This is a genomic window from Pseudonocardia parietis (assembly GCF_017876315.1).
Taxonomy (GTDB): Bacteria; Actinomycetota; Actinomycetes; order Mycobacteriales; family Pseudonocardiaceae; genus Pseudonocardia; species Pseudonocardia parietis.
Map to the genome: position 1 here is coordinate 4,211,564 of NZ_JAGINU010000001.1, position 225,833 is coordinate 4,437,396.

Annotated in this window: 226 protein-coding genes and 7 pseudogenes (1 of these 233 cut by a window edge); 109 read left to right on the forward strand and 124 right to left on the reverse strand. The window is 72.2% G+C overall.

Translation table 11 applies throughout. The features are described 5' to 3' along the window. Positions 1–152 precede the first annotated feature (152 nt). From JOF36_RS19885 to JOF36_RS19895, 3 genes are all read left to right on the forward strand, one after another. Positions 153–704: a hypothetical protein gene (locus JOF36_RS19885; protein ID WP_210029124.1), complete on the forward strand. Its 552-nt coding sequence runs from the start codon at positions 153–155 to the stop codon at positions 702–704. A 107-nt stretch (positions 705–811) separates the two neighbouring features. Next, complete coding sequence (locus tag JOF36_RS19890; protein WP_210029125.1) at positions 812–1,843, forward strand: sigma-70 family RNA polymerase sigma factor; 1,032 nt, start codon at positions 812–814, stop codon at positions 1,841–1,843. A 171-nt stretch (positions 1,844–2,014) separates the two neighbouring features. Then, positions 2,015–3,442: an MFS transporter gene (locus JOF36_RS19895; RefSeq protein WP_245350908.1), complete on the forward strand. Its 1,428-nt coding sequence runs from the start codon at positions 2,015–2,017 to the stop codon at positions 3,440–3,442. A gap of 37 nt (positions 3,443–3,479) precedes the next feature. On the opposite strand, the gene JOF36_RS19900 is transcribed toward JOF36_RS19895, so the two are convergent. Together JOF36_RS19900 and JOF36_RS19905 are read right to left on the reverse strand one after the other, a co-directional pair. Beyond that, positions 3,480–4,214: a TSUP family transporter gene (locus tag JOF36_RS19900; RefSeq protein WP_210029141.1), complete on the reverse strand. Its 735-nt coding sequence runs from the start codon at positions 4,212–4,214 to the stop codon at positions 3,480–3,482. Then, positions 4,211–5,119: an SDR family oxidoreductase gene (locus JOF36_RS19905; protein ID WP_210029143.1), complete on the reverse strand. Its 909-nt coding sequence runs from the start codon at positions 5,117–5,119 to the stop codon at positions 4,211–4,213. The genes JOF36_RS19900 and JOF36_RS19905 overlap by 4 nt, the downstream gene beginning before the upstream one ends. Positions 5,120–5,167: 48 nt before the next feature. Here JOF36_RS19905 and JOF36_RS19910 point away from each other — a divergent pair, with 48 nt between their 5' ends. Then, the gene (locus JOF36_RS19910) at positions 5,168–5,764 is read left to right on the forward strand and encodes a TetR/AcrR family transcriptional regulator (protein ID WP_210029145.1); all 597 of its coding nucleotides are present in this window, start codon (positions 5,168–5,170) and stop codon (positions 5,762–5,764) included. On the opposite strand, the gene JOF36_RS19915 is transcribed toward JOF36_RS19910, so the two are convergent. From JOF36_RS19915 to mobA, 4 genes are all read right to left on the reverse strand, one after another. Then, a complete protein-coding gene (locus tag JOF36_RS19915) occupies positions 5,715–6,926 on the reverse strand; it encodes a 2Fe-2S iron-sulfur cluster-binding protein (RefSeq protein WP_245350910.1) in 1,212 nt (403 codons plus the stop codon). The two genes, JOF36_RS19910 and JOF36_RS19915, sit on opposite strands and share 50 nt — an antisense overlap. Positions 6,927–6,975: 49 nt before the next feature. Continuing rightward, a complete protein-coding gene (locus JOF36_RS19920) occupies positions 6,976–8,955 on the reverse strand; it encodes an NAD(P)H-dependent oxidoreductase subunit E (RefSeq protein WP_210029158.1) in 1,980 nt (659 codons plus the stop codon). A gap of 3 nt (positions 8,956–8,958) precedes the next feature. Next, on the reverse strand, positions 8,959–10,902 hold the full coding sequence (locus tag JOF36_RS19925; RefSeq protein WP_210029168.1) for a molybdopterin oxidoreductase family protein: 1,944 nt from the start codon (positions 10,900–10,902) through the stop codon (positions 8,959–8,961). Positions 10,903–10,973: 71 nt separating this feature from the next. Then, entirely contained in the window at positions 10,974–11,777 is an 804-nt protein-coding gene (gene mobA / locus JOF36_RS19930; protein WP_210029170.1) for a molybdenum cofactor guanylyltransferase, read from the reverse strand. Positions 11,778–11,866: 89 nt separating this feature from the next. Between mobA and fdhD the strand changes: the two genes are divergently transcribed. Continuing rightward, positions 11,867–12,694, forward strand: a complete 828-nt coding sequence (gene fdhD, locus JOF36_RS19935) for a formate dehydrogenase accessory sulfurtransferase FdhD (RefSeq protein ID WP_210029172.1) — start codon at positions 11,867–11,869, stop codon at positions 12,692–12,694. 132 nt (positions 12,695–12,826) lie between these two features. Here fdhD and JOF36_RS41405 read toward each other — a convergent pair. After that, positions 12,827–13,645 (reverse strand): annotated as a pseudogene (locus JOF36_RS41405) (DMT family transporter); the annotation flags it as partial. Between the two features lie 64 nt (positions 13,646–13,709). Here JOF36_RS41405 and JOF36_RS19945 point away from each other — a divergent pair. Continuing rightward, a complete protein-coding gene (locus JOF36_RS19945; RefSeq protein WP_210029174.1) occupies positions 13,710–14,636 on the forward strand; it encodes a LysR family transcriptional regulator in 927 nt (308 codons plus the stop codon). 30 nt (positions 14,637–14,666) lie between these two features. On the opposite strand, the gene JOF36_RS19950 is transcribed toward JOF36_RS19945, so the two are convergent. Both JOF36_RS19950 and JOF36_RS19955 read right to left on the reverse strand, forming a co-directional pair. Next, a complete protein-coding gene (locus tag JOF36_RS19950; RefSeq protein WP_210029176.1) occupies positions 14,667–15,692 on the reverse strand; it encodes an LLM class flavin-dependent oxidoreductase in 1,026 nt (341 codons plus the stop codon). A 60-nt stretch (positions 15,693–15,752) separates the two neighbouring features. Next, positions 15,753–16,190: a MarR family winged helix-turn-helix transcriptional regulator gene (locus JOF36_RS19955; RefSeq protein ID WP_210029192.1), complete on the reverse strand. Its 438-nt coding sequence runs from the start codon at positions 16,188–16,190 to the stop codon at positions 15,753–15,755. A gap of 85 nt (positions 16,191–16,275) precedes the next feature. On the opposite strand from JOF36_RS19955, the gene JOF36_RS19960 reads away from it, so the two are divergent. Further along, entirely contained in the window at positions 16,276–16,914 is a 639-nt protein-coding gene (locus JOF36_RS19960) for an SgcJ/EcaC family oxidoreductase (RefSeq protein ID WP_210029201.1), read from the forward strand. 23 nt (positions 16,915–16,937) lie between these two features. Here JOF36_RS19960 and JOF36_RS19965 read toward each other — a convergent pair whose 3' ends face one another. The 5 genes from JOF36_RS19965 to dop form a co-directional block, all read right to left on the reverse strand. Then, positions 16,938–17,372 carry an SRPBCC family protein gene (locus JOF36_RS19965; RefSeq protein WP_210029204.1) on the reverse strand — a complete coding sequence of 145 codons (435 nt, stop codon included), beginning with the start codon at positions 17,370–17,372 and terminating at the stop codon, positions 16,938–16,940. Between the two features lie 65 nt (positions 17,373–17,437). After that, entirely contained in the window at positions 17,438–18,250 is an 813-nt protein-coding gene (gene prcA, locus JOF36_RS19970; RefSeq protein WP_210029214.1) for a proteasome subunit alpha, read from the reverse strand. A 55-nt stretch (positions 18,251–18,305) separates the two neighbouring features. Further along, positions 18,306–19,202: a proteasome subunit beta gene (prcB, locus tag JOF36_RS19975; protein ID WP_210029223.1), complete on the reverse strand. Its 897-nt coding sequence runs from the start codon at positions 19,200–19,202 to the stop codon at positions 18,306–18,308. A gap of 153 nt (positions 19,203–19,355) precedes the next feature. Next, positions 19,356–19,553, reverse strand: a complete 198-nt coding sequence (locus tag JOF36_RS19980) for a ubiquitin-like protein Pup (protein ID WP_010228454.1) — start codon at positions 19,551–19,553, stop codon at positions 19,356–19,358. A 147-nt stretch (positions 19,554–19,700) separates the two neighbouring features. Then, positions 19,701–21,227, reverse strand: a complete 1,527-nt coding sequence (gene dop / locus JOF36_RS19985; RefSeq protein WP_210029231.1) for a depupylase/deamidase Dop — start codon at positions 21,225–21,227, stop codon at positions 19,701–19,703. 282 nt (positions 21,228–21,509) lie between these two features. Here dop and JOF36_RS19990 point away from each other — a divergent pair, with 282 nt between their 5' ends. Then, positions 21,510–21,704, forward strand: coding sequence for a hypothetical protein (locus JOF36_RS19990; protein WP_210029234.1), 195 nt, complete (start codon positions 21,510–21,512; stop codon positions 21,702–21,704). 88 nt (positions 21,705–21,792) lie between these two features. Here JOF36_RS19990 and lpdA read toward each other — a convergent pair whose 3' ends face one another. Both lpdA and JOF36_RS20000 read right to left on the reverse strand, forming a co-directional pair. Next, positions 21,793–23,196 carry a dihydrolipoyl dehydrogenase gene (gene lpdA, locus JOF36_RS19995; RefSeq protein WP_210029236.1) on the reverse strand — a complete coding sequence of 468 codons (1,404 nt, stop codon included), beginning with the start codon at positions 23,194–23,196 and terminating at the stop codon, positions 21,793–21,795. 9 nt (positions 23,197–23,205) lie between these two features. Then, on the reverse strand, positions 23,206–23,724 hold the full coding sequence (locus JOF36_RS20000) for a MarR family winged helix-turn-helix transcriptional regulator (protein ID WP_210029252.1): 519 nt from the start codon (positions 23,722–23,724) through the stop codon (positions 23,206–23,208). A 96-nt stretch (positions 23,725–23,820) separates the two neighbouring features. Here JOF36_RS20000 and JOF36_RS20005 point away from each other — a divergent pair, with 96 nt between their 5' ends. Then, positions 23,821–24,369, forward strand: a complete 549-nt coding sequence (locus JOF36_RS20005) for a YceI family protein (protein WP_210029253.1) — start codon at positions 23,821–23,823, stop codon at positions 24,367–24,369. Positions 24,370–24,466: 97 nt separating this feature from the next. Continuing rightward, positions 24,467–25,360 carry a helix-turn-helix domain-containing protein gene (locus JOF36_RS20010; protein WP_210029255.1) on the forward strand — a complete coding sequence of 298 codons (894 nt, stop codon included), beginning with the start codon at positions 24,467–24,469 and terminating at the stop codon, positions 25,358–25,360. 68 nt (positions 25,361–25,428) lie between these two features. Here JOF36_RS20010 and JOF36_RS20015 read toward each other — a convergent pair whose 3' ends face one another. The 3 genes from JOF36_RS20015 to JOF36_RS20025 form a co-directional block, all read right to left on the reverse strand. After that, positions 25,429–25,830, reverse strand: coding sequence for a VOC family protein (locus JOF36_RS20015; protein WP_210029263.1), 402 nt, complete (start codon positions 25,828–25,830; stop codon positions 25,429–25,431). Positions 25,831–25,895: 65 nt separating this feature from the next. After that, positions 25,896–26,762: a class I SAM-dependent methyltransferase gene (locus JOF36_RS20020; protein ID WP_210029265.1), complete on the reverse strand. Its 867-nt coding sequence runs from the start codon at positions 26,760–26,762 to the stop codon at positions 25,896–25,898. A gap of 222 nt (positions 26,763–26,984) precedes the next feature. Beyond that, a complete protein-coding gene (locus JOF36_RS20025; protein WP_245350913.1) occupies positions 26,985–28,682 on the reverse strand; it encodes a helix-turn-helix transcriptional regulator in 1,698 nt (565 codons plus the stop codon). A 152-nt stretch (positions 28,683–28,834) separates the two neighbouring features. Here JOF36_RS20025 and JOF36_RS20030 point away from each other — a divergent pair, with 152 nt between their 5' ends. Together JOF36_RS20030 and JOF36_RS20035 are read left to right on the forward strand one after the other, a co-directional pair. Continuing rightward, positions 28,835–30,499: an SLC13 family permease gene (locus JOF36_RS20030; RefSeq protein ID WP_210029275.1), complete on the forward strand. Its 1,665-nt coding sequence runs from the start codon at positions 28,835–28,837 to the stop codon at positions 30,497–30,499. A gap of 198 nt (positions 30,500–30,697) precedes the next feature. Next, the gene (locus JOF36_RS20035; protein ID WP_210029286.1) at positions 30,698–31,189 is read left to right on the forward strand and encodes a DUF1059 domain-containing protein; all 492 of its coding nucleotides are present in this window, start codon (positions 30,698–30,700) and stop codon (positions 31,187–31,189) included. A gap of 76 nt (positions 31,190–31,265) precedes the next feature. On the opposite strand, the gene arc is transcribed toward JOF36_RS20035, so the two are convergent. Both arc and JOF36_RS20045 read right to left on the reverse strand, forming a co-directional pair. Next, positions 31,266–33,083 (reverse strand): proteasome ATPase, encoded by a 1,818-nt coding sequence (gene arc, locus JOF36_RS20040; RefSeq protein WP_210029296.1) that lies wholly within the window; start codon positions 33,081–33,083, stop codon positions 31,266–31,268. 205 nt (positions 33,084–33,288) lie between these two features. After that, positions 33,289–34,071 (reverse strand): tRNA (adenine-N1)-methyltransferase, encoded by a 783-nt coding sequence (locus JOF36_RS20045; protein ID WP_210035966.1) that lies wholly within the window; start codon positions 34,069–34,071, stop codon positions 33,289–33,291. A 209-nt stretch (positions 34,072–34,280) separates the two neighbouring features. On the opposite strand from JOF36_RS20045, the gene JOF36_RS20050 reads away from it, so the two are divergent. After that, complete coding sequence (locus tag JOF36_RS20050; RefSeq protein ID WP_210029298.1) at positions 34,281–35,177, forward strand: RecB family exonuclease; 897 nt, start codon at positions 34,281–34,283, stop codon at positions 35,175–35,177. Further along, a complete protein-coding gene (locus tag JOF36_RS20055; RefSeq protein WP_210029300.1) occupies positions 35,174–36,022 on the forward strand; it encodes a thioesterase family protein in 849 nt (282 codons plus the stop codon). The genes JOF36_RS20050 and JOF36_RS20055 overlap by 4 nt, the downstream gene beginning before the upstream one ends. 147 nt (positions 36,023–36,169) lie before the next feature. On the opposite strand, the gene hisG is transcribed toward JOF36_RS20055, so the two are convergent. The 4 genes from hisG to metH all read right to left on the reverse strand — a co-directional run bounded on the left by hisG (position 36,170) and on the right by metH (position 42,013). Continuing rightward, entirely contained in the window at positions 36,170–37,063 is an 894-nt protein-coding gene (gene hisG / locus JOF36_RS20060; RefSeq protein ID WP_210029308.1) for an ATP phosphoribosyltransferase, read from the reverse strand. A 58-nt stretch (positions 37,064–37,121) separates the two neighbouring features. Then, the gene (locus JOF36_RS20065) at positions 37,122–37,385 is read right to left on the reverse strand and encodes a phosphoribosyl-ATP diphosphatase (RefSeq protein ID WP_210035968.1); all 264 of its coding nucleotides are present in this window, start codon (positions 37,383–37,385) and stop codon (positions 37,122–37,124) included. A gap of 274 nt (positions 37,386–37,659) precedes the next feature. Next, positions 37,660–38,349 carry an HAD family hydrolase gene (locus JOF36_RS20070; protein ID WP_210029310.1) on the reverse strand — a complete coding sequence of 230 codons (690 nt, stop codon included), beginning with the start codon at positions 38,347–38,349 and terminating at the stop codon, positions 37,660–37,662. Beyond that, positions 38,342–42,013, reverse strand: coding sequence for a methionine synthase (gene metH / locus JOF36_RS20075; RefSeq protein ID WP_307862758.1), 3,672 nt, complete (start codon positions 42,011–42,013; stop codon positions 38,342–38,344). Before metH ends, JOF36_RS20070 begins: the two co-directional genes overlap by 8 nt. Positions 42,014–42,152: 139 nt before the next feature. Between metH and JOF36_RS20080 the strand changes: the two genes are divergently transcribed. Continuing rightward, a complete protein-coding gene (locus JOF36_RS20080) occupies positions 42,153–43,049 on the forward strand; it encodes a PAC2 family protein (protein WP_210029321.1) in 897 nt (298 codons plus the stop codon). 9 nt (positions 43,050–43,058) lie between these two features. Next, positions 43,059–44,195: an MFS transporter gene (locus JOF36_RS20085; RefSeq protein WP_210029323.1), complete on the forward strand. Its 1,137-nt coding sequence runs from the start codon at positions 43,059–43,061 to the stop codon at positions 44,193–44,195. Between the two features lie 71 nt (positions 44,196–44,266). On the opposite strand, the gene mshC is transcribed toward JOF36_RS20085, so the two are convergent. The 6 genes from mshC to JOF36_RS20115 are packed head-to-tail and all read right to left on the reverse strand — an operon-like array spanning position 44,267 to position 50,858. Then, complete coding sequence (gene mshC, locus JOF36_RS20090) at positions 44,267–45,505, reverse strand: cysteine--1-D-myo-inosityl 2-amino-2-deoxy-alpha-D-glucopyranoside ligase (protein ID WP_210029332.1); 1,239 nt, start codon at positions 45,503–45,505, stop codon at positions 44,267–44,269. Positions 45,506–45,536: 31 nt separating this feature from the next. Then, complete coding sequence (locus JOF36_RS20095) at positions 45,537–47,027, reverse strand: sodium:solute symporter (protein WP_210029334.1); 1,491 nt, start codon at positions 47,025–47,027, stop codon at positions 45,537–45,539. Positions 47,028–47,081: 54 nt separating this feature from the next. After that, on the reverse strand, positions 47,082–48,269 hold the full coding sequence (locus tag JOF36_RS20100; protein WP_210029349.1) for an anhydro-N-acetylmuramic acid kinase: 1,188 nt from the start codon (positions 48,267–48,269) through the stop codon (positions 47,082–47,084). Beyond that, entirely contained in the window at positions 48,266–49,186 is a 921-nt protein-coding gene (locus tag JOF36_RS20105; protein WP_210029358.1) for an N-acetylmuramic acid 6-phosphate etherase, read from the reverse strand. The genes JOF36_RS20100 and JOF36_RS20105 overlap by 4 nt, the downstream gene beginning before the upstream one ends. Further along, positions 49,183–50,148 (reverse strand): N-acetylglucosamine kinase, encoded by a 966-nt coding sequence (locus JOF36_RS20110; RefSeq protein WP_210029360.1) that lies wholly within the window; start codon positions 50,146–50,148, stop codon positions 49,183–49,185. The genes JOF36_RS20105 and JOF36_RS20110 overlap by 4 nt, the downstream gene beginning before the upstream one ends. Continuing rightward, entirely contained in the window at positions 50,145–50,858 is a 714-nt protein-coding gene (locus tag JOF36_RS20115) for a GntR family transcriptional regulator (RefSeq protein WP_210029369.1), read from the reverse strand. The genes JOF36_RS20110 and JOF36_RS20115 overlap by 4 nt, the downstream gene beginning before the upstream one ends. Positions 50,859–50,980: 122 nt before the next feature. Here JOF36_RS20115 and JOF36_RS20120 point away from each other — a divergent pair, with 122 nt between their 5' ends. Beyond that, positions 50,981–52,012, forward strand: a complete 1,032-nt coding sequence (locus JOF36_RS20120; protein WP_210035969.1) for an SIS domain-containing protein — start codon at positions 50,981–50,983, stop codon at positions 52,010–52,012. Continuing rightward, on the forward strand, positions 52,009–53,133 hold the full coding sequence (locus JOF36_RS20125; RefSeq protein WP_210029377.1) for an N-acetylglucosamine-6-phosphate deacetylase: 1,125 nt from the start codon (positions 52,009–52,011) through the stop codon (positions 53,131–53,133). The genes JOF36_RS20120 and JOF36_RS20125 overlap by 4 nt, the downstream gene beginning before the upstream one ends. A 46-nt stretch (positions 53,134–53,179) precedes the next feature. Here JOF36_RS20125 and JOF36_RS20130 read toward each other — a convergent pair whose 3' ends face one another. From JOF36_RS20130 to JOF36_RS20170, 9 genes and pseudogenes are all read right to left on the reverse strand, one after another. Further along, positions 53,180–55,576 (reverse strand): HNH endonuclease signature motif containing protein, encoded by a 2,397-nt coding sequence (locus JOF36_RS20130; RefSeq protein WP_210029387.1) that lies wholly within the window; start codon positions 55,574–55,576, stop codon positions 53,180–53,182. Between the two features lie 108 nt (positions 55,577–55,684). After that, a pseudogene (locus tag JOF36_RS20135) lies at positions 55,685–56,978 on the reverse strand (integrase core domain-containing protein). A 241-nt stretch (positions 56,979–57,219) separates the two neighbouring features. Next, positions 57,220–57,405 (reverse strand): hypothetical protein, encoded by a 186-nt coding sequence (locus JOF36_RS20145; RefSeq protein ID WP_210029391.1) that lies wholly within the window; start codon positions 57,403–57,405, stop codon positions 57,220–57,222. Continuing rightward, positions 57,402–57,736 (reverse strand): annotated as a pseudogene (locus JOF36_RS41410) (bile acid:sodium symporter). The gene JOF36_RS20145 and the pseudogene JOF36_RS41410 overlap by 4 nt, the downstream one beginning before the upstream one ends. 62 nt (positions 57,737–57,798) lie before the next feature. Next, on the reverse strand, positions 57,799–58,182 hold the full coding sequence (locus tag JOF36_RS41415) for a bile acid:sodium symporter (RefSeq protein ID WP_372447394.1): 384 nt from the start codon (positions 58,180–58,182) through the stop codon (positions 57,799–57,801). A 201-nt stretch (positions 58,183–58,383) separates the two neighbouring features. Further along, positions 58,384–58,590, reverse strand: coding sequence for a helix-turn-helix domain-containing protein (locus tag JOF36_RS20155; protein WP_210029393.1), 207 nt, complete (start codon positions 58,588–58,590; stop codon positions 58,384–58,386). Between the two features lie 12 nt (positions 58,591–58,602). After that, positions 58,603–59,223 carry a DUF2975 domain-containing protein gene (locus JOF36_RS20160; protein ID WP_210029395.1) on the reverse strand — a complete coding sequence of 207 codons (621 nt, stop codon included), beginning with the start codon at positions 59,221–59,223 and terminating at the stop codon, positions 58,603–58,605. 66 nt (positions 59,224–59,289) lie between these two features. Next, positions 59,290–59,793 carry an SWIM zinc finger family protein gene (locus tag JOF36_RS20165; RefSeq protein ID WP_210029404.1) on the reverse strand — a complete coding sequence of 168 codons (504 nt, stop codon included), beginning with the start codon at positions 59,791–59,793 and terminating at the stop codon, positions 59,290–59,292. After that, entirely contained in the window at positions 59,790–61,559 is a 1,770-nt protein-coding gene (locus tag JOF36_RS20170) for a DEAD/DEAH box helicase (protein ID WP_210029406.1), read from the reverse strand. The genes JOF36_RS20165 and JOF36_RS20170 overlap by 4 nt, the downstream gene beginning before the upstream one ends. Positions 61,560–61,638: 79 nt before the next feature. Here JOF36_RS20170 and JOF36_RS20175 point away from each other — a divergent pair, with 79 nt between their 5' ends. Then, on the forward strand, positions 61,639–62,148 hold the full coding sequence (locus JOF36_RS20175) for a transporter substrate-binding domain-containing protein (RefSeq protein WP_307862482.1): 510 nt from the start codon (positions 61,639–61,641) through the stop codon (positions 62,146–62,148). Between the two features lie 65 nt (positions 62,149–62,213). Further along, a complete protein-coding gene (locus JOF36_RS20180) occupies positions 62,214–63,080 on the forward strand; it encodes an NAD(P)H-binding protein (protein ID WP_210029418.1) in 867 nt (288 codons plus the stop codon). A 19-nt stretch (positions 63,081–63,099) separates the two neighbouring features. Here JOF36_RS20180 and JOF36_RS20185 read toward each other — a convergent pair whose 3' ends face one another. Together JOF36_RS20185 and JOF36_RS20190 are read right to left on the reverse strand one after the other, a co-directional pair. Beyond that, a complete protein-coding gene (locus tag JOF36_RS20185; RefSeq protein ID WP_210029421.1) occupies positions 63,100–65,058 on the reverse strand; it encodes a vWA domain-containing protein in 1,959 nt (652 codons plus the stop codon). Beyond that, a complete protein-coding gene (locus JOF36_RS20190) occupies positions 65,051–66,445 on the reverse strand; it encodes an ATP-binding protein (protein ID WP_210029427.1) in 1,395 nt (464 codons plus the stop codon). The genes JOF36_RS20185 and JOF36_RS20190 overlap by 8 nt, the downstream gene beginning before the upstream one ends. A 119-nt stretch (positions 66,446–66,564) precedes the next feature. On the opposite strand from JOF36_RS20190, the gene JOF36_RS20195 reads away from it, so the two are divergent. Both JOF36_RS20195 and JOF36_RS20200 read left to right on the forward strand, forming a co-directional pair. Further along, a complete protein-coding gene (locus JOF36_RS20195; protein ID WP_307862483.1) occupies positions 66,565–67,179 on the forward strand; it encodes a TetR/AcrR family transcriptional regulator in 615 nt (204 codons plus the stop codon). Next, positions 67,176–68,345 (forward strand): oxygenase MpaB family protein, encoded by a 1,170-nt coding sequence (locus JOF36_RS20200; RefSeq protein ID WP_210029429.1) that lies wholly within the window; start codon positions 67,176–67,178, stop codon positions 68,343–68,345. Before JOF36_RS20195 ends, JOF36_RS20200 begins: the two co-directional genes overlap by 4 nt. On the opposite strand, the gene JOF36_RS20205 is transcribed toward JOF36_RS20200, so the two are convergent. From JOF36_RS20205 to JOF36_RS20240, 8 genes are all read right to left on the reverse strand, one after another. After that, positions 68,335–69,240 (reverse strand): M56 family metallopeptidase, encoded by a 906-nt coding sequence (locus tag JOF36_RS20205; RefSeq protein ID WP_210029431.1) that lies wholly within the window; start codon positions 69,238–69,240, stop codon positions 68,335–68,337. The genes JOF36_RS20200 and JOF36_RS20205 overlap by 11 nt on opposite strands. Positions 69,241–69,324: 84 nt before the next feature. Then, positions 69,325–69,666, reverse strand: a complete 342-nt coding sequence (locus tag JOF36_RS20210) for a BlaI/MecI/CopY family transcriptional regulator (RefSeq protein WP_210029433.1) — start codon at positions 69,664–69,666, stop codon at positions 69,325–69,327. A 55-nt stretch (positions 69,667–69,721) separates the two neighbouring features. Further along, positions 69,722–70,216: a L,D-transpeptidase gene (locus JOF36_RS20215; protein WP_210029435.1), complete on the reverse strand. Its 495-nt coding sequence runs from the start codon at positions 70,214–70,216 to the stop codon at positions 69,722–69,724. Positions 70,217–70,363: 147 nt separating this feature from the next. Beyond that, positions 70,364–71,104: an enoyl-CoA hydratase gene (locus JOF36_RS20220; protein WP_210029437.1), complete on the reverse strand. Its 741-nt coding sequence runs from the start codon at positions 71,102–71,104 to the stop codon at positions 70,364–70,366. After that, on the reverse strand, positions 71,101–73,593 hold the full coding sequence (locus JOF36_RS40970) for an FUSC family protein (RefSeq protein ID WP_210029442.1): 2,493 nt from the start codon (positions 73,591–73,593) through the stop codon (positions 71,101–71,103). The genes JOF36_RS20220 and JOF36_RS40970 overlap by 4 nt, the downstream gene beginning before the upstream one ends. A 49-nt stretch (positions 73,594–73,642) precedes the next feature. Next, the gene (locus tag JOF36_RS20230; protein ID WP_210029444.1) at positions 73,643–74,635 is read right to left on the reverse strand and encodes an SGNH/GDSL hydrolase family protein; all 993 of its coding nucleotides are present in this window, start codon (positions 74,633–74,635) and stop codon (positions 73,643–73,645) included. 102 nt (positions 74,636–74,737) lie between these two features. Next, entirely contained in the window at positions 74,738–76,057 is a 1,320-nt protein-coding gene (speD, locus tag JOF36_RS20235) for an adenosylmethionine decarboxylase (RefSeq protein ID WP_307862484.1), read from the reverse strand. An 88-nt stretch (positions 76,058–76,145) separates the two neighbouring features. Beyond that, complete coding sequence (locus JOF36_RS20240; protein WP_210029449.1) at positions 76,146–77,285, reverse strand: type III PLP-dependent enzyme; 1,140 nt, start codon at positions 77,283–77,285, stop codon at positions 76,146–76,148. Positions 77,286–77,322: 37 nt separating this feature from the next. Here JOF36_RS20240 and JOF36_RS20245 point away from each other — a divergent pair, with 37 nt between their 5' ends. Then, positions 77,323–77,790, forward strand: coding sequence for a pyridoxamine 5'-phosphate oxidase family protein (locus JOF36_RS20245; RefSeq protein WP_307862485.1), 468 nt, complete (start codon positions 77,323–77,325; stop codon positions 77,788–77,790). 146 nt (positions 77,791–77,936) lie between these two features. Here JOF36_RS20245 and JOF36_RS20250 read toward each other — a convergent pair whose 3' ends face one another. Together JOF36_RS20250 and JOF36_RS20255 are read right to left on the reverse strand one after the other, a co-directional pair. Beyond that, positions 77,937–79,046 (reverse strand): acyl-CoA dehydrogenase family protein, encoded by a 1,110-nt coding sequence (locus JOF36_RS20250; protein WP_210029455.1) that lies wholly within the window; start codon positions 79,044–79,046, stop codon positions 77,937–77,939. Continuing rightward, positions 79,046–80,245, reverse strand: coding sequence for an acyl-CoA dehydrogenase family protein (locus JOF36_RS20255; RefSeq protein WP_245352264.1), 1,200 nt, complete (start codon positions 80,243–80,245; stop codon positions 79,046–79,048). The genes JOF36_RS20250 and JOF36_RS20255 overlap by 1 nt, the downstream gene beginning before the upstream one ends. Before the next feature lie 64 nt (positions 80,246–80,309). On the opposite strand from JOF36_RS20255, the gene JOF36_RS20260 reads away from it, so the two are divergent. Continuing rightward, positions 80,310–81,782 (forward strand): NAD-dependent succinate-semialdehyde dehydrogenase, encoded by a 1,473-nt coding sequence (locus JOF36_RS20260; protein ID WP_210029462.1) that lies wholly within the window; start codon positions 80,310–80,312, stop codon positions 81,780–81,782. Between the two features lie 125 nt (positions 81,783–81,907). On the opposite strand, the gene JOF36_RS20265 is transcribed toward JOF36_RS20260, so the two are convergent. The 5 genes from JOF36_RS20265 to JOF36_RS20285 all read right to left on the reverse strand — a co-directional run bounded on the left by JOF36_RS20265 (position 81,908) and on the right by JOF36_RS20285 (position 87,483). Next, positions 81,908–82,240, reverse strand: coding sequence for a hypothetical protein (locus JOF36_RS20265; RefSeq protein WP_210029464.1), 333 nt, complete (start codon positions 82,238–82,240; stop codon positions 81,908–81,910). Continuing rightward, complete coding sequence (locus JOF36_RS20270; protein WP_210029466.1) at positions 82,237–84,312, reverse strand: hypothetical protein; 2,076 nt, start codon at positions 84,310–84,312, stop codon at positions 82,237–82,239. The genes JOF36_RS20265 and JOF36_RS20270 overlap by 4 nt, the downstream gene beginning before the upstream one ends. Further along, positions 84,309–85,904 carry a lipopolysaccharide biosynthesis protein gene (locus tag JOF36_RS20275; RefSeq protein ID WP_210029468.1) on the reverse strand — a complete coding sequence of 532 codons (1,596 nt, stop codon included), beginning with the start codon at positions 85,902–85,904 and terminating at the stop codon, positions 84,309–84,311. The genes JOF36_RS20270 and JOF36_RS20275 overlap by 4 nt, the downstream gene beginning before the upstream one ends. Beyond that, positions 85,901–86,278 carry a hypothetical protein gene (locus JOF36_RS20280; RefSeq protein WP_210029470.1) on the reverse strand — a complete coding sequence of 126 codons (378 nt, stop codon included), beginning with the start codon at positions 86,276–86,278 and terminating at the stop codon, positions 85,901–85,903. The genes JOF36_RS20275 and JOF36_RS20280 overlap by 4 nt, the downstream gene beginning before the upstream one ends. 122 nt (positions 86,279–86,400) lie before the next feature. Then, positions 86,401–87,483 (reverse strand): glycosyltransferase family 2 protein, encoded by a 1,083-nt coding sequence (locus tag JOF36_RS20285; protein ID WP_307862486.1) that lies wholly within the window; start codon positions 87,481–87,483, stop codon positions 86,401–86,403. A gap of 478 nt (positions 87,484–87,961) precedes the next feature. On the opposite strand from JOF36_RS20285, the gene JOF36_RS20290 reads away from it, so the two are divergent. After that, complete coding sequence (locus JOF36_RS20290; protein WP_210029472.1) at positions 87,962–88,855, forward strand: glycosyltransferase family 2 protein; 894 nt, start codon at positions 87,962–87,964, stop codon at positions 88,853–88,855. A 115-nt stretch (positions 88,856–88,970) separates the two neighbouring features. On the opposite strand, the gene JOF36_RS20295 is transcribed toward JOF36_RS20290, so the two are convergent. From JOF36_RS20295 to JOF36_RS20305, 3 genes are all read right to left on the reverse strand, one after another. Next, the gene (locus JOF36_RS20295; protein WP_210029474.1) at positions 88,971–90,152 is read right to left on the reverse strand and encodes an SPFH domain-containing protein; all 1,182 of its coding nucleotides are present in this window, start codon (positions 90,150–90,152) and stop codon (positions 88,971–88,973) included. Between the two features lie 81 nt (positions 90,153–90,233). Next, positions 90,234–90,683: an NfeD family protein gene (locus tag JOF36_RS20300; protein ID WP_210029486.1), complete on the reverse strand. Its 450-nt coding sequence runs from the start codon at positions 90,681–90,683 to the stop codon at positions 90,234–90,236. A gap of 73 nt (positions 90,684–90,756) precedes the next feature. Then, complete coding sequence (locus JOF36_RS20305) at positions 90,757–91,629, reverse strand: DUF3097 domain-containing protein (protein WP_245350915.1); 873 nt, start codon at positions 91,627–91,629, stop codon at positions 90,757–90,759. A 143-nt stretch (positions 91,630–91,772) separates the two neighbouring features. On the opposite strand from JOF36_RS20305, the gene JOF36_RS20310 reads away from it, so the two are divergent. The 5 genes and pseudogenes from JOF36_RS20310 to JOF36_RS39260 all read left to right on the forward strand — a co-directional run. Continuing rightward, on the forward strand, positions 91,773–92,570 hold the full coding sequence (locus JOF36_RS20310) for an Rv1486c family protein (RefSeq protein ID WP_210029487.1): 798 nt from the start codon (positions 91,773–91,775) through the stop codon (positions 92,568–92,570). Positions 92,571–92,812: 242 nt separating this feature from the next. Next, positions 92,813–93,592 carry a CPBP family intramembrane glutamic endopeptidase gene (locus JOF36_RS20315; protein ID WP_307862487.1) on the forward strand — a complete coding sequence of 260 codons (780 nt, stop codon included), beginning with the start codon at positions 92,813–92,815 and terminating at the stop codon, positions 93,590–93,592. Positions 93,593–93,674: 82 nt separating this feature from the next. Then, on the forward strand, positions 93,675–94,184 hold the full coding sequence (locus JOF36_RS39250) for a DUF7134 domain-containing protein (protein ID WP_245350916.1): 510 nt from the start codon (positions 93,675–93,677) through the stop codon (positions 94,182–94,184). A 23-nt stretch (positions 94,185–94,207) separates the two neighbouring features. Continuing rightward, complete coding sequence (locus JOF36_RS39255) at positions 94,208–94,639, forward strand: sensor histidine kinase (protein WP_245350917.1); 432 nt, start codon at positions 94,208–94,210, stop codon at positions 94,637–94,639. Continuing rightward, a pseudogene (locus tag JOF36_RS39260) lies at positions 94,636–95,304 on the forward strand (response regulator); the annotation flags it as partial. The gene JOF36_RS39255 and the pseudogene JOF36_RS39260, both read left to right, overlap by 4 nt. Positions 95,305–95,326: 22 nt before the next feature. On the opposite strand, the gene JOF36_RS20325 reads toward JOF36_RS39260, so the two are convergent. Then, a complete protein-coding gene (locus JOF36_RS20325; RefSeq protein WP_210029496.1) occupies positions 95,327–96,226 on the reverse strand; it encodes a LysR family transcriptional regulator in 900 nt (299 codons plus the stop codon). Positions 96,227–96,297: 71 nt separating this feature from the next. Here JOF36_RS20325 and JOF36_RS20330 point away from each other — a divergent pair, with 71 nt between their 5' ends. Then, positions 96,298–97,545: an FAD-binding oxidoreductase gene (locus JOF36_RS20330; RefSeq protein ID WP_210029498.1), complete on the forward strand. Its 1,248-nt coding sequence runs from the start codon at positions 96,298–96,300 to the stop codon at positions 97,543–97,545. Between the two features lie 20 nt (positions 97,546–97,565). Here JOF36_RS20330 and JOF36_RS20335 read toward each other — a convergent pair whose 3' ends face one another. The 3 genes from JOF36_RS20335 to JOF36_RS20345 all read right to left on the reverse strand — a co-directional run bounded on the left by JOF36_RS20335 (position 97,566) and on the right by JOF36_RS20345 (position 99,612). Next, on the reverse strand, positions 97,566–98,165 hold the full coding sequence (locus JOF36_RS20335; protein ID WP_210029501.1) for a TetR/AcrR family transcriptional regulator: 600 nt from the start codon (positions 98,163–98,165) through the stop codon (positions 97,566–97,568). Positions 98,166–98,231: 66 nt separating this feature from the next. Beyond that, on the reverse strand, positions 98,232–99,086 hold the full coding sequence (locus JOF36_RS20340) for an EamA family transporter (RefSeq protein ID WP_210029503.1): 855 nt from the start codon (positions 99,084–99,086) through the stop codon (positions 98,232–98,234). A gap of 4 nt (positions 99,087–99,090) precedes the next feature. Beyond that, positions 99,091–99,612 carry a MarR family transcriptional regulator gene (locus JOF36_RS20345; RefSeq protein WP_210029505.1) on the reverse strand — a complete coding sequence of 174 codons (522 nt, stop codon included), beginning with the start codon at positions 99,610–99,612 and terminating at the stop codon, positions 99,091–99,093. A gap of 103 nt (positions 99,613–99,715) precedes the next feature. Between JOF36_RS20345 and JOF36_RS20350 the strand changes: the two genes are divergently transcribed. From JOF36_RS20350 to JOF36_RS20365, 4 genes are all read left to right on the forward strand, one after another. Continuing rightward, complete coding sequence (locus JOF36_RS20350; protein WP_210029507.1) at positions 99,716–100,123, forward strand: thiol-disulfide oxidoreductase DCC family protein; 408 nt, start codon at positions 99,716–99,718, stop codon at positions 100,121–100,123. Positions 100,124–100,285: 162 nt separating this feature from the next. Continuing rightward, a complete protein-coding gene (locus JOF36_RS20355; RefSeq protein WP_210029509.1) occupies positions 100,286–100,570 on the forward strand; it encodes a hypothetical protein in 285 nt (94 codons plus the stop codon). Continuing rightward, a complete protein-coding gene (locus tag JOF36_RS20360; protein WP_210029515.1) occupies positions 100,567–100,881 on the forward strand; it encodes a DUF6290 family protein in 315 nt (104 codons plus the stop codon). Before JOF36_RS20355 ends, JOF36_RS20360 begins: the two co-directional genes overlap by 4 nt. A gap of 68 nt (positions 100,882–100,949) precedes the next feature. Further along, complete coding sequence (locus tag JOF36_RS20365) at positions 100,950–101,252, forward strand: hypothetical protein (protein WP_210029517.1); 303 nt, start codon at positions 100,950–100,952, stop codon at positions 101,250–101,252. A gap of 41 nt (positions 101,253–101,293) precedes the next feature. Here the strand turns inward: JOF36_RS20365 and JOF36_RS20370 are convergent, their stop codons facing one another. Together JOF36_RS20370 and JOF36_RS20375 are read right to left on the reverse strand one after the other, a co-directional pair. Next, complete coding sequence (locus tag JOF36_RS20370; protein WP_210029519.1) at positions 101,294–102,043, reverse strand: ABC transporter ATP-binding protein; 750 nt, start codon at positions 102,041–102,043, stop codon at positions 101,294–101,296. 9 nt (positions 102,044–102,052) lie between these two features. Further along, complete coding sequence (locus JOF36_RS20375) at positions 102,053–104,413, reverse strand: FtsX-like permease family protein (RefSeq protein ID WP_210029521.1); 2,361 nt, start codon at positions 104,411–104,413, stop codon at positions 102,053–102,055. A gap of 314 nt (positions 104,414–104,727) precedes the next feature. Between JOF36_RS20375 and JOF36_RS40975 the strand changes: the two genes are divergently transcribed. Continuing rightward, positions 104,728–105,462 carry a dihydrofolate reductase family protein gene (locus JOF36_RS40975; protein WP_210029523.1) on the forward strand — a complete coding sequence of 245 codons (735 nt, stop codon included), beginning with the start codon at positions 104,728–104,730 and terminating at the stop codon, positions 105,460–105,462. Between the two features lie 13 nt (positions 105,463–105,475). On the opposite strand, the gene JOF36_RS20385 is transcribed toward JOF36_RS40975, so the two are convergent. Both JOF36_RS20385 and JOF36_RS40265 read right to left on the reverse strand, forming a co-directional pair. Further along, positions 105,476–106,243 (reverse strand): SDR family NAD(P)-dependent oxidoreductase, encoded by a 768-nt coding sequence (locus tag JOF36_RS20385; protein ID WP_210029525.1) that lies wholly within the window; start codon positions 106,241–106,243, stop codon positions 105,476–105,478. A 165-nt stretch (positions 106,244–106,408) separates the two neighbouring features. Next, positions 106,409–107,590 (reverse strand): coiled-coil domain-containing protein, encoded by a 1,182-nt coding sequence (locus tag JOF36_RS40265; RefSeq protein ID WP_307862488.1) that lies wholly within the window; start codon positions 107,588–107,590, stop codon positions 106,409–106,411. Positions 107,591–108,293: 703 nt separating this feature from the next. On the opposite strand from JOF36_RS40265, the gene JOF36_RS20395 reads away from it, so the two are divergent. Continuing rightward, entirely contained in the window at positions 108,294–108,914 is a 621-nt protein-coding gene (locus JOF36_RS20395; RefSeq protein ID WP_210029527.1) for a winged helix-turn-helix domain-containing protein, read from the forward strand. Further along, positions 108,911–109,126: a hypothetical protein gene (locus tag JOF36_RS20400; protein WP_210029529.1), complete on the forward strand. Its 216-nt coding sequence runs from the start codon at positions 108,911–108,913 to the stop codon at positions 109,124–109,126. Before JOF36_RS20395 ends, JOF36_RS20400 begins: the two co-directional genes overlap by 4 nt. A 2-nt stretch (positions 109,127–109,128) precedes the next feature. Here the strand turns inward: JOF36_RS20400 and JOF36_RS20405 are convergent, their stop codons facing one another. Together JOF36_RS20405 and JOF36_RS20410 are read right to left on the reverse strand one after the other, a co-directional pair. Beyond that, positions 109,129–109,536, reverse strand: coding sequence for a nuclear transport factor 2 family protein (locus tag JOF36_RS20405; RefSeq protein WP_210029531.1), 408 nt, complete (start codon positions 109,534–109,536; stop codon positions 109,129–109,131). Positions 109,537–109,679: 143 nt separating this feature from the next. Continuing rightward, positions 109,680–112,604: an AfsR/SARP family transcriptional regulator gene (locus JOF36_RS20410; RefSeq protein WP_210029533.1), complete on the reverse strand. Its 2,925-nt coding sequence runs from the start codon at positions 112,602–112,604 to the stop codon at positions 109,680–109,682. A 132-nt stretch (positions 112,605–112,736) separates the two neighbouring features. Between JOF36_RS20410 and JOF36_RS20415 the strand changes: the two genes are divergently transcribed. The 5 genes from JOF36_RS20415 (at position 112,737) to JOF36_RS20435 (ending at position 119,588) form a co-directional block, all read left to right on the forward strand. Beyond that, positions 112,737–113,810: a class I SAM-dependent methyltransferase gene (locus tag JOF36_RS20415; RefSeq protein WP_210029539.1), complete on the forward strand. Its 1,074-nt coding sequence runs from the start codon at positions 112,737–112,739 to the stop codon at positions 113,808–113,810. An 82-nt stretch (positions 113,811–113,892) separates the two neighbouring features. Beyond that, a complete protein-coding gene (locus JOF36_RS20420) occupies positions 113,893–115,998 on the forward strand; it encodes an ATP-binding protein (protein ID WP_210029541.1) in 2,106 nt (701 codons plus the stop codon). A 50-nt stretch (positions 115,999–116,048) separates the two neighbouring features. Beyond that, the gene (locus JOF36_RS20425; protein ID WP_210029543.1) at positions 116,049–117,449 is read left to right on the forward strand and encodes an FAD-dependent oxidoreductase; all 1,401 of its coding nucleotides are present in this window, start codon (positions 116,049–116,051) and stop codon (positions 117,447–117,449) included. A 487-nt stretch (positions 117,450–117,936) separates the two neighbouring features. Then, positions 117,937–118,776: a vWA domain-containing protein gene (locus JOF36_RS20430; RefSeq protein ID WP_210029545.1), complete on the forward strand. Its 840-nt coding sequence runs from the start codon at positions 117,937–117,939 to the stop codon at positions 118,774–118,776. After that, positions 118,776–119,588 carry a hypothetical protein gene (locus tag JOF36_RS20435; RefSeq protein ID WP_210029547.1) on the forward strand — a complete coding sequence of 271 codons (813 nt, stop codon included), beginning with the start codon at positions 118,776–118,778 and terminating at the stop codon, positions 119,586–119,588. Before JOF36_RS20430 ends, JOF36_RS20435 begins: the two co-directional genes overlap by 1 nt. A 179-nt stretch (positions 119,589–119,767) precedes the next feature. On the opposite strand, the gene JOF36_RS20440 is transcribed toward JOF36_RS20435, so the two are convergent. Further along, positions 119,768–120,025, reverse strand: a complete 258-nt coding sequence (locus JOF36_RS20440; protein ID WP_210029549.1) for a hypothetical protein — start codon at positions 120,023–120,025, stop codon at positions 119,768–119,770. On the opposite strand from JOF36_RS20440, the gene JOF36_RS20445 reads away from it, so the two are divergent. After that, positions 120,008–121,717, forward strand: coding sequence for a hypothetical protein (locus tag JOF36_RS20445; protein ID WP_210029551.1), 1,710 nt, complete (start codon positions 120,008–120,010; stop codon positions 121,715–121,717). The two genes, JOF36_RS20440 and JOF36_RS20445, sit on opposite strands and share 18 nt — an antisense overlap. 121 nt (positions 121,718–121,838) lie before the next feature. Next, positions 121,839–122,138, forward strand: a complete 300-nt coding sequence (locus tag JOF36_RS20450) for a multicopper oxidase domain-containing protein (protein WP_210029553.1) — start codon at positions 121,839–121,841, stop codon at positions 122,136–122,138. 257 nt (positions 122,139–122,395) lie between these two features. On the opposite strand, the gene JOF36_RS20455 is transcribed toward JOF36_RS20450, so the two are convergent. Continuing rightward, on the reverse strand, positions 122,396–122,809 hold the full coding sequence (locus JOF36_RS20455; protein ID WP_210029555.1) for a RidA family protein: 414 nt from the start codon (positions 122,807–122,809) through the stop codon (positions 122,396–122,398). Between the two features lie 18 nt (positions 122,810–122,827). On the opposite strand from JOF36_RS20455, the gene JOF36_RS40980 reads away from it, so the two are divergent. Further along, positions 122,828–123,850, forward strand: a complete 1,023-nt coding sequence (locus tag JOF36_RS40980; protein WP_210029557.1) for a PIG-L family deacetylase — start codon at positions 122,828–122,830, stop codon at positions 123,848–123,850. A 69-nt stretch (positions 123,851–123,919) separates the two neighbouring features. Further along, complete coding sequence (locus JOF36_RS20465; protein WP_210029559.1) at positions 123,920–124,210, forward strand: hypothetical protein; 291 nt, start codon at positions 123,920–123,922, stop codon at positions 124,208–124,210. Positions 124,211–124,379: 169 nt separating this feature from the next. Here JOF36_RS20465 and JOF36_RS20470 read toward each other — a convergent pair whose 3' ends face one another. The 5 genes from JOF36_RS20470 to JOF36_RS20490 all read right to left on the reverse strand — a co-directional run bounded on the left by JOF36_RS20470 (position 124,380) and on the right by JOF36_RS20490 (position 127,490). After that, a complete protein-coding gene (locus JOF36_RS20470; protein WP_245350918.1) occupies positions 124,380–124,790 on the reverse strand; it encodes an RNA polymerase-binding protein RbpA in 411 nt (136 codons plus the stop codon). 253 nt (positions 124,791–125,043) lie between these two features. After that, positions 125,044–125,223 (reverse strand): hypothetical protein, encoded by a 180-nt coding sequence (locus tag JOF36_RS20475; RefSeq protein ID WP_210029561.1) that lies wholly within the window; start codon positions 125,221–125,223, stop codon positions 125,044–125,046. Further along, positions 125,220–125,756, reverse strand: coding sequence for a hypothetical protein (locus JOF36_RS20480; RefSeq protein ID WP_210029563.1), 537 nt, complete (start codon positions 125,754–125,756; stop codon positions 125,220–125,222). Before JOF36_RS20480 ends, JOF36_RS20475 begins: the two co-directional genes overlap by 4 nt. Before the next feature lie 231 nt (positions 125,757–125,987). After that, positions 125,988–126,629, reverse strand: a complete 642-nt coding sequence (locus JOF36_RS40985; RefSeq protein WP_210029568.1) for a GAF and ANTAR domain-containing protein — start codon at positions 126,627–126,629, stop codon at positions 125,988–125,990. 117 nt (positions 126,630–126,746) lie between these two features. After that, entirely contained in the window at positions 126,747–127,490 is a 744-nt protein-coding gene (locus JOF36_RS20490; RefSeq protein ID WP_210029570.1) for an ANTAR domain-containing response regulator, read from the reverse strand. Between the two features lie 98 nt (positions 127,491–127,588). On the opposite strand from JOF36_RS20490, the gene JOF36_RS41625 reads away from it, so the two are divergent. The 5 genes from JOF36_RS41625 (at position 127,589) to JOF36_RS20515 (ending at position 131,215) form a co-directional block, all read left to right on the forward strand. Further along, the gene (locus JOF36_RS41625) at positions 127,589–127,993 is read left to right on the forward strand and encodes a hypothetical protein (RefSeq protein WP_210026963.1); all 405 of its coding nucleotides are present in this window, start codon (positions 127,589–127,591) and stop codon (positions 127,991–127,993) included. After that, positions 127,990–129,108, forward strand: coding sequence for an IS3 family transposase (locus JOF36_RS20500; RefSeq protein ID WP_307862489.1), 1,119 nt, complete (start codon positions 127,990–127,992; stop codon positions 129,106–129,108). Before JOF36_RS41625 ends, JOF36_RS20500 begins: the two co-directional genes overlap by 4 nt. A gap of 423 nt (positions 129,109–129,531) precedes the next feature. Continuing rightward, positions 129,532–129,819: a protein kinase family protein gene (locus tag JOF36_RS20505; RefSeq protein WP_210029572.1), complete on the forward strand. Its 288-nt coding sequence runs from the start codon at positions 129,532–129,534 to the stop codon at positions 129,817–129,819. Between the two features lie 142 nt (positions 129,820–129,961). Then, entirely contained in the window at positions 129,962–130,351 is a 390-nt protein-coding gene (locus JOF36_RS20510) for a nuclear transport factor 2 family protein (RefSeq protein ID WP_210029577.1), read from the forward strand. Between the two features lie 102 nt (positions 130,352–130,453). Beyond that, positions 130,454–131,215: an alpha/beta fold hydrolase gene (locus JOF36_RS20515; RefSeq protein WP_210029579.1), complete on the forward strand. Its 762-nt coding sequence runs from the start codon at positions 130,454–130,456 to the stop codon at positions 131,213–131,215. 58 nt (positions 131,216–131,273) lie between these two features. On the opposite strand, the gene JOF36_RS20520 is transcribed toward JOF36_RS20515, so the two are convergent. From JOF36_RS20520 to JOF36_RS20565, 10 genes are all read right to left on the reverse strand, one after another. Beyond that, complete coding sequence (locus tag JOF36_RS20520) at positions 131,274–132,260, reverse strand: RNA polymerase subunit sigma-70 (protein WP_210029585.1); 987 nt, start codon at positions 132,258–132,260, stop codon at positions 131,274–131,276. A 65-nt stretch (positions 132,261–132,325) separates the two neighbouring features. Then, positions 132,326–132,601 carry a non-oxidative hydroxyarylic acid decarboxylases subunit D gene (locus tag JOF36_RS20525; protein WP_210029587.1) on the reverse strand — a complete coding sequence of 92 codons (276 nt, stop codon included), beginning with the start codon at positions 132,599–132,601 and terminating at the stop codon, positions 132,326–132,328. After that, positions 132,598–134,022 (reverse strand): non-oxidative hydroxyarylic acid decarboxylases subunit C, encoded by a 1,425-nt coding sequence (locus JOF36_RS20530; protein ID WP_210029589.1) that lies wholly within the window; start codon positions 134,020–134,022, stop codon positions 132,598–132,600. The genes JOF36_RS20525 and JOF36_RS20530 overlap by 4 nt, the downstream gene beginning before the upstream one ends. Then, entirely contained in the window at positions 134,019–134,513 is a 495-nt protein-coding gene (locus tag JOF36_RS20535; RefSeq protein ID WP_210029590.1) for a pyridoxamine 5'-phosphate oxidase family protein, read from the reverse strand. Before JOF36_RS20535 ends, JOF36_RS20530 begins: the two co-directional genes overlap by 4 nt. Continuing rightward, the gene (locus tag JOF36_RS20540) at positions 134,510–135,130 is read right to left on the reverse strand and encodes a UbiX family flavin prenyltransferase (RefSeq protein WP_504739889.1); all 621 of its coding nucleotides are present in this window, start codon (positions 135,128–135,130) and stop codon (positions 134,510–134,512) included. The genes JOF36_RS20535 and JOF36_RS20540 overlap by 4 nt, the downstream gene beginning before the upstream one ends. Continuing rightward, a complete protein-coding gene (locus JOF36_RS20545) occupies positions 135,127–136,581 on the reverse strand; it encodes a class II fumarate hydratase (protein WP_307862490.1) in 1,455 nt (484 codons plus the stop codon). The genes JOF36_RS20540 and JOF36_RS20545 overlap by 4 nt, the downstream gene beginning before the upstream one ends. A gap of 3 nt (positions 136,582–136,584) precedes the next feature. Next, on the reverse strand, positions 136,585–138,228 hold the full coding sequence (locus JOF36_RS20550) for an NAD-dependent malic enzyme (protein WP_210029594.1): 1,644 nt from the start codon (positions 138,226–138,228) through the stop codon (positions 136,585–136,587). 119 nt (positions 138,229–138,347) lie between these two features. Then, positions 138,348–138,890, reverse strand: coding sequence for a GNAT family N-acetyltransferase (locus JOF36_RS20555; RefSeq protein ID WP_210029599.1), 543 nt, complete (start codon positions 138,888–138,890; stop codon positions 138,348–138,350). Next, positions 138,793–140,151, reverse strand: a complete 1,359-nt coding sequence (locus tag JOF36_RS20560) for an MFS transporter (protein ID WP_210029602.1) — start codon at positions 140,149–140,151, stop codon at positions 138,793–138,795. Before JOF36_RS20560 ends, JOF36_RS20555 begins: the two co-directional genes overlap by 98 nt. Continuing rightward, positions 140,148–141,242: a class I SAM-dependent methyltransferase gene (locus tag JOF36_RS20565; RefSeq protein ID WP_210029604.1), complete on the reverse strand. Its 1,095-nt coding sequence runs from the start codon at positions 141,240–141,242 to the stop codon at positions 140,148–140,150. Before JOF36_RS20565 ends, JOF36_RS20560 begins: the two co-directional genes overlap by 4 nt. Before the next feature lie 235 nt (positions 141,243–141,477). Here JOF36_RS20565 and JOF36_RS20570 point away from each other — a divergent pair, with 235 nt between their 5' ends. The 4 genes from JOF36_RS20570 (at position 141,478) to JOF36_RS20585 (ending at position 147,255) form a co-directional block, all read left to right on the forward strand. Next, complete coding sequence (locus tag JOF36_RS20570; RefSeq protein WP_210029606.1) at positions 141,478–142,113, forward strand: GNAT family N-acetyltransferase; 636 nt, start codon at positions 141,478–141,480, stop codon at positions 142,111–142,113. 65 nt (positions 142,114–142,178) lie between these two features. Further along, the gene (locus JOF36_RS20575; protein ID WP_210029608.1) at positions 142,179–145,052 is read left to right on the forward strand and encodes an AfsR/SARP family transcriptional regulator; all 2,874 of its coding nucleotides are present in this window, start codon (positions 142,179–142,181) and stop codon (positions 145,050–145,052) included. 78 nt (positions 145,053–145,130) lie between these two features. After that, positions 145,131–146,279 carry an N-methyl-L-tryptophan oxidase gene (gene solA, locus JOF36_RS20580; RefSeq protein WP_210029610.1) on the forward strand — a complete coding sequence of 383 codons (1,149 nt, stop codon included), beginning with the start codon at positions 145,131–145,133 and terminating at the stop codon, positions 146,277–146,279. Between the two features lie 124 nt (positions 146,280–146,403). Further along, positions 146,404–147,255 (forward strand): class I SAM-dependent methyltransferase, encoded by an 852-nt coding sequence (locus JOF36_RS20585; RefSeq protein ID WP_210029613.1) that lies wholly within the window; start codon positions 146,404–146,406, stop codon positions 147,253–147,255. On the opposite strand, the gene JOF36_RS20590 is transcribed toward JOF36_RS20585, so the two are convergent. Further along, complete coding sequence (locus tag JOF36_RS20590) at positions 147,247–148,140, reverse strand: helix-turn-helix transcriptional regulator (protein ID WP_210029615.1); 894 nt, start codon at positions 148,138–148,140, stop codon at positions 147,247–147,249. The genes JOF36_RS20585 and JOF36_RS20590 overlap by 9 nt on opposite strands. A 202-nt stretch (positions 148,141–148,342) precedes the next feature. Between JOF36_RS20590 and JOF36_RS20595 the strand changes: the two genes are divergently transcribed. Beyond that, the gene (locus tag JOF36_RS20595) at positions 148,343–149,725 is read left to right on the forward strand and encodes an MFS transporter (protein WP_245350919.1); all 1,383 of its coding nucleotides are present in this window, start codon (positions 148,343–148,345) and stop codon (positions 149,723–149,725) included. A 23-nt stretch (positions 149,726–149,748) separates the two neighbouring features. Here the strand turns inward: JOF36_RS20595 and JOF36_RS20600 are convergent, their stop codons facing one another. Continuing rightward, on the reverse strand, positions 149,749–150,351 hold the full coding sequence (locus JOF36_RS20600; RefSeq protein WP_210029623.1) for a TetR/AcrR family transcriptional regulator: 603 nt from the start codon (positions 150,349–150,351) through the stop codon (positions 149,749–149,751). Between the two features lie 99 nt (positions 150,352–150,450). Here JOF36_RS20600 and JOF36_RS20605 point away from each other — a divergent pair, with 99 nt between their 5' ends. The 5 genes from JOF36_RS20605 (at position 150,451) to JOF36_RS20625 (ending at position 153,341) form a co-directional block, all read left to right on the forward strand. Continuing rightward, positions 150,451–150,720 (forward strand): hypothetical protein, encoded by a 270-nt coding sequence (locus JOF36_RS20605; protein WP_210029625.1) that lies wholly within the window; start codon positions 150,451–150,453, stop codon positions 150,718–150,720. Positions 150,721–150,845: 125 nt separating this feature from the next. Continuing rightward, the gene (locus JOF36_RS20610) at positions 150,846–151,520 is read left to right on the forward strand and encodes a DedA family protein (RefSeq protein ID WP_210029630.1); all 675 of its coding nucleotides are present in this window, start codon (positions 150,846–150,848) and stop codon (positions 151,518–151,520) included. A gap of 28 nt (positions 151,521–151,548) precedes the next feature. After that, complete coding sequence (locus tag JOF36_RS20615; protein WP_307862491.1) at positions 151,549–152,151, forward strand: dihydrofolate reductase family protein; 603 nt, start codon at positions 151,549–151,551, stop codon at positions 152,149–152,151. Between the two features lie 2 nt (positions 152,152–152,153). Next, positions 152,154–152,744 (forward strand): dihydrofolate reductase family protein, encoded by a 591-nt coding sequence (locus JOF36_RS20620; protein WP_210029631.1) that lies wholly within the window; start codon positions 152,154–152,156, stop codon positions 152,742–152,744. Between the two features lie 18 nt (positions 152,745–152,762). Continuing rightward, a complete protein-coding gene (locus JOF36_RS20625; protein WP_210029633.1) occupies positions 152,763–153,341 on the forward strand; it encodes a dihydrofolate reductase family protein in 579 nt (192 codons plus the stop codon). 13 nt (positions 153,342–153,354) lie between these two features. Here JOF36_RS20625 and JOF36_RS20630 read toward each other — a convergent pair whose 3' ends face one another. Continuing rightward, positions 153,355–154,341, reverse strand: coding sequence for an aldo/keto reductase (locus tag JOF36_RS20630; protein ID WP_210029635.1), 987 nt, complete (start codon positions 154,339–154,341; stop codon positions 153,355–153,357). Between the two features lie 101 nt (positions 154,342–154,442). On the opposite strand from JOF36_RS20630, the gene JOF36_RS20635 reads away from it, so the two are divergent. Then, positions 154,443–155,285 carry a helix-turn-helix transcriptional regulator gene (locus JOF36_RS20635; protein WP_210029636.1) on the forward strand — a complete coding sequence of 281 codons (843 nt, stop codon included), beginning with the start codon at positions 154,443–154,445 and terminating at the stop codon, positions 155,283–155,285. A gap of 41 nt (positions 155,286–155,326) precedes the next feature. On the opposite strand, the gene JOF36_RS20640 is transcribed toward JOF36_RS20635, so the two are convergent. After that, a complete protein-coding gene (locus JOF36_RS20640) occupies positions 155,327–156,853 on the reverse strand; it encodes an MFS transporter (protein WP_307862492.1) in 1,527 nt (508 codons plus the stop codon). A gap of 5 nt (positions 156,854–156,858) precedes the next feature. Further along, positions 156,859–158,109: an amidohydrolase family protein gene (locus tag JOF36_RS20645; protein WP_210029651.1), complete on the reverse strand. Its 1,251-nt coding sequence runs from the start codon at positions 158,107–158,109 to the stop codon at positions 156,859–156,861. A gap of 285 nt (positions 158,110–158,394) precedes the next feature. On the opposite strand from JOF36_RS20645, the gene JOF36_RS20650 reads away from it, so the two are divergent. From JOF36_RS20650 to JOF36_RS20665, 4 genes are all read left to right on the forward strand, one after another. Continuing rightward, positions 158,395–159,294 carry a GntR family transcriptional regulator gene (locus tag JOF36_RS20650; RefSeq protein WP_210029658.1) on the forward strand — a complete coding sequence of 300 codons (900 nt, stop codon included), beginning with the start codon at positions 158,395–158,397 and terminating at the stop codon, positions 159,292–159,294. Between the two features lie 147 nt (positions 159,295–159,441). Next, positions 159,442–159,588 (forward strand): hypothetical protein, encoded by a 147-nt coding sequence (locus JOF36_RS20655; RefSeq protein ID WP_210029660.1) that lies wholly within the window; start codon positions 159,442–159,444, stop codon positions 159,586–159,588. A 1-nt stretch (position 159,589) separates the two neighbouring features. After that, positions 159,590–160,540: a DUF5996 family protein gene (locus JOF36_RS20660; protein ID WP_210029662.1), complete on the forward strand. Its 951-nt coding sequence runs from the start codon at positions 159,590–159,592 to the stop codon at positions 160,538–160,540. Between the two features lie 61 nt (positions 160,541–160,601). Then, the gene (locus tag JOF36_RS20665; RefSeq protein ID WP_210029663.1) at positions 160,602–162,362 is read left to right on the forward strand and encodes a pyruvate dehydrogenase; all 1,761 of its coding nucleotides are present in this window, start codon (positions 160,602–160,604) and stop codon (positions 162,360–162,362) included. 32 nt (positions 162,363–162,394) lie between these two features. Here the strand turns inward: JOF36_RS20665 and JOF36_RS20670 are convergent, their stop codons facing one another. Further along, the gene (locus tag JOF36_RS20670; protein WP_210029671.1) at positions 162,395–162,607 is read right to left on the reverse strand and encodes a hypothetical protein; all 213 of its coding nucleotides are present in this window, start codon (positions 162,605–162,607) and stop codon (positions 162,395–162,397) included. A 174-nt stretch (positions 162,608–162,781) separates the two neighbouring features. Between JOF36_RS20670 and JOF36_RS20675 the strand changes: the two genes are divergently transcribed. From JOF36_RS20675 to JOF36_RS20700, 6 genes are all read left to right on the forward strand, one after another. Next, positions 162,782–163,123, forward strand: a complete 342-nt coding sequence (locus JOF36_RS20675) for an ArsR/SmtB family transcription factor (protein ID WP_245350921.1) — start codon at positions 162,782–162,784, stop codon at positions 163,121–163,123. Continuing rightward, positions 163,116–163,583 (forward strand): SRPBCC family protein, encoded by a 468-nt coding sequence (locus JOF36_RS20680; protein WP_210029674.1) that lies wholly within the window; start codon positions 163,116–163,118, stop codon positions 163,581–163,583. Before JOF36_RS20675 ends, JOF36_RS20680 begins: the two co-directional genes overlap by 8 nt. After that, entirely contained in the window at positions 163,580–163,948 is a 369-nt protein-coding gene (locus JOF36_RS40280) for a nuclear transport factor 2 family protein (RefSeq protein WP_210029675.1), read from the forward strand. The genes JOF36_RS20680 and JOF36_RS40280 overlap by 4 nt, the downstream gene beginning before the upstream one ends. 14 nt (positions 163,949–163,962) lie before the next feature. After that, positions 163,963–164,304, forward strand: a complete 342-nt coding sequence (locus tag JOF36_RS20690) for a TfoX/Sxy family protein (protein WP_210029683.1) — start codon at positions 163,963–163,965, stop codon at positions 164,302–164,304. A gap of 38 nt (positions 164,305–164,342) precedes the next feature. Further along, on the forward strand, positions 164,343–165,257 hold the full coding sequence (locus JOF36_RS20695) for an alpha/beta hydrolase (RefSeq protein WP_210029685.1): 915 nt from the start codon (positions 164,343–164,345) through the stop codon (positions 165,255–165,257). Positions 165,258–165,399: 142 nt separating this feature from the next. Beyond that, positions 165,400–165,720: a hypothetical protein gene (locus JOF36_RS20700; RefSeq protein ID WP_210029687.1), complete on the forward strand. Its 321-nt coding sequence runs from the start codon at positions 165,400–165,402 to the stop codon at positions 165,718–165,720. An 87-nt stretch (positions 165,721–165,807) separates the two neighbouring features. On the opposite strand, the gene JOF36_RS20705 is transcribed toward JOF36_RS20700, so the two are convergent. Both JOF36_RS20705 and JOF36_RS20710 read right to left on the reverse strand, forming a co-directional pair. Further along, on the reverse strand, positions 165,808–166,194 hold the full coding sequence (locus JOF36_RS20705) for a hypothetical protein (protein ID WP_210029689.1): 387 nt from the start codon (positions 166,192–166,194) through the stop codon (positions 165,808–165,810). Positions 166,195–166,462: 268 nt separating this feature from the next. Next, positions 166,463–166,840 (reverse strand): VOC family protein, encoded by a 378-nt coding sequence (locus JOF36_RS20710; protein WP_210029691.1) that lies wholly within the window; start codon positions 166,838–166,840, stop codon positions 166,463–166,465. Positions 166,841–166,986: 146 nt separating this feature from the next. On the opposite strand from JOF36_RS20710, the gene JOF36_RS20715 reads away from it, so the two are divergent. Then, entirely contained in the window at positions 166,987–167,286 is a 300-nt protein-coding gene (locus JOF36_RS20715; protein WP_210029692.1) for an Rv3488 family transcriptional regulator, read from the forward strand. A gap of 178 nt (positions 167,287–167,464) precedes the next feature. On the opposite strand, the gene JOF36_RS20720 is transcribed toward JOF36_RS20715, so the two are convergent. The 4 genes from JOF36_RS20720 to JOF36_RS20735 form a co-directional block, all read right to left on the reverse strand. Next, positions 167,465–167,620 carry a hypothetical protein gene (locus tag JOF36_RS20720; RefSeq protein ID WP_210029694.1) on the reverse strand — a complete coding sequence of 52 codons (156 nt, stop codon included), beginning with the start codon at positions 167,618–167,620 and terminating at the stop codon, positions 167,465–167,467. A gap of 41 nt (positions 167,621–167,661) precedes the next feature. Beyond that, positions 167,662–168,135 (reverse strand): universal stress protein, encoded by a 474-nt coding sequence (locus tag JOF36_RS20725; protein WP_210029696.1) that lies wholly within the window; start codon positions 168,133–168,135, stop codon positions 167,662–167,664. A 61-nt stretch (positions 168,136–168,196) separates the two neighbouring features. Next, positions 168,197–168,400: a DUF1918 domain-containing protein gene (locus JOF36_RS20730; protein ID WP_210029698.1), complete on the reverse strand. Its 204-nt coding sequence runs from the start codon at positions 168,398–168,400 to the stop codon at positions 168,197–168,199. A gap of 224 nt (positions 168,401–168,624) precedes the next feature. Further along, positions 168,625–168,900, reverse strand: coding sequence for a DUF4242 domain-containing protein (locus tag JOF36_RS20735; protein WP_210029701.1), 276 nt, complete (start codon positions 168,898–168,900; stop codon positions 168,625–168,627). A gap of 170 nt (positions 168,901–169,070) precedes the next feature. On the opposite strand from JOF36_RS20735, the gene JOF36_RS20740 reads away from it, so the two are divergent. The 5 genes and pseudogenes from JOF36_RS20740 to JOF36_RS20760 form a co-directional block, all read left to right on the forward strand. Beyond that, positions 169,071–169,550 (forward strand): MarR family winged helix-turn-helix transcriptional regulator, encoded by a 480-nt coding sequence (locus JOF36_RS20740; RefSeq protein WP_210029715.1) that lies wholly within the window; start codon positions 169,071–169,073, stop codon positions 169,548–169,550. Positions 169,551–169,598: 48 nt separating this feature from the next. After that, entirely contained in the window at positions 169,599–170,138 is a 540-nt protein-coding gene (locus JOF36_RS20745) for a bifunctional nuclease family protein (protein WP_210029716.1), read from the forward strand. 44 nt (positions 170,139–170,182) lie between these two features. Next, positions 170,183–170,935 (forward strand): IclR family transcriptional regulator, encoded by a 753-nt coding sequence (locus JOF36_RS20750; protein WP_210029718.1) that lies wholly within the window; start codon positions 170,183–170,185, stop codon positions 170,933–170,935. Positions 170,936–171,103: 168 nt separating this feature from the next. Then, a complete protein-coding gene (locus tag JOF36_RS20755) occupies positions 171,104–171,607 on the forward strand; it encodes a GNAT family N-acetyltransferase (RefSeq protein WP_210029726.1) in 504 nt (167 codons plus the stop codon). 166 nt (positions 171,608–171,773) lie between these two features. Beyond that, positions 171,774–173,057 (forward strand): annotated as a pseudogene (locus tag JOF36_RS20760) (BCCT family transporter); the annotation flags it as partial. 32 nt (positions 173,058–173,089) lie between these two features. On the opposite strand, the gene JOF36_RS20765 reads toward JOF36_RS20760, so the two are convergent. Further along, positions 173,090–173,986 (reverse strand): IS3 family transposase, encoded by an 897-nt coding sequence (locus JOF36_RS20765; RefSeq protein ID WP_210029735.1) that lies wholly within the window; start codon positions 173,984–173,986, stop codon positions 173,090–173,092. Further along, positions 173,983–174,294 (reverse strand): transposase, encoded by a 312-nt coding sequence (locus JOF36_RS20770; protein ID WP_210029743.1) that lies wholly within the window; start codon positions 174,292–174,294, stop codon positions 173,983–173,985. Before JOF36_RS20770 ends, JOF36_RS20765 begins: the two co-directional genes overlap by 4 nt. 84 nt (positions 174,295–174,378) lie before the next feature. Here JOF36_RS20770 and JOF36_RS20775 point away from each other — a divergent pair, with 84 nt between their 5' ends. After that, positions 174,379–175,023: a BCCT family transporter gene (locus JOF36_RS20775; RefSeq protein WP_372447396.1), complete on the forward strand. Its 645-nt coding sequence runs from the start codon at positions 174,379–174,381 to the stop codon at positions 175,021–175,023. Positions 175,024–175,196: 173 nt separating this feature from the next. Here the strand turns inward: JOF36_RS20775 and JOF36_RS41420 are convergent. Beyond that, a pseudogene (locus JOF36_RS41420) lies at positions 175,197–175,376 on the reverse strand (DUF3040 domain-containing protein); the annotation flags it as partial. A gap of 1,160 nt (positions 175,377–176,536) precedes the next feature. Here JOF36_RS41420 and JOF36_RS20780 point away from each other — a divergent pair. From JOF36_RS20780 to JOF36_RS20790, 4 genes are all read left to right on the forward strand, one after another. Further along, positions 176,537–176,827: a glutaredoxin domain-containing protein gene (locus JOF36_RS20780; protein ID WP_210029747.1), complete on the forward strand. Its 291-nt coding sequence runs from the start codon at positions 176,537–176,539 to the stop codon at positions 176,825–176,827. Positions 176,828–176,955: 128 nt separating this feature from the next. Beyond that, a complete protein-coding gene (locus JOF36_RS40285; protein WP_210029749.1) occupies positions 176,956–177,210 on the forward strand; it encodes an acyl-CoA dehydrogenase family protein in 255 nt (84 codons plus the stop codon). 78 nt (positions 177,211–177,288) lie between these two features. Beyond that, on the forward strand, positions 177,289–177,411 hold the full coding sequence (locus tag JOF36_RS40290; protein WP_281071615.1) for a hypothetical protein: 123 nt from the start codon (positions 177,289–177,291) through the stop codon (positions 177,409–177,411). 113 nt (positions 177,412–177,524) lie between these two features. Then, a complete protein-coding gene (locus tag JOF36_RS20790) occupies positions 177,525–177,833 on the forward strand; it encodes a hypothetical protein (protein WP_210029758.1) in 309 nt (102 codons plus the stop codon). Between the two features lie 198 nt (positions 177,834–178,031). Here the strand turns inward: JOF36_RS20790 and JOF36_RS20795 are convergent, their stop codons facing one another. Continuing rightward, the gene (locus JOF36_RS20795) at positions 178,032–178,208 is read right to left on the reverse strand and encodes a hypothetical protein (RefSeq protein WP_210029759.1); all 177 of its coding nucleotides are present in this window, start codon (positions 178,206–178,208) and stop codon (positions 178,032–178,034) included. A gap of 274 nt (positions 178,209–178,482) precedes the next feature. On the opposite strand from JOF36_RS20795, the gene JOF36_RS20800 reads away from it, so the two are divergent. Next, positions 178,483–178,722, forward strand: a complete 240-nt coding sequence (locus JOF36_RS20800; protein ID WP_210029761.1) for a hypothetical protein — start codon at positions 178,483–178,485, stop codon at positions 178,720–178,722. Positions 178,723–178,960: 238 nt separating this feature from the next. Here JOF36_RS20800 and JOF36_RS20805 read toward each other — a convergent pair whose 3' ends face one another. Continuing rightward, on the reverse strand, positions 178,961–179,572 hold the full coding sequence (locus JOF36_RS20805; RefSeq protein WP_210029763.1) for a DUF7711 family protein: 612 nt from the start codon (positions 179,570–179,572) through the stop codon (positions 178,961–178,963). 263 nt (positions 179,573–179,835) lie between these two features. On the opposite strand from JOF36_RS20805, the gene JOF36_RS20810 reads away from it, so the two are divergent. The 4 genes from JOF36_RS20810 to JOF36_RS20825 all read left to right on the forward strand — a co-directional run bounded on the left by JOF36_RS20810 (position 179,836) and on the right by JOF36_RS20825 (position 183,878). Continuing rightward, positions 179,836–181,215: a Mu transposase domain-containing protein gene (locus JOF36_RS20810; protein ID WP_210027526.1), complete on the forward strand. Its 1,380-nt coding sequence runs from the start codon at positions 179,836–179,838 to the stop codon at positions 181,213–181,215. Then, positions 181,212–182,075 (forward strand): IS21-like element helper ATPase IstB, encoded by an 864-nt coding sequence (istB, locus tag JOF36_RS20815; protein WP_210027527.1) that lies wholly within the window; start codon positions 181,212–181,214, stop codon positions 182,073–182,075. Before JOF36_RS20810 ends, istB begins: the two co-directional genes overlap by 4 nt. Continuing rightward, entirely contained in the window at positions 182,072–182,455 is a 384-nt protein-coding gene (gene yacG, locus JOF36_RS20820; RefSeq protein WP_210027528.1) for a DNA gyrase inhibitor YacG, read from the forward strand. The genes istB and yacG overlap by 4 nt, the downstream gene beginning before the upstream one ends. 196 nt (positions 182,456–182,651) lie before the next feature. Beyond that, positions 182,652–183,878: an AI-2E family transporter gene (locus tag JOF36_RS20825; protein WP_210029770.1), complete on the forward strand. Its 1,227-nt coding sequence runs from the start codon at positions 182,652–182,654 to the stop codon at positions 183,876–183,878. Positions 183,879–183,917: 39 nt separating this feature from the next. Here JOF36_RS20825 and JOF36_RS20830 read toward each other — a convergent pair whose 3' ends face one another. Then, a complete protein-coding gene (locus JOF36_RS20830; protein ID WP_210029772.1) occupies positions 183,918–184,409 on the reverse strand; it encodes a hypothetical protein in 492 nt (163 codons plus the stop codon). A gap of 161 nt (positions 184,410–184,570) precedes the next feature. Between JOF36_RS20830 and JOF36_RS20835 the strand changes: the two genes are divergently transcribed. Further along, positions 184,571–184,699 (forward strand): CsbD family protein, encoded by a 129-nt coding sequence (locus JOF36_RS20835; RefSeq protein WP_210029774.1) that lies wholly within the window; start codon positions 184,571–184,573, stop codon positions 184,697–184,699. Between the two features lie 46 nt (positions 184,700–184,745). Here the strand turns inward: JOF36_RS20835 and JOF36_RS20840 are convergent, their stop codons facing one another. The 4 genes from JOF36_RS20840 to JOF36_RS20855 all read right to left on the reverse strand — a co-directional run bounded on the left by JOF36_RS20840 (position 184,746) and on the right by JOF36_RS20855 (position 188,057). After that, positions 184,746–185,246, reverse strand: coding sequence for an STAS domain-containing protein (locus tag JOF36_RS20840; RefSeq protein ID WP_210029776.1), 501 nt, complete (start codon positions 185,244–185,246; stop codon positions 184,746–184,748). Positions 185,247–185,467: 221 nt separating this feature from the next. Further along, complete coding sequence (locus tag JOF36_RS20845; RefSeq protein WP_210029779.1) at positions 185,468–186,223, reverse strand: GAF and ANTAR domain-containing protein; 756 nt, start codon at positions 186,221–186,223, stop codon at positions 185,468–185,470. A 164-nt stretch (positions 186,224–186,387) separates the two neighbouring features. Next, positions 186,388–187,029 (reverse strand): ANTAR domain-containing protein, encoded by a 642-nt coding sequence (locus JOF36_RS20850; RefSeq protein WP_210029781.1) that lies wholly within the window; start codon positions 187,027–187,029, stop codon positions 186,388–186,390. 275 nt (positions 187,030–187,304) lie between these two features. Continuing rightward, positions 187,305–188,057 (reverse strand): GAF and ANTAR domain-containing protein, encoded by a 753-nt coding sequence (locus tag JOF36_RS20855; protein ID WP_210029783.1) that lies wholly within the window; start codon positions 188,055–188,057, stop codon positions 187,305–187,307. Positions 188,058–188,359: 302 nt separating this feature from the next. On the opposite strand from JOF36_RS20855, the gene JOF36_RS20860 reads away from it, so the two are divergent. Further along, positions 188,360–189,091: a LuxR C-terminal-related transcriptional regulator gene (locus tag JOF36_RS20860; RefSeq protein ID WP_307862496.1), complete on the forward strand. Its 732-nt coding sequence runs from the start codon at positions 188,360–188,362 to the stop codon at positions 189,089–189,091. A 41-nt stretch (positions 189,092–189,132) separates the two neighbouring features. Here JOF36_RS20860 and JOF36_RS20865 read toward each other — a convergent pair whose 3' ends face one another. After that, positions 189,133–189,963, reverse strand: a complete 831-nt coding sequence (locus JOF36_RS20865; protein WP_210029787.1) for a PIG-L family deacetylase — start codon at positions 189,961–189,963, stop codon at positions 189,133–189,135. Positions 189,964–190,059: 96 nt separating this feature from the next. After that, positions 190,060–193,014 (reverse strand): AfsR/SARP family transcriptional regulator, encoded by a 2,955-nt coding sequence (locus JOF36_RS20870; protein ID WP_210029795.1) that lies wholly within the window; start codon positions 193,012–193,014, stop codon positions 190,060–190,062. Positions 193,015–193,199: 185 nt separating this feature from the next. Here JOF36_RS20870 and JOF36_RS20875 point away from each other — a divergent pair, with 185 nt between their 5' ends. From JOF36_RS20875 to JOF36_RS20895, 5 genes and pseudogenes are all read left to right on the forward strand, one after another. Next, positions 193,200–194,603 carry an FAD-binding oxidoreductase gene (locus tag JOF36_RS20875; RefSeq protein WP_245350922.1) on the forward strand — a complete coding sequence of 468 codons (1,404 nt, stop codon included), beginning with the start codon at positions 193,200–193,202 and terminating at the stop codon, positions 194,601–194,603. A 122-nt stretch (positions 194,604–194,725) separates the two neighbouring features. Continuing rightward, positions 194,726–195,196 (forward strand): annotated as a pseudogene (locus tag JOF36_RS41425) (AAA family ATPase); the annotation flags it as partial. 353 nt (positions 195,197–195,549) lie between these two features. Beyond that, positions 195,550–197,553, forward strand: coding sequence for a helix-turn-helix domain-containing protein (locus JOF36_RS40990; RefSeq protein WP_210029804.1), 2,004 nt, complete (start codon positions 195,550–195,552; stop codon positions 197,551–197,553). Between the two features lie 66 nt (positions 197,554–197,619). Beyond that, complete coding sequence (locus tag JOF36_RS20890) at positions 197,620–197,811, forward strand: hypothetical protein (protein WP_210029806.1); 192 nt, start codon at positions 197,620–197,622, stop codon at positions 197,809–197,811. Next, positions 197,808–199,025 carry a serine hydrolase domain-containing protein gene (locus JOF36_RS20895; RefSeq protein ID WP_210029808.1) on the forward strand — a complete coding sequence of 406 codons (1,218 nt, stop codon included), beginning with the start codon at positions 197,808–197,810 and terminating at the stop codon, positions 199,023–199,025. The genes JOF36_RS20890 and JOF36_RS20895 overlap by 4 nt, the downstream gene beginning before the upstream one ends. On the opposite strand, the gene JOF36_RS20900 is transcribed toward JOF36_RS20895, so the two are convergent. Beyond that, positions 198,997–202,029, reverse strand: coding sequence for an AfsR/SARP family transcriptional regulator (locus JOF36_RS20900; protein WP_210029810.1), 3,033 nt, complete (start codon positions 202,027–202,029; stop codon positions 198,997–198,999). The genes JOF36_RS20895 and JOF36_RS20900 overlap by 29 nt on opposite strands. Positions 202,030–202,207: 178 nt before the next feature. Between JOF36_RS20900 and JOF36_RS20905 the strand changes: the two genes are divergently transcribed. Further along, on the forward strand, positions 202,208–203,254 hold the full coding sequence (locus JOF36_RS20905; protein WP_210029811.1) for a class I SAM-dependent methyltransferase: 1,047 nt from the start codon (positions 202,208–202,210) through the stop codon (positions 203,252–203,254). 256 nt (positions 203,255–203,510) lie between these two features. Here the strand turns inward: JOF36_RS20905 and JOF36_RS20910 are convergent, their stop codons facing one another. Further along, entirely contained in the window at positions 203,511–204,461 is a 951-nt protein-coding gene (locus tag JOF36_RS20910; protein WP_210029826.1) for a GlxA family transcriptional regulator, read from the reverse strand. 124 nt (positions 204,462–204,585) lie between these two features. On the opposite strand from JOF36_RS20910, the gene JOF36_RS20915 reads away from it, so the two are divergent. Next, positions 204,586–205,218 carry a cysteine hydrolase family protein gene (locus JOF36_RS20915; RefSeq protein WP_210029829.1) on the forward strand — a complete coding sequence of 211 codons (633 nt, stop codon included), beginning with the start codon at positions 204,586–204,588 and terminating at the stop codon, positions 205,216–205,218. Positions 205,219–205,469: 251 nt separating this feature from the next. Here the strand turns inward: JOF36_RS20915 and JOF36_RS20920 are convergent, their stop codons facing one another. Beyond that, a complete protein-coding gene (locus JOF36_RS20920; protein WP_210029831.1) occupies positions 205,470–206,417 on the reverse strand; it encodes an FAD-dependent oxidoreductase in 948 nt (315 codons plus the stop codon). A gap of 999 nt (positions 206,418–207,416) precedes the next feature. On the opposite strand from JOF36_RS20920, the gene JOF36_RS20925 reads away from it, so the two are divergent. Genes JOF36_RS20925 through JOF36_RS20935 form a run of 3 tightly spaced genes read left to right on the forward strand, consistent with a single transcriptional unit; the run spans position 207,417 to position 209,019 of the window. Then, complete coding sequence (locus JOF36_RS20925) at positions 207,417–207,848, forward strand: hypothetical protein (RefSeq protein ID WP_245350923.1); 432 nt, start codon at positions 207,417–207,419, stop codon at positions 207,846–207,848. A gap of 32 nt (positions 207,849–207,880) precedes the next feature. After that, positions 207,881–208,522, forward strand: coding sequence for a hypothetical protein (locus JOF36_RS20930; protein ID WP_210029833.1), 642 nt, complete (start codon positions 207,881–207,883; stop codon positions 208,520–208,522). 11 nt (positions 208,523–208,533) lie between these two features. Further along, positions 208,534–209,019, forward strand: coding sequence for a hypothetical protein (locus JOF36_RS20935; RefSeq protein ID WP_210029842.1), 486 nt, complete (start codon positions 208,534–208,536; stop codon positions 209,017–209,019). A 32-nt stretch (positions 209,020–209,051) separates the two neighbouring features. Here JOF36_RS20935 and JOF36_RS20940 read toward each other — a convergent pair whose 3' ends face one another. From JOF36_RS20940 to JOF36_RS20950, 3 genes are read right to left on the reverse strand one after another with little or no spacing between them, the layout of a single operon-like run. Continuing rightward, positions 209,052–209,564, reverse strand: a complete 513-nt coding sequence (locus JOF36_RS20940) for a MarR family winged helix-turn-helix transcriptional regulator (RefSeq protein WP_210029844.1) — start codon at positions 209,562–209,564, stop codon at positions 209,052–209,054. 26 nt (positions 209,565–209,590) lie between these two features. Next, positions 209,591–210,373, reverse strand: coding sequence for an IS630 family transposase (locus tag JOF36_RS20945; RefSeq protein ID WP_307862753.1), 783 nt, complete (start codon positions 210,371–210,373; stop codon positions 209,591–209,593). Continuing rightward, complete coding sequence (locus tag JOF36_RS20950) at positions 210,262–210,732, reverse strand: helix-turn-helix domain-containing protein (protein WP_210024894.1); 471 nt, start codon at positions 210,730–210,732, stop codon at positions 210,262–210,264. Before JOF36_RS20950 ends, JOF36_RS20945 begins: the two co-directional genes overlap by 112 nt. Before the next feature lie 196 nt (positions 210,733–210,928). On the opposite strand from JOF36_RS20950, the gene JOF36_RS20955 reads away from it, so the two are divergent. Next, complete coding sequence (locus tag JOF36_RS20955) at positions 210,929–211,867, forward strand: NADP-dependent oxidoreductase (protein ID WP_210029846.1); 939 nt, start codon at positions 210,929–210,931, stop codon at positions 211,865–211,867. A gap of 149 nt (positions 211,868–212,016) precedes the next feature. Here the strand turns inward: JOF36_RS20955 and JOF36_RS20960 are convergent, their stop codons facing one another. The 3 genes from JOF36_RS20960 to JOF36_RS20970 are packed head-to-tail and all read right to left on the reverse strand — an operon-like array spanning position 212,017 to position 215,617. Continuing rightward, positions 212,017–212,862: an LLM class F420-dependent oxidoreductase gene (locus tag JOF36_RS20960; protein ID WP_210029849.1), complete on the reverse strand. Its 846-nt coding sequence runs from the start codon at positions 212,860–212,862 to the stop codon at positions 212,017–212,019. After that, complete coding sequence (locus JOF36_RS20965; RefSeq protein WP_210029851.1) at positions 212,859–214,271, reverse strand: acyl-CoA reductase; 1,413 nt, start codon at positions 214,269–214,271, stop codon at positions 212,859–212,861. The genes JOF36_RS20960 and JOF36_RS20965 overlap by 4 nt, the downstream gene beginning before the upstream one ends. Then, the gene (locus JOF36_RS20970) at positions 214,268–215,617 is read right to left on the reverse strand and encodes a hypothetical protein (RefSeq protein ID WP_210029854.1); all 1,350 of its coding nucleotides are present in this window, start codon (positions 215,615–215,617) and stop codon (positions 214,268–214,270) included. The genes JOF36_RS20965 and JOF36_RS20970 overlap by 4 nt, the downstream gene beginning before the upstream one ends. A 93-nt stretch (positions 215,618–215,710) precedes the next feature. Here JOF36_RS20970 and JOF36_RS20975 point away from each other — a divergent pair, with 93 nt between their 5' ends. Genes JOF36_RS20975 through JOF36_RS20985 form a run of 3 tightly spaced genes read left to right on the forward strand, consistent with a single transcriptional unit; the run spans position 215,711 to position 217,640 of the window. Then, complete coding sequence (locus tag JOF36_RS20975; RefSeq protein ID WP_210029856.1) at positions 215,711–216,358, forward strand: TetR/AcrR family transcriptional regulator; 648 nt, start codon at positions 215,711–215,713, stop codon at positions 216,356–216,358. A gap of 18 nt (positions 216,359–216,376) precedes the next feature. Further along, on the forward strand, positions 216,377–217,243 hold the full coding sequence (locus JOF36_RS20980) for an SDR family NAD(P)-dependent oxidoreductase (protein WP_210029863.1): 867 nt from the start codon (positions 216,377–216,379) through the stop codon (positions 217,241–217,243). A 46-nt stretch (positions 217,244–217,289) separates the two neighbouring features. After that, complete coding sequence (locus JOF36_RS20985; RefSeq protein WP_210029866.1) at positions 217,290–217,640, forward strand: EthD domain-containing protein; 351 nt, start codon at positions 217,290–217,292, stop codon at positions 217,638–217,640. A gap of 44 nt (positions 217,641–217,684) precedes the next feature. On the opposite strand, the gene JOF36_RS20990 is transcribed toward JOF36_RS20985, so the two are convergent. Further along, positions 217,685–218,167 (reverse strand): MarR family winged helix-turn-helix transcriptional regulator, encoded by a 483-nt coding sequence (locus JOF36_RS20990; protein WP_307862497.1) that lies wholly within the window; start codon positions 218,165–218,167, stop codon positions 217,685–217,687. 111 nt (positions 218,168–218,278) lie between these two features. Here JOF36_RS20990 and JOF36_RS20995 point away from each other — a divergent pair, with 111 nt between their 5' ends. From JOF36_RS20995 to JOF36_RS40995, 3 genes are all read left to right on the forward strand, one after another. Continuing rightward, positions 218,279–219,022 carry a dienelactone hydrolase family protein gene (locus JOF36_RS20995; RefSeq protein WP_210035996.1) on the forward strand — a complete coding sequence of 248 codons (744 nt, stop codon included), beginning with the start codon at positions 218,279–218,281 and terminating at the stop codon, positions 219,020–219,022. 135 nt (positions 219,023–219,157) lie between these two features. Continuing rightward, on the forward strand, positions 219,158–220,432 hold the full coding sequence (locus JOF36_RS21000; protein WP_210029870.1) for an ArgE/DapE family deacylase: 1,275 nt from the start codon (positions 219,158–219,160) through the stop codon (positions 220,430–220,432). Positions 220,433–220,461: 29 nt separating this feature from the next. Beyond that, positions 220,462–221,703, forward strand: a complete 1,242-nt coding sequence (locus JOF36_RS40995; protein WP_210029872.1) for a PucR family transcriptional regulator — start codon at positions 220,462–220,464, stop codon at positions 221,701–221,703. Positions 221,704–221,718: 15 nt separating this feature from the next. Here JOF36_RS40995 and JOF36_RS21010 read toward each other — a convergent pair whose 3' ends face one another. Continuing rightward, entirely contained in the window at positions 221,719–223,038 is a 1,320-nt protein-coding gene (locus JOF36_RS21010) for an MFS transporter (RefSeq protein ID WP_210029874.1), read from the reverse strand. Between the two features lie 691 nt (positions 223,039–223,729). Beyond that, positions 223,730–224,578, reverse strand: a complete 849-nt coding sequence (locus JOF36_RS21015; RefSeq protein ID WP_210029876.1) for a class I SAM-dependent methyltransferase — start codon at positions 224,576–224,578, stop codon at positions 223,730–223,732. Between the two features lie 15 nt (positions 224,579–224,593). Here JOF36_RS21015 and JOF36_RS21020 point away from each other — a divergent pair, with 15 nt between their 5' ends. Continuing rightward, a complete protein-coding gene (locus JOF36_RS21020; RefSeq protein ID WP_245350926.1) occupies positions 224,594–224,947 on the forward strand; it encodes a hypothetical protein in 354 nt (117 codons plus the stop codon). A 237-nt stretch (positions 224,948–225,184) separates the two neighbouring features. On the opposite strand, the gene JOF36_RS21025 is transcribed toward JOF36_RS21020, so the two are convergent. Then, positions 225,185–225,833 carry the 3' portion of an IS3 family transposase gene (locus JOF36_RS21025; protein WP_210029735.1) on the reverse strand. Its footprint extends 248 nt past the window's final position, so only the last 649 of its 897 coding nucleotides appear in the window; its start codon lies beyond the right edge, outside the window; it ends in the stop codon at positions 225,185–225,187.

Genomic DNA, 225,833 nt, shown 5'->3' on the forward strand with positions numbered 1-225,833 from the left:
CAGCCTACGTCGGTGTCAACCAAAGCGAGGACGGTCCAGACGTTGGAAAACGCGCGGCTACTGCCGCGACGAGCCGAACCAGCCAAGGTTAAAGATCAAGCTGAGGCTGCGACCGCCCCGCCGTGCGCCGCGGATCAGTAACCTCCACACCCATGGCGCAGCAGCGGTCCGCCGATCCCCTCGCTCCGGCACTGCACACCGACGGGCCGCACCCCGACCTGGCCGGTGAGCTCGCCCTGTTCGGACGGTTCGTCGGATCCTGGCGGCTGGACTGGCACGGCTCCGACCGGCAGGCGGTCGGCGAGCTGCACGTCGGCTGGGTACTCGGTGGGCGCGCCGTGCAGGACACCTGGATCGTCCCCGGACCCGGCGAGCCCGGGCACGGCGTCGCCCCATTGGCCTTCCACGGCACCACGATCCGGTTCCCCGACCCCGTGCTGGGCGCCTGGCGCTCGACCTGGGTCGAACCGGTCAACGGCCGGGTCCGCCGGTTCGTGGGCCGGCCGACCGGCTGGGGCATCGAGTTGCTCAGTGACGAGGACGACCCGCAGCTGCGCTGGACCTTCTCCGAGATCACCGCCGATTTCTTCACCTGGATCGGCTCCCTGTCCACCGACGGCGGGGAGAGCTGGCAGGAGGAGGAGCGGATGTACGCGACCCGGGTGCGCGGCCCGGCTGTCACCGGTGCTCCGCCCATCCGGTGACGCGGTTCGCTGCGGGTGCCCGGCGTTGAACGGGCGGGCCCGCGACGAAACTCGACCGAATCCGGCAGCGATGATGATTTCCGGCGCCGGCATCTGTCTGTATGGGCATGGCAGAGCGAACAGTCGGGGTCGTACGGCGGCCGGAGAGCCTGGCGGCGGCGCAGAGCGGTGACGAGGTGGCGTTCGCGTCACTGGTCGATCCGTATCGATCCGAGTTGCAGGCACATTGCTATCGGATGCTGGCGTCGGTCCACGATGCCGAGGACGTGATGCAGGAGGCGCTCCTGCGGGCCTGGCAGGCGTTCCCGGGCTTCCAGGGTCGCAGCTCGCTGCGTACGTGGTTGTATCGGATCGCGACGAACTCGTGTCTCAACCTGATCGAGAGCCGTTCGCGACGCTTCCTTCCGGTCGATCTGGGTCCCGCGGTCGACCAGGTGCCCGGAGAAGCGTTCTGGATCGGCCCCTGTCCCGGTCCTTCGGCGGCGCCGGGGGCCGAGCAGTCCAGCCCGGCGGGCCGGTACGAGCTGCGGGAGAGCCTGGAGCTGGCGTTCGTGGCGGCGCTGCAGTACGTGCCCCCGAACCAGCGCGCCGCGTTGATCCTGCGCGACGTGCTGGGCTTCTCCGCCCAGGACGCGGCCGACGCGCTGGACACCACGACCACGGCCGTCAACAGCGCGCTGCAACACGCCCGCACGACCGTCAAGGCACGGATACCGGAGCGCAGCCAGCAGACGACCCTTCGCAGGCTGGGCGACGCCGGGACCCGACGGATCGTGCAGCGATACGTTCGCGCCCTGGAAGCTGCCGACGTCGCCGCGGTCGTGTCGATGCTGGCCGAGGACGCCACCTGGTCCATGCCACCCCTGCCCGCCTGGTACCGGGGACACGACGCGATCAGCCGGTTTCTCGACGCGGGACCGTTCACCGCTCGTTGGCGCCACCTGCCCACCTGGGCCAACGGGCAACCGGCGGTCGCCTGCTACACGTGGGACGAGGCCGGCGGGTCCTACGTCGCCCAGGTCATCGACGTACTCACCCTGGATGGTGAGCAGATCACGGCAGTGACCTCCTTCGTCGACCCCTCGCTGTTTCCTCGGTTCGACCTGCCGGCCCAGTTGCCGTGCTGCGGCTGCACCTGATCGCGAGGCGATGCGGCCGGCCGCTACTGATCCGGCACATCCCGGCGCCGCTGGAACGAGCCCTGGAACTCACCGGTCTCCGCGACATCCTTCCGCGCCGCGAGGCCTGCAGCTGCCGCGACTGCACGGAGTGGTGAGCGGTGCACGCGAACATTCCCGAAGGAGGGGCACATGAACACCACGTCGCCGATGTCGACCATCTGGGTGGTGGCACTGACGTCGGTCGCATCGATGATGGTGGCGCTGGATCTGCTGGTGGTCTCCACCGCGCTGAGCACCATCCGCCGCGACCTGGACACCTCGGTCGAGCTGTTGCAGTGGACGGTCACCGCCTACGGCCTCGCCTTCGCCTGCCTGCTGATGACCGGCGCAGCCCTGGGCGACCGATTCGGCCGTCGCCGGATGTTCACCTGCGGGTTGGCGCTGTTCGCGGTCGCCTCGGCGGCCTGCGCCCTGGCACCCGGCATCGGCTGGCTGATCGCGGCCCGGGCCGTGCAGGGCGCCGGGGCCGCGCTGGTGCTGCCGCTGGCGGTGTCGCTGCTGGTCACCGCGGTGCCACCCGAACGGCGTGGGCGGGCCCTCGGGGTCTTCGAGGGCGTCACCGGCTTGGCCACCATCGCCGGACCTCCGGTCGGCGGGATCCTCGCCCACACGGTGGGCTGGGAGTGGATCTTCTGGATCAACGTGCCGATCGCCGCGGTGATGATCCCGCTGGTGCGCCGGCGGATCCCGGAAAGCCACGGCCCCGACACCGCCATCGACACCCGCGGCCTGCTGCTGATCACCGGCGCAGGGTTCGGACTGGTGTGGGCGCTGGTACGTGGCAACGAGGCCGGCTGGACCAGCCCGGGTGTGCTGGCCGCCCTCGTGATCGGAACCGCGCTGGCCGTGGCCTTCATCTGCTGGGAGCGTCACCACCGTCACCCGATGCTTCCCCTGGGCCTGTTCCGGTCCCGGGCGTTCTCGGCCGGTACCGCCGCCGGCTTCCTGGGCTTCGCCGCGCTCTACGGCTCGGTGTTCTTCCTGGCCCAGTTCATGCAGATCGGGCTCGGCTACACACCACTCGAGGCCGGGGTCCGGCTGATCCCGTGGACCGCGACCCTGCTGGTGATCGCACCGCTGGCGGGGATGCTGGCCGACCGGCTCGGGGACAGGCTCGTGCTGACGGTCGGGCTCGCCCTGCAGGCCGCCGGCCTGGCCTGGCTCGGGCTCATCGCCTCGCCCGATCTGGGTTACGCGACACTGGTCGTGCCGCTGATCGTCGGCGGAGTCGGCGCGTCGATGGCCATCCCGGTCGTCCAGAACACCGTCCTGGGCGGCGTCGCACCCGACGCGCTCGGGAAGGCCTCCGGGGTGAACAACACGACCCAGGAACTCGGCGGTGCGTTCGGAGTCGCGATCCTCGTCGCCGCCTTCACCGCCGTCGGCAGCTACGCCTCCTCCACCACCTTCACCACCGGATTCGCCGCCGCCATCGGGACCTGTGCCGGGCTCGCGGTCGCCGCCGTGATCGCGGCCTGGTTCGTACCGGGCCCGGGACACACCGGTGATCCGCATGCGGCCGGCTCCGGGGCGCCTACTGCCGACGCCGCGAGGTGAGGCACTCTCCCGCCGCCGACCCTTCCCGCTCCCGGCGTCACGTCACCGCCCGGACCAGTACCGCCACCGCCGAGGCCGCGGACACCACCAGCACGGCCCGCCGGAGCAGCGGCGTGCTCACCCGATGCGTGAGCGCGTGCCCGCCGAGCCAGCCGATCACGATCCCGGGCAGCAGCCACAGCACGCCGACGAACGCGTCGGTGGCCGAGGACCGCAGCGGCCCTGCGAGCAGCACGACCAGCGCGACGAGGGCGGTGACCGTGCCGGTCACCGCGACCGTGGCGCGGGCCCGGCGGGGGTCGGACCCGGCGACGAGCAGTGCGATCGGCGGGCCGGTCACCGCCGCCGTCGTCCCCAGTACCGCCGATCCGGCACCGGCGACCGCGCAGGCCGCGGGCCCGGCCCGCACCGTCGTCGGGCCACGCGCCGTCATCAGCACCGCGCCGAGGATCGCCGCGGCGCCGAGCACACCGAGCGCGGCCGGATCCAGCACGGCCAGCAGCCAGGCACCGGCGGCCAGCCCGGGCACCGATCCGGCCAGTGCCCACCGCGTCACGACCGGATCGGTGTACCCCCGCCAGCGCATCGCCACCCCCGCGGAGAGCAGCAGGTTCACCACCATGGCGGGGACCGGCACCAGCCCCGGCCACAGCAGCAGCGCCACCGGAACCAGCAGCAGGTTCACGCCGAACCCGAGCAGGACCTGCACCGCGGTGCCCGCCGCGACCGCCGCCGTCGCCCCGAGCAGGACCGCCGGATCCGGCACGGTCACCGGTACCCGGTGACGTCCGCCGGTCTGCCCGCGTCCTGCACCTCGACGACGTAGCGCCAGGCGTCCGGGCGGGATCCGTCCAGGTCGTCCAGCGCGTAGACCCGGCCCAGCTCGCCCGACGAGGTGGACCGGCCGTTCCAGCGGTGCCGGTCCGGGTCGGCGGCCAGCGCCGCGATCCCGCGGCCCACGAACCGGGGCGTCTCGGAGATCGCGAAGTGCGGTACGCGTTCGCAGGCGTCGCGCCAGGTGTCCTCGGTGACGCCGAAGTGCTCCAACATCATCTCCGAGCGTAGCCAGCCCGGGGTGACGGCGACAGCGGTGCCGCCGTGCGCACGCAGCTCGTGCGCCCAGGACCGGGCGAGCCGGATCGGCGCGATCTTGGCGAGGTCGTAGTACACGTTGAGCCGGTAGTTCTCCGCGTTGTACTCGGCGGTGCCGTCGGTGACCTCGACGACCAGCCCGCCCGGGGTGCGGGAGAGCAGCCGCAGCGCGTGGTGGGCGGTGACCAGGTGGGTGTCGATCGCCAGGCGCAGCGTCCGCAGTCCGTTGGCCAGGTCGTGCTCCCAGACGGGGGTCTCCCACTCGACCATCAGCTCGCCGCCCCAGATGTCGTTCACCAGGACGTCGAGCCGGCCGTGTTCGCCCTCGATGCGGTCGACCAGGGTGGCCACCGCGCCGGGGTCGAGATGGTCGGTGGGGACCGCGATCCCGGTTCCGCCGGCGGCGGTGACCAGGTCGGCGGTGTCCTCGATCGTCTCGGCGCGGTCGTACTCGGAGCGCTGGGCGCGGGTCGTGCGGCCGGTGCAGTAGACGACGGCGCCCGCGGCGCCCAGCTCGACGGCGATGCCCCGTCCGGCACCGCGCGTGGCCCCGGCGACCAGTGCGACCCGATCCGACAGTGTCATGACCCCTCCTCGTTTATGAACGTCTATTCGTTTATATACGATGGGTGGGTGCCTCGCCGCAAGCAGGTTTCCGACACGGACGTTCTGGACGTCGCCCTCGATGTGCTGCACGCCCGCGGCCCGCAGGCGTGCACGTTCGCGGCACTGGCCGAGGCCAGCTCGCTGGCCCCGGCGACGCTGGTGCAGCGGTTCGGAAGCAAGGCCGGCCTGCTGCACCGGGTGCTGCTGCACGCGTGGGACCGGCTGGAGCGACGCACCGCCGAGCTCGGCGCCGGGGTGGAGCGCACCCCCGCCGGCGCGGTCGCGTTCCTGGTCGGGCTCTCCGCGCAGTACGGCGGCGGCATCGACAGCTACGCCGACGCGCTGCTGGTGCTGCGCGAGGACCTCCTCGATCCCGAGGTGCGCCGGCGGGGCACGGCGTGGCGCGGCTCGCTGGTCGACGTCCTCGACGCCTGCCTGGACGCGCGGCGGCCCGGCCTCGGCGAGGTCGTGGCCACCTACTGGCAGGGCATCCTGCTGTGGTGGAGCTTCGACCCGGCCGAGCCGGTGACCGCACACGTCGAGCGGGAGCTGACCCGCTTCGTGGGTACGGTGCTCAGCCCTGCGGCAGGTTCTGGACGTGCTGGAAGCCGAACCGGCCCTTGATGCACAGGTGCCCGTGGGTGACCGAGTGGTCCGACGGGCTGGTCACGTTCACGATCTCGCCCTGCTGCACGTGCAGTTCCAGGTTGCAGCCGACCCCGCAGAACGAGCAGACCGTGGTGGTGACGGTCTCCTCCTCGGGACGCCAGTTCCCGGCCTCGCGCTTGTCGTACTCGGACACCGACTTGAGTGCCCCGGTCGGGCAGACCCCGATGCAGTTGCCGCAGTACACACAGGCCGAGTCGGGCAGTTCCACGTCGTACTCGGTCGCGATGCGGGCGTCGAACCCGCGCCCGGCCGCGGCGATCGCGAAGGTGAACTGGGCGTCGGTGCCGCAGGCGTTGACGCACTTGTAGCACATGATGCACCGCGAGTAGTCCCGCACGTACAGGTCGTTGTCGACCTTGACGGGCTGTTCCACGGTCGCCCGCGTCCGACCATCCGGCGCAGAATGGTGCCCGGCGTGACGCCGTTCCCGCTCCCCGTCCACGGTGGGCGGTGCGGGTGGGCCGTAGCGCTCGGGGTCGACGCCGTACTCGCCCATCCAGCGCTGCACATCACCACTGGCCTCGCTCATGTCCGCCGAGGAGGCCAGCAGCTCCAGCACCATCCGGCGGCTGTGGCGGACCTTGTCGGTGTCGGTCCGCACTTGCATGCCGTCCTCGCAGGTGCGCGCACACGACGGGGCCAGGGTCCGGGCACCCTCGACCTCGACCACACACACCCGGCAGGCGTTGATCGGGTCCATGTTCGGCGCCCAACACAAGGTCGGGGTGTCGGCCTGCTGCGGGGTGCCTTCGCGGTGCAGCGCCTCGAGGATCGTGGACCCTTCGAGGACCCGGGCCTCGGTGCCGTCGAGCGTGACCGAGATGGTGCGCCGGATCTGCCCGAGCATCACCGGCCCCCCGGCGAGGCGTTCGGCCGGTCCGGGTGCCGATCCGGCGGGGTCGGCGACGGTCACACCGACCGCGCCGGCTCCGTTCGCCGGGTGCAGGGCGGTGACGCCCTCCCCGGCCGCGGGGCCGGGGCCCGGCGTCTCGGAGCCGGGTGCGGCGGCGCCGTTCACGACGGCATCGGCTTCCGCTGCCCCGTCGACGTCACCGGCGGCGGGGGCCTGCGAACCGCCGCCCGGACCCGCCGGGCCCTTGCCGCTGGTCGTCGTCATCGCTGCCCCCTCCGTCGTGCATCGGTCGTCGCCGGTCGCGGGCGCCGGGTCACCGGTCGCCCCCGTGGCCGTTCGTGGACGGGTGTCCGTTCGGCGACGCGATCAGTCCCAGGTCGATCGCCGACATCACCGCGGACGGCGCCGTCTGGCCCAGCCCGCAGATCGACGCGTCCCGCATGACCCGGGCGAGGTCGTCGAGGAGCGCGATCTCGGTCTCCCGGGACCCGATGGGGGCGTTGCGCTCCAGCCGGGCCAGCGCTTCCTCCTGACGCACGGTGCCGACCCGGCACGGCACACACTGCCCGCAGGACTCGTCCCGGAAGAACGCCGCGATCCGCCGCAACGTCCCGGTCAGGTCGGCGCGGTCGTCGAACACCAGCACCACACCGGATCCGAGGGTCGCGCCGATGTCGCGGGCGCCCTCCAGAGTGAGCGGGACATCGAGATCACCGGGCATCACGAACCCGCCGGCCGCCCCACCGAGCAGGGCGGTGCGCAGCGTCCCCCGCACCCCGCCCGCCAGGTCCAGCAGCTCGCGCAGCGTCGTCCCGAAGTCCACCTCGTACACCCCGGGCGTCGCCACGGCACCGGAGACACAGAACAACTTCGACCCGGTCGAGCGGCCTGCGCCGACGGAACCGAACGCCCGGCCACCGATGTCGAGGATCTCCAGGACGTTGTAGAGGGTCTCCACGTTGTTGATCGCCGTCGGCTTCCCGAACAGGCCCTTCTGCGCCGGGAACGGCGGCTTGTTCCGCGGCTCCCCCCGGAAGCCCTCGAGGGACTCCAGCAGCGCCGTCTCCTCACCACAAATGTAGGCACCCGCACCGCGGCGCAGCTCGATGTCGAACGCGAAACCCTCACCCATCACATCGCCGCCCAGATAACCCCGGGCCCGAGCAGCGGAGATCGCGTCCTGCAGCCGGCGGGTCGCCAACGGATACTCACCGCGGATGTAGAGATAGCCCACGGTGGCGCCGGTGACGAACCCGGCGACCGTCATCGCCTCGATCAGCCCGAACGGGTCGCCCTCCATCAACACCCGGTCCTTGAACGTGCCGGGTTCGGACTCGTCGGCATTGCACACCAGGTAGTGCGGGCGCTCGGGGGACTGCGCGACGCCCTCCCACTTCACCCCGGTCGGGAACGCCGCACCACCCCGCCCGGTCAACGACGAATCCTTCAACTCCGCGATCACCCGCGACGGACCGAGATCCACCGCCCGCCGCAAAGCCGCATAGCCGCCTCGGAACCGGTAGTCGTCCAGCGAGGACGGGTCGACGACACCGACCCGGCGCAGCAGCCGCAGGCGCTCGCCGGTCCGGGTCTGCGGCGCGCTCACGGTGGTGTCGGCGAAGGCCCGGTCGGCCTCGGCGGCCTGGTCGCCGGTGGTGTCGGCGCGCGTGCGTGCCGTGTCGAGCACCGCGGACGGTGTCGCCGGGGCCTGCGAGAGGTCGGGTTCCCCGGCGCGCTGGTGCAGCACGGCCGGGGCCCGCTCGCACAGGCCCAGACAGGGGCTGCGCACCCAGCAGGCGTCGGCGCCGACCGGCCCGTCCCCGCCGGGCGGGGCGTCCGTGGTGCCGGACGGGGACGCCGGAGCGGCACTCGTGTCGCGGGCGCCGCCTTCGGGACCGAGCGCCGCCGTGAGCTCGGTGATGATCTCCTCACCCCCGTTGGGCCCGCACACGACGTCGTCGCACACGTGCACCACCCGCGGCGCCCGTGGCTCGACGGAGAACATCGCGTAGAAGGTGGCGACGCCGTAGATTTCCGCCGGCGGGACCTGCAGCGTCCGTGCGACGTGGTTGAGCGCCCCCTCGGACAGCCAGCCCTCGGCGTCGTGCACGGCGTGCAGCAGCGGTAGCAGCAGATGGCGGTGGGATCGGGCGGCGTGTCCGGCGTGTACCGCCCGGTTCGGCCGGTCGGCCACCGCCGGCACGGCGGCCGCTGGTGCGAGCAGCGCGAAGGTCGCGTCGACGGCGTCGCGCTCGGCTGTGCTCGGCTCCGCCGTCGACAGATGCAGATCCATTCGCTACTCCCCCGCCACCGGTAGCCCGGCGACCTTCTCGATGCGTACCGCCGTCGCCTTGAACTCCGAGGTCCCGGACTTGGGGTCCCAGGCGTCGTTGGTCAGCGCGTTCACGTCGACCTCCTCGGAGAAGTGCGGCGTGAACGACGCCAGACCCGGCCGCAACGACGGGTCGAGCGCGACCGGCGCCTCCACCGAGCCGCGCCGGGAGCTGACCCGCACCCGTTCGCCGTCGGCGATGCCCATGTGGGCGGCGTCGGCAGCGTCCATCCGCAGCGACTCGCGGCGGCGCATCGGTGAGGCGTAGCCGCCGGTCTGGACACCGGAGTTGTAGGCGTCGAGCAGCCGCACGGTGGTGAGCCGGATCGGGAACTCGTCCGTCAGCTCGTCCACCGGCGCGACGTGCTCGACCGGGGTGAACGGGGCGGGATCGCCGCGTTCCACCGGGTCGTCGGCCCAGAGCCGGGCGTGCATCAGCGGGGTGCCGGGGTGGTCCTCGGCCGGGCACGGCCACTGGATGCCGCCGAGCGCGTCGAGGCGGGCGTAGCTCATGCCGTGGTGCCAGTTCAGCGATACCGATCGCAGTTCGTCCCACACCTGCTCGGCGGTCGGCTCACCCCACGCGTGCCCGAGCCGGTCTGCGATCGCGCAGATGATGTGCGTATCCGGACGGGCCACGCCGGGTGGGTCGAGTGCCTTGCGGACCCGCTGCACCCGTCGTTCGGAGTTGGTGACGGTGCCCTCGTACTCACACCAGTCCGCCGCCGCGGGCAGCACGACGTCGGCCAGCTCGGCGGTCGCGGTCCGGAAGATGTCCTGGACGACCAGGCAGTCCAGCCCCTCCAGCAGGTGCCGGGCGTGCACGGCGTTGGCCTCCGACTCCGCCGGGTTCTCCCCGATGCAGTACAACGCCGACAGGTCGCCGCGCTCCATCGCCTCGAACATCTCCGACAGGTGCATGCCCTTCTCCGGCGGGATCGGCTTACCGCCGTAGACGGCCTGGAACCGGGCCCGCGCCACATCGTCGGCCAGGTCGTAGCCGCCGGGCAGCTTCGACGGGATCGACCCCATGTCGCCGCCGCCCTGAACATTGTTCTGTCCACGCAGCGGCACCAGCCCGGAGCCGTAGCGGCCGACGTGGCCGGTCAGCAACGCCAGGTTGATCAACGCGAAGACGTAGTCCGCCGCGTTGTGGTGCTCGGTGATTCCCAGCGTCCAGCAGATCTGGGCCCGGTCGGCGCGGGCGTAGGCGTGCGCGAGCTCGCGGATCGTGGCGGCCGGGACACCGGTGATCTCTTCGGCGCGTTCCAGGGTGTAGGGCTCGACCGACGCCGCGTAGTCGGAGAACCCGCTGGTGGAACGCTCCACGAACGACCGGTTCACCAGACCGGCATGAATGATCTCCCGCCCCACCGCATTGGCCAGGGCGATGTCGGTACCCACATCCAGGCCCAGCCAGGCATCCGCCCAATGGGCGGTCGAGGTGTGGCGCGGGTCCACCGAGTACATCCGGGCACCCTTACGCAGCCCCTGGAGCACGTGGTGGAAGAAGATCGGGTGCGTCTCGCGGGCATTACTACCCCACAAGATCAGAAGGTCGGCGTTTTCCGCCTCGACATAAGCGGAGGTGCCGCCGCCGGCACCGAACACAGCCGTCAGACCGACGACACTGGGAGCGTGTCAAGTACGGTTACAGCTGTCGACGTTGTTGCTGCCCATCACCGCCCGAGCGAACTTCTGCGCGGTGTAGTTCATTTCGTTGGTGGCCTTGGAGCAGCTGAACAGTCCGAACCGCTCGCCGGGCACATCCCGGAAGCCGGCCGCAGCGCGGTCCAGGGCCTCCTCCCACGAGGCGGGACGCAGTACTCCGTTCTCCCGGACCAGCGGCTCGGTGAGCCGGACGTGGCGGGCGCGGAGCCCACGGCGGGAGCGGGTGGTGCGGGTCATCGTCGACCTCCGGGTGGTGAATCCTGGCGACGACGCCACCGTAGCAAGCCGGAGACCCGAGTCACATGATCTCAGCGCTCGGCCGCCACCTCGTCCCCGGCGACGAGCGGGAACCAGGCCGGGAGGATCCCGTGCGGGGCGACGGTCTCCCCGCACGCCGTCACCGGCACGTCCAGCTGCCCGGCTGTCGCCGCCCACACGGTGCGGGCTCGGTCGCCGTCGTACAGCCTCACCGCGGGCAGCGGACGGGCCAGCGCGGCGGCGTACTCGTCGGGGGTGTTGACGTTGGTCAGCGAGTCCAGCCGCGGGTCGAGCCGGGCCAGTACCGGGTCCGAGCGCAGCGACTCCTCCGGGATCCGGTGCACATCGACGCGGGCGAACAGCGACGGCGGCCTGCCCTGCCCGGCCGCGGTCAGTTCGGCGATCGTGCCGGACAGCCCGGTGCGGTAGGCGGCGGCGAGCGGCTGGTGGTGGCCGTGCGCGACCGGGAGCGCGACGTCGTGGCCGCGCAGCAGATCCAGCACGCGGGCGGCGAAGGCCGGATGCAGCAGCGGCAGGTCGGTCGAGACGACGACGGCGGCCTCCGCCCGGTCCGCGACGGCGCCCAGCCCGACCCCGATCGCCGGCAGCGGCCCGAGACCCGGGACCGGGTCGTCGGACACCTCGGTGCCGGGCGGCAGCGCCGGCAGCGCCTGCCCGTGGGCGCGCACGACGACGACCGGCCCGTCCACCGCCCGTCCCAGGACGGCGACGGCGCGGGTCAGCAGCGGCGCGCCGTGCCAGCCGAGATCGGCCTTGGGCGCCCCCATCCGCGACGACCGGCCGCCGGCCAGGACGATCCCGGCGCCGGGGCGGCGCCCCCCGTACCCACGCACGGCGGTGATCGTAGGCGCCCGGCCCGGCGGGCCTACCCTGGTGGTCCGGCCGCAGGTCCACCTGTCGCGGTCCGGAGGGAGGGGACGTCATGGGACGCCTGACGGTCCGCCGACCGGTGCTGCGGTTGAACTCCGACGGCAGCACGCGGTCGCGTCCGGACACGCTCGTCGCCGAGGAGCCGCTGGAGACCCGGGTCTCGGGTTCGCCGCTGACGGTCACGATGCGCACGCCGGGGCACGACGTCGAGCTCGCGCACGGGTTCCTGCTCACCGAGGGTGTCATCGGGTCCCGCGACGACATCGCCTCGGCCCGCTACTGCGACTCGGTCGACGACGACGGCCGCAACACCTACAACGTCCTCGACGTCGACCTGGCGCCCGGCGTCGCCCCGCCGGACGTCTCGGTCCAGCGGAACTTCTACACGACATCGTCGTGCGGGGTGTGCGGGAAGGCCTCGCTCGACGCCGTCCGGCTCAAGACCCGGCACCCCCCGGCCACCGACCCGCTCCGCATCCGCCGGGAACTGCTGCTCGATCTGCCCGACCGGCTGCGCGAGCGCCAGAAGGTGTTCGGCTCCACCGGCGGCCTGCACGCGGCCGCCCTGTTCGACGACGACGGGGAACTGCTGGTCGCACGGGAGGACGTCGGCCGGCACAACGCCGTCGACAAGGTGCTGGGCCGGATGCTGATGGACGGCCGGATCCCCGCTGCCGGCACGGTGCTGATGGTGTCCGGGCGGGCGTCGTTCGAGCTCGTGCAGAAGGCCGTGATGGCGGGGGTGCCGATGCTGGCGGCGGTGTCGGCGCCGTCGTCGCTGGCGGTGGAGCTGGCCGAGGAGTCCGGGATGACGCTCGTCGGGTTCCTGCGCGGGGCGACGGGCAACGTCTACACCGGTCAGGAACGCATCGAGCTGTAACCGGCCACGGCCGGGCGGTGGCGGTGCAGGAGCCGCCCCCCACCGGCCGGCACCCCGGCCCGACGGGCGGGTGATCCACCCGACGGTCGCGACGACGAGCAGGCAGCCGGCGGCCTGCCACGCGGTCAGCGTCTCACCGAGCACCAGCATGCCGAGCAGGACCGACAGCACCGGGTGGATCAGCAACAGCGCTCCCGCGGTCCCCGCGGAGAGCCCGGCCGCCCCGCGACCGATCAACACCCAGGACACGACCTGCCCTGCTAGCGCCAGCACGATCAGCCACGCCCAGGTCTGCGCGGGCAGTGCCACCTCGATCCCGCTGCCGAGCAGCCCGAAGGCGCCGGTCGTGATCCCGGCCCCGACGGTCGCCAGCGTGACCGGGGTGACCAGGTGGCGCGGGTGCCGCCGCGACGACGACCGGTTGAGGTGCAGGAAACCGGCGTAGGCGATACCGGCCAGCGTCCCGAGCACGGCGCCGCGCACCGGTTCCGGCCCGCCCGCGCCGGCGCCGAGGGCACCGCCGGCCAGCGCGATCCCGCCGAGCAGCACCGGCGCGGCGAGCACCAGCCTGCGCGGCATCCGCTCCCCCACGACCGCCCAGGCGATCAGCGGGAGCGCGAGGACCTGCACGTTGAGCACCACGTTCGCGACCCCGGCGCCGGCGTCGAGCACCGCCTGGGTCCAGAGCAGGAAGTCCGCGCCGAGGAACACCCCGGACAGCAGCGCCCACCCGGCCACCGGCAGCGACACCCCGCCGAGCCGCCGGTGCTCGGCCAGCGCCCACGGGCCGAGGACCAGCAGGGCGAGCACGCACCGCCAGAACGACGCCGTCGCCGGGTCGGTCCCGGCGAGGGCGACGAGGATGCCGGTCCAGGCCAGGACGGCGGCCCCGGCGAGCAGGAGCCCGGCGGAGTTCGGGTCGGTGGTGGCGCGTGCGTTCACAACGACCACGCTCCCCGTCGCGACCGAGAAGATCCAATGAATGTTTCTGCGCTGTACCGCTAAGCTGAGCTATGTGATTACCTGGGAGAGGTTGCGGGTCTTCAGCGCCGTCGCCGAGCACGGTTCGGTCGGCGCGGCCGCCGCGGTGCTGCACATCACCGGCCCGGCCGTCACCCAGCAGCTGCGCAAGCTGGAGCGGGAGACCGGCACCCGGCTGGTCGAGCCGGACGGGCGCGGGATCCGGCTCACCGCCGCCGGGCACATCCTGGCCGGGCACGCGAGGGCCGCCACCGTCGCGGTCTCCGAGGCCGAGCGCGATCTGGCGACGCTGCACGACGACGCCGCCGGCCCGCTGCGGATCGGCTCGGTCGCCAGTGCCCTGCGGGCGCTGCTCCCCGGCGCGCTGCGCGAGCTCATCGCCGAACACCCGCGGCTCGTCCCGACCGTCACCGACGGGGAGGTCGTCGACCTGCTCCCCGCGCTGCGCTCGCGCGACCTCGACGCGGTCCTGCTGGAGAGCTGGACGCAGCGGCCTGCGCGGCTCCCGGCCGGCCTGCGGGTGACCACCCTGGTCACCGAGCCGGTGCTGCTCGCCGTCCCCGACGGACACCCGGCGGGCGCGCACGACCCGGTCGTGCTGCGCGGGCTCGGCGACGAGGTGTGGGCGTCGAGCCCGGTCGGGACGGAGCCGTACGAGGCGCTGCAGCAGCTGCTACGTGCCGGCGGGACCGAGCCCGACGCGCGCTACCTGTTCGGCGACTTCGCCACCCAGCTCGCGATGGTCCGCGCCGGCCTGGCGATCGCGCTGGTGCCCGGGATGGCGGTGGTGGGGCCGGCCGACGGGGTGCGGTTCCTGCGCTGCCGGCCCGCCCTCGGACGGTCGCTGGTGCTCGCGAGCCGAGCCTCCGACGCCGAGCTGCCCGCCCTGCAGGCCCTGGCCGCGACACTGCGCACCGCGGCGGGCCGGGTGCTCGACGCCGCCCCCGACCCGGACGTCTGAGCGCGCCACCCGGTGCGGGCGGGCCCCACCTCAGGCCAGCAGCTCGCGCACCATCGGGATCACCTTCGTGCCGTAGAGCTCGACGGCCTTCAGTCGCGCCGAGACCGGCTGCGGCCCGACGGTGTAGATCAGGTCGAACCGCTGCGCACCGACGGCGCGGATCGAGTCCGCGATCCTGCGCGCGACCGTCTCCGGGGCCCCGACGTGCAGTGCCCCGCCCTCGACGTCGGCCTCGAAGCGGGCCCGCGACATCGGCGGCCAGCCGCGCTGGGCCCCGATCCGGTCCATCTGCGCCTTGTAGGGGCCGAAGAAGATCTCCTTCGCCTCCTCGTCGGTGTCGGCGACGAAGCCGGGCGCATGCATGCCCACGGGCTTCGCGGTGTGCCCGAACTGCGCGACGGCACGGTGGTAGAGATCGACGTAGGGCGCGAAACGTCCCGGCGCACCGCCGATGACCGCCAGCATCAGGCCCAGGTCGTGCCGGGCGGTGCGGACCACCGACTCGGGCGAACCGCCGACGCCGACCCAGACCGGGATCCGGTGCCCGGTCCGCGGGTGGACCTCGACGGCATCGAGCGCGGCCCGGGTGCTGCCCTGCCAGGTCACCGGCTTCTCGTCGAGCAGCCGGACGAACAGGTCGAGCTTCTCCTCGAACAGCACCTCGTAGTCATTCATGGAGTAGCCGAACAACGGGAACGACTCGGTGAACGAGCCCCGGCCGACGATCACCTCGGCACGCCCCTCGGACAGCGCGTCCAGGGTGGCGAAGCGCTGGTAGACCCGCACCGGGTCGTCGGAGCTCAGCACGGTGACGCCGGAGGAGAGCCGGATCCGCGCGGTCCGGGTCGCGATCCCGGCGAGCACCGTCTCCGGCGTCGAGATCGCGTACTCGGGCCGGTGGTGCTCCCCCAGCGCGACGACGTCGACGCCGGCCCCGTCCGCCAGCACCACCTCGTCGACGACCTGGCGCAGGGCCTGCGGGTGGGACAGCAGCACACCCTCGTCGTCGGTCGGCACATCGCCGAAGGTGTCCATCCCGAACACGGTGTCACTCATACGACCTCCTCATTGGTTGACCCTTCAACCATCATGCCAGGAGCCCGGGCAGGGCGGTTCTCAGTCGTTGTCGAGCGCCTCCCGGTACGCCCGCTCGGCCCCTTCGAGGTACCGCTCGAGCCCGGCGCGCTCGACCTCGGACAGCCGACCCAGGATCTCGCCCAGCGGAATCCGTACCCGGTTCAGGTACGACGCCAGACCGTCGGGCAGCGCACCGGTGTGTTCGACGAGGACGCGACGGCGGTCGGCCGGGTCGGCCACCCGCCGGGCGAGCCCGGCCGCCACCAACCGGTCCACCACCCGGGTCGCCGAGCCGGCGGTCAGTCCGAGACGGTCGCCGAGGGCGCCACTGGTCGTCGAACCGTCCAGTTCCAGCAGGCTCGCGGCCTGGTAGTCGGTCGGACCGAGCCCGGAACGCTCCGCCGCGCGCAGATGGAAACGCACCACCGCGGCCAGATATCTGCGGTACAGGTCGGCCGCGGGCCGCTCGTCGGACATCGTGTGACCTCGATTCATTTGCGTGCATGCAACTGCTCCTGGTACACAATTATTGCATACACACAAGCATCTCGGGAGGTCGACCATGAGCACGACAGCAACCCGACCCGCGCACCCCGCCCCACCGCGGCGACGAATCCTGCTTCGAGCCGCACTCGCCACGGCGGCCGTACTCGGCGTGCTCGGCGCCGGTGGATACGCCTGGCTGTCGCTGACCTCCACCCCGCACGTGACCGGGCAGGTGGACTGCCACGCGGCACCGGTGACCGGGCCGGTCGCCCCGGGCGGCGCCGAGCACCGTGCCGTGTGCGCCACGATCGGCTCGTTGACCAGCGCCTGGAACGCCGGCGACGCCGACGCCTACGGGGCGGGGTTCACCCCGGACGCGACCTACACCAGCTGGGTCGGCACCCACTACACCGGCCGGGAGGACATCGTCGAGGGGCACCGGGCGCTGTTCGACGGCGTGCTCGCCGGCACCCGGCTGACCGACCGTTTCCTGTCGGTGCGGTTCGTGCACCCGGACGTCGCCGTCGTCAGCACCCGCGGCGACACCTACGAGGACACCCCGCCGGCGCTCCCGGACAAGGTGCAGACCTACACCGTCGTCCGGGACGGCGCAGCGTGGCGGATCGCGTCGTTCCACAACACCCGGCGCAGCCCGGTCATGGAGCGGATCCAGTTCCTCGTCGACCCGGGCTCGCGGCCGGCCGCGGAACGCTGACCCCTGCTGTCAGGGTTGCCGGTTCAACGCTGCCGGGTGCGCAGGTGGCGCAGCAGGTTCGCGGCGAACCGGTCGCCGGTCCGGTCCAGCGTCGTGCGCATGGTCCGGGTGACCACCGGGGACGCCAGGCGCGACAGCGGCAGGTCGACGTCCACGGTGAGCGAGATCTCCAGCTGCGTGGCCGGGGTGCCGTCGTCCTCCGGCTCGGCGTCGCTGAGCAGATAACAGCCCTCGGCACCCGTCCACTCGGCGGCACCGGCGGGCGGCGTGTGCGTGAAATCGATCCGCTTGCCCTCGGTGAAGGTCATCCGCTCGGTGAACACCGGCTTGATCCCGATCCCGAGGACGGCGAGCTGCACCAGGTGCCAGCGCCAGAACGTGTCACCGCCCTCGGTGGACGCGTCGATCCGGTTCAGCAACGGCGTCAGCCGCGGCAGCAGCACCGGATCGGTGAGCACCCGCCAGACGTCCGCCCGATCGGCGATGATGACCGCTGCGGACTCGGTGGTGGCGCGGAAGTGGGTCAGGACGCGCCGCCCTCGCCGAGCGCACCACCGGCCGCCGGGGTGTCGTCGCCGCCGGCCACGCCGGGCTCGGGCTCGGTGCCACGGTTCTGCGCCGGCAGCAGCTCGGTCAGCGCGGCGCCCTCGATCCGGCGGAACGTGCGGCGCGTGCGGGTGCGGTCGAGCACCGCGACCTCGAGCGCCTCGGCGCTGAGGACCCTCGGTGCCGCATTGGCCCCGTTGCCGGGCGTCGCCGGATCCGCGCCGGGAACCTGCAACCCGCCCAGCGCGACCTCGATCGCCGCACCGAGCTCCAGGCCGCGTTCGTAGGTCTCGCCCAGCTTGGTCGAGATCGGCTCGGTCTGACCGCCCATGACGACGAACCGCGGCTCATCGGTGATCGAGCCGTCGTAGGTGATCCGGTAGAGCTGGTCACCACCCGGCTCGGCCCCGACCTCGCCCACGCACAGCTCCACCTCGAACGGCTTCTGCTGCTCGACGAACGCGGTACCCAGCGCCTGGGCGTAGGCGTTGGCCAGCATCCGGCCGGTGACGTCGCGCCGGTCGTAGGTGAAGCCGCGGAAGTCCGCCATCCGGATGCCGCCGGTGCGCAGGTTCTCGAACTCGTTGTACCGGCCGACCGCGGCGAAACCGATCTTGTCGTAGATCTCGGAGACCTTGTGCAGCGCGGTCGACCGGTTCTCGGCGACGAACAGGACGCCGCCGGCGTAGGTCAGGACGACCACGCTGCGGCCGCGGGCGATGCCCTTGCGGGCGAGCTCCGATCGGTCGCGCAGCAGCTGGTCGACGGAGGAGTAGAACGGCATCGTCATGGGGAGACGCTCCAGGCTCGTGCTCGTGCGGGGGGACGGATCGCGGTACCAGTGCCTAGCGGGGGCCGCCGGGGCGCTCGGTGCGCCCGGCGACGACCTGCTCGACGACAGCGGCGATCTCGTCGTCGCCCCGGCGGACGGCACCGTCCGCGGTGATCCCGACGACCACCGGATAGATCCGGCGCACGGTGTCCGGGCCGCCGGTGGCGGTGTCGTCGTCCGCGGCGTCGTAGAGCGCCTCGAGCGCGGTCCGCACGGCCCCGTCGAGGTCCACGGCCGGGTCGTACAGCTTCTTCAGCGACGACTTCGCGAAGATCGAGCCGGAGCCGACGGCGTGGAACCCGAGCCGCTCGTCGTAACGCCCCCCGGTGGGGTCGTAGGTGACGATGCGACCGGCCTGCGCGGGGTCGGCGACGGCCGTGTCGAAGCCGGCGAACAGCGGCACGACGACGAATCCCTGCATCGCCGCGCCCAGGTTCTGCCGGACCATCCCGGCCAGCCGGTTCGCCTTGCCGTCCAGTGAGAGCTGGACGCCCTCGAGCTTCTCGTAGTTCTCCAGGTCCACGCTGAACAGCCGGACCATCTCCAGCGCGATCCCGGCCGAACCCGCGATGCCGACCGCCGAGTGGGTGTCGGTCACGAAGACCTTCTCGATGTCGCGCTGGGCGATCACGTTCCCCGACGTCGCCCGGCGGTCACCGGCGATGACGACACCACCGGAGAAGGTCAGCGCGACGATCGTGGTGCCGTGCGGCACCCCGAGCGACTCGGCGGCATTGGCGGGGTGGGCCTGGCCGGCGCCCCCCGCCACGACCCCCGCGCCGGGCATCAGGTGCGGTGCGGTGGCCCCCACGAAATCTGAGAACGATCCGGATCCGGTGAGAAACGTGCCGAGCTGACCTGTGTGGTGCCCGGGCACCAGCCCGGGGGTGACCGACGGCCGGAACTCCATCTTCTTCGACGTGCCTCTCGTTCGACTGCGTGCGCCGGCGGTGCCGCCACCGAGCTGCTCTCTGCTGCGGCGGCCGTTCCGGCACGGCCGGGCCCGCTGGTGCGGACCCGGCCGGACGGTACTGCTGTGGACGCGGTGGTGCCCGCTAGGCGGTCACTCGCCGCCCTTCTGGACGTAGGACCGGACGAAGTCCTCCGCGTTCTCCTCGAGCACGTCGTCGATCTCGTCGAGGATGGTGTCGACGTCCTCACCGAGCTTCTCGCGGCGCTCCTGGCCGGATCCGGACTCGTTCTCACCGGACTCGTCGTCGCCGTCGCCACCGCCCTGGCGCTTCGTCTGCTCCTGCGACATGACGTCTCCTCCTCGTCGGTCACATGACCCGCCCGCCCCGGCCCGCACGTTGTCTCCGTGCACCGGGCCGGATCCGGTACGTGTTTCACCCTACCGATCAGCACCGACAAAATCGCCGGTCCGGCGACGGCGGGTCGCCGGGGACGCTCAGTTCGCCGTGAGCTTGTCGACGAGCTCCTCGGCGCTGGACACGGCGTCGAACAGCTCCCCGACGTGCTTGCGGGTCCCGCGCAGCGGTTCCAGCGTCGGGATCCGGACCAGCGACTCCCGGCCCAGGTCGAAGATCACCGAGTCCCAGGACGCGGCCGCCACGTCGGCCGGGTAGCGGCTCATGCAGGTGCCCCGGAAGTACGCGCGGGTGTCCTCGGGCGGCGTGGTCATCGCCGCCATGACCTCCTCCTCGGTGACCAGCCTGCGCATCGAGCCGCGCGTGACGAGCCGGTTGTAGAGCCCCTTGGCCAGGCGCACGTCGGAGTACTGCAGATCGACCATCCCGAGCCGCCCGGACGCCCAGCTCAGGTTGTCCCGCTCGCGGTAGGCCTCCAGCAGCTTGAGCTTGGCCGTCCAGTCCAGCCGGTCCGCGGTGAGCATCGGGTCGCGCTCGAGGTCGGTGAGCACCGACTCCCACTCCTCGACGACCTCGCGGGTGTCGGGGTCCCAGTCCGCACGCTGGTTGCCCATGGTCTGCTCGAGGTGGGCGACGGCGCGCGTCAGGTACTCCTGCTGCAGGTTCAGCGCGGTGAGATGGCGGCCGTCGGCCAGCGGGACCGTCTGGGTCAGGGTGGGGTCGTGGCTGATCCGCGCCACCGACTTCACCGGCTCGGCCAGGCGCAGGTCCTCGAACGAGCGGCCGTGCTCGATCATGTCCAGGACCAGCGCGGTGGTGCCGACCTTGAGCAGCGTCGCGACCTCCGACAGGTTCGCGTCACCGATGATGACGTGCAGCCGCCGGTACTTGTCGGCGTCGGCGTGCGGCTCGTCGCGGGTGTTGATGATGCCGCGCTTGAGCGTGGTCTCCAGGCCGACCTCGACCTCGATGTAGTCCGAGCGCTGGGCGATCTGGTAGCCGGGCTCGTCGCCCTGCTGCCCCAGCCCGACCCGCCCGGAACCGCAGACCACCTGCCGCGACACGAAGAACGGGATCAACCCGCCCACGATCGACGGGAACGTCGTCGTCCGGGCCATCAGGTAGTTCTCGTGCGAGCCGTAGCTCGCGCCCTTGCCGTCGACGTTGTTCTTGTAGAGCTGCATCCGCGGCGCGCCCGGCACCGTGGCCGCCCGGTTCGCGGCCTCGAGCATGATCCGCTCGCCGGCCTTGTCCCAGACCACGACGTCGCGCGGCGTCAGCACCTCCGGCGTGGCGTACTCGGGGTGGGCGTGGTCGACGTAGAACCGGGCACCGTTGGTGAGGATGACGTTGGCCGCACCGAGATCGTCGAGGTCGGTGTCGAGCTGCGGGGCCAGCGACGGCGCCGACAGGTCGAACCCGCGGGCGTCGCGCAGCGGCGACTCGACCTCGTAGTCCCAGCGGGCACGGCGGTTGCGCGGGACGTCCGCGGCGGCGGCGTAGGCGAGCACCACCTGCGTCGAGGTGACGACCGGGTTCGCGGTCGGGTCCCCGGGGACCGCGATGCCGTACTCCACCTCGGTGCCCATGATCCGGTGGGCCGTCATGTCAGGCCCCCTGCGCGAGACTGCATTCACCGAGCCTAACCGCAGCCACCACCACCGCACCCCCGCCGCGCGGCGGTACCGCAGGCGAAACCGGCTGCCGGCCCGCCGGTGCCGTGAGATAGGGTTCCGCGGCCGGCGCACTACCAGTGGGTAACCCATGTCACCCACATCGGTCCCGGCCGGTCGACCACCGGCGGGTCGCGCGACGACACCACGGGAAGGGCCCAGCGTGGGGCCTGCCCGCGTACGACACCACCACGCGATACGTCTCAGGAGCTCATCATGGTCAGCATCTCGGTCTCGGCCCGTTCCCTCGCCGCCGCCCGGCTGATCGATCCGGAGGTCAACACCGCCGCCGTCCAGGCCGCGGTGGAGGCCGCCCTCGCGGCGGAGCGGCACGAGAAGCGTGACGCCGACCGCCCGACCGGCCGGCGTGAGCACACCGCCCGCCGCGAGCCGGACTCGCGCTCGGCCTGACGCCGGCGCCAGGTACCTCGCCCGCAGCATCCGCGCCCCTCGGGGAGCTTCGGGCCGAAGCTCCCCGGGGCGGCGGCAGCAGGCGCCCTCAGAGGTTGATCATGTGGCCGGCCAGGCCGTGGATCGCCTCCTGCAGGCCCTCCGACAGGGTCGGGTGGGCGTGCACGTTGCGGGCCATCTCGTGGACGGTCAGGTCCCACTTCTGGGCCAGGGTCAGCTCCGGCAGCAGCTCGGTGGCCTCCGCGCCGATGATGTGCCCGCCCAGCAGCTCGCCGTGGGTGTCGTCGGAGATCAGCTTGACGAAGCCGTTCGGCTCGGCCATGCCCTGCGCCTTGCCGTTCGCCGTGTACGGGAACTGGGAGACCTTGATCTTCCAGCCCTTCTCGTCGGCGAGCTGCTCGGCCTCGGCCTGGGTGTAGCCGAACGACGCGACCTGCGGCACGCAGAACGTCGCCCGCGGCATCATCTTGTAGTCGAGCTCCTGGGTCTCGGCGTCGGCGAGGGTCTCGGCGGCGACGACGCCCTGCGCCTCGGCCACGTGGGCGAGCATCAGCTTCGCGGTGACGTCACCGATCGCGTAGACGTGGTCGACGTTGGTGCGCATGCGGTCGTCGATCGCGATGGCGCCCCGCTCGGTCAGCTCGACGCCCAGCTTGTCCAGGCCGAGGCCGTCGACCCGCGGGGCGAAGCCGATCGCCTGGATGACCTTGTCGGCGCGCAGCTCCTCGGAGCCCTTGCCCGAGGACACGGTCACGGTGACGCCCTTGCCGTCATCGGTGATCGACTCGACCTTGGTCGAGGTCCGCACGGTGATGCCGAGCTTCTTGTAGCGCTTGAGCAGCTCCTTGGACACGTCGGTGTCCTCGAGCGGCAGCAGGCGGTCCAGGAACTCGACGATCGTGACGTCGACGCCGTAGTTGGCCAGCACGTAGGCGAACTCGACACCGATCGCGCCGGCGCCGGCGATGACGACGCTCTGCGGCAGCTCGCGGGTGAGGATCTGCTCCTCGTAGGTCACCACGCGCTCGGAGAGCTCGGTGCCCGGCAGCAGCTTGACCGTGGAGCCGGACGCGATGATCACGTCGTCGTAGGTGACGGTCTCCGAGCCGCCCTTCGACAGCTCGACCTCGATCTCGCCCGGCTTGGTGAACCGGCCGAACCCGTCGAGCTCGGTGATCTTGTTCTTCTTCATGAGGAAGTGGACGCCCTTGACCCGGCCGTCCGCGACCGTGCGGCTGCGGTCGAACGCGACACCGAAGTCGAGCGACACCTCACCGGAGAGACCGAAGGTCTTCTGCTCCTTGGTGACGATGTGCGCGATCTCCGCGTTGCGCAGCAGCGCCTTCGAGGGGATGCAGCCCACGTTGAGGCAGACACCGCCCCAGTACTTCTCCTCGATCACCGCCACACTGCGGCCGAGCTGGGCGGCGCGAATGGCCGCCACGTATCCACCGGGTCCGGCACCGAGCACGACGACGTCGAAATGAGGCATGCGCTCAGCCTAAGATGCGCGCGCCGCATCCGGCCCGTCCGGGCCCGAGTCTCCGGTCACCGGCCATCCCGGCGTGTCCGACAGGTGCGCCACGATCGCCTCCAGCGCGTCGCGCAGTGCCGCCTGCTGTTCGCGGGTGATGCCGTCGAACACCGCTTCCCGCACGCTCTCGACGTGGTCCGGCGCGGCGGCCTCGAGCACCTGCATGCCCTGCTCGGTCAGCTCGGCCAGCTGGCCGCGACGGTCGGTGGGGCAGGAACGCCGCACGATCCAGCCGGCCTCCTCCATCCGGGCCACCGCGTGCGACAGCCTGCTGCGCGAGGACTGGGCGGAGTCGGCGAGCACGTTCATCCGCAGCGTGCGCCCCGGCGCCTCGGAGAGCCGCACGAGGATCTCGTAGTACGCCTGCGGCATCCCCGCCCCGGCCTGCAGCCGGCGCTCCACCTTCTCCGCCACCAGCCGCTGGGCCACCAGGTAGGCCCGCCAGGTCCGCTGCTCGTCGTCGTCGAGCCAGCGCGTGTGATCCACGACACCCTCCGGAATGGTTGAGCGCTCATCTTGTTCTTCCTAGTATCGCTCTCAGCCGCTGAGAGTTCAACTACTTACCGACCACGGAGGCACTCCATGACCAGCATCCCGAACTTCGCCGCCGGAACCTGGGACATCGACTCGGTCCACAGCGACGTGTCGTTCGTCGTCCGTCACATGATGGTCAGCAAGGTCCGCGGCCGCTTCGAGAAGGTCTCCGGCGAGATCGTCACCGGTGACTCGATCGAGAACTCGACCGTGAACGCCACGATCGACGTGACCACGATCAGCACCGGCAACGAGCAGCGTGACGACCACATCCGCTCGGCCGACTTCTTCGAGACCGAGAAGTTCCCGGAGTGGAGCTTCACCTCCACCGGTGTCCTGGCCAAGGGCGACGACCACGTGCTGGCCGGCGACCTCACCATCAAGGGTGTCACCAAGCCGGTCGAGTTCGACCTCGAGGTCAACGGCATCGGCCCGGACGCCTACGGCGGCACCCGCGCCGGCTTCAGCGCCACCACCACGATCAAGCGCTCCGAGTTCGGCGTCGACATCGCCACGCCGATGGAGAGCGGCGGCGTCGTCGTCGGCGAGAAGGTGGGCATCGAGCTGGAGATCCAGGCCGTGCTGCGCACCGCCTGATCGTCCCCTCTCACGACCGGAAACCCCGGCCCGCACCCGCGGTCCGGGGTTCCGTCGTGTTCCGGGGGTTCTCGAACACGGCCTAGGCTCGACGACCGTGGTGGGTTATCGGGAGATCGCGCCGGCCAGGCCGGTCGCGGACCTGCTGGAGTGCGCCTGGCAGTCCCGCACCGACGCTCCGCACGTGCAGCGGGTGCTGCCCGACGGCTGCATGGACCTGCTGGTGCTGGGTGCCGATGCTCCGGGTACCCGGTTGGTCGTCGCGGGCCCGGACACGGCGGCGCACCTGTCGTCCGACGCCGCCGGCGCGGTGACGACCGGGCTGCGCTTCCGGCCCGGGGCGCTCCCCGCCCTGCTGGGGGTGCCCGCCGAGGAGCTGCGGGACACCCGGACCGACCTGGACGCCGTCCTCACCGGCGCCGTCGCCCGGACGGTTCGGGCGCTCACCACGGCGCGCTCGCTCTCCGGGCCGGGCGGGGCCGGCGGGTCGAGCGGGGCCGGCGGGTCGGATGAGGGGCACATAGGAGCTCCTCGCAGCCCCCTGGACGACGCTGCTGTACCCCTCGCGCCCCGCGACCCGGCGCTCGCCGTCCTGCTGGAGGTGGCGGCCGCGCTGCGGGCGGGTGCCGACGAGGGCACCGGGCGTCCGTTGCCGGCGCCGCTCCCGCCGGCGGCGCTGCGGGCGCTGGCGCGCGGGATGGCGGCCGGGGAGCTCGCCGACCGCCTCGGCGTGACGTCCCGCACGGTGCACCGGCGCTGCGTGTCCACGCTGGGCTACGGCCCGGCCCTCGCCCGCCGCGTGCTGCGCTTCCGCCGGGCGAGCGCGCTGCTGTTCGACGGTGTCCCGCCCGCGCAGGTCGCCGCCCGCACCGGGTACGCCGACCAGCCGCACCTGTCCCGCGAGATCCGGGCCCTCGCAGGTGTGTCCCCCACCGCGCTGACGGCCGGCCACGACCTCGCAGACCGCTCGTCGACCGCGCAGCCTGGGTGAGGCCTGCGACCTCGCAGGGTGCGCCGCGAGGTCGTGGTGATCAGGTTCGAGCGGTCAGGTCCGAGTGCTCAGGTCCAGGCGAACAGGTCCAGGGGCGTGCCGTCGGGGTCGCGGACGGTCGCGTAGCGCTGGCCCCACGGCGCGTCGAACGGCTCCAGCACCGACCCGTGCCCGGCCTCGGTGATCCGCTTCCAGGCGTCGTCGACGGCGGCCTCGGACGGCAGCCGGAACGCCAGCGTCATCCGCCCCTCCCCGGTCGGCGCCGCGTCCGGGAGGAAGCCCTCCACCATCGACTGCAGGTCCAGCGCCAGCCGCAGCCCGCCGCGCAGGGTCGTCTCGACGTGCGGAGAGCTCTCCGCGTCCTCCCCGAAGCTCAGGCCCAGCAGCCGGTAGAAGGCCACCGCCCGGGCCATGTCCGTCACCATGATGCCGATCATGTCCGGCTCGGCACCGATCGATTCCTCACTCATGACGGCAGGTTAGGGCCGCGCGGTGCCGCCGGTCGTGAACGGACCGGACATCTCCCAGGTCGAGATCACCTGCCGCCGTCCTTCCGGCCCCACCCGATGTTGACCGGCGCCGTGAGCAAGGCGAGATCGTCGTCGCCGGCACGCTCGCGGATCAGGTCGTCGAGCGCCGTGAGCACCTGCACCTGATCCCCCTCGGCGACGTCCCCGAGGATCATGTCGACGATCGGGTTGCTGCCGCGCATCCAGTCCCAGGCGTCCTGTCCGGAGGCGAACTCGACCCTCTCCTGCTGGCTGGTGTCGACCACGACGTCCAGCAACCCGGCGGCCTCGAGCCGTTCGCGCAGCACGCCGGGGTCGGAGACCTGGAACTCCAGCGGAGGAGGGTCCGGCAACCCCTCGAACTCGGGTACGACGGACTGCAGGGCCGCGATGAAGAAGCCCAGCGCCTCGAACCCTTCCGGGGCGCCGTACGCCACGATCAGGACGCGACCGCCCGGCCGGGTGACGCGCACCATCTCGCGCAGGGCCAGGGCCTGGTCCGGTACGAGCATCACGCCGAACTGGGACCCGGTCACGTCGTACTGATCGTCGTCGAGCACGAGGGTGTGGGCGTCCATCACCCGCGCCGTGGCGTCGGAGAGGCCCTCGGTCCGGATTCGCGCCTCGAACCGGGCCACCATCTGCGGTGCCCAGTCGGTCGCCAGCACCGTGGCACCCGACCGTGCGGCTGCCAGTCCCAGACCGCCGGGACCTGCGGCAACGTCGAGGAAGGTCTCACCGGGGGTCAGCCCGACCCGGCGCAGCGCCTCCGCCGAGAGCTCTTGTTCGCCGGGCGCGACGAAGTCGGCGTAGGCGGCAGCGATCGCGTCCCAGGCCTCCACCGGCGCGTGGTCCGCGTGCTCGGGCTGCGATGTCTCGAGCCGGCCGGTCATGACGGTGCCACCACGCCGACCGGGGTGCCGGGCGCTGCATCCGACGCGTCCGACACCGACTCTCGTGCGCGTTCTCCGGCACCCTGCGTGTTGCTCATCGTCGCCTCCCGGTCGCCGTGGATCGGTCCGGACGCGACGCTAGGGAGCCCCACCGTCGTGCCGCGTCGGGCGAAACACCCATCCCGGGACGTGGGTGATTCTGCGCAGCCATCCCGCCACGGTCTAGACCAGCCCGTGCTCGTAGGCGTACGCGGTGGCCGCTGACCGGGACGAGACGTCCAGCTTGGTGAAGATGTTGCTCAGGTGCCGGGCCACCGTCTTCTCGCTGAGGAACAGCTCCGCGGCTATCCCCCGGTTGGCCATACCCGTCGCCACCAGCCGGAGCACCTGCAGCTCCCGTCCGGTGAGCGTGCCCGCCGTCCGGGTGGCCGGGTTGCGCGCCAGTGTCTCCACCCGCACCACATCGGGCACCGCTCCGAGCCGCTGGAACATCGCCCGCGCCGCGTCCAGTTCCATGGCTGCGCCGTCCTGGTCGCCGAGCTTGCGGCAGGCCAGTCCCAGCAGCACCCTGACGCGTGCGGCCTCGTACGGCGCGTCGAGCCCGTGCCAGGTCGTCCACCCCCGGCGCAGAGCCTGCAGGGCAGCTCGCCCGTCGCCCTCGTCGAGCAGGACCGCGCCGACCGCGTGCGCGGCCGCCGCGCGCAGCATCGGTGCGTCGAGGTCGGCGGCGATCCGCGACAGCTGGTCGGCGCCGAGCCGAGCCGCTGCGAGGTCCCCGGCGACCAGCATGATCTCGACATACGCGGGAAGGAGGGTGGCCCGGCCGGCCCGGTCGCGGGCTTCGTCCACGACCCGGCGGATCGCGGCCCGAGCGGCACCGACGTCGCCCTGGGCCAGCCGCAGCAACGCCAGTCCGGGCTGCGGCTCCCGACCCACCCGGTTGGCCTCGCGGTAGAGGCGTTCGGCCGCTGCGTTCTCGCCGCGCAACCGGTACAGCTCGGCCAGTTGGTAGAACGCCGCGCCCACCGCCGGATGCCCCGGCCCGCGGAGGAAACGATCACAGGCCCGCCGGGCCTCGTCCGTCGCGTCCGACCAGGCCCCGTGCAACGCCATGAGCTCGGCCCTGTGCACCAGACACTGACCGCGAAAGCGGTCCAGATCCGGCCGGGACGCACACCAGCGCGCCAGCGCCGCGGTCCACTCCTGCGCCCGGCGCAGGTCGAAGACCTCCTGGCACCCCTCGATCACGGTGCAGTACGTGTCCCCGGCCACGATCGCGGACACCTCGCCGGCTGTCACCGCGACCATGGCCTCGTCCAGCAACGCCACACCCTCCACGGGCTCTCCCAGCCGGATCAGCGCCCGGCCCTGGCCCACCCGGGCCATCGTCACCAGATCCGCCTCGCCGAAGCGCTCGCCGATGTCGGCCGCCCGGCCGAACGCCGCACAGGCGGTCGGGTATTCGCCCTCGAAAGTGGCGCGCAGTGCCGGCGGGTACAGCAGGTACCCCCGCTCCACGCAGTCGTGCCGGCCGTCGTCGAGCAGCCGGCGGCCCCGAGCCACCCAGCCACCGCCGCGGGCCGGCTCACCGGAGTTCACCAGGTGGAAGGCCAACCAGAACGCACACCGCGCCGCCCGAACCGGGTCGTCCCGCCGCACCCACTCGTGGTGCGCCCGGGTCAGCAGTTCCGCGCCGGCCTCATCCCTACCGATCAGATACGCCGCCGTCGCGAGCGGTTCGAGGTCCGCCGGCTCCAACGGAGACGACCGGTCCGCCGCGGTGAAGACCTCGTAGGCCTCCGCCCACGCCCCCCGCCGGTACGCGCCACGAGCCCGGTCACGCACATCCGGCTCGCCGGCGCGGTCCTCCTCGACCATGTGCACCTCCAGCCCCGTGCGCCGGTACCGCCGACCCGTCAAGGATCCCTCCCGACGGTCGACGCCGCCCTCGACTTCCGGCCGGGCGCGCTCCCCGACCAGGACGACGACCGGGGCAACCGCCCATACCCGGCGCGGTCCCACCCGGTCGGTTAGCGTCCCCGGCGCACGCGAACGGACGAGGAGGTCCGCGTATGTCGACGACCGGGTCCCAGCGGGATCGGACCGAGGACGAACGGGAGTCGAGCGGCGATCCCCCGGTCGGCACCGGTGGGGCGACGGCCGCGGACGGCCGTCCACCCGGGCGGACCTGGGCGCTGCGGGGCCTCGGACTCCTGCTCGGCGGGCTGACCTGGTTGCTGCTCGGAGCCGCCGAGACGCTCGAGCCGGACGCCCGCACGGTCGCCGCCGTCGGCGTGCTCATGGCGACGTGGTGGGTCACCGAGGCGATCCCGCTGTCGGCGACGGCGCTGATCCCGATCATCGCGTTCCCGGCGTTCGGCGTCCTGCCCGTCGCCGAGGCCACCGCGGCCTACGGCGACGACATCGTCTTCCTGTTCCTGGGCGGGTTCCTCATCGCGATCGCGATGCAGAAGTGGAACCTGCACCGGCGGATCGCGCTGCTCACGTTGCGGGCGGTCGGCACGTCACCGACCCGGATCGTGCTCGGGATGATGATCGCGACGTCGTTCCTGTCGATGTGGGTGTCGAACACCGCGACGACGCTGATGATGCTGCCGATCGCGCTGTCGGTGCTGGCGCTGGTGGCCGAGCGGGCCGGCAGCGCGGGCGACGAGGTCCGGCGCGGCGCCCCGCTCACCGAGACGCTGCGCGACCCGGCGGTGCGGACGTTCGGGGTCGGGCTGGTGCTGTCGGTGGCCTGGTCGGCGTCGATCGGCGGGCTCGGCACCCTGCTCGGCAGCCCGCCGAACGCCATCGTCGCCGCCTACATCTCCGGCGAGCTGAACCGCGAGATCAGCTTCCTGGGCTGGATGCAGCTCGGCGTCCCGATCGTCGTGGTGTTCATCGGGCTGGCCTGGTTGCTCATCACCCGGGTGCTGTTCCGCAGCGGCCTGACCGAGATCCCCGGCGGCCGGGAGATGATCCAGCAGCAGCTGCACGAGATGGGGCCGACCAGCCCCGCCGAGAAGCGCGTGCTCGCGGTGTTCGCCGGGGCCGCTTTCCTCTGGATCGTGCCCGGCATCCTGTCCGAGTTCGGCGCCGTCGAGGCCGTCCTGCCGTGGATCGGCGACCTCGACGACACCGCGATCGCGATCGCTGCCGGGCTCGTGCTGTTCCTGCTCCCGGCGGCCACCACGCCACCCGACGAGCCGACGTCGGACGAGTCCGGCGGATCACGGACCTACCGGATGCTCCTGGTCTGGGACGACGCCCAGAAGGGCCTGCCCTGGGGCGTACTGCTGCTGTTCGGGGGCGGCCTGGCCCTGGCGGGCGCCGTGTCGGCCAGCGGCCTGGACGAGTTCATCGGGGCGAGCGTCGCCGGCCTCGGCGTGCTGCCGATCCTGCTGCTGGTCGCGGCCGTGGTCACGATCGTGCTGCTCCTGACCGAGCTGACCAGCAACACCGCCACCGCGGCGACGTTCATCCCGGTGCTGGGCGGTGTCGCGCTGGGCATCGGCGCCGACGCGACGACCCTGCTCATCCCGGCCGCGCTGGCCGCGACCTGCGCGTTCATGCTGCCCGTCGGCACCCCGCCGAACGCCATCGTGTTCGGCTCCGGGGTGGTGACGATCGGCCAGATGGCCCGCGGCGGGCTGGTGCTCAACGTCGTCGGCGTCGTGCTGATCACGTTGTTCGCCTGGTTGCTCGGGGGCTGGGCGCTCGGCCTGCAGTTCTGAGCGATGGCGCGGCCGATGGCGAGGCACGGGCGCGATCCCTCATCGTGACGAGGTGCCGACCGGCCCGCGCCGCTACCGTGGGTCGCTCTTCGACCGATACGCCGCGCCGCGATGGCGTTCACACCGATGCGCGCCTCTCGGGGCGGCGCCTGCCGGAGCATCGCCGGAGTACACCCGCGTGCCGCATCGGAGGCCGTCATGTCCAGGAAGATCGTCGACTGCCGCGACGTACCGAGCGAGGTCGGCTGCACGCTGACCCTCACCGGTGACGAGGCCGAGGTGGTGACGGCCGCCTGTATGCACGCCGTCGCCACCCACGGCCACACCGACGGTCCCGAGCTGCGCGACGCGGTCCGCGCGAGCCTGCGGGATGCGCCGCTCGAGGCGGGCGAGGGATCGTTCCTGCAGCTCATCGAGTTCGGCACGGACCGGATCGAGGAGTTCGACGACGTGGTCGGGACCTGGATGCGTGAGATCGGTACCGACCGGACCGCGCAGTGGTACGTGCTGGCCGCGGATCGGGAACGCCCGGGCGTCTACGTCGAGGTCGTCGGCTTCCCGAGCCACGAGGAGGCCATGCGCAACTCGGAGCACCCCGCGACCGCGCGGATCGCCAAGCGGATGCGGGAGATGGCGACGGGCGAGCCGGCGTTCCGCAATCTCGACGTGGTCAGCTCCCGCACGCCGTGAGCGGCGGCCGGACGGGCGAATGAGACCGGCCCCGCCGCGGTGGTCGCGGCGGGGCCGGTGTCGGGCCGTGCGGTGTCTACAGGTACTGGCCGGTGTTCGACGCGGTGTCGATCGCGCGGCCGGTGGCCTCGTTCTTCCCGGTGACCAGCGTGCGGATGTAGACGATCCGCTCGCCCTTCTTGCCCGAGATCCGGGCCCAGTCGTCCGGGTTGGTGGTGTTGGGCAGGTCCTCGTTCTCGGCGAACTCGTCGACGATCGCGTCCAGCAGGTGCTGGACCCGCAGGCCCGGCTGGCCGGACTCGAGCACCGACTTGATCGCGGACTTCTTCGCCCGGTCCACGATGTTCTGGATCATCGCGCCGGAGTTGAAGTCCTTGAAGTAGAGGGTCTCCTTGTCACCGTTGGCGTAGGTGACCTCCAGGAACCGGTTCTCCTCCGACTCGTCGTACATCCGCTCGGTGATCCGCTGGATCATCCCGTCCACGCAGGCCTTGCGGCTGCCGCCGAACTCGGCGACGTCGTCGGCGTGGATGGGCAGCGTCTCGGTGATGTACTTGGAGAAGATGTCCATCGCGCCCTCGGCGTCCGGACGCTCGATCTTGATCTTCACGTCGAGCCTGCCGGGCCGCAGGATCGCCGGGTCGATCATGTCCTCACGGTTCGAGGCGCCGATGACGATGACGTTCTCCAGTCCCTCGACGCCGTCGATCTCGGCGAGGAGCTGGGGCACGATCGTCGTCTCGACGTCGGAGGAGACACCGGAACCACGGGTCCGGAAGATCGAGTCCATCTCGTCGAAGAACACGATCACGGGGGTTCCGGCCGAGGCCTTCTCCCTGGCCCGCTGGAAGATCAGCCGGATGTGCCGCTCGGTCTCGCCGACGAACTTGTTGAGCAGCTCCGGGCCCTTGATGTTGAGGAAGAACGCGCGCCCCTCGTCCGGGTCGTCGCCCCGCTGGCCGGCGATCTTCTTCGCCAGCGAGTTCGCGACGGCCTTCGCGATGAGCGTCTTGCCGCAACCGGGCGGCCCGTACAGCAGGACGCCCTTCGGCGGGCGCAGCTCGTACTGGGTGAACAGCTCGGTGTGCAGGAACGGCAGCTCCACCGCGTCCTGGATCTGCTCGATCTGCCGGGACAGGCCACCGATGTCGGAGTAGGAGATGTCCGGCACCTCCTCCAGGACGAGGTCCTCGACCTCGGCCTTGGCGACCCGCTCGTAGGCGTAGCCCGCCCGCGAGTCGACCATGAGGGAGTCACCGGCCTTGAGCGCGCTGACGCCCTCCTCCTGGCCGAGGTCGAACAGCGGTGCGGCAAGCCAGACGACCCGCTCCTCGTCGGAGTGGCCGATCACGAGGCCACGGCCTGCCGCACCGTCCTCGCTGGGCCGGGAGACGATCTCCCGGAGCGAGTACAGGTCGCCGACCTGCTCGAAGCCCATGGCCTCGACCACGGTCAGCGCCTCGTTCAACCGGACGGACTGTCCGCTGCGCAGCTCGGTGCCGTCCACCGCGGGCGACACCGGGACACGCATCCGGCGACCCGAGGTGAACACGTCCACCGTCTCGTCGTCGTAGCGGCCCAGGAAGACGCCGTACCCCGACGGCGGCTGGGCCAGCCGGTCGACCTCCTCGCGGAGCGCGACCAGTTGCCCCCGTGCCTCCTTGAGGGTCTCGGTGAGCTTCTCGTTGCGGGCGTTGAGGGCGGAGAGCCGGCTCGTGGTCTCGGCCAGACGCTGCTCCAGCACCCGGGCATGCCGGGGTGTCTCGGTCAGCCGCTGACGCAGCGTCGCGATCTCGTTCTCGAGGTGACGGATGTGCTCGGCGGCCTCAGCTGGGCTGAGGTCGCGACCAGACTCGAAATCCCGCCTGCCGGGACCATCGTCGTAGGGATTCACGGCAGCCTCCCTCCGTGTTCCGTCTCACCACGGTACCCCGGGCGGGGGAACCGCGGCGGTGCGTCGAACCGGTGATCCGGGCCTCAACCGGTCGGCACCGTGTGGCCACTCTGCGGCTTCTCGGCCGTAACCGCCACGTTCGCATGGGGAGGATCGTGTGAAGTTCTTGTTCGCACCCGGGCGCGTCGCGGCCGGAACGTGGCATTCAGCGGCTGGTCGGGCGGCGTTGCGGGCGGGGCGGGCTGACCCCGTCGGCCAGCCGGCGACTCGTCACCAGGAACGCCGTGTGCGCGATCATCCGGTGCTCCGGGCGGACGGCCAGGCCCACCACGTGCCAGGGGCGGACCATCGCCTCCCAGGCCTCCGGCTCGGTCCAGCACTGCATCTCGCGCAGCTTCTCGGTGAGCACCGACAGCTGCGTCGTGGTGGCGACGTACCCGACCAGGATCCCGCCGGGCACGAGGCTCTCCCGCACCGTGTCGAGCACCTCCCACGGCGAGAGCATGTCGAGCACGACGCGGTCGACCTCGCCGTGGTGCTCGCGGATGTCGCCGACGGTCAGGTCCCAGTGCGGCGGGCGCTCGCCGAAGAACTTCTCGACGTTGCTCACCGCGTGCGGGGCGTGGTCGTCGCGGACCTCGTAGGAGATCACCCGGCCGGTCGGCCCGACGGCCTGCAGCAGCGAGCAGGTCAGCGCACCGGACCCGGCACCGGCCTCCAGCACCCGGGCGCCGGGGAACACGTCGCCCCACATCAGGATCTGCGCGGCGTCCTTCGGGTAGATCACCTGCGCGCCACGCGGCATGGAGAGCACGTAGTCGGCCAGCCGCGGACGCAGCGCCAGGTATCCGGTGTTGGCCGCGGAGTGGACGAGGCTGCCCTCGGGGGCGCCGATGATGTCGTCGTGCTCGATCTGGCCGCGATGGGTGTGGTAGGCACCACCCTTGTCGAGGACGATCGTGTAGTGCCTGCCCTTCGGGTCGGTCAGCTGGACCCGGTCCCCCGCCCGGAACGGCCCGCCACGGCGCGGCGGTACCCACTCCGCGGTGGGTTCGTCGGCGGGTGGGGCGTCGGGAGCGGCGTGGCCGGGCAGGTCGTGCACGGTCGACGACGCTAACGACGCCCGCGACACCCGCCGCACGCGGGGCGCCCGGCCGCCCGCCGGGAACCGTCGGTCCTCTCGCCTAGCCTGCCGATGTGACCGCACCGGACGCCGCGCCCGCCACCGCCGGGGAGCTCCCCCGGCCGCCCGCGCTCTCGCCGTCGCGGGCGGCGGACTTCCGGCGCTGCCCGCTGCTCTACCGGTTCCGGGCCGTGGACCGGCTCCCGGAGCCGCCGTCGACGGCACAGATCCGCGGCACGCTCGTGCACACCGTGCTGGAGCGGCTGTTCGCCCACGAGCCGGCCGGGCGGACACCGGAGGCGGCACGGGAGCTGCTCGGCCCGTGCTGGGACGAGCTCGCCGACACCCGGCCGGAGGTCGCGGCGCTGTTCGAGGGCCCGGCGGACCCGGCGCTGGCGGTCTGGCTGGACTCGGCGTCCGCGCTGCTGGACACCTACTTCACGCTGGAGGACCCGGCCGCGGTGCGGTCGACGGCGGTGGAGGCCCGGATCGAGACGGAGCTGGTCATGGGCGGGGGGCTGGTCACGGGCGGGGATCCGGTCCCGCTGCGCGGCATCCTGGACCGGCTCGACGAGGGCCCGGACGGCACGCTGCGGGTGATCGACTACAAGACCGGTGCGACGCCCGGCGAGGGCTTCGAGGGCTCGGCGCTGTTCCAGCTCAAGTTCTACGCCCTGGCCGTGCTGCTGGCCCGCGGCCGCGTCCCGGACGAGCTGCGGCTGCTCTACCTCGCCGACGCCACCGCGCTCACCTACCGGCCCGACGAGGCCGAGCTGTGGCGCTTCGCCCGGCTGCTCGACGCCGTGTGGACCGCGATCCGCCGGGCCGCGCCGACCGGGGACTTCCGGCCCAACAAGGGCTCGGCGTGCCGTACGTGCGACCACCGGGCGCGGTGCCCGGCCTGGGACGGGACGCCGCCGCCCTACCCCGGCTGGCCCGGGGACGGCCGGGCCGGCAACGACCCGGCATGATCGCGGGCGTGACACCCGTGATCCCTCCCGGCCCCTTCTACCTGCCCCACGGCGAGCACACCGATCCCGGCGGCGAGAGCGTCGGCGAGTTCGAGGCGACGCCGTCGACCACCGGGCCCTGGTACGCCGACGCCCAGCACATGGGACCGCCGTCCGCGCTGCTCGCCCGGGCGCTCGAGCGGCTGCCCGCGTCCCGCCCGGACGGGGCACCGATGCGGGTCGCGCGGGTCACCGTCGAGGTGCTCGGGATGGTGCCTGCCGGCCCGGTGACGGTGACGGCGCAGGTCGAACGGCCCGGGCGGACCATCGAGCTGCTCTCGGCGACGATGCGGGCCGGTGGACGCGACGTCCTGCGTGCCCGGGCCTGGCGGCTCGCCGCCGGGGACACCGCGGCCGCCGCCCGGGAGACGGTCGCGCCGCTCCCCGGCCCGGAGGAGGGCACGCCCCGGACCGCTCTGCCCGACGGCTGGCTCCCCGGTTTCCTCGACGCCGTCGAGTGGTGCTGGCTGGACAAGGCCGCGCTGGACGAGCCGGGGCCCGCGCGCGCCTGGATCCGGATGCGGGTCCCGCTGGTCGACGGCGAGGACCCGACCCCGCTGCAGCGGCTGATGGTCGCCGCGGACTGCGCGAACGGCGTCGCCGCGCCGCTGGACGTGCGGGACTGGCTGTTCGTCAACACCGAGCTGTCGGTGCATCTGCACCGCGAGCCCGCGGGTGAGTGGTTCGGTGTCGACGGGGCCACCGTGGTCGGCCCGGAGGGCCTGGGTACCTGCTCCGCGACGCTGTTCGACACGACCGGGCACACCGGCCGGATCGCCCAGGCGCTGACGGTCCGCGCCCGCTAGGCCGGCCTCACACCCCTTCGCCGCGCCACACACCCGCTGCAACAGGTGTGCAGTGCCGCGAAGGGGTGTGAAGTCCCCATCGACGACGACGGCGGCCCGCCACGGAGCGAGTCCGTGGCGGGCCGCCGTCCGTGGGGAACGGACGTCTCAGGCCTCGTTGTGGCCGTTCACCGTCATCGCGCGGCAGGACCGGATCTCCGAGGTCAGGATCGCGGTGGCACCGATCTTGGCGAGCCGGTCCATCACCTTGTTGGTCTCCTTGGCCGGCACCATCGTGCGGACCGCGACCCAGCCGGCCTTGCGCAGTGGAGACACCGTCGGCGCCTGCAGCCCGGGTGCGACCTTCTCCACGTCGGGCAGCAGCGACTCGGGACAGTCGAAGTCCATCATCAGGTACTCGCGGGCGAGCACGACGCCCTGGACCCGGTCGGCGAACACCTTCTTGACCGTGGTGATCTCGCCCTGTTCCACCCGGTCCGGGCGCTTCTCGCGCTCGATCAGCGTCGCCTGCGAGGTCGCGATCGCCTCGCCGATGGTCTGCAGCCCGTGCTGGCGCAGCGTGCGGCCGGAGGAGACGACGTCGGCGATGGCATCGGCCAGGCCGAGCTGGATGGAGATCTCGACGGCGCCGTCCAGCTTCACGATCTCGGCGCCGATCCGCTTGCCGGACAGGTAGGACCGGACCAGCCGCGGGTACGACGTGGCGATCTTGCGACCGTCGAGGTCCTCCAGCTTCCAGTCCTCGTCGGTGGGCGCGGCGAAATGGAAGCGGGACCGGCCGAAGCCCAGGGGCAGGAGCTGCTGGGTCTGGCTGCCGGACTCCTCCATGAGGTCGAAGCCGGTGACGCCGAGGTGCAGATCACCCTTGCCGACGTAGGTCGCGATGTCCTTGGGCCGCAGGTAGAAGAACTCGATCTCGTTCTCCTCGTCGACCACGCTGAGGTCGCGCGAGTCGGTCCGCTGGCGGTACCCGGCCTCCCGCATCATCGTGGCGGCGGGCTCGGCCAGGGTGCCCTTGTTCGGCAGTGCCACGCGGAGCATTGACGCTCTCCTGAAATCTGTCTCGGCTGCGGTGTCCGGTCGGTCCTGGCGGATCGGCCTACAGGTGCTTGTACACGTCCTCGAGGGTGAGCCCGCGTTGGATCATGATCACTTGGAGCCGGTACAGCAACTGTGAGATCTCCTCAGCCAGCTCACCGTCGCCCTGGTACTCGGCGGCGAGCCACACCTCGCCCGCCTCCTCCAGCACCTTCTTGCCCTGGGCGTGCACCCCGGCGTCCAGCGCGGCGACGGTTCCCGAGCCCGCCGGCCGCTCCGTGGCCTTGACCTGCAGCTCGGCGAACAACCCGTCGAATGTCTTCACGTGCATCGACCCCTTTCGCCACCAGTGTGAACGGTGGCCGGGGCCGCACCAGCGGGTACCCGGGGGTACGGAGCCGTGCGGGCCACGAACCGCGCCGGATGGTTCACCCGGTGTGACCGCCCGGAACCCGGGTGGCCGCTCGTCGCGGTCGGCGGACCGCTCGCACACGCCGGGCCGGGCCTGCGGCCATAGGGCATGCGACCACAGGGCATGTAACCACGAAGGGACCCGTCGCGGGAGCTGCTCCCGCGACGGGTCCCTGCGTGCACCGGACTCAGCTCCGGGACCGCACCGTGGCCAGCACCTCGGCCAGCCCTGACGGCGTCATCCCGGTGAGGGTCTCCCGCAGTACGCGGCGATCCCCCGGTGGCACCTCCAGCTCGCAGGGCACCACCAGCACCGCGCAACCGGCCCGCTCCGCGGACAGCGCCCCGGTCGGCGAGTCCTCGATCGCGACGCAGTCCGCCGGGTCCGCCCCGAGCAGCTCGGCCCCGCGCCGGTAGGGGTCCGGCGCCGGCTTGGGCTCCGCCACCTCGTCGCCCGGGACGACGGCGGCGAAGTGTTCCCGGCCGAGCATCTCCAGCGCGGGATCCACCAGCACCCGGATGGTGTTGGTGACCAGCGCGGCCGGGACACCCTCGTCCCGCAGCGCACCGAGCAGCTCCCGGGCACCGGGCCGCCACGGCACGCCGTGCCCGAACAGCTCACCGGCCCGGCCGTAGAACCACTCCCCGGCCTCGCGGTACTCGTCCGCGGGGACGGCGTGCGGGTCCCGCCCGGCCTCCCGGAAGCAGATCCGCAGCGAGGAGTCGAGCGAGCCGCCGACCGTCTCGCGGCGGGCCTGGGTGGACAGCGCGTCCGCGCCCAGGTGCTTCATGAGGTCGTCGAGCGCGACCTCCCACACCTTTTCCGAGTCGATGAGCGTGCCGTCCATGTCGAGCAGCACGCCCCGTACCTCAGGCATCGGGTGTGTAGCCGAGGTTGGGTCGCAGCCACCGCTCCACCTCGGTGATCTCGATGCCGAGCCGCTGCGCGTAGTCGGTGACCTGGTCCTTCCCGATCCGCCCCACGGTGAAGTACCGCGAGTCGCGGTTGGCGAACATCATGCCGCTCACCGCCGCCGCGGGCGTCATCGCGAAGGACTCGGTCAGCCGCACCCCCAGCTCCTCGGCGCCCAGCAGATCGAACAGCGGGCGCTTGAGGGTGTGGTCCGGGCAAGCCGGGTAGCCGAACGCGGGCCGGATGCCGCGGAACTTCTCGGCGAGCAGCTCCTCGAGCGGCTGGTCGGCGTCGGGCTCGAACCACTCCCGGCGGGCCTTGCCGTGCGCGTACTCGGCGAACGCCTCGGCGAACCGGTCCGCGAGCGCCTTGACCATGATCGCCCGGTAGTCGTCGAGCTGGTCCTCGTACTCCTTGGCCATCTCCTCGGCGCCGTGGATGGACACCGCGAACGCACCCAGGTGGTCGCCTGCGGGCGCGACGTAGTCCACCAAGCTGCGGTTGGCCCGCCCCTCGGGCTTCTTCGTCTGCTGGCGCAGCATCGGCAGCCGGACGTCCCCGGCAGCGTCGTCCCCGCCCGCCTTCACGATGATGTCCTCGCCGTCGGCGTGCGCCGGCCAGAACCCGTACACGCCCTTCGCCGTGAACCGGTCGTTCTCGATGATCTCGTCGAGCATCGCGTTGGCGTCGTCGTAGAGCTCCTTGGCGACGGGCGAGTTGAGGATCTGCGGGAACTTGCCCTTCAACTCCCAGGCCAGGAACAGGAACTGCCAGTCGATCAGATCGCGCAGCTCGGCCATCGTCGGCGTGCACTGCCGGACCCCGGTGAACTCCGGTGCCGGCAGGTCGTCGAACCCGACCCGCTCGAAGTTCGCCCGGGCCTCCTCGATCGGCAGCAGCGGCTTGGACTCCCGGGCGGCGTGCTGTTCGCGCAGCCGCTCCTGGTCCTCGTCGTTGCGCTTGCGCAGTGCCGCCGCGCGGTCGTCGTCGAGCAGGTCCGCGACCACGCCGACGACCCGTGAGGCGTCGAGGACGTGCAGCACGTTGCCGTCGTAGGACGGCGCGACCTTGACCGCGGTGTGCTGGCGGGAGGTCGTCGCGCCGCCGATCATCAACGGCAGCTTCAGCCCGCGCCGCTCCATCTCGGCGGCGACGGAGACCATCTCGTCCAGCGACGGGGTGATCAGCCCGGACAGACCGACGACGTCGGCGTTCTCGGCGACGGCGGTGTCCAGGATCGTCTGGGCCTGCACCATCACGCCCAGGTCGATGACCTCGTAGCTGTTGCAGCCGAGCACGACGCCGACGATGTTCTTGCCGATGTCGTGCACGTCGCCCTTGACCGTGGCCATGACGACCTTGCCGTTGCCCCGCTCGGACTGGATCTCGCCGCGGGCCTTCGCCTCCTCCTTCTCCTTCTCCATGAAGGGCTCGAGGTAGGCGACCGCCCGCTTCATCACGCGGGCGGACTTCACGACCTGCGGCAGGAACATCTTCCCGTCGCCGAACAGGTCGCCGACGATCTTCATGCCGTCCATCAGCGGACCCTCGATCACGTCGAGGGCACGGGTGGCCTGCGCGCGGGCCTCCTCGGTGTCGTCCTCGATGTAGTCGACGACCCCGTGCACCAGGGCGTGCGAGATGCGCTCCTTGACCTCGTTCTCCCGCCAGGACAGGTCCAGCTTGCGCTGGGTGCCCTCACCCTTGAACCGGTCCGCGTTCTCGACCAGGCGGTCGGTGGCGTCCTCCCGCCGGTTGAACAGGACGTCCTCGACCATCTCGAGCAGCTCGGGCTCGATGTCCTGGTAGACCGCGAGCTGGCCGGCGTTGACGATGCCCATGTCGAGGCCGGCCTTGATGGCGTGGAACAGGAACGCCGAGTCCATCGCCTCACGGACGACGTCGTTGCCGCGGAACGAGAACGACAGGTTCGAGATGCCACCGGACAGGTGCACGCCGGGGCAGCGTTCCTTGATCCGGGGAGCCGCCTCGATGAAGTTCTTGGCGTACTCGTTGTGCTCCTCGATGCCGGTCCCGATCGCGAGGACGTTCGGGTCGAAGATGATGTCCTCGGGCGGGAAGTCCGCCTTCTCGACCAGCAGGTCGTAGGCGCGCCCACAGATCTCGACCTTGCGGTCGGCGGTGTCGGCCTGCCCGGTCTCGTCGAACGCCATCACGACGACGCCCGCACCGTAGGACCGGACCGTCCGCGCCTGCTCGAGGAACTGCTCCTCGCCCTCCTTGAGGCTGATGGAGTTGACGATCCCCTTGCCCTGCACGCAGCGCAGACCGGCCTCGATCACCCGCCACCGCGAGCTGTCGATCATGATCGGCAGCCGGGCGACCTCCGGCTCGGTGGCCAGCAGGTTCAGGAACGTCGTCATCTCCTCGTGGGACTCGAGGAGGTCGGCGTCCATGTTGACGTCGAGCATGTTCGCGCCGCCGCGGACCATGTCCAGGGCGACGTCGAGGGCCTTGGTGTAGTTCTTGGACTCGATGAGCCTGCGGAACCGCTTCGACCCGGTGACGTTGGTCCGCTCACCGATCATGACGAAGCCGGTGTCCGGCGTGATGTCGAAGCGCTCCAGGCCGGAGAAGCGAGTCCGGCCGGACTTCGCGGCCGGGTTGCGCGGGGGCATGCCCTTGACCTGCTCCGCGATGCGCCGGATGTGCTCCGGGCCGGTTCCGCAACAGCCACCGACCAGGTTCACGAGCCCGGCCTCGGCGAACTCGCGCAGGTACTCCGCGGTCCGCTCGGGCGTCTCGTCGTAGCCGCCGAACGCGTTCGGCAGGCCGGCGTTCGGATAGGTCGCGACGAAGGTGTCGCTGATCTCCGAGAGCGCGACCGCGTGCGGGCGCATCTCGTCCGCTCCCAGCGCGCAGTTCAGGCCGACGACCAGCGGGTTCGCGTGCCGGATCGAGGTCCAGAACGCGTCCACGGTCTGCCCGGACAGGGTCCGGCCCGAGCGGTCGACGATCGTCACCGAGATCCACACCGGCAGGTGCGGCGCGACGTCGTGCGCGGCGTGCAGCGCGGCCTTCGAGTTCAGCGTGTCGAAGATCGTCTCGATCAGCAGGACATCGACACCGCCCTCGTCGAGCGCCGCGATCTGCTCGGCGTAGGACTCGTAGACCTGCTGGTAGGTCACTGCGCGGTACGCCGGGTCCTCGACCTTCGGCGACAGCGACAGCGTCACGTTCAGCGGGCCGATCGAGCCGGCCACCCATTTCGGCTCACCGGTGGTCCGCTCGGCCTCGTCGGCCGCCTCGCGGGCCAGCTTCGCGGCGGCGACGTTCATCGCGGCCGCCTTCGACTCGAGGCCGTAGTCGGCCTGGCCGATCGTGGTGGCGGTGAAGGTGTTCGTCGTCGTCAGATCCGCGCCCGCGTCGAAGTAGTCGCGGTGGGCCTGCAGGATCAGGTCCGGACGAGTGAGGTTGAGAAGGTCGGGGTCCCCGTTCGTATCCTTCGGGTGTCCCTCCAGCCAGTCCGCTTGATAGTCGCCGGCGGACAGACCGAGACCTTGGATGACCGTCCCCCAGGCGCCGTCGATGACACCGATCCGGGTCCCGAGGAGGTCCTTCAGCTGCTGGGTTCTGCGCTCCGCGCTCCGGACCCTTTCTGGGTCCACATGGTGGGTCTGGATGCCGCCGTCCGAAGAGGTGCTCACAGAGTGATCCGCTCCCGTCGTAGATGACACGATCAGCCAGGTTACCTCCCCCCGGGGTGTGAGCCGGGTTCTGCGACGTGGGGCACCGTAGGCTGGAGCGATGACCGACCGAGAGCCGAGCACCACGGGCGGCGACTCCGTGCCCGACCTGGTCGAGCCGGTCCTCATCGCCGCGTTCGAGGGCTGGAACGACGCGGGCGAGGCCGCGAGCACCGCGTTGGAGCACCTGGAGCTCAGCTGGGACGCCGAGCCGCTGACCTCGATCGATCCCGAGGAGTACTACGATTTCCAGGTCACGCGCCCGCACGTGAAACTCGCCGACGGGGTGACCCGTCGGATCGAGTGGCAGACCACCCGGCTGTCGTGGGCGGCGCTGCCCGGTACCGGGAGGCACGTCGTGCTGGTCAACGGCATCGAGCCGAACCTGCGCTGGCGCACGTTCTGCGCGGAGATCGTCGGTCACGCCGAGCGGCTGGGGGTGACCAAGGTCATCACATTGGGAGCCCTTCTCACCGAGGTTCCGCACACCCGGCCGACCCCGGTGAACGGCACCGCGTGGGATCTCGAGTCACTCGAGGAGATGGGCACCGAGCCGTCGAGCTACGAGGGCCCGACGGGCATCGTCGCCGTCTTCCAGCAGGCCTGCGTGCAGGCCGGGATCCCCGCCGTCTCGTACTGGGCCGAGGTCCCGCACTACGTCTCGCAGGCGCAGGTCCCCAAGGCGGCCGTGGCGCTGCTGCACCGCATCGAGGAGGCGCTCGACGTCGAGGTGCCGCTCGGGGCGCTCCCGGAGAAGGCCGAGGAGTGGGAGCAGACCGTCTCCGAGATGGCCGACGCCGACGACGAGGTGCGCGAGTACGTCCGCCAGCTCGAGGAGCAGGCGTCGGAGTCCGAGGCCGAGGGCAAGGGCAAGGGGACCGAGCTGCGGGAGACCTCCGGGGACTCCATCGCGGCCGACTTCGAACGCTACCTGCGCCGCCGCGGCCCGAACGCCTGAGGCGCACCGATGGGTGCGGCCCTGCGGCGGGGCGCGCTGTTCGCGGGTGCCTTCCTCGGACCGTTCGGCGGCGGGCTGACCGCGGCGATGCTGCCCGAGCTGGGTACCGACTTCGGTGTGCCCACGGCGTCGGCGTCGGTCTCGATCACCGCGTACCTGCTGCCCTTCGCCGCCGTGATGCTCGTGTCCGGCACGCTCGGCGAGCGGTGGGGCCGGGCGCGCACGGTCGTCGCCGGATACGCCCTCTACGTCGTGGCGTCGCTGGCGTGCGTGCTGGCCGCGTCCTGGGCGGTGTTCCTGCTCGGGCGCGCGCTGCAGGGCGTCGCGAACGCGTTCACCACTCCCCTGCTGCTCGCCGCGCTGGCCGCCTCGGTCGAGTCCGACCGGATCGGGCGGGCGCTGGGGTGGTTCGGCTCCCTGCAGGCGGCCGGGCAGACCTCGGCTCCGCTGTTCGGCGGGCTGGCCGCCGAGGTCGACTGGCGGCTGTCGTTCGGCGGGGCGGCGCTGGTGGCACTGCTGCTCGCCGTGGTCGGGATCCCGGGCGGCGCCGCGCCGGCGCGCGGTGACCGACGGCCACGGCTGCGCGCGGCCTGGACCGGCCCGGTGCTACGGCTCGGCGTCGTCGCCGGGCTGGGCTGGGGTGCCCTGGCCGGCCTGAACTTCCTGCTCGCGCTGCGCCTGGAGACGGTCTTCGGGCTCGGCGCCGGCGAACGCGGACTGGTGCTGACCGCGCTCGGCCTCGCCGGGATCCTCACCGCCCGCCTGATCGGTGGCGCGGTCGACCGGCTCGGGGCCCGCCGGTGCGTGCTCGCCGGCGCGATCGGTGGCGGGATCCTGGTGGCGCTGATCGGTCTCGTGCCCGTGCTGGGGCTCGTCGTCGCCTTCTGGGCGCTCGGCGGGGTGTGCAGCCAGCTGATCCTGGTCGGGGTGAACACGCTGGTCCTGGGGTCCGGCGGACCGAACAGCGGCGGCGCCATCTCGGTGGTGCAGGCCGTCCGGTTCGCCGGGACCGCGGCGGCACCGGCCGGCCTCACCCCCGTCTACCACGCCGATCCGCTGGCCGGGTTCCTCGTGCCCGCCGGTCTGCTCGTCGCCGGCGTGCCCGCGGTCCTGGCCGTCGACCGCAGACGCCGGGCCGAGCCGTAGTCACGAGGGGCACACCAGAGGTTCCGAACGATGATCGAACGGCTCTGGAGTACCCCTCGCCGGTGCGCTGGTCAGAGACGCACGCCGAGCAGGGCGTCCAGGGCGGTGCGGGCCAGCTGCGGGGCGGCCGTGTCGGTACCCCGGCGGGTCAGCGCCTCGTCGGCCCAGGCGTCGACCGCGGCGAGGGCGCCTGCGGTGTCGAGGTCGTCGGCCAGGTGCGTGCGCAGCTTCGCGACCAGCTCGGTGGCGTCCGGCCCGGCGTCCAGGTCCACCGCCTCCCGCCAGCGGGCGACGCGCTTCTCCCCCAGCGCGTGCACCTCGTCGGTCCAGGAGCGGTCGGCGCGGTAGTGCCCGCCCAGCAGCGCGACCCGGATGACGTTCGGGTCCACCCCGTCGTTGCGCATCTTGGAGACGAAGACCAGGTTGCCCTTGGACTTGGACATCTTCTCGCCGTCCAGCCCGATCATCCCGGTGTGCGTGTAGTGCCGGGCGAACGGGTGCTCACCGGTCAGCGACTCGGCGTGCAGCGCCCCGCACTCGTGGTGCGGGAAGATCAGGTCGGAGCCGCCGCCGTTGAGGTCGATCCGCGGGCCGAGCCGGTTGAGCCCGATCGCGGCACACTCGACGTGCCAGCCCGGGCGCCCGCGGCCGAGGCCGGAGTCCCAGGACGGCTCGCCGGGGCGCGCCATCCGCCACAGCAGCGGGTCGAGCGCGTTGCGCTTGCCGGGCCGGTCCGGGTCCCCGCCGCGCTCGCGGGAGAACCGCAGCATGGTGTCGAGGTCGTAGTTCGACTCGTAGCCGAACCGGCCGGTGGCCGAGATGTCGTGGTAGACGTCCGGGTACTCCGGGTCGTCGAGCCCGTACGCCGCACCGGAGGCCACGAGCTTCTCGACCAGCTCGGCGATCTCCGGGATCGCCTCCACCGCACCGACGAACTGGCGCGGCGGCAGCACCCGCAGCGCCTCCATGTCCTCCCGGAACAGGGCGGTCTCGCGCAGCCCGAGCACGACCCAGTCGTCCTGGTCGCGCTCGGCCCGCTCGAGCAGCGGCTCGTCGATGTCGGTGACGTTCTGGACGTAGTGCACGTCGTGCCCGAGATCGCGCCACAGCCGGTTCACCAGGTCGAACGCCAGGTAGGTGGCCGCGTGGCCCAGGTGCGTCGCGTCGTAGGGGGTGATCCCGCAGACGTACATCGTCGCGACCGGTCCCGGCGCGGTCGGGCGCACCCGGCCGGTGGCGGTGTCGTGCAGCCGCAGCGGCGGGCCGCTGCCCTCCAGTGCGGGGACGTCGGTCCGGGCCCAGGTGTCCATGCGGTCAAACCTACCTATGTGTCGGGTGCGCTCACGCACCCGAACGCGCAGCGTCACCGGCGGATTCCCGCCGCACCGGCGCCGGGTGCCGCAGCGACAGCAGCAGACCCAGGACCATGGTGATGACCAGGCCGATCGCGGTGTACCAGGTGAAGCCGACCGCGTCCGGCGCGAACAGGAACAACGACGCCATCACGACGACCGCGACGGCGAAGCCGATGATCGCGTCGAGCTGGCGGGCCCGCGGGACGAACATGCCCAGTGCGAACGCGCCGAGCAGGCCGCCGTAGGTGATGCCGGCCACCGACAGGCCCAGCTCGACGACCGGGTCCTCGGTCGAGGTGAACAGGTTCGCGAACACGATGAAGACCAGGCCCCAGCCGAGCGTCGTCGCCCGGGAGAGCCGGATGCCCTGGGCGGCGGTGAGCTCGCGGCGCGAGAGCATCTGCACCAGGTCGATCACCGTGGACGAAGACAGCGCCGACAGCGACGAGCTCAGCGTCGACATGGCCGCGGCGAGGATCCCGGCGAGCAGCAGCCCGGAGACGCCGACCGGCAGGCCCTCGACGATGAACTTCGGGAAGAGCTCGTCGCCGGTCGCCAGGCCGAGCTGCGCCGGGCTCGCTCCGCGGTAGTACCCCCACAGGAACAGGCCGACGACCAGGAACAGCGCGAACTGCACACCGACGATCACCGCGGAGAAGATCAGCGCCTTCTGCCCGTCCCGGACGCTGCGGCACGACAGCAGCCGCTGCACGATGATCTGGTCGACGCCGTGGCTGGCCATCGACAGCAGCGCGCCGCCGAGCACCGCGGTGACGAACGCGTAGGGCGCGGAGACCGGGTTGGACGCGAAGTCGAGCAGCTGGGTCTTGCCCGCGGCGACGGCGTCGTCGAAGAATCCGGCGGGCAGCTGCGGCCCGATCACGGCCAGCGCGACGACGCCACCGGCGACGTAGAGGACCATCTGCATGACGTCGGTCCAGACGACCGCCTTGATCCCGCCGACGTAGGTGTAGGCGACAGTCACCAGCGACAGCACCACGATGATCCAGAAGAACGACACCTCGATGCCCATCCCGGACAGGATGACCTTGACCGGGATCGCCGCGGCGAACATCCGGACGCCGTCGGCGAGCAGGCGGGTCAGCAGGAACGCCACCGACGCGGTGCCCTGCATGCCGCGGCCGAACCGCTGCCCGAGGTAGCCGTAGGCGGTGGTGAGCTTCCCGGCGGCGTAGCGCGGCAGCAGCACGAACGCGACGACGATCCGCCCGACGAGATAGCCCAGCGCGAGCTGCAGGTAGGTCAGCGATCCGAGGTAGGCCACCGTCGGGACGCTGATCACCGTGAGCGCGGAGGTCTCGGTGGCCACGACGGACAGCGAGATCGCCCACCAGGGCAGGTCCCGGCCGCCGAGGAAGTAGTCGTCGTTGGACCGCTGCCGCCCGGACATCCAGAGCCCGATGCCCAGCGAGAGCACGAGGTAGGCGACGAGGACGATCAGGTCGAGGGTGCGCATCGCGGCTCCCTGGGGTCGGGGCCCGGCAGCGCTGCCGGGCCCGTGGTGTGGGCGTCAGACGGTTCCGGTGGTGGTGACCCGCAGGCGGGACGGCGGTGGGGCCGGTTCGGGCAGCCGCAGCGGCTGCGCGCCGGGGCTGATCCGGCCGGCGATCGTCGGGGCGCGGGCACCGGTGCAGGACGGCACGGTCGAGGCGACGCCGTGCCAGGTCAGGAACCCGAGCAGGGCGAACAGCAGCGCCTCCTTGCCGTCCCCGGGCAGGCCCGCGTCGTCGATCGGGGCGAGCCGGGCCGGGGCGAGATGGTGGCGCAGGGCCGCGACGACGGCCGGGTTGTGCGCGCCGCCGCCGGAGACCAGCACCTCGCGCACCCCGTAGGGGCGCAGCGCGTCGGCGACCGTGGTCGCGGTCAGCTCGACGAGGGTGGCGAGCAGGTCGTCCAGCCGGTCGGTCACGTCGTGCTCCCCCAGGACCCGGTCGACGTAGCCGGGGTCGAACAGCTCCTTGCCGGTGCTCTTCGGCGGCCGCAGCGCGTAGAACGGGTCGGCCCGCAGCAGGGCCAGTGCGTGCTCGTCGACGGTGCCGCGGGCGGCGCGGGCACCGTCGGTGTCGCGGTGCTCGCCGGTCGCGGCGCGCACGGCGGCATCGAGCAGCGCGTTCGCCGGGCCGGTGTCGAAGGCTGCGGTATCCCCCGTCGGCCCGACGACCGTCACGTTCGCGATCCCGCCCAGGTTCAGCGCGGCCACCGGTCCGCCCGCGTGTGCGGCGCGCTCGCCGAGCAGCAGGACATCGAGGACCGATGCGAGCGGGGCGCCGTGCCCACCGGCGGCGACGTCGCGGGCCCGCAGGTCCGACACCACCGGCAGTCCGGTGGCCTCGGCGATCCAGGCGGGCTGGCCGAGCTGCAGGGTGCCGCGGACGTGTCCGTCCTCCACCCAGTGGTAGAGCGTCTGGCCGTGGCTGGCGATGAGCTCGGCCGCCCCGCCGGCGAGCTCGTCGATCCCGCGCCGCGCGGCCGCCGCGAACGCGTGTCCGAGGTCGGTGTCGATCCGCGCGACGGCGTCCAGCGTGGTCGCCGCGGGCGGCAGGGCATCCAGCACGGTGGCGCGCAGCTCCGGTGCGAACGGCACCTCGAGGTGGCCGAGCGGGGTGAGGGCGACGGTGTCACCGTCGATCTCCAGGTCGGCCGCGGCGACGTCGATGCCGTCGACCGAGGTACCCGAGGACAGTCCGACGACGATCATGCCCCGGCCCCTGCCACGCCGGCGCGGACCGCCGCGGACACCCGTCCTCCGGCCGTGGCGAGCAGCTCTTCCGCCGCCCGGGCACCCACGCCGGTCAGCAGCGCGACGATCGCGGTCTTGGCGTGCCCGCCCGCGTCGTCGAGCGCGGCCCGGACCGCTACGGGGGCGGCCCCGGTGGCCTCACCGACGATCCGCTCCGCGCGCACCCGCAGCTTCAGGTTGGTGGCGGCGACGTCGACCATCAGGTTGCGGTGCACCTTGCCCAGCCGCACCATCACCGCCGTCGAGAACGCGGTGAGCAGCATCTTCTGGCTGGTCCCCGCCTTCATCCGGGTCGAGCCGGCGACGATCTCCGGCCCGGTGTCCAGGGTGATCGCGATGTCGGCGAGCCGGGAGAGCGGGCTGTCCGGGTTGTTCGCGACCGACGCGGTGGCGGCCCCGGCCTCCCGGGCCGCCTCGAGCAGCGCGCAGGCGTACGGCGTGCGGCCCGACGCGCTGATCGCGATCACCACGTCGTCCGGTCCCGGACCGAGTGCGGCGAGATCGGCGCGAGCGGCGGCGGTGTCGTCCTCCGCGCCCTCGACGGCCGCCGTCATCGCCGCGGGCCCGCCCGCGAGCAGCGCGACGACGCGGTCGGCGCCGACGCCGTAGGTGGGTGCGAGCTCGGTCGCGTCGAGGACGGCGAGCCTGCCCGCGGTCCCGGCCCCGCCGTAGATCATCCGGCCGCCGCGTTCCAGCCGGGTGACGGCGGTGTCGGCGAGAGCGGCGATCCGGCCGGCCTCGGCCCGCACCGCCGCGACGACCGAGGCGTCCTCGCCGGTGATCAGGTCGACCAGCGCCCGGGTGGACCACTGGTCCAGATCCGCGAGGTCGGCCCGGGACCGTTCGGTGGCGAGCGCGCCGAGGTCGCCGGTCACCGGAGGCTCCCGGCGACCGGGACGAGCAGGGCGTGGTGCGGCACGGTCGGGTCCTCCAGGAGCAGGCGGGCGCCGTCGAGGGCGTCGCCGAGCGGGCGGGTACGGGTCAGGCCGCGCGCGGCCAGCGCGGTGTCGAGCGGTCCGGTCAGCACGGCGCCGGCGTCGAGGAGGCCGCCGCCGCAGGCGACCCGGGTACCGCCGGCCGGATCCGCGCCGGGGAGCCGGTCCCGGGCGGCGGCCGCGGTGTCGGCGAGTGCGGTGGCGGCCCGGGCGACGATCGTGCCGGCGACCGGGTTCCCGCCGGATGCGGCGCCGAGGACGTCCCGGGCGAACGCGGCGATCTCCCGCGCCGGGTTGTCCGAGCCGTGCACCCGGGCGGGCAGTCCGTCCGGGTCGCCGAACCGGGCGCGCAGCAGGGTGAGCAGCGCGGGCGACCCGCCGGGCCGGCCGTCGTGGGCGCGCAGCGCGGCCGCCAGGCCGGCCCGCCCGATCGCGTGGCCACTGCCGTCGTCACCGAGCAGATGACCCCAGCCGTCGACGCGGGCGTGGCTGCCGTCGCCGTCGACCCCCAGGGCGACCGAGCCGGTGCCCACGGCCAGTACGACACCGGGCCCGCCGCCCAGCGCACCGGCGTGCCAGGTCGTCATGTCGCTGGTCAGCAGCACGCGCAGGGCCGGACCGAACCGGGCTCGCAGTCCGTCCGCGAGGTCGGTCGCGCGCTGCGGGGCCGACGCCAGCCCGGCCAGACCGGCGCCGACGGCGTCCGGCGTGGGCCAGCCGTCGGTGGCACCCGCGATCGCGGCGAGCGCGCGGACGACGCCGTCGCGATCGGCGATGCCGCCCGCGCCGGCCCACCGCCCGGTCGCCACCCGTGCGCCGCCCTCCACGAGCACCGCGCGACAGCCGGTCTTGCCGACGTCGAGCGCGAACAGCCTGGTCATCGCGCCACCGTCGCTGGTCATCGCGCCACCGTCGGGACCGCGACCGGCGCGATCTCCGTCTCGATCCGGTACCGGTCGCCCCGGTAGACCGCGCGGACGAACTCGAGCACCCGCCCGGCGTCGTCGCGGGTGGTGCGCTCGAACAGCAGCGCGGGGCTGTGCACCGGGACGCCGAGCAGCGTGGACTCGGGCCCGTCGGTGACCGTGGGCTCGATCGACTGCCGGCCGCCGGCCACCGCGTGACCGTGCCGGGCGAGCAGCTCGTAGTACGACGACGCCGCGAGGGTCTGCTCGTCCAGGCCGGGTACGAGATCGGCCGGGACGTGCAGGGTCTCCAGGGCCATCGGCTCGTCGTCGGCCAGGCGCAGCCGCAGTGCCCGGACGACGACGGCCTCCGGTGAGACCTCCAGGCGGCGGCCCAGCCGTGGACCGGCCGGGCCGGTCTCGAACTCGACGATCCGGGTGGCTGGGACCAGGCCGCGGGCCCGCATGTCGGCGGAGAACGACGTCGCGGTGAGCGCGTGCGCGATCCGTGGCCCGACGGCGAACACCCCGGCGCCCTGCCTGCGGCGCAGCCGGCCTGCCGCGACCAGCTCGTCGACGGCCCGGCGCAGCGTTGTCCGGGAGACGCCGACCTCGCGGGCCAGCTCGCGCTCGGGCGGGAGGGGCTCGCCCGCCGCCATCGCGTCCACCCGCTCGCGCAGCTCGTCGTGCAGACGGCGGTACTTCATCGGGCCTCCTCAAAAGATGGACCAGTGGTACAGTTTTGTCCGCCGAAGCGCAAGACCCGGCGGCACACGACCGGTCCGGCGACCCGACGAGGAGCCCCGTGCCCGATACCCCCGGCACCCTGATGGCGGCCGAGATCGCCGAGCAGCCCGCCGTCTGGCGCCGGCTGCTCGCCGCCGCCGGCCCGGCCGGAGAGTCCGGTGTGGACCGGGCGGCGGCGCTGGTCCGGGCCCGCGCGCCGCGCTTCGTGCTGTTCGCCGCCCGCGGCACCAGCGACCACGCCGCGCTGTACGCCAAGTACCTGACCGAGATCCGGCTCGGCCTGCCCGCCGGGATGGTGTCGCCCTCGACGCTCACCGCCTACGCCGCGCAGCCGGACCTGCGCGACGTGCTGCTGGTGGCCGTCAGCCAGTCCGGCGGCTCGCCGGATCTGCTGCGCTGCGTCGAGGTGGCCCGCGACCGGGGCGCGCTGACCCTCGCGGTGACCAACAACCCGGGCTCGGCGCTGGCGGACGCGGCGGACGCGCAGGTCGACGTGCTCGCCGGGCCCGAGCGCTCGGTGGCCGCGACGAAGACCTACACCGCCCAGCTCCTGGCCCTGTACCTGCTGGTCTCGGCCGTCCGGGGCGAGGACGACGCCCGCGCGGCTGCGCTGCCCGACCTCGGGGACCAGGTCCTGGACGGCTGTATGGACGCCGTCGCGGCGGCCGCGAGCGGCTACCGGTTCGCCCAGCGGCTGGTCACCACGGGGCGCGGCTACTCCTACCCGACGGCCCGCGAGGCTGCGCTCAAGCTGATGGAGACCGCCTACGTCTCGGCGCAGGCGTTCTCCGGGGCGGACCTGCTGCACGGACCGCTCGCCCTGGTCGACCCGCTGGTCCCGGTGCTGGCGGTCGTCTCCCCCGGCGCGGGAGGCGCGGCGATGGCGCCGGTGCTGGAGTCGCTCGCCGCGCGCCACGCCGACGTCCTGCGGATCGGCGGCCACGGCAGCCCGGGTCCCGGCCCCGGCATCGCGCTGCCGCAGGCGCCCGCCGAGGAGCTCGCCTCGCTGCTGGAGATCCTTCCGCTGCAGCTGCTGGCCCACCGCGTCGCCGTGGCGCGGGGCGGGGACCCGGACACCCCGCGCGGACTGCACAAGGTGACGGAGACGCTGTGAACGAGCTGATCGCCGCGGATGCCCTGGTGACCGGGGACGGTTCGCCGGCCGGACCGGGCTGGGTCGAGCTGGCCGGTGGCCGGGTCACCGGGGCCGGTACCGGGATCCCGCCGCGTCCGCCGGACCGGCGGGGCGCCGTCGTCGTACCCGGGTTCGTGGACGTGCACTGTCACGGCGGGGGCGGCGCGTCCTTCGGGGCCGACGCCGACTCCTCGGCCCGGGCGGCCGCGTTCCACGCCGCGCACGGCACCACGACGGTGCTCGCCTCCCTGGTCACCCTGTCCCCTCCCGACCTGCTCGAAGCGGTGCGCGGGCTGGCGCCGCTCGTGGACGACGGCGTGCTGGCCGGGGTCCATCTGGAGGGGCCGTGGCTGGCCGCGTCCCGGTGCGGGGCACACGATCCCGCCCTGCTCCGCGACCCCGACCCGGGTGAGCTGGGTCCGCTGCTCGACACCGGGACGGTCGCCATGGTGACCCTCGCCCCAGAGCTGGCGGGCGGCCTCGACGCGATCGCCCGGGTCGCCGCGGCGGGTGCGGTCGCCGCCGTCGGGCACACCGCCGCCGGTTACGACCTCACGCGCCGCGCGCTCGACGCCGGCGCCCGGGCCGGTACGCACCTGTTCAACGCGATGGGCTCGCTGCACCACCGCGACCCGGGGCCGGTCGCCGCGCTGCTGGGCGACCCGCGTGCCGTCGTCGAACTGATCACCGACGGGGTGCACGTGCACCCGGCTCTCTGGGAGATCGTCGGCCGGACGGCGCCGGGGCGCGTCGCGGCGGTGACCGACGCGATGGCCGCGGCCGGGATGCCGGACGGGGACTTCCGGCTCGGCGATCTGGCCGTGCGGGTGACGGGCGGTGTCGCCCGCCTCGACGGAGGGACCATCGCCGGGTCGACCGCGACCGCCGACGCGCTGTTCCGCAACCTCGTCGCCGCGGACCCCGGTCCTCGGGAGGAGGCACTCGCGCGGGCCGTGGCCTGGACGTCGACGACGCCGGCCGGTCTGCTGGGGCTCGACGACGTCGGGCACCTGCGGCCCGGCGCCCGCGCCGATGTGGTGCTGCTCGACGACGCCCTGCGGATCGAGACGGTTCTGCGCGCCGGCACCGTGGTGCGCTGATCGCCGCAGGGTCGGGCCCGACCCGGCGCCGGGCACCCACACAGGTTCAGAACGGCGGAGGCACGTCCTCCCCAGGTTCGGCGCCATGCGGCACGGTGTCATCGGGCGCAGCGTCAGTGGGCTCAGTGTCGTCGGGTGCGGCGCCGTTGGGTGTGGCCCCGTTGGGTGTGGCGATGCCGGGTGGTGCGTGGTCCTTGCCCGGTGGGGCGCGGTCGCGTCGGCGCAGGTCGGGCTGTTCGTGGTCGATGTCGTAGGCCGGATGGTCGAACCAGGGTTCGGGGTCGCGGTGGACCGGCCGGGTCGGGGGCGGCAGGATCGGTTCGGGCTCGACGGGGTAGTGCCGCCCGAGTGGGCTGGTCCAGATGAAGTGGCCGGGTTCGGGCTGCTCGAGGCGCCATCCGCCCTTGGACTTGAGCATGTGGTGATGGCGACACAGTGGTGCCAGGTCGTCGTGGGTGGTGGTGCCCCCGCGACCGTGGTTGATCGTGTGGTCCTGGTCGCAGCGTCGGGCCGAGGTACGGCACCCGGGATGCACGCAGGTCCGATCGCGGACCTCGGTGTGGCGGCGCAGCGGCGCGGACGGGAACCGGGCGGTGGGGTCGGCATCGAGTTCGGCCCAGAGCTCGTCTCGTTGACGGTGGAGCTGGTAGCGGGTGGCGATGTCGGTGATCACCCCGGTCCAGCGGCCGTGCTGTGCCGCGGTGGCGGTCAGGGTGGCGAGCTGGGTTTCGGGGATATGGAGTTCGACGATCCCGCCGGGCGGTCCGGTGGGGTCGCGGGGTGTGGGTCGGTGGCGGGTGAGGCCTTCGGCCAGGAGGTGTCCGTGGTCGTCGACGATGACCCAGCGCCATTGGGCGCGGCGTTGGCGGGCGACGATGCGGCGGGCAGTGTGGGCGGGGATCGGGCCCCAGCCGGGTAGTTCGGCGGCGCGGTCGTCGAGGCCGAGTAGGGTGCTGAGTGGGACCCGGACCTCGACACCGAGGCTGCTGCGCGGGCTCGCCGTCGTGGCGCTGCCGGCCGGTCGGGTCTCGCGATCGCGGCCCCCGGTCGGCGAACCACTCGTGTCCGGTCCATCGGGCTCGGGGCCACTGGGACCGGGGTCAGAGCCGGAGCCGGAGCCGGGGCCGGGGGCGGGTTCCTCGGGCCCGGAATCATCCGGCCCGGACCCGCCGGACCCAGGCTCCCCCACCTCGGGCTCGCCGGAGCCAGGCTCGTCGGACCCGGGTTCGTCGGACCGGGCTTCACCGGACGTGGGTTCGCTCGACTCGGCCTCACTGGACGCGGGGCCACCGGCTGCGGGGTCATCAGATGCGGGGTCACTGGGTGCGGCGGCGCCGAAGGTGCCCACCATGGCCGCGCCGGGCCCGGCCGCGCCGGCCTCGGATTCCTCGGAGCTGGGCTCCCCGGACCCGGGCTCGCCTGGCTCTGGCTCCCCGGGCTCGGGGCTGCCGGAGTCGGGGCCGGGACTGGGCGGGCCGGTAGCGGGCCGGTCGGAGACAGCACCCGCTTGACCGGACCCACCATCACCAGACCCGGCATCACCAGACCCGGGGGTGCCGGACCCGGGAGTGCCGGCGCCGGTCTCACCGGACTCGGTGTCGCTCACGGTCGTGCCGGGATCGGCGTGGCCGGCGAAGCGTTCCAGTAGCGCCTGCAGGATCTCGGCGCGGTTCAGCCCGTGCAGTGATCCGTCGAGCAGGCCCAGTACGAGGTCGGCTCGGACCTGGTCCAAGGTGCCGGGGTGACCGTCGTGGCGGGCAGCCCGGGCCAGGGCATCCAGGCGTTCCCAGGCTGCGGCGGCCTCGTCGGCCGGTAGCCCGCTCGCCGACAGCACTGCGGTGCCGTCGGCGCACAGGTAGGCCACCACCTGACGGTCCCGGATCGCCTTGCGGTAGCGGCGCTCGTAGTAGGCCGGATCCAGCTCCAGAACCAGACGCTTGATCCGCTCCGCGATCTGCCCGGTGGTCAGCCGGGGCGCATGCGGCAGGACCGCCGCACACACTGCGGCGATCTGGTCGGCGGGTAGGTCGCCCAGGTGCTGGGCGAAGACCCGGGCCTTGCCGCGGTCGATGTGGCCCTGCGACAACGCCGCCTGCACCTGCGGCAACGCGTGCACCAGCACGAACGCTAAATCGGTCTCCGACTCTGCGGCGCGTCGGGTCCAGGCCAGGGCGGCGCGGACCTCGTCGGCGCCGTAGAGCTCGGGGGTGTCGGCGCGGCGGACCTCCAGGGGCCCGGCGAACGGGCGCCGGCACACGACCTCGGCCATCGTGGCGAACATCCGGGCCTGCTCGTGGGCGAGCTGGCGGGACTGGGCGACCAGGACGTCACCGATGTCGTCATTGGGGACCCGGTCAAGGTCGAGGCCGGCGAGTGTGGTGGCCAGCTCGGGGCCGGGCGACAGCGCCGCCAGCCCTTCTGGAATCACCTGCCCGACCACCATGAATCGAACATACCGTCGACCCCCGACAGTTTCGGTCCACGACCGAACTGTGATGTCTCAAGACATCGGTGACAGTTCTGCCTCAGGACATCGGTGACGGTTGATGTGTCAGGACTTCGGTGACGCTCCCGGGTTCTTCGGCTGTCTTCCGCGGGGTCGACCGTTGCCGACGTAGTTGGTGCCGGGAGTGGGTCTGGTGCGTTCGGCGAGGATCTCGCCTTCGAGGTCGGTGACGGTGATCGTGTCGCCGGGCTGGTCGCCGTCGCTGACGACGAGGACATGTTCGAACGCGTGGGCGACGCCGATCTTGTAGAGCACCTTGTCGACGTGGACGACTCCGGCGGAGCTCGCCGTTCTCAGGCGTGTGCCGGCGGGTAGGCCTTCCGGTGGCTTCGGTCGGGGCCGCATGGCGGGGGCCGGCGGCCGGTAGACCGGCCGGTCCGGTTTCGGGCGGGGTGGATCGGCCTTGGCCGTCGCCTCCCACGCGGCCTGCGGCGGTGATTCGCCCGGGCAGCCCTTGGTGAGGGCGCTCGGTGTTGTAGACGTGGTCGAAGGCGTCGATCTGGGCCTGGAGCTGCGCGAGTGTGGCGGCGAGCGGTTGCTTGTCGAGGTAGCGGAACAGGGGTCTGGTGGAAGCGTTCGTTCTTGCCTTGGGTGGTCGGCTTGTGCGGCTTGCCGGTGATCGCCTCGACACCCAGCGCGGCGACATGTGCGACGAGCTGGCCGACCAGGCCGCGACGCGACGGGTTGAGCGCGAGCCCGTTGTCCGACAGCAGCCGTTGCGGCACACCGTGAGCGGCCACGGCCTTGTCGAAGATCGCGATCGCGTCCCGGGCGGTCTCACCGGCCGCGGCGTGGGAAGCGACCGCGTAGCGGGAGTGGTCATCGATGAGCTGGAAGATCACGCACTTGCGTCCGCCGGTCAGCACGTACTCGGTGGCATCGAGTTGCCAGCACGCGTTGGGCGCCGGGCGAGCCGCGCTCGAGGCGTCCGGGCTGGACCACGGCCCGATCAGCGTGCACGAGAAGATGCGTGCGATGGGGCTGGCCTCGGTGCCCTCGACGGCGTCGCTGGCGCGGATCTTCCGTGAGGCCGGTGTCGCCCGGCTGGAGCCGCGCAAGAAGCCCCGCTCGGCGTGGCGGCGGTTCGTCTACGCACCTGGACGGCCTGGGCCTTGACCTGCTCGGTCAGCCTCGACGGGCTCGACCTCGGCCGTCTGGACCTGGGCTCGAGCACCGCCGCAGGCCCGTCAACGCGAGCGCGCTTGCGCAGCTCGTAGAACGACTTACGCGAGATATCGTGCTCGATACAGAACGTCGAGACCGCCCCCCGCGGCGCGTCGTCAGGCCACTGCGAGATCGCAAGGCGGACACGGGGAGCGATGGGTTCACGGGCAGCCACCACGGCAGCCTCACGATGGAAGTGTCACCACCAAGAACGCCCACAGGGTCACCGATGTCCTGACACAAAATCGTCACCTATGTCCTGAGACATGACAGGTCCACGACCGAACCGAGCCCCTCCGAACCTGCACCGGCAGCTCGCTCGGCAGGTCGGGACTGCACAACTTTCGACAGATCGATGCCGAGTTCTTCCTCGGCGAACGAGGCAGTCGAGCAGCTGAGCAGCTGAGCGGAGTGACTCACCACCACTCGACGTCGAGCTTGGACTCGATGTCGCGCACGTGCCGGCGGGCACAGGCCGGGCACAGCCACCCGTCGCGACCACACTCGTCCCGATCGGATACCCAGCCCGCGATGCCCGCCGCGCCAGGACTCTCCGGTCGCGCCGTCCCGCAGAGCCGACAGATGCGCACCGGCGCGGTCACGCCTGCGATGGTGCCCCGACCCCGGCGTCCGCGTCGAGGTACTCATGTCGCCGGCCGAGCCGGTTCGCGATCGCCGCGCACGCGATGAGCTGGATCTGGTGGAACAGCATGAGCGGCAGCACCACCAGCGCCGCAGCCGGCCCCCGAACAGCACACCCGCGATCGGCAGCCCGCTGGCCAGGGACTTCTTGGACCCGCAGAACACGATCGCGATCCGATCGGCGTCGCTGAACCCGAGCGCCCTCGACCCGAGCGCCGTCACCGCCAGCACGATGGCCAGGAGCAGCAGGCAGGCCCCGAGCAGCACGCCCAGCGAGACCGGGGTGAGCACGCCCGATCATCGGCCGCGCGGCCTGCCCCGCGAGGAGCGGCACGAGTAGCCGCAGCGCGATGTCACCGAACGCCGACGGGGTGAACCCGCCGCTGGTGGCCAGCAGCAGCGCCGGCGAGCACCGGGGTCAGGACGACGCCGAGCACGTTGGACACCGACGCCGCGACGATTGCCGCGGGCACGTTCCCGCGCGCGATCCCGGTGAAGGCGATCGAGGACTGCACCGTCGAGGGCAGGCAGCAGAGGAACACCACACCGGCCGCCAACGGCGCGGGCAGCAGCCACTCCGGCAGCAGCAACGCCGAGAGGCCGATCAGCGGGAACAGGACGAACGTCGCGCCGAGCACCGTGCCCTGCAGCCGCCAGTTCCGCAGCCCGGACAGCGCCTCGGCGGTCGCCAGCCGGGCACCATAGAGGAAGAAGAGCAGCGCGATCGCCGCCGTCACCGCGACGTCGACGACCTCGCTCGCCGCACCCCCGCGCCGGTACCAGCGCCGCGACGCCGACGGTGAGCAGCAGCAGGATCAGGAACGGGTCAAGACGCACACCCACGGTTCCAATGTCCGTCACCGGTGGCCGTCCGGACCCTGTTGACCACGCTGACCTTCATCACACAGTGCGATGCCGGCGTACCGGACCGCCGAACGTCAACCCGGCTCGTAGGTCAGCAGATCCCCCGGGGTGCAGTCGAGCTCGCGGCACAACGCCTCCAGGGTGCTGAACCGGACCGCGCGGGCACGCCCGTTCTTGAGCACGGACAGGTTGGCCAGGGTGAGCCCGACCCGGGACGCGAGCTCGGTGAGCGTCATCCCGCGGTCGGCCAGCACCTTGTCGAGCCTCACGACGACCGGCACCCGCGCTCCTCCTCAGACCGTGAGGTCGTGGTCGGTCTGCAGTTCGACGCCCGAGCGGAGCACCGCGGTGACCACGACCAGCAGGCCGGCCAGAGCTGCTCCGAGCAGCAGCGGGCCGCTGTCCAGGTGCGGATGCACCCGCGGGTCGGCGAGGAATCCGGTCGCGACGAACGATCCCACGGTCCCGAGCACCGTGAAGGAGGCTCCGGCGCCCAGCACCCAGCCGGCGAGCGTCCGGACATCGCGGGGGATGTCCCGCCCGAACCGGCCCGGCCCGGTGAGGACCCGGCTGAGGCGCAACAGCCGGTTCAGGCCCAGGAGCACCAGGACGATCGGCACGGCGTACAGCACCGCCCCGGCCACCGCGTACGGCACCGGCAGCGACCCGACGGGCACCGAGTCCGTCACCCGGGCGAGCCCGTCCGTCCCCACACCGGCAGGCAGCTCCACGTCGACGCCGACCGGCACCGAGAGCCCGGTCAGCGCTGCCCCTGCGTATCCGGTGGCCGAGGCGTACACCGTCACTCCCAGCACGACCGGAGCGGTGAGCACCAGTACCGCGAACGACAGCGAGACCAGCACCCGGACGGCCCCCAGCAACCAGCGCTCCGCACGCGACATCCGGTCGGTCATGACGCCCCCTCGAGTCCGCTTATCGACAAACGATAATATCGAGGATCGATAAGCGCAAACCCCTTGTCAGCCCCAGAACGCCGCCGGATCCAGGTCCGCGATCGGTATCCGGCTGCGGTCCCCCGCGCGCTGCGGCACCCGTCCACCCCGCAGGACGACGGCGAGCGCCGGCGACTCGTCGGCCCGCCGCGCCGTCTCGATCAGGACCGCCAGCACGTGCCGGCAGCGCCCGCCCCGGCCCCCGCAGGCACAGTCCGCGCGCAGGTCGCCGGGGTGCGGGGCGACCGGGGTGCCCTCGGCGGCGAGCCGGTCGGCGAGCTCGTCAGGAAGGTCGGGCGCGTCGAGCTCGGGTGGGGCCGTCCAGACCGGGAAGGCGATCTCCACGGCGCGGTGGCCGCCGTCGTCGACGGTCGCGGTGATCCGGCCGGGTGTGGTCACGAGGTCGCGGACCCGGTCGCCCCGGGCCAGCGACCACGCACGGGGCAGCTGCGGATCCGGCCGGGTGATCCGCACCGGTTCGGCGAGCCGCAGCCAGGCCCGGCCCCACGCGGTCGTCCCGAACCCGCTCATCGGGCTCCTTCCAGGACGGCCCGCAGGTCGTCGTCGCCGAGCCGCGCGAGCGAGCCGACCGAGGATCCCTCGGTCTCACCGAGCGCGGCGCCCGCCAGGTCCCGCTTGCTGCGGTGCAGGTCGGCGATCAGCTGCTCGACGGTGCCGCGCGTGGTGAAGGTGTGCACGGTGACCGTGCGGGTCTGCCCGATCCGGTGCGCCCGGTCCGACGCCTGCGCCTCCACCGCCGGATTCCACCACCGATCCAGGTGCAGGACGTGCGAGGCGCGGGTGAGGGTCAGTCCCGTCCCGGCCGCGCGCAGGCTCAGCAGCAGGACGGGTGGCCCGCCCGGATCGGAGAACTCCGCGACCATGCGTTCGCGCGCGGGACGGCCCAGACCGCCGTGCAGGAACGGCACCGCGACACCGAGGGTCTCGCCGAGGTGCGACGCGAGCAGCTCCCCCGCTGCCCGGTACTGGGTGAAGACGAGCGCCGCCTCGCCGTTGTCGACGATCTCGCCGACGAGTTCGGTGAGCCGGTCGAAGCTCGCCGACCGGCCCGTCACACCGGGTTCCTCCGAGCCCGCCAGCGACGGGTGCGCGCACAGCTGCTTGAGCCGGGTGAGCAGAGCGAGGATGCGTCCGCGGCGGTCGACCCCGGCGCCGAGCCCCCGGCCGAAGGCACCGTCGAGCGCGGCCGCGTAGACCCGGCGCTGCTCACCGGTCGGCTCCACCTCGTGGTGGACGTCGATCCGCGGCGGGAGCTCCGCCGCGACCTCGGACTTGCGACGGCGCAGCAGGTGCGGGCCGACGAGCGCGTGCAGCCGGGCCGCGGCCGCGCCCGGGTCGCCCGCCGTGGCGAACCGGCGGCGGAACCGGGCGCGCGGGCCGAGTACGTCCGGGGTGCTGAACGCGAGCAGCGACCAGAGGTCGTCGAGCCGGTTCTCGACGGGCGTGCCGGTCAGCGCGATCCGGCCGCGGGCGGTCAGTCCGCGGGCCCGGCGGTCGGTGGCGGTGGCCGGGTTGCGGACGTACTGCGCCTCGTCCAGGACGACGACGTCCCACTCCGCCGCGGTGAGCGCGTCGTCGCGGGCGAGCATGCCGTAGGTCGCGACGACGACGCCGCCCTCGGGAGGCGGTGCGCCGCGGGTGTGCTCGACGACCGTCTGTTCCGGCGCGAACCGGGCCAGCTCGCGCCGCCAGGTCCCCACCACCGACGCCGGGCAGACGACGAGGTGCGGGCCGGTCCGGCCGGCGAGCACGGCGATGGCCTGCACGGTCTTACCGAGACCCATCTCGTCGGCGAGCAGGGCGCCACCCTCGGTGTCGAGCCGGTCGACGAGCCAGCGCGCACCGGCCCGCTGGTAGGGGCGCAGGCGCGCCCACACCCCGTCAGCAGGTTCCGTGCTGTGCACAGCCGCGACCGCGGCCCGCACCGCGACCTCGGCCGACCAGATCGTGCGTCCGTCACCGGCGACGCCGGCGTGGGCGGCGGTCGGCAGCGCCACCGCTCCCTCCGCCTCGGCCGGGCGGGCCCGGGCGACCTCCCGCCAGGCGTGCACCGAACGTCCCCAGCTGTGCGCCGCCTCGATCGCACCCAGCGCGTGCAGGGTCGCTCCGGCCGGGCTCACGGCGGCCGGAACCGGGCCGGTCGCGAAGCCGTCCGGCCCCGGCCGCGCGATCCGGACGGGTTCGGCGACCGCGTCCACCCCGGCCGCGGCGGCCGCGCCCACCGGGTCCGCACCGCCCCACCACACGAACAGCTCCCGCTCGACGAGGAAGGTCAACTGCGTGCACCCTGATCCGCCCACGGCTCCTGAGTAGCAGGTCCGCACGGCACCGCGCACATGAGTAGGGTCCACGACCGTGCAACGACGCCGGGGCCTGCTCTACTCCGTCCTGCTCGCCGTGGCCCTGCTGACCGGGTGCAGCACACAGGGCCAGACGGAGTCGCCCGCGTTGGCGCGGATAGCCGAGACCGGGGAGCTGCGGGTGTGCTCCACCGGCGACTACCGGCCCCTCACCCACCTCGCACCGGACGGCACGTGGTCCGGCATCGACGTCGACATGGCCGGTGACCTGGCCACCGAGCTCGGCGCCCGGACGACGATGGTGGAGACGACCTGGTCGCCCCTGCTCGACGACGTCGTGGCCGGGAAGTGCGACATCGCCGTCGGCGGGGTGTCGATCACCGCGGACCGGGCGGAACGGGCCGCCTTCACCGTCCCGTACCTGCAGGACGGCAAGACGCCGATCGTGCGCTGCCCGGACGTCGAGCAGTTCCGGACGGTCGCCGAGATCAACCGGCCCGGGGTGCGGGCGGTCGTGAACCCGGGCGGGCCCAACGAGCGGTTCGCCCGGCCCTGGCTGGGCTAGAGAAACCTGCGGAACGAACCTCGGCGCTGAGCGACGTTGTCAGGGGTCCGTGCCACGGTGCCGGCATGCGAATCGTGGTGACGACACCGACCGGCAACGTCGGCTCGCGGGTGCTGCGCCTGCTGGTGCAGGCCGGGGTGCGTCCGGTGGCCCTGCTGCGGGACCCCGCGCGGCTGCCGCCGGAGCTGTCCGGGCTGGTGGAGGCCGTGCGGGCCGACCAGACCGACCGCGACGCGGTGCTGCGCGCGACCGCCGGCGCCGACCGGCTGTACTGGGTGAACCCGCCTGCGCCGTTCGGCTCCGACCCGCTGGCCCAGCACGCGGCGTGCGCCCGCGTGGTGTCCGACGCGGTGCGGGAGAACGGGATCGGCGGGGTGGTGTTCCAGAGCAGCGCCGGCGCGGAGAAGCGGCACGGCGCGGGCGACATCGACGGGCTCGGCGCGACCGAGGAGGCCCTCGACGCCACCGGCGCACCGGTGGTGCACCTGCGGTGCGGCTACTTCACCACGAACCTGCTGATGTCGGCCGACGAGATCGCCGCCGGAACACTGTCGACGCCGTGGCCGCTCGACCACCCGCTGCCGTGGGTGGTCCCGCGCGACATCGGTGACGTCGCGGCCGCCCGGCTGCTCGGCCCGGCGTGGACGGGCCGGGTGGTGCAGGGCGTGCACGGACCGGCGGACCTGTCCTTCACCGACGTCGCCGAGGTGCTGGCCGGGGTGCGCGGGCACCCGGTGCGGGCCGTGCACGTGCCCGACGCCGAGTTCCGCGCGATGCTCGGCGGCGTCGGGATGACACCCGCCGAGATCGACGCGATCGCCGGGATGGCGGCCGGGCTGACCGGCGGCTTCGTCCCCGAGCAGCCGCGGGCCGTGATCACGACGACGCCGACGACCCTGCGGTCGTGGGCCGCCGAGCACCTGCGGGCGTGACGACGTACCTCGGTCTCGTTCAGGGCGCCCGTTTGCGCAGGTAGTCCGACACCACCTCGGCGCCGAGGCCGTCGAGGTCGGGATTCACCACCCGTCCCCCGGACCGTCGGGCCAGCCGGTCCATGAACGCTGCCAGCCCCGGGTCGTCGCCGAGCACGAAGAAGGTGAACCGCGCATCCATCCCGATCAGCCGGTCCAGCCCGTCGACGGTCGCGCGCAGCGTGTGCGGGCTGGGCGGATAGTCGAAGAAGGCCTCGCCGTCGCGTTCCAGGTGCGCGGTCGGCTCGCCGTCGGTCACGACGAGGACGACCGGGGTCGCGTCCGGCTGTCGCGCCAGCCGTTCGCGGGCCAGCAGCAGGGCGTGGTGCAGGTTCGTGCCCTGCATGTACACGCCCTCCAGCCCGACGAGCTCGCCGAGCTCCACGGTCTGCGCGTGTCGGCCGAACGTGATCAGCGAGAGGTCGTCGCCGCGGAACCGGGTGGAGATCAGCTGGTGCAGGGCCAGCGCGGTGCGCTTCATCGGCACCCAGCGGCCCTCGGCGACCATCGACCAGGACGTGTCGACCAGCAGCGTCACCGCGGCCCGGGTGCGCTGCTCGGTCTCGACGATCTCGACGTCGGACACGTCGAGTACCCGGTCGTCCCCTCCTGCCCGGCGCAGCTGCGAGTTGAGCAACGTGCGCGGCACCGACCAGGCCTCGGTGTCCCCGAACGCCCACGGGCGGGTCGCGCCGGTCGCCTCCCCGGCCGCGCCGGCCCGGCGGGTCTCGCGCTGCCCCTGGCGCCCGGTGACCCGGTCGGCGACGTCGCGCAGCACGGACCGGCCGAGCGTGCGCAGCGCCTTGGGCGAGAGCAGCAGCGACCCGTCCGGGGCGCGCCGGAACAGGTCCTGGCTCTGCAGCTCGCGTTCCAGCTCGGCGAGGGTGCGGGCGTCGGCGGTGGCCTCCGGTCCGAGCGCCTCGGTGAGCGCGTCGAGGTCGATGTCCTCCATCCGCGCGCCCGGGTAGCTCTGCGCGAGCTGCTCGGCCAGCGCGTCGAGCTGTCCCAGCTCCTCCAGGGCACGGGCCGCCTCGCCCATCCCCATCGGGTTGTCCCCGCTGAACCGGCCCTGCCCGGACCAGTCCTCCCCCGGCCGCAGGCCCTGCAGCTGCGCGTCCAGGTGCGCCAGGGACTGCGCGAGCCGCGGGTCGCCGAACGCCTGCTGCGCCAGCTCGGCGAGCTCGGCCTGCTGCTCGGCGGACATCGAGTTCATCATCCGCTGGGCGGCCGCCGACCGGGCGGCCAGCGCGTCGATCAGCTCCTCGGTGTCGCGCGGGTTCTCCGGGAAGTGGTCGCCGTGGCGACGCATGAACTCGGCGAACCGGTCGGTGGTGTCCTCGCCGCGGGCGTGGTGCTCCAGCAGGTCGTTGAGGTCGCCGAGCATCTCGTTGATCCGCTCGACGTCCTGCGGCGTGGCGTTCTCCATCGCCTGCTTCATGCCCTGGAAGCGCTGGTCGAGCAGCTCCCGGCCGAGCAGGTCGCGGATCTCCTGGTAGGCGTCGCGGGCCTCGGAGGAGCGCCAGTCGTACTCGCCCAGCTCCCGGACCGCACCGCCGGTGTCGGCCGGGAGTGCGTCGAGCTGCATCTCGCGGAACCGGGCGTCGTCGGAGTCCTCGTTGCCCAGCGCCGAACGCTCGGCGTCGAGGGCACGCGCCAGGAGCTCGCGGACCTCCTGCAGCGTGCCGTCGATCCGGTTGTCGCGCTGCAGCTCGCGGCGGCGCTCCCAGACCCGCCGGGTCAGGTCGTCGAGCCCGCGGCTGCCGTCGAGACCGCGCCGCATCAGCTCCTGCAGGGCCTGACGAGGGGACGAGCCCTCCATGACGTCGCGGCCGATCTGGTCCATCGCCGACCGGATGTCGTACGGCGGCGCGAGCGGATCGGGCCCGCCGGTGTAGGGCCCGTACGCCCAGCGCCGCTTCCGACGCCTGGGATCAGCCATACGACACCGTGTCGCCGTCGTCGCTCTCGTCCTTCGCCAGCTTGCGGGTCAGGAACAGGTACTCCAGCGCCAGCTCGGCGCCCGACGCCATCGGCCCCGGGTCCTCGGTGCCGGCCGCGCCCAGCTTCTCGGCGATCGCCGTCAGCGCTGCCACCTGCGGCAGGGCGGCGACGACATCCCGGGCCGGGACCCGCTCGCCGGTCCGCACCGGCCGGGTCGACACCTCGGTGGCCAGCTCGTCGAGGTCGATGCCGCGCAGCGCGAACCGCGCGGTGTCGGCGGTGGCCCGGCGCAGCAGGTGCTCCAGGACCTCGTCCTCGCGGCCCTCCTCGCCGGAGGCGAACTCCAGCTTGCCGCGCAGCACCGCCGGGACCGACTCCAGGTCGACCGGGCGGGCGTAGGCGTGCTCCTCGCCGACCAGTGCGGCCCGGCGCAGGGCCGCGGCGGCGATGGTCTCGGCGGCGGCCACCGAGAACCGGGCCGAGACGCCCGAGCTCTGGTCGATCGCCGACGACTCGCGCAGGTGCCGGGTGAACCGGGCGACGACCTCCAGCAGGTGCCGCGGGACCTCGGCCGCGAGCGAGGCCTCCTGCTCGATCAGGTCGATCTCCGGGGCGAGCTCGAGGGGGTAGTGGGTGCGGACCTCGGCGCCGAACCGGTCCTTGAGCGGGGTGATGATCCGGCCGCGGTTGGTGTAGTCCTCCGGGTTGGCACTCGCGACCAGCACGACGTCGAGCGGCAGCCGCAGCGTGTAGCCGCGGACCTGGATGTCGCGTTCCTCCATCACGTTGAGCAGCGCGACCTGGATCCGCTCGGCCAGGTCGGGCAGCTCGTTGATCGCGACGATCCCGCGGTGCGCCCGCGGTACCAGCCCGAAGTGGATGGTCTCCGGATCCCCCAGGGAGCGGCCCTCGGCGACCTTGACCGGGTCGACGTCGCCGATCAGGTCGGCGACCGCGGTATCCGGCGTGGCGAGCTTCTCGGTGTAGCGCCGCGAGCGGTGCACCCACGCGACGGGCAGGTCGTCGCCGAGCTCGGCGACGCGCCGCACCGATGCCGGTGTGATCGGCTCGTACGGGTGCTCGCCGATCTCCGAGCCCTCGATCACCGGCGCCCACTCGTCGAGCTGGCCGGCCAGCGCCCGGAGCAGCCGGGTCTTGCCCTGGCCGCGCTCCCCCAGCAGGACGACGTCGTGGCCGGCGATCAGCGCCCGCTCCAGCTGCGGGAGCACGGTGTCGCCGAACCCGACGATCCCGGGCCACGGATCGCGGCCGGCACGCAGGGCGGCGAGCAGGTTGTCACGGATCTCTTGCTTCACGCCCCGCAGCTCGTGGCCCGACGCCCGGAGCGCGCCGACGGTACGGGGAAGGTCAGGTGTGACGGGCACGATCTCCACGCTACGCCCGGCGGGGAGCGGGGGCAGCAACACCTGTGACCGCGGACACGATGCGCCACCATCCCGCCGAACTTACTGTCTGGCTGTACAGACAGTTTTCGGAGGGCGCCGTGCAGGACCGAACGCAGGACGGGCGCAGGCAACGCGGGGCGGACACCCGCCGGGCACTGGTGGAGGCGGCCGTCGAGGTCGTCACCGGCAGCGGGTTCGACCGGCTCACCCTGCGGGAGGTGGCCGGCCGGGCCGGGGTCTCCCCCGCCTCGGCCACCTACCACTTCGGCACCGTCGCCGAGCTGCTCTCCGCGGTCGTCGGCGAGCTGGAACGCCGGTCGGCTCAGCGGCTGACCGAGCTGACCCGGCGCAGCAGGGCGGGCGAGCTCACCCTGCTCGATGCCTGCACCACCTACCTGGTCGACCTGCTCGGGCCGGGACGCCAGGCGTACCTGACCATGCTCGAGCTCCGGATCCGGGCTGCGCGCGACCCCGGGCGGGTCGCACCGCCCGCCGGGCAGGACGCCGTCGTCGTCGACCTCATCCAGGACCACGTCGGCAACCGGGAGCGGGCCGCGGAGCTGTTCTCCGCGGTCATCGGCCTGGCCACCCTCGGCGCCCTCGACCCGGCCCCGCCCGACCCGGCCCGGATCCGCGCACACATGGCCCGGCTGCTCGCCCGGTTCGGGCTGCCGGTGGAGCCCGCGACGACCACAGGAGGCGGACACCCGTGAACACCCACTGGCCCACCGGCCGCATCGCACCGGCCGAGCTCGCCGCCCGCTTCGGCCCGGACGCGGCCGAGCTCGCCGGCCGTGCTCTGCGCACCGGTGACCCGCTCGCCGACGCCGTCGTCGCCGAGATCCGCGACGGCGGCCGCGACGTCCGGGCCCGGCTCGATCTCGGCATCCGCCACGGGCTGGCCTCCCTCGACGACCCGCCGCCCGCCGTCGCGGCGCTGCTGTCGTCCGCGGAGTCACTGCCCGAGGGCACCGACCCGGCCGTCCTCGACTCCGGCGCGCGCCCGATCTTCACCTCCCCGCCGCCGGTACACACGCTCTCCCTCTCGGCCGGTGCGTTGCTGCGCACCTACGTGTCGCCCTCGATCGCGGTGCTGCTCGGCACCACCGGCCGGCTCATCGACGGTGCCGAACGCCGGCTCACCGAGACCGGCCGGTGGCTGCTGTCCGCGACGCTGCCCGGTGGATTGCGTCCCGGCGGCCCCGGCTACGTCGCCACGCTGCAGGTCCGGATGCTGCACGCGCACATGCGCGAGCTCGCCCGCACCCGCGGCTACGACGAGGCGGTGCACGGCGTCGCGATCAACCAGATCGACCTGGCCCGCACATGGCTGGACTTCACGCTCGTCTCGATGCGCGCCGAGGGCACCATCGGCTTCGACCTCACCCCGGCCGAGGTCGGCGAGGTCTACGCCTACTGGCAGGTCCTGGCCCACCAGCTCGGCATCGACCCGGACCTGGTGGGCGGGGTCACCGGGCACGCCGCCGCCGAACGCCTCGACGACCTCGTCACCGCCGTGACCGGGCCGCTCGCGGCGGAGTCGCGCACGCTCGCGGCGGCGCAGGTCGACGCCGTCGCCGGCCTGCTCGTCGAGTCGCTACGGCTGCCCCGGCCCGCGGGGCGGCTGCTGTTGTCGGTGCTGGGCAGGCGCTTCCACGGCGCGGGGACCGGCGACGCGCTGGGCCTGCGCCGGTGTGCCCCGCTGAACACCGGGATCGGTGCGGCCGCGCACGTGATCCGGTGGCGGCGGTCCCGGATGCGCCGCCACCCCGGCGCGCTCGAGGTGGCCCGTGCCCGCAACGTCGCCGCCACCCGGGCGCTGCTCGACGGCGACGCGACCGGCCCGGCGCTGTTCCAGCTGAGCGAGGTCAGTGCGTGAGCAGCAGCCCGAGCGGCACCACGACCAGGACCAGGGCGACCACCCGGATCAGCCAGCGCACGGCGGCGGGCAACGGTGCGGGTGGCGCGGTGACCCGGTCGATCCGTGCCTCCAGCGCATCGGTGAACGACGACAGCGCCGCTGCCGGGGCCGACCCGCCCACGGCCTTGAGCGCGGTGGCCAGCTCGGTCGGGTCGCACAGCTTGCGGGCGACGTCGTCGGCCCGCATCTCGATCAGCCGGGCGACGGCGAGCTGGGCGCAGACCATCCCCCGCACGAACGGGGCCGTCGCGCCCCACGCGACGAACGGCAGCACCACCAGGTCGTGGCGTTCGCGCAGGTGGGCGCGCTCGTGGGCGAGCACGGCGACGACACCGGGGGTGTCCAGGGCGTCGAGCACACCCGCCGACACGACGAGCCGTGAGTTGCGCCCGGGAAGGCAGTACGCGACCGGCACCGGGTGATCGAGCACCCGGGTACCGGAGGCATGGGGCCACGGTGTCGCGAGCACGTCGAGCAGGTCCCGGTGCCGGCGCCGGGCCCGCAGCGTGCGCACCGCGGTGATCGCCAGCACCGAGAGCAGCCTGATCAGCAGGCCCAGTGCGACCAGCAGCGCGCCGACGTGCAGCGGGTCCATCTCCGCCGGCCACCGGCCTGCGGAGACCGACACCCACAACGCCGCGGTCCCGGCCGGCAGGGTGTCCCCCATCGGCGCCAGCCCGTAGGCGAGACCGGCGCCGAACAGCGAGATGCCGCCGCCGAACCCGACGGCCTGCCACAGCAGCAACGCGCCCACCGGGTCGCGGCCGGGCCACCGGGCCGACGCGAGCACGCGGCTGACCGGCTCGGCGAGTGCCACACCGAGCAGCCCGAGTCCCAGCGCGGTCAGCTCCATCGCTTCACATCGTGGCCGAACCGGATCGGAGGTGCCGCACGACCCCTCCGATCCGCGAGGTGGGCACCGGACCGGCCGCGGGTCTCAGCCGAGCAGATCGCGGAGCCGGGAACGCTCGTCGTCGGACATCGTGCCGAGGAAGCGGGCCAGCGCGGCGCCACGGTCGGAGGCGTCGTCCAGCGCGTCGCTCATCAGCTCCGCGACGTGGTCCTCACGGCTGGCGACCGGCCGGTAGTGGTGGGCACGGCCGTCCCGGATGCGGTGCACCAGCTGCTTGCGCTCCAGCCGGCCGAGCACGGTGAGCACCGTGGTGGTGGCCAGGTCCCGGTCGGCGAGCTGATCCTGCACCTCGCGCGCGGTCATGTCATGGTCGGTCTCCCACAGGACGTTCATGACCGCCCGCTCCAACTCGCCCAGACTCGTCACGCCGTTCATGATACGCGATCCTTTCTACGGTTCGTAGAACGGATCCGCGGTCAGCTCAGCGGACCTGGACCTGGTCGCCGACCTGCAGCGTGTCGAACCAGCGCTGCGCGTTCGCCTCGTCGAGCTTGACGCAGCCCGCGGACGGCGTGTCCATCGAACCCTGGTGGAACGCGACGCCACCCTCGGCGAAGAACACCGAGTACGGCATCTGCGTGTAGCTCTCCCGGCTGGTCCACTGCTCGGCCTTCCACTGGACCCCGAACACCCCGCGCGGGGTGGGGTCCGAGGGTGCGCCGGGACTCATCGGCACCGGGCCGGCCAGGATCCGGCCGTCGGCGAAGAGCCAGGTCTGCCGGGTGGCCAGGTCGACGCAGGCCCGGGCGGACGTCGTGCACGGGGTACCCGCGACCAGCGGCCCGCTGACGACCTGCGCGGCGGAGGGCTCGGCCTGCGGGTCGGCCGGTTCGGCGAGCGCGACACCCGCGGTGACCGCCCCGGCCAGGGCGACGACCCCGGCCAGCATCCCGAACCGCCGGGTTGCTCGTCGCATCCGCCCGTCCTCCTGTCGCGCTCCGGCCGGTCGCCGCCGTTCGGCACGGCCCGGAGGGACGCCCGTCGGGGCTCAGCTGCCCTGCGCGACCGTCCGGACCCGGAGAGTAGCCGAAGTAGATCATGAACTCGCCGGAGGGTGCGCGGTTCAGCGCCCCCGGAAGACCGGCGCGCGCTTCTCGGCACGGGCCGTGCGGCCCTCCACGATGTCCTCGGACCGCCAGCAGGCGGCGAACTCCTCCTGCAGGGCGGCGACGACGCCGTCGCCGGTGTGCCCGCCGCGCCCGAACGCGTTCGCGGAGCGCTTGTTGTAGGTCAGGGTCAGCGGCGCCATCGTCGCGATGTCCGCGGCCACGGCCTGGGCGGCGGCACGGTCCCCGAGGGTGTCGGCGAGGCCGCGGGCGTGCGCGGTCGGCGCGTCGACCGTGGCGCAGGCCAGCAGCAGGCTCCGTGCCGTACCGCCGCCGGCGATCTGCACCAGCCGCTCGATCGTCCACGGATCGACGGCGAGCCCGAGCCGCGCGGTCGGCAGCCCGAACACCGCTTCCGGCGCCGCCACCCGCAGGTCGCAGGCCAGGGCGAGCTGCAGCCCGGCACCGATCGCCGGGCCGGTGACCGCCGCGACCACCGGCATCGGGAGGTCCGCGACCGCGTGCAGGGCGGTGTAGAGCGCGTCGAGGAAGTCCTCGCCGTAGACCTCGCCGAAGTCGGCCCCGGAACAGAACGCCGGCCCGCTGCCCGCCACGACGACGGCGCGCGCTCCGTCGGCGCGGACCGTGGCGGCCGCGTCGACCAGCTCTCGGCAGGTGGCGATGTCGAGGGCGTTGCGGCGCTCGGGGCGGTTCAGCTCGATGATCCCGACGCCGTCGCTGGTGCTCACGTTGATCACCGGCGGAGCCTAACCCGGGCGGCTCCGTGCCCCGGCGGCTCGTTCCAGGTGCCGCCGCGCAGCTCCCGGGCCAGCCCGACGGCGAGCTGGTCGATCCGGCGCAGCAGCCGCGCGGCCGCCAGCCGGCGCAGCCGGTGCCCGGGCGGCGAGCCCGCGGTCGTGTTGCGGACCGGCGGGTCGGTCGACGCCACCCAGCCCGCGGTGTCGACGGCCTCGACGCCCGGGAGCCGGAGATCGGGCAGTCCCGCCGGCACCTGCGGCGGCTGCGTGTCCCCGCCCGTGCGGGCTCCGGCAGACGGCGGGCCGGCGGACGGCGGGTCGGCGGGCTGGGCCGCGGCGTCCGCCTCGGCGGTGTCGATCAGGTCCTCGGCCGAGGCGACGCCGTAGTCCGCCGACGAGGAGTCCGGGCCGTGCTCGCGCCGGTCGGACGGGCCCCAGCCGTCGTTCAGGATCCGGCGCAGCCCGTCGACGTTCTCCCGCACCCGCACCGCGGCCGGGTCCAGGGTTCCCGCCCAGCCCGGCACGTGCGCCGTCGCCGCCTGCGCGGCGAGCAGGCGGGTGTAGTGGTCCAGCGCGCCGAGCACCCGGACCGTGTGGTGCACCCCGCGGCGCAGCGGGCGGCGGATGAACGGGTGCTCCAGCGGCCGTGCCCGGTCCCGGACGGTCGCGACGGCGGTGCCCACCTCGCGGGCCTTCTCCAGCGGGTCGTCGGTGCCCCACCGGCCCAGGGCCCGGTCCACCGAGCAGCGCAGCGACGCGTCCACCGCGGACAGCGCCTCGTCCAGGGCGTCGGCGAAGGCGTTGCGCGAGCGGGTCGGCAGGATCAGGTAGGCGGCGAGCATCCCGAGCGCACCGCCGGCGAGGGTCTCCTGCACCCGCAGGACCATCGTCTCGATGCTGAACTGCCCGATCACGCCGTAGACCAGCGCGAGCACGGCGGTGATCCAGAACGCCATCATCGTCTGCGAGATCCGCACCAGGTACAGGGCGAGGAACACGCACACGAACAGCAGCACCAGGCTGGCGAGGACGTTCCCGGCGACCAGCAGCGCGAGCAGCATCCCGGCGACGACCCCGCCCGCGGTGCCGACCGCCCTGGCCCAGCCGCGGCTCAGCACGTCACCGCGGCTGGCGGTCCCGGCGAACACGACGAATGCCGCGATCACCGCCCAGTACCAGCGGTCCGGGGAGATCAGCTCCCCGACGACGATGGCGAGGCCGCCGGCGACACCGACCTGTACCGCTTGGCGGGTGTGCAGTCTCAGGCCGTCGGACTCGGCCTCCCCGGGGCGCTCGGGTTCGGAGGGCGTGCCGGGTGTGGCGTCGGCGTCGCGTCGGTCGGCGATCCGGCGCTGCGCCTGCTCGACGGTGGTCTGCATCGCGTCGGCCAGCCGCAGCACGGCGAACCCGATCCGCTGCGCACGGGCGTCCGGCCCGCTCCCGCCCGGCCGGGCGACGATGTCGTCGACGGCGTCGCGCGCCGACCCGTACAGGCTCGCCGCCATCGGCCGGGGCGTGCCCACCGAGGTCGCCGCGGCCAGCGCCCGGACGCCCGCGCCGAGGGCCTCCCGGTCATCGGCCGGGATCGCGTCGTGGTGCTCGACGGACCGGCGCACCGCCATCGCGACCCGCTCCGCGGCGAGCTCGGAGTCCACGATCCACTGACGCAGCCCGGCGATCTCGCTCTCCGCCTCGTCCGGGCCGCCCGGGGGTGCGCCGCCGGGCAGGTATGCGGGGCGGCGGACGGCCGGGTCGTCGTCGGCGTCGTCGAGGCGGTCCGCGACCAGCAGCGCCGTCTCGTTGAGCCGGAACTCTGCCCGCTGCAGCGGGGCGAGGTCGGGCGCCGCGAGCCTGCCGTGCGCGTCGAGCACGTCCGACGCGGCGAGCAGGACCACGTGCAGCCGGGCCTCGAAGGCCCGCACCAGCGCCTCGAGCACGGTCTCGACGCGACGGACGAAGACCAGGCAGCGCAGCACGAAGGTGCTCCCGATACCGATCACGACGGCGGCGAGCAGGTAGGGCAGCCCGGGCGGCCCCACCTGCAGGAACTGCACGAGGAAGTACGGCGAGAACGTGGCCATGCCCAGTGCCGTGCCGCGCGGGCCGAACCGCCGGACCCCGACGGCCACCATCATGATCAGCACGAACACGGTGTCCGCGGCGATCCAGTGCCCGGCCAGCAGCGCACTCAGCGTCGCCGACGCCGCCGCCGGCAGCACCATGAGCGCGGTGGTGACCCGGCGCCGGGCCAGCTCGGGCTCGTTCACGGCCAGGTTGCTGATCATCGCCAGCACGACGGAGAACAGCACGATCGTGACAGGTGCGCCGGTCAGCACGCGCACGCCGGTGGTCAGCAGCGCGGCGCACAGCATCGCCGCGGTCGCCACCGAGGCCAGGTGCAGCCGGGTGTGGCCCGGGTCCACCGTGGCCGCCCGGGATCGCAGTTCGGCCCACCATGCGGGCCCTCGCCCGCCCCACCGCGCGGTCACGGGCGCGAGTCTGGCACGCACCCGCCGGCGCGGGCCGGGATCGGCGCGCTCAGCTGCCGGTCGAGGCGGCTTCGGCCCGGGCAGGCTGCGACGACGGCGCCGCCACCGGCACGCCGATCACCGCTCCGGTGGCCGCGGCCATGGCGCGCATGCCCTGCGCGTTCGGGTGCACCGGCGCGGCCGGGGAGGTCGGGACCAGGCCCTCCACCCACTTCTGGCCCGGCAGCGTGCAGATGTCGTGGCCGATGGTCGGGGTGTAGGTGTCGACGTAGTCGAGGCCCGCCTCGGCCGCTTCCTCGGCGAGCATCCCGTTCAGCCGCTTCTCGACGTCGCGCAGGTACGCGGTGTCGCCCGCGCTGAACGGAGCGATCGGGTAGCAGCCGGGGCCCTCGTCGGGAAGGATCGACGGGTACCCGACGACCGCGACCCGCGCGGCCGGCGCCCGGTCCCGGATCTCCGACAGCAGGTCGGCCACCTTCGACGAGGCCTCGTCGATCCGACCGGTCAGCTGGTCCTCGCCGCCCGCGGTGTAGAAGTCCCGGCAGGCCGCGCCGAGCAGGTTCTGCGACGAGCGGGTGACGCACTCCTGGATGATCTCGCCGAACCCGATGTCGTTGCCGCCGACGGTGACCGTGACCAGCGACTCCGAGCCGTCGAGCGCGTCGAGCTGGGGCGGGTTCGGGCCGAGGGGGACCTCCTGCGGGGCCGTCATGTCCTCGGTCGTCGCGCCGCTGCAGGACACGTCGGTGAAGTCCCGGAACCCGGCGGAGCTCGCGAGCACCGCCGGGTAGTTGTGGTTCGACCGCTTGCAGCCTGCCGGGCGGCCGGTCTGCAGCGGGACGAGCGGGCCCGCGGCGTAGGAGTCGCCGAGCGCGACGTAGCGCCCGACCGGGGCGGTGTCGAGGTTGCGCGCGGACAGCGTGGTCTCGGCGAACGTCGTCGGGGCCTCGGCCTGCGCGGGCGCCAGCGCGCCCATGCCCGCCGAGGACAGCAGGGTCATGGTGGCCACGGCCAGCCAACGGGCGGGGCGGGAACGGCGCACGGTTCACGGACCTCCGGTCGGGCGGGCGGTGACCAGCTCACCGACCCTGCCCGCCCAACGATCATCGTGACCCGCGGTTACGCCCCGATCGGGCGCCGGGCCTCAGCCGGTGAGCCGCCGCAGCGACAGCGGCGCGACCAGCCGGTGCCGCAGCGACACCTCGTCCCACAGCGCGGGCCGCGACGGCATCGCCGCCAGCCGGGTCGCGGCGACCTCGCCGGGGTCGTCCATCGGCTCGCGGACCCCGGCCAGGAACGCCCACTCGTGCTCCTCGCAGCCGATGTAGACGCCCCGGCCGCCGGTCTCGCCGAACACCGCGGCGAACCGCTGCCAGGCCGAGGTGAGGGTGGCGTCGCGCCAGACCGCGGGGCTGCCCGCCTGGAATACGAGCACGCCGCCCTCGGTGAGCCGGTCGGCGCAGGCCCGGACGAAGTCCTCCTCGTAGAGCCGGTTGATCTGGGCGTCCGGCTCGTCGGGGCGCTCGTCGGGCAGGTCCACGAGGATCAGGTCCCAGTGCTCGGTGCTGTCCAGGACGAACCGCCTGCCGTCGGCGTAGTGCAGCGTCACCGGGCCGTCACCCCGCTCGGCCGCCGCGAGGCTCTGCGGGGTGTAGCCGTACGGGAGGTACTCCGCGCAGATCCGGACGGCCTCGGTGTCGATGTCCACGTGGTCGACGTGCGTGGCCCCGGCGGCGACGGCCATCTCCGAGGCGACGCCCTCCGAGGACCCGACGATCAGCACCCGCTGCAGGTCACGGGCCAGCAGCGCACCCGGCCAGACCAGCGCCTCGTGGTAGGTGAGCTGGGTCTGCTCGGTGGACTGGCGCTCGTCGTCGCAGAACAGCGTGACGCCGTGGGCGGTGTCCGCGACGACGACCTTCTGGAACCCGGTGTGCGCGACGTGGTGCACGGGACCGAGCCGCCAGCGGCGGTCCAGCCCGTCGGAGATCGGCTCGGTCACGGTGCGCGGGGCGCCGCCGCGGTCGACGATCTGCAGCGCGGTGTCGGTCGCACCGACCCGCTCGGCGAGCCCGCGTACCGCGGCGACCGGGTCCGCGCTGTCCCCGCAGGTGAAGACGTCGACGTGCATGCCACCGTGCTCCGGCCAGGTGTGGATCGACGCGTGCGACTCGGCCAGCACCGCGACCACGGTCGCGCCCTGCGGCTCGAACCGCTCGGTGACGATCTGGCGGACCTGCGCACCGGCCTCGGTCAGCGCCGCGGCGAGGTCCGTCCGCAGCCGTTGCTCGTCGTCCAGGATCGCGGCGTCGATGCCGCCGAGCTCGGCGAGGACGTGCCTGCCGACCGGCGAGGACGTACTCGGCAACGCCGGCGAGTCCGGTCCGGCGAGCCCGTGGCTCGGATTCAGCTCCCCGGCCGCTTCGGACGGCACGGGCTGGGTCGGCGAGGTGGAGGATGACACGTCCGGGAACGGTAAACCCCCCGTGAGGTGGATGTCCGCCCCGGACCGTCACGGCGTGGCACGCCTCATCCTCACGGCGTGGCACGCCTCATGCCTCGTCGGCGACGACGACGTCCAGCGGGCCGAACCCGTTGAACCCGACGGAGGCGTAGCTCGAGGTGTAGGCGCCGGTGTGCAGCAGGTCGACCAGGTCGCCCGCGGCGAGGTCGGCCGGCAGCGCGACGGGGGTGCGGCGGTAGATCACGTCGTCGCCGTCGCAGGTGGGCCCGGCCAGCACCGCGGGGGCGGGACGACCGGCCCGCCCGGGCACGCGCAGCGGGTAGCCGATCGCCTCCCCCTCGGTCTCCGCGAGTCCCTGGTAGCGGCCGACGTCGAGGTAGACCCAGCGGCGGTGGTCGATCCCGGGCCGGCGCGAGACCCGCAGCACGCTCGACCGCAGGACGCCGGCCGGGCCGGCCAGCGCGCGTCCGGGCTCGAGCAGCAGGTCGGCGCCGTCGACGTGCCCGGCGGCCGCGGCGCCGTCCACGGCGTCCCGCACGGCCGCGGCGAACTCCGCGGGCCCCGCGACCGGCGACCGGTAGGCCACCGGCCAGCCGCCGCCCAGATCCAGCTCGGGCCGGGCCAGACCGGCCCGCCCGGCCGTCTCCAGCGCGACGGCGACCGCCGCGGCGTAGGTGCCCGGGCGGGTCTGCTGGGACCCGGCGTGGAACGTGACACCCACCGGCTCCAGATCCCGCTGCGCCGCGCGGCGCAGCAGGGCGACCGCCTCGCCCGGCAGCGCGCCGAACTTGCCGTGGAACGGCGTCGCCGAGCCGGTGTCGTCGACCGAGAGCCGCACCTGCACCCGGGCGCCGGGGGCCTCGGCGGTGAGCGCGTCGACGTCCTCGGCGCTGTCGGTGACGAACCGTCGCACGCCGTCCGCGGCCGCCCGTGCCGCGGCGCCGGGTCCGCGCACCGGGTTGCCGTGCTGCAGCGTCCGCGGGTCCGCGCCGGCGGCGAGGCAGAGCGTGATCTCCTGCTGCGAGGCGACGTCGAACCCGGCGCCCTCGCCCACCAGTGCCCGCAGCACCGCCGGTTCCGGGCAGGCCTTGACCGCGTAGAGGATCTGCGCGTCGCCGAACGCCGCGGCCAGTTCCCGGTAGCGCTGCCGCACGACCTGCGGGTCCAGCGCCAGGTACGGGGTCGGACGGTCCTGGGCGAGGACCTTCTCCAGTCCGGGTGAGAGCACGCCCCGATGCTCCCTGATCCTGATCTACGGTGGGACGGTGACCGCACCGAAGCCGCAACGCCGCGCCCGCAAGATCGCGATGACCCCCGAGGAGGTCACCGCGTTCCTCGACGCGGAGCGCACCTGCCGGGTCGCCACCAACGGCGCGAACGGCCCGCACGCCACCCCGCTCTGGTACCTCTGGGACGGCTCGGCGCTCTGGTTGACCTCGCTGTCGCGCTCCCAGCGCTGGGCCGATCTGGAGCGCGACCCGCGGATCGCGGTCGTCGTCGACGCCGGCCACGACTACGGCGAGCTGCGCGGTGTGGAGCTGCGCGGGTCGGTGGAGGTGGTCGGTGAGGTGCCGCGGACCGGGGAGCCGAACGCCGAGCTGGAGCGGGTCGAGCAGGCGTTCGCCGACCGCTACTCCGGCGGGCACATCGGGATCGACGGCCGGCACGCGTGGCTGCGGCTGCGCCCGGAGAAGATCACCAGCTGGGACTTCCGCAAGATCCCCCGGGCCTGAGCCCGAGGCTTCCCCCGGGCCCGAGCCCGAGGCGGTGATCAGCGGGTCGTGTCGGATCGGTGCCGGATCCGGCACCGATCCGACACGACGCACCGATCACGGCCATCCGGTCGCCGGTGGCTCACGGTCGCCCGGTGACCAGCAGCTCACGGCCGGCCGGTCACCAGTGGCCAGAGCCCGTCGGCGCCGGCGTCGAGTGCCACGGCACCGACCCGGTCGTTCCAGTAGGACTCGTTGCCGTCCTCGTCGCGCCAGGCCCACAGCCGGGTGGTCACCAGCCGCAGGTCGTGCTCGCGGGTGAACCCGATCGCACCGTGCACTTGGTGGGCGATCCGGGCGACCGCGGTGGCAGCCTCCCCGCAACGGGCCTTGGCCGCGGCGACGGCGAAGGTCGTCTCCGGGGCGGCGAACCCGGCGGTCTGGGCGGTGCGGGCCGCGGCGGCGGACGCGGCCGACGCGGCGGCGACCTCGGATCCGGCCTCGGCGAGCATCTGCTGCACGGCCTGGAACTTCCCGATCGGACGGCCGAACTGCGCCCGCTCCCCCGCATAGCCGATCGAGCGGGCGAGCGCCCCGCGGGCGGCGCCGGCCAGCAGCAGCGAGCGCGCGAGCGCGGCGCGCAGGGCGAGCTCGGTGGCCGCCCCGGCCGGTGCGGTGCCGGTGGCGAGCGGGGTCGCCCCGGAGAAGGTCAGGGTGTCGCGCGGTTCCTCGGCCATGTTGGCGGCCTCGGTCACCGTGGCGGCGGATGCGTCGAGCACGAGCACCTGCTCCCCGTCGAGCACGACGACGGCCGCCAGCGACCGCCCCCACGGCACCCGGGCGAGGGTCCCGGACACGGTGCCGCCCTCGGTGCTCAGCGACCCCCCGGACACGCCGGTGGGCGCCGCCGCACCGGGTCGCGGCTCCGCGACGGCGCTGGCAGCGGCCGGGTCCCCGCCGATGGGAGCGGTCGGCTCGGTCGCGGTCACCACGGCGGCCAGCGGGCCGTCCGGCACGTCGACACCCGCGGCCCGGGCCAGCCAGCCGGCGAGCAGGTCGGTCTCCGCGAGGGGCACCCGTGCGGCCCAGGCGCCGGCCGCCTCGAGCAGCACGGCGGCGTCGTCCAGGGTCCCGCCGGTGTCCGGCGCGGTGAGCGCGGTCAGCCCGGACTCCGCGCACGCGGTCCAGGCGGTGCGGTCCAGACCCGTGGTTTCCTTCTCGTAGGAGTCCGCGAAGATCGACTCGGCCAGCTCCGCCAGCTCGGTGTTGCGGGCCATCAGCGCAGTCCCATCCCCCGCGCGACGATGCCGCGCAGGACCTCGTTCGTACCGCCACGCAGCGTGAAGCCGGGGGCGTGCAGCACGGCGTCGGCCAGCAGCCGGGCGAACCCGCCCTCGGCGGCCGGGTCCGGCCCGATGTCGACGAGCAGCCGGGCGGCGTCGACGATCTCGTTCTCGTACCGGGTACCCAGGTCCTTCACCAGCGCGGCGGCCAGCTCGGGTGCCTCCCCGGACTCCAGCGCCCCGGCGATCGCGAGGGACATGCTGCGCAGTGTCCACAGTCGCGCGACGAGCGAGCCGATCCGGCGGCGGGTGCCCGGGTCGACCGGTCCGGCCGCCCGGAGCTCCCCGACGAGCGCGGACAGCAGCGGGTAGGTGGACAGGAACCGTTCCGGGCCGGACCGCTCGAACGCGAGCTCCCCGGTCACCTGTGCCCAGCCGTTGCCGATCTCGCCGAAGACCCGCTCGTCGGGGATGAACACCCGGTCGAAGCGCACCTCGTTGAAGTGGTGGGCGCCGGTGAGCAGCGGGATCGGCCGGATCTCGATGCCGGGCCGGTCCAGCTCGACCAGCAGCTGCGACAGTCCCGCGTGCCGGTTGGCGTCGTCCTTCGGCGCCGTGCGCACGAGTGCGAAGAACGCGTGCGCGTGGTGCGCGCCGGAGGTCCAGACCTTCGTGCCGGTCAGCTCCCAGCCGCCGTCGACGCGCTCGGCGCGGGTGCGCACCGATGCCAGGTCCGACCCGGAGTCCGGTTCGGACATCCCGATGCCGAAATAGACCTCGCCGCGGGCGATGCCCGGCAGGAACGCCCGGCGCTGCTCCTCGGTGCCGTGCCGCAGCAGCGACGGCCCGATCTGCCGGTCGGCGACCCAGTGCGCGGCCACCGGCGCACCGGCGGCCAGCAGCTCCTCGGTCACCACGTAGCGCTCCAGCGGGGAACGCCCGTGCCCGCCGTACTCGGTCGGGATGGTCATGCCCAGCCAGCCGCGCTCGCCGAGCCGTTTCGAGAAGGCCTCGTCCCAGCCGGACAGCCACACGTCCGCGCGGGGTGTCCACGCCCCGGCGGCGCGTTCGGCGTCCAGAAAGGACCGGACCTGGGTCCGCAGCTCCGCCAGGTGCCCGGGCAACTCCACGGGCTCGGGGACGAGCTCCGGCAGTCTGGTCAGCGTCGTCGATGCTCCTGCCACGGTCGTCATCATGGCCCTTCGCCCCATCCCCCGCTCCTGTCTATGGGCCGACTCACCGAGGTACGTTTTCGCCATGAGCACCAATGCTGACGAGCGCAGGGTCCTGGAGGCCGTCCCGACCGGGCTGTTCATCGGTGGGACGTGGCGAGCGGCCGCGAACGGGGCCACCGCGAAGGTGGAGGACCCGGCCACCGGCGAGGTGCTGACCGAGGTCGCGGACGCCGCCCCGTCCGACGGAATGGACGCGCTGGCCGCCGCACACTCCGCGCAGCCGACGATCGCCGCACTGCCGCCGCGGCAGCGCAGCGAGATCCTCTACCGGGCCTACGAACTGCTGCACGAGCGGGCCGACGACCTGGCCCTGCTCATGACGATGGAGATGGGCAAGCCGGTCGCCGAGGCGCGCGGCGAGGTCGTCTACGCCTCGGAGTTCCTCCGCTGGTTCGCCGAGGAGGCCGTCCGCATCGACGGTGGCTACCAGGTCGCGCCGAACGGCCAGACCCGCTTCCTGACGATCCGCCAGCCGGTCGGCGTCTGCGTGTTCGTGACGCCGTGGAACTTCCCCCTCGCGATGGGCACCCGCAAGATCGCACCGGCGATCGCGGCGGGCTGCGCGTCGATCATCAAGCCGGCCCCGCAGACGCCGCTGACGATGCTGGCGTTCGCCCAGGTACTCGCCGACGCCGGGCTGCCCGACGGCGCCCTCAACGTGATCAACGCGACCGACGCGGGCGGCGTGATGGAGCCGATCATCCGGGACGGCCGGGCCCGGAAGATCTCGTTCACCGGGTCCACCCCGGTCGGCAAGAAGCTCCTGGCACAGGCCTCGGAGAAGGTGCTGCGGACCTCGCTGGAGCTGGGCGGCAACGCCTCGTTCATCGTGCTCGACGACGCCGACGTCGACGCCGCGGTGGAGGGCGCGATGATCGCCAAGATGCGCAACATGGGCGAGGCCTGCACCGCCGCCAACCGGTTCTACGTGCAGCGCGGCGTCGCCGAGGAGTTCACCGCCAAGCTCGCCGAGCGGATGGGCGGTCTGAAGGTCGGGCGCGGCACCGAGGACGGCGTGAACGTCGGCCCGCTGATCGACGCCAAGGGCCGGGACAAGGTCACCGATCTGGTCGCCGACGCCGTCGCCAACGGGGCGAGCGTCGCGATCGGTGGGCAGGCCCAGGACGGCCCCGGCTACTTCTACCCGCCGACCGTGCTCACCGACGTCCCGGCGAACTCGCGGCTCAACCACGAGGAGATCTTCGGGCCGGTCGCGCCGATCACCGTCGTCGACACCGAGCAGCAGGCCCTGGACGCGGCCAACTCGACCGAGTTCGGGCTGGTCAACTACGTCTACACCCGCGAGATCAACCGGGCGCTGCGCATCGCGGAGAACCTGGAGAGCGGCATGATCGGGCTCAACACCGGCCTGGTGTCGAACCCCGCCGCGCCGTTCGGCGGCGTCAAGGAGTCCGGCCTGGGCCGCGAGGGCGGCCGGGTCGGCATCGACGAGTTCCTCGAGACCAAGTACGTGGCCATCGGCTACAGCGGCTGACCCGCCACCGCTTCCGACCGGATACCGCTTCCGACCGGACGCCGCGAGGGGCACCTCCGGAGCACACGGTGCTCCGAGGGTGCCCCTCGCGGTATGTCGGGGGTGGCGCGCGTTGCCGGACGCGGTCAGTTGGCCGGTGGTGGCGCCGGGTCGGCGGGCGGCGGTGCCGGAGCGACCGGGGCCTGCCCGGGCTGCTGACCGCCCGTCGGCGCCTGGTCGGACGGCGCGGTCACCGCGGCCTCCCCGTTGAGCAGCAGGTCGACCAGCTCGGCGCCACCGTTCAGCGTCAGCATCAGGACCAGCAGGACGACCGAGGCGACCACCGCCGCGGTCAGGCCCCGCTGGGCGGACCCGGCGGTCGACAACCGCCCGCGGTTGGTCTCCACCACCCAGGCCCGGGCCGCGAACAGGGCCAGCACCAGGAAGGACACGATCCAGGTCAGCGCGTATCCCGTCACGGGGTGCCTCCCTCGACCGCTCCCGGAGCTGCCGTGTCCGGTGCGGGTACCTGCGGCGCGGGCACGCCCGGCACGGGGGGCGGCTCGTTACGGACCAGAACCGCGTTGAAGCCGTTCTCGTACGTCGCCCGGTACTGGCCGGACTCGATGAGCTGCTGGCGGACCGCCAGCGTCCAGCCCGGCTGCTCGCCGTTCAGCACGACGCCCTGCTTCTCCATGGACTTGTAGATGAGCAGTGTCTGCGGCTGCACCAGCTCGATGCAGCGGATCGGGTCGCTGGCCAGGATCGCGCAGCCGTCGCCGCCCGACGCCATGTTGTTGTGCTGGCCGACGCCCTCCAGTGCGTACGGGCCGACCGTCGCCAGCGGCTGGACCGTGGCGCCCGGCGGGGCCTGGTCGTAGGCCTGCCGGGTCATCTGGACGTCCTCGGTGGTGACGTCGAGGTAGGCGTCGTTGCCGCCCCGGATGAGGATCAGCAACGGGAACAGGACCAGCATCGCGGCCACGAACAGCCGTTCCCGTTTGCGGTTCACCCGGGCGAACGCGCGCAGTGCGTCCACGGCCAGGATGGTCAGGATCGGCAGCCCGTACAGGATGACGCGGAACAGCAGCTCGCCGCCGTAGCTCTGGACGACGGCCATTCCCATCGGGATCCCGGCCAGCGCGATCGGCACCAGGTCGCGGCGCCGCTTCCAGTACACCCAGGCACCGGCGATGGCCAGCAGCCAGGTCAGCCCCGGCATGAGCACCCGGAGCAGCTTCACCACGATCTGGCCGGTGTCGCCCTCCAGCCGCTCGATGAACCCGGCTTCGACCGCACCGGCCTCCCCGGCGCCGCCGGTGATCATCGAGATCTGGTTCAGCCAGAACTCCCGGGCCGCGATCAGGATGAAGACCGTGACCGCGAGCGTCGCGACGATCACGAGCCCGCGCCCGCGGAACCGGCCGACGAGCGCCAGCACGACGAGCTGACCGATGATCGCGAACGGGGTCAGCTGGTGGGTCGGTGCCAGCGCGATCAGGCACAGCGACATGCAGAAGTAGATCAGTAGCAGCTGACGGGCCGGCAGCGTCGGACTGTTCGGCGGGGTCATCGCACTGATCAGCCATCGCCGCCAGCGTGGAAGCGATGGTGCGCCGCGGTGTGCCCTCGGCCAGCCGGGAACGCCCGCGTTGTCCACCCGGCGGGTCGCCAGCGGACCGAGCGCGAAGGTCAGCACCGTGAGCAGCAGCACGATCGCGGTCGCCTGCGGCGAGAAGTAGTCCTGCTCGATCCAGTTCAGGCCGACGAACAGCCACGCCGCAACCCACGGGGCCCGGGTGCCGCCCAGCATCGAGCGCGCGAGCGCGTAGACACCGATCGCCCACACCGCGACGACGGCCGGCGGGTACCAGCGCAGGATCGTGTCCAGCTGGTCGGCGCCTGCGGCGTCCCGGAACCAGGCCCACTGCGCGAAGAACGCCGGCCAGTAGAACCGGGCGTCGACGCCGGTGGGCGGCACCCCGTTGCCGGCGACCGCGTCCACGAAGCCGGAGATCAGCCAGGCGGTGGTGAACCGGGCCTGCGGCTGGATGACCGACGGCATGCCGGTGGTGCACAGGATGAGCACCGTGGTCGCGGCGCCGAGCATCGGGATCCGCGGGCGCGGCGACCACAGCTCGACCACGCAACAGGCCACCGCCAGGCCGACCGCGACCCACGCGAGCGGACTGAGCACCGCGGCCAGGCCCCAGCCGCCGATGTCGGACAGATCGGTCGTCGCGGCGGCGAACGGCAGCAGCAGCACCGCGAGCACGGCGAGCACCGGGGCGCCCCAGGTCCACAGCGGGGACAGCGGGCCGGTCGGTGCCGGCGCCTGCGGAGGTGGCGGCGGACCGCCCGTCCCGGCCGGGCGTGGGAGGGGACCGCGGACCGCGGTGGTCGGCGAGTCCGGTCCCGGAGGGCGGACGTACTGGGTCCGCTCGCTCGGGCTCGCCTCGACCCCGTGGGCCTGGCCGCCCGCGCCGTGCTCGGCGTAGCGGGGCCGGGCGGACGGGTCGGGTCCGCCCGTTCGGCGGGTCTCCGACGTCACGACTTCACCTCCGAGGTGCTCCGGCGCTTCCACGCCGGGACGAATCTGAGTGCCAGCGCGCAGGCGACCTGCGCGCCGACGTACCCGAGGACCATCGGCATCATCATCATGCTGACCGAGGTCGTCTCCGGGTCGGGCAGGGGGACCACGGCGGCGAAGCCGACCACCAGTCCGGTGTTGATCAGGTTGAGCTTGGCGTAGCCCATGCCGTCGCCGTCGGCCTGGCGGCGGGCCAGCTCGAACACCACGAGCAGCCGGAACAGCAGCCCGGCCATCAGGGCCGCCAGCGCGAGGGAGCCCTCGGCGTACCCCGCGCCGAGCAGCGACAGCACCGGGTAACCGAGCGCGGCGCCGGCCACCAGCATCGGCACGAAGATGATCAGCATCCGGCGCCGGGTCGCCCGCGCGAGCTCCTCGGACCGGTGCGGCTCACGGGCGATCTGCACCGCCAGGGAGTTGGTGAAGAACGTCGCCGCGAGGTCGACGACCGTCACCGCCTGCCAGCAGATGAAGAAGACGGCGCCGATCTCGTTGCCGAGGCGCAGGTTCGCCAGCAGCGGGACCTGGTTGTACAGCGCGGCGTTGCCGACCTGGGCCAGCGCCGTCGGTGCCAGGAACGCCATCATCGCCGCGCGCTCCGGCAGCACGCCGGGCCCGCCCGCGGCGGCGAACCGGCGGGTCATGTACCAGAGCACGACGGTGCCCGCCGCGACCCACAGCACCACCGGGATCACCCAGGACAACACCATGCCCTGGGCGGCGAAGGAGGCACCGAGCAGCAGCAGCAGCGCCAGCCGGATGACGGCGAAAGTCCCGTTGCGCCAGACCGCGACCCACGGCCGCCCGACGGCGACCATGACGAAGTCGTGCACCACGAACACGCCCCAGCCCGCGCAGGCCAGCACGAACAGTCCCAGGCCCAGCCCGAACGACCCGCCACCGGCGGTGACGGCGATACCCGGCCAGATGACCGCGTAGGCCAGCCCGAGCAGACCGGACAGCGGCATGATCAGCAGCAGCGCGCCGAACACCAGGCGGACCGCCTTGCGGCCCGAGCCCGGGAGCCAGCGCATGAGGCCGATGCCCAGGTTGAGCTGGGCGGCACCGCCGATGAGCTGCATCGCGGCGACGAACTCCGACGCCCGGCCGACCTCGGCCTGGTCCATGATCCGCGCGGCGATCACCCAGCCGAGCAGTCCCGCGACCGAACCGAACGCCGAGCTCAGCGACAGGGCGAGGCCGTCGCCGATACCACCGTTGCGCGACGCGCCGCCGCCGTCGTCGTCGGCCGCGGTGGCCTCGCGGGGCGGCGGGGGCGGGTTCTCCCCCGGCCCGCGCAGGCCGACCGCCGGCAGGAACTCGGTGCGCTGCTCGGAGAACTCCCGCGAGCGGGCACGGGCCCGTGCGACCTCCAGGCGCTGGGTCGGTGTCTCGGACCCGTTCTCCTGCAGCACCGGGCCGGGCGTGGGCAGCGCGCGGGTCGCCGGGTCGGCGTACGGATCGTGGCCGGCACCGGCCTGAATACCGGAGACCGGGCCGGGACCGGGGCCACCCGCGTCACGCGGGGTGGGCGCCGGCCCGACCGGACTCACTGTGCGACCACCGCGTGCCGCAGCAGGAACGGAACGCTCAGCAGGGTGACGACGAACAGCGCCACGCTCGGGTACCAGAGCCCGAGGCTGACCATGATCTGCCCGCCGATCAGCGTGACGGCGGTGCCGACACCGAGGGTCAGCAGCCACACGTGCGCGGCGGGTGCGCGACGCAGGAACCCCGCGGCGGCCCAGCCGGGTCCGAGCAGCAGGAAGCCCATCGTCACGAGCAGGCGGAACTCGCCGAGGGCTCCCCCGGACACGTTCGCGAGGTTGAGCAGGCAGGCGATGACTCCCGCGGCCACGAGCAGGATCGCCACGTAGCGACGTGCGGTCCTCGCCCGGGTCAGTTCTGCTGCGGAGGGCACGCTCACCGCTGCACTCACCTTCTTCCGATCACCGGCGCCCGTCCGATCGGACGGGCGCCGGTGGTGTGTCGTGGACCCGCGTGGTCACGGGCCGTCGGTCGTCGGGCCGGTCCGGCCCGGGACGCGGATCAGGACGCCTCTTCCCGCCATGCGTACCGCACGCGGGTCTGCTCGGGACGCCCGGTCCCGTCGTGCGCCGGGCCTGCGGCGCCACGACCCGGCACACCGACACCGTCGACGCCCTGACCACGGCGATCGTGGGCAGCCGGCTGCGGCGCGGGCTGCGGGCGGTGCGGCGGCAGGGTCGGCACGTCGACGTTCGCGGGCTGCGGAGCAGGCCGCCGGCGCTCCGATGGAACGGCGGGCGGCCCGCCCACGGCGGCAGACGGCGCCGGGTGCGCCACGTTCACACCGTTCGTCCGCTTCGCGGCCGGGGCCTGGTCCTCACGACCGGCCCGGCGACGCTCGGACGCCAGGGTGCGCAGCACCCGGGTGCCGTCGGCGAACGTCCGCAGGTTGGTCTCGCCGAACATCCGCTCCTTCTCCACCGAGGGCACCTCGGTGATGGAGAACCCGGCCGTCGCGACCCGGCAGTTGAGAACGGTCTCGATCTCGAAGCCGTCGCCCCAGTACATCCCGTCGTCCGGGTGCGGGGGCAGGTCGACCGGCGGCAGCTCCAGCTGCGGCAGGATGTCCGCCCAGAACGCGTTGTAGCCGTAGCACAGGTCCGTGTAGCGGGTGCCGAACAGCGTGTTCGCGACCAGGTTCAGCCCGGCGTTGCCGCTCTTGCGCAGCAGCGTGATGTCGTCGCTGCCGCCCCCCTTGGTGAAGCGGCTGCCCTTGGCGAAGTCGGCGCCCTCGATCAGCGCCTGGACGAACCGCGGGATCTCCTGCGGATCGGCCGATCCGTCGGCGTCGAACATGACCAGCACGTCGCCTGTCGCGGCGGCGAAACCGCAGGCCATCGCGTTGCCCTTGCCCTTGCGGGTCTGGCGCACGATCCGCACGTCCGGCAGGACCCGCCGGGCGGTCTCGATGGTTCCGTCCTTCGAGTTGCCGTCGACGACGAGAACTTCGTGGACGGCAGGCCGGACGGCGGCGACGGCCGGGAGTACGATCTCCAGGTTCCGTGCTTCGTTACGGGTCGGCACGATCACCGACACCCTAGGTTCACGTGGGCGGTGCGGTTCGTGGTCAGGCCCCTGATTCACCGGTCTCTCCCCCGAATCGATCGGTCTGGGCGCGCGCTTGTGGCGAGCTGTCTGGTGTCCGGCAGCGTCGACGGCACCGGGTCGTACACCCCCCGCACAACGGGGGGCATACGGCTTATCTCCGCGGCCGTCGATCGCGTTACGTGACCCGTACCGCAATGGGTATCACCCGAACGGTCCAACCCCCGGGAACGACGGCTGTTCCACAGCGCACCGACCACGCGAACACAACGCCGGATACTACGGACGAAGGGCCGTTCGATGGTGTCCGGGACCGCCCGTGGAGCGCTGGAAGAGGGGGCCGTGCGCCGATTTCCGACGAGCGGCCAGCCGATCACGACGAACGGACGAGCATCGTAGACCTTCGTCGACGGCGATATCGCCCACCGGCGGTTCCCTGCCGCGCCGAACCGGCCCGGTGGGCCGAGGGGTAGCGTTGTCCGCCGCCCGCCCCGTTCCCGATCCCGCGAGGTTACCGATGAGGCCAGGCGGCTTCCTGCCCAGCGTGTCCGTCTGCATTCCGGTCTACAACGGTGCGGCCTATCTGGCCGAGACCATCCGCAGTGTCCTGGAGCAGACCTGGCGGGACTTCGAGCTGGTCATCCTCGAGAACAACAGCTCGGACGGCAGCTGGGAGATCGCGACCTCGTTCCGCGACCCGCGGATCCGGTTCGAGCGCAACCGGGAGACCCTGAACCAGGGCGACAACTGGAACCGGGCCGTGCAGCTGTGCCGGGCGCCGCTGGTCAAGCTGGTGTGCGCCGACGACCTGCTGAACCCCCGGTGCCTGGAGCTCCAGGTCCCCCCGATGCGCGACGATCCCTCGCTCGCCCTGGTCGCCTCCCGCCGGCACATGATCGACGAGCAGAGCCGGGTGCTGGTGCCGCGGCGCGGATTGGGTGGCGGCCTGGTCGGGCTGCACTCGGGCAGCGAGGTCGCGCGCCGGGTCATCCGCAACGGCGCCAACCCGATCGGCGAGCCGGGCAACGTCCTGTTCCGGAACGAGCAGTTCGTCACCGCCGGGGGCTGGCGTACCGACCGCCGGTTCGTCATGGACCTGGACCTGTGGATGCGGCTGCTGCAGTACGGGGACTTCCTCGGCCTCCCGGAGACCCTCGCCGCGTTCCGGATCGGCCGCGGGTCGGTCTCCTCGGAGTACGAGCAGCAGATCTCCGACGAGCAGCAGCTCCTGATCGACGAGCTGGGCGCGTCCGGAGCGTTCGACGTCCGCCCGCTCGACGTCCGGATCGGCCGGGTCGCGATGCCGCTGGGCCGGGCCCGGCGCAAGGCGCTGTTCCGGGTTTCCCGGATCGCCGCCCGCAAGGACGACAAGGTGATGGCGGAGCAGCAGGAAGCGGCCTCCGCACCCTGATCAAAACTTTCGTCCACTTCATACAACTCGAGGAGCTCCGGTCCGGTACGTCCGGATCGGAGCTCCTCGAGTCGGTTCCTCCAGGAATGGAGGTGTCAGGAACGGCGGTGTGGCGTCAGCCCCGCTGTCCGGGACCGGGGACGTCGAGGGAGGCCTCGAGCTGCGGGACGGGGGCGGTGCTCCCCCGGTCCCCCACCGGCGGCACCTCGGCCTGCGCGGCGGCGGTCGCCTCGGCGACCTGGCGGGCGATCTCCGGGTCGGTCGAGACGTCGAACCAGTCGTCGAGCGCCTCCTCGTCCTCGGCCGGCCGCGACACCGTGCCGTCGTCCGGGCTCGGCTCGTAGCGGAAGACGCCGTCCTCCCCGGGGGCACCCAGCATGCGGGTGAAGCCCTCGAGTGCCTTCCCGAAGTCCGACGGGACCACCCAGAGCTTGCTGGCCTCACCCTCGGCCATCAGCGGCAGGGTCTGCAGGTACTCGTAGGCGAGCAGCTCCGGCGTCGGCTTGCCGGCCTTGATCGCGGCGAACTTCTTCTCGATCGCCTTCGACTCACCCTGGGCCTCGAGATACAGCGCGGCCCGGCGACCCTGCGCCCGCAGGATCTCGGACTGCCGCTCGGCCTCGGCGCCGAGGATGGCAGCCTGCTTGGCGCCCTCCGCGGTGAGGATCTGCGACTGCTTCTGGCCCTCGGCACTGCGGATGGCCGACTCCCGCTGACCCTCCGCGGTGAGGATCATGGCCCGCTTCTCGCGGTCGGCCTTCATCTGCTGCTCCATCGAGTTCTGGATGGAGGGCGGCGGGTCGATCGCCTTGATCTCGACCCGGGCGACCCGGATGCCCCAGCGCTCGGTGGCCTCGTCGAGCTCGCCGCGCAGCGCGGTGTTGATCCGGTCCCGCGAGGTCAGGGTCTGCTCCAGCGTCATGCCACCGACCACGTTGCGCAGCGTCGTGGTGGTGATCTGCTCGACGCCCGCGACGAAGTTGGCGATCTCGTAGACCGCGGCCTTGGCGTCGTTGACCTTGAAGTAGACGACCGTGTCGATGTTGACGGTCAGGTTGTCCTGGGTGATGACCGGCTGCGGCGGGAACGACACGACCTGCTCGCGCAGGTCGACCCGCTCACGGGTGCGGTCCACGAACGGCACCAGGATCGCCGGGCCGCCCTCCCGGGTGCTGTGGTAGCGGCCGAGCCGCTCGATGATGTAGGCCCACTCCTGCGGGACGATGACGATCGACTTGGCGACGAGCGTCACCACCAGCACGAGCAGGATCACCGCAATGATCAAACCGGCATCCATCCGGTCTCCCCTCGATGCGCGCCGGGGATCCCGGCGCTCACGTCCGCCCCGGAGTTCCCGGGGCTGATGGCCGCGCGCCCCTCAGGACGGCGGCAGTTCCCCCCGGCCGGTCACGAGCACGGCCGCACCGGTCACCTGCAGGACGATGGCGGTCGAGCCCTCCTCGAGGACCTCCTCGCCATCCAGGGACCGCGCCGTCCAGAGCTCCCGGCCGATCCGCACCTGCCCGCCGGTGCCGTCCACGCGTTGGACGACCTGCGCGGGCGCGCCGACGAACCGGTCCTGGTGCCGCTCCAGCGACTCCATCCGTTCCTGCAGCTTCCGTTTCGCGGCCGGCCGCGCGGCCAGCAGCAACAGCACGGACACGATCGCGAACAGCCCTGCACTCGGGAGCAGGCCGAGTCCGAGCGCGGCGCCGCCGGCCGCGGCGAGCGCACCTCCGCCGAGCATCACGAGGAAGAGCTCACCGGAGACGAACTCGGCCCCGACCAGCACCACTCCCACGAGCAGCCAGATCAGTGCCGGTGTCATGGCCCCAGGGTGCCAGAACCGGACATTCCGCAGTCGGCGATACGCCGGATCTTGGTGTGTGGTGGCCTGATCGTTATTGCGCGCGAGCGGATTCGGCCCGCTCGTCCGGTTCCACCGCCGCCGTCACGAAGTCGATCAGCCGCTCCACCGCGCCGATCATCGGCGCCTCCAGATCCCGGTAGCTGCGCGCCGCGCCGAGCACCCGCCGGGCACCGTCGGCGGGCTCGCCCCAGCCGAGCGCGTCGCAGATCCCGGTCTTCCAGTCGGTGCCCCGCGGGATCGTCGGCCACGCCTCGATGCCGAGCACCGACGGCTTCACCGCCTGCCACACGTCGACGTACGGGTGGCCGGTGACCAGCACGTGCTGCTGCGCCTCCCGGGTGGCGCGATAGGCATCGCGGGCCTGCCGCGTCTCCTTGGAGCCGTCGACCAGGTGGTCGACGAGGATGCCGAGCCTGCGGTGCGGTCCCGGCGCGAAGTCGCGGACGGCGGCGGCGAGGTCGTCGACGCCGTGCAGCGGTTCGACGACCACGCCCTCCACCCGCAGGTCGTGCCCCCACACCCGTTCGACCAGCTCCGCGTCGTGCAGGCCCTCCACCCAGATCCGGGCGGCCCGGGCGGTGCGCGCCTTCAGTCCGGCCACGTGCACCGAGCCGGAGGCGGAGAGCGTCCGCCCGGCGGGCATCGCCTGCGGCCGGACCAGGGTCGCCGGCGCGCCCTCGTACAGGAACGCGGCCGGGCGCAGCGGGAAGACCCGACGTCCGCCGAGGCGGTCCTCCAGGGTCACCTCGGAACCGGTGATCGCGACGACCGCGCCGCAGAACCCGCTCGCCGGGTCCTCCACGACCAGGCCGGGCTCGGCGGGCACCTCGGGCACCTGCTTCCGCCGGGCGGCCCGGGTGCCGGCGGAGTCGAACATGCCGCGGTAGTCGTGCGTCCGGCTCATGGTTCGAGTATCGGATGCGCGCCCGCGGTGACCGCGTCACGACACGCCACCCACCCGTGGTGACCGCGTGCTGATGCGTCGGTACGGAGCGTCACCCGCGTGCCGGGTGTGCGGAACCAGATCCGCCGCTTACCCTGTCCGCCGTGTCCTGTGCCTCTGCGACCCTGGCCGTGTGGGCCTCGGCCTGGCTGGCCGGAGCCGCGGCGCCCGACGACGCCCTCGACGCGCTCGCGCCGTGGTCGGATGCGCACGACGTGCTGGCCGCCGACGACGGCGCCGCCGCGCTGACCGAGCTGCCCGGCCCGGGGGCCGCGCCCACGTCGGTCACCCTGTTGCTCGCCGCCGCGCGCCGGTCGGCGGCGCGCGGCCAGGCCCGGCTGGTGCTGGCCGCACCCGGTGACGTCCGCGGGCTGCCCGGCCCCGGCGGGTTCTCCCGGGAGGCGACGGCGGCGGGCGAGGGTGTGCTGTTCCCGGAGGCCGGTTTCGGGATCGTCCCGTCCGCCATCGCCGACGGTGTCGTCCGCTGGACCGTGCACGCGGTACCCGACCCGGGCCCGGCACCGGAGTACGTGCCGCTCAACGAGGCCGAGCGGGAGCTGCGCGGCCAGGTCCGGGAGGCCGCGTCGGCGCTCACCGATCTGGGTGTGGCCCGGCACCGGCCCGGCGTGCGCGAAGAGATCGCGGCGTCGCTGCGGCAGCGGCCGCGGGCGCTGTGGCCTGCCGGGATGCCGCCGCAGGCGCTGCGAGTGTTGCAGCAGGCCGACGAGGTCGACGCGATCCTGTCCGCCGCCGCGGGGGACGAACCGGGTGGGGCGCTGTCGGCGTCCGCCGCGGTAGCGCGCTCGGACGCGCTGCGTCCCATCGCGACAGCGGTGCGGGTCGCCCGGCGAGCCGCGGTCGCCGAGGCGGTGCGGGTGCTCGTGTCGGTTCCCCGCGCCTGACCTCGGACCCGGCGCTCGGGCCGGCGGGCTGCCGGGTCGCGGCGTGGAGCAGGGCGCGCGGTGGCAGGAACCCCCGTGACGTGGACGGTTGTGTAGTCCTCACGAGGGATTTTTCCGCGGCGGTGCGCTCCTAGCCTTCACTGCGGTCGCCGAACCGGGCGGCCGTGGTCAGCCGGAGGTCATGAGTGGGCGGGGAAGCTGTCGCAGCGACGGATCGGGAAGCGGGGCGGTTCCACCGCGTCGTGCGGTTTCCGCTCGTGTGGATGCTGGTCGGGATCGTCGGCGTCGGTGGGGTGGCGGCGCTGTCCTCGGGTGGGTCTCCGGTGCCGGCCGTCGTCGGGGCGGTCGCCGCGGTGGCCGTCTACCGGGTGGTCATGCGCCACGTCGCGCGCCGGGGTGTGCCGGAGATCGCGCCGGCGGGGGCCGTGTTCCACACGGCGATCGGGATCGCGATCGGTGTCGGGTTCATCGGCGTCTCGGTGCTCATGGTGATCACTGAGTTCTCGTTCGGCCTGTCGCCCGGGGCCGGCACCTCGATCGTGGCGAGCATGGTGGCGGTACAGGTCGGGGCGGCCGTCACCGAGGAGCTGATCTTCCGCGGTCTTCTGTTGCAGGCACTGGAACGTCTGTGCGGCAGCTGGGCGGCGCTGGCGATCACCGCGGTGCTGTTCGGCCTCCTGCACCTGGCCAACCCGGGCGCCACGGTGTGGAGCTCGTTCGCGATCGCCGTCGAGGCCGGTGTCCTGCTCGGCGCGGCGTTCCTGTGGCGGGGCAACCTCTGGTCGGCGGTCGGGCTGCACTTCGCCTGGAACACCAGCGTGGGGTTGCTCGGCATCCCGGTCTCAGGACATCCGGCGGCTGGTGTGCTGACCGCTCATCCGACCGGCCCGGATCTGCTGACCGGCGGTGGTTTCGGCATCGAGGCGTCGATCGTGCCCGTCGTCGTGGGCCTGGCGCTCGCCGTACCCATGCTGATCGCCGCGCGTCGCCGCGGAAATCTGGTGCCGCTGCGCCGTCGTTAGAGTGCGCCGGGTGCTCGCTGACACAACATCGATCCGCGCGGTGGTCCGGTGGCCGCGACGTCCGGGTCCGATCACGGACATCGTGTTGGCGGCAGGGGTCGCGGTGCTGGCCTTCGTGCCGACCGTGTCACACCTCGGACCCGAGATCGGTGATCTACCCGGACGGCCTGCCGGCACCTCCGGCGCGGTGATCGGGCCGGCTCTGACCCTGGCGCTGTGCCTGCCACTGGCGGTGCGGAGCCGGTGGCCGGCCGTGTGTCTGCTGACCATCGGCGGCGCGTTCGCGATCGGTCAGGTGCTGGGCTACCCGGACACGTTCAGCAAGGTGGGACTCCTCCTGGCCTTGTACTCCGCCGGGGCGTATCTCGCACGGTTCCGTCGCGTGGTGGGCGCCGTGATGACGGTGGGCTGTGTCGTGCTCGCGATCGTGCTGTACGGCCTCGGGTCGCCGCAGCGGTTCCTCGACTATCTCGTGTTCTACCTGTTGATGGTGGTGATCTGGTTGGCCGGGTCCGGTGTGCGCAGGTGGCGCGCGGAACAGGCGGAACGCGAGCGGCTGACCGCCGAGGTGGCCACGGCCGCCGGGCGCTGACCGAGCTACGGGCCCTGCTGGACGTGCTCGAGGCGACCGGCGGCGCCACGACGCCGCCGATGACCCCGGCCCCGGGCCGGGTGGGTGACCTCGTCGAACAGGCCCGGAAGTCGGGGCAGCCCGTCGAGTTCACCGAGCAGGACACCGGGCGGCCGCGGTCGGTCGACGTGGAGCTGACCGCCTACCGGGTGGTGCAGGAGACGCTCACCAACGCGATCAAGTACGCGACCGGACAACCGACCACGGTCCTGATCCGGTGCGGTGACGAGCACATCGAGATCGAGGTCAGCACCACCGGCCCTGCCGTGACCACCACGGCTCCGGGGTCAGGAGGCCGCGGGCTGGCCGGGTTGCGGGAACGGGTGCGGATGCTCGACGGCGATCTGGTCGCCGGTCCCCGGGCGGACGGCGGCTTCCGCGTCCACGCCCTGATCCCGTCGGGTGGTGCCGGATGACCGAGCCGATCCGCGTGCTGATCTGTGACGACCAGGTGCTCGTGCGCACCGGCTACGTCACCATCTTCTCGGCACAACCCGACATGACGGTCCTCGGTGAGGCGGCGGACGGTCGTGAGGCGGTGGAGCTGGCGCGCCGGTTGCGGCCCGACGTGGTCGTGATGGACATCCGCATGCCCGTCCTGGACGGCATCGAAGCGACCCGGCAGCTGGCCGGGCCCGGTGTCGAGACTCCGCCGAAGGTGCTGGTCATCACCACCTTCAACATCGACGCCTACGTCTACGAGGCACTCCGCGCCGGCGCCAGCGGCTTTCTCCTCAAGGACGCACCGCCATCCCACCTGGTCGACGCCATCCGCACGATCGCCGGCGGCGAGTCCCTGCTGGCGCCCGCCGTCACACGAAGCCTGATCGGCCGCTTCGCCGAGCGGCTGCACCCCACCGACACGTCACATCCGGAACGGGACCGCGGGGTGCGGGCTCTGACCCGCCGCGAGCTGGACGTTCTCGAACAGGTCGCCGCCGGCCTGTCCAACGCCGAGATCGCCGCGGAGCTGTTCATCTCCCCGGAGACCGTGAAGACCTACATGTCCCGGATCCTCGCCGAACTCGGCTTGCGGGACCGGGTACAAGCAGTCGTCCTCGCCTACCGGATCGGCCTGGTTCCCGACGCGGGCCACCCTGGCTTCACCGGACGTCCGACCCGGGCAGCAGCCGGTCCAGCAGTGCCCGGGCGGCCGGGCCGCCCGGCCCGCCGGAGCGCCACACCAGGTACAGCCGGGTCCGCACCTCCGGACGCAACGCGACCGTGACCGGTGGCCGCTCCAGCGCCTGCACCGCGGGCGCCAGCACCGCAGGCGCCGGGACGACCGCGATCCCGGCACCGCGGGCGGCCAGGCGCAGCAGCAGGCTCATCGCGCCGGCCTCGAACGCGACCCGGGCGGTGACGCCGTGCGCGGCGAGCGCCGCGTCCAGCGTGGTCCGCAGGCCGTGCCCGCGGGGCAGGCAGATGAGTGGCCGCCGGGCCAGGTCGTCGAGGTCCAGCGCGGCCCGCCCGGCCAGCTCGTCGTCCGCGGCGACGGCGGCGACCAGCGGCTCCTCGACCAGCACCCGGCCCTCCAGGCCGGGCGGCAGCGGACCCGGGTGACCGACGACGGCGGCGTCGAGCCGGCCGGCACGCAGCTCGGCGGCCAGCTCGTCCGCGGTGCCCTCGCGCAACGTCACGTCGACGCCGGGGTGCTCGGCCGCGAACGCGCCCACCGGATCGGCGAGCACAGTGTCGGGCAGCGACGACGCCATCCCCACCGCGACCCGGCCGCGCAGCAGCCCGCGCAGCGCGGCGACGGCGTCCCGGGCGCCGTCGACGGCGGCGAGCGCGGCGCGGGCGTGCGGCAGCACCGCGCGGCCGGCCTCGGTCGGCACGACCGCGCGCGGCCCCCGTTCGAGCAGGGTCTCCCCCAGCTCCCGTTCCAGCTGGCGCAGCTGCGCGCTCACTCCGGGCTGCGCGACGTGCAGCTTCTGCGCCGCCGCGGTGACGGTGCCCTCGTCGACGACGGTCACGAGGTAGCGCAGGTGCCGCAGTTCCATAACCCGCGATGCTAGCTCCCAGATGATCCAGCTCTTCGACTTCTGGCCCGGTGGCACCCAGGCTCGGTGTCATGACGACCACGACCCAGCCCCTGACCGCCGAGCTCGCCGCCCGCGTCCCGGTGACCGGCCCGACGCCGCAACGCTGCTTCCAGACCGGTCTGGCGCACCGCCCCGACGTCACGGTCACCGCCGCCGCGGTGCCCGACGTCGTCGCCACCCTGGAGATCGCCGCCCGGTACGGGGCACCGGTGACCGTGCACACCACCGGTCACGGCCTGCGCGAACCGGCCGGCGGCGGGGTTCTGCTCGACCTCGGGCGCCTCCGCCGGGTCGAGGTCGACGCCACCACCCGCACCGCCCGGATCGATGCCGGAGCCACCTGGGCCGACGTCGTGACCGCCGCGGCGCCGCACGGGCTGCGCCCGCCGAGCGGCAGCGCTCCCTCGGTCGGTGTGGCCGGGTACCTGTTCGGCGGGGGCCTGGGCCTCGCCGCCCGTTCCGACGGCTGGGCGGTCGATCACGTGCACGCGTTCGAGGTGGTCGACGCGGGAGGCACGCTGCGCAGCGTGTCGGGCGGCGAGCGGTTCGCGCGGCTGCGCGGCACCGGGCCGGAGCCGGGCGAGGTCGTCACCGCGGTGGTCCTCGGCCTGCTACCCGGCGCGCCGTTCACCGGCGGCGGTCTGGTCCGGGTGCTCGGCGCGGCCGACGAGCCGGCCGATCCGGCGCCGCTGCAGGCCTGGGCGGACTGGACGGTGGATCTGCCCGACGACGTCACGTCCGGGCTGTCGCTCGTCCCGTACCCGGAGCTGCCGTTCCTCCCGCCGCACCTGCGCGGGCGCCGCGTCCTGCGGATCGGGGTCACGGTCACCGGCCCGGTGGAGCGCGCCGACGCGCTGCTGGCACCGCTGCGGGCCGCGGTCGCATGGGACGACGACACCGTCGCCCCGCTCGATCCGGCCGGCACCGCCCGGGTGTACGACGAGCCGGACGTCCCGCACGCCTACCTGGGTGACGGCCTGCTCGTCGACGGCCTGGAGCCGGCCGGCCTGGACCGGGTCGCGACGCGGACCGGGCCGATGGCCGTCACCGGGATCCGGCACCTCGGCGGGGCGGCCGGGCGGGCTCCGGCGGTGCCCGACACCGTCCGCGGCCGGGACGCGGCCTACCTGGTGGGCGCGCTGGCCCCGTTCGGTGCGGACACGGTGCCCGCCGCCGACGCCTGGGCCGAGGTCGACGGCATCCTCAGCGGCTTCACGGCCCGGGCGAACGCGCAGGGTTCGCACCCGGCGTTCCGGTTCGGCCCCGCCCGCGGCTGACAGCGGGCCGGGCTCGGGGGTCAGGGCCGGAAGGCGCTGAGCGTGGCGTCGACGAGCGCGTCGGCGTAGTCGGCGGTCAGCGGGCCCGAACGGAGCAGCCAGCGCTGGAACAGAGGTGCGTAGAGCACCTCCAGGACCAGGTCGAGATCGGCGTCCGCGGCCAGCTGGCCGGCGCGTTGGGCGCTGCGCAGCCGTTCCTTCTTCGCCTCGTCCACGGGCCCGGCCAGCTTCTCGTGGTACTGCGCGGCGAGACCGGGATCGTTGATGATCTCGTTGTTGAGCGCCCGGATGGGTTTCTCGAACTCCGGGTCGGCGAACTCGGCTGCCGTCGCGCGCAGGACCGCTTTCAGATCGGCCTCGATGTCGCCGGTGTCCGGCAGCACCACGCCCTGTCCCTCGGTGCCCTCGCTGAGCGCCAGGAAGGCATCGAAGATCACGGCACCCTTGGACGGCCACCAGCGGTAGATCGTCTGCTTGCCGACGCCGGCCCGGGCGGCGATGGTCTCGATCGCCACCGTGCCGTACCCGACCTCGGAGACCAGCGCGCGGGTCGCCTCGAGGATCGCCTGCCGGGACCGTTCGCTGCGCCGGGAGCGCTTCGGCTGCGCATCGTCAGACATCGGCCGAGGTTAACAGCAGCAGGAGACGAGACGGTTCGTGTTGAAGCTGAGCCGCGCCCCTACTGCTCAGGCGGTTGCGATCAGCACCGGCGCGGCGAGTGCCGCGACGAGCCCGACTGTCTGGCGCGGGGTGAGCCGTTCGCGGAGCACGGTGATGCCGAGCAGGGCGGGGATGACGGGGTACAGCGACGACAGCACGACCGCGACCGTGAGCAGCGCGGTCCTGGTGGCGAGCAGATAGCAGAGCAGGGCGAGCCCGGCCAGCGCCCCGGCGAACGCCGCGCCGAGATCGAGGCCGCACCGCCGCTGCCCGTCGTTCGCATGTCGTGTCGCGCTCAGGTGCAGCGTGGCGCCGAGCGCGGCGATGGTGAGGATCGAGGTGACGCGTCCGGCGACGACCGGCCAGGCCGCCGACTCCGGTGCGGCCTGGGCGAGGGCGAGGTACTGCAGGGCGATGCCGCCACCGGAGATCAGCCCGTCGACGACGGCGTGTGCCGACTGCCCGTCTCCGGCCTTCCCACGCGAGACCGCCCACAGGGCGGGCAGAGCCAGGGCGATCCCCGCCCACGCCAGTAGCGCGGGCCGCTCACCGAGCACGACGACGCCGACCAGGACCGGCAGGGCGACCCCGCCGACAGCACTGACCGGGACCACCACGCTCATGGCGCCGCGGCTCATCCCGCGGAACAGGAACATCATCCCCAGCCCGGTCCCGATGCCGGACAGCGCACCCCAGCCCAGATCGGCGACCGCGGGGACGGTGCCGGAGAACAGCGGCGCGAGCAGCCCCATCGACAGCAGGCCGCCGACCTGTCCGAGCAGGGCGACACGGATGAACGAGGCGCGCCGGGACAGCACACCGCCGAGAAAGTCGGACAGGCCGTAGCTGACCGCCGAGGCGAGGGCGAGCAGCGCGCCCACGGGCTCAACCCTCCCGGTCGCGCTCAGCCTGTCCGACCGGGCACGTCGCGTTCGTGGTGCAGCTCGGCCGGTCGCACAGCCGGCACAGGTACTCCGAGCTGCGAACCTCGGCGTAGAGGCGGTCCAGCAGTGTGGTGAGCAGGTCCGTCAGCGCGCGCTGCTCGTCGACATCGAGGACGGAAATGAGCTCGGACAGCGACTGCGTGCGGGCTCGGAGCAACCGGGACGCCGCGTCGCGTCCGGCGGGCGTCGGCGACACGCGCACCTCGCGTCCCGCACCGGGGTGGCGCTCCACGAGGCCCGCCGTCTGCAGGGAGTCGACCATGCGGGCTGCGGCGGACTGACTCAGGCCGATGTGCCGGCCCAGCTCGGTCACGCTCAGTCCGGGAGAGGTCAGCAGGACCACGAGAGCGGCGGCTGCGCTGGTACTGGTGCCCGCTGCTCGGGAGACGGCGCCGAGTGCGTGGTCGTTCACGGCGAGTGCGGCCGCGCCGAGCAGGTTCGCGGTGCGAGCAGCGTCATGCATGAGTCATGCATAACAGGAGCGACCCCGTCCCGCAGCGCGAGTGCCGGCCGGCGGAGGTGGTCGTGGCGCGTTGCCGTCCCCACCTCCTGGCATCATCGGGTCCATGACCACCCGGGACTCGTTGCCTGCGACGGGCAGGCTGGTGTTCGACGGCGAGTGCGGCTTCTGCACGCGCAGCGTCGGCTGGCTGCGGCGGCTCGACCGCCACGGTCGCATCGAGATGCAGCCCTACCAGCGCAACGGTGCACCCGAGTCGGTGGGCGTGACGGCGGAACAGTGCCGCGAAGCGGTGCAGTGGCTCGGGGCCGACGGCGTGCGACGCAGCGGCGCCGACGCCGTCAACGCCGCGCTGTCGACGGCCCTCGGGACGTCGGTTCCCGCCCGGGTCTACGGCGCGACCGCCGGTGTGCAGGAGCGGGTCTACACCTGGGTGGCCGACCATCGCAGCCGGCTCCCCGGCGCGGTACCGCACTGCGAGGCCAATCCGCAGGACTGCTCGACGACGTCCTGACCGGACGCAACTCCCCTGACCACCTGCCGGCGGTCGCCTAGAAGCATGTCACCGGCCGTGGTGACGTCGTGCTCGTCGGTGGAGCGCGACGCTTACGCAGGACGGACCGAGTACCCCTTGACGTGCATGGACGGCTGTACTTCAACGTACTACGCTCTTACGGTGTCGGAGGAGGTCGACTGGTCCCACCGGGGCGAGTACATGCAGCAACGTCACGGGATCACGCCGGCCGCGGCCGGCGAGGCCCTCTCCGATCCTGACCGGGTTGTCCTCACCCCGGATCCGTCCAGCAAGTCCGGCCGCGGGACACGCACCGTCGGCTACTCGCCGACGGCCGCGTCCCTGGTCACAGTCATTCTGGTGGAGGACGACGGCGCGATCTACGGCGTCAATGGCTGGCGCAGCAACAGCACCGACCATCGCCGATACCGAGAGGGTGCACCATGAGCGACCTCGAGAAGCTGCTCCGTGACGAGGCCGAGCACGCCGAAACACACCAGGACGCCCCCGCCGGGCCCCGGACGACGGCAACTCGCCCCGGCCATGCTCGCTCGACGGTGTATTCGGTGCGACTCAACCCCGACGAGGTCGCCGCACTGCAGGAGTACGCCGAGACCGCGGGACTACCCGCCTCCACCCTGGTGCGCTCCTGGATCATCGAGCGCATCCGCGCGAACGGCGCAACTCCTGATCTGCGCAAGATCATTCACGACGAGGTCCAGGCCGCCGTCCGCGACGCTCTCCGAGAATCCGCCTGAGGACCGGCGGATCCGGTCATCTCCTTCCCCTGACCAGGAACACAGAAGACGTTCCGAGGAGGCCTGTCGTGGATCGTCCACGCATCATCTGCCACATGCACATGTCGCTCGACGGGAAGATCGTCGGCCTGCGCGGTCGCCGGCTGCGCGCGCGGCGTCGGCTGGCTGCGGCGACTCGACCGCCACGGCCGCATCGAGATGCAGCCCTACCAGTGACGGCCCTCGGGACGTCCGTGTCCGCCCGGGTCTACGGCGCGACCGCCGGTGTGCAGGAGCGGGTCTACACCTGGGTGGCCGACCATCGCAGCCGGCTCCCCGGCGCGGTACCGCACTGCGAGGCCAACCCGCAGGACTGCTCGACGACGTCCTGACCACGCACGACGCCGGCACCGGCCCCTGGACGACCGGCTGCTCAGAACCCCTGCCCCACCAGCCACGCGGCCAGCTCGGCGTGCCGCTGGTCGAGGTCCGTGCCGGCGTACCGGCCCTGATCGCGCTCGGCGACGATCAGTCCGTCAGCCATGTACACCACCCGATCAGCGCGGGCCGCCACCTTGGCATCGTGGGTGACCAGCATGACCGTCGTGCCCTCGGCGTTGAGCTCGCCGAGGATGTCCATGATCTCGGCGGCCGCGGTGGAGTCCAGGGCGCCTGTCGGTTCGTCGCCCAGCAGGATGGTCGGCCGGTTGATCAGGGCCCGGCATATTCCGACGCGCTGCAGCTGACCGCCCGAGGCTTCGGAGACGTCCCGGTGTGCCAGCTGAGCCACCCCGGCGCGCTCCATGAGCATCATCGCCCGCTCGTCCAGCTCCGTGCGCGGGGCGGTCCCGGCCAGGTAGGCCGGCAGCACCACGTTGTCGAGCAGGTTCAGGTTCTTGAGAAGATGGCCCTGCTGGAAGATGAATCCCATCGTGGTCAGCCGTAGCCGGGCCAGCTCCTTCCGGCTGAGCGTGGCCAGATCCTGTCCGGCGAACAGCACGTGGCCGGCCGTCATCCGGTCCGTGCCGCTGATGTTGTGGAGCAGCGTCGACTTGCCGGATCCGGACGGGCCCATGACGGCGATGAACTCGCCGGCACGGACCTGGACATCCACCGCGTGCAGCACGGTGGTGCCGTCGAAGGCCTTGGTCAGACCTTGCGCGTCGAGGATGGTGGTGGTCATCAGAAGCCCCTACTCGGTGGTGAGGGTGGAGATGGCGGCGGCGGAGATGGCGCGGGAGGCGGCCACCGTCGCGAGGGCGACGGCGCTCAGGAGGGCCGCCGGCAGCGCCAGGTAGGCCAGCAGCGGGTGCACGGCGAAGTCGATCTGGCTGGTGCCCGAGCCCAGCGACTCGAAGCCCCCGAACAGCCCCTCGAACATGAGGTTGAACAGGCTCTCGCCGAGAGTCATCGCGGCAACGGTCCCGACGACGACGCCCAGCACGAGCACGAGCAGCAGGCGGGTCAGGTACTGCCGGCGCAGCCCGCCGTCGTCAGCGCCGACGGCCCGCTGGATCGCCACCTGGCCGGCGTCACGGGCGAGCAGCATCCGGGTGAACAGCGCCGTCATCAGCACCGAGAGAGCGATGGCGACGAGAGCGGAACCGACGGCCGTGACCGTCAGCCGGCCGGCGATCGGGCCGAGGGTCTGGATCCGCCACTGCTCGATGTCGGCGACCCGTGCCGGGGCGAGCTGGTCGCTGTAGGCCGCGGCCTTGCCGGCGATGTCCACCCCCTGAGCCAGGCCTACGCCGACCACGTACCACATCACCTCGTCCCCGTCGGTGGGCAGAACGGCCTTGGCCGTCTTGCCGCCGTTGGTGACGTCCTGGTAGCTGCCGACGATCCTCAGGTCGCGGAATCGCCCGCCGGCCTCGATGGACACGGCGTCGCCCACGGACCATCCGGTCTGGCTCAGTGCGAGCAGCGACAACGCGATCTCCGACTCGACGGTGGGTGCGCGGCCGTCGGCGTAGGTCAACGGAAACCTGGTGTGGTCACCGTTCTCGACGTAGAGGCTGACGGTGTTGCCGTCCTTGTCCACGGTGTCGTTGCGGGTGGTCACCATCGGCGAGATGGCCGCCGCGTCCGGGTCCGCACCGAGCTGATCGACCATCCGGGAGAACTGCGCCGTCGACGCGTCATCGATGTTGCGCAGGTCGATCCGCAGATCGACCGGTCCGGTGCCCATGTACTGGATGAAGCCGGGCGCGTTCGCGGTGGTGGCGGAGCTGATCGGCACGATCGTGATGAACGTGCTGACCACGAAGACGAACAAGAGCACCAGGTAGGCGGGCCACCGGTCGAGCACATTCATGACGCCCAGCCGGAAGTTCACCGGCATCCGCGACCCGTGCAGCCGGAGGCGGACCGCCGCGGACCGGCCGCCGCTGGTGCCCACGCCGATCGCGGTGAGGGCGCTGACCCGGTTGAACCGGCGCACGAGCACCAGGACGAAGAGCATGAGCGCCGCGAACACGGACGCGGCGGTGAGGAGCGGCACGACCCAGTTCCAGACGCTCCCGACCGACCCCATGTACCGGGTGATGTTCCGGGTCAGCAGCGGCGTCAGCGCCAGCCCGCCGAGAACCCCCAGCACCGAGGCGATCGCGGCGAGCACCGCGTACTTGGTGAGGTAGATCCGCTGCACGTCCCGCGGGGCGACACCGATCGCCCTGAGCACGCCGATCTCGCGGTGGTCCTGCTCGGTGGCGGTGAGGACGGAGAACCGCAGGCACAGCAGTGCCACCACGAGCAGGAGGAAGGCAACCAGGATGACGACGGCGGCGACCATCCCGTCGCCGATCATCGTGATCATTTGGAAGCCCGCGGAGTCGACCATCTGGCCGGCCTGCGGCATGCCGGCGTCCTGGTAGGCCTTGGCGAACGACGCGGTGTCGGCGCCGGGGTCGTGCATCCAGAACTCCACGAGGTGCTCCACGACCCCGGTGTGCGCGCGGACCTCCTCCAGGTCTCCGGGTGCGACCACGAGCCGTTTGGAGCTGGCGAGAGCCGGGTTCATGATCGAGTCGCGGGCGAAACCCGCGATCGTGAGCTCCTTGGTGAATCCGTCCGCGGTGATCGTCACCGGGTCGCCGACGGCGAGGGTTGCCTCCACCTCGTAGATCACCGGGAGAACGATGGTGCCGGGTTCCACCTCCGTGATCGGCTGGTTGTCGAGGTCCAGCAGCAGGTCGCGCTCCTGGTTGGGGACCACCAGCGAGTTCTGCTGGATGTTCGTGGTCTGCGGCACGCCGTCGAAGAAGAGGTTCGCGCCGTCGATGCCGAGCATGAGCATCGCCTGGTCGTGGGCGACCTCGGGTCGTCCGGCCACCCAGCGGTCCACCTCGTGCGGGTCGTACTCTCCCGCGTGCAGCTGGACCACGTCCGGCGCGTCGGCCCGGGCCATCAGATTCTGCGAGGAGCCGACCAGGCGGACGAGGGTCCCGGCACTGGCGGTCGCCAGCACGACGGAGAGCATCATCAGCACGACCAGGACGACGCTGACGCTGCGGTTCCGGGTGAAGTCCCGGGCGATCATGCGGCCGTACACGGGCGCTCTCCTTCGTGACGGTCGAGCACCTGGACAGGCTTGATGACGTGGACGTCCTGCTGCGTGAGGTGACGTGCCTCGATCATGTGAGCCCTCTGTCGTGCCTGGCAGCCGCCGGGTCCGGTACGCGAGATGACAGGGTTCAGTCAATTCGTCGCGCGAGGTCATCGGATCGGGAAGAGCCCTGAGCCGGACCCTCTGACCGTCATGCCGACATCGGTCATCCGCCTCGGGGTCGCACCCCTCACGACCGACGGATCTGGCAATCTCCTCCCCCGACCAGGAACACAGAAGACGTTCCGAGGAGGCCTGTCGTGGATCGTCCACGCATCATCTGCCACATGCACATGTCGCTCGACGGAAAGATCGTCGGCGACTATCTCCCCACGGAGATCGGCATGGCATCACAGCGGGAGTTCCACGCCCTGGCCTGGGGCCCCGACCGCTACTACCGCGACCACAAGGGATGGCTCAGCGGCCGCATCTCCAGCGAGGACAACTTCACCCACTACCGCAAGCCGGAACTGGACGACGCTGCTCCGCCGGTCCCCGAAGGCGACCACATCGCCGTCCCTGATGCGCCCATGCACTATTTCTCCGTCGATCCGTCCGGCAGCCTCGCCTGGACACAGAACTCGATCGACTACTTCGACACCCGTGCCCACGTCGTCGAGATCCTCTCCGGCAGGGCCGGAAACGCCTACAAGGCCTTCCTCCGCGCGCAGGGAATCTCCTACCTCATCGCCGGCGACGACTCCCTGGACCTCGAGAAGACCGTCACGAAGATCGGGGAGATCTACGGGGTCGAGGAACTGATACTCGGCGGCGGAGGCGGACTGAACTGGTCCTTCATCCGCGCGGGACTCTGCGACGAACTCAGCATCGTGCTCACCCCGGCTGCTGATGGAGCCAAGGCCGCCCAGTCCCTGTTCGAGGCCGATGAACGCTACTCCTCCCCCGTCCCGACCGGCTTCACCCTGGACGGCACCCGGGTGCTCGACGACGGCAGCGTCTGGCTCCGCTACACCGTCGACGGCCCCATCACCTGATCCGCGGGGCCGGTCAGATCGCGGTGTAGCCGCCGTCGACGGGCAGGGCGACGCCGACGACGAAGCCGGCGGCGGGGCTGCACAGCCACAGGACGGCGGCGGCCATCTCCTCGGCGGTGCCGAGGCGGTTGATGGGCTGGTTGGCTGCGGCCTCCGCCCGGTCGAGGTCGCCGGAGTCGAACATCTGCGTGACCATCGGTGTCTCGATGGTGCCGGGGCAGATGGCGTTGATCCGGATGCCGCGCGGGGCGTACTCGATGGCGGCGCTGCGGGTCAGACCGATGACCCCGTGCTTGGAGGCGTGGTAGGCGCCGCGGCCGGGCAGGCCGACGAGCCCACCGAGCGAGGAGCAGTTGACGATCGCTCCGGAACCCTGGACGCGCATCTGGGCCAGCTCGTGTTTCATGCTCGCCCAGATGCCGCGCAGGTTGATCGCGTTGACGCGGTCGAAGACCTCGGCGGGTTCGTCGGCGGCGTCGGTCGTGGGCGACTGGATGCCGGCGTTGTTGTAGGCCATGTCCAGGCGGCCGAACGTCTCGACGGTCCGGGCGACGGCGGCGGCCACCTGGTTTTCGTCGGCGACGTCGCAGCCGACGGCGAGCACGCGGTGCCCGGCGTCGCGCAGTTCGGTCTCGGCCGAGGTGAGTGCGTCGGCGTTGACGTCGGTGAGTGTGACCGCGGCCCCGGCCTCGGCGAAGGCTCGTGCGGTGGCCAGGCCCATGCCGGAGCCGGCGCCGGTGACGAACGCGACGCGCTCGGTGAAGTCGTAGGTCGGATTCACAGCAGGTCCTTCCGATAGGTCGTGACCGAATCATCGCCCGGCGGGGAACGGACAGCGACCGGGCGCCGCCTCACACCCCTGGACCTCACCTCACACCTGCTGCTGCAGGTGTGAGGCGCAGCGAACGGGTGTGAAGACCGGTCAGATCCTCGCCGGAGGCCGGGCTCAGGGAGCTCGGAGGGCTGCGGCGAGCGCGGCGACGTCGTCGGGATGCAGGCGCGCGGGCACGGTCGCGGCGGCGGTGCCGGCCTCCCGGCGCGCCGCGTCCCGCGCGGACTTCGCCTCCTCCACGTCCGCCCGCAGACCGTCCCGCTCGGCCTGCGCCGTCGTCAGATCCGAACGCAACCCGCCCGCCTCTGCCTGGGCTGTCGCCAGATCCGCGCGCGACCCGTCCGCCTCTGCCTGCGCTGTCGCCAGATCCTCGCGTAACCCGTCCGCCTCGGCCCGCACCGTCGTCGCCTCCGAGCGCGCCGCGTCAGCCTCTGCCCGTGCGGTCTCCCCCGCCAGCCGTGCGTTCTCCGCGTCTGCCCGCGCGGTCTCTGCCGCTGCTCGCAACGTCGACGCCTCGGCCCGCAGCTCCGAGTTCTCCGCGCGGGCTCCGTCAAGCTCGGCACGCAGGGCGTCGCGCTCGTGGCGGGCTTCGTCGCGCTCACCCTCACGGGCGGACGCGCGGCCGAGCGCCGCGTCCCGCTCGTGACCCGCGGTCCGGGCGGCCAGCGCCGCCTCCTCGCGTTCGCGTTGCGCGACGGCGGCCTCACTCCGGGCGGTCCGTGCGTCGTCGAGGGCCTGGTCGCGGGCCGCGACGGCGTCGGTCGCCTGCTGCCGGGCGGCGCCCAGCGCCTCGGTGGCCTGTAGGGCGCTGACCGCGGCCTCCTCGGCCCGGGTCACCGCCTCGGTGCGTTCGCGCCGGGCCTCGGTGGCCGCGGTCTCGGCGTCGCGGGCGCGGCGGACCGCGGCATCGCGGGCGGTGTCGGCCTCCTGCCGGGCCTTGTCGGCTTCGGCGGCCCGGGTGCGGGCCTGCTCGGTCGCGGCCAGCGCCTCGCGCTGCACCTCGTCGAGCCGCTGCTGCACCGCATCCAGCGCCGCGGCCAGTTCGGCCACCGGCCCGGCGACGGCGGTGACGTGCTCGCGGAGCCGGTCCGCGTCGAGGGCGAACGTGCCGGCGCCCGCGTCCAGCCCGAGCGCGCCGAGCGCCTCCCGCTCGGCCCGCGCCATCTGCGCACAGCTCCGGTCGCCCTCCCAGCGGGTGTCCCGGCAGAACGACCGCGGTCGTCCGCCCTGAGGGCCGGGCGGGGGCAGTTCGGCGCGGCAGCGGCTGTATCCGCAGCGTACGGCGGTGTCGATCACGCTCGAGAGCCTACCAGTTCGTCAGTAACAAACTGCTCAACCGATTTCGCGTTGCGTTAACTGATCTACCTGCCAACGGAACCATCGTTTCGTTGGTGCGTTCGGTGCGGAGCCCGCCGGGACCCGCTCATTCCCTGTGTCCTGGCTCAGCGGACCTGGCGCAGCACGCCGGAAGTGGCCCAGGAGGCGAAGGAGGGGCAACGCGCACAAGATCACCGGTTACGGAAATTCACGACCGCCACGCGTACGCCGCACTCCGGAGCCGGTGATCACCCCACGGTGCGACCCGATCGACGACAGGTTCCCGACGACCGCGCGGGCCTCGGACGGGAATCTCGACCACCGGCCTGATCGAGGACGCCCGGCCGCTCGACGGGACGTCGGGCTGCCCCGGCGCCCCGTTCACGGTGTACGCGGCGGGGAGAGTAGGTGATCATTTCTTCAGTGCGGATCGGTGCCACGGTTGGCACCGATCCGCACTCGTCCGGTGATCACTCCACGGCATCGGTCGAGGCCGGCGGCGGCTCAGCCGATCAGTCGCGCCGTCGATTCGTCGGCTGCCCGACGTTCTGAACGCCCCCGACCGTCGACGCAGATGAGACGTCAGCAAGTCGCCAGCTGTCCCGTGACTCCGGCGCCAGGAGGCCCTCCGCAAGTCAAGACACCTTGCTCAACACTCATTGCGCAAGATATCTTGACTTGCATGCCGAGGGAGCCGTACACGCTGACCGACCCCGCGCGGCTGCGGGCGCTCTCGCACCCGCTGCGGATCGAGCTGCTGGAGCTGGTCGGTCTCGAGCGAACCGCCACCGCGACCCGGTGCGCGGAGGAGACCGGGGAGAGTGTCGCGAGCTGCTCCTACCACCTGGGGATCCTCGCGAAGTACGGCTTCGTCGAGCCGGCCGAGGGCGGGCGGGGCCGGGAGAAGCCGTGGAAGCTCGTCCGCTACGGGCAGTCCTGGGGCGTCGAGGACGACATGGAGCCGGCGACGGCGATGGCCGCGGAAACGTTGTCCGAGGTGTACGTCGACCAGGTGGCGGAGAAGTACAAGCGCTATCTCCGGCGCTCCGGCCGCGAGGCGACCCCGTGGCGGGAAGCCGCCGGCTTCACCGCCGGGACGACCTGGATGACCCTGGAGGAGCTGACCGAGCTGTCGGAGGAGTTCCTCGCGATCGTGCAGCGGTTCGAGGAACGGCGCACGGACACGGCGGCCCGCCCACCGGGAGCCCGCCCGGTCGACATGTTCCTCGGCGCCTGGCTCACCCGCCCGCCGGAGCAGGCCGCCACCGGTCCCACCGACGACACGGGGCGGAGCACGTCATGACCGCTGACCCGTGGGCGCAGCTGGCCGCGGCGAGGATGCGCGACCTGCACCACGAGGCCGATGCCCACCGGCTGGCACGGGCACGTCGTCCTCCCCCGGTGCCGAGGGCGCGGATACGCCGGGTCTATGCACGGCTGTGGTGGGCCGCCCGCCCCCGCGCGGCCGCGTGGATCCCCGGGCTCATCGAGGGTCGAGTCCCCCGTCGCCCGTAGGTTCAGGCGCTCTGACGGTCCGTTGACACGGCCGAGGTGATCTGGGTCAGGACGCATTCCCAGCGACCCTCCCGGCGGGCGAAGACATCGGTCACCCACTCATCGGCGTCCAAGCGCTGCCCGCCGTAGTGGGCGGTGCTCGTCTGCCGGATGGTCAGTACCGCGGTGTCGCCGTAGCTCCGCACCCTGGCGTCGCTGACGCGGTCCATCGCCGAGTGGCTCAACTCCCCGGAACCCACGAGCGCGAGGAACTGCTCCCGGGTCGCGACGCCGGACTCGGAGACGATCACCCACTCCTCGGACATGAACTCCCCGATCCGGGCCGCGTCGTTGGAGACGATCACCCGGGCCCAGTCGTCGGCGATGACGACGAGCTCCGAGGCGACCCCGGCTGCTTCTGTGTTGATCATCGTTCCCCCTGCGTGGAGCGGATACGGCTCACCGTAGGACGGCATGACGCCTGCAGGCTTGAACGTTGGGGAAGTCGCGGCCTGCTGGGTCCCGCCCGCCCCGGCTCGTCCTGGGAACGGTTCCCCGCCGCTGCTCGCCGAGTTCAGCCACCGCTGTCAGGATCGGGCGCGCTGAGTTCACGGACCGCGACGAGGGCGTGGTCGACCGCCCGGGTACGCGGCAGCGTCCGCGCCAGCGTGGTGATGCGGTCGACGACGCGCGGGCCGAGGCGCTGGGCGATGTGGACGTCGAGTGCGCGGTAGCGCTCGACGTCGTCGCCCTTGATGGTCGGTGCCGCCGGCGCCGTCCGCGCCGCGGCGAGCAGGAGCGCGGCGGTCTCGACCCGGTCGAGCGCGGTCAGGAGCTCGGCGAGGATCCGCATCGTCGTCCACACCTGAGGCCAGCTTCCGGTCCGGAGCTCGTCGTGGAGCAGCGGGGCGACGAGCGTGAGCGCCTCGTCGTGCTCGTCGAGCCGGGTCAGTGCGGACAGCAGGGCGATCCGGGCGACCGCCGCCACCTGGGTCGCACCGGAGCGGTCGGCGAGGGCGACGGCGTCGCGCAGCACCGGAGCCGCCGCCGCGGTGTCGGTGAGCAGGAGGGTCTCCCCCGCCGCGTAGGCGGCGAACGCACGGGTGTTGTCGGCGCCCAGCGCCTCGGCTCCGGCACGCGACCGTGCGGCGTGCTCTCGTGCGGCCGGCAGATCCCCGCGGTAGCCGGCGAGCAGCGCCAGCGTGGCGTGCGTTTCGGCCCGGTACGCCGCAGGCAGGCCCTCGAGGGCGAGTATCACCTCGCACCACGTCCGTGACCGGTCCGTCCGGCCGCTGTAGAGGGTCGCGACCCCGTGCGCCAGCATCGCCAGATACCGGTCCACGGGTTCGGACGCGTGCTGCAGGGCCTGGTCGGCGAGGTCCTCGCCGACGTCGGGCTCGCCCTGTTCGACGGCGGCGAACGCGCCCGCTCCGAGCGCCACCGCCGCGATGCGGGTCCGCCGCACCGCCGGGTCTGCGGCCACGTCGCGGATGAGGCCGTAGAGCTCGGCATCCGGACACCAGTGCAGGCACAGTGCCAGGGAGCCGGTGATCCGCCCGGCGAGCTCGGGGTGGCCGGACCGGTGTGCCCACCGCAGCGCCGCGGTCAGGTTCGCGCGGGTCCGATCGAGCCGGGCGAAGGCCGATCCGGCGTCCGGGCCGGTGGCAGCGTCCGCAGCCGTCTCGGCCAGCACCAGTACCCATCGCAGGTGCCGCAGCCGCGCCGCGTGGTCCTCCCCCGCCTCGCGGAGCCGTTCCCGGGCGAACGCGCGGACGATCTCGAGCAGCCGGTAACGGGTCGGCCCGGTCACGTCCTGCACGGAGACCAGGGACGCCTCCACCAGCCGGGCGAGTTCGACGGCGACGGGTTCGGCACCGTCCCCGCCGCCGACCTGCTCCGCCGCGTCCAGGTCGAAGTCGCCGTCGAACACCGACAGCAGTCGCAGCAGCCGGCGCTGTCCCGGGGCGAGCAGGCCGTAGGACCACTCCACGACCGTGCGCAGGTTCCGGTGCCGGTCCCGGCCGTCCTCGCCGAGCACGTCGAGGACGGCGCCCAGCCGTTCGCGCACGGGTTCCAGGCCGAGCGTGGCGGTCCGGGTCGCCGCCAGCTCCAGCGCCAGCGGGAGCCCGTCGAGGCGGCGGCAGATCTCCGTGACCGCGGGCAGCGTGTCCCGGGTCAGCGCGAACGACGGCCGGACCCGCCGCATCCGGTCGGTGAACAACCGCACCGCCGGGGTCAGCTCGGCCCGGTCTGCCGGAACGTCCGAGGCAGGCACGCGCAGCGGTTCGAGCGGGATCACCTGCTCGTGCGCCGCGCCGAGCCGGTGCCGGCTCGTGGCCACCACCCGGACGCCCGGGCAGCGCCGCCGCACCGCGACCGCGAGCGTGCGGCACTCGTCGAGCACGTGTTCGCAGTTGTCGAGCACCAGCAGCGTGTCGGCGATGCCGAGGTACTCCAGTGCCGCCTCCCGCCGCGTGTCCGGGCTCGCGGTGACTCCGAGCGCGGCCGCGACGGTGGTGTCGACCCGCCCGGCAGCGGCCGGGGCGAGTTCGACCACGACGGCCGGCAGGCCGAGGCGCTCGCTGAGCGCGGGCAGCGTCTCGGCGAGCAGCCGGGTCTTACCCACCCCGCCGGGTCCGGTGATCGTGACGAGGTCGTGCCGCTCGACCGCGTCGACCAGCATGGTGGTCTCGTCGTCACGGCCGACGAACGCCGTGCCGGCGACCGACCACGCGGGCGGCGCGGCCGTCCGCAGGACCGTCCGCGGCGCCGGGCTGGGCAGCCGGTGGCCCAAGATGCGGATCTCAAGGTCGCGCAGGGCAGGTGCCGGATCGAGGCCGAGCTCGTCCGCGAGGTGCGTGCGGTGGTCGCGGTACCGCGCGAGCGCATCCGCGGGGCGCCCCGCCTGGTACAACGCGGTCATCAGCAGCCCGCGAGCGCGCTCGCGCAGCGGGTGCTCGGCGACGAGCGCCTCCAGCGCCGCGACCGCCTCGTCGACCTCACCGAGCTCCACGGACAGGTGCGCGCGGTCCTCGACGGTGGCCAGCCGCAGCTCGTCGAGCCGGACGGCTTCGGCACCGGCGAAGTCCCGGTCGGCGAACTCGGCGTACGCGGGACCGCGCCACAGCCCGAGCGCCTCGTCGAGCATCCCGGCGGCCCGCGCTGCCGGGGCCCCTGTCGCGCCGGAGCGCAGCGCCTCGAACCGGGCCGCGTCCAGGGCGTCCGTGCCCAGGACGTAGCCGCCCGGCTCGGCCCGCAGCACGCCGTCCCCCAGCACGGCTCGCAGCCGGGACAACGCGGTGTGCAGGGCCGGGCGCGGACCGGGCGGCGGCGCGTCGCCCCATCCGGCCTCGACCAGGGCGTCCGCAGGCACCGGCCGGTTCGCCCGGACCAGCAGCGCGGCCAGGATCGCGCGGCGGCGCCCGCTCGGCAGCCGGACGGGCACGCCGGCGCGACGCACCTCGACCGCGCCGAGCACGCCGAACGTCGGTGTCCCCACCCCCCGATTGTCGCCCCCGCGGCGGACCCCGGCCCAGTTCCGGCCGGTGCCGGTCCGGTGTCAGCGCGGTGTCAGTCGCGTGTGATCCCGGCCGACGAGGCTGCCGTCGACACGGCCGAGGAGGAGATCAGGATGGATCTGGACAACGACGAGGTGGGCGCCTTCGCGCAGCAGCTGGCCGGGCAGATCACCGGAGCGGTGACCACCGCCATGGTCGTCGTCGGTGACCGGCTCGGGCTCTACCGGGCACTGGCCGCGGCCGGCCCGGTGACCCCGGCACAGCTGGCGAGCGACACCGGCACGCACGAGCGCTACATCCGGGAATGGCTGGCCCAGCAGGCCGCCGGCGGCATCGTCGACCACGACGCCGAGTCCGGCACGTTCGTCCTGCCGCCCGAACGCGCCGCGGTACTGGCCGACGACGACTCCCCGGCCGCGATGGCCGGCGCGGCGCTGCTGCCGGCCGGGTTGTTCCGGCGCACCGACCGGATCGCGCAGGCGTTCCGTACCGGTGAGGGCGTGGCCTGGGGTGAGCAGGACGAGATCGTCTTCGAGGGCACGGAGCGGTTCTTCCGGGTGAGCTACCGGAACAGCCTGGTCGCCGAATGGCTGCCGGCCCTGGACGGGGTGACGGCGAAGCTCGACGCGGGTGCCCGGGTCGCCGACGTCGGCACCGGCCACGGCGCGGCGCTGATCGTCCTCGCCGAGGCGTTCCCGCGGTCGCGGTTCGTCGGCTACGACGCCCACCCGCCGTCGGTCGACCGCGCCCGCAAGCGCGCCGCCGAGGCCGGTGTGGCCGACCGGGTGCGGTTCGAGGTCGCGGACTGCCGCGACTACCCCGCCGACGGCTACGACCTGGTGTGCTTCTTCGACACCCTGCACGACCTCGGCGACCCGGTCGGCGCGGCGGCGCACGCCCGCCGGGCGCTGGCCGAGGACGGAACACTGATGCTCGTGGAACCGGTCGCTCACGACGACCTAGGCACCAATCTGGCCACCAACCCGTTGGCGGCGATGCAGTACGGCGCCTCGACGTTCCTGTGCGTGGCCAACTCGCTGTCCCAGCCCGTCGGGCTCGGCCTGGGCGCGCAGGCCGGCGAGGCGCGGCTGCGGGACGTGCTCACCGAAGCCGGCTTCACCGAGATCCGCCGGGCGGCCGAGAACCCGTTCAACATGGTCCTCGAAGCCCGCCCCGCAACGGCGTAGGGACGCTGTGGTCGCAGATGAGGACCAGAGCCGCGCCGGCTGGGGGTGGAATCGCCCCGGCGAGCCGGGCAGCATCATCACGATGGCCGGTGAGCCGGGATCTGGCGGGACGCTGGGTGAGCTGCTGGCGTCCGGTCGCGGGCGGCGGTTCGTCGGGCGTGCCGCCGAGATCGAGCTGTTCCGGTCGGCAGTGGAGACCGACGAACTCGCGTTCTCGGTGCTGCATCTGCACGGGCCGGGTGGGATCGGCAAGACCAGCCTGCTCGAGGTGTTCGCCGCGATGGCGACCGACGCAGGTGCCCTCGTCGTCCGGATCGACGGCCGGGACATGGAGCCCACGCCGGCCGCGGTGCTCGATGCACTGGGCACTGATCTGGACGTACCGGCGCGGGGTGGCGCGATCACCGGCCCGAGCCGGATCGTGCTGCTGATCGACGCGTACGAACTGCTGGCACCGCTCGACGACTGGCTCCGCACGAGCCTGCTGCCGCGGTTTCCGGCCGAGGCACTCACCGTGATCGCCGGCCGTCGGCCGCCGGAACCGGGGTGGCGTGCCGACGCGGCATGGCGCGACCTGCTGCGTGTGGTGTCACTGCGGAACTGGAGCCCGCAGGAGAGCCGACGGTACCTGGCCGCCTGCGAGATCGGAGCGGACCGCCACGAGCGGCTCGTCGCCGGTACGCACGGTCATCCACTGGCGCTGTCGCTGCTGGCCGACGTGGTTGCCCGCGGCGGCGAGGCGGCGGTGGACCCGCTGGCACCGGACGTCGTGCAGATCCTGGTGCGGCGCTTGATCGACCTGGTCCCGGACGCGACGCACCGGCGCGCCCTGGAGGTTTGCGCGGTGGCGAGGGTGACCAGCGAACTGCTGCTGCGCGACGTGCTCGCCGTCGCCGACGCGCACGAGCTGTTCGGCCGGCTGCGTGAGTCGTCGTTCATCGAGTCCGGTCCGGACGGGCTCACCCCGCACGATCTCGCCCGGGACGTACTGGAGTCCGACCTGCGCTGGCGCGACCCGGAGGGATACCGCCGGATCCTGCGTGCCGTGCAGGCCGACATCGGTCACCGGCTGCAGGCCACGGAGGGCCGCGACCAGCAGCGGGCCCTGGTCGACGAGAAGTACCTGTTCGAGCGGTTCCTGTTGCGCCGCGGGGCGGGCCTCGCCGCACCGGTCGACTGGGGCTCCCTGGGCCGGCGCTACCCCGAGCCGGCCCGTCCCGCCGACCGGGAGCCGATCCTGGAGCTGGTCGGGGCCTGGGAGGGCGCTGAGTCGGCCGCGGTCGCCGAACGGTGGCTGGACCGGCAGCCGGAGGGGTTCTTCGTCGTGCGCGGGCCGGACGGCGCGGTCGACGGGGTACTGGGCTTCCTCGACCTGGACCGGGCCTGTGCCCAGGACGTCGCCGCCGACCCCGGGGCCCGGGCCGCCTGGGAGTTCGCCCACCGGCATGCCCCGCCGCGACCGGGAGAAGCGATCCGGCAGACCCGGTTCGTCGTCGATCGTGTCGCCTATCAGGCGCCCTCGGCCACGATGAACGCCGGCCCGGTGCTGTCCCTCCAGCGCCACCTGCGTACCCCGAACCTGTCCTGGAACTTCCTGACCCTGTCCGAGCCGGAGCGATGGGAGGCCTACTTCGCCGTGGTCGACGCGCCACGTGCCGCGGATTTCACGGTGGGCGGGCGGCGCTACGGGCTGTTCGCCCACGACTACCGGCAGGTCCCGGTCGACAGCTGGCTGGACCGGCTCATCGAGCAGGCACTCTCCGACGGAGTCGCACCACCTGCCCCGAACGAGCCGCCCCTGCTGGTGCTCGCCCAGGAACAGTTCGACGACGCCGTCCGGCAGGGGCTGCGCGACCTGCACCGGACCGAGCGGCTGGCCCGCAACCCGCTGCTGCGCACCAGGGTGTTGCGTGACCGGGTGTTGCGCGACCGGGCCCGGGACGACGGACCGCCCGTCACCGCACTGCACGACCTGCTCACCGAGGCGGTGGCCACGCTGGGCACCCACCCGCGCGACGGCAAGCTGCTCCGGGCGCTCGACCGCACCTACCTGCGCCCGGCCGCGACCCAGGAACGCGCCGCCGAGGTGCTCGGCCTGCCGTTCAGCACCTACCGGCGCCACCTGAGCCAGGGCATCGGCCGGGTCGTGGCGTGGCTGTGGGAGCGCGAGGTCTACGGCCCGAAGTGAGCAGTTTCCGGCCTGGAGACCGAGCACCTGCGCAGCACATCCTCCGGGCCATGAACACGATTCTCGGAGACCGGGCCGTCGTCCTCGGTGGCAGTATCGCGGGCCTGCTCGCCGCCCGGGTGCTCGCCGACCACTACGCGGAGGTGGTCGTGGTCGAGCGCGACGAACTGCCCGCCGGCGCCGCCCACCGGCGCGGCGTCCCGCAGGGCCGCCACATCCACGCCCTGCTCGCCCGCGGCCAGCAGGTCCTGGACGAGCTGCTCCCGGGCTTCACCGCGGAGATGGTCGCGCGGGGCGCGCCGGTCGGTGACGTTCTCGATGAGGCCCGCCACTGCTTTGGCGGCCACCGCTTCCGCCGTGGACCCTCGGGCCTGATCGCCGTCTGCGCGAGCCGCCCGATGATCGAGGACCTCGTCCGGACCCGGGTACGGGCGTTCCCCGCCGTGCGGATCCTCGACCGCTGCGACGTCGTGGGCTTCGCGACCACCGCCGACGCGACGCGGGTGACCGGCGCCCGGATGATCCGCCGGGCCGACGGGAGCGCCGAGGAGGTGCTCGACGCCGACCTGGTCGTCGATGCCACCGGGCGAGGTTCCCGCACACCGGCCCGGCTCGAGGCGCTCGGCTACCCGCGGCCCCGGGTGGAACAGGTGCGGATCGGCCTCGGCTACACCACCCGGACCTACCGGCTCACCCCCGGCGCGATCGGCGGTGACCGCGCCGTGCTCATCGGACCGACGCCGGACCACCCGCGAGGCGGGGCGTTGCAGGCGCTCGAGGACGACCGCCACCTGCTCACGCTGCTCGGTGTGCTCGGCGACCACCCGCCTACCGACCCGCAGGGCTTCGACGCCTTCGCGCGGAGCCTGCAGTTCCCCGACATCGCGGACGCGATCCGCGACGGCGAACCGCTCGACTCCCCGGTCGCCTTCCGGTACCCGGCGAGCGTCCGGCACCGCTACGAGCGCCTGGCCCGCTTCCCGGACGGGCTGCTCGTGACCGGCGACGCACTCTGCTCGTTCAACCCGGTCTACGGCCAGGGCATGAGCGTGGCCGCTCTCGAGGCCCTCGCCCTGCGGCGGCACCTCGAACGGGGCAAGAAGCCGAGACCGACCCGGGTCCTGCGCGATCTCGCCCGGGTGATCGACGTGCCCTGGAGCATCGCCGCGGGCGGAGACCTCGCGTTCCCCGAGGTCGAGGGCCACCGCAGCACGCAGACCCGATTGGTGAACCGCTACATCGGCCGCGTCCTGGGCGCAGCCGAGCGGAACGCGGAGATCGGACGGGCCTTCGTCCGCGTGTCCGGGCTCGTCGACCCCCCGTCGTCGCTGCTGCGTCCGCGGATTCTCACCCAGGTGCTCCGGACGTCACGACGACGACCGGCACCGCCAGCATCAGCACCGGGTGACCCCGGACCCACCCGACCAGCAAGACGGACAACGGATGTCTGACGTGACCGACACCGTCGACGGGCCCCCTCACCTCACGCAACTCGGGGTGGGGTCGTCGGTGGTCAACTCGCCGACCGGGGCCGTCAGCCCTCGCGACGGGACGATGATGCCCGGTGCAGCTCGACAGCGAATCGAGGCGCTCGGACAGCCGACGCGGTAGGGAGCGTCGGGTGACCGAGATAAGCCGCGTGATCGACAGGACGTGTCACACGGGCCGGCTCGCGCCGACTCCGGTCCCTGAGGGAAGCGGTCGACGAGGTGCTCGACCTCCATCAGCATCCGAGGTCGCAACCTGGTACGGCGAGGCGTGGACGTGGGAACGTCGACACGCATTTGACACAGACGCGCGCTGAGCCTGAGCCAGACGCTGGCAAGGTTCGGGTGAGCGCACAACGACGTTCAACGAAGGATTTCGCGGGTGACGAGCCGGTCCGGATCAACTACGCTCACCGACGACGATCGTAACGATCCTGGGTAAAGGGGCTCCATGTCGTACACAGCCGAGATCAGCCGGAGCAACCCCACCTGCTTTGTCTTTCTCATCGATCAGTCAGCTTCCATGATCGATCCGATCGGAGGAACGGAGACACCACAGAAGAAGGCCGACGTCGTTGCGGATGCAATAAATCGACTCCTGACCGAACTGGCCGTCAAATGCGCCAAGGAGGAAGGGGTGCGCGACTACTTCCATGTCTCGATCATCGGTTACGGTGAATCGGTAGGATCCGCATTCCAGGGAGCCCTCGGTGGCCGTGATCTTGTCGCTTTGAGTGAAGTCGCCGATAACCCAGCTAAAGTGGACGAGCGGACGAAAAAGGTTCCAGATGGAGCCGGTGGTTTAGTCGAAACATCGACAACCTTTCCGATCTGGATGGAGGCCGTCGCAAACAACGGAACTCCTATGTGTCGCGCGTTGGCCCTAGCGGACTCAATCGTCACGAGATGGGTTGAGGAGCATCCAGCCTGCTTTCCGCCCATCGTGCTCAATCTCACCGATGGTGAAGCTAACGACGGTGACCCCACAACCGCAGCGAGTACTCTGCAAACCCGCGCGAGCGCGGACGGATCAGTCCTGCTATTTAATCTGCACGTTTCAGGAGCCAGCGCTCCGTCAGTGACATTCCCTGACTCGGCAAGCAATCTGCCCGACCAATATTCTCAAACTTTGTTCAGTATGTCGAGTTTGCTGCCATCACACATGCGCTCCTACGCCGCCCAACTCGGATTCAACGCAAGCGAAACAGCCCGTGGTTTCGTCTACAATGCTGACATTGCGTCGGTCATCCAGTTCCTTGATATTGGCACTCGCGCAGCCGAGCTAAGGTGATGCAAGCGTTTGTCTCCGCGTTTTCCACTACGAAGCTGGGGAACCGTAGTGAAGAATGCGAGGACGCGTATGCAGTTTCACCTGCCGTTCAGTCTGACGAAATCATCAACAAGGGTCCAATCGTCGTATCAGTCGCGGATGGCGCATCAGAGAGCTTACTCTCAGGCCCCTGGGCAAGGATCCTCTCGGAGTCCCTGACGGAATCCGTCGTCACGGACCCAGATTTGACTCGGGATAGCGCAAGCTTTGCAGATGCGATCAGTATCGCCATAGACGCCTGGGATAAGTGGCTGGTTGACTACCTTCTAAAGAGAGAAGAATCAGACAATCCTATACGCTGGTACGAAAGACCCAAGCTCGACAGAGGATCTCACGCCGCCGCTTTGACCGCCCAGTTTGCAGAACCTATCGGCAAACAGGGACGCTGGAGCGTTTGGGCCCTCGGCGACGTATGTATATTTCAAGTGCGAGACAACAGCCTAACTCAAGCATTTCCGCTGACGAGCTCACTCGAATTCAATAACTCACCACTACTGCTCGGGACAAGGGATGTCGACTTCGAACTTGTCAGCGTTCGGTCCGGCATAGCTGCAGGTACGTATCAGAGCGGTGACCAGTTCTTCATCGGAACTGACGCTTTCTCCGCCTGGTTCTTGACGTTGGCCGAGAAGGGCGACACACCTTGGAACCTAGTCAGGGACGTGACTTGCAGTCCGAGCGCCGACGAATTCCAGTCCTGGTCCCACGAAGTCCGCTCCTCCGGAAAGATGAGAAACGATGATCTCGCGATCGTGCATGTGGACATGGGCTAGGCCATAATATGGCTATAATCTCTCCCTATCCGAGCGGGGCAGATTACGTCGAAGCTCTCCAGAATCCAAGCGTATGCTTTAAGGATGAGAGACTCAGGGCTGCAAAAGTCCGCCTGGACAAGCTCGGGCGACCGCGACCTATATCGGGAAACTTCGCGAGCGTATTTGCTCTCACCACACTAGACGGCGAGAAGCTTGCCATCAAGTGCTTTACCCGGAATACTCCAGATCAAGAGCTGCGGTACCGCGCTGTCACTGATCACCTGGCTGCTGTTGAGGCAAACTGGAAAGTCGGGTTCGAGTACACCACTGAATCCGTTCTCGTCGGAAACCGGTGGTATCCGCTCCTCGAGATGAAATGGGCTGAGGGTTCGAACCTCATCGCGTGGATCGATCAGAATATCGATGATCCTAGTCGGATGGCGCATCTTGCTCACAATTTCGTTGCGTTAATCGAATCACTCGAGACGCATGGTATTGCACACGGCGACCTGCAGCACGGAAACCTTCTTGTGGCCGACGATGCCTCTCTTCGACTAGTGGACTACGACGGCATGTTCGTTCCCGCGTTGGCGAAGCTCCAAGCTGCAGAGACCGGGCACCGAAACTACCAAGCACCAATGCGGTCGAGTGAGTTTCATCGGACGATCGATAGGTTCTCCGCCTGGGTCATTTATCTGTCACTTGCCGCGCTTGTCGAGCAGCCCACTTTATGGTCTCAGCTCCGTAGCGGGGATGGCGAATACCTGCTTCTGGCGGAGGATGATTTCAAGAATCCCGCAGCGTCTTCGCGATTCCCATCCCTACTCAACCATGACTCCGAGACCATCCGGGATCTATCTCAACGTGTACAAGGGTTCACACAGTTCCCTACAGCTTCGGTCCCACCTCTCGAGGCCGTAGATCTCGACTCCAATTCACTCTACCCCAATCGTCTATCTGCTCATCCTCTTAGCCTGGCGCCCTCTCAGGGTGGCGGTCCGCCAGCCTGGCTGCTTCCGCACCTTCAGCCCGTCTCGCCACCAAAGATGGTCAGATTCTCGCAACGGACCCGCAGTGACATTGCGGCATCTGTTCTTCTGCCGGTGACGGCGATCGCGTTATGTACATGTATCCTTATCGGCTTGGTTCCTGCTGCAGTCGCAACAGGGATCGCGGTATTGCTTCTACCGGCTTGGCTTCTGGTGATGTATGTCGAGTACAGGCGTCGACCAGAAGTTCGTGCACGGCATGCTTGCATGGCTCGTCGCGCTCGGGTTCGAAGTCAAGAGAAGCAGTTGCGCCGTATCGAGCAAGATAACGGCAGGAAGGCTGCACGTTTCGAGAAGGCGGAGATCAAACGCAACGACAACGTTCGTAGAGCTCGAGAAGCAATTCACAAACTCCATAGAGAGCAGGTCGAGCAGGCTGATCGCGATCTACAAAAGAGGATTAGTCAACTCGCCGAAAACACCGCCACGATGGTCCAGCAGCGGCAAAGCGATCTAGACCGTGCCCTCGACGAGAGGCAACGAGAATACATTATCGCTCGATTGCACAAGGCAAGTTTGACCAACGCCAAACTCTCGGGTATCGGGCCCAAAATCATATCTAATCTGCGCGATTTTGGCATTACTACGGCCGCTGACTTCATCGGTATCCGCTTTGTGCAGAGCGGACAGAAGAACATCCCGCTGTTGGTTCATCGCTCTGGTCATGAGATCAAGGTTCCTAACATCGGTGAGGTAAAGGCAACAACTCTAGAATCCTGGCGTCGCAGCCACCTGGAAAGCGCCAGGAAGAGCATGCCCACCGCGGTGCCAAACGCTACTCGTGTAGCAATAAACAGTCGATATTCTGCCAAAGAACAGCAGCTCAAGAACGCACAAGAAGAGATCCAGCGGTACATGCAGGACAAGAAGGCACGGATTGCCCAGCAACTGAGCGCTAAAATGGTTGAGCTATCGACGCAGCAAAAAAAGAGCAACGTTGCGGCAGCGCAAACGCGGACCGATATGGATCGCGATCGAGCGTCGCTGCAAGATCAGCTTGACATGTTGAAGCCACAAATTGCTCAAGCTGAGACAGAGGCCGATTCATACCTAGAGATCAAGCTGATGCGATTTATTGCTTTTGCATTCGCAGGCTAAGGTTCCGTCATTTCTCATAGTCGGGCTTCATTCCCGAATAATGCGTTGGACGAGACCCCGGTTGCCACGACCCCGCACGTTCGAGCTGAGGGAACGCACGCTCAACGGGTAGCGCATGGACATGAGCCGCATCGACGAGGTCGTCACAGTCGGCCACACGGAGATGTGGGAGCTGCGCAACGGGCTCCCGATGCCGCACAGCTTCCACGTGCACGACGTGCAGTTCGCGATCGTGTCGATCGACGGGTCACCGCCGCCGCCCGACCTCGCCGGGCGCAAGGACACCGTCTATATCGAACCGAACCGGACGTACCGGCCCCTGATGCGGTTCGACGACTACCCCGACCCCGCGATGCCGTACATGTACCACTCCACATGCTGCTGGACGAGGACGAGGACGACGACGACGACGAGGGAATGATGGGGCAAGTTCGTAGTCGTGCCTCCGGGGACACCGACCGCCGCTCCGGTTCCGACTCCCGGCGCGGGGCACGGGTGCCACCACCACTGACCACGCCGATGGCTGTCTCGGAGCGCCCGAGGGCACGGCGGCACGCAGCCGGGCGAGCAGCTCCGCCAAGGATCGCCAGAACATCGGCTCTGGCACAGAAGCGGTGGTGTGACACGTCAGTCGGGCAGGATCCCTTGTGAGACGCGGCCGAGCCGCGGAGTCCGTGGTCAGTCGCGGACGGTGGCGACGGCTTCGATCTCGACGAGCTGGTCGGCGTAGCCCAGGACGGTGACACCGAGCAGGGTGCTGGGCGGGTCGTGGTCACCGAAGGCGTCGCGGACGACTTCCCAGGCGGCGACGAGGTCGGGTTGGTGGGAGGAGGCGACGAGCACCCGGGTGCTGAGCACGTCATCGAGGCCGGCACCGGAGTCGGCGAGAGCCGTGGTCATGTTCTCAACGGCCTTGGCGGCTTGTCCGGCGACGTCGCCGACGGCGGCGGTGGTGGTGGTGCCGTCGGGTTCGAGGGGGCAGCTGCCGGCCAGGAAGATCAGCCGGGCGTCGGCGGGCGCGGTGGAGGCATACGCATACTCGGCGACGTCGGACAGTGTCGAGGATCGGATCAAGGTCACGGCCGCGGGCACGATCGCGACCCTAGTGCGGTGGCCACGAAGGTTGCCGGGGCCGAGCGCGAGCTTGTCGCGTGGCCGGGTACCCCCGATGCTGGTCGGATGGTCGGCGACCCGGATCCGCTGGCGATGGGTCGAGCGGCGCTCGCCCAGGCGGCGTGGCCGCAAGCGCGCCTCCATTTCGAGGAGGCGACAGCGGCTGGTGCTGCCGGCGACGCGTGGGAGGGGCTGAGCTGGGCGGCGTGGTGGCAGGGCGATCAGGAGACGATCTTGATCGCGCGCGAACGTGCCTACCGTGCCTACCGTGAGACCGCCGATACGCGCGGCGCGGCGCGGATGGCGATGCGGGTGGCGGGCGATCACCTGGACTTCCGCGGTGACGAGGTCGTTGCGATGGTGTGGCTGCGCCGGGCCAGGACGCTGGTGCGCGCCCATGGGCCGTGCGCGGAGCTCGGCTTCATCACCGTCCTCGAGGCGGACATCGCGCTGGCCATGTCCGACCCGCTCACCGCATCCACACTGGCCGGCGAGACCGTTGAGCTGGCCCAGAGCATCTCGGACGCCGGTGTGGAGGTGGTCGCGCTGGCCGTCCTCGGCAGTGCGCTGGTCCCGCACCCACCAGGACATCCAGTAGCCGTGCACGACCTCGCCGTCACCGACGTCACCGGTCTCGGGACCGTCCTCGGCATCTGGGCCCATCCCGACGACGAGGCGTTCCTGGCCGGCGGGCTGATGGCCGCCGCGCGCGACGCAGGCCAGCGTGTGGTCTGCGTGACCGCGACGCTCGGCGAGCACGGCACCGACGACCCGCACGCGTGGCCACCCGACCGGCTGGCCCGCGTCCGCCGTCACGAGCTCGCCGCCTCCCTTGCCGTGCTCGGCGTCGACGAGCACCACCTGCTCGGTATCACCGACGGCACCTGTGCGGCGCAACCACACGACGCGCTGGTCCGCCACCTCGGCCGCGTCATCGACACCGTCGTGCCCGACACGATCGTCACCTTCGGACCCGATGGCCTGACCGGCCACGAGGACCACCAGACCGTCTCGTACTAGGTCACCGCGGCCCGGGCTGCCGCGGCGCCGGGGACGTGGCTGCTCTATGCGACCACCACCGACGAGTTCGTGGACCGGTGGGAGCCCGCCCGGGACGTGTTCGACGTGTTCCTCGCCGACGGGCCGCCGCTGCGGACGCCCGCGTCGACGCTGGCGGTGCAACTGCGCCTGGACGCCGCGACGCTCGACCGGAAGATCGTCGCGCTGCGCGCGCAGGCCAGCCAGATCACCGGTCTGATCGCGGCCATCGGTGACGAGCGGGCGCGGCAATGGTGGGCCGTGGAGGCCTTCGTCTCGGCCGACGCCGACGCCGTCGCCGACACCGCCCGCACCTGGGCCACCTGGCGGGTGGCGGCATGAACATCCTCGGGCACGCGGCGGCATCGGAGCATCTGCGCCGCGGGACACGGTCGCTGTGGTCGTCGCCTACGTCCCCTTCGACCAGACCGTCGGCGCGGCGATGGCGAACGCTGACGTGTCACCGAGTCGTCACCCTCAGCACAGCGACCGGGGCCTCGGTAGCGCGGTGCTATTGCCGGCCGGTGGGATCTCGGCGGCGGGCAGCGGCCACGGCCTGCAGCGCCTCGTCGAGGATGGTGTCGAGGTCGGCGTCGCTACGCCGCTCGTGCAAGTACTCCAGCGGGGTGCGGTAGACGGCCGGTTCCGCCACCACGGGCGGGTGGTCGGGGTCCTGGCCCGCTGGAAGGCCGCACCGGCACTCCCAGGTGGCCGGTACCGACGCGTCCGCGGCGAAGGTCACGCAGTAGGAGTGTCCGGCGGCGCACCAGTACACCACTCCTTGGCGCTCCACCCCTTGACGCTGCGCATCCGCGATGTCGCTGCGCTGCGCGCCGGGGTCGACGAACCCCGCGGGGCTGGACCCGCCCGCCCGCACTCCCCCGATCGCTTCCATGGCGAATGTCAGGCGTCGGCCCCTCATGCGCAACGAGGGTACGTCCGAAACCGTAGCTTTTGTACCGTTCGCCGGCGTCGGTCGGCGAACGAGTCGCCGACGCAGAGCCGACCTACCGGCGCCAACCTCGAGCAGCCGACCCGCCCGCCCGAACCGGCCGTCACCACGGGCCCCACTCCGGCGCCGCGAGTCATGGGATGACAGTCCTGCGGAACCAGGAGGAACATCGCGAGTGTCCCGGCACGGGCGCAGTGGCCTTCCTGAGAGGGATGGCGGCTCATCAGCCGACCATGGACCGCAGGGTATAGAGCAGGCTGGCGCCGACGATGGTGGCCACCACGATCGCGCCGAAGCCGATCAGTGCGAGCAGGTGCAGTAGTTGGCGAGCGGCACGAAGAGGATCCCGACACCGCCGCCGTGCGCCGTTCCACCGCCGCGCCCAACGGCGCGGCCGGGTCATGCCGGGGCGCGATCGACTTCGTTCGCGGTGGTCGCGGTGGTCGCTCCGGCGGTGGGGACACCATGCGGGCCGGGCGCGCGATGCCGCCCATGCTCGGCCGGGACCTCGCTGCGGTGACGCCCGGGCCCGTCGTCACCGCACGGAGCGGTCGTCCCGGTGTCGACCAGGGCGGCCGTGTCCGGTGCGGGCACGGCCGCATCCGGTGGTTCGGAGGTGGGATCGGCCAGCCGGGCCGCGGCCAGGCCCCGCACCTGCAGCATCCCGCGCCGATCAGCGAGCCGGCGTTGGGTGTACCCGAGCAGATCCAGCAGGTCGGGGTGATAGCACTCGACGGCGCGGGCATCGAGCATCAGGAATCGGGTGGGCCCGTCGAAGAACGCGTCGATGTGGCAGCCCAGACGGTCCACCGCGGCTGTGCCGAACTCGCCCCGCAGCACGATCAACCCGTGCCCGGGGCCGTTGAGGATCGACCCGATGAAACACGTCGATTCCTCGTCTACCCGGCGACCCTCGTCGATGAACTGGTGCACCATCCCCGACCTCCCCGATGTGCGCGCCAACAACAACCGTTGGCATCACCGGGGTCTGGAGTGAGCCGAATCGAACAACAGACTAGGTGATCCACATCACTTCGGTCGAGCCCCGCGGGGACGGGTGTGGCCGTGACCCCGCCCACAGCCGGTCACCCACCCGTCGGGGCAAGCGGCCGGCGCCGTGCAGGCGCCACCGGCGGGTGCGTCCGGACGGTGGGGGTCCGATGGGGTTCAGCTGGGTTCGGGGGCGAAGCGCAGGCGGTGGGCCAGGACGTCGGCGGCGGTCTCGCCCAGGGACCGGTTGGCGGCCCAGGCGTGCGCACGCAGCCGGGCCAGGGCGTCGTCGACGCCGGTGCCGAGTTGCGCGGCGATCATGCCGCTGGCCTGGAAAACCTGCTCCTGGCCCTCACCCAGGGGCGCGACGGACTGCTCAGCCGATACCCCGGCGCCCTGGTCGAGCAGGGCCCACAGCGCGGTCTCGGCGAACCACAGCCCGTCCCGGATCTGGTCAGCGCTCAAGGAGCCCGGGCGGTGCCGACACAGCAACAGCGCGCCGCAGCAGGCCTCGTCGGCCAGGAGCGGGAACGCGAACACCGCCCGCACCCCGTGTTCGACCGCCGCGGCGGCGAACCCCGGCCAACGCGCCTGCGCGGCCGGCAGCGCCAGGTCGGGCTCGTAGGCGGGCTGGTGCGTGGTGGAGGCCTCCCAGCACGGCCCGGTGCCGGTGATCAGCTGCAGCTCTGCGAGCCGACCGGGTGTAGGGCCCGACACGGCCAGGTGCACGAACTCGCCGCGATTACCCAGCGTGGTCAGCGCGGCCCCGTCGACCCGGAGTGCATCGACGCAGGCCTGCACCAACCGATCAGCCGTCACACCCGGGCTACCTTCGTCGCATCAGGGAACACCTAAGGATCGGGAAACTATAACGGGAACAGGTGGCAGTCGCCGCTCACTTGCCGCGACCGCGGGGGAAGCCCGGGCGACCTGCGGTCAGCGGGTGCCGTGCCCGGGCCGGGGCAGATCGTCACGGCCGCTGACCACGGCACCGGCCAGCTCGGTGAGCCGACGGTTGTGGTCACGGGCGTGGCGGCGCAGCAGCCGGAACGCCTGGTCCGGAGCGAGACCGAACCGTTCGGCGAGCATCCCCTTGGCCTGTTCGATGACCACCCGACTGCTCACCGCGGTGTGCAGCTGATCGATCATGGCGGCTTGGCCGGTGCGTTCACGGTGCTGCAGCAGCCCGATCGTGGCCACATCGGTCAGCGCCTGGGCGATCCGCACCGAATCGGGGTGCAGCCCGCCGGGGGTGCCGGCGAACAGGTTCATCGCCCCGATCACCTGGTCGTGGTAGCGCATCGGCAGCGCATGCACCGCGGCGAACCCGGCCTCCCGGGCGGCCGGGGTGAACCGGGGCCAACGGCCGCCGTCCTCGGCGAGGTCGGAGATCACCACCGGGGCCCCGGCGCGATGGCAGTCCAGGCACGGACCCTGACCGGACTCGATCTGGAGCAACTCCAGCTGCCGGACCGACTCGCTGCTGGCGGCCATGACCTGCAGCCGATCCTGCGGGTCGGCCAGCACCAACCCGGCCGCGTCGACGTCGAGCACTCCCGCGCAACGCTCGCAGAGCCGGATCAGGAACTCCACGAGATCGAACCCGGCCACCAGGGTGTCGGCGCACTCGACGAACAACTCGGCGGCGCTCTCCGGCGGCCACCTGTGCTGTGAGTCCATGCGTCCTTCCGTCCTCCCCTCTCTGTCAAGCTGATCATGGGCAGATGATCTACTCGAAACTGTTGGTTTGAGGGCGTGTGAAGGAGATCGTGTCCCTCGTGACTGAACGACCTGAGGGAGAGCCGGACCCGGAGGTGCGGGCGTACCGGCCGCCGCAGCGCTATAGCGCGGCGTACAAGCAGCGGGTCTTGGCCGAGTACGAGCAGCTCGACAAGGAGGGCAAGGGTGCTCTGCTGCGCCGGGAGGGTCTGTACACCCAGTTGATCTCGGTGTGGCGCAAGCAGCGTGACACGGGCGCGGCGGAGGCGTTGCAGCGTCCGGTCGGGCGGCCGAAGGCCGACCCGCGCGATCGGGAGCTCGCGCGGCTGCGGGCTGAGAAGGACAAGCTCGAGACGGACCTGGCCACGGCTCGGTCGGTGATCGAGGTGCAGGGAAAGCTCTCCGCGCTGCTGGATCAGCTCGCCACCAGCAGCCCCGAGCGGGACGGCGGCGAGCCGCGGTGACCACCCTTCCCGACGCTGAGCCCTCGACCGACACCGAGCCCGGTGCCACGGGCGAAGACGCCGGTGTGCACGTGTTCGCCCGGGCGCAGCGGGCGGCGTGTGAGCAGCTGAGCGAGCTGATCGGGCGCGCGGGGGCCTGCCGGGCGACGGGGGTGCCGCGGTCGAGCTACTACCACCAGCACCGGATCAGCCCGGCCCCGCCGCGGCCGGCGCCCAAGCCGCACCGCGAGCGGATTCAGCCGCGGGCGCTCTCGCCGGAGGAACGAGTACGGGTGCGCGAGCTGCTCAACAGCGAGGCCTACGTCGACGAGGCGCCGGCCACGGTGTATGCGAAGCTGCTCGACGACGGCGAGTACTACTGCTCGATCTCGACGATGTATCGCATCCTTCGTGAGCACGGCGAGGTCCGCGAGCGTCGCCGCCAGGCCACCCACCCGCCCCGGGTGAAACCCGAGCTCGTGGCCACCGGCCCGAACCGGGTCTGGACGTGGGACATCACGAAACTGGCTGGTCCGGCCCGGGGTGTCTGGTTCTGCCTGTACGTGCTCATCGACATCTACAGCCGCTACACCCCCGGTTGGATGGTCGCGGCCACCGAGGACGCCGACCTGGCGCACCGGTTCTTGGACGCCACGATCGGTAACCACGACATCGACCCGGACACGTTGACCGTGCACGCCGATCGCGGCGGCCCGATGAAGAGCAAGAGCGTCGCCGAACTGCTGTCGGACCTGCAGGTCAGCCGGTCGCACTCGCGGCCGAAGACCTCCAACGACAACCCCTACAGCGAGTCCCAGTTCAAGACGCTGAAGTACCGGCCGGCCTTCCCCGAGCGGTTCGACTCGATCGAGCACGCGCGCGAATTCTGCGGCGAGTTCTTCACCTGGTACAACCATGATCATCGCCACTCCGGCGTCGGGCTGCACACCCCGGCATCGGTCCACTTCGGAACCGCGCCGCAGATCCGCCGCCACCGCGGCACGGTCCTCGCCGACGCCCACGCCGCGCACCCGGAGCGGTTCGTCCACGGCACCCCGCAGCCCCCGAAGCTGCCCGGCACGGTCTGGATCAACCCACCCACCGAGAAGGAGGCGACGCCCGGCCCGACCAACTAATCCAGCGAAGAACTTGCCCAAACGATCTTGACAGGTACCGCTCAAGGGATGTCCCGACCCAGCGGGATTGGGCCGGACGGCGGCCGACCCGCAGGGCCGTATGGGGTGGGATGGGCACACCGTAGGCGGGCGCGCGGCCCAGGTCATCGCCTACTGCCGAGTACGGGATGGGTGTGACGCAATCCCGACCCGGCATGAGGCCGAATGGCGGTCGACTGCCCCGCATCCGGATGTGTACCTAGAGAAGGAACCGCTCCAGACCCCGGCGGGCATCGATTCCTGTCACGCGATGTCCCGGGCCCCGACCGAGCGGGCGGCCCCGGTGCAGAAGGGGGCCCGCCTCGTGTCCCGACCACCGGCGACGGCGCCGGCACCACCCCTGGCATCAGCGCGGACCTTCGGCGCCACCACGGGCTCGATCACATGGGACTGGTCGTGCTCGACCTCGAACTCGGCCGCGACCGCACCGGTGCGCTGCTCGACGGAGTCGCCCTGGTGCCCCCACTGCGAGACAGCGGCTGGCAGGTGCTCGCGCTGACCGAGCACACCCCACCCGAACGGATCGGCGCCACCCTGGCCGCCGGCGCCCACTACACCGTCTCGGTGGCCACCGTGCGCACTCAGATCCGCGGCATCCTCACCGAACTCGAGGTCCACTCCCAACTCGAAGCCGTCGCCCTCTACACCCGACACCACCGCCCCGAACCCTGACCATCGCGGCGTATCGCCCGGTGATCGACACAGCCCGCATCGCACTGGCTGCGCTCGGGCGGCCGCCCTCACGGCGACCTTCACCGACCGGGAGGAAGGGTCTACCCTGCTCAGGCTGCATCTCCACGGGGAGGGCCCGGCGATGACGGATCAGGGCACGGCGTCGGTCGAGACGTTGAAGGCGATCGCGGCCGCATTCAACGCACACGACCTGGACGCGATCATGGAGTTCTTCACCGAGGACTGTTCGCTGGACATGCCGAGGGGGCCCGAGCCGTGGGGGCAGCGTCTCGTCGGCAAGGCGGCGGTGCGGGCGGGCTTGGCCACGCGCTTCGCAGGACTGCCCGACGTCCACTACGGCGATGACCGGCATTGGGTCAGCGGTGACCTCGGTGTCTCCGAGTGGCTCCTCACCGGCACGAGGGGCGACGGCGAGCAGGTCCGTGTCCGCGGCTGCGACCACTGGGAGTTCCGCGGTGCCCAGGTGGTCCGCAAGGACTCGTACTGGAAGATCGTCGACCCCGCGGTCTAGCACCTCGTCGATCGCGGTGCGCTTCGCAGCCGGGCGATGAGTCTCGTCCCTGCCGCCGGTCGGTACGGGTGATGACTCATCCCGACGGAAGGAGCGACACCGATGTCGCACGGGGCCTACATGCCGGTGAACGGCATCGATCTCTACTACGAGGTGCACGGTCCGGAGCGGGCCGGGACTCCGCTGGTCATGCTGCACGGCGGAGTGCTCACGTTCATCTCGAGTTTCGGCGCGTTGCTGCCGGGGATCACCGTCGATCGGCAGGTCATCGGCGTCGAGCTGCAGGGGCACGGGCACACCGCCGACGGCGAGCGGCCGTTCAGCATCGCGCAGTGCGCGGACGACGTGGTGGCGTTGCTGGACCGGCTGGGGGTGGAGCGGGCCGACGTCTTCGGCTACAGCCTGGGCGGGCTGGTCGCGATCGACATCGCCACCCGCCACCCGCAATGTCTCGGCCGGGTCGTGCTGGCCGCGGCGCACTTCCGGCCGGACGCGTACTACCCGGAGATCACGGCGCCGGAGCAGGATTCGCCCCGGCTGCCGACCGAGGACGACTTCGCGGCCATGCACAAGGCGTATGTCGAGGTGGCGCCCGACCCGGAGCACTTCTTCCCGTTCCTGGAGAAGATCCAGCCGGCGGTGCACGACTTCGAGCCGTGGACCGACGAGCAGCTGGTCCGGCTCACCATGCCGATCTTGATGATCATCGGTGATACCGACTTCATCCGGCTCGAGCACGCGGTCGAGATGCAGAACCGGTTGCCGGACTCGCAGCTGGCCATCCTGCCCGGCACCCGGCACATGGAGGTCACCGCGCGGGCCGACCTGGTGCTGCCGATGGTGAGAACCTTCCTGCGCGGCTGACGATCGTGAGAGCACGTCGGCAACGAAGACCGGCGTGACGGTGGTCGAGGCGGGGCGTTCATCGCTCACCGTCGGCCGTGCTGAGTGTGGCCGGCAGGTCGAAGTGCTCGAACACCGCGCCGTCGAAGGTGACGATCTCGGTGACGACCCCGTCCTGCACCCGCAGGACGTCGATCGCCAGCGGTTCGTAGGCGGCGGCGCCCGGCTTGCGCACGTAGGCCGCGACCGCGGGCTGACCGTTGGCGCGGGTGACCACGCATCGCATGCTGCCGAACGTCTCCGAACCGAACCCGCCGTCGATCCAGCCCTGCACGACCGTGCTCCGGCCGGCCCACACGCCGGGTGCCGGTGGCATCGAGAACCGGACGTCCTCGTGCATGAGCGCCGCCAGGCCCTCGGTGTCGGCGCGCTCGCTGCACTCGACGTAGCGGGCGAGCAGCTCCTGCTCGGCGGCGGTCGCCTCCGCGGCGTGTTGCCACGCTTCACGGTCCCGGGGCAGGCTCTTCCGCAGCCCGGCCCGCGCGCGCTGCAGCGCGGAGTTCACCGACGCCTCGGTCGTCTCGAGCAGCCGCGCGGTCTCCTTCGCCGAGCAGCCGAGGACGTCGCGCAGCACGAGCACGGCCCGCGGCAGTGGCGCGAGGTGCTGGATCGCGGCGATGAACCACAGCTCGACGGTCTCCTTGGCCAGCGCCACGTCCTCCGGACCCTCGCGCCGGTCGGGCAGCTGCGCCAGGAGATCGTCGGGATAGGGCTGCAACCACGCGACCTCTCCGCTCGCGCTGGGCCGACGCGGACGCTTGTCGAGCGCGTCGAGACAGGCGTTCGTCGCGATCCGGTACAGCCACGCACGGACCGACGCGCGGCCCTCGTACGTCTCGCGCCCGCGCCACGCGCGTAGGAACGCCTCCTGGACGAGGTCCTCGGCCTCCTCGAACGATCCGAGCAGGCGGTAGCAGTGGACGTGCAGCTCGCGGCGGTGCGGCTCGACGCGGGCGCCGAACGCCTGCTCGTCGAGTGGCCTGAAGTCGTCATCGATGGAGCTCATGATGGGTGTGACGGCGGGCGGCCCGGAAACTCATCACCCCGCGCCGGCCAGGTGACCAGGCGCCGCTACGTGTCGGGCGTGCTCGGTCGTAGCAGGGGGACCGACGGTGTGACGGCCAGGTCGGACAGCTGCTGCGGCGTCAGCCGGAAGGGCTCCGGGTAGCGATCGGGGTCGGTGTTCTCGGCGGGTTCGGTGGAACGCCAGGCGTAGCGGCAGGTGGGGCAGATGTAGACGGTCCAGACGTCGGGTACCGGCGATCTGCTCAGCTCCTGCACGGTCGCGGCCCGGCAGCGTGGACAGGCGCCGGGCAGCTGCGCGGGCGCCTCCCCCGTGGCGGTCACCGCAGATCCTTGATCATCGCGGAGAGCCTGGTACGCCACGCGTCGGTGCCGTGCGGGGTGTCGAGCTCCATGCCGTAGTCGCCGCGGTCGTCGGGCGCCACGGGGGTGGTCGCGTCGATGATCATTTTGTGCACCATGCCCGGCGGCTGCCCGGCCGGGTTGAGCAGGTTGGACGAGAGGTTCGGCAGGATCATCACGTCGCCCGCGGGGTTGACCTTCACCGAGATGGCCCACATCACCTGGTTGAGATCGAACGGATCGACGTCCGCGTCGACGACGATCACGATCGTCGCGTATCCGATCCCGTGCGACGTGGTCAGCAGCCGCATGCCGACGGCCTTGGCGAACCCGCCGTAGCGGACCCCGGTCGACACGATGACGACCAGCCCGTGCGTGTAGAGCGCGTTGACCGCCGTGACCTCGGGGAACGCGTCGTTGAGCTGGACGAAGATGGGCGCGCTGGTCGTCATCGCCTGCAAATAGTCGATCTCGGTCCAGGGCCGTCCGACATAGACGGCGTCGAAGACGGGAGCGGTGCGATGGTGCACGCGGTCGATCTCGATGACCGGGTAGCGGTGCGAGCCGGAGTAGTAGCCGGGGAACTCACCGAACGGCCCCTCGGGCTCGCGCAGCCCGCCGAGGATCCGCCCCTCCAGGACGTACTCCGAGCCCCAGGGCACGTCGAGCCCGGACTCCGTCCGCACGATCCGGTAGGGACTGCCCTGCAGGGCCGCGGCCATCTTGTACTCGAGCTGGTCGTAGAGCATCGGGGTGGCGGCCATGAGCGTGATCAAGGGTTCGTTGCCCAGGGCGATGGCGATCGGCAGGTCCTCGCCGCGCTCCTCGGCGTGCCGCAGGTGGAGGGCGATGTCGTGCTGAGGCACGGTCTGGATGCCGAGCCGGTTGCGCCCCTTGACCTGCAGCCGGTACACGCCGACGTTCTGGACGTCGTCGTTGTCCGGGTCGTCGGGATCGCGGCTGACCACGCACGGCTTGTCGATGAAGTACCCGCCGTCGCCCCGGTTGAGACGGAACAGCGGCATCAGGTCGAAGAGGTTGACATCGGACTCGATGACGTTCTCCTCCCAGGGTGCCTCGTGCGCGAAGGCGAGCTCGCCGGGATAGCGCTGGTAGCCCTCGACGAACCGGTGGAACTGCTCGCGCGGGGTGGCGTCGGGCTCCATGCCGAGCGCCAGGGCGTGGTTGGGCCACGAGCCGTGCACGTTCATCGCCAGCTGCGCATCGGCATAGCCGGCGATGTCGCTGAAGACGATCGCCGGGCTCTCGGTCCCGAGGCGGGTGAGCGCACATGCCGCCGCCGCGAGATCCGGCTCCGGCATCACCGCCGCGGTGACGCGCAGCAGCCGGCGATGCTTCTCCAGCGTCGCGAGGAACGCCCGCAGGTCCGGATAGGCGCTCACGGCGTCGCCCGCAGCGCGCCGATCTGTCGTTCCCACCGCTGCAGCACCGTCTCCGGATCGTGCACGGTGAACGTGACCCCGGTCGTGACGTCGGCGTAGGGCGCCCGGTGGAAGCGGACCGACTCGGTGATCGCCTCGAACATCGCCAGGTCGACCGTGGGCGGCGGGTCGAGGCGCCGCGCGCGCAGCCGCACCTCCCCCATGCCGCCCTCGACCGACAGCGTGAGCGCCAGCCGCCCGTCGCGGGTCAGGTTCGCCGTGGTCGTCGACCGGGGATAGGTCAGCAGACGGAGGCGGTCGGGTGGCAGCGCCACCATGTCGCCCGCACTGAGCAGCGTGGCGTGCGGCCAGCCTTCGGTGTCCACTGTGGAGATGCGTACCGCCTGGGTCTTCGCGAGCAGGCCGGATCCGTCGAGGTAGCCGGCGAGCCACTCCGGGAGCTCCGTGACCCGCGACGCCTCGGGCGGGGTGTAGCGGTGCTCGGTGCTCATGTGGCGGCCTCCGCGGACGGGTCGGTGGGCGAGGTACCGGGCCAGCGCTCGAGGCCCGGCATCTCCAGGCCGAAGAGGTCCAGCACCCGCCCGACGGTGTGGCCGACGAGGTCGTCGACGGTCTGCGGGTTCTGGTAGAAGGCCGGGACCGGTGGCGCGATGATCGCTCCCATCCGGCTCAGCGCGAGCATGTTCTCGAGATGGATCTCGTTGAGCGGTGTCTCGCGAGCCAGGAGGACGAGCGGGCGCCGCTCCTTGAGCGTGACGTCGGCCGCGCGCACGACGAGGTCGTCGGCCAGGCCGAACCGGATCGCCGCCAGCGTCTTCATGCTGCACGGCGCGACGACCATCCCGTCGTGCCGGAACGACCCGCTGGAGATCGGCGCCGCCTGGTTCCGGCGGGAGTGGTGGGCCCAGGCCAGCGCCGCGACCTCACGCACGGTGCGGCCGGTCTCCTTCGAGATCGTGACCTCCGCCCAGCGGCTGAGCACCAGGTGCGACTCGACCCCCAGGACGTCGAGCGCCTCGAGGAGCCGGACACCGTAGATCGCGCCGGTCGCACCGGTCATGGCGACGACGATCCTCATGGCCCCTCCGTGGTGTGGACGCGCACTCAGCGGATCCCGAGGTCCCGGTGCGGGTCACCGACCATCCGGCGCGGGTCGACGACGGCGTCGAACTGCGCGGCGTCGACCCCGCAGGCGAGCGCCGCCTCGCGCAGCGACGTGCCCTCGTCGTCGGCCTTGTGCGCGATGGCCGACGCCTCGTCGTAGCCGATCACCGGGCTCAGCGCGGTCACGAGCATCAGCGACGCGCCGACCAGCTCGCCGATCCGTTCGGTGTCGAGCTCGGTGCCCTCGACGCTGAAGGTGCGCAGCTTGACGCAGGCGTCGCCGAGGATCGTCGCGGAGTGCAGCACGTTGTTGATGATGATCGGCCGCATGGCGTTGAGCTCGAAGTTGCCCTGCGCCCCGGCGGCGGCGACGATCGAGTCCTCCCCCAGTACCTGCAGGCAGACCATCACCATGGCCTCCTGCTGGGTGGGGTTGACCTTGCCGGGCATGATCGAGCTGCCCGGCTCGTTCGCGGGCAGCCGCAGCTCGTGCAGACCGGTGCGGGGCCCCGAGGCCAGCCAGCGCTGGTCGTTGGCGATCTTCATCAGCGCGACGGCGACGCCGCGCAGCGCACCGCTGACGCTGACCATCGCGTCCAGCGAGCCCTGCGCGGCGAACTTGTTCGGCGCGGTGCGCAGCGGTTCGCCGGTGAGGTCGGCGAGCGTGGCCGCGATCTGTTCGGCGAAGCCGTCGGGGGCGTTGAGCCCGGTGCCGACGGCCGTGCCGCCCGCGGCCAGGTCATGCAGCGCATCCAGCGACGACTCCAGCCGCGCGAGGACCTGCTCGAGCTGCGCCGCCCAGCCCGACCACTCCTGCCCGACCGTCAGCGGCGTCGCGTCCTGCAGGTGGGTGCGGCCGGTCTTGACCACGTCGACCCACAGCTCCGCCTTGTCCCGGATCGCCCGGGCGAGCGCTCGCGCGTGCGGCAGGGTGGCGGACCGGACCACGTCGAGCGTCGCGATGTGCATCGCGGTCGGGAAGGTGTCGTTGGACGACTGACCCATGTTGACGTGGTCGTTGGGGTGCACCGGCGCCTTCGTGCCGAGCTGCCCGCCGAGCAGCTGGCTCGCCCGGTTGGCCAGCACCTCGTTGACGTTCATGTTCGACTGGGTGCCCGACCCGGTCTGCCAGACGTAGAGCGGGAACTCCGCGTCGAGCGCACCGGTGATCGCCTCGTCCGCGGCCTGCACGATCGCGTCCCGGCGGGCGTCGTCGAGGCGGCCCGCGGTCTGGTTGACCAGCGCCGCAGCCTTCTTGACCTGGCCGTAGGCGTGGTAGACGGCCTTCGGCATGCGGTCGTCGCCGATCGAGAAGTGGATCAGTGACCGCTGGGTCTGCGCGCCCCAGTAGTGCTCGGCGGGCACCTCGATGGAGCCCATCGAGTCCGACTCGGTGCGGGTGCCGCGCGCCCCGGTGCCGATGGGAGTCCCGTTCAGGTGCTCGACCCGGGTCACCGCTCAGCCTTCCGCGGCCGGGTACACGGGCTGGTACATCGCGTCCTGGACGGCCTGCACCAGCTCGTCGGGCGGGGCCGGGGCGACACCGTCGCGCGCGGCCGCCCGCACGACGGCGGCCGCGACCATGGCGGAGGAGGCCCGCAGGTTCGCCACGTCCGGCAGCAGCGACGCGCCGGGCGCGGTGGGGTCGACCTGGGCGGCGACGGCCTCGGCGGCGGCGAGCAGCATGCCGTCGGTGACGCGGGACGCGCCGGACAGGATCGTGCCGAGCCCGAGCCCGGGGTAGAGCAGGGCGTTGTTGGCCTGGCCGATCGTGTAGGTCGTGCCGTCGTGGGTGAACGGTGGCACCGGGATGCCCACCGCCACGAGCGCCCGGCCCCGCGACCAGGCGACCGCGTCCTGCGGCATGACCTCGATGCGCTCGGTCGGGTTGGACAACGGCAGCAGGATCGGCCGCTCCACACCCGCGCACAGCGCCTCGATCACCTCCTCGGTGAACGCGTTGTGCGCCGTGGACGTGCCGATCAGGATCGTCGGACGGACCTGCCGGACGGCGGTCAGCAGGTCGATCCCGCCCTCGGCCCAGCCGGTCACCTCGGCGGCCGGGCGCGCGTAGGCGGCCTGGTAGTCCGGCAGGCCGGGCATGTCGTCGGTGACCAGGCCGTACTTGTCCACGAGCCAGACCCGCGACCTCGCCTGCTCGGGCGTGAGGCCGGCGCGCACCATCGCCGCCGAGATCTGGTCGGCCATGCCGGTGCCGGCGGTGCCGGCCCCGAACACCAGCAGCCGCTGCTGGTCGAAGCCCTCGCCGGTGACCTTCATGGCCGAGATGACCGAGGCCATCACGATCGCACCGGTGCCCTGCATGTCGTCGTTGAAGATCCGGTACCGGTCGCGGTACTGCTCGAGGATCCGCCGCGCGTTGGCCGGTCCGAAGTCCTCGAAGTGCAGCAGCGCCTTCGGGAACATGCCCGAGACCGTCTCCAGGTAGGTCGCGATCAGGTCGTCGTAACGCTGCCCGCTCACGCGCGCATGGCGGTTGCCGAGGTAGGCGGGATCGTTGAGCAGGGTCGGGTTGTCGGTGCCGCAGTCGAGGTTGACCGCGACAACCCGATCCGGGTGGATACCGGCGGCCGCGGTGTAGACGGCGAGCTTGCCGATGGAGATGTCGGTCCCGTTGACGCCCCAGTCACCGATGCCGAGGATCTCCTGCGCATCGGACACCACGACCAGGTCGACGTCGTCGGGCCCCAGGCCGAGCGTCTCGAAGGAGGGCCGCACGTCCTCCGGGCGGTCGATGGACAGGTAGATCGCGCGGGAGGTCCGGTAGTCGTGGCTCCACTGTTCGATCGCCTCGCCGACGGTCGGGTCGTAGACCACGGGCAGCAGTTCCGCGAGGTGGTCGGCCAGCACCCGGAAGTACAACGTCTCGTTGCGGTCGTGCAGCAGATCGAGATAGATGTAGCGGCCGAGGTCGGTCTGCTTGCGCTGCAGCTGGGCCCACACCCGTCGTGCCTGCTCGTCGAGCGTCTCGACGGCCGCGGGCAGCCGGCCGACGAGGCCGAGCTTCGCGCGTTCCGCCGTGGTGAAGGCGGTACCGCGGTTGACCAGCGGATCGCGCAGCGCCTCGGGTACGTGGCTCATGGCAGGCTCCTTCCGGGCGGACGGGCGTGGGATACCTCGTCGGCGGAGGGTGCGCGTATTACAGCGGGGCGTGCGCGTATGCCGTCGATGACATGCGCAGAGCGGTCGTCGACCTGCGGTCATCCCCGTGCTCGGTGTGTGACTCGTGGGTCCACCGCGAGCGTGACGACACCGTGCACACCGATATCGGCGTAGGACGCGATGTCGACGAACCCGAACTCCCGGTACAGCCGGTCGGCGGCGGCCATGACCTGCGGCTCGGTCTGCAGCCGGAGCTCGTCGAATCCCAGGTCGGAGGCAGCGGCGATCGCCTCGGCGACCAGTGCGCGACCGACGCCGAGGCCGCGCGCCGACGGTGCGACATACATGCGCTTGAGCTCGCCGACCAGGCCGTGGAGCCGGTGCACGCCGACGATGCCCGCCGGTCGCCCCGCGGCTCGTGCGAGGAGCAGGGTCCCGTGCGGCGGGCGGTAGAAGTCGCGGAGGTCGTCGAACTCGGTGCCGGCGGTGGGCTGGGTCCGGAGGGGGTCGAAGTCGATCGCGTGCGTCAGCCAGTGCCGGTAGTCATCGAGCAGCGCGGCCGCGCAACGCCAGTCGGCGTCGCTGTCCGCCCGGGCGACGGTGACCGGCGCGCAGTGCCCGGTCATGAGCCTGCCGGTCATGGGAATCCTTCCGGGGTGCTGTGAGGAGGTTCGGACGCACCGTTGTCAGGACGGCGCACCCGGTGAGGCCGAGCCCGATCGCGACCCACACCCCGGCAGTGGGCGTGCCCGCGACGTCGACCGCGAGGCCCGCCGCGGCCGGACCGAGCAGGCCGCCTGCCGCGGCCGCGGTGTGCAGCACCCCCAGGCGCAGGCCGAGCCCGTCCGCCCCGTAGAGCTGCACCGCCACGGCCGGGGACAGACCGACGTAGGCACCGTGTGCGATCCCGAACACCACCGCGAACACGGCGAGCAGCATCTGGTCGTCGCCGCCGAGCAGCCACAGCCCCAGGGCGGCCGCGAGCAGCGCCGCGGCCGACCGGTAGACCACCCACGCGCCGTACCGGGCGACGGCCGGGGCCGCCGCCAGCCGGCCGGCGAGGCTGGTCAGCCCGGACAGGGCCACCAGCCCCGCGCCGGTTGCCGGCCCGAGCCCGTACGCGGCGGCGAACGCGGGCAGGTGCACGAACGGGACGAACATGGCCGCGGTCAGTCCCACCGAGCCGATGTAGAGCCTCCGGAACCCGCGCTCACGCAGCAGGTGGCGGGCCGCCGGGCGGCGCTCGTCCGGCGCTCCCCCGGTTCCCACGGGTGGTCCTGTCCGCACCGGCGGGACTCCCCGGCCGGGCGGGGTGAGGGCCGCGCAGACGAGCAGCACGAGTGCCGCGCCGGCCGCGAGCGCGAGCAGCGCCGGCCGCAGGCCGAACGTCGCGACCAGCGCCACCGAGGCCGGCGGAGCGAGGACCACGCCCGCGCCGCCGCCGGCGGTGGCCAGCACCAGCGCCGGCCCGCGGTGCCGCCCGAACGCGGTCCCGACCGCGGTGAGCAGCGGCACGAACAGGCACCCGGCCCCGCCACCGACGCCCAGCGCGAACCCCGCGCCCGCGGCCGCGAACGAGTCGGCGGACGCCGTCACCAGCAGACCGGCCGGGACCAGGACCGCCCCGAGCAGCGCCAGCCGGCGGGGGCCGTGCCGCTCGGCGAGCGGTCCGGTGAGGACCCCGGTCGCGAGCATCACGCACAGCGTTGCGGAGAACATCAGCGACACCACCCCGGTGCTCACCGCGAACTCCCCGGCCAGTGGCCCGAGCAGCGTGCCCGTCCCGGTGGCGAGCCCGAGTGCGACGGTCGTCGCGGTCACGGTCACCACCAGCAGCAGGGCCGGCGAGCGATGCCGCGGCGGCGAGCCCGCCGGGTGGGCGGCGGTGGCGGTGGGGGTCACGAGGCCTCGCCCGTCAGCCGGTAGAAGCGGAAGAAGTCGTCGGCGATGTCGAGCACCTCGACATCGCCGAACCCGGCACGCCGGGCGTAGTCGCGCAGCCGGTCCGCTCGCATGACCGTTCCGGTGGCTGCCGACGGTGGGTGCGCCATTCCGTCGGCGAGGCAGCACAGCAGGCTGTAGCCGTACATCAGCCGCTCGATCTCGTCGCCGGGTGCGGTGAACTCGTCGGCCACCCGCTCGTCCATCACGACCACGGTGCCGCTCGGCCCGGCCAGTGCACGCATCGACGCCAGCACGGTCACCGGGTCGGGCAGGTCGTGCACGACCTCGAAGGCGAACACCACGTCGTAGGGTCCGGCCGTTGCCGCCGGGGTCGAATGATGGAAGCGGACCCGGTCGCCGACGCCGGCCTCCGCGGCGTTGCGGCGGGCCGCCTCGATCGACGGGGCGTCGAGGTCGTAGCCGTCCACGGTGGCGTACGGATAGGCCAGCGCGATGCCGATCGCCGACCAGCCGTGACCGCAGCCGACGTCGGCCGCGCGGGCGCCGGACCGCAGCGCGGCGTCGACGTCCGGGATCGCGGGCAGGTAGGACTCACCGAGCGCGCCGAGGAACATCGGCCGGTTGGCCGCCGCCTGCGCCTCGCGCAGGTCGGCGCCGTGCTGGGCCCAGCTCACGCCGCCGCCGGTGCGGTAGGCCTCGGCCAGCGCGTCGAGCTGCTTGCCCGCGGCGGCGATGAAGCGCGCCAGCGGCAGCACGTGGTTCGGGCTCAGCTCGTCGACGAGCACCTCGGCGTGCCCGGGCGGCAACGTGTAACGGCGCCCCGCTGTGTCGGGCGCGTCGTCGCAGGTCAGCACGCCGGTGACGGCCTGCTGCTCCAGCCACTCCCGCGTGTAGCGCTCGGCAGTGCCGCAGCGCCGGGCCAGCTCGCTCGAGGTCAGTGCGTCGCCGCCGGCGAGCGCGCGGTACCACCCGAGCCGCCCGCCCAGGTAGGCGGCCTGCACGTCGATCGTGGCCAGGACGGCGGTGAACAGTCGTTCGGCGAAGGCAGCGGTGGTGTGGGTCGAGGGGGTCTCGATCGTGCTGGTCATCGGGGGCTCCTCGGGTGCGTGGGGGTGTCGCCACCGGGTGTGACCCAGGACGGGGACGACGCCGGTCGTCCTGGTGCGCGACGCTAGGCAGCCCGAATGTCACATCGCTGTCGCAGCGCTGTCGCCCACGCGCGCCGGCAGCGGTCAGCGGACCGCCGGTCACCCGTCAGCCGTTCTCGGCACGTTCCTCGTGGACACCCGCCCCGGGTGCCGCAACCGACCCGAGGAGCACGTCATGACCACCACCCGGATGCTGCCCCAGCTCGCCCGCAAGGCCGGCAAGAGCGACCGCGGCAGGGTCGTCGCGGCGCTGACGGAGGCGTTCTACGACGACCCGGTCTTCTGCTGGGCCTCGCCGGACGACGAGCGGCGGCGGCGCGCCCTGCCCGCCTTCTTCGCCCTGGCGGTGGAGGCGTTCGCCGAGCACGACGAGACGTGGTGCACCCGCGACGGTGTCACCGGTGCCGCGATCTGGGCGCCGGCCGGTGTCGAACCGATGACCGAGGCCGACGGCGAGCAGTTCGCGGGCCTCTGCGCCGAGCTGGCCGGCCCGGACGCCGACCGCTGGGTGGAGCTGATCACGCTGCTCGACGACAACCACCCGCACCACACCGACCACCACTACCTGTGGTTGCTCGGCGTCCGGCCCTCCCGGCAGGGGCGTGGCCACGGCAGAGCGCTGCTGCACGCGGTGCTCGACGACGCCGATCGCACAGGTACCCCCGTCTACCTGGAAGCGACCGCCGAGGACAACGTCCGTCTCTACGAACGCCACGGCTTCCGCGTGACCGGCGAGCTGGCGGCGGTCGGAGGCCCGTCGCTGTGGGCGATGTGGCGCGAGCCGCGGAGCGCAGCCGTGCACCGTGGGTGAGCTTCCACGCGCACCGAAGCGGCAGAGCGCTGTCGAGGCCGCCACCGGGCTGTCATGATGCTGCGATGCCTGCGGTGGGCGTGCTCGGGCCACTGCTCGTCGAGGGCCCGGCCGGACCGGTGCCCATCGGCGCGTCCCGGCAGCGGCGGCTGCTCGTCGCACTGTCCGCGCACCCCGGGCAGGTGGTCAGCGCCGACCTGCTCGGCGAGCTGGTGTGGGACCGCGGCCCGGGCGCCCCCGGCGCAGGCGCGCTGCACACGACGGTCTCGCGGCTGCGCCGCCTGCTCCCGCCCGGACCGCGGATCGTCACCGCGGCCGACGGCTACCAGCTGGTGGCCGACCGGTCCGCGATCGATGTCACGGCGTTCGCCGACGAGCTCGACGCGGCCGGGACGGACCCGGACCGCTACGCCCGCGCATTGGCGCTGTGGCGCGGACGGCCCTTCGCCGAGCTCGACCATCCGGCGCTGCACCCGGAGGTGGCCCGGCTGGTGGGTCTGCGGGCGTGGGCCGCCGAGCGGCACGGGGCAACGCTGCTCGGCGTGGGACGGGCGGGCGAGGCGGTGGCGGCGCTGGAGGCGCTGGTCGTCGCGGAGCCGCTGCGCGAAGCGGCGGTGGCCCTGCTGATGCGTGCGCTGGTCGGGGCCGGGCGGCAGGGCGACGCGCTGGCCGCGTTCGCCCGGTTGCGCACCGGGCTCGCCGACGAGCTCGGGCTGGACCCCTCGTCCGAGCTGCGGGCGCTGGAACAGCAGGTGCTGCGCCAGGAGATCCCACCGACGACGGTCCCGACGGTGTCGCGGTCACCGACGCGGGGTGCGGTGCCACGGTTGCCGGTGAGCTCGTTCGTCGGCCGCGATGCCGACGTCGCGGCCGTCGTGGATCTGCTCGGGCGACGGCGCGTCGTGACCGTCTGCGGGCCGGGCGGGGTGGGCAAGACGCGACTCGCACTGCACATCGCCGCGCGGGTCGCGGACCGGTACGACGACGGCGTGCTGGTCGTGGAGCTGGGTGGTGGCGGACCCGATGACGTCGGTCCCGCGGTGGCGGCCGCGCTGCGCCTCGCCGCGGGCGAGGGCGCGCTCACCGAGCGGATCGTGGACGTGCTCGCGGTCCGCCGGCAGTTGCTGCTGCTCGACAACTGCGAGCACGTCGCCGAGGAGGCCGCAGTGTTGGTCGAGGGCGTCGCCCAGGGCGCACCGGCGGTCGACGTGCTGCTCACCAGCCGCGAGCCGCTGCGGGTGGACGGCGAGCAGGTGGTCACGATCGCGCCGCTCGCACCGGACGCCGCGGTGGCTCTGCTCACCGACCGCCTCGCTGCCGCGGGGGAACTGGCACCGGACGCGGAACTGCTCCCCGAGCTGTGCCGGCGGCTCGACGGCCTCCCCCTCGCACTGGAGCTCGCCGCCGGCCGGGGCGCGACGCTGGGCCTGCCCAGCCTGATCAACGCCCTCGACGAGGACGGAGCGATCGAGGTCCTGCGCGGTGGACGCCGGACGGCGGCGCCCCGGCACCGCTCGCTCGCCGACGTCGTCGCGTGGTCGCACGGCCTGCTCGACGACGCACAGCGGGCCCTGTTCGAGCAGCTCGCCGTGTTCGCGGGCCCGGTCGAGCGCGCCGCCGTGGCGGCCGTGTGCGACGAGGCCGGTGCCCTGCCCGACCTGGTGCAGCGGTCCCTGGTGGTGCGCCGGCCCGGCCGGCCCGACCGCTTCGGGATGCTCGACACGCTGCGCGCGTTCGGGCGCGCGAAACTCGCCCGCGACCCGCGCGCCGCGGCCCTGCGCGAACGGCACGCCGCGTGGGCGGTGGGGCTCGCGGACGAGATCGGCGCAGACCGCTGCGGGCCGGGCGAGCCCGCAGCCGTCCGCCGGTTCGACGCCCACCTGCCCGACCTGCGCCGGGCGCACGGCCGGCTGTGCGCACACGGCCCGGTTGACGACCTGCTGCGACTGTCGATGCTGTTCGGCGAGCTGGCCTACGTGCGCGGCCGGGTCGATCTGATCCGCCCCGTGGAAGACGCGCTCGCCGCAACCCGCGGCGGCACACCCGCAGAGGCGCCCCGCGCGGCACACCCACTCGTGCCGCGGCTGTTGGGGCTGCTGGCGACATCGAGCTGGCAACGCGGTGACCTCGACACCGCCGAAGCCCGCGCCCGGCACGCCGTCGCCGTCGCGGAGGTCTCGGGCCACCCCACCGCGGGAATGGCCTTCGGGGCGTTGGCAGCCGTAGCGAGCTTCCGCGGGGACCTGACCGCGTCGCGGCAACACTGCCGGCGAGCCCGCGAGCTGGCACGGGAGGCCGGCGACGTCGAGGTGGAGACCCGGGTGCTGGTCCATCTCGCGATCGTGGAGGCCTACGCCGGCGACCGTGTGGCCGCGGACCGGGCCGAGGCCGAGCTCGCAGCGCTGGCACCGGCGCTCGGGTCCCGCACCAGCCGGGCCTGGCATGCTTACACCCGCGGCGAGATCCGGGCCGAGCGTGGCGACCCGGACGCGGCGCGCCACCTCGCCGCCGCCGTCCGGGCGGCCGAGGAGGCCGACTCCGGCTTCGTGGCCGGGATCGCCCGGCACACCCTGCTCACCTCGGCCGCGCGACACGGCGACCCGGCCGGGGCACTGCCCGCATTCGGCCCGCTGCTCGACCACTGGCACGGCTTCGACGCCTGGGCCCAGCTGTGGATGGCGATCCGGGCTCTCGTCGAGACGCTGTCGCGCCAGCAGCGACACCGCGACGCCGCCGTCCTGCTCGGGGCGATGTCCGCGAGTCACCGCGCCGGCACCGTGTTCGGTACCGACTCGGCGCGGCTCGATGCCGTGCGCGACGCCGCCCGGCTCACGCTCGGCCCGGAGCTGGAGACGGCCGAGCGCGAAGGCGCAGCCCTCGGCGACCAGGGCGCACTCGCGTTCGCCCGCCGCCTCACACGCTCGACACGGTCCCGTTGAGGTCCCCGACTGCCCTTGTGCCGTCGTCCATCGTGAACTGAACTGCACCGGACACTGTCACGCAGCGGGAAGGCCTTCATGACCGCCACGGACGCGGACGTCGCTGTCGTCGGGCTCGGCTCGATGGGCTCGATGGCCGCCTGGCAGCTCGCGCGGGCCGGCGCCGACGTCATCGGTTTCGAGCAGTTCGGGATCGCGCACGACCGCGGCGCCGCCGGCGGCGAGTCGCGCCTGTTCCGGATGGCCTATCACGAAGGCCCCGAGTACGTGCCACTGCTGCGGCGGGCACGGGAGCTGTGGCTCGACCTCGCGGCGGCGAGCGGCCGGCCACTGTTCAGCCCGACCGGGTGCCTGTCCATCGGACGGCCCGAACTCGCGCCGATGGCCAACGTGCGCGCCTCGGTCACCGAGCACCAGCTCGCCCACGAGATCCTCGATCCGGACGAGCTCGCCGCGCGGTACCCACAGCACTCCCCCGCCGAGGGCGAGATCGGGATCCTGGACACCGACGGCGGCATGGTGCGCCCGGAGCTCGCCGTGCTCAGTGCCGCACGGCAGGCCCGGAGCCTCGGCGCCCGTCTGCACGAACACACCGCCGTCCGCGCGATCGAGCCATCCGGTGACCATGTCGAGGTGGTCACCGAATCGCAGGTGTTCACCGCGCGCACGGTCGTGGTCACGACGGGACCATGGACGGGGGAACTCGTGAAATCCGTGGTCGACCACGTCACCGTCAAACCGATCGTGCTGACCTGGTTCGCCCCCGACGACGTCACGGCGTATGCCCCCGACCGGTTCCCGGCCTTCATCCGGGACACCGACGGGATCCACGTGTACGGGAGCCCGGTGATGGACGGGGTGTCGGTGAAGTTCGGGGTCGCCGACGTCTGGGACCCGATCGACGGCGCCCGTGACCTGACCCGCGACCTCGACGCGACGGCGCTGCGCCCGGTCACCGACGCTGCCCGCCGGTTCCTGCCCGGACTGCACCCCGACCCGATCCGCTACGACGTCTACATGGACGGCTACACCACCGACCGCACCCCGCTGATCGGTGCGCTGCCGGGCGCATCATCGGTGATCCTGCTGAGCGGGTTCTCCGGCCACGGGTTCAAGATGGCGCCGGTGTTCGGGCAGATCGCCGCGGAGCTCGCCCTAGACGGTGGAAGCGGGTTCGACCTCGCCCGCATGGCTCCCGACCGCTTCGCCCTCGGAACCGGGGCATGAGCGGCGTGCGCGTAGGGACGGCCCCGGTGCCGCACGAGTTCCGAGGTCACGCCCGAGGACCGGACCCGTGCCCGACCGCGAAGTCCGTGCCGTGCCGCGAAGTTCGCGCCGGACCGTGACGTCGGTGGACGCTTGGACGTGGGACCTGACCCTGTTCGCGGGCACGGCCGAGCACTACGAGCGAGGGCGCCTGCCCTACGCGCCCGGCCTCGACGAGGTGATCGCCCGACTCCACCCCGGTCACGTCGGCAGCGGCCGGCTACTCGATGTCGGCTGCGGCCCGGGAACGTTGACGTTCCTTCTCCGGCACCTGTTCGCCGAGGTGGTCGGGCTCGACCCGGACCCCGGGATGATCCACGAGGCACGCCGCCAGGCCACCGAGGCCGGGGTCACCGGCGTCGAGTTCGTTCAGGCACGGGCGGAGGACCTCCCCCTCGGCCTCGGAACCTTCACCGTCGCCGCCTTCGGCCAGTCCTTCCACTGGATGGACCGTCACCGGGTGGCCAACGCGGTGTACGGCATGCTCCCGGCAGGCGGACTGTTCATCCAGGTCAGCGATCGCAAGGACGCTCCACCGCCGGACACGTCCGGCCGGGCCGACCCGGTTCCTCCGTACGACCGCATCAACGAGCTCGTCCGCGCCCATCTGGGTCCGGTGCGACGCGCCGGACGCGGGGTATTGCCGAACGGCACGCCCGACGGTGAGGCCGCTGTGATGGCACAGACCGGTTTCGAGGAGTCTGAACGCATCGTCATCCCGGCCGGCCAGATCGTCCTGCGGACCCCGGACGACGTCGTCTCCTGGGTTCACTCCCGATCGGACTCGGCTCCCGCGCTGTTCGGCAAGGATCTCGACACGTTCGACGGGGAGCTGCGGGCCCTGCTCCACGACGCCGCGCCCGACGGCCGGTTCGCCGAACCCCTCCCGGACAGCGAGATCATCCTCTGGCGCCGGTCACCGGACCCTTCATCGTGAGCGTGACGAGGCCGAGCCGAGCAGCCGCAGCGCGGCGAAGGAGGCGCTGCCGGCTTCGGCGGTGTGGGTGATGATGCGCTGGCCGTTGCCCTCGGGCAGGTGGAGGACCTCGTAGCCCAGCTCCAGCTCTCCGACCTCGGGGTGGCGGAAGCGCTTCGTACCGCTCGTGCACAGCCTGACGTCGTGGCCCGCCCAGAGCCGGGCGAACTCCGGGCTGTTCATCGTCAGCTCGCCGACCAGCTCGGCCAGGCGCCGGTCGTCGGCGAACTGCGCAGCGACATACCGCAGGGAGGCGACCGCCAGCGCCGCCTCGTCCGGCCAGTCGGCGTACAGGTCGCGGGTGTGCTCGTCGAGGAACAACAGTTTGAGCTGGTTCGGCCGGTCCTCGACACGCGAGGGCGCGTCACGGTCCCGGTGGCCTGCGAGCAACAGGTACCCGGCGCGGTTCCACGCGAGGATGTCGTTGAACCGGCCCAGCAGCACAGCCGGCACTTCGCGCATCGAGTGCAGCAGCTGCTCCGCACCGGGCTTGGCGACCTCCGGCTCGGCGGTGCGGGGCCGCCTCGCCGGGGCAGGCTGCGCCAGCGAGTACAGGTGGGCACGCTCGTCGGCATCGAGCCGCAGGGCACGGGCCAGCGCGTCGATGATCGCCTCCGAGGCGTTCTGCGACTGCCCCTGTTCCAACCGGGTCAGGTACGTCACCGACACCCCGGCCAACCGGGCCAGCTCCTCACGACGCAGACCCGGCACGCGACGTCGGCCGTAGCTGCTGACGCCCGCCTCGTCCGGGGTGATCCGGTCGCGACGCGAACGCAGGAACTCGCCCAACTCGGTGACCGGGCGATCTGTCTCAACAGGCTGCGGGCCGACGGGGCGTCCTTCCATGCGCTCCATCGTCGCTCATCCGCCCCCGCCGAGCCTGTCCCTGTCAGTGCCAGGCAACCGCAGACTCCGCACACCGTGGTTCTGGCTACCCGTTCTGCAGCACCTGAGCCTGAACGACATGACCGAGAACGGCACATCACCACCGTCGACAACGCTTACGGCTGCGGATTCCGAACGGTTCACCACGGCGCAGAAGATCGCGATGGCGGTTCTGCTCACGGCGAACTTCACCCTCGCGGTCGACTTCTCCATCTTGAACGTCGCCCTGCCGCACATCGGCACCGAGCTCGGATTCACCACCTCGGCGCTGCAATGGATCGTCACGTCCTTCGCGCTCTGCGCCGCGGGATTCACCCTGTTCTTCGGTCGCGTCGCCGACCTGTTCGGCCGCAAGCGCCTGTTCATGATCGGCATCGTCCTGCTCGGAGTCTCTTCCCTCGCCGGGGGTCTTGCCAGCGAGCCCGCCCTGCTGATCGCTGCCCGCGTCGGCCAAGGCACGGCCACCGCGATGGTCACCCCCGCAGCGCTGTCGTTGATGACCACGATGTTCCCCGAAGGGCCGGCCCGATCTCGTGCGCTCGGACTCAACGGCGCGCTCATGGCCGCAGGCTTCACTGCCGGAGCGGTGCTCGGCGGCCTGCTCACCGGCGTCGTGTCCTGGCGGTGGGCGTTCTTCATCAACGTCGCCGTCGCGGCGGCCGTGGTCCTCGTCGCTCCCTTCGTGCTGCGCGAACCGGCCCGCGGACATCGCCCCGCGCTCGACGTCCCCGGCGCGATCACCATCACCGTGGCCCTCGTCGCGCTCGTGTTCGGCATCGACAACGCCGGCCACGACGGCTGGACCCGGCCAGGCACCTGGGGCCCGGTCCTCGGCGCGCTGATCCTGTTCGCCGTGTTCCTGAAGATCGAGTCCCGGGTGCGCGAACCTCTCGTCGCACCGAGCCTGTTGACGCGCCGCACCATCGGCTGGGGCAACACGGCAGGCCTGCTGGCCTTCGGAACCTTCACCTCGCTGGTATTCCTGCTGACGCTCTACCTGCAGGAGGTCCTCGGCTACACCGCGATCGCCGCCGGGCTCGCCCTCGCCGTGCTCGGCATCGGAACCGTCCTCGGCGGCCTCATCGCGCCGAAGATCATCGGCCGCACCGACGCCAGGACCGCGATCGTCCTGGGCCTCACCGTCCAGGCCGCCGCAACCGTCCCGCTCGCCTTCGCCGGCGACACCCGCGGCTGGCTCCTCCCGCTACTGATCCTCACCTTCGTCGGCGGCGTGGCGAACCTCGTCGCGATCGTCGGCTACGCCGTCGCCTCCACCGCCGGCGTGCCCTCCGACCAACACGGCCTCGCGACCGGGCTGGTCACCATGAGCCAGCAGGTCGGCATCGCCCTCGGCACCCCCGTCATGTCCGCACTGGCCACCGGACTGGTCGCTGCCACATTGCTCCCGGGGCTGCGGTTCGCCATCGGCGTCAATGCAGCGATCGCGTTCGCCGCGGCAATCCTCGTCGCGGTGTTCCTGCGCCTTCCGACGGCTCCTCCCGCTGCGGAGCCGACAGCAGAACCGACGGCTGCTGGAGCGGCCTGACACGCCACGTCACCAGCGAGCCGTCAGACGCCTCCGGTCGGACTCGAGGCGAAGGCGAGCATCGGTCGCACGGTCGCGACGATCATGCGGCCGGCGTCGGCGGGCTCCACCCGGCCGGCGTGAACCTCCTCCGCCGCACCGTTCAGGACGTGGTGCACGACGCCGACCAGCCAGGTCATCGGCAGGTCGGTGCGGAACACGCCCTGGTCCTGGCCGCGGCGCAGCAGCTCCTCGAACCGTTGCACCGGGCCGGGGTGCAGCTCCAGGATCCGGGCCGGGGGCAGAGCGTTCTGGGCGGCGCTGAGCAGCGCGCTCGACTCCGCGACCAGCGACCAGCTGGACTCGAGCAGCCGGGTCACCGCATCACGGGCGTCCCCGGTCAGATCGACCGCCGCCAGCGTCTGCTCCCCGGCGCGCAGCGCGTCGACCAGGGCGGCCTCGACCAGCTCGGCCCGGCTGGGGAAGTGGCCGTAGAGGGTCATCCGCCCGACCCCGGCGGCCCGGGCGATGTCGTCGATCCGCGCATCCGGGTCGGCGCCGAGGCACTGCCGCGCGGCGGAGACGATCCGGGCGATGCTGCGTTCGGCGTCCGCACGCCGGCGCGGACGGGCGTCAGCCGTGGCCATGATCGCCATCCTAAACAACTTGTACACGCAGGTACACGATAGTACCTTCGCCCGAACAAGTCGTACGTCGACGTACGAGCTGGTGCGGGAGGTCCTTCGATGTCCGAGGCCGGGGTCCACGACACGCCTGCGGGCAGCGGCGGGACGGCTCATCCGTGGCGGTGGCGCATCCTGGGCCGTTCCGGCCGTGTGGCTGCACCCGGCTCCGGTCCCGGCGGCCGCGATCACCACACCACGCTCACCGGGTTCACCAGCGGCTTCGCCGGCGCCGCGGCCGCCGCGGCGGGCGTCGTGGCCGCCGTCCTGACACCCGCCACCGCGTCCGCGCCCACCGGCGCCGGCGACCGACCCCGGGACGGGACCCGATGACCACCGGCGGCCCACCCGGAACCGACCCGAGCCCAGCGGCCGGGCCTGCCTTCGCGCCGGTGCGATCCGAGAAGCCGTCGACGTCCGGCCGACACCGGCAATCCTCAGCGCGGTTTCGGCGATGGGTGCCGTGGCAGGGGCCCGCCACCCGCGTCGACCTGGCCCTGATCGGCGCGATCCTCGCGGTCGTCGGGCTCGGACTGGCACTCCGGCCGCTCACGCCGTTCCTGCTCGCCGAACACCCGGTGCTGCTCGGGTTCGCCACCGGTGACCTGGTGGCGATCGGGGCCGGAGCCGCGTTCGCCCGGATCGGCGAAGCGCCGCTGTGGCTGGTCGTCGTGGCCGGGGCGCTCGGGATGGTGAAGTTCGACTGGCTGACCTGGTGGGCCGGACGGCAGTGGGGCGCGGGCATCATCAGGATGTTCACCGCAGGCGACCGCGCCCAGCAGTACGCCGCCCGAGCCACGCGGTGGAACCCGTGGGTCATGCGCCTCGCCGTCGTCGCGGCCGTGCTGCCCGGCGTCCCGGCCCCGGTGGTGTACGCCGCGGCCGGCTGGGCCCGGATGCGGCTCGCCACGTTCCTGCTCCTGGATCTCCTCGGTGCGGCGCTGCTGACCGCGCTGGTCGCCGGCCTCGGCTACGGACTCGGCCAACGGGCCGTGGACGTCGTACTGCTGATCGACCGCTACGCCTCACTGGTGAGCCTGACTCTGATCGCGTCGGCGCTGCTGGTGCCCGTGCTGAAGCGGTGGATCACTCGCTCGAACCACCCACCGCGACGGGAGACCACACACCCATGACCACCACCGCAACGAATCTCCTCCCGCCGTGAGCACCGCCGTGCTGTCCATGTCGATGTCCGTCGACGGGTTCATCGCGGGACCGGACGACGGACCGGGCAACGGGCTCGGGGACGGCGGGCACCGCCTGCACGAGTGGTTCATGAGACCCACCGACACCACGCACAAGGGTGCCGCCGGCCGGCTCACCGGAGTGAACCGCGAGATCATGGACGAGATGCTGGCCACCGGGGCGGTGGTCGTCGGCCGCCGGACCTTCGAGGCCGCAGGCGGCTGGGGTGGCGACCACCACGACGGCGTGCCGATCGTCGTGCTGAGCCGCCGGGAGCCCGACGCCGCGATGCGATGGCCCACGGTGACCTACCTGAGCGACGTGGTCACCGCGGTGGCCACGGCCAAGGACGCCGCCGGGAACAAGGACGTGCTGGTCCACGGCGCGCTCACCGCCCGGCTGGCGCTGGCCGCCGGTGTGCTCGACGAACTACTGATCCATCTGATCCCGGTGCTGCTCGGGCAGGGCCGTCGGCTGTTCGAGGACATGCCGCCCGACCGCCACGAGCTCGAGCTGCTCCGGGCACAGGACGGCCCGGGCGTGCAACACCTGCGCTACCGCGTGCGGTCGGGGGGCTGACGATGGCGATCCGGCTGTACATGACCGTGTCCCTGGACGGCTTCGTCGCCGGCCCGGGCGACAGTACGGACGCGCCGATGGGCGTCGGCGGATTCCGCCTGTTCAACTGGCTCGACCGGCGCAACGATCCCGGACCCGACGGCCAGGTGTACGCCGAGTCGGTGGCCACCCGTGCCGTGATCGCGGGGCGCCGCAGCTACGAGCACGCCGGCCGTTGGCAGGGCGACCACCACGACGGCGTCCCGGTGTTCGTGCTGACCCACGACGTTCCGGACGACCCGCCACCGGGCACGGTCCGCTACGTCACCGACGTCCGCGACTGCGCCGCGCAGGCTCGCGCGGCGGCCGGTGACGGCGACGTCATGGTGCACGGCGCCGGGGCGGCGCAGGCGTTGCTGCGGGCCGGGCAGCTCGACGAGCTCGAACTGCACCTGGTTCCGGTCCTGCTCGGGCAGGGCAGGCGGCTGTTCGAGGCGCTGCCCGCCGAACACATTGAGCTCGACCTGGTCCGGCGATTGACTTCACCGGAGGTCCCGGACCTTGCGCAGCAGGTCACGCACCTGCGTTACCGCGTCACCTCGCGAACCGAATGACGACCTCGGGAGAGCATCATGACCGCCACCTACACCTTCGACGTCTTCTCCAGCCTCGACGGCTTCGCGGCCGCCGGCGGCAACTGGACCGGCTACTGGGGCAAGCAGGGCCCCGAGCTGCTCGACCACCGCCTGTCGCTGTACGACGAGGAACAGCGGATGGTCTTCGGGGCCGACACGTATCGGTTGTTCGCGCAGATGCTGGCCTCGAGCACCGAGGAGTCCGAGGTGCGGGATCCCTGGGTCACGCGGATGCGGAACCTGCCGGCGACGGTGGTGTCGACGACCCTGGACGGCCCCCTCGACTGGCCCGACGCGACCGTCGGCAAGGGCGACGCGGTCGACGTCGTCGCCCGGCTCAAGCAGGAGTCCGAGGTGCCGTTGCGCTCGCACGGCAGCCTGTCGATGAACCGGGCGCTGATGGCCGCCGGTCTGGTCGACCGCGTCCAGGTGACGATCTTCCCGGCCATCACCGGTCGCACCGGATTGGAGCCGATCTTCCAGGGTGCGGCCGACTTCGACCTCGAGCTGCTCGAGCACCGGACGCTCGACGGCCACATCCAGGAGCTCATCTACCGGCCCACCCTGCACGGGTAAGTACGACACAACCTCAGTTCCCCACGCCGAGCGAGCTCATGAATGCCGCCGGGTAGCGGTCGCCGAGGGCCGAGCCCGCGGGGACGGCCTCCTCGATCGCGGTGAGGTCCTCGGGGGTGAGCGTGATGTCGAGGGCGGGCAGTGCCTCGGTCAGTCGCTCCCGGGTCCGGGCGCCGACCAGCGGCACGATGTCGTCGCCTTGCGCCGCGACCCAGGCGATCGCCAGCTGGGCGACCGTACAGCCCTTGGGTTCGGCCACCTTCCGCAGCGCCTCGGCCAGGGCGAGGTTGTGCTCCAGGTTCTCTGCGGCGAAGCGGGGGCTGTGGGCGCGGAAGTCGCCGGGCTTGCCGGGGACGTAGTTGCCCGAGATGAGGCCTCGGGACAGGACGCCGTAGGCGGTGAGGCCGATGCCCAGCTCGCGCAGGGTGGGAAGGACGTCCGTCTCGACGGCGCGGGAGATCAGGGAGTACTCGATCTGCAGGTCGGCGACGGGATGCACGGCGTGGGCGCGACGGATGGTGGCTGCGTCGACCTCCGACAGACCGACGTGCCGGACGTATCCGGCGTCGATCATCTCCTTGATGGCACCCACCGTGTCCTCGATCGGCACGGCGGGATCGAGGCGGGCCGGGCGGTAGATGTCGATGTGGTCCACGCCGAGGCGGGTCAGCGAGTAGGCGAGGAAGTTCTTCACCGCGGCGGGGCGGCTGTCCAGCTGCAGCGGCGGGATGCCCGGGCCGCCGAGCCCGCCGAACTTCACGGACAGCAGGTAGCCGTCCCGGTTCCGGCCGCGGAGGGCCTCGGCCAGCAGGAGCTCGTTGTGTCCCATGGCGTAGAAGTCGCCGGTGTCGATGAGCGTGACGCCGGCGTCGAGCGCGGCGTGCACGGTCGCGATGCTCTCCTCGCGGTCGGCGTGGCCGTAGGCGCCCGACATGCTCATCGCACCGAGGCCGAGAGCGGAGACGGTAGGGCCGGTGCTGCCGAGGGTGTGTGTCTGCATGACCGCACTCTGCGCCCGGATCGGAACGGCAGAAACAGAGTGTTGATCGTGGGAGAGCCGCTCCCTGGCTGGGCGATCCGGCGGCGAGGACCATGGGGCCTGTGCAGCGTGAACAACTCGCCGACTTCCTGCGCCGCCGTCGCGAGTCGATCCGGCCCGGCGATGTCGGTATCGCGGCGGGACCGCGGCGCCGCACCACCGGTCTGCGCCGGGAGGAGGTCGCGATGCTCGCCGGGATGTCGCCCGACTACGTCGTCCGCCTCGAACAGGGACGCAGCAGCCGGCCGTCGATCCAGCTGCTCGGCGCGTTGGCTCGGACTCTGCGTTTGACCGACGACGAGTGCGACCACCTCTTCCACCTCGCCGGACACCGCCCGCCACCTGCCGAGGGGGTGGCCCAGCTGGCGCGCGCCGGTCTCATCCGCATGCTCGATCTCCTCCACGAGACGTCGGCCATGGTGATCTCGGACCTCGGCGAGGTCCTCGCCCAGAACCGGATCTCGCTGCTGTTGGCGGGCGACCAGACAAGCTTCGTCGGCGACCATCGCTACCTCGCCTACCGCTGGTTCACCCGACCCGAGGTGCGGGCGGGCCACCCGCGGGAGGAACAGGAGCGGCACGCCCGGCACCTCGTCGCGGACCTGCGCGCCGTGGCGGGCCGCCGGGCCGGGGATCCGACGGTCAACGGGCTCGTCGACCGGTTGACGGCCGCGAGCCCGGAGTTCCGAACGCTGTGGGCCGAGCACGAGGTGGCTGTCCGCCGCGCCGACCGCAAGACCCTGCTGCATCCGCGGGTGGGTGCGTTACTGATGGACTGCGAGACCCTCGTGACCCCTGATCTGGGACAACAGCTGCTGGTCCTCACCCCGGCGGACGACGAGACTCGGGAGCGGCTCGATCTGCTGAAGGTAGTGGGCACCGAGGAGTTCCCGGCGGGGGTTTGAGCCGCGCAGAAGGGTGGACATCCCGGAGGGGTGGGACACGCCTACTTCTGAAGTCCGGCGGGCGGCGGGGCTGGCACTTCGCGAAGCAGTATTCCGGCGGCGATACCCGATATCGTGAGGACGACGGCGCCCACGGTCGCGGCGCTGGTGAAACCGTTCGTGTAGGCCTCGAACGCTTGCCGCAGCAGCGGGCCGGCGACCTCGTCCGGCAGGTCCTGGGCGGCGGCGACGGTGCCGCCGATCGTGTCGGTGGCGGCCTCGCCCACCGTTGCGCCCAGGGTGATGTCGGCGTTCATCGTGTCGCGGTATATCGCTGCGGCGAGGGTGCCGAGGACGGCGATGCCCAGCGCGCCGCCGAACTCGCTGCTCGTCTCTGCCAGGGCTGACGCGGCGCCGGCTTTCTCCGGCGGGGCCGTGGTCAGGACGAGCGAGGTGACCAGCGTGGCGGTCATTCCGACGCCGAGGGTCAGCGCGGTGTAGGCGGTGATCAGCAGGACGATGTGGGAGTCCGCGGTGACGAGGGTGAAGGTGGCGAACCCGCCCGCGGAGATCAGGAGCCCGAGGGAGACGAGCACTGCCGGGCGGATGGTCCGTGCCAGCAGCGAGGCGAGAGCGACGCCGGTGAAACTGCCGGCGACGGTCGGGAGCATCCACAGCGCCGCAGCGAACGGTGCGTATCCGAGGACGGTCTGGATGAAGGTCGCCGCGAGCAGCCCCATGCCCGCGGCGGCGAAGACGATGACGCCGTTGGCCAGGATCGAACTGCTGAACGCGGGACGGGCGAACAGCCGCACGTCGATCATCGGGCTGGTGCTTCTCCGCTGGCGAACGACGAAGAGCGCGGCGAAACCGGCTCCCCCGGCGACGGCGGCGATGGACGTCCACTGTGCGCCGTCCTCGGCGATCTTCTTGATGCCGTGGACGACCGGCAGGACAGCCGCGAGCGAGAGAGCGGCGCCGAACAGGTCGAAGCGGCCGGGATCGGGGTCGCGGGATTCACCGATGATGATCGGGGCGGCGAGCAGCAGCGCGATCATGACCGGCACGTTGATGAGGAACACCGAACCCCACCAGAAGTGCTCCAGCAGGAGCCCACCGACGATCGGGCCGACCGCGACGCCGCCGATGAACGCACCGGTCCAGATCCCGACCGCGGTACGGCGCTGGTTCTCGTCGAGGAACATGCCGCGGATCAACGACAGCGTCGACGGCGCGAGTGTCGCGCCGCCGAAGCCCAGGAGGGCGCGCGCGGCGATCAGCATCTCGGCGCTCTGGGCGAACGCTGCCAGCAACGACGCGGCACCGAAGGCCACGGCGCCGATCAGCAGGAGCCTGCGCCGCCCGATCCGGTCGCCGACGCTTCCCATGGTGATGAGCAGCCCGGCCATCATGAACCCGTAGATGTCCATGATCCATAAGAACTGGCTCGCCGTGGGGTTCAGGTCGGCACTGATCCACGGCGATGCCATGAACAGGACGGACAGATCCATCGAGGCCAGCAGCGCCGGGAGCACCAGCACCGCCACGCCGAGCCAGTCACGAGCGTTGGCACCTGCGTGAGTTGCCACGCCCGTCATCGGTCGCCGCCCGCGATTCGCTGCGCGGTGGCCAGCAGATGCGCACGATCGTCGGGTCCGACGTGATACCCGTCCACCACGACGGAATGGATCAGCTGGGTGTTCCGGATATCGACGAGTGGATCGGCGTCCAGGATCACGAGGTCGGCCACGCGATCCGCCTGCACCGTGCCGGCCCAGTCATCACGGCCGAGGAACCTCGCCGGCTCCAGAGTGGCGCACTGGAGAGCCCGCATCGGGGTCAGGCCGGCGGCAACGAACTGCTCGAGCTCGACGTGCAAGCTGAACCCGGGGAACAGCCCGGGACCCACCGAGTCCGTACCGGCCAGCAGCCGTACGCCCGCCTCGTCCATGGCGGCGACGGTCGCGCGTCGCCGGTCGAGCAGATCGCGATGGTGCGCGGATTCCTCGATCGACCGGCCGCCGCCACAGTAGATCTGCTCCCTGAGGAAGCCCCAGGACTCCGGGGTACCGGGGACCAGATACTCCATTCGCTGGTCATCGAGTCGGATCGACTCAGGTCGGTCGATCGCCACGTGCACCGCGAGGGTGGGCGTGTAGGCGACATCGGCGGCGACGAGACGTTCGAACACCGAACTCGCCGCGGTGGGGTCGTACGAAGCGACCGCATCCCACTCGACCTCGGTGATCTGCTTCAACCAACTGCCGAGGTGGAACTCCGGGGACGTCCGTATCGCGGCCATCGCCGCCTCGAGCCTGTCGACGTCCGACGATGTGGCAGGCAGGAGCCCACCGAACAGGTGCTCGAACGACCGCTGACCCGATTCGATCTGGTCGAGGAACGGCACATTGTCCGATCGATGGCCGGCGACGGCGATGTCGCGCCGGTGTGCCTCTGCGATCACGGCACGATAGGCGTCCGGGGCGAGCCGCGAGTACACCTTGATGAAGTCGGCTCCGTTGTCGATCGCCTCGGCCACGGCTCGCCGCGCTTGCCCGGGTGATGTGACCGTCACGATCGGGGTATCGGGGACGTCGGACCACAGTCCGGGCTCGCCGTCGAACAGGGGGCTGGCGATGGTCATCCGCGGGCCGAGCAGCTCACCGGACTCGATCTTCTCGCGGATCGTGTGCAGCACGGGCCGGCCCCACATCTCGCGGACCGCCGTCACGCCGTTGGCGACGTACAAGCCGGCGAAATGCCGGGGGTCATCGGTTTCCGCCTCACTGTGCACGTGCATGTCGGTGAGCCCCGGAATGAGGTACTTCCCGCTGACGTCGTGCACCAGGGCACCGGGCGGGATCGGAACCTGCGAGGCAGGCCCCACCGTCGTGATCATCCGGCGGATGACGACCACGGTCTGGTCCGGCCGAGGTGGGGCGCCGGTCGCGTCGATCACTGTGGCACCGACGTAGGCATGGATCTCGCATTGCGTCATGCGTACAAAGTATCGGCGCTCTAGGCACGCGAGAGCTGACCTGGTGCACTTGCTGGTATATGGGACTTCGAGAGCCTCCACGGGCAGGACGCACCTGTGGCGACGCCTCAAGTGCACTAGTACTCTACGTCCGTGTCCGATGCAGACGATCTGCCATCGCAGCGGATCGCCGCTGCCCTGCGGGAGCGGATCGCACGCGGTGAGCTCGAACCCGGTGATCGAGTCCCCTCCACCCGGCAGCTCGTTCGGGACTGGGGCGTCGCCATGGCGACGGCGAGCCGCGCGCTGGCGACGCTTCGGGACGAGGGCCTGGTGACCACACGGACGGGTTCGGGGACGGTGGTGCGCGGCGTCCGCGGGTCGGGTGCCGCGCCGTTGACCCGGAGCCGTGTCCTCGCCGTCGCCGTCCGTATCGCCGACCGCGAGGGGTTGGAGGCACTGTCGATGCGCCGGCTGGCCGGTGTGTTGAAGGTGGCGCCGATGTCGCTGTATCGGCACATCGCCGGGCGCGACGAGTTGGAGATCCTGATGGTGCGCGCCATCTTCGGAAGCAATCCTCTGCCTCGTTCGATGCCTACGGGCTGGCGACAGCGCCTCGAAGTGGTATATCGGCTGCAATGGCGCTTGTACCGCGCTCATCCCTGGTTGGCGGAGCTGACGCTGGTGACCCGTCCACCGCTCGCGCCGGAGGCGATGCTGCACAGTGAGTGGACCCTCGAGGCGCTGGCCGAACTCGACCTCGACCCACCGACACGGATGCGTACCGCGCTGGCTCTGCCCGCGTTGGTTCACGGGCTCGCTCTGGCGGCTCTGTACGAGATCCGTGCCGAACACGAGACGCGTCTGCGGAACGAGCAATGGTGGACCACGATCGAGGCCGAAGCGTCCGAACTGGTCCGTGGAGCCGGCTTTCCCCGGCTCCGTGAACTCGGCGCTCTCGCCACTGACGCGTTCGGCCTCGACGGTCTGGACGAAGCGTTCGAACTCGCTCTCGGTCACTACCTGGACGGGCTCGCTGCCGCAGCCGGGTGATCACGACGGTGAGCCCGTGCCGACTGCCGCGGCATGCACGAGCCGGGACGCCGCCCTACGGTCGGCCGGGCGGCGACGAGCATCGGTACGTCGTCCCACCGGTCGGCGAGCCGGCGCGACCGGATACACCGCACGAGGGAGCGACCCATGAAGATCACCACCGCGGTGGCCCGGGAGATGCCGACGCCCGTGCCCGCCGTACCCGGGCACGAGGGAGCCGGTGTAGCCGAGGCGGTCTCCGGCTCCACGGCGGGCACGGGCGTCGAACCGGTCGTCGTCATGGGTCGGGTGTGACGTGCGGGAAACGGACAGGCCGGGCACGTCCGGCTGGCCGAGCCTGCGGGTCTCGGACTGGACCGCCACACGCGACACCCTGCACATGTGGACCCAGATCGTGGGCAAGATCCGGATGGCGCACGCCCCGCTGGTCAACCACTGGTGGCAGGTCACGCTCTACGTCAGCCCCCGCGGCCTGACCACGTCCACGATCCCCCACCGGTCGGGTGCGTTCGAGATCGAGTTCGACTTCGTCGGTCACCAGCTCGCGGTGCGCAGCAGCGACGGCGACAGCCGCACCCTCGCGCTGCGCCCCATGCCGGTCGCCGAGTTCTACCACCAGCTCCTGGACATGCTCGACCGGCTCGGGATCGAGGCACCGATCCGGCCGAGTCCCAACGAGGTCGACCCCGCGATCCCGTTCGCCGACGACCACGAGCACGCCTCCTACGACAGCGAGGCGGCGGAACTGTTCTGGCGCCAGCTGCTCCAGGCCGACCGGGTGATCGGCGAGTTCCGGTCGCACTTCGTGGGCAAGGTCAGCCCGGTGCACTTCTTCTGGGGTGCGATGGACCTGGCGTGCACGCGCTTCTCCGGCAGGCCCGCACCCCCACATCCCGGAGGAGCCCCGAACTGCGGGGACTGGGTCATGGTCGAGGGGTACTCCCGCGAGCTGTCCAGCTGCGGGTTCTGGCCGGGCGGCGGCGAGGAAGGCGCCTTCTACTCCTACGCCTACCCCGAACCCGACGGCTTCCGCGACTACCCGGTGGGGCCGGCGGCAGCGCACTTCAGCACCGAGTTCGGGCAGTTCCTGCTGCCCTACGAAGCCGTCCGCACCGCCCCGGACCCGGACCGGGCGCTGACCGAGTTCCTGCACACCACCTACGAGGCGGCAGCCGAACGCGCGCACTGGGACCGCGCCGCGCTGGAGGACGACCCGTACCGGTGGGGCGACCGCATCCGCCGATGAGCGCGGGCCCGTCGCGTCGTGGACGGGCCGACCCGGCTGCGGGGCGGTAGCGTCCCGGGCCGTGGCCGTCTCCGTCAGTGACCAGCTGGTCGAGGTCCTCGTCCAGGCCGGCGTGCAACGGATCTACGGGTTGGTGGGCGACAGCCTCAACCCGATCGTCGACGCCGTCCGGCGATCCGGTGGGTCGGCGCAGGGCGGGGTCGACTGGATACACGTCCACAACGAGGAGTCCGCAGCTCTCGCGGCCGCCGCCGATGCCCAGCTGACCGGCACGATCGCGGTGTGCGCGGGTAGCTGCGGGCCCGGCAACACCCACCTGATCCAGGGCCTCTACGACGCCCACCGCTCCGGCGCCCCGGTGCTGGCCCTGGCCTCGCACATCCCGACCGGGCAGATCGGGACGAACTACTTCCAGGAGACCCACCCGACGGCGCTGTTCGCGGAGTGCTCGTCGTGGGTGGAGCTGGTGTCCCGCCCGGACCAGATGCCGCGCCTGCAGCGGATCGCCCTGCAGACCGCACTCGCCGAGGGCGGGGTGTCGGTGCTGGTGCTGCCCGGTGACATGACCGCCGAGCGGGCGGCCCACCCGACGGGGAACTGCGACCTGGTGCCGCCGACGGGGACGGTGCACCCGTCCGACGACCGCGTGGCAGCCCTGGCCGACCGGATCAACGCCGCGCGGACGGTGACGCTGTTCGTCGGCGCCGGCGCCCGCGACGCCCGTGAGGAGGTGCTGGCGCTCGCCGAGAAGGTGAAGGCGCCGGTGGGGCATTCGCTCGGCGGCAAGGAGTACATCCAGTACGACAACCCGTACGACGTCGGGATGAGCGGGCTGCTCGGCTACGGGGCGTGTTACGAGGCCTCGCACGAGGCCGAGCTGCTGGTACTGCTGGGTACCGACTTCCCCTACGACGCGTTCCTGCCGCAGTCCCGGACCGTGCAGGTCGACCGGCGCGCGGCGCACCTGGGGCGGCGCACGGCGCTCGAGCTCGGGGTGGAGGGCGACGTCGGCGCGACGCTGCGGGCCGTGCTGCCGCTGCTCGACCGCAAACCCGACCGCTCCTTCCTCGACGAGATGCTGCGCCATCACGCCGAGGCCCTCGAGAACGTCGTCGAGGCCTACACCTCCCGGGTGGAGGACCATCGCCCCGTCCACCCGGAGTTCGTCGCGTCGGTGCTCGACGACGAGCTCGCCGACGACGCGATCGTCACCGTCGACACCGGGATGTGCAACGTCTGGGCCGCCCGCTACATCACCCCGAACGGCCGGCGGCGCATCATCGGGTCCTACCGGCACGGGACGATGGCCAACGCCCTGCCGCACGCCATCGGCGCCGCGGTGTCGCACCCCGGTCGGCAGGTCGTGTCGATGTCCGGCGACGGCGGCCTCACGATGCTGCTCGGTGAGCTGCTCACCGCCGTCGAGCAGGACCTGGACCTGACGGTCGTCGCCTTCAACAACGGCACGCTGGGCATGATCCGCCTGGAGATGATGGTCGCCGGGTTCCCCGCGTTCCAGACCGACCACGGACCGGCGGATCTCGGGGCGATCGCCCGCGCCGCCGGTCTGCACAGCGCCACCGTCGAGGACCCGACGCAGCTGCGCGACGCGCTGCGGGACGCGCTGGCGCACCGCGGTCCGTCGCTGGTCGACGTGCGGACCGACCCCAACACGCTGTCGCTCCCGCCGCGCATCACCGCCGAGCAGGTCCGCGGGTTCGCACTCGCCGGGATGCGCACCGTGCTGGCCGGCGGCGTCGGCAAGATGGTCGATCTCGCGCGGTCGAACCTGCGACTCATCCCGCGAGGTCCACTGCGCTGACGCACTGCGCACCATCCTGTCGACACCGGCGGTCAGGGCAGCTGCGGGCCGTTCGTCCCGGATCCGAGCGACGGCGACCGGGAGCCGGACACCCGCCGGTACGCCCAGATCCCACCGCCGATCAGCAGCGCGCCTGCCGCCACCCAGACCAGCGACCCGATCAGCCAGCCCAGCACCGGTAGCACCACCCCGGTGAGCACCACGATCGCGCCGATCCCCGCCAACACCAACAATGCGATTCTCATGGCTCCACGATGCTCTGTCTCCGGTGGCGGCACCTCGGGGTCGGCCCCGGAGATGCCTCGGGGTCGTCATCGCCCGGAACGGGGTGCCCCTCGGCCTGCGCAAGTCAACAAATTTCTATAAGTACAAGCGTGTGTTTGTGCTAGATTGCCTCGACCGCACTCGCCGAGGAGCTCATGAGTACCGACCCCGCGCCCGACATGGACCTGGCCCTGCGCGCCCTGGCCGACCCGAACCGGCGGGCGATCCTGGCCGCGGTCCGCGGCGGCCCGCGACCGGTCGGGGAGCTCGCCGAAGCGGTCGGGCTGTCCCAGCAGGCCACCTCGCACCACCTGCGGATACTGCGTGCGGCCGGCCTGGCCCGCGGTACCCGCGAGGGCACCCGTCACCTGTTCGCCGTGAACACCGACGGGCTGAGCGCGGTGCGCAGCTACCTCGACGGGTTCTGGCCCGACCGGCTCGCCGCGCTCAAGGCCGCGGTCGAGGCCGGCGGCGCCATCGGGGGCGAGGATGGCTGAGTACGCGACCTCGATCGAGATCGCGGCGCCGCCGTCGCGCGTGTTCGACTACCTGGTGACCGAGGACGGGATGACCGCCTGGATGGGCCGGCACGCGACGCTGTCGCCGGAACCGGGCGGCCGGTTCACGGTCGACATCGCCGGTTACCCCATCCGCGGCCGCTACCTGCAGGTCGAGCGGCCACACCGCGTCGTCGTGTCCTGGGGTGTCACCGACAGCCCGGACCTTCCCCCGGGCGCGTCGACAGTGGAGTTCCGGCTCACCGCGACCGCCCGCGGTACCCGCGTCGACCTCGTCCACTCCGGGCTGCCCGACACCGACCTCGACGGTCACGCCGACGGATGGACCCACTTCCTGCCCCGCCTGCAGACGGCCGCGACCGGTGGCGACGCCGGCCCGGACACGTGGCGACCGATCGACGACCGCGACCACCGAACCCACCCGGGAGCCCCACAGTGACAGCGCCATCACGCACCAGCGCACTCGAGACCGTCCTGGACTACCACCGGGCATGGACCAGCGGCGACATCGACCGCGCCATGAGCCTGGTCGCCGAGAACGCGGTGTGCCACGCACCCGGCGAGGACCTCGTCGGCAAGGACGCCTACCGCGCGTTCCTGGCCGGTTTCGCGCCATTACTGACCGGCCTGACCGAGGTGGCCAGGCTCGCCGACGACCACCACGTGATGCTCTTCTACCACCCCCACACCGCGACGACGACCACCGCGCCCGCCGCCGAGTGCTTCACCGTCGAGGACGGGACGATCGTGAAGAACCTGCTCGTGTTCGACCGGCTGTCCTTCGCCCCGCCGCCCGAGTCCTGAGCGGGCGGATCACCATGCCGAGTGGGCACGGGCCGACCGCCGAACGCATCCGCGCGATGCTTGCCGCAGAACCCTCGATCCGCGAGGTGTCGATGTTCGGCGGCCTGTCGTTCATGGTGAACGACAAGATGATCGTCAACGTCCGCCGGGGCGGCGACCTGCTCGTCCGCGTCGACCCCGAACGCTCCCCCGGACTCGTGGCCGAGCACGGCGCCCGCCCCGCCGAGATGGGTGCGGGCCGGTCGATGGGACCGGGCTGGGTCGACGTCGCCGGCGAGCTGACCGCGACCGACGACCAGCTCCGCTTCTGGCTCGACGTCGCGATGGAGTTCAACAACCGGGCCCGCGCTCGCTGACCTGTGAAACAGCCGGCCGGCCGTGAACGAGGACGGACGTGTACCTGGATCCGGAACTGGCCGCCGTGCTCCCGACCCTGCCGGATCTGCACATAGCGGATCTGCCCGAAGCCCGGACGCGGATGCGTGCGTTCGCCGACCGGGCGCCCCGGCCCGAGCACGACGACGTGGTCCTCACCGTCGAGACGGTGCCCGCGACCGGGAGCGGGCCGGCGGTCCGGGTACTCGTGGCCTCGCCACCACCGGACGTGGCGCGCCCGCTCCCTGCGCTGCTGGTGCTGCACGGCGGCGGGTTCGTCATGGGCGCCGCCGACATGACCGCACCCCAGATCGCGCACCTGTGCGCCGAGCTTGGGGCGATGGTCGTCGCGGTGGACTACCGGCTGGCACCGGAACATCCCTATCCGGCCGCGCTCGACGACTGCGCGGCCGGGCTGGCCTGGCTCACCGGCCGCACGGACGTGGACCGCGACCGGGTCGGCGTCTACGGCATGAGCGCCGGCGGTGGCCTGGCCGCGGCGCTCACCCTGCTCGTGCGCGATCGGGGCGGTCCTGCGATCTGTTTCCAGCTGCTCGACGCCCCGGAGGTCGACGACCGGCTCGACACCCCCTCGATGCACACCTTCACCGACACACCGTTGTGGAGCCGCCCGGACGCCGAGCTGAGCTGGCGGCACTACCTCTCCGGTACCGACCCGGACATGTACGCGGCACCGGCCCGCGCCACCGACCTCAGCGAGCTGCCGCCGGCCTACATCTCGGTGTACGAGAACGACCCGCTGCGCGACGAAGGACTGGCGTACGCGGCGCAGCTGCTTCGGGCGGGCGTCAGCGTCGAGCTCCACCTGTTCCCCGGCACGTTCCACCGCTCGGTCGTCGTCGCGGACGCCGCGGTCTCACGCCGCCAGGCCGCCGAGACCCTCCGGGCACTGCGCGGTGGCCTCGGCCCGTAGTTCGACTGGTCAGCGCCGACAGGGCCCGGTGAGCGAGCGGTGTATCAGTTCCGGCCGTCGGCGCGAGGTCACCCGTGCATCTCCCGGATGCGGGCCGGCCCGTCGGGGGTCGGTGCCAGGTGTTTCGGAGAGGACATCGACGATGAGTGCAGATCCGCAGGCCGCACCGGCTGCTGCCCCACCACGCACGGTCCCGGTCGCGGCCGGGACCAACCTGCGTCGGGGGGTGTCGGTCCTGGGGCCGGCCAACATCATCGGGGCCCCGTTGCCCGCGGGGTCCTACACGGCGCTGGGCCAGTGCGCCGGCGGGTCGGTCACCGAGGGCAACGCGGTGAACTTCTGGTGGGTGAAGATCAGCGCCAGCACGCACCGTGACGGCTGGGTCTCGGCGGTACGCGTGCTGGAGGGCGGGAACAACGAACCGATCGCGGGCGTGGCCGAGCTGCCCACGGTCCAGGCCTGACCGACACGGCCGGGTCCGGTCGCCGCCGGGTTCGTCGACCGACACGTGGTCGTCACCGGTGGTCCTGGGCCCGGCCGTGCCGCACGATCAATCTCGAGCGCGACTTCGGTCTGCAGGCAGCCGGAACACCACGGCGGTGGTCACGAGGAGAACGAGCGTGCCGATCGACTCCACGACGAGCGTGGTCGGCGCCAGCTGGTAGTCCAGGCTCGAGCGGATACCGAAGAGCCCGACGGTCAGTGCGAGCACCAGCGACAGCAACGTACCGGCCATGAACAGCAGGCTCAGCACGGTTGCCGCTCGCAGGAACCACCGGCGAGCAACGATCATGGCGACCGCCAGCACGAGGCCCCCGACCGCGTTCAGCACGAACAGCGCGCCGAGCACACCGCCGGTGCCGTTGAACACGAGGTAGAGGTGGATCCCGCCCATCGCCACCAGGAACAACGCGCTGAGCACCTGCCAGATCAGCACCGAGCGCTGCGTGCTGCGCCCGCCGGTACGCGCCGGCTCCGGATCGCGTGAACCGGATGACCGCCCAGATGGCACGTCGGCTCACCTCCCGACGCCGAGCCCGCCCGAGACGTTCGGCATGTCGTGTCCCGGCCAGTTCACCACATCTCGGGAGCAGGGCCCACCGATGACCGGGATCCAGAAGAGCGGGGGCGAACGCCGCGTTTCTACATGAGGCTTGCAGTCGCGCACGGACATGGGCGCGACAACCGTAAGTTGGAGCGCTGGATCAGGCCGGCTGGAACAACTCGACGAGGTTTCCGGCAGGGTCCTCGAGCAGGATCTGCGATCCACCGCGGCCGACGACGATGTCGTTGCGGAACCGCACCCCCGCCCCACGCAGCCGAGCGACGTCGCCGTCGAGGTCGGTGACGGTCAGCTGGATGCGGTTCCACCCGCCCGGTGTGGGCACGCGCCCGTCGGGCATTACCCGGGACGCACCGCCCGAGCCGTGCGCGGCGTTGACCAGCAGCCGCAGCGCGCCGCGAGACAGCGCGGCGAAACCGGGGGCGGCGTCCATGACGACGGTGAACCCGAGATGGCGGGTGTAGAACTCGATCGACGCCCCGACGTCCTCGACGATGTAGCGCACGTTCACGACGTCCATCACGGATCCCCTCCCGAGCGAGTCATCCTCCGGCAAGCCTGGCATCGCTACCCGATATCGGCAAGCGATATAAGGTGTCGGGAGGCGACGCTGATCCGCGGTGTGATAATCGGATGCCGATATCGGGTTCGCGAGGGGAGGTCGAGGTGCGGGAGTTCCAGCGGGGCGCGGTGCGGCTGCACATCCTGCATCACGCCGCCGAGCAGGAGATCCACGGCGCGTGGATGAGCAAGGAGCTGGCCTCCCACGGCTACGACATCAGCCCGGGAACGCTGTACCCGACGCTGCACCGGCTCGAACGCGACGGCTTGCTCGAGTCGACCCAGGAAGTGGTGGACGGTCGCACACGACGCGTCTACCGGGCGACCGAGGCCGGGATGACAGCGCTCGCCGACGATCGTCGTGCCTTGGCCGAGCTCGCGCGGGAGGTGCTGCCCGACCGATGAACGACCTGCGACCGGTCGGCATCAGCAGCCGAGCTCCTTCCCGACCCCGCCCTGCCGGCGCTCGCGCAGCCCGCCCGGCCCGTTGGACCCGAACGGTCCTCCGCCTTCGGATGAAGTCGATCAGCAGGGCTGAGAACGTGGGCGGTGCAGAGACCTGCGAAGCGTTGTGCAAACAGGCTCAGTACAAGAACGGGTCCAAGTCGGTGTGAAACCGGTCGAGCAATCCGGCGAAGGTGTTGCGGTCGGCGTCGGGCCAGTACGCGATCACGTCGCGCAGCGAGGCCAGCCGGGCAGCGCGGACCCGCTCGCGGGCGGCCAGACCCTCGCGGGTCACGCCCTGGCGGACTCGGGCTGCGGTGTAGGTGTCCCGCCGGCTCAGTAGCTCCGGCCGCGGGCATCAGGGAGGGGAACCACCAGCACCGGACGGTGCTGGCGCCCGATGACGGCGTGCGACACCGACGGGTCCACCAGCCGCGCCAACGCACGTCGTAGCCCCTCGCCGCGGGTACCGACGATGATCATGAGTGCGTCCTGTGCGGCGGCGGCGCGCGCCAGCTCGGTCGCGGGGTCGCCGTGACGCGCCTCGTAGGACCACGGCAGCGAGGTCTTGGCGAGCAGGTTCTCGACGTGTCGGCGCTCCTCCGCCACGAGCGCGTCGCTCGGTGCGACCCGGTCCCAGGCATATCCGTCGGCGAGGAGGTACGGATCCGGGCAGATGGTGTGCACCACATGCAACCGCGCCCCGAGCCTGCACCCGAGGTCCACCGCGACACCCAGCGCGTGGTCGCTGGAGGTGTCACGGGCGTGGCCGACCAGCAACGTGGTCGGGTGCCCGCCCGAATCGGTCACGATGCCCTCCCTCCCCGGCCGTCACCGTGCGGTACCTGGGCCGGCTGGCGCGGGCGGTGGCTCATACGCTTTCCACGGCGCTGCTGATGGTGCGGACGCGGGCGTCCGGGCCGGGGCAGTAGAGCGACTCGGTGCCGTCGTCCCAGCGGATCCGGTAGGGCGGACCTTCCTGCTCGCCGAGGACGGCGAGAACCTCCCCGAACCGAGCAGAGCGGCCCAGGGTGGCCGACTCGATGATGATCCGATCCCCCACCGCGGCCTGCATTGCTCCCACACCTTCCTCACGTCGCCCGGGTGCTCGTGGTGCACAGGTGTCGCCGACGCGTCCCTCGCGGCCCGCCCTGCCAGCCGCTCGGTGAGGGCAGCCGGGGCCGTCCCCTGCGAGGAGTACTGGCCTGTCCAGTATCGGCCCTGCTGGCGCATCTGGGCGAGGGGCAGTTTCCCGGCCGAGGCGAGCCCGATCCCTGTTCATGTCGAGCTCGCCGCAGCTCACATCGCAGCTCGGGTCGGGTCGACGATGTCGTCCACCGCCATGATGCGGTCACACGGGAAACCGCCCCTGCGCGCGTGCTCCCGGATCAGCTCCGGCGCGGTTGCGTAGTAGAGGCAGTAGATCTTGTCGTCGGTGACATAGCTGTGGGCCCATTGCACGTCCGGGCCGAGCTCGGCCAGCACGGCATTGGACTTGGCCCAGATCTGCTGCCGCTCGGCCTCGGGCACGGCCTGGATTCCGGGCACACTGCGCTCGATCAGAAACTTCTGCATGGTGATCCCCTCCGGATCCCGTGGATCGGTGGCACCCGTGCAGGAGGTGGCGGAGCGGGCTCGTCGCCGGCTCCTCCCGGGCCCCGACTTCCGAGACACCCGAGGCACTCCCGTAGGCTGCCTACGTATAATGTGTAGGTAGCCTACGGAGCTGTCAAGGGGGTCGGGCCGTGAGTTCGCCGCGCCGTCACACAGTGATCACGCTGCTGCGCGCCGTCCATGACGCCATGGTCGACGAGCTGATCGCGCGACTGCACGCAGCAGGGCACCCGGACATACGCCGCGCACACAGTTCGGTGTTCGAGAACCTCGACCGCGACGGGACCCGGCTGACCGTGCTGGCCGACCGGGCACAGATGACCCACCCGTCGATGAGCGAACTCGTGAGCGCGGTGGAACGGCTCGGCTACGTCGAACGCGTCCGGGACACCGCGGACGGCCGGGCGCGCGTCGTGTGCTTCACCCCGGCCGGGCGGAACCTGCAACGCCTCGCCCTTACCGAGACCGCGGAGGTCGAGGCCGCGTGGCTCGAGCGACTGGGCCCCCGCGTCGGCGCCGGGCTACGTACCGCGTTGCTCACCGCACTCGATACGGCCGAGGCGGAACCGAGCCCGGAGGCGGTAGACCCGGGGGGCATGGCGGGTCGATGATGGCCGGGTATCCGATCACCCCGGCGGGGCGGAGACACGATGATCGAGATGCGAGTAGCCGGAATCGGGATCGACGCCGACCGGCGAAGGCCGCTGCTGGTGCTGGTCGAGTCCCAGGGCCGCAGCCGGGTCCTGCCGATCTGGATCGCCGAACCCGAGGCGTTCGAGCTCACCGTGGCCGCGCAGCACGTGTCCCGGCCACGTCCGGGCACCCATGAACTGATCCTCGCCGTGCTGGCCGGCAGCGGCCGGCGACTGACCCGCGTGGCCATCACCGAGCTGCGTGACAGCATCTACTTCGCCGAACTCGTCCTCGACAACCAGGTGCGGATCTCGGCCCGCCCCAGCGACGCCGTGACCCTCGCACTGCTCGCCGACACCCCGATCCAGGCCCACGAGACCGTTCTCGACATCGCCGCAAGCGAACACGGCATGACGATCACCTTCGACCAGCCCGACGCCCCGGACCCCACCGCAGCGCCGGAATCGACTCCGGACGAGCCCGATACCCACGCCCGGGTCCAGGAGTTCCGCGACTTCCTCGACGCCGTCGATCCGGACGACTTCGGCACCGACCCGGACCGATAGGCGGGACCCCTGGGGCGAGCCCGCGCCAGAAAGGCGGTACCCGAATGTCCGGGGTGCAGTCCGTGGACCGCGCGATCACGCTCCTGGAGCTGCTCGCCGACCGCGGTGAGGCCGCGGTCGGCGAGCTGGCCGCAGCGCTTGCGGTGCACCACTCGACCGCGTTGCGGCTGCTCGGTGCTCTCGCCGAACACGGCCTGGTCGAGCAGGTCGGCGACCGCGGCACCTACCGGCTCGGGTTCGCGCTGATCCCGCTGGCCGGCCGGGTCGCCGAGCGGCTCGAGGTCACCACCCACACCCACCCGGTCTGCGAGGAACTGGCCGCCCGGCTCGGCGAGACGGTCACCATCGCGATCCCGGACCGCGGCCACGCGGTCAACGTCGACCAGGCCCGCGGCCCGTCGATGGTCACCGCCCACAACTGGCTGGGCCGGCTCACCCCGCTGCACAACACCTCCACCGGCAAGGTGCTCCTGGCCGCGGCCGGCGCCGCCGACCCGGACGCACTGGCCACCGCACTGGCACCCGGCACCCGCCTGTCCCGCCCGGCCCTGCGCGCACTGGCCACCGAACTGGCCCAGGTCCAGGCCCACGGCTACGCCTGGGCACTGGAGGAGTACGAGCCCGGGCTGCACGCAATCGCCGCCCCGATCCACGACCCCGACGGCGCGGTGATCGCCGCGCTGTCGGTGTCCGGACCGTCCTACCGGCTACCCGCAGAGCGGATCGCCGAGATCACCCCCGACGTCATCGCAGCCGCCCGGGAGATCAGCCACCGGATCGACCTGCACCGGCAGTGAGCCACGACGACCGCGGGGCATCGCCCTCGCCCGCGGCGAGGCGCCCAGCGTTCTCGTCGGTGAGGCGTGTGGTGGTGGACGGTCGTCGCGCCCGGCCGGGACTTGCGCCCCAGATGTGACCGCTGATCACCGACACCGCCCGGGCTGGAGGCGTCGATACTGGCGATCGTGCTCATCCGGGTCGCTACCAGCGCTGACGCTGCCGCGATGGCGCGCGTGGTGGCGACCGTGGCAGCGGAGGGTTCGATCGGTGCCGAGCCCCCGGTGGACATCGACGCCCGTGCCCGGCAGTTCCGCGAGATGCTCGAGAACCCGGGAGCGGGTGGCCTGTGGGTCCTCGACGATCAGGGTCGGGTCGTGGGCCTCGCCGGGGCGCACGACAGCGGCCCGGTCGGGGTCCTCTCGGTCGGAATGGCGCTGCTGACGCAGGCGCGAGGGCAGGGCGCAGGGCGCGCGCTGCTCGACACGCTCCTCGATCATGCTCGGGCGTGTGGTGCGCACAAGGTCGACCTCGAGGTCTGGCCGGACAATGCCCGGGCCATCGCCATGTACACCCGTGCCGGGTTCCAGGTGGAAGGGGTGCGGCGCGCTCATTACCGTCGTCGCGACGGCAGCCTGCGCTCGACGCTACTCATGGCGCATCTGCTCGATGAGGAGCCTGGCCGGCGCTAAGGGGATCGCGGTGGTCCCTCGTGCGCGCCGCGGCTACGTCCGAAACCGGGGCCGTTGTACCCCGTTCATCCGGGCCTGCTTGCTCTAGAATTGCTCGATCCAGCCACCCGGAGAGCAGGACCGCCTCCGCAGCGTCGCGGACGCGGTCGCGGAGGCGATGGTCCACATGGCTGAGCAGCAGCAACCACGACACCATGAGGCCGGTTCCGACGATTCCGTTGCCGTGGGCTCGTCGGCCGTGCCGAAGACTTCGCCGGGGATTCCGCCGGAGAATCGGGTCGCGGGGTCGGCGTCGGATGCGAAGTTGCCGATCGACTGGCTCGTGTTCGGCGTGGGCGGTGTCCTGGCGGTCGTGTTCGTGCTCTGGGGTGTCATCGGCACGGAGTCGTTGGGCAATGCCGCCTCGACCCTGCAGACCGGCCTGATCGAGGGTGGTGGTTGGGCGTTCATCCTCGCCGCCACCGGCTTCGTGGTCTTCTCCCTGTTCTTGGCCTTCAGCCGCTACGGCAAGATCCGGCTGGGAACCGACGTCGAGCAGCCCGAGTTCCGCACGGTGTCCTGGATCGCGATGATGTTCAGCGCCGGGATGGGTATCGGGCTGATGTTCTTCGGCGTCAACGAGCCGCTGTCGTTCTTCACCACCGCGGTGCCGCCGGCCTCGGGTGCTGCGCCGCTGACCCCGGACGCGGAGTGGGTCGCGATGGCGACCTCGTTGTTCCACTGGACGCTGCACCCGTGGGCGATCTACGCCGTGGTGGGACTGGCCATCGCCTACAGCACTTTCCGGCGCGGACGCCGGCAGCTGATCAGCCAGGCCTTCATCCCGCTGATCGGGCAACGGGCTGCCGAGGGGTGGATCGGCAAGGTCATCGACATCCTGGCCATCTTCGCGACCCTGTTCGGTTCGGCGGCGTCGCTGGGCATCGGGGCGTACCAGATCGGCGGTGGTCTGCAGGCCACCGGGTTCACCGCGGGGCAGCCGGGCGCGATCGTGCTCGTGGGGATCATCGTCGTCCTGACCGCCGCCTTCGTACTGTCGGCGGTGTCGGGCATCGCCCGCGGCATCCAGTACCTGTCCAACATCAACATGGTGCTGGCGGGTCTGTTGGCGCTGTTCGTGTTCGTGGTCGGCCCCACGATCATCATCCTGAGCCTGATCCCGAGCAGTATCGGCGCCTACTTCACCGAATTCTTCGAGATGGTCGGGCGCAGCGGCGCCCAAGGCCCGGAGATGCAGGACTGGCTCAGTTCCTGGACGGTGTTCTACTGGGCCTGGTGGATCTCCTGGACCCCGTTCGTCGGGATGTTCCTGGCCCGGATCAGCCGCGGGCGCACCATCCGTGAGTTCGTGGGCGGGGTCATCCTGGTGCCCAGCGTGGTCAGCCTGTTGTGGTTCGCCGTCATGGGCGGCACCGCGATCAACCAAGCCAGCCAAGGTGCTCAGTTCTCCGATGAGGTTCCCCCGGTTTCGCGGAGTCCGGGTTATCTGTGATCGTCGCGCTGGCCGCGATCGTAGGCGTCCTCGTACTCGTCAGGTGAGAGCCCGCCGAGCCCGGCCTGGATCCGGCGGGGGTTGTACCAGCCGTCTATGTAGCGCAGCAGGGCGTGCTCGGCCTCGGCGCGGGTGGCGAACGTCGTACCCGGCCAGTACACGAGTTCGATCTTGAGCGTGGACCACAGGTTCTCCGCGAGGGCGTTGTCGTAGCTGTCGCCTGTGGACCCGGTCGAGGGTGCGACACCGGAGTCGACCAGGCGCTGGGTGAACCGCAGCGCCGTGTACTGGGCGCCCTTGTCGCTATGGAAGATCAACTCGCCGGAGCGCGCCGATCGGGAGCGCAGCGCATGATCCAGGGCGGTGAGCACCAGCGCGGTGGTCGCCCGCTCACCGGTGGCCCAGCCGACGACCCGGTTGGCGAACGCGTCGCGCACCGAGGCCAGCCACAGCACGCCCTCGCCGGTGACCAGCCGCGTCAGGTCAGCGACCCAGAGCCGGTTCGGCGCGTCGGCCCGGAAGTCGCGCTCGACCCGGTCCGGGGCGGCGGTGTGGTTCGGATCCTGCCGGGTCGAGCCGTGGCGCCAGCCCCGGCGCAGGTGCGCGCCCTGCAGGCCGTGGGTGCGCATGATCCGCTCGATGCGCTTGCGCCCGACGCGCACGCCCTGGCGGCGCAGCTCCAGCCACACCCGCGGCGAGCCGTAGGTAGCGGCGTGCTCGTTCACGCTGCGCACCTTGACGATCTGCTCGAGCAGCGCCGCGTCGTCGAGCTCGCGCCGGCTCGGGGCGGCCTGGCGGGCCCGCCAGTCGTAGTAGGTCGAGGCCGGGATGCCCCGGACCCGCAGTACGAGACCGGCCGGGAAGCCATGGGCGTCGATGAAGCTCATGACCACCTCCGGGTCGGGCCGATCTCGCTGGCGAAATACGCACTCGCCGCGCGCAGGACCTCGTTGACCCGCCGCAGCTCAGCGTTCTCGGCCGCCAACCTGCGGTTCTCCTCAACCATGTCAGTGCTTGAGCGGTCATGCCGTTCGCCGGCGTCGGCCTCGGCCTGACGGACCCAGTTCCGCAAGGCCTCGGGGTGCACGTTGAGCTGCTCGGCCAGCCGCTTGAACGACGGCCGCGGCTCGGACTGTCGATACAGCCGAACCGCCCGTTCCCGCAGCTCATCGGGGTACTTCCTCGGTGCTGCCAACAGAGCCTTCCTTCCCAGTCCCTCACGATGGGACCAGTCTTCGAAGACTCCGGCGAAGCGGGGGAAGCTCACGATGACTCGGATGTGCAGCTGTTCCAGATGCTGGACGCCTACCCCTGGGCCACGGCCACCGGGCTGCTGGCCATGGTCCTCGTGGCGATCTTCTTCGTGTCCGGTGCGGACGCGGCCTCGATCGTCATGGGCACGCTGTCCGAGCGCGGCAGCATCGATCCCAGCCGGTGGGTGGTGATCTTCTGGGGCTGTGTGATGGGCGCGGTGGCGGCCATCATGCTGCTCGCCGGCGGCGAGGATGCGCTGTCGGGGTTGCAGAACATCACGATCCTGGTGTCGGCGCCCTTCGTGATCGTCATGATCATGTTGTGCTTCGCCCTGGGCAAGGATCTGCGCCGCGACCCCATGATGCTGCGCGACATCAAGGGCCGGCGGGTCATCGAGCATGCCGTCGACTACGCCACCGAGCGCCACGGCGACGACTTCTACATCCAGGTCCAACCGTTCACCCGGGCCGAGCAGGACGCCCTGGAGCGGGCCATGGCCGGTCGCCGCTCCGGCGACACCGGCGTCGGCGGTGGCCCCGGCACCGGTCCCGGGTACAGGATGACCGTGCCGGGCGACCCCGACCAGGAATCCACACCCTCCCCGGATGCGGCGCCGGGCGCCACGAGAGGCTCCGAGTCCGCCGACCGGTCCAGCAACGACCGCGGCTGAGATTCGCTCCCGGCCCGAGGCCGGGGGCCTGCTAAGTGATCAGGTGTCCTGGCCTCACAGTTCGCCGTGGCGTCGGGCCCAGAGCAGGCACCCTGCTGGGACAAGTCCCAGTTGCACGATGAGCACGGTGACGGTCTCGAGGGCCCTGGGAGGAGAGCGATCACGGCCGCGTAGAGCACCGCCAGCAGCATCACCACGACCACGACCCACCAGCGCAGTCGGGTGCCGGTGTGCCGGATCGGCGGGTGAACGTTTCCCTCGGTGCCGCTCAACAGGTGTGCGAGATCTGGGTCGTCGCGGTAGGTCGAGCGCGCGAGTTCGGCGAGCACATCGCGTTCGTGCTCGCAGCACATCGCGTTCGTGCTCGCCGAGTGGGCGCGGTGGGTGGTCGTCGAGCACGGCCTCGACCCCCTCGCAACGGGGCATCGCTCCAGCGACGGTAGCGGGATCACGGTACGACCGATCCGTCGCTCGGCCACCCTCTCCCCAACGCGGTCGTGCCCCGATCGTTATGCACGGCGTCGTGGGGTGAGTGCGGCTGACGCAGGCGGACCATATCGAAACGGTCAGCGGCTTCAGTGTGATTCAGCAGTCGAGGTTTCAGTTCTTGTAGGATCGGGTACGCGCCCGTTCAAGATCGACGGCAGGCCCGGGCGTGTCCGTTGATCGAGGCCCGGCCGGTTGGAAAGCAGCCGGCCGGGCTGCCTCGTCAAGCACGTGGGAGTGCTGCTTCACCTGCGCCTCCGGTTGCGCCGGCCGGGCCGGTCCGGGACCGTGCTTCGGTCCCCTGATCCGAGTGAGGCTCCCCGATGATCAGAGCAAGGCAGTGCCGCCATGCGCGCTCGCGACAGCTGAACGGACACGGATCCGGCCCGGAATGGTGGGCACCCCCGCTACGTGACTCCGAATCCGTGCCGATCTTTCGGGCGGTCGTCTCCGTCATCACGTCGCTCCGGGGCCGACCGCGACCGGAGAGACGACCTGGAGTCCCCTGGGTGCGATCAGTGCAGGTGCACACCCGCGTTCGCCGGCAAGGACTGCTTCCGTAGTCGGCTGAAGCGGTGCACGTGAGTCGCCCGCCCACTCCCGCCCCGCTCATGCGCCGTCAGCGAGGCGGGAACGGTGGCTGTGGGGTGGGCCGTGTGGGATCTGGTCCCGGATCCGGTGGCTCCGGATCGGGAATCGGTGGCGGTGGCGGTTCCGGAACCGGTTTGGGCGGTACCGGCGGTGGGACGGGCGGTGCGGGTGGCTCCGTGGCCCTGCCGGGGCGTGTGCTGATCGATGTCATCGGTTGATCACCTCATCTACCACGGTCGTATGACGTGCCATACCCCGCTGTGGAAGGCATACCCGCCGGCTCCGTGGTCGATTCGTTCGGAACGGCCTGGTCCGGCAACCGCAAGGCGAGGGCATCAGCGAGCCGGAGTGCTGCGCGTGCGCTCGCCCGCATCCGATAATCGGGCCCGGAGCACGGTCCCAACCTGGGCCGCTGCGGCGCGGGAGGCGATCGGACATGACGGGTGAGAGGCCCGCGAACCCCGCGGGCGAGGTCGTCCTGTATTGGCGGCCGGGCTGCCTGTTCTGCGTCGCGCTCCGCGCGCGGCTGTCCTTCTCCCGCTTGCGCTACCGGCGGGTGAACATCGCCGGTGACCCGGACGCGGCCGCGTTCGTCCGGTCGGTGGCCGACGGCAACGAGACCGTGCCGACCGTCGACGTCGCGGGCCGGGTCCTGGTCAACCCGTCCGCGCCGGATCTGCTCGCCGTCGTCCGCGAGCGCGCCCCGCACGCGCTGGCTCGGGGCTGACGGCGCCGACCCGGGTGCGGCGTTCCGGTCCCGGCAGCGCCGACCCTCGCACGTGTGAGCAGGGACCGCCTCCGCGGCGACGCTTCGCGCCGCGTCCCCGAAGTGTTCCCGCCCTCGGGCACAGTGCGGTGGCCGAGATCGGCGAGGACCCACCCGCCGACGAGGCCACGCTGGCCACCGCGATGACCGCCAAGCGAGAGGCGGTCCTGGCAGCCCGATCCGTCGTCGACACCGCCCTCGAGGTCGCCGGGGGCAGCGCGTTCTTCCGTCCTTCGGCGCTGGAACGAGCCTACCGAGACGTGCGGTGCGGACCGTTCCACCCGCTCACCCCGGAGGGGACGCCGGTCGTGCTCGGCGACCGCGCCCTCGCCGCCCAACGCTGACCACCCGTCCGAAACGAAGCGCGACGACGTTCGAACACCGGCTCCTGATCACCAGGACGAACCGTTGAGGAGCACATCGTGGCCGAGTACGCGACCACCATCGCCGCCGCCGTCGGCAAGATTGTCGAGCGATGGAGCCGGGTCGACGACCGCACCTTGCTCACGCAGATCGGCGCGATGCCCGCCAACACCATGGCCTGAGCCCGGATACCGTGCACGAGACGGGCCGGGTCGCGCCGGAGGTGGAGGCTCTCGGTGGTTACGAGCCGGGGTTCAGGGGGTATACGGAACCCAGCAACGCGAGGACACCACAGATGAGTCGGCCACCCGACAAGCACGACAAGCACGAGCCACCCAGCGGTCCGGAGCTTACGAGCCCGTCACTGGCCGACATCACCTACCGGTTGATGACCGGGTTCGCCGGCTCGGTCGACCGTTCCACCATCACCCGCATCGTGCGGACCTGCCACCGTGACCTTCGCAGGGCACCCGCCAGGGCCGGGTCCGACGGCGCGGCCCTGCCCGAACTCATCGAGCGCCGAGCCCGCGAGAACCTGGCCGCCCTGATCAAAACCGGATCCGCCGGCCTGAAGACCGCACCCGGCCAGTTCTCATCCCCGTAGTCCCCAACTCCCTCTCCCCCCGTCAACCGTCAGCAGCCGTCCGTTGTCCTCAGGTCCGGCAGCGCCGAAGAAGGCGTCCGGCCGACCGTCGCCGAGACGGCCACCCGGATGAAGTCGTGCAGTGCGAGTGTTCCTCGCCGCCTACGGCACCGCGCAGCAGAGCGCACGACAGCGGGGTGCGAGGCGACGCGCCGCGTGTCAGGTGTCCGACACCCGGTCAACCGCTCGCTCCCAGAACGGCACGGTGAAGAAGAACAAGGCCAGCAGCAGGCCCTTGACCAGTCCCGGCCAGCGCTGCTCGAGCAAGGCCAGCACCGCCAGGGTCAGGAAGAGCACGCCGGGCACGAGGGCTAGCCACTTCAGCTTGTCCCACATCGCCGATCACCTCCACGTCGGTGGAGGTCGAGCGTGGCCTGTCACGACGGCGGGATCGATGGGGCCCACCCCACGTCCGCGGGGAGCCAACCCCCGCGTGCTGGTAGATCGACGCAGTAGGTTTCGTGGACCTCTTACCGGACGACCGGAGCCGCTACCGTCACGATATGACTCACGTCACACCCGGGTCGGAAAGCGTGATCGTGGGTCACGGCTTCTACACCGACATTTCCAACCGCAACGGGCGGCGGCCCGCGGCGCGTACCGACACCTGGTGGACGCGGCGAGCGCAGTGCCGCTGCCGTCGCCGCCGACGCCTGTGCTGATCGGCGATGTCGGCTGTGCGGGCGGCGCGAACGAGATGGCACCACTCGCAGCGGCGATCGACGCGGTACGCGCTCGGGACGCAGCGGTTCCGGTCGAGGTGGCCCATACCGACCTGCCGGAGAACGACTTCGGCCCGATGTTCGCGCTGCTCGGTGGCCCGGACGGGTACCCGAGCGCTCGACCGTGATCGAGACGTTCTACCAGGGACTCCACGGCAGGATCGCCGCCGACCCGAGGGCAGCCGCCTGCTGCTGGCACGTGATGACGCTACGGCTGCGGCGCCGCGCCGGGGCCTGACCGCGACAGGCTCTCCCAGCCCGGGACGGCAGGTGCGCGGCGAGGGCGACGACCGCGAGAGCCTGGCCGCCCGATCGACGTCACGCCCGTCCGGACCCTCCGTGTAGCGCCACCGCAGCGGAGCGAGTTCAGCACTGGAGGGCGTCGTCGATCTCGCGCAGGCCCTGGGCTGCACGCCAGAGGTGGTCCTCGGGAGGGGCCCCGAGCCCCTTGCGCTCGGCGCGCCAGTCCCGGTCGTGGTAGCGATCGAGCACCTCGCGCAGATGGGCTCGGGCCAGGGCACGCTCGTCGTGGAGCTGGGCGTGCCATTCCGGCAGGGACGGCTCCACAGTGGATGGACTGCGTCGTTCGCGCAGCGCATCGAGGACGGCGGTGTCGGGCCCGTCGTGGTCGGACCAGAACCGCGCCACACGACGATCCCGCGCGTTCCACGCCGGCCACACGTGCGGACGGTAGGACCACAGCACCGGACGCTTGCCGAGGCCCAGCTGCTCCGACACCCATTCACCGGCGGGGTGCAGGGCGATCCAGGGCAGCTCGTCGGCGGGGATCTCGAGGAGCAGCACCACGTGCACCTCGTCCACCTGCACGTCCTCCACCGCGTCGCCTGGCCGCAGGAGGCTGCCGGTGACCCACAGCGACTCCAGTGGCCATCCGATGGGAGCGCCCCGGAACCGGAGGTTCTCGCTCGCGATCTCGGCCATGGCGGCGAGGTGCCGCACGGCGGAGGTTCGCTTCATCGGACTCCCTCCCGCAAACGTCGCCGTGGTCGCTCTGCAGCCGAGGCTCAGCTGCCGTCACCGGGACGGACGCTACCTCGATCGAGCTCACCGACGACGCCTGCTTGTGAGCCCCGTTGCCGCCGCTCATCTGAAAGTGACCACTGCTGATCAGTGGAAGTGACCACCCTTGCGACCCGCCGACTGAGATCCACCACCAGTAGGCGGGCCCCCTCGACGCTCCGGTTGAACCGGCCGGAAGTCGTCGAGGGAGCCCACTCGGGATGCTCGCATGGGAGTCGTACGTGGAAGCACAAGCACTACGCGCGCAGGGATGGACGATCTCCGCGATCGCCCGGCATCTGGGCGTCACACGGGTGACCGTGCGCCGCTATCTGAGCGGCGAACACACGCCGGGGCAGCGGGCCCGCAGCGCGCCGGATCCGTTCGAGGGGTTCGCCGAGTACTGCCGGCTGCGGCTCGGTGCGGACCCGCATCTGTGGGCGACCACGTTGTTCGACGAGGTCACCGCGCTGGGCTATGCGGGCTCGTATCCCTCGTTCACGCGCGCGCTGCGCGCCCGGGAGCTGCGCCCGGCCTGCGAGCCGTGTCGGTCGGGCAAGACCAGCCAGCGGGCGGTGATCGCCCACCCGCCGGGCGCCGAGACCCAGTGGGACTACCTGGAGCTGACCGACCCGCCCGCGCACTGGGGGTTCGCCGGCAGCGCGTTCGTGCTGCTCGGGGTGCTGGCGCACTCGAGCCGGTGGCGGGGCTGGATCACCGAGTCGCTCGATCAGCCGCACCTGATCGAAGGCCTCGACCAGGTCGTCGGCCGTCTCGGCGGGGTGACGCGGCGGTGGCGGTTCGACCGGATGTCCACGGTGTGTCATCCCGGCTCGGGCCGGCTCACGGTCAGCTTCGGACCGGTGGCGGTGCACTACCGGGTCGGGATCGACATCTGCCCGCCGCGGCACGCCTGGCGCAAGGGCGCGGTGGAGAAGAGCGCGCACGTGATCGCCCAACGCTGGTGGCGCACCCTGGCCGACGACACCACCCTCGCGGGGGCCCAGGCCGGGCTGGACCGGATCTGCGCCCGCCTCGACGGACGCCGCCGCGCCGACGCCGACGGGGGCAAGACGACCGTGGGCGCGCTGGCCGAGGCCGAGCCGTTGCGGGCGGCACCGGCGCCGCTGCCGGCGGTGCTGAGCGTCGAGCGCACCGTGTCCGAGCAGGCCCTGGTCGCGTTCCGCGGCAACCGCTACTCGATCCCACCCGGGCACACCGGCGAGATCGTGACCGTTCGCCACCAACTCGGCACCCCGGCACTGGACATCGCCACCGCACGCGGTGTCGCGCTGGCGCATCACCTGCGGTCCCCGGACGGAGCCGGCGCACTGGTGCGCCTCGACGAACACGTCGCCGCCATGACCCGGGTGGTGCTCGCCGAGTTCACCGACCGCGCGCCCTGCCCGCGCAAGCACCGCCGCCCACCCACCGCCGACGCCCTGGCCGAAGCGGATCGGATCCGCCACGCCCAGGCCGGCCCGGCCAGCGGCGAGCAGGTCGTCATCGACTTCGACGCCTACGCCTCCGGCACCCGCCCGCTGCGCGGACGCGCCCACACCGGCGAGACCAGCGGACAGGATGGGCGGGAGAGCTCATGAACACCCACCGGCCCGACCATGCGGTCAACCAGGCTGAACCCGACGGCTCGAGCGAGGCGGCGACCTATCAGCGGCTGCGCGCTCACCTGGAGGTCCTCAAGCTGGGCACGGCCGCCGAGGCGTTGACCGGGGTGCTCGACGCCGCCCGCGCCGAGCAGCTCTCGCCCACCGCGGTGATGGAACGGCTGCTCGGGCTCGAGGTCTCCCACGCCGAGGCCCGTCGGTTGGCCGGCAGGTTGCGGTTCGCCTGCCTGCCGCACTCCTGGACCCTGGACGAGTTCGACTTCGCCGCCCAACCCGGGGTCGACGAGAAACTCGTGCGTGAGCTCGCGGCGCTGCGCTTCCTCGACGACGCCGGCAACGTCCTGTTCGTCGGTCCACCCGGCACCGGCAAGACGATGCTCGCGGTCGCACTCGCCCGGGCCGCGGTCGATGCCGGGCACCGGGTCTACTTCACCACCGCCGCCGACCTGGCCAAACGCTGCCGCAAGGCCGCCTTGGAAGGACGCTGGGCCACCGCGATGCGGTTCTACTGCGGCCCCCGGCTGCTGGTGATCGACGAGTTCGCCTACTCCCGCACCGCGCCGGACCCGGACGCGAACGCCGCCCTGTTCGAGGTGATCAACCGCCGCTATCTGAAGTCGTCGACGATCGTGACCAGCCACGCCGGAGTGGCCAGCTGGGGTGACCGGCTGGCCGACCCGATGCTGGCCGCCGCGCTGCTCGACCGGCTGCTGCACCGGGGCATCGTCGTCGCCATCGACGGGCCCTCCTACCGGATGCGGGCCCACCAGCAACGCAGTAACCAACTCCGGCGGGCGCTCGGCGAGCACGACCCGACCGGGCAGGGCCGATCATGACCATCCTGGGCGAGCACCCCTGCCCGGCCTGCGGCCGGCAGGTCACCGTGACCCGACGCAACCCCAACCGCCGGTTCTGCTCCTCGCGCTGTCGAGCCGCGCATCACCGCGACCACCCGCACACCGCCCCGGACGCCGTTCCCGGCTCGTTCAACACCCCGAACGCCGTCACGCGCGATGCCCTCACCAGCCCGAACGGCGACCACGCCGTTCCCGACGCCGTCCCGAACGCCGTCCCACCCGGGCACGCCGTTCCCGCCGCGAACGGCGTCCAACGCTGCCCGCACTGCCGCACCGAGCTGGCCGTCATCACCGTCGTCGTCCCCGCCGGCGCCGCCCACATCCGCACCCCGGAGGTGACCCACATGACCCCGACCTGACCACTACTCTGGCCGCGCCAGGGTGGTCACTTCCACCGATCAGAACTGGTCATTTTCGCTGAGCGCCAGCACCGTTCCCGGCCGGAGTTTCTCCGCCCACACGGTCGGGTAACTCCCCCGTCGACCGCCGCGGACGCGGACAGCAGACCGTGGAGGGTGACGCGAGGATGGACCCGAGCTCGTCGGAGACCGGGCGATGAGGACCGTGCGCGCCCGCACCGGCACCGCCGGATCGGCCCGGCCACGTCCGCGCCGCACCGGCCCGGGGTGGTCGGGCACGAGCACCACGGAACCGGCCCGGCCGGCCACGCGCGGCGACATGGTCGGTGCCGGGCTGCGGTGGACGGCGCAGTGGAGCGGCCGCGTCCTGCTGGTCGCACTGGCACTGGCGTTGCTCGGTTACGTGATCGGCCTGCTGTGGGTGGTCGTCCTGCCGGTGTTCCTGGCCCTGGCCCTGGCGACCGTGCTGCGGCCCCCGGCGGCGTGGCTGATCGCGCACCGCTGGCCCCCGGTGGCCGCTGCGCTGCTGGTGCTGCTGGTCGCGGTGGCCGTGCTGGTCGGGCTGGCGATCGTGCTGGGCCCACCGGTGATCGGCCAGATCGGGGCCATGGTGGCGGGCGTGGTCGGCGGGCTGGGGCAGGTCCGCGCCTGGCTGGCCGGGCCGCCGCTCGACCTCGGCAGCGGGCAGGCCGGGGCGATCCTCGACATGCTCACCCAGCAGCTACAGCAGAGCGCGGCCACCATCGCCTCCACCACCCTGACCGCGGTCGGCACCATCGCCTCCTCGATCGCCACCCTACTGCTGGCGCTGGTGCTGGCGTTCCTGTTCGTCAAGGACGGGTCGCGCGTGCTGCCCTGGGTGCAGCACTGGGCCGGCACCCCGGCCGGACCCCACCTGGGCGAGGTGCTCACCCGGTCCTGGCACACCTTGGGGGGTTTCATCCGCGCCCAAGCGCTGGTCGGCCTGATCGACGGGGCCCTGATCGGCATCGGGCTGGCGGTGATCGGTGTCCCGCTCGCGCTCCCCATCGCGGTGCTCACCTTCTTCGCCGCGTTCGTGCCCTACATCGGGGCCGTCGTGGCCGGTGCGCTGGCGATCCTGATCGCGCTGTTCTCGCAGGGCTTCACCAGCGCGCTCGTCGTGCTCGCGATCGTCCTGGTGGTGCAACAGCTCGAGGGCAACGTGCTCGCGCCGCTGCTGCAGGGCCGCACCCTCGGGCTTCATCCCGCGGTGATCCTGCTCGCCGTCGTGGTGGGGTGGAGCCTGTACGGGGTGGTCGGGTCCCTGCTCGCGGTGCCGGTCACGGCCGTCGCCGCCACGGTGCTGAACTACCTGCGCGAGCAGGCCTTGCTGCGCGGTGGTGCGGATCGCGAGCCGGTGGGTGGTAGCCCGTCCGGACCCGAGGACGGTCGGTCCGGGTAGCCGGGCCGCCTGCGATGACCGGCCCGGCGGGGGCCCGGGTCAGGAGGAGACGAAGCTTCGGCGCGCGATCTGGATGCGGACCGACTCGACCTGGGCCTGCTGCCGGCGCGCTCGCTCGACGAGTTGTTCCAGATCGATGTCGGCCAATGCCGGGTAGGCGGATCTGATCTCGACGATGGCCTCCCACATGGCCTGTTTCCCGGTGATCCCGAGGACGAGCATCTCGCAGTGCAGCAGCAGGCTCAGCTCCTTCTGCCCGGTCAGTATCTCGGCGGTCGCGATCCGTTGAGCCTGACCGGCGATCCAGCCCGCCGCTTCCTTGACCGGGTGGCGCCCGGCGCCGATGCGGCCGATCAGGCTGCTCAGCACGTCCCGGTCGTCCTCGATGGCCTCGGCCAGGCCGGTCAGCGTCGTCGAGCCGAGATCCTCGGCGACGCGCTGCTCGAGTTGTCGTGCCAGCTCGATGCCGGCGTTCGCGCCGCCGAGGTGATCATTGAGGTAGATGCTCAGCGCGTCGGCCGGGCCTGCCATGGCCGTGTCCTTCCGCTCGGGGTGGGTCAGCACCTGGACAGTGCCGCACCGGCCGCACCCGCGCGCGGTGGGACGACCGACGGGGAGCTCACGTCGGTCGCTGTTCTTTGGGCCAGGAGCCCCGCGAGCGGCGCGACGACTCGTCGGAGCGGCCGCCACCCATGAGCCCGAAGGAGACCATCGGTCGGCTCAGCGGGAACGAGAAGCTCGAGACCGAGGGGAAGACCGAGCAGCGCAAGAGCAAGCTGAAGCAGGCCGGGAATCAGGCGAAGGACGCGTTCAAGAAATAGCCTCGGTAAGTGCAGTTCCGTCCCAATGGTGCAGCGAGCTGGGTGGTCAGCTAGCAGTGGCAGCGCAGCCGCGGCTCCAGCGGACAACAGATTCCGGCCGGTGTCGACCGGGTCGTGTTCGGCCTGCTTCGACCGCGCCGGCCTCGCGCGCCGTGGTCGCATCGGACACTGCACCCATCGGCATACGGGTGACGAGGGCGACCGCGTCCGGCTCGGGCACCGCGGGGACGGGCCCGGCCGGACCGGTCGGCTGCAGACCACGTACCTGCAGCATTCCGCTCCGGCCACCGAGCCGATGCTGGGTCTGCCCGAGCAGACCCGGTAGGCCGGCGTCATAGCTGGTCACGGCCCGGGCGTCGATCATCAGGAACCGGGTCGGCTCGGCGAGGAATGCGTCGATGTGCTCACCCAGTCGGTCCACCACCGCGGCATCGAGATCCCCGCGCAGCACGATCAACCCCTCCCCCGGCCCGTCGATGAACGAGCCGATGAAGCTGGTGGTTGCGGCGCCCACCCACCCGGTGACGTCCGCGGACTGGTGCTCCATTCGGCCCCGGCCTTTCATGTGCACGCCAACAGGAACGTTGGGCCACCGGGGACTGGAGCGACACCGACCGGCGCAGAGCCTACGTGATCCACATCATGGCGTCACCCCCTCGCGCCTCGCGCACGCGTCCGGGTGTCGTGGCCGGTGTTCGGACGCGGGGTGGTTCCGGCGTCCGATCGGCCCTCACGCGCCGGCTACCTTCATCGGACCATCGACACCCGTCAGCGTGGGCTGCCGGGGCCGGGGCCGGGCAGGCCGTCGGTGCCGGCGATCACGGCCCGGGCCAGGTCGGTGAGCCGGCGGTTGTGGTCACGGGCGTGCCCGCGCAGCATCCGGAACACCTGTTCCGGGTCGAGCCCGAATCGTTCACCGAGGATGCCCTTGGCCTGCTCGATGAGGACCCGGCTGCTCAACGCGGTCTGCAGCTGGTCGATCACCGTGGCCTGGTCGACGCGTTCGCGGTATTGCAGCAGCCCGATCGTGGCCAGGTCGGTCAGCGCCTGGGCGACCCGTGCCGACTCCGCGTTCAGCCCGCCCGGAGCGCGGCCGAGCAGGTTCATCGCCCCGACCACCTGCTCGCGGTAGCGCATCGGTACCGCGTGCACCGCGGCGAACCCCGCGCGGCGGCAGGCCGGGACGAACCGCGGCCACCGGTCGACGGACCCGGCCACGTCGTCGATCGCCACGGCGGTCCCGGAACGGTGGCAGTCCAGGCAGGGGCCCTCGCCGGCCTGCAGCTGATAGAGCTCCAGGTGCCGGGCGTCCTGGTTACTGGCCGCCATCACCTGCAGCCGGCCCTGCGAGTCGGCCAGCAGCAACCCGACCGCGTCGATCTCGAGCACCCGCACGCAGCGATCACACAACCGCAGCAGGAACTCCACGATGTCGAACCCGGCCACCAGCGTGTCGGCGCACTCGACGAACGCCTCGGCCAGCTCACCGGCCCCACCGGCCCGCCATTGCGCCTGCGGGTCCATGCGCCCTCCCGTGCTCGGGGTCGACGGCCGAGCGGGGCTGGGTCCGGACAGCGGCCCATCCCGGGACCGTGTGGAGCCCCGCCACTGTAGTGCGCCCCACAGCCGGAGGGCACTTCCTACGACCGAGTTCGGGGATCGGGATCAGCGCGGCGGGTTCGCTGCGCTCAGCTCGGTGCCGGGTCGAATCGCAACCGGCGGGCGACGACGTCGGCGGCGGTCTCGGCCAGGGAGCGGTCGGCGGCCCAGGCGTGGGCGCGCAGTCGGAGCAGTGCGTCGTCGACGCCGGTGCCGAGTTGGGCGGCGATCATGCCGCTGGCCTGGAAGATCTGGGTCTGGCCGGCGCCGAGCGGGTCGGCGGGTTGGTCGGCGGGTATCCCGGCACGCAGGTCGAGCAGGGTCCACAGCGCGGCCTCGGCGAACCCGAGCCCGTGGCGCAACTGCTCGGAGGTCAGCGGACCTGGGCGTTGCCGGCACAGCAGCAGGGAGCCGCAGCAGACCGCGCCGGCCAGCAGCGGGAACGCGAACACCGCCCGCACCCCCTGTTCGACCGCCGCAGCGGCGAATCCGGGCCAACGCTCCTGCGCGGCCGGGGTGCCCAGGTCCGGCCCGTGCGCGGGCCGGTGCGTGGCATCAGCCTCCCAGCACGGCCCGGTACCGGTGGTCAGCTGCAGCTCCGCGACCCGGCAGGTGGCCGGCCCGGCCACGGCCAGGTGCACGAACTCGCCGAGGTCACCGAGCGCGGTCAGCGCGGCCCCGTCGACCCCGAGCGCGTCGACGCAGGCCTGCACCAACCGATCAGCCGTCACACTCGGGCCACCTTCGTCGCTTCCAGGACACCTCAGCAGGGTGCGGACAGGATAACGGCAGCCTGGACATATGGCAGTCGTCGCTCACTTGCCGCGGCCTCGCCCGGCACAGGCCAAGGCCGGGGGCCATCACCCGAGATGGCCCCCGGCCGGGGTGGCCGACCGTCCGCTCCCCAGCGACGTCGGCGTGACCCCGACACTCCCATGCGAGCGGTCTCCGTCACCCGGAAATCGTCAATCCTGTGGAGTCGGTGATGCCCGGCAACCGTTGTCGATCAGCGGGTGCCGTGCTCCGGCCGGGGCAGGTCTGCGCGACCGGTGACCACGGCACCGGCCAGCTCGGTGAGCCGACGGTTGTGGTCACGGGCGTAGCGGCGCAGCAGCCGGAACGCCTGGTCCGGAGCGAGGCCGAACCGTTCGGAGAGCATCCCGTTGGCCTGTTCGATGATCACCCGGCTGGTCACCGCGGTGTGCAGCTGGTCGATCAGGGTGGCCTGGTCGGCGCGTTCACGGTGCTGCAGCAGCCCGATCGTGGCCACATCGGTCAATGCCCTGGCGATCCGTACCGAGTCCGGGTCCAGCGCGCCGGGGGTACGGGCGTACAGGTTCATCGCCCCGATCACCTGGTCGTGGTAGCGCATCGGCAGCGCATGCACCGCGGCGAACCCGGTTTCCCGGGCGGCCGGGGTGAACCGGGGCCAACGGTCGCCGTCCTCGGCGAGGTCGGGGATCACCACCGGGGTCCCGGCGCGGTGGCAGTCCAGGCACGGGCCCTGACCGGACTCGATCTGGAGCAGCTCCAGCTGCCGGACCGGCTCGCTGCTGGCCGCCATGACCTGGAGCCGATCCTGCGGGTCGGCCAGCACCAACCCGGCCGCGTTGATCTCGAGCAGCCCCGCGCAGCTGTCGCAGAGCCGGATCAGGAACTCCACGAGGTCGAACCCGGCCACCAGGGTGTCGGCGCACTCGACGAACAACTCGGCGAGCTCACCGGCCCGGTCCGGCGGCCACCTGCGATGTTCGTCCATGCGTCCTTCCGGAGTAGAGCGTTGACGGCCCACCGGGGTGGGCCATACGGGGGCGGCCCCGAGGCCGTCTGCGAAACCACACCGTAGGCGGGCGCGCGGCACGGGTCATCGCCTACTGGCGGGTACGGGGTGAGTGTGACGCAATCTTGCTCGGGCCGGGACCGAATGGCGGTCGACGGGCCCGCATCCGGATGTGTACCTACAAGAGACCGCTCCAGACCCCGGCGGGCATCGACTCTGTCATCTCGATGTCCCGGGCCTCCGAACGAGCAGGCGGCCCCGGCACAGAAGGGGGCCCGTCCGTGTCCCGAACCCCGCCGACACCACAGCGGGGACCCGGCCGGACCGGGGCGCTCCGCCCCCCGTCACCCGGCGCAACGATCTGGATCATCGACGACCACCAGCTGGTGGCCTCCTCGCTGGCCGGCAGCCTGCGCGTAGCCGGCCACGACGCCCGCGTTCACCCGATCCGCTCGACCCCGGAGTTCCTCGCCGTCACCCGGCGCACCACCGCCGGGCTGGTGCTGCTCGACCTCGAACTCGGCCGCGACCCCGCCGGCCACCGGATCGACGGAGTCGAACTGGTGCACCCCCTGCGAGTGGCGGGCTGGCAGGTGCTGGCGCTGACCGACGACACCGCGCCCGAGCGGGTCGGCGCCGCTCTAGCCACCGGCGCCGCCGGCGCCATACCCAAGACCGCGCCGCTGGCCACCCTGCTGGCCGCCCTCCGCAACGCCCTCGCCGGCCGCCCGGTGCACCCCCCGGCCCAGCTCCGCGACCTGATCGCGCACCACCACCGCCACCTGGACGACCACCACCAGCTGGACGCCGCGCTCGCCGCCCTCTCCACCCGCGAACGCGAGATCCTCGACCTGCTGGCCGCCGGCCGGCGAGCCCAGACCATCGCCGCGCACTACGTCGTCTCGGTGGCCACCGTGCGCACCCAGATCCGGGGCGTACTCACCAAACTCGGCGTCAGATCCCAGCTCGAAGCCGTCGCGCTCTACACCCGACACCATCACCCCGAGCCCTGACCACATCCCCTTCCACCCCGTCCACGCCCGGTCCACGTAGGTCACGAAGCCCCGTCCGGGCCCGGCGCGGGGCGGAACCACTCCCCTGCCACCACCGCGCGGTACAGCTCGGCGCCGACCGCCTGCTCGGTCGCCGCGGTCTGGCTGGCCTGGGCACGCAGCGCGGCCAGCTTCAGCGCCACGGCGTCGCCGGACAACACGAGGTCGACCGCGAGCGAACTCGCGGGCGAGGGCGCGAACACGTCCTTCCCGTCGTCCATCGCGGTGACCAGCGAGCCGAAGTCGCGGACCCACCCGGCGGTCACGGTCGCGTGCAGCAGCCGGGGTCGCCGGCGGGCGGCGGCGAGCGCCAGGTCGGTCCAGGCCGACACGGCGCGATGGTCGGAGTGCCCGGTCATCCCGTCCGGGCCGAAGGTCAGCACGGTGTCCGGGGCGACCTCGTCGAGGATCGCGGTCAGCTCGTCGAGCGTGCCGGCGGCCGGCTCGGGCGCCAGGTACCCGTCCAGGTGGCAGACGCCCTGCTCGTCGCCGAGGAACCGGTGCTCGATCCGGTCGCCGCCCAGCACCGCCAGGCTCGACACGATCTCGCGGGACCGCACCCGGGCCAGTCGTGCCGGCGGCCAGGTCGCCGGGTCGTCGGTGCCGCGCTCCCCGCGGGTGGCGGTGACCACGACGACCCGCTGCCCGGCGGCGGCCGCGGCAGCGAGCAGGCCGCCGGAGAGGTAGACCTCGTCGTCGGGGTGGGCCCACACACCGAGCACCGTCCCCAGCCGGGGCACCTCGGCAGTCGTGCGCACGGGGCGGTCGTCGACGGTGTCCGCGGCGTCGGCGTCGGCGAAGGTGTCGGTCGGGGTTGCCGTCGATGTGGTCATGGTGTCCGTCTCCTCTGCACCCGCACGGATGTGCGATGTGGCCGAGCATCGACGGCTCCGCTGGCACGGCCCATACATCGCGCTGTCGCGGCGTTGTCAGGGGGCCGGACGGGATGCCCGGCCCAGGTGCCGGTCGATCGCGGCCCGTGCGACGTCGAGGGCCTGTTCGCGGCCGACGGCCGGTCCGGGTGTGGCGGGCCGGTCACCGCCCGGCGCATCCGGCGCCCGGTCGGCGGCGGCGTCCAGGGTGACGGCCGGGCCGTCATCGCCGAGGGTGCGCAGGAGCTCGGCGAGGTTGCGCAGGGTGACCCACTGCTGGGTCCAGTTGCCGTCGCGGGCCCAGTGCTCGACGGCCTCGCGGTAGCCACGCAACGCGTCCGGCACCCGTCCGGCACGAGCCCGGACCGTCACCAGGCCCACCGTGGCGATCCCGACCACGAACGTCGCCCCCGACGCGCGGGCCGTCGCCATCGCCCGCAGGTACCCCTGCTCCGCATCGCCCAGAGCGCCCGTGGCGTTGTCGATCTCGGCGTCGATGTAGGCGCCGAACGCACGGATGGTGGGGGCGACGCTTCCCGCGACCATCCGGAGCACCAGCCTGCGCGCCCGCGAGACGTCGCCGGCATAGAGCGCGGCCAGCGCCCCGATCCCGGGCGGGGTGCCCGGGCGGAACGCCAGCTCGGCCGCGGCGAGATCGTGGGCGACGGCGTCGTCGGCGGCCCCGCGGCTGAGGTCGGCCGCGGCCAGCGCATTCAGGCAGTACCAACGCCCCTGGTCGTCGACGGCCCGGTCGAGACCGGACCGGGCCAACCGGTCGGCGCGGGTGTGGTCGCCACGCATGTACGCGTCCTGGGCGGCCACGCCGAGTACCGCTGCCGCACACGGGTGCCCGGACAGCGCGGGGTCGTCGACCAGCTCGTCGGACCACGTGCGGATCTCGGTGAGCTCGCGCCACACCGAGACCTCGGACAGACTCACGACGATCGCGACGGCGTCGTCGAGGGCACCCTGCTGCCGGGCCAGGCGCCAGGCGGCTCGCAGGTTGCCCAGCTCGCGGCGCAGTGTCGCGTCGGCCTCCGGCTCGCGCTCGGTCACGGCGGTGGCGTCGATCCGGGCGGCGAGCCGCACCGCCCATTGAACGAGCCCCGCCTCGGCGGCCTCGCGCTCACCGGCGTCGGCCAGCCGGTCGCGCCCGAACGCGCGCAGGGTGTCGAGCATCCGGTAACGCCGGGCGCCGACGGAGACCGTCCCGGGCGGGTCCACGGCGTCCGGATCGTGCCCCGTCGAGGCCTGCACCATCGAGGCGTCCACCAGCCGCGCGAGGAGCCCGCCCGGGTCGCCGCCCAGCCCGAGATCGAGGGCCGCACCCTCCGCGGTGGCCAGGTCGACCCCGTCGGCGAACACGGCCAGGTGCCGGAACAAGCGCTGCTCGTCGCCGCTGAGCAGCTCGTAGGACCAGGCCACGGTTGCCCGCAGGGTGCGATGCCGGGCATGCAGCCGGCCGCCCCCGAGCAGGTCCAGCGACCGGTCGAGGCGATCAGCCAGGTCGCGCAGCGAGAACGTGCTCAGCCGTCCCGCCGCGAGCTCGATGGCCAGCGGGATCCCGTCGAGGCGGCGCACGATCTCGGCCACCCGGACGAGGTCCTGCGGGCCCGGCTCGAAATCCGGACGCACCCGCCCGGCGCGCTCCAGGAAGACCGCGACCGAGGCGACCCGCGACAGCTCGTCCGGGGCGCCGTGCCCAGGGGCCGGCAGCGGCAGCGGAGCCAGGCGCACGACGGCCTCCAGCGGCAGGCCGAGCGGCTCCCGGCTGGTGGCCAGCACGGTGATCTCCGGGCAGCTCTCGAGCACCGCGCCGATGACGTCCCGCGCGGCGTCGAGCAGATGCTCGCAGTTGTCCACCACCAGCAGCCGCGGGCCCGCGGACAGCACGGTGACGCAGGCGGCGAGCACCCCGCCCGTCGGGGCCTGCAGGTCCAGCGCGGAGGCCAGCGCGTACGGGACGGCCCCGGGGTCGGTGACCGGAGCCAGCAGCAGCGTGACGGTGGGTCGGTCGCCTCGGACGATCTCGCGGGCCAGGTGGGTCTTGCCCACCCCGCCCGGCCCGGCCACCGTGACCAGCCGCTCGCTGCCGAGCAGCCGGGTCAGGACGAGCGCCTCCCGGTCCCGTCCGAGCAGCCCGCCGTTCCGTCGCGCCGGACCGGCCGACGACGTGGGGGACGACGACGTGGGGGACGTCCGGGCGGGCGGTCCCTCCCCGCTCGTCACACGCTGCGGGCGCGGGGCTGCGACCGACCCCGCGGCGATGTCCCGTTCGAGGTTTCGGAGATCCGGTGACGGGTCGAGCCCGGCTTCGTCGGCGAGCCGGCGCCGGTACTGCCGCCCGGTCTGCAGGGCCAGTGGTGCCTGGCCGGTCGCGGCCTGGGCCCGCATGAGCAGCAGGACCGCGGGTTCGCGCAAGGGTTCCCGGGAGGCGGCCTCCCCGGCCGGCCCGAGCGCCTCCTGCGCGCCACCCACCTCGACCAGGCAGCCGACGAGCAGGTCGGTCGCCTCCCGGCGCAGCTGTTCCGCGGCGAGCGCCGCTGCGCTCAGCGGGGGCGTGTCGACCAGGTCGGCGAGCGACGGCCCCCGCCACAGGGCGTCCAGCGCGCGCAGCGACGCGACGGCCGCGACCGGGTCGCTGCGCGCGCTCCCGCGGGCCACCGCCAGCAACGACCGTGCCTGCGCGAGATCCAGGTCCCCGGCGTCGAGCGCCAGGCGGTACCCGTTCGCGCCCGTCGCCAGCCGGGCCGCCCCGGCCCCGAGCTGCACCCGCAGCCGGGACACGTGGCTGTGCACGGTGGACCGGGCGGTCGCCGGCGGACCGGACGGCCACAGCGCGTCGAGCATCTGCTCGACGGTCACCACGCGCCCCTCGGCGAGCGCGAGCAGCGCCAGCAGCGCGCGCCGCTTCGGCCCGCGCACTTCGACCGCCGCGCCGTCCACCGTCACCCGCAGCGGCCCGAGCACGTCCACCCGGACCGCGGCCGGTGTGTCTCCGGATCCGCCCATCGCCCACCTCGGCCGTCTCGCAGCTCCCCGCACGAGCATGCTCCGGCGCAGCCGGCGCGCAAGGTCCGCGCGACCGCCCGCCGGACGCGTGCCAGGCCTTTTCAAGCGAGGTGCAAGACCGGGGCCGGAGCCTCGTCACCGGACCGGCACGGGCCGGAGATGAGACCAGCGAGGGGACCGACGCTATGACCACGACGCAGACCACGGCCGCGGACATCCGCGAACGGACGTGGGTGCAGGCCCTGCGGGCGACGATGACCGGCGACGTGATCGACCGGTCGGACGCCCGCTACGACGAGGCCCGCCGGGTGTGGAACGGGATGATCGACCGCTACCCGGGCGCGGTCGCGCGCTGCGCGGACACCGCCGACGTCGTCGCCGCGGTCGAGGTGGCCCGGGCACACCGGCCGGCCGTGAGCATCCGCGGGGGCGGCCACCAGGTCGCCGGCAGCGCGGTGTGCGACGACGGCCTGGTCCTCGACCTCTCGACCATGACGGGGATCCACGTCGATGCGCACACCCGCACGGCGCGGGTCGGAGCCGGGGCGCGGTGGGCCGAGCTGAACCGCGCGACGCAGCGGTACGGCCTGGTCACCCCGGGCGGTGAGGTCTCCGAGACCGGCGTCGCCGGCCTGACCCTCGGCGGCGGCCTGGGTGCGCTGCAGCGCGCGTTCGGCCTGAGCTGCGACAGCCTGCGCTCGGTGGAGATCGTCACTGCGGACGGGACGGTGCGCAGGGCGAGCACCCAGCACCACCCGGACCTGTTCTGGGCGGTCCGCGGCGGGGGCCGTGGCCTGGGTGTGGTCACCGAGTTCGAGTTCGACCTGTACCCGCTGGGCCCGCAGGTCGCGAACGCGCTGGTGCTCTACCCCTACGAGGAGGCGCGTTCGGTGCTGGCCGCCTGGCGGACGCTGGTCGACCGGCTGCCGGACACCGTCTCCCCCGAGTTCGCCCTGTGGAGCGTCCCGCCGGACCCGGAGATCCCGGCCGAGATGCACGGCACGCCGGTGGTGCTGGTCGCGGGCCTGTACGCCGGCGACGCGCAGGAGGGCCTCGACGTGCTGGCTCCGATGGCCCGGCTCGGAACCCCGCTGCTGGACGCCACCGGCATCGTCGACTACACGGCCAGCCAGAGTGGGCTGGACGCGCTGTTCCCCGCCGGCGGCCGGTACTACTTCACGTCGCACTTCCTGGACGACGTCGACGATGCGGTGGCGGCCGCGCTGGTCGCGGCCGACGCGGACCGCCCGAACCCGGAGTCGCTGATCATCATCCGCACGCTGGGCGGTGCGGTGGCCCGGGTCGGGGCCGGGGACAGCGCGTTCGCCCACCGCCGGGCCCGCTTCAACGTGAGCTTCGACGCGGGCTGGTCGGACCCCGCACTGGACGGCACGGCGATCGGTTGGGCCCGGTCCGGCTGGGCGGCGCTGCGCCCGTTCGCCACGGGCGGGGTGTACGTCAACTTCGCCGGTCTCGGCGAGGACATCGACCGGGCCGCCACCTACGGCCGGCACGCGGCGCGCCTCACGGAGATCCAGCGGATCTACGACCCGGACCGCATCCTGGTCGAGGCTGCCGGGTGTCCCTGAGGGGCCCCCGGCCGCCCGGACGCGGGTTCGGGGCAGCGGGTGCCCGGTCGTCGAGCAACGGCATCCCGTCGCCCCACCCGACGCCCTCGACGGGCCGCCCCGGAGGGTCGACACTCGATCGGGTGAGTGACGCGTGGGGCGGGGCGGCGGGGCCGTTGCTCGAGCGCGAGGACGAGATCACCTCCCTGGACGCGGCGGTCCGCCGGGTCGCCGGCGGCGAGGGGGTCGTCGTGCTCCTGGAGGGCCCGGCCGGCATCGGCAAGACCGGGCTGCTGGTGGAGGTGCGCCGCCGTGCCGCGGCGGCCGGCCTGCGCGTCCTCGCGGCCCGGGGCGGCGCGCTCGAGCAGGCGTTCCCGTTCGGAGTGGTCCGGCAGCTGTTCGAGCCGGCCCTGCGCGACGCGGGCGGTGGGCGTGCCCTCACCGGCGCGGCGGCCGCGGCCCGCGACGTCTTCGCCACCGTCGTCGAACTCGGCGGCGACACGGTGGCGCCCGAGCCGTCGTTCGCGTCGCTGCACGGCCTGTACTGGCTGACCGTCGACCTCGCCGCGGACGGTCCGCTCGCGATCGTCGTGGACGACCTGCACTGGTGCGACGGCGCGTCGCTGCGGTTCCTCGCCTACCTCGCGCGCCGCCTCGACGGGCTGCCCGTGCTCCTCGCCGCCACTCTGCGGCCGGCGGACCGCACGGTGGACGCCGCCGTGCTCGGCGAGCTCACCGGCGACGCCGGCACCGTCTCGGTACGGCCGCGGCCGCTCAGTGAGCGCGCGGCGGCCGAGCTCCTCGCCGGCCGTCTCGGCGGCGGTGCAGACGGGGCCGCCGACCCGGCTTTCACGACCGCCTGTCACACCGCCACCGGCGGAAACCCGCTGTTGCTGCAGAGCTCGCCCGGGCCCTCGCCGCCGAGGGCGCCCGCCCGGACGCCGCCCACCTCGGGCTCGTCGCGAACGTGGGTCCCCGCTCCGCCGCGCGCTCGGTGCTGGTCCGCCTCGCGCGGCTGCCCATCGAGGCGGTGCGGATGGCGCGCGCCGCGGCGGTGCTGGGCGACGGCGCCGCGCTCGACCTCGTGGCCGACCTCGCCGGCATCGACGACGAGCAGCGCGCCGCCGCCGCGGACGCGCTCGTGCGGGCCGAGATCCTGCGCGACGAGCCGCTGGTCGGGTTCGTCCATCCGCTCGTGCGCGACGCCGTCCACCACGACGTCAGCCCGGTCGAGCGGGCGCAGGCCCACCGGCGGGCCGCCCGCCTGCTGGCCGACCGCTCGGCACCGCCCGAGCGGATCGCCGCCCACCTGCTCGCCGTGCCCCCGCGCGGGGAGCCGTGGGTCGTCGAGACCGCGCTCGCGGCCGCCGGGGTGGCCGCCCGCACGGGTGCCGCCGACGCGGCGGTCGAGCACCTGCGGCGCGCGCTCGCCGAGCCGCCGCCCGCGGCACTGCGCACCGAGGTGCTGCTGCAGCTCGGCCGCGCCGAGCTGCTCACCCGCGGGCCCGACGCCGTGCAGCACCTCCTCGAGGCGTCCGCGGCGCTCGCCGATCCCGGCGCCCGGGCAGGCGTCGCCCAGCTGCTCGGGCGGGGGTTGCTCTTCACCGGTGACCCCGCCGCGGCCGCCGACCTCGCGCGCCGCGCCGCGGCCGAGCTGCCGCCCGGACACGAGGACCTGCGGGCCCGGCTGTCGGCGTTCGAGTTGATGGCCGTGTTCTTCGGCGGTGGCGACCCGGACACGCTGCGCCGTCTCGAACCGCACCGGGTCCTGCCCGTCCCCGACGGCCTCGGCGCGAAGATGCTCGCCGCGGTCGCCGCGCAGGAGTGGGCGTACGCGGGAGGGTCGAGCGAGGTCTGCGCGGAGCTGGCCCGCCAGGCGCTCGACGGCGGCGCGCTGCTCGCCGCGGACTTCGAGCTGCTCGGGATGACCGCCCTGGTCACGCTGGTTCTCGCGGACAGCGAAGCGGCGCCGGCCGCCATGGACGCGGCGCAGGCCGACGCACACCGTTGCGGGTCGCTGTTCACCAAGGCCGCGGTGAGTCTCTGGCGCGGGTTCGCGCTGCTGCGTTTCGGCGAGCTGGCCGACGCGGAGCGGTCGATCCGGACCGGACTCGACGAGTTCGTCCAGTGGGGCTTCGGCGACGTGGGCGCGCAGGTGCACGGCGCGGCGTTCCTGTCCGCGGTGCTGCGCGAGCGGGGCGACCTCCCGGGTGCGCGCCGGGCGCTGGAGCTGGCGCACGATCCCGGCGACGCCTCGGAGGCCGCCCGCTACTGGTCTCACCACCGGTTGGAGCTGCTCGTCGCCGAGGGCCGGCTCGCGCAGGCGCTGCCGGTGGCCGACGATGCGGCGCGCAGGTTCGGCTTCCTGCGCCATCCCGTCGACACGCCGTGGCGCTCGCCCCGGGCCGTGGCGCTGCACGGTCTCGGCCGCCACGACGAGGCGCTGGCCCTGCTCGCCGACGAGCTGGACCTCGCCCGGGCCTGGGGCGCGCCCGGCACCGTGGCCCGCACGCTGCGGATCCTCGGGACGCTGCGCCGCGACCCGGACCAGCTGCGCACGGCCGCCGAGATCACCGCGGGCACGCCCGCCCGGCTCGAGCACGTGAAGGCGCTGGCCGCGCTCGGTGCGGCGCTGCGGCACAGCGGGCGGGTGCGCGAGGCCCGCGAGCCGTTGCGCCGGGCGGTCGAGCTGGCCGAGGCGTGCTCGGCACCCGGCCTGGTCGACCACGCACGTACCGAGCTGTACGCGGCCGGTGGACGGGCGCGGGCGACGGCCTCGACCGGCCCCGCATCGCTCACGGCGAGCGAGCGCCGGGTGGTCGGGCTCGCCGTGCACGGCGCGACGAACCGCGACATCGCCCAAGCGCTCTTCGTCACCCCCAAGACCGTCGAGCTGCACCTGAGCAACGCCTACCGCAAGCTCGCCATCTCGTCGCGGCGGGAGCTGGCCGGCGCGCTCGCCACCGCCTGAAGTCCCGGGTCGGGTCTGGGGTGTTCCCGGGTCCTCCCGGAGGTCCGGGCGCCCACGCTGACCGGCGTGGACAGCAGGGCGATCCATCTCGAGATCCGGCTCGACGGTGAGTCCCCGGTGGGGCGCGCGTACGACGAGCGCGGCGGCACCCGGGAGTTCGCCGGCTGGATGGGTCTCGTCGCCGTGATCGACGACCTGCTGGGGGCCTCGCCGCCCGGATCCACTCCCTCCCCGCCCGACGGAAGGACCGGCCCATGAGTACGCCTCCTCGTTCCCGTCGCCCGCAGCGCGCACTGTCCGCGCTGGCCGCGGCGGGCGTCCTGCTGGCGACGGCGGCCTGCGGGGGTCAGGCCTCCGCCACGGTCGGCGAGGTGCCCGCCTACGGCGCGGCCCTGCAGCCGGAGCTGGAACAGCAGGTCAGCGAGATGCTGGTGACCGGCGCCGCCGTCGACGTTCGCTCGCCCGAACTCGGCGACTGGACGACCACGATCGGCACCCGCGCCTACCGCGGCACCGACCCGGTGCAGATCGCCGACCACGTCCGCATCGGCAGCGTCACCAAGACCTGGACCGGCACCGTCGTCCTGCAGCTCGTCGACGAGGGCCGGATCCGGCTCGACGACCCCGTCGCCACGTACCGGCCCGACGTACCGAACGGCCGGAACATCACGATCCGGCAGATGCTCTCGATGCGCAGCGGCCTGGGCAACTACACGACCTCGCCGGATCTGAGCCAGCGGATGGACGCCGACCCGGGGGCGGTCTTCGACCCCGAGGAACTGATCAGGATCGGCCTGGCCCAGCCGGTGGAGTTCCCGCCCGGCCAGGGCTTCTTCTACTCCAACACCAACACCGTGCTGCTCGGCCGGATCGTCGAACAGATCACCGGCAGCTCGCTGGAGACCGAGATCGAGCGACGCGTCCTCACCCCGCTGGGCATGACGGGCTCGTCGTTCCCCACGACGTCCGGCGCCCTGCCGGAGCCGCATCCCCAGGGCTACACCTACGGCACCAACGTCGAGACGATCGACACCAACGTGCTGTCGCCGGAGAAGCAGGCCGCGGCCCGCGCCGGCACGCTCGCACCGATCGACGTGACCCTGGCCAACCCGTCCTGGGCCTGGAGCGCGGGCGCCGGTATCTCGACGGCCGACGACCTCACCGCCTACGTCCGGGCGCTGGCCGGCGAGGGACTGCTCAGCCCGGCGATGCAGCAGACCCGGCTCGACAGCGTCCAGCCGACCGATCCCGCCGACCCGGCGTCCGCGGCCTACGGCCTCGCGCTCGCGCGGTTCGGGCCCTACTACGGGCACACCGGCGAGCTGCCCGGGTTCAACACCTTCGTCGGCTACGACCCGCAGTCCGGGACCTCGATCGTGGTGTGGGCGTCGCTCGCGCCGTCGCCCGACGGCCGTCCGCCGGCGGTCGAGATGGCCAAGACCATCATCGCCGAGCTGGCCGGGGCGGGCTGACCGTCCCCGCCTCCGGGGAACGGTCGGGAACACCGCCGGGAACACCGCCGGAAACGCCGCCGGAAACGCTGCCGGGCACCGGTCGGAGCCGGGTCAGGTTCCGCTCGATCGCGCCCCGCGCCGCCTCGAGCGCGCGGGCCCGGCCCGGCGCCGGTGCAGCCGGATCCGAACGCGCCGGCCCGGTGTCGACGGCCGGGGCGACGGCGGGAGCGTCCGGGGCGGCTGCGGGAGCGTCCGAGCCGACGATAGGAGCGGCCGGGGCGACGGCGGGAGCGTCCGGGGCCGCGTCGGCCGCGGCCTCCAGCAGGTCGGCCGGCTCGTCGTCGCCGAGCCGGCGCAGCAGCGTGGCGAGATTGCGCAGGGTCGTCCACTGGTGGGTCCAGTTCCCGGTGCCCGCGAAGTAGTCGATCACCTCGCGGTAGCCGGCCAGCGCCTCGCCGGTCCGGCCGGCGACGGCGCGCATCGAGTTCAGACCCACGGCGGCGACGCCGACGACGAAGGTCGCCCCCGCGGAGCGGCCGAGCGTGACGGCCCGCACGTACCACTGCTCGGCCGGTTCGCCGCGGCCCGCCGCGTTCTCGATCTCCGCGGCGTAGTAGGCCGCCCAGGCCCGTGCCGAGGGTGACCGCGCGGCGGCGAGCCAGGCGTCGTTGAGCTCCCGGGCCTTGCCGGGATCGCCGGCATAGGCGGTGGCCAGTGCCGCCAGGCCGAGGAAACCGTGGCGTGAGTCGCCGCCCGCGGCACCGATGAGGCAGTGCTCGACGACGTCGCCGAAGGCACCGCGGGCGAGCAGGGCCACCGCCAGCGCGTGCCGGCAGTACGACGACCCCCCGCTGCCGTCGTCGCGCTGCAACCCGGCACGGGCGAGGCGCTCGGCTCCGGCGGGATCGCCGCCGGCGTAGGCGGCGTACGCGGCCGTGCCGAGGACGGCCGTGGCGCGCGGGTGACCGGCCAGCCCCGGATCACCGGCGATCTCCCCGGCCCAGCCCCAGAGCTCGACCAGGTCCCGGTTGAACACGGCGTCGAACAGTGCCGCCACGATCGCCACCGCCTCGTCGAGGAGCTCCCGCTCCCGGACCAGGCGCCAGGCGGCCCGCAGGTTCGCGAGCTCGCGCCGGAGCGCGACGTCGGCGTCCGGCTCGCGGTCGGTGACCACGGCGGCGTCGATCCAGGCCGTCAGCTCGACGGCCCATCGCACGAGCCGGCGCTGCGCCGCGTCCTGCTCGCCCTGCGCGGCGAGCCGGTCGAGACCGAACGCGCGCAGTGTCTCCAGCATGCGGTAGCGGGTGTCACCGCCGAACGTCGCGTCGATCATGGAGGTGTCGACCAGGCGGGCCAGCAGGCTTCCCGGGTCGGAGTCCGGACCCAGCTCGGCGGCCAGCCGCTCGGCCGTGGCGAGATCGACGCCGTCGACGAAGACCGCCATGTGCCGGAACAGGCGCTGCTCGTCGGCGGTGAGCAGCCGGTAGGACCAGTCGAGGGTCGCGCGCAGGGTGCGGTGCCGGACGTCGGTGCCGGGGCGGCCGCCGAGCAGGTCGAGCGAACGGTCGAGCCGCTCGTGCAGGTCGGCGAGGGAGAACGTGGACAGTCGCCCGGCGGCGAGCTCGAGGGCCAGCGGCATCCCGTCCAGGCGTCGCACGATGTCGGCCACCAGCCCCAGCTCGGCCGGCGTGACCGGAACGCCGGGGCGCACCCGCGCCGCGCGGTCGAGGAACACCGCCACGGACGGCACCTGCGTGACCGCGCCGGGCTCCGGCCCGTCGCGATGCCGGTCCGGCAGCGCGAGTGGCGCCAGCCGCGAGGTGTACTCGGCGGCCAGACCGAGCGGTTCCAGGCTGGTCGCCAGCACCGTGAGGTCGGGGCACGCGACCAGCAACGCATCGACGACGTCACGGACCGCGTCGAGCAGGTGCTCGCAGTTGTCGATCACCAACAGGGCCGGCCGGTCGCCGAGCACGGCCAGGCACGCGGCCAGCACGTCGCCCTGCACGACGCTCAGCCGGACCGCGTCGGCCAGCGCGTGCGGGACGGCGTCCGGGGCGGTGACGGAGGCGAGCAGCAGCACCGGGGCGGGCGGCGTCGACCGGCGGGCGAGCTCCAGCGCGACCCGCGTCTTGCCCACCCCGCCCGGGCCGACGAGTGTGACCAGCCGTTCCGCGGCGAGCAGCCGGTGCACGGCCGCGACCTCCGCGTCACGGCCGAGCAGACGCGTCGCCGGTGCTGTGCGCACCTCTCGCCGGGTGGCCTGCGGCGGGCCGGCCGCACCGCCTGCGATGTCGCGTTCGAGGTCACCGAGCGCGGGCGACGGGTCCAGCCCGGCCTCGTCGGCCAGCCGGGCACGGTACTCGCGCCCGGTGCGCAGAGCCTGCGCGGCGGACCCGGTCGCGGCCAGCGCGCGCATCAGCAGCAGCACCGCGGGCTCGCGCAGCGGGTCGTCGGCGAGCCCGGCGACGGCGAGCCCCACGACCTCCTCGGCCTTCCCGGCATCGACCGCGGCGCCGACCAGCGCGTCGCTCACCTCGCGGTGCAGTCGCGTGCAGTCCTGCACGGCGAGGGCGACGGGTTCGACGTCGGTGAGATCGGCCAGGATCGGGCCGCGCCACAGCGCGCGGGCCTGCTGCAGCCGGGCGAACGCGGTGGCCGGATCCGCCGTGGCGGTGCCGCGCGCCGAGGACAGCAGCTCCCGCGCCCGGGCCAGGTCCAGCTCGTCGGTGCCGAGTTGCAGGCGGTAGCCGTCCTGCCGGGTCTGCAGCCGGGCCGCGCCGGTCCCGAGGTGCCCGCGCAGCCGGGACACGTGGGTGTGCAGGGCGGCTCGTCCCGACTCCGCCGTCTCGGACGGCCAGAGCGCGCCGATCAGGTGCTCGACGGTCACGGTCCGGCCCTCGCCGAGGGCCAGCAACGCGAGCACCGCGCGGCGCATCGGGCCCCGCACCTCGACCACCGAGCCCTCGACGACCAGTCGCAGCGGCCCGAGCACCTGCACCCGAACCGGCGGCCCGTCCACCACCCCATCGTCGCACCGCCGGGCCCCGGCCGGGAGCCCTCGCGGGACTGCCGGCCGCGGCGCTGTCAGCGGGCTGCAAGGACCGGCCGGCATCGGGACAGCAACGCGACAGCGTGCCCGCCGACGCTCGTCGTGCAGCCCGGAATCCGCCGGTGCGCAGGCGAGAGGGAGAACCGAGATGGACCACGACACGGTGACGGAGTTCCTCGGGCAGGTCGTCACGGACATGGGCGCGACCGGCGCCGCCGGCTCGGTGGTGGTCGGGTACCGCCTCGGGCTGTACCGGTCACTCGCCCAGGGGCCCGCCACGCCCGAGCGGTTCGCCGAGCGCACCGGCTGCCATCCCCGCTATCTCACCGAGTGGCTGCGCGGGCAGGCCGCCGGCGGGTACGTCACCTACGACCCGGCGACCGGCGAGTTCTCGCTGACCGAGGAGCAGGCGTTCTGCCTGGCCGACCCGAACGGGCCGAACGTGCCGGCCGTGTTCGTCCTGGGGCTGGGCTACCTGCGGGCCGAACCGCAGATCACCGAGGCGTTCCGCACCGGCGGTGGTGTCGGCTGGCACGAGCACCACGACGACGTCTTCGCCGGCTGCGACGCGTTCTACCGGCCCGGCTACGTCGCCGAGCTGGTCCCGAACTGGATCCCGGCGCTGGACGACGTCGAGACGAAGCTGACCGCGGGCGGGCGGGTGGCCGACGTGGGCTGCGGCCTCGGCTCCTCGTCCGTGCTGCTCGCGCAGGCCTATCCCCGCACCACCGTCGTCGGCTCGGACTACCACGGCGAGTCGATCGAGCTGGCGCGCAAGAAGGCCGCCGACGCCGGCGTGGGTGAGCGGGTCGCGTTCGAGACGGCCACCGCGCAGACGTTCACCGGCACCGGCTACGACCTGGTGGCGATGTTCGACTGCCTGCACGACATGGGTGACCCGGTCGGCGCCGCGCGCCGGGTACGGGAGGCGCTGGCCCCGGACGGCACCTGGCTGCTGGTCGAGCCGAACGCCTCCGACGTCGTCGAGGAGAACTTCAACCCGGTCGGCAGGCTCTACTACGCCGGCTCGACGTTCCTGTGCGTGCCGAACGGGATGTCGCAGCCCGGCGGGTACGCGCTCGGGGCCCAGGCCGGTGAGGCGGCGATCAGGCAGGTGACGACCGAGGCCGGCTTCACCCGGTTCCGCCGGGTCGCACAGAGCGCCTTCAACCTCGTCTACGAGATCCGGCCGTAACGCCGCCGGCGACGGTCGCGACTGCACCCGGCCGTCGCCGGTTCGCCGCCGGCGACGGCCCATCCCGGATACCGGAGGGACATCCCATGAACACGGCCACCAGCACGGCGCGCGCACCCGCCGTCTCCCCGCTCGACCCCGCAGCCACCCACCGGCACACGTCGCACTGCTACTGGGAACACCGGCGTTGCGCCTGGAGCTGCGCACACACCGCGTCCCCGATCCCGTCCGCCCCGGGTCCGGCGACGCCGGTCGGTCAGTCCGGCGCGGTGAAGCGCCTGCGGTAGGACGTCGGTGTGGTGGCGTAGGCGAGGGCGAAGTTCTGCCGGAACGTCACGGGGCTGGCGAACCCGCAGACGGCGGCGATCCGGCTCACGCTCCAGCTCGTGGTCTCGAGCATCCTGCGCGACTCGTCGAGCCGGCGGGCGAGGACCCATTCGGCGGGGCTGGTGCCGGCCGTCTCGCGGAAGCGCCGGGTGAAGTTGCGGGTGCTCATCTGCGCGCGTGCGGCCAGTGCTCCGACGGACAGTCGCTGGTCGAGGTGCTCCAGGGCCCACGCCATGGTCTCCGCGATCGGTCCGGTGCCGTCGCTCGCGGGCAGCGGGCGTTCGATGTACTGGGCCTGGTCGCCCTCGCGGTGCGGGGCGATGACGAGATGGCGGGCGACGGTGGTCGCGGCCGCTGCGCCGAGGCGGGTGCGCACGATGTGCAGGCAGGCGTCCAGCGCCGAGGCGGTGCCGGCGGAGGTGAGGACGTCGCCGTGGTCGATGTACAACGCGGCGGGCCGCACGGTCACCTCGCGACAGTCGGTGGTGAGCTGCGCGGTGCCCGCCCAGTGGGTGACGGCTTCCCGCCCGTCGAGGATGCCGCTGTGCGCCATGGGGAAGGCGCCGAGGCACAGACCGGCGATCGTCGCACCGTGGCCGTGGGCCGCCCGGATCACGCCGGTGAGGTCGTCGGACGGGCGCGGGAACGTGCTGGGCCAGGACGGCAGGATGACCAGATCGGCGTCGCCGGCCGCCTCCGGGCCGCTGACGTCGTCGATCAGGAGGCCCTCCGTGGTGCGGACGGGACCTCCGGTGTCGCTCCAGACGACGGTGCTCCAGTCGTCGGCGAGTCCCTGACGCGCGACCTCGCCGAAGACGAGCAGCGGGGTGCCGAGGTGGAACATCGTGATGCCGTCGAAGGCATGGATCGCGATCCGCAAGTTGGCCTGATCTCATCGACTGTGTGCGTCTGCGCCACTCACGGTACCGCGACGTGGCCGGTGACGATGGGGGTCGTCGGGGCCGCACGCCTCGAACGTCGTCCGTCATCGAGAGGGAGTTCCGTTGAGCAGTCCGCGTCGTGCGTTGATCGTCATCGATGTCCAGCAGGAGTACTTCGAGGGCCCGCTGGCCATCCACTACCCGCCTCGCGACGAGTCGCTCGCCCGCATCGTCGACGCCATCGACACCGCAGCCTCGCAGGGGGTTCCGATCGTGGTGGTTCGCCACGAGTACCCCGAGGGCGCACCGGTGTTCGCGGCCGGGTCCGAGGGCGCACGGCTCCACCCGGAGGTCGAGAGCCGGCGAGGGGCGGACTGGAAGCAGGTCACCAAGAACGTCGCCAGCGTGTTCGCCGGGAACGACCTGACCGACTGGCTGCGTCAGAACGACGTCGACACCGTGACCCTGGTCGGCTACATGACCAACAACTGCATCCTGGGCAGTGCGGCGGCGGCCGAGCCCCTCGGTTTCACCGTGGAGGTCCTCCGTGACGCGAGCGGCGCCATCCACCTGTCCAACGAGGCGGGGACGGTGTCGGCGCAGCAGCTCCACGAGGCGCTGATGACGCTGCTGCACTCCAACTACGCCGCCACCACGACCACCGACGCGTGGCGCACGGCGCTCGGCGCCGGGGACCCCGTGTCCAAGGGCGACCTCGGAACCTCCGCGGTGCAGGGGCTCGCCGCGCACTCCTGATTCGCCGATCGAACGTGTGCGTGCCAGGACTGGCGGGTATTTCCCTGTCAAGCGCAGTTCCAGCAACGGGACCGTGAACACGACACCGTCTCCGAGAAGGGAACTGAGCATGACCGTGCTCATCACCCGCGTGCGTCGTCTCGTGCGCGACATCAACCAGTGCCACGACCGCATGTACGGGCGCGCCGTCCGGTAGCAGTCTCCGCGTTCTCGTCGGGGCAGGACCGCTGGTCCTGTCCCGACGACGTCGGTTATACGGCCGTGCGGGAACCGGCCAGGAGCAGCGCCGCGGCCTCGCGTGCCGTGCCCCAGGACAGCGTGACGCCGGCCCCGCCGTGCCCGTAGTCGTGCACGCAGCGGGAGTCGCCGATCCGTTCGACCTCCAGGCGCACCGACGGCCGCGAGGGGCGCAGACCCACCTGGTGCCCGATGACCTGGGCATCGCGCAGACGCGGTTCCACCGCGCGGCAGCGGCTCAGGATCGCCTCGGCGAGCTCGGGATCGGGCTCGGTGTTCTCGTCGTCCATGCCCTGGCTGCCACCGAGGATCACGCGCCCGGGGTAGGGCCAGTAGGCCGTCCACTCCGGCTCGTAGGGCGAGGACAGGAAGAACTCGTCGACCCCCGGATTCGTCACGACGACCTGCTGGCCCCGCACGGGACGGACCGTCGGGTCGCCGACGAGCTCGCGAGCGCCGAGTCCGGTGCAGTTCGCCAGCAGCGGCGCCTCGCCCGCCACCTCGTCGAGGGTGGTCACCACACGCTGTTCGAGGCGTCCACCCGCGTCGGTGAGGCGACGACCGAGGTGGTCGAGGTAGACGCCCATGTCGACGATCGGCAGCGTGGCCCGGGCAGCCATGGTGAAGCCCTCGGGCCGTTCCTCGGGCGGGCACATGTCGAGCCCGGGCAGCGGCTCGGACGTGTTCCGTGCCGCGAGGCGGCCGCGGCGCACAGTCCCCCCGGTTCCGTCGATGCCGGCCAGCTCGGTGAACGTCGTGATGCCGGCGCGCTCCCACTCCCCCACCGCGCCCGGCGAGAAGCTCGGCTCGACCATCGCCGAGGCGACCGCCGATGTGGTCGAGGCCGGCAGGTCACGCGCGTACACCTGCACCCGCAGCCCCTGTTCGGCCAGGCACACCCCGACCGTCAGCCCGATGACACCGGCTCCGACGACGACGGCGTCGTACTGCCGACCCCCCACGATCAGTCCTCCTTCACATCACGGCGGCCGCGACCGGCCACCTCGTGGTCACGCCGGGAGTGTGGCTGCCGACGACCGGCTGCGTCGTGGACGTTTCCGATCGAGGCCGCAGCATCGGCGGGGCACCCAGATCCTGCCGCGGCGTCAGCGGCGTCAGCGGCGTCAGCGGCTCGCCGGATGGGGCGAGTGCGGCGGGACGACGAGGCCGTCACGGGCGACGGCCGGCAGGCCGATCGAGGTCGGGCCGCGACCACACCGCGGGCAGACGAGGCGGTTACCACGCCGGGCAGGGGGCTCGCCGGTGCCGATGCAGCGGCTCAACGTGGCGGTCACGGACTTGGGCATGACGCCCCCCTCACTCGGCCTGACCGATCGGCTCGCCACGCCGCCCACCGCTGCGGCTCGGCGCCCCACCCCGCAACGAACCTTGGCCCGTCGAGGGCTTCTGGTAAAGCCCGCGGTACTCCGCAGGTGCTACGGCCGATCCCGCCCTGAGCGCATCCGGCCCTCGCCGTCCACCGAAGCCGTCGTGCTCCGCGTGGCGGTGAGGTCCGCCAGGATCGCCTCCGGACCTCGTCGGCACCTGATCGTCGGCTGCTGTGACCGTGGTGAGGGTGTCGAGCAGCCACAGTGGAGCGACGAGCCGCGGCTGCGCTCCCCGTCCAACCGTCGGCTCCCAGGACGCCACTCGCGGCGCCGGGTGATCGCTCGTCGTCCGTCGCAAGTGGAGTTTCCCGTGACGCCAGGGTTTCCCGCGACGCCGTGTTCGGGATGCGTGAGCGCCGGGAATGCGGTGCCGGAAAGAGTTCCCTCTGAAGGCGGCGAGCAGAGGTGATTACGCCGTTCGGTCCTATATCCCAAGAGGTTTGGGATATAGTGTCGAAATCGGAGTCGCGGCGCACACCCAAGGGGCGTGTCCTGATCGGCTCCGCTCCCCGTACATCGTTCTCGTCGTTCGGCCGCTCGCCGGCCGGGTGACGGCTGCTCGAAGGAAGTGCCATGAGCAACATCGATTGGGCTCTCAACTCAGCGTCGGCGATCAAGGGGGCGTTCGCGGTCGCCCTGGTCGACTACGAGAGCGGCATGACGCTCGGATCCCGGGGCGGGAGCCCCGAGTTCGATCTCGATGTGGCCGCGCCGGGTAACTCGGAGGTCATGCGCGCCAAGCTCGACGTGATGGCGAAGCTGGGGATCCGCGACTCGGTCGAGGACATCCTGATCACGTTGGACACCCAGTACCACGTGATCCGGCCGATCTCGTCCCGCGGGGAGGAGCAGCTGTTCTTCTACCTGGCACTCAACCGGGCCCAGGCGAACCTGGCGATGGCCCGCCGCGACCTGCGTGCGGTCGCCGACCAGTTCTACGTCGGCGCACCCGGACCGGCCTCCACCCCGGGCATCGCGGGGCCGGAGCCGATCCGTCAGCACTGACCCCCGGCGTGAACCGGGTCTGGAGGGACGAGATGGCAGCACGACCAGCCGGAAGCGACCGGGAGGTGTTCGGGGCGTCGGCGCGCCTGTTGAGTACCCTGTTCGCCCCGCGATGGTGGCGGCGACAGATCGGACTCCGAGCCGGGGCGCTGGTCGACCCGTCGAGCGGGATGCTGATCGACGGGTTCTACGACGGCCCGATCGCGGTCGACCTGGAACTCCTCGGCGCGGTGGCACTCGACCTGATGCGGATCTCCCCGCAGCTCATCGAAGCACCCGAGCCCCCAGCAGTCGTCGAGCACCCGCGCCGGGTACTGGTCGAGACCGGGCGGGCCGGCCACATGGTCGTGAGCCACGCGGTCGACCAGCGGCAGGAGCCGGTGCTGGTCGTGGTCCTCGTCGAGGGGAGCTGGAAGATCGCCGACCGGATCGGGCGCCGGCTCGCGGCGGCTCCGGCGCTGAACCTGCACCACGAACAACCCACGCTCGGGCACACCGCTCGGCATCGGGCTCCTCACCACCGTGTGGCCGCACAGGGCACTGCAGAGCTGTCCGATGTGGAGGCCACCGTGCGGATCCCACGCCCGCGCCCGTACATGGATCCGTGGTGGGCCGAGCCCCCGGTGACGCAGGACGCCGCGCCCTCCGGCCCGGCATCGTCCAGGCGCACATGAGGACCGGGCGGTTGCCGGATCGACGCCGGGCGGAGCTCGCGCGACTGCGCGAGGTCGAGGAGGCGGTCGATCAGCTGCGGGAGCAGTGGTGGGCGCGAGGGCGGCCCGATGCCCAGTGGGAGGTCGTGGCCGCGGCGACCCGCGCCCTGCTCGGGGTCGTCCGGCGCTTCGAGGGGGCGGAGCTGCGACTGCTGGTCGACCCGGGGCAGGGGCTCTCGGTGCGCGTCGGCCAGGAGCAGGGCGAGCCGGTCGCCGAGCTGGACCCGCCACAGCCGGCGCCGGCCGGGCCCGCACTGTCCACCCTGCCCGTTCCCCGCACAGGAGACGATCCGCTGCAGCTTCCTGCGCCCCGCGGGGCAGGCCTGCCGGAATCGGCGGTCACGCCGCCACCCGGCGAGGTCGCCGGCCGGTTCCTGCGAGCGGACGTGGCCCGCGAGATCGCAGCACGACGCGCCGCCGTGCTGAGATCCGGCGACCGCGACGACCCGGCCACCTGACACCCGGCGCGCCGACCTTCCCGAATCCCCGCCTACTCGTCCGTACCGGCCGTCGGCTGTGCGGTGCGGCGTTTGCGAGGGGCGGCGGAACGCGGTGGCCGGGCGCGCATGTGGTCGCGGACGCGGCCGATGATGTCGTCCAGTGCATGCAGGTCCTGCTCGGACAGCGGGGCGAACAACAGGTCGCGGGCGACGTCGACGTGGCCGGGCATGACCCTGGCGACCAGGGCGGAACCGGTGTCGGTGATGGTGACGAGCGTGGCGCGCTGGTCGTCGGGGCTGGGCCCGCGCGTCACGAGCCCGGCCTTCGCCAGCAGTCCAGCCTGGTGGGTCAGGCCGCTGCGGCTGTAGACGACCCCGTCGGCGAGTTCGGTCATCGTCAGGGGGCCCCCGGCGTCGGTCAGCCGGGCGAGCAGCTGGAACTGCACGTAGCGCAGGCCGCCTTCCTCTTGTAGCTGCTGTTCCACGGCGTGGTGGAGCAGGCTGACGGACTCCATGAGCGCGAAGTACGTCCGGAGCTGCTCGGGTCTGAGCCCTTCGACCATCTCTGCATCCTAGTAGACCGTCGCATCTAATTGTTGGGGTAGAGGTGGCGGAGCTTGATGCGGGCGTCGGTGGTGGTGAATTGCCAGTTGACCTGACGGTGGTCGGTGTTGGTGGCGTCTTGCCAGGCGGCGAGTTCGGTGTTGAGGGTGTCGATGTCGGTGATGCGCCGGTCGAGGCACTGGCGGGTGAGAGCTGAAAGTTCGATCTCGGCGATGTTGAGCCAGGAGCCGTGGCGGGGCGTGTGGTGGATCTCCAGTCGTTGTGCCAAGGCAAAGGCCGTGGAGGGTTCGAACGCTTCGTAGAGAGAGCCGACTCCGTGGGTGTTGAGGTTGTCCATGACCAGCACGACGGTGTCGGCGTCGGGGTAGTCGTGGGTGAGCAGGTGCTGCACCTGACGGGCCCAGTCGATCTTGGTTCGGCGTGGTTGAGCGTCGACGCGGCGCCAGCCGCGTAGGGGTTCGGCCCAGACGAAGATCGAGCAGGTGCCGTTGCGGACGTACTCGCTGTCCTCTTTGCGGTCGTGACCGGGCTCGGCGGGGATCGGCTCGCGGACCTGCCCTAGCAGCTGGTAGGGCTTCTCGTCCATGCACACCACCGGTCGGCGGGGGTCATAGGGGCGGGCGTAGACAGCCAGGACGTCTTCCATCCGAGCGGCGAACTCGGCGCTGGCGTGCGGTGGGATCGTCCAGCACTTCTTCAGATGAGGACGCAGTTTCGTTTTTTTAACACTCGGCCGATGGTGGAGTGATCCAGATCGGGCAGGTCGGCGACCAGGGCGACCTGACGCTCGAGCAAGCGCAGCGACCAGCGTGTATAGCCCTGCGGTGGGCTCGAGCAGGCCAGTGCGATCAACCGGGCCTCGACCTCGCCGGTCACGATCGGCGCTACCGGCGGTGTCTCACGCGGCTTGCGGCCGATCGTGGCCAGCACGTCGCCGTCGGTCTCGTCGAACCGTTTCGCGATCGACCGGACCGTGTTTTGGGAGACCCCGACCCGATCCGCGACCATCGACCGAGCGTCCACCGGGCCGACGTTCTCGTCCAGCTCCAGCAGTACCCGAGCACGGATGATCATCCGCGCCGGATGCGTGCCGGTCACGGTCAGCTTGGACAGGAACTCGCGATCAGCAGCCGACAGGCCGATCGTGAACACCTTCGGACGAGCCATCGTCTGGGCATCCTCTCAACACGAGCAACATGATGAGAGGCTCATACACCAGATAGCGATAGTTTTAGCGGCGACACGCTACTAGTTGCTTTGATCTCGAAGCATTGTGGTGGGCCTCACAGGGCACTCCCATTGCTTTGATCTCGAAGCAGACTAGTGTCGATATTGCTACGAGTTCGAAGCAATGGAGGATGTCATGAAGGTTGTGCGTTACCACGGTTACGGCGACAGCGACGTGCTGATCCGGGAGGAGACCGGGCGACCGCGTCCCGGTGCGGGGCAGGTGTCGGTGAAGGTGGCCGCCACCTCGTTCAATCCCGTCGATGTCGCGATCCGCGCCGGCTATCTGCAGGGCGTGTTCCCGGTCGCGTTCCCGCACGTGCCGGGTATCGACGTCGCGGGCACGGTCGCCGGGCTCGGCGACGGGGTCGAGGGCTGGAGCGTCGGGGACCCGGTCGTGGCGTTCCTGCCGATGAACGCCGATGGTGCGGCGGCGGAGTACGTGCTCGCGCCCGCCGAGGCTCTCGCCGCGGCGCCGCGGACGATCGACCTGGTCGATGCGGCGGCGCTGCCGGTCGGCGGGTTGACGGCCTGGCAGTCGTTGTTCGAGCTCGCGGAGCTGAAGCCCGGACAGAGCGTCCTGGTCAACGGGGGCGGCGGCGCGGTCGGTGGGTTCGCCGTGCAGCTCGCCTCCCGGGCGGGCGCCGTCGTCACCGCGACGGCGAGCGCGCGGAGCGCGGACCGTCTGCGCGGCTACGGCGTCGACCGGATCATCGATCATCTCGACCACGCGAGTTCGCCGGTCACGGCCGATGGCCGGCCGTTCGATGTCGTGCTCAACCTGGTGACCACGACACCGGAGCAGACCGCCGGTCTGGTCGGTCTCGTGAGCGATGGCGGCGCGTTGATCAGCACCACGACTCCACCGCCCGAGGCCCCCGGGCGTGGGGTGCGCACGGCACGGGTGTTCGTGCGCAGCGACGCCGCGCAGCTCGGCGAGCTGGTCGCCCGTGTCGATCGCGGGGAGTTGCGGGCCCACGTCGCCGACCGTCGTCCGCTCGCCGAGCTCGCCGCGGTCCACGCCGAGGCCGAGGCAGGACGGCTGCGCGGCAAGACCGTCCTGACCCCCGCCTGATCCGCCGGCTGCACCGGGTGATCACCGGCTGTGGAGTGCGACGTGCGCTCAGCGTTCGCGACGCTCCACAACGGGCGATCACGGACGTTCCTCCTCGCCGAGCTGGATGCCGGACGCCATCCGCGGGCGTAGGAGCGGCTCCCTCGCGGCTACCCGACGAGTGCCGCGAGGGTGTCGAGCTCGGCGAGGGTGGCGGCCTCCGCGGTCGGACCGTCGTGTGCGGTGAGGACGACGAGCACCCGGTCGATGCCCGCCTTCGCGTACGCCTCCAGCGCCTCCGGCTTCGGCACGGCGCCGAAGAGGGTCACCGGCAGATGGCCTCGGCCGGCGTCGTCCGCGCGACGGCGGAGCTCGGTGATCCGCTCGGCGAGGGGGTCGAGCTTCTTCGGCGAGACCCCCATCGGCATCCAGCCGTCGCCGTGCGACAGGACCCGGTCGAGCACGGTCGGGCCACCGCCCCCGATCAGCACGGGCGGAGCGCTCGTCGGTTTCGGCCAGGACCAGATGGGGTCGAAGTCCACGAACTCACCGTGGTACTCGGCCTCGTCCTGGGTCCAGATCCGGCGCACCGCCTCGATCCGCTCGAGCATCTGTGCGGTGCGCCGGCGCGGGTCGACCCCGTGGTGCGCCATCTCCTCGGCGTTCCAGCCCGGCCCCACGCCCAGCTCGATCCGCTCGGGCGCGAGCCGCTCGACGCTCGCCACCTGCTTGGCCAGGTTGATCGGGTGGTGCTGGTTCACCAGCGTGACCGCCGTGCCCAGCACGATCCGATCGGTGACCGCGGCCATCGCGCCGAGGGTCACGAACGGATCGAACGTGTGGCTGTACTCGCGGGGCAGCTCACGCCCGCCCGGCCAGGGCGAGAGCCGGCTCACCGGAATGTGGGTGTGCTCGGTGAGGAACAGCGCCGCGAGGCCGCGCTCCTCCACCGCGCGGGCGAGGACCGGCGCGCTGATGCCGTAGTCGGTGAGGAACGAGGTGACTCCGATTTTCATGAACTGGTCCCGTCCTCGTGTGCCATCCAGTGCACGAACCGGTGCAGCGGGTACATCGCGTCGTGCGGATTACCGATCGTGCTCGGCCCCGCCTCCCCCAGCCGGACGATGCGCTGCGCGCCACCGCTGGCGAGCCGGTCGCGGTAGTCGGCCATCCGCTCGGGCGGGGAGAAACCGACCGTCTGGGTCGCCACGTTGACGTGGCGCATCGCGTCGTCGAGCGAGTCCACCCGGACCACGTTCGCGGTCTTGTTGATCGGATGGAAGTCCACGGGCGCGTCCGAACGGATCACGAGTCCGGTTCCGTCGGTCCGGCCCCAGACCCGGTACTCGTCGTCGAGCATCGTCAGCACGTCGATCTGGTCGCGCAGGTCCGGCTCGAGCGGACGGTGGTCACCCGAGGCCGCCGCCTTCTCGACGATGTGCGCGTGCAGCCGTTCGCAGAAGCGGTCCGCCTCGTCCTGGTCCCCCTCGACGTAGAGGAACCGGCTGGCGACGCAGGCCTCCTGGTTGAGGATCATGACGTCGTTGGCCGCCAGTTCGCTCGCCCGCTCGAGCGACTCCTCGGAGGCCAAGGCCTCCCGGCCGACCATCGAGATCGAGGTCTTGGGATCGAACGACACGAGCTGGAAGCCGGGACCGAGGTACTTGACCACGTTGTCGATCGCGTCGCCGCCGCCCCAGGCCACGATCTTGTCGAAGTACTGCGGGCGGTAGAGCGCCCGTTCCACCGCATCGTCGCCGCCGCGCCAGTAGACCGCCGACATCGACCGCACGACCGGATGGTCCGGATCGATCTCCGCCATGGTCCGCAGGATCGCCACCGTGGTGAACGGGTCGCTGGAGGACATCTTGAACAGGTTGACCGCCTTGACCATCGCGCCCTGGGCGATGGACTTCACCGCAACCCCCGGTGAGTTGCCCGGTAGCACGTGGATCAGCCGGGGCGCGAACGCCCGGACGAAGCTGCGTCGACCGGTGAAGTCCTGTTTGGGCACCCACCCGTCGAGCGCACCGGGATCGGGGAAGTTCTGCTCCACCACGGTGCGCAGCAGTCGCTCGTCGAGATAGGCGGCAGCGGCAGTGACCTGTGCCTGCAGCACCGCACGCGGCAGGACATGGGTGGTGGACATGCGATCGATGCAGTCCTGCATGACCGCATTGCGGGGATCGCGGATCCGCTCGCCGGTCTCGACGAGGAAATCGATGATCTCGGTCAGCGGGACGTCGAGCAGCGGCGGCACCTCGGTGCGCGGATGTACCGCCCGGTTCATGTCGATCCGCGGCGTCGCGAACGTGACCCCGAGGTCGCGCGAACGGTGCGTGATGTCCCGGCCGTCGTCCAGCTCGCCGCGCAGGAAGAACGGTGCGGAGACGGCCGAGTCCGGACGGTCGTCGGTGGCGGTCACGACAGGCCCCGCACGTAGGCGTCGACGGTGCCGGCGCAACCGATCTTGTCGTCGCCCTTGATGTCGGCGTAACGGGTGATGTTGTTGCGCACCGAGGGGCCCCGCTTCCCGCAGGCGCAGGGATCGAGGTCGAGCGAGATCTTGTCGCCGGTGATGATCCCGCCCCAGCGTCCGTCCAGCGACAGGTCGAAGAACGCGGCCCGTCCCTCGACCTCGCCGGCCTCGTGCGGCAGCGCGGTGTCGCCCTGCTCGTCGAGGATGACGGGCACGATCCACGGCGGCACGTGGTACCGGTCGCCCTCCTGGCACTTGGGCATGCCGGAGTTGAGCTCCTGCATCGAGTAGTTCTGGAACTCCCGATCCGACGGGATGTTGAACGTCTGGTGCACGAACTCCTGATAGTCCGGCGGCAGCTGCGCGCGCTTGAGACCGCCGCCGACGTAGATGCAGTTGTCGGGGTGGAAGTCCTTGGCCGAGTAGCCCAGGTCACGAACCCGCACGGCCATCTGGAACAGCGAGTTCCACAGGCCCGCGATGTAGAGCTTCTCCTCGCGGTGCTCGACGAGCGCCGCGGCACCCACCACCATCGCCTTCTCGAGCGCTTCCTGCCGCTCCCGGGAAGTACGTTCGAACTCGGCCAGCTCCTCCGGTGCCGCAGTGCCGTCGGCGATCTTCTTCCGCAGCACGACCATCGCGGTCAGCGTGCCGACGGTGATCGGTGGGATCGGCATGCGGAAGGGTTCCTTGGCCGGGTCGCCGAACGCCGCCCGCTGCGCCTCGCCGATCACGATGTTCTTCGGGACCGCGGCGCTGGCCCCGGTACTCATCATCCGCCGGTCCTGCTCGGGCTTCACCCCCGAACCCCACGAGAACACGTTGACCGTGTCGGTACGCGACCAGTCCATGTCCAGGTCCGAGGCGAGCAGCATCGCCGACTTGCCGGTCGTCCCGCTGGAGCAGGACACGTAGTGCCCGCGCGCCTGCAACCGCTCGATCCAGTCGTCGATACCGGTGATGTCCGCCGTCTCGATCGGGCTGATCGGATGGGGCGACACGGTGTTCAACCACGCGCCGAGCCGGTCCCACCGCTGTTCGGTCAGGAAGCTCTCGGGATAGCTCTTGTAGACGCTGTGCGGGAAGAGCAGGGGCACCGCGTCCTCGCGGTCGCGGATCTCGGTGGTGCCTGCGGCGCGGGCGCGGTGCCCCAGCAGCTTGATCCGGTCCCTGCGTTCCTGGAACCGCTCGTCGAGCGCCTTCACCTGCGTCTCCCGCAGATCGGCGTGGGACAGGTCGAAGCGATCGGCCGCATCGACCAGCCGGGTCAGCTCGGCAATGGCTGAACTCACGGGGCATCCTCCTGGGGGTCACGAGGGCGCTTGACTAATAGCACCTCGTGCGGTTCATTATAGGTGTGGTCGACCACGAAGCAAGAGGCTGACGTGCAGAACAGATCTGCTCCCCCTCGCCGAGGAGCCGGACGCCCCACCCGCGAGCAGGCCGAGGCCCGGCACGAGGAACTGCTCGACGCCGCGCTCGACCTGTTCCTGGAACGCGGCTTCGAGCTCGCGACGATCGAGATGATCGCCGCCCGGGTCAGCATGACCAAGCGCACCGTCTACGCCCGTCATCCCGACAAGGCCGCGCTGTTCCGCGCCGCGGTGCAGCGCGCCATCGAGCGGCACGTCGTGCCGCGCGAGGTGCTCGAGAGCCTGGACGACGGCGACCTGGCCGACACGCTCGTGGCGATCGGCCGGCTGCGTATCGACCAGGTGATGACCCCCAACGGCCTGCGCCTGCAGCGGATCATCAACACCGAGAGCTACCGCTTCCCCGAGATCTTCGCCTCCAACGTCGAGCAGAGCGCCAGACCGGTGGTCGACTTCGTCGCCGGTCTGCTCGACCGGGCCATCGCCGCGGGCGAGGTCGCCCCCACGAACACCGGGCTCGCCGCGTCCACGTTCATGAGCATGGTGGTCGGCGGCCAGGCGAGAGCGATCGTGCGCGGCGAGACACCGACCCGGGAGGAACTGGACGAGAAGGTCCGGTTCACCGTCCACCTGCTGCTCGACGGCCTCCGGCCGCGCTGAGACGAGGGAGAGCCTTCCGTGGGATTCGACGAGAACCGGCCCGTCGCGGTCGTCACCGGAGCCAGTGCGGGGATCGGCCGGGCCACCGCCCGCCGCCTCGCCGGGCTGGGCTGGCAGGTGATCGGTGTCGGCCGTGATCCGGAACGCAGTGCCGCGGCCGAGGCGGAGATCGCCGCGGCGGGACGCGTCGCCATGCTGCGCTCCGACTTCACCCTGATGGCCGACGTCCGGCGTACCGCCGAGGAGATCCGGGCGCTCACGCCCCGCGTCGACGTGCTCATCAACAACGCGGGCGGGGTGCGCGACCGGCAGATCATCACCGCGGAGGGCACCGAGGCGACCTTCGCCGCCAACCACCTCGCGCCCTTCCTGCTGACCCAGGAGCTGATGCCGCAGCTCCGGGCGAGCGCAGCCGGCACGGCACCCGGCTCGACGCGGGTGATCGCCGTGTCGTCGAGCGCCCACCGCCAGGTCGACGGGCTCGACCCGGTCGATCTGCAGAGCCTCGGCGACGTCTCCTCCATGGTGGCCTACTGCCGGGCCAAGCTCGCGAACATCCTGTTCACCCGGGAGCTCGCGCGGCGGGCGGGACCGGACGGGATCGTCGCCCAGGTCATGCACCCCGGCCTGGTCGCCAGCAACTTCGCCGCGCACGGGAGCCCGGCGCTGCAGGCGCACTACGCGAACGCGGCCGACGCGCTGGCACCCGAGGAACCGGCCGAGACGCTGGTCTGGCTGGCCACCGAGCCCGAGGGCGGACGCGACGGCGGACGCCACTTCCACCGGATGGCCGAGGAGCCGCCGTCCGACGCCGCACAGGACGACGACGCCGCCGCCCGGCTCTGGGTCGAGAGCGAGAAGCTGCTGGCGGCACTGCAGCCGTAGCCGGAGCGACACCCCTCCCCCGCCCTCGCCGGTAAGGACAGACTTGATGATCAAGATCGTGGCACTGCTGAAACGACGGGCCGGCCTGAGCGCGGCGGAGTTCGCCGAGTACTACGAGCAGCGGCACGCACCGCTGTTCGCCCGCATCATCCCGCCCGAGGTCGAGCAGGCGATCACGCACTACATCCAGAACCACGCCGTGGACCTCGGCGGCCGCGACGCCGCCTGGGACTGCGTCACCGAGATCGGTTTCCGGGACCTGGCCGGCATGCGCGTGTGGTCGGACTGGTACGCCGGTCCCCGCGGCGCCGTCCTGCGGGAGGACGAGGAGACGTTCATGGACACCGCGGCCCGGGTCGTCGTGGTCACCGACGAACGTCGTCCGGTGGACGTCTGACGCGAAAACGCGAGTGCGGCTCGCCGGGCCGAGCCCCCCGCTCGTCAGGGGATCCGGGCGTGATGATCCAGTAGACGACCGAGCAACTGCAGGAGCTGGTCGCGTTCGGCCGCGTTCAGCGGGGCGAGCAGTTCGTCGTGGAGGTCGTCCAGAACCTTGTCGAGCAGGCGCAGGTGACGGCGGCCTCGGGTGGAGATCGTGATGATGTTGCGGCGCTGGTCGTCGAGGTCCGGCGCCCGCTCGACGAGGTCACGCTCGGCCAGCTCGTTGAGCACGCCGACCATGTCGCTGCGGTAGATGCCGGAGCGCCGGCTCAAGGCCGCCTGGCTGCCCGGCCCGAACTCCTGCAGCGAGGCGAGCACGGCGTAGTGCCATTTGCGGGCGTCGACCTGGGCCAGCCCGTCGGTGATCAGCCGGTCCGACCGGGCGGTCAGCTGGGACAGCTGTCGGCTCGCCCGTCGACGCAGCCTGTCGGGCGTCCCGGGCACGCCGTCGTCGGGAATGTCCGCGGCATGCGCTCTGCTCACGGGCACCACTCTAGTCATTGCGTTAGTGAGACTAACGATGTACGTTCACTCGCGCCGAAACGTTAGTCCGATAAACGGTATTTCGGCGACCTCCCGGAAGGAAGCTCCGCCATTCCCGTCACGATGTTGCAGATCCCCACCCCGGACGGCTCGGCCGACGCCTTCGCCGCCTTCCCCGACCACGGCGAGCGGCACCCAGGGGTGCTGATGTACGCGGATGCCTTCGGCATCCGGCCCGTGCTGCGGGGGATGGCCCGGGAACTGGCCGGGCACGGGTACTACGTGCTCGTCCCCAACGTCTTTTACCGGCACGGCCCGAGCCCGGTGATCGAGCTTCCGGAGTACATCGACGAGGAGGCCCGGACCACGTCCGTCGCCCAACTGATGCCCTTGATCGAGGCGCACACGACCGAACGTGTCCTGCGCGACGCCGACGCCTATCTCAGGTTCCTCACCACCCGGCCCGAGGCCGGCGCCGGACCGGTCGCGGTGACCGGCTACTGCATCGGCGGTCTGCTGGCATTGCGCACCGCCGCGGCCCATCCCGGCCGGGTGGCCGCCGTCGCCGGATTCCACGGCCCCGTGGGGGCCGACGGGCCCGATCGGGACCGTCTCCTCTCCGGGCTCACCGCCCGGGTCCATCTCGGCCACGCCGAGACCGACCTGACGTCCGAGACCCTCGGCGAGCTCAACCAGGCCCTGGACGCGGCCGGGGTCGACTACACCTCCGAGATCTACCCCGGCACCGTCCACGGCTTCACCATGTCCGACACCGACGCCTTCGACCCCGCCGGTCTGCAACTCCACTGGGACCGTCTGCTCCCCCTCCTCGAACGCACGACGGCCGACCGCTGAGTCTCCGGTCGGACCATCGGATTGTTCGTCTGCACATCGGCCGCGGTGTCAGGTCTGTGTGGCCCTCCCTTGTCGCGGACCGGGCGCGGGGCGACCCTCGGGACCCGCATCCGCAGCACTCGGAGGACGATCGGCATGCTCGACCGCGAGATCGCAGAGCGCATCACCGCAGCGGTGAACGCACGCTTCGACGATCAGCTCGCCTGGACCGCCGAGCTGGTCCGGTCACCCAGCCTGCGGGCGCAGGAGACCGACGCGCAGGACCTCATCGAGGGCGCCCTGCTCGAGAGCGGCCTGACGGTCGACCGGTGGGCCATCGACTCGCCCGAGCTGCGCGACCACGAGGGATACGGGCCGACCACGGTCGATCCCGCGACGCTGGAGAACGTGGTCGGGACCTACACCCCGGTCGTCGAGCACGGCCGTTCGCTGATCCTGAACGGGCACGTCGACGTCGTCCCCACCGGCCCGCAGGAGTCCTGGAGCCGTTCGCCGTGGGACGCGAGCATCGTCGACGGCTGGATGTACGGCCGCGGCAGCGCCGACATGAAGGCCGGCATCGGGGCGAACCTGTTCGCGCTGGAGGCGCTGCGGACGGCGGGCTACCGGCCGACCGCACGCATCCACGTCCAGTCCGTCGTCGAGGAGGAGTGCACCGGCAACGGCTCGCTCGCCGCCCTACTGCGCGGCTACACCGCCGACGCCTGCGTCATCCCCGAACCCGAGGACGACAAGCTGGTGCGCGCCAACGTCGGGGTCCTGTGGTTCGACGTCACCGTCCGCGGCGTGCCGACCCACCTGCGGGAGATGAGCAACGGGCGCAACGCCATCGACGCCGCCTACACAATCATGAACGACCTGCGCGAGCTCGAGGACCGGTGGAACCGGCGCAAGGGCGAGCACCGCTACTTCGCCGACGTCGAGCGCCCGATCAACTTCAACTTCGGTGTGATCAACGGTGGTGACTGGCCCTCCAGCGTGCCCGCCCGCTGCACGTTCACGGTGCGCGCCGCGATCTACCCCGGCACCCCGGCCGCGCAGGCCTGGGCCGAGATCCAGGAGGTCCTGGCGAAGTCGGAGGCGTCGCTCGGCCTCCCGGTCGCCGCGACGCCGTCCGGGTTCTTCGCCGAGGGCTACGTGCTGGAGGAGGGGTCGGCGGCCGAGGACGTCCTGGCCCGCTCGCACGAGCGGGTGTTCGGCAGCGTGCTCGAGTCCTTCACCACCCCGGGCTATCTCGACGGCCGGGTCTTCACCCTCTACGGCGACATCCCGTGCCTGGTCTACGGGCCGGTCTCGGAGGCCATCCACGGTCTGGACGAGCGGGTCGAGGTCGAGTCGATCCGGCGGATCACGACCGCCATCGCGCTGTTCGTCGCCGAGTGGTGCGGCGTCGAGCCGATCACGGACTGAGGCACACACCGGGCACCTATGCTGTGCAGGTGCACAAAGGCCGGGGCGACGACGCCGACGTCCGCTGGGAAGAGCTGGTCACCCGGCTACGGGGCGACTCGGACGCGCTGTTCCGCTCGTTCCGGGAACGGGTTCTGCTGGTGCCTCCGTACGCCCGCGGGCTCGTCCCCCTCGCCCGGATGGAGGACGACGCGGCGCAGACCTTCGACTACCTGCTGCGCCGGATCGGCAGGATGCGGGTTCCGGGCCGGCTGACCGGGATCGGCACCTCGATCGGCCGCGACCGGGCCCACCGCGGGGTCCCGCTCAACGACCTCCTCACGGCGGTCCGCCTGAACTTCCGGATCCTCTGGGACGCGCTGCGCGACCAGGCGGACCCGGCCGACGGACCGTTGCTCGTCGAGCGGGTCGACCGGCTGTGGGCAGCGGTCGAGGAGCACGCCCTGCAGGTGCAGATCGCCTACCAGGACGAGGCCGCGTTGATCGCCCGCGAGCGCCACGGCGAGCGGTCGATGCTGGTGGCGGCGTTGCTGGGGCAGGTGGACGGGCCCGACGACCTGATCGCGGAGCCGAGCCCGGACGACGTGGCCCGCGTCGCGCGGGCACTCGACGTCGGTATCGACGACCCCGTGCTGGTCGTGGTGGCACCGGCGACCGCAGGCGCGCAGTTGCGCCGCGCGGCGGACTCGCTCGGCGCCCACGACCGCCCGGTGCACGTGCAGGCACTCCCCCGCCACGCCGTACTGCTGGCCCGCTGGTCGGGAACGGTCACCGACGACGGGCCGGCCGGGGTCCGTGCGCTGCGGGCCGGACTGGGTGGGCTGCTGGACGCGGTCCCGTGCGCGATCGGACCACTCGCGCACGGCCTGGCGAACGTGCCACGCAGCGCCCGCACGGCACTGCGGGTGGTCGACGCACTGCCCGGCCTGACGGGGCCGGTCGATCCCGCACAGGCCTGGTTGCCGGTCGTGGCCGCCGGGCTGTGCTCCGCCCGCGGGGTCGGGCAGGAGCTGGTCGGGTCGGTGCTGGCCGGCCTGGCCGCCGTCCCGCCGGCCGAGCGCGAACGCCTCGTGCAGACCGTGCGTGCGTGGGCCCGGACCGGGACGGTGACCGCCGTGTCGCAGGAGCTGTGGTGTCACCGCAACACCGTGCTGAACCGCCTCCGCCGGTTCGGCGAGCTGACCGGCCACGACGTGACTGTTCCGGACGAGGCCACCGTCGTGCTGCTGGCACTCGCGTGTGCCGACGCGCCGACGCCGGGGCACCGGTGAGCGGGGCGGCCGGGATCAGGTCGTCGTCGTCCGCGCGGCCGCGACCCGGTCGCGCTCGACGAAGAACCGCGGCGCGGCCATGCCGCAGCCGCAGGTGATCATGGCGATCCCGATCAGGAGCAGGGTCGGCAGCACGGAGCTCCCGCCACCGAGCGCGAGCAGCGCGGTCGCGGCCAGTGGCACGAACCCGCTGGCCACGCCGGAGATGTTCGCCGACAGCGCGACGCCGCTGTAGCGCAGGTGCGGCGGGAACAGCTCGGTGAGCAGAGCGCCCGACACCGCGTACGGGATCGAGAGCAGCGCGGTCACCAGCGTCACCCCGAGCACCACCGCCACGGCGGCCATCGAGTCGATCATCCAGAACCCGGGGAACGCCACGAGGATCGATCCGAGGGCACCCAGCACCGTCACCCGGGCGGCGCCGTACCGGTCGGCGAGCCGCCCGCCCACGATCAGCACGACGATCTCCACGGTCGCCGCCACCAGCGTCGCGACCAGCATCAGCCAGCGCGGAAGGCCGAGCGTCGCGGTGCCGTAGCTGATCACGAACGTGGTGATCAGGTAGAAGCCGCCGACGCCGAGGAACGCCGTCCCGGCGCCGATCAGCAGCTGCGGCCAGGCCGTGGTCAGGACCTCGCGGACCGGGGACGAGGCCCGCTCGTCCTCCTCGAGCATCTTCTCGAACAGCGGCGACTCCTCGACCCGCCTGCGCAGCCAGACCGCGATCCCGAGCAGCGGGAAGGCGGCGAGGAAGGGCAGCCGCCAGCCCCACGAGTCGAAGGCCTCCTGCGGCAGTGTCGACACCGCGAGGAACGCGCCCGAGGACAGCAGGGTGCCGACCGGCGAGCCGATCTGGGGCATCGCGGCATAGCGTCCGCGCCGCTCCGGTGGGGCGTGCTCGACGGCGAGGGTGACCGCGCCACCCCACTCACCGCCCACCGCCACGCCCTGCAGCAGCCGCAACAACGTCAGCAGGATCGGGGCCGCGAGCCCGATCGAGAGGTAGTCCGGCAGCACGCCGATCAACGTCGTGGCGATACCGATCATCGTGACGGTGATGATCAGGCACCGCTTGCGGCCGATCCGGTCCCCGAGGTGGCCGAAGATCACCGCACCGAGCGGCCGCGCCGCGAACCCGACCGCGAACGAGGCGAACGCAGCCAGGGTGGCGACCACGGCGTCGTCGGTGGCGAAGTACAGCCGGTTGAACACCAGCGACGCGGCGGTGCCGTACAGGAAGAAGTCGTACCACTCCAGCGCGGTGCCCACGAAGGCACCGAAAGCGACCTTCCTGGCTTCCGCATCGGTCACCGTGGGACCGGGCCTCTCGCTCATCGCCACTCCTCGGTCGTGGGCGGGACGGTCCGCACAGCATTCAGACGAGAGCGGTGTCACGGAACCACGGACTGCACCGATCTGTCCCCCGCTCGGTAGGCGTCTGCACAACGAGCGGCGGACCGGCGCCGCGCGCGGCCCGGCGGGCGCCTGGTCGTCGCGCTCTGCCGGGGCGGTGGAACCGGCACCGCCCCGGCGTGGTCGCCGACCGCCGCCGAGGCCGGCCGCGTGATCACCGGTTGAGGAGTGCGGCGTACGCGTGGCGGTCGCGGCACTCCATAACCGGTGATCTTCAAGAGATCGGCGTTCCCCTCCCCTCCGCTCCGACACCACGGCGCCCGGCCCCGGCGACGGGTCGGGTCGGGTCGGGTCGGGGACGAAGCCTCCGGCCGGCCGGGCCGCGCCGTACCCAGCGGCGGGTCGGGTCGCCGGCCTCTGCCCCGTTCCGGCGCCGTCGGCTCCTTGGTCGAGACGGGGTGGGATGTCGTCGTTTGGTTGACGTTTTGCTGGCGTCAATGAATCATTGACAACTGAGGGACACCGCCTCGCCGTCCGGACGCTGCAGGCCTTGATCAGGAATCGCCGCTGTACTCGCATCGGACGGGTGAAATGGGAGGTCAGCCCGCTCGGCCTGTAACGCCGCGTCGAGGGCACGCAGCCACCCTGCTCCCCCGCCCCGGACGAGCCGGAGTCACGTCCGGCGCGCGATGACCAGCCAGCAGGCCGACGGGTAGCCGACCCCGCGCTCCGGATCGTGATGGGCCACCACGTCGTCACGCAGTCGTTCCAGGGCCAGTTCCCTGGTCCGCGGATCGAGGTCGGCGATCAACCCGGCGTGCTGGGCAGCGAGATAGTCCAGGGCTTCGGCCGGGTGGGGCCCGACGTTCATCAGCTCCTCGACCGGGTCGATCGCGATCTCCTCGAACCCGGCCGCGCCCAGCACCTCCCGCACGCGGGCCGGATCGGCGAACGAGACCGGGCCGGCCCTGCCGTCCTCCGGCGGCCGGGGCGTCACGCGGTCGGGGGTGAGCGCCTCGAGGACCCGATGCATGAACGGGTTGCGGTCGAACGCCTGCCAGACCAGCAGGGCCAATGATCCGCCGGGGCGCAGCGCGGCGGCCAGGTTGCCGAACGCGGCCACCGGGTCGTCGAAGAACATCGTCCCGTGCCGGCTGACGACCACGTCCACACCGGACGGGTCGAACGGGTGGACCTGCGCGTCGGCCCGGGTGAAGGACACGTTCCCGAGCTGTTCCTCCTCGGCCCGGGAACGGGCCACGGCGAGCATCCGGGTGGAGAGGTCCACGCCACGGGCCTGTCCGGTGGGTGCGGCGAGCCGGGCCGCGGCACGGGTGATCGCGCCCGTTCCGCAGCCGACGTCGAGGACCCGCCGGCCACCGACGATGCCGGCGGCATCCAGCAGCGCCTCGTTGTAGGCGGCGACGCCGCGGTCGAAACGGCCCGCGTTGCTCGCCCAGAACTCCCCGGTCTCGCCGTCCCACGCCTGCCGCTGTACCGCGTTCGCCGTCGTAGGGATCACGCTCGGCATTGTCGCGTGCCGACGGCGCGGTGTCAGTCGTCCATCGCGCGAGCGCTGCTGAAGGACACGCCGATCGTCCTGCTGGACGAGGTGAGCTCCGCGCTGGACCCGGTCAACGAGGTCGCCGTCCACGAGGGGATCGAGCGCCTGATGGCGGGCCGGACCGTCGTGATGGTCGCCCACCGGCTGCGGACCGTCCAACGCGCCGACCGCATCGTCTTCCTGGACGGGAGCCGGATCGTCGAGCAGGGCAGCCACGACGACCTGCTGCGCCACGGCGGCCGCTACACCGACTTCTGGGCGGCATCGCTGACCCCGGTCGCCGGCAGGGACCCGATCGCCGGCAGGAACCCGGTCGCCGACACCTGAACCGGCGGGCGGCGCTGAACCGATCGCCGACGGCTGACCCCGCTCGCCGGCGGCTGACCCGGGGCCGGCGCTGAACGGCGGCCGGGGCTGAACCGCGGCCGGGGCTGAACAGGCAGCCGGCCCTGAACAGGTGAGCGGCGTCGGCCCGAGCCCGGCGGCCGCCGTCGACCCGAGCCCCGCGTGCCCGGGTGTGGCGCGGGCGCCTCGTGAGGTTCCCCCGGTTTCGCGGAGTCCGGGTTATCTGTGATCGTCGCGCTGGCCGCGATCGTAGGCGTCCTCGTACTCGTCAGGTGAGAGCCCGCCGAGCCCGGCCTGGATCCGGCGGGGGTTGTACCAGCCGTCTATGTAGCGCAGCAGGGCGTGCTCGGCCTCGGCGCGGGTGGCGAACGTCGTACCCGGCCAGTACACGAGTTCGATCTTGAGCGTGGACCACAGGTTCTCCGCGAGGGCGTTGTCGTAGCTGTCGCCTGTGGACCCGGTCGAGGGTGCGACACCGGAGTCGACCAGGCGCTGGGTGAACCGCAGCGCCGTGTACTGGGCGCCCTTGTCGCTATGGAAGATCAACTCGCCGGAGCGCGCCGATCGGGAGCGCAGCGCATGATCCAGGGCGGTGAGCACCAGCGCGGTGGTCGCCCGCTCACCGGTGGCCCAGCCGACGACCCGGTTGGCGAACGCGTCGCGCACCGAGGCCAGCCACAGCACGCCCTCGCCGGTGACCAGCCGCGTCAGGTCAGCGACCCAGAGCCGGTTCGGCGCGTCGGCCCGGAAGTCGCGCTCGACCCGGTCCGGGGCGGCGGTGTGGTTCGGATCCTGCCGGGTCGAGCCGTGGCGCCAGCCCCGGCGCAGGTGCGCGCCCTGCAGGCCGTGGGTGCGCATGATCCGCTCG

Bases quoted from the DNA above. Each gene is read 5' to 3' on its own strand.
- JOF36_RS20750 (WP_210029718.1), top strand. From the start codon at position 170,183: ATGTCCGGGGTGCAGTCCGTGGACCGCGCGATCACGCTCCTGGAGCTG.
- JOF36_RS19955 (WP_210029192.1), bottom strand. From the start codon at position 16,190: ATGTCCGACGAGCGGCCCGCGGCCGACCTGTACCGCAGATATCTGGCC.
- JOF36_RS20690 (WP_210029683.1), top strand. From the start codon at position 163,963: ATGCCGAGTGGGCACGGGCCGACCGCCGAACGCATCCGCGCGATGCTT.
- JOF36_RS19980 (WP_010228454.1), bottom strand. From the start codon at position 19,553: ATGTCGCAGGAGCAGACGAAGCGCCAGGGCGGTGGCGACGGCGACGAC.
- JOF36_RS20950 (WP_210024894.1), bottom strand. From the start codon at position 210,732: ATGGCTCGTCCGAAGGTGTTCACGATCGGCCTGTCGGCTGCTGATCGC.
- JOF36_RS20600 (WP_210029623.1), bottom strand. From the start codon at position 150,351: ATGGCCACGGCTGACGCCCGTCCGCGCCGGCGTGCGGACGCCGAACGC.
- JOF36_RS19885 (WP_210029124.1), top strand. From the start codon at position 153: ATGGCGCAGCAGCGGTCCGCCGATCCCCTCGCTCCGGCACTGCACACC.
- JOF36_RS20360 (WP_210029515.1), top strand. From the start codon at position 100,567: ATGAGCGACCTCGAGAAGCTGCTCCGTGACGAGGCCGAGCACGCCGAA.
- JOF36_RS20680 (WP_210029674.1), top strand. From the start codon at position 163,116: ATGGCTGAGTACGCGACCTCGATCGAGATCGCGGCGCCGCCGTCGCGC.
- JOF36_RS20305 (WP_245350915.1), bottom strand. From the start codon at position 91,629: ATGAGCCGGACGCACGACTACCGCGGCATGTTCGACTCCGCCGGCACC.
- JOF36_RS20835 (WP_210029774.1), top strand. From the start codon at position 184,571: ATGAGCCCGAAGGAGACCATCGGTCGGCTCAGCGGGAACGAGAAGCTC.
- JOF36_RS20415 (WP_210029539.1), top strand. From the start codon at position 112,737: ATGGATCTGGACAACGACGAGGTGGGCGCCTTCGCGCAGCAGCTGGCC.
- JOF36_RS20675 (WP_245350921.1), top strand. From the start codon at position 162,782: ATGAGTACCGACCCCGCGCCCGACATGGACCTGGCCCTGCGCGCCCTG.
- JOF36_RS20955 (WP_210029846.1), top strand. From the start codon at position 210,929: ATGAAGGTTGTGCGTTACCACGGTTACGGCGACAGCGACGTGCTGATC.
- JOF36_RS20780 (WP_210029747.1), top strand. From the start codon at position 176,537: ATGACGGGTGAGAGGCCCGCGAACCCCGCGGGCGAGGTCGTCCTGTAT.
- JOF36_RS19895 (WP_245350908.1), top strand. From the start codon at position 2,015: ATGAACACCACGTCGCCGATGTCGACCATCTGGGTGGTGGCACTGACG.
- JOF36_RS20095 (WP_210029334.1), bottom strand. From the start codon at position 47,027: ATGCGCACCCTCGACCTGATCGTCCTCGTCGCCTACCTCGTGCTCTCG.
- prcB (WP_210029223.1), bottom strand. From the start codon at position 19,202: ATGGAGTTCCGGCCGTCGGTCACCCCCGGGCTGGTGCCCGGGCACCAC.
- JOF36_RS20330 (WP_210029498.1), top strand. From the start codon at position 96,298: ATGACGACCACGACCCAGCCCCTGACCGCCGAGCTCGCCGCCCGCGTC.
- JOF36_RS20960 (WP_210029849.1), bottom strand. From the start codon at position 212,862: ATGAAAATCGGAGTCACCTCGTTCCTCACCGACTACGGCATCAGCGCG.
- JOF36_RS20445 (WP_210029551.1), top strand. From the start codon at position 120,008: ATGGCGCATCTTGCTCACAATTTCGTTGCGTTAATCGAATCACTCGAG.
- JOF36_RS20470 (WP_245350918.1), bottom strand. From the start codon at position 124,790: ATGAGGGGCCGACGCCTGACATTCGCCATGGAAGCGATCGGGGGAGTG.
- JOF36_RS20325 (WP_210029496.1), bottom strand. From the start codon at position 96,226: ATGGAACTGCGGCACCTGCGCTACCTCGTGACCGTCGTCGACGAGGGC.
- JOF36_RS20605 (WP_210029625.1), top strand. From the start codon at position 150,451: ATGTCCGAGGCCGGGGTCCACGACACGCCTGCGGGCAGCGGCGGGACG.
- JOF36_RS20515 (WP_210029579.1), top strand. From the start codon at position 130,454: ATGTCGCACGGGGCCTACATGCCGGTGAACGGCATCGATCTCTACTAC.
- JOF36_RS20490 (WP_210029570.1), bottom strand. From the start codon at position 127,490: ATGGACTCACAGCACAGGTGGCCGCCGGAGAGCGCCGCCGAGTTGTTC.
- JOF36_RS20700 (WP_210029687.1), top strand. From the start codon at position 165,400: ATGAGTGCAGATCCGCAGGCCGCACCGGCTGCTGCCCCACCACGCACG.
- JOF36_RS20080 (WP_210029321.1), top strand. From the start codon at position 42,153: ATGACCGACCGAGAGCCGAGCACCACGGGCGGCGACTCCGTGCCCGAC.
- JOF36_RS20620 (WP_210029631.1), top strand. From the start codon at position 152,154: ATGGCGATCCGGCTGTACATGACCGTGTCCCTGGACGGCTTCGTCGCC.
- JOF36_RS20205 (WP_210029431.1), bottom strand. From the start codon at position 69,240: ATGGAGCTGACCGCGCTGGGACTCGGGCTGCTCGGTGTGGCACTCGCC.
- JOF36_RS20790 (WP_210029758.1), top strand. From the start codon at position 177,525: ATGAGTCGGCCACCCGACAAGCACGACAAGCACGAGCCACCCAGCGGT.
- JOF36_RS20430 (WP_210029545.1), top strand. From the start codon at position 117,937: ATGTCGTACACAGCCGAGATCAGCCGGAGCAACCCCACCTGCTTTGTC.
- JOF36_RS20035 (WP_210029286.1), top strand. From the start codon at position 30,698: ATGTCCAGGAAGATCGTCGACTGCCGCGACGTACCGAGCGAGGTCGGC.
- JOF36_RS20130 (WP_210029387.1), bottom strand. From the start codon at position 55,576: ATGGTGGTCGGGCAGGTGATTCCAGAAGGGCTGGCGGCGCTGTCGCCC.
- JOF36_RS20845 (WP_210029779.1), bottom strand. From the start codon at position 186,223: ATGGACCCGCAGGCGCAATGGCGGGCCGGTGGGGCCGGTGAGCTGGCC.
- JOF36_RS20865 (WP_210029787.1), bottom strand. From the start codon at position 189,963: ATGACCACATCGACGGCAACCCCGACCGACACCTTCGCCGACGCCGAC.
- JOF36_RS19920 (WP_210029158.1), bottom strand. From the start codon at position 8,955: ATGGATCTGCATCTGTCGACGGCGGAGCCGAGCACAGCCGAGCGCGAC.
- JOF36_RS20875 (WP_245350922.1), top strand. From the start codon at position 193,200: ATGACCACGACGCAGACCACGGCCGCGGACATCCGCGAACGGACGTGG.
- JOF36_RS20425 (WP_210029543.1), top strand. From the start codon at position 116,049: ATGAACACGATTCTCGGAGACCGGGCCGTCGTCCTCGGTGGCAGTATC.
- JOF36_RS20260 (WP_210029462.1), top strand. From the start codon at position 80,310: ATGAGCACCAATGCTGACGAGCGCAGGGTCCTGGAGGCCGTCCCGACC.
- JOF36_RS20985 (WP_210029866.1), top strand. From the start codon at position 217,290: ATGATCAAGATCGTGGCACTGCTGAAACGACGGGCCGGCCTGAGCGCG.
- JOF36_RS20510 (WP_210029577.1), top strand. From the start codon at position 129,962: ATGACGGATCAGGGCACGGCGTCGGTCGAGACGTTGAAGGCGATCGCG.
- istB (WP_210027527.1), top strand. From the start codon at position 181,212: ATGAACACCCACCGGCCCGACCATGCGGTCAACCAGGCTGAACCCGAC.
- JOF36_RS20735 (WP_210029701.1), bottom strand. From the start codon at position 168,900: ATGCAGAAGTTTCTGATCGAGCGCAGTGTGCCCGGAATCCAGGCCGTG.
- JOF36_RS20710 (WP_210029691.1), bottom strand. From the start codon at position 166,840: ATGGACGTCGTGAACGTGCGCTACATCGTCGAGGACGTCGGGGCGTCG.
- JOF36_RS20295 (WP_210029474.1), bottom strand. From the start codon at position 90,152: ATGGATGCCGGTTTGATCATTGCGGTGATCCTGCTCGTGCTGGTGGTG.
- JOF36_RS20595 (WP_245350919.1), top strand. From the start codon at position 148,343: ATGGCGGTTCTGCTCACGGCGAACTTCACCCTCGCGGTCGACTTCTCC.
- JOF36_RS20570 (WP_210029606.1), top strand. From the start codon at position 141,478: ATGACCACCACCCGGATGCTGCCCCAGCTCGCCCGCAAGGCCGGCAAG.
- JOF36_RS20555 (WP_210029599.1), bottom strand. From the start codon at position 138,890: ATGACCGGCAGGCTCATGACCGGGCACTGCGCGCCGGTCACCGTCGCC.
- mshC (WP_210029332.1), bottom strand. From the start codon at position 45,505: ATGGACACCTGGGCCCGGACCGACGTCCCCGCACTGGAGGGCAGCGGC.
- JOF36_RS20625 (WP_210029633.1), top strand. From the start codon at position 152,763: ATGACCGCCACCTACACCTTCGACGTCTTCTCCAGCCTCGACGGCTTC.
- JOF36_RS20630 (WP_210029635.1), bottom strand. From the start codon at position 154,341: ATGCAGACACACACCCTCGGCAGCACCGGCCCTACCGTCTCCGCTCTC.
- JOF36_RS19990 (WP_210029234.1), top strand. From the start codon at position 21,510: ATGGTCAGCATCTCGGTCTCGGCCCGTTCCCTCGCCGCCGCCCGGCTG.
- JOF36_RS20115 (WP_210029369.1), bottom strand. From the start codon at position 50,858: ATGAAGTACCGCCGTCTGCACGACGAGCTGCGCGAGCGGGTGGACGCG.
- JOF36_RS20745 (WP_210029716.1), top strand. From the start codon at position 169,599: ATGCGAGTAGCCGGAATCGGGATCGACGCCGACCGGCGAAGGCCGCTG.
- prcA (WP_210029214.1), bottom strand. From the start codon at position 18,250: ATGACGATGCCGTTCTACTCCTCCGTCGACCAGCTGCTGCGCGACCGA.
- JOF36_RS21000 (WP_210029870.1), top strand. From the start codon at position 219,158: ATGCTCGACCGCGAGATCGCAGAGCGCATCACCGCAGCGGTGAACGCA.
- JOF36_RS20405 (WP_210029531.1), bottom strand. From the start codon at position 109,536: ATGATCAACACAGAAGCAGCCGGGGTCGCCTCGGAGCTCGTCGTCATC.
- JOF36_RS20420 (WP_210029541.1), top strand. From the start codon at position 113,893: ATGGCCGGTGAGCCGGGATCTGGCGGGACGCTGGGTGAGCTGCTGGCG.
- JOF36_RS20370 (WP_210029519.1), bottom strand. From the start codon at position 102,043: ATGACCACCACCATCCTCGACGCGCAAGGTCTGACCAAGGCCTTCGAC.
- JOF36_RS20120 (WP_210035969.1), top strand. From the start codon at position 50,981: ATGGCGGCCGAGATCGCCGAGCAGCCCGCCGTCTGGCGCCGGCTGCTC.
- JOF36_RS20505 (WP_210029572.1), top strand. From the start codon at position 129,532: ATGGGACTGGTCGTGCTCGACCTCGAACTCGGCCGCGACCGCACCGGT.
- JOF36_RS20395 (WP_210029527.1), top strand. From the start codon at position 108,294: ATGCCGAGGGAGCCGTACACGCTGACCGACCCCGCGCGGCTGCGGGCG.
- JOF36_RS20005 (WP_210029253.1), top strand. From the start codon at position 23,821: ATGACCAGCATCCCGAACTTCGCCGCCGGAACCTGGGACATCGACTCG.
- JOF36_RS20450 (WP_210029553.1), top strand. From the start codon at position 121,839: ATGAGCCGCATCGACGAGGTCGTCACAGTCGGCCACACGGAGATGTGG.
- JOF36_RS20575 (WP_210029608.1), top strand. From the start codon at position 142,179: ATGCCTGCGGTGGGCGTGCTCGGGCCACTGCTCGTCGAGGGCCCGGCC.
- JOF36_RS20855 (WP_210029783.1), bottom strand. From the start codon at position 188,057: ATGGACGAACATCGCAGGTGGCCGCCGGACCGGGCCGGTGAGCTCGCC.
- JOF36_RS19950 (WP_210029176.1), bottom strand. From the start codon at position 15,692: ATGAGTGACACCGTGTTCGGGATGGACACCTTCGGCGATGTGCCGACC.
- JOF36_RS21010 (WP_210029874.1), bottom strand. From the start codon at position 223,038: ATGAGCGAGAGGCCCGGTCCCACGGTGACCGATGCGGAAGCCAGGAAG.
- JOF36_RS20870 (WP_210029795.1), bottom strand. From the start codon at position 193,014: ATGGGCGGATCCGGAGACACACCGGCCGCGGTCCGGGTGGACGTGCTC.
- JOF36_RS19905 (WP_210029143.1), bottom strand. From the start codon at position 5,119: ATGACACTGTCGGATCGGGTCGCACTGGTCGCCGGGGCCACGCGCGGT.
- JOF36_RS20590 (WP_210029615.1), bottom strand. From the start codon at position 148,140: ATGGAAGGACGCCCCGTCGGCCCGCAGCCTGTTGAGACAGATCGCCCG.
- JOF36_RS20550 (WP_210029594.1), bottom strand. From the start codon at position 138,228: ATGAGCCACGTACCCGAGGCGCTGCGCGATCCGCTGGTCAACCGCGGT.
- lpdA (WP_210029236.1), bottom strand. From the start codon at position 23,196: ATGCCTCATTTCGACGTCGTCGTGCTCGGTGCCGGACCCGGTGGATAC.
- JOF36_RS20765 (WP_210029735.1), bottom strand. From the start codon at position 173,986: ATGAGCTTCATCGACGCCCATGGCTTCCCGGCCGGTCTCGTACTGCGG.
- JOF36_RS20350 (WP_210029507.1), top strand. From the start codon at position 99,716: ATGACCACCCGGGACTCGTTGCCTGCGACGGGCAGGCTGGTGTTCGAC.
- JOF36_RS19915 (WP_245350910.1), bottom strand. From the start codon at position 6,926: ATGACGACGACCAGCGGCAAGGGCCCGGCGGGTCCGGGCGGCGGTTCG.
- JOF36_RS20830 (WP_210029772.1), bottom strand. From the start codon at position 184,409: ATGGCAGGCCCGGCCGACGCGCTGAGCATCTACCTCAATGATCACCTC.
- JOF36_RS20520 (WP_210029585.1), bottom strand. From the start codon at position 132,260: ATGAGCTCCATCGATGACGACTTCAGGCCACTCGACGAGCAGGCGTTC.
- JOF36_RS19960 (WP_210029201.1), top strand. From the start codon at position 16,276: ATGAGCACGACAGCAACCCGACCCGCGCACCCCGCCCCACCGCGGCGA.
- JOF36_RS20020 (WP_210029265.1), bottom strand. From the start codon at position 26,762: ATGACCGGCCGGCTCGAGACATCGCAGCCCGAGCACGCGGACCACGCG.
- JOF36_RS20655 (WP_210029660.1), top strand. From the start codon at position 159,442: ATGAAGATCACCACCGCGGTGGCCCGGGAGATGCCGACGCCCGTGCCC.
- JOF36_RS20480 (WP_210029563.1), bottom strand. From the start codon at position 125,756: ATGGTGCACCAGTTCATCGACGAGGGTCGCCGGGTAGACGAGGAATCG.
- JOF36_RS20670 (WP_210029671.1), bottom strand. From the start codon at position 162,607: ATGAGAATCGCATTGTTGGTGTTGGCGGGGATCGGCGCGATCGTGGTG.
- JOF36_RS20805 (WP_210029763.1), bottom strand. From the start codon at position 179,572: ATGAAGCGAACCTCCGCCGTGCGGCACCTCGCCGCCATGGCCGAGATC.
- JOF36_RS20180 (WP_210029418.1), top strand. From the start codon at position 62,214: ATGCGAATCGTGGTGACGACACCGACCGGCAACGTCGGCTCGCGGGTG.
- JOF36_RS20475 (WP_210029561.1), bottom strand. From the start codon at position 125,223: ATGACCCGGCCGCGCCGTTGGGCGCGGCGGTGGAACGGCGCACGGCGG.
- JOF36_RS20930 (WP_210029833.1), top strand. From the start codon at position 207,881: ATGGCAGCACGACCAGCCGGAAGCGACCGGGAGGTGTTCGGGGCGTCG.
- JOF36_RS20810 (WP_210027526.1), top strand. From the start codon at position 179,836: ATGCTCGCATGGGAGTCGTACGTGGAAGCACAAGCACTACGCGCGCAG.
- JOF36_RS20335 (WP_210029501.1), bottom strand. From the start codon at position 98,165: ATGTCTGACGATGCGCAGCCGAAGCGCTCCCGGCGCAGCGAACGGTCC.
- JOF36_RS20070 (WP_210029310.1), bottom strand. From the start codon at position 38,349: ATGCCTGAGGTACGGGGCGTGCTGCTCGACATGGACGGCACGCTCATC.
- JOF36_RS20100 (WP_210029349.1), bottom strand. From the start codon at position 48,269: ATGATCGTCGTCGGACTGTCCTCGGGTACCTCGGTCGACGGCATCGAC.
- JOF36_RS20535 (WP_210029590.1), bottom strand. From the start codon at position 134,513: ATGAGCACCGAGCACCGCTACACCCCGCCCGAGGCGTCGCGGGTCACG.
- JOF36_RS20165 (WP_210029404.1), bottom strand. From the start codon at position 59,793: ATGAGCGGGTTCGGGACGACCGCGTGGGGCCGGGCCTGGCTGCGGCTC.
- JOF36_RS20085 (WP_210029323.1), top strand. From the start codon at position 43,059: ATGGGTGCGGCCCTGCGGCGGGGCGCGCTGTTCGCGGGTGCCTTCCTC.
- JOF36_RS20345 (WP_210029505.1), bottom strand. From the start codon at position 99,612: ATGCATGACGCTGCTCGCACCGCGAACCTGCTCGGCGCGGCCGCACTC.
- JOF36_RS20110 (WP_210029360.1), bottom strand. From the start codon at position 50,148: ATGACCAGCGACGGTGGCGCGATGACCAGGCTGTTCGCGCTCGACGTC.
- JOF36_RS20400 (WP_210029529.1), top strand. From the start codon at position 108,911: ATGACCGCTGACCCGTGGGCGCAGCTGGCCGCGGCGAGGATGCGCGAC.
- JOF36_RS20435 (WP_210029547.1), top strand. From the start codon at position 118,776: ATGCAAGCGTTTGTCTCCGCGTTTTCCACTACGAAGCTGGGGAACCGT.
- JOF36_RS20925 (WP_245350923.1), top strand. From the start codon at position 207,417: ATGAGCAACATCGATTGGGCTCTCAACTCAGCGTCGGCGATCAAGGGG.
- hisG (WP_210029308.1), bottom strand. From the start codon at position 37,063: ATGCTCCGCGTGGCACTGCCGAACAAGGGCACCCTGGCCGAGCCCGCC.
- JOF36_RS20215 (WP_210029435.1), bottom strand. From the start codon at position 70,216: ATGCGACGAGCAACCCGGCGGTTCGGGATGCTGGCCGGGGTCGTCGCC.
- JOF36_RS20840 (WP_210029776.1), bottom strand. From the start codon at position 185,246: ATGGAGCACCAGTCCGCGGACGTCACCGGGTGGGTGGGCGCCGCAACC.
- JOF36_RS20255 (WP_245352264.1), bottom strand. From the start codon at position 80,245: ATGACGACCGTGGCAGGAGCATCGACGACGCTGACCAGACTGCCGGAG.
- JOF36_RS20185 (WP_210029421.1), bottom strand. From the start codon at position 65,058: ATGGCTGATCCCAGGCGTCGGAAGCGGCGCTGGGCGTACGGGCCCTAC.
- JOF36_RS20825 (WP_210029770.1), top strand. From the start codon at position 182,652: ATGAGGACCGTGCGCGCCCGCACCGGCACCGCCGGATCGGCCCGGCCA.
- JOF36_RS20795 (WP_210029759.1), bottom strand. From the start codon at position 178,208: ATGTGGGACAAGCTGAAGTGGCTAGCCCTCGTGCCCGGCGTGCTCTTC.
- JOF36_RS20015 (WP_210029263.1), bottom strand. From the start codon at position 25,830: ATGAGTGAGGAATCGATCGGTGCCGAGCCGGACATGATCGGCATCATG.
- JOF36_RS20055 (WP_210029300.1), top strand. From the start codon at position 35,174: ATGATCGCGGGCGTGACACCCGTGATCCCTCCCGGCCCCTTCTACCTG.
- solA (WP_210029610.1), top strand. From the start codon at position 145,131: ATGACCGCCACGGACGCGGACGTCGCTGTCGTCGGGCTCGGCTCGATG.
- yacG (WP_210027528.1), top strand. From the start codon at position 182,072: ATGACCATCCTGGGCGAGCACCCCTGCCCGGCCTGCGGCCGGCAGGTC.
- JOF36_RS20250 (WP_210029455.1), bottom strand. From the start codon at position 79,046: ATGGCCCGCAACACCGAGCTGGCGGAGCTGGCCGAGTCGATCTTCGCG.
- dop (WP_210029231.1), bottom strand. From the start codon at position 21,227: ATGACGGCCCACCGGATCATGGGCACCGAGGTGGAGTACGGCATCGCG.
- fdhD (WP_210029172.1), top strand. From the start codon at position 11,867: ATGGGACGCCTGACGGTCCGCCGACCGGTGCTGCGGTTGAACTCCGAC.
- JOF36_RS20940 (WP_210029844.1), bottom strand. From the start codon at position 209,564: ATGGTCGAAGGGCTCAGACCCGAGCAGCTCCGGACGTACTTCGCGCTC.
- JOF36_RS20290 (WP_210029472.1), top strand. From the start codon at position 87,962: ATGAGGCCAGGCGGCTTCCTGCCCAGCGTGTCCGTCTGCATTCCGGTC.
- JOF36_RS20160 (WP_210029395.1), bottom strand. From the start codon at position 59,223: ATGACCGACCGGATGTCGCGTGCGGAGCGCTGGTTGCTGGGGGCCGTC.
- JOF36_RS20895 (WP_210029808.1), top strand. From the start codon at position 197,808: ATGAGTACGCCTCCTCGTTCCCGTCGCCCGCAGCGCGCACTGTCCGCG.
- JOF36_RS20565 (WP_210029604.1), bottom strand. From the start codon at position 141,242: ATGACCAGCACGATCGAGACCCCCTCGACCCACACCACCGCTGCCTTC.
- JOF36_RS20905 (WP_210029811.1), top strand. From the start codon at position 202,208: ATGGACCACGACACGGTGACGGAGTTCCTCGGGCAGGTCGTCACGGAC.
- JOF36_RS20730 (WP_210029698.1), bottom strand. From the start codon at position 168,400: ATGCAGGCCGCGGTGGGGGATCGGATCATCATCGAGTCGGCCACCCTG.
- JOF36_RS19890 (WP_210029125.1), top strand. From the start codon at position 812: ATGGCAGAGCGAACAGTCGGGGTCGTACGGCGGCCGGAGAGCCTGGCG.
- JOF36_RS20300 (WP_210029486.1), bottom strand. From the start codon at position 90,683: ATGACACCGGCACTGATCTGGCTGCTCGTGGGAGTGGTGCTGGTCGGG.
- JOF36_RS20030 (WP_210029275.1), top strand. From the start codon at position 28,835: ATGTCGACGACCGGGTCCCAGCGGGATCGGACCGAGGACGAACGGGAG.